At 53.8% G+C, this 229,364-nt stretch carries 218 protein-coding genes, 5 tRNA genes and 1 CRISPR repeat array (1 of these 224 cut by a window edge); of the genes, 96 read left to right on the forward strand and 127 right to left on the reverse strand.

The annotated features are described in order from the left end of the window. Position 1 precedes the first annotated feature (1 nt). A CRISPR array of direct repeats spans positions 2-1,513; the repeat unit is 33 nt; unit sequence GTTTCTATCCGCACGCCCCGGGCGGGGCGCGAC. Positions 1,514-1,702: 189 nt separating this feature from the next. The 7 genes from cas2 to CPA45_RS03215 form a co-directional block, all read right to left on the reverse strand. Further along, positions 1,703-1,993 (reverse strand): CRISPR-associated endonuclease Cas2, encoded by a 291-nt coding sequence (gene cas2 / locus CPA45_RS03185; RefSeq protein WP_096650219.1) that lies wholly within the window; start codon positions 1,991-1,993, stop codon positions 1,703-1,705. 18 nt (positions 1,994-2,011) lie between these two features. After that, the gene (gene cas1c / locus CPA45_RS03190) at positions 2,012-3,052 is read right to left on the reverse strand and encodes a type I-C CRISPR-associated endonuclease Cas1c (RefSeq protein ID WP_096650220.1); all 1,041 of its coding nucleotides are present in this window, start codon (positions 3,050-3,052) and stop codon (positions 2,012-2,014) included. Between the two features lie 5 nt (positions 3,053-3,057). After that, complete coding sequence (gene cas4, locus CPA45_RS03195) at positions 3,058-3,696, reverse strand: CRISPR-associated protein Cas4 (protein WP_096650221.1); 639 nt, start codon at positions 3,694-3,696, stop codon at positions 3,058-3,060. Between the two features lie 10 nt (positions 3,697-3,706). Next, entirely contained in the window at positions 3,707-4,576 is an 870-nt protein-coding gene (cas7c, locus tag CPA45_RS03200; protein WP_096650222.1) for a type I-C CRISPR-associated protein Cas7/Csd2, read from the reverse strand. Continuing rightward, positions 4,573-6,372, reverse strand: coding sequence for a type I-C CRISPR-associated protein Cas8c/Csd1 (cas8c, locus tag CPA45_RS03205; protein WP_096650223.1), 1,800 nt, complete (start codon positions 6,370-6,372; stop codon positions 4,573-4,575). Before cas8c ends, cas7c begins: the two co-directional genes overlap by 4 nt. Further along, positions 6,369-7,037, reverse strand: a complete 669-nt coding sequence (gene cas5c, locus CPA45_RS03210; RefSeq protein WP_096650224.1) for a type I-C CRISPR-associated protein Cas5c — start codon at positions 7,035-7,037, stop codon at positions 6,369-6,371. The genes cas8c and cas5c overlap by 4 nt, the downstream gene beginning before the upstream one ends. Positions 7,038-7,380: 343 nt before the next feature. Further along, on the reverse strand, positions 7,381-9,633 hold the full coding sequence (locus CPA45_RS03215) for a CRISPR-associated helicase/endonuclease Cas3 (protein ID WP_096650225.1): 2,253 nt from the start codon (positions 9,631-9,633) through the stop codon (positions 7,381-7,383). A gap of 202 nt (positions 9,634-9,835) precedes the next feature. Between CPA45_RS03215 and serS the strand changes: the two genes are divergently transcribed. After that, on the forward strand, positions 9,836-11,113 hold the full coding sequence (gene serS, locus CPA45_RS03220; protein WP_096650226.1) for a serine--tRNA ligase: 1,278 nt from the start codon (positions 9,836-9,838) through the stop codon (positions 11,111-11,113). Here serS and CPA45_RS03225 read toward each other — a convergent pair. After that, positions 11,058-11,888 carry an SIMPL domain-containing protein gene (locus CPA45_RS03225; protein ID WP_096650227.1) on the reverse strand — a complete coding sequence of 277 codons (831 nt, stop codon included), beginning with the start codon at positions 11,886-11,888 and terminating at the stop codon, positions 11,058-11,060. The two genes, serS and CPA45_RS03225, sit on opposite strands and share 56 nt — an antisense overlap. Before the next feature lie 216 nt (positions 11,889-12,104). Between CPA45_RS03225 and CPA45_RS03230 the strand changes: the two genes are divergently transcribed. Next, complete coding sequence (locus tag CPA45_RS03230; protein WP_096650228.1) at positions 12,105-13,211, forward strand: AI-2E family transporter; 1,107 nt, start codon at positions 12,105-12,107, stop codon at positions 13,209-13,211. A gap of 60 nt (positions 13,212-13,271) precedes the next feature. On the opposite strand, the gene trxA is transcribed toward CPA45_RS03230, so the two are convergent. Continuing rightward, positions 13,272-13,595: a thioredoxin gene (gene trxA, locus CPA45_RS03235; protein ID WP_078088140.1), complete on the reverse strand. Its 324-nt coding sequence runs from the start codon at positions 13,593-13,595 to the stop codon at positions 13,272-13,274. Between the two features lie 343 nt (positions 13,596-13,938). On the opposite strand from trxA, the gene cysB reads away from it, so the two are divergent. Then, complete coding sequence (cysB, locus tag CPA45_RS03240) at positions 13,939-14,913, forward strand: HTH-type transcriptional regulator CysB (protein ID WP_096650229.1); 975 nt, start codon at positions 13,939-13,941, stop codon at positions 14,911-14,913. A 75-nt stretch (positions 14,914-14,988) separates the two neighbouring features. Here cysB and CPA45_RS03245 read toward each other — a convergent pair whose 3' ends face one another. Both CPA45_RS03245 and pabB read right to left on the reverse strand, forming a co-directional pair. Beyond that, positions 14,989-15,609, reverse strand: coding sequence for a phosphoadenosine phosphosulfate reductase domain-containing protein (locus tag CPA45_RS03245; protein WP_096650230.1), 621 nt, complete (start codon positions 15,607-15,609; stop codon positions 14,989-14,991). A gap of 119 nt (positions 15,610-15,728) precedes the next feature. Then, entirely contained in the window at positions 15,729-17,096 is a 1,368-nt protein-coding gene (gene pabB, locus CPA45_RS03250; protein WP_096650231.1) for an aminodeoxychorismate synthase component I, read from the reverse strand. A gap of 253 nt (positions 17,097-17,349) precedes the next feature. Here pabB and CPA45_RS03255 point away from each other — a divergent pair, with 253 nt between their 5' ends. The 5 genes from CPA45_RS03255 to prpF all read left to right on the forward strand — a co-directional run bounded on the left by CPA45_RS03255 (position 17,350) and on the right by prpF (position 24,220). Next, complete coding sequence (locus CPA45_RS03255; RefSeq protein WP_096650232.1) at positions 17,350-18,093, forward strand: GntR family transcriptional regulator; 744 nt, start codon at positions 17,350-17,352, stop codon at positions 18,091-18,093. A 43-nt stretch (positions 18,094-18,136) separates the two neighbouring features. After that, on the forward strand, positions 18,137-19,024 hold the full coding sequence (gene prpB / locus CPA45_RS03260; RefSeq protein WP_096650233.1) for a methylisocitrate lyase: 888 nt from the start codon (positions 18,137-18,139) through the stop codon (positions 19,022-19,024). 63 nt (positions 19,025-19,087) lie between these two features. Continuing rightward, positions 19,088-20,215, forward strand: coding sequence for a bifunctional 2-methylcitrate synthase/citrate synthase (prpC, locus tag CPA45_RS03265; RefSeq protein WP_096650234.1), 1,128 nt, complete (start codon positions 19,088-19,090; stop codon positions 20,213-20,215). Positions 20,216-20,248: 33 nt separating this feature from the next. Then, positions 20,249-22,888: a Fe/S-dependent 2-methylisocitrate dehydratase AcnD gene (acnD, locus tag CPA45_RS03270; RefSeq protein WP_096650235.1), complete on the forward strand. Its 2,640-nt coding sequence runs from the start codon at positions 20,249-20,251 to the stop codon at positions 22,886-22,888. Positions 22,889-23,041: 153 nt separating this feature from the next. After that, positions 23,042-24,220, forward strand: a complete 1,179-nt coding sequence (prpF, locus tag CPA45_RS03275; protein WP_096650236.1) for a 2-methylaconitate cis-trans isomerase PrpF — start codon at positions 23,042-23,044, stop codon at positions 24,218-24,220. Positions 24,221-24,283: 63 nt separating this feature from the next. Here the strand turns inward: prpF and CPA45_RS03280 are convergent, their stop codons facing one another. Continuing rightward, positions 24,284-24,568 (reverse strand): ComEA family DNA-binding protein, encoded by a 285-nt coding sequence (locus tag CPA45_RS03280; RefSeq protein WP_096650237.1) that lies wholly within the window; start codon positions 24,566-24,568, stop codon positions 24,284-24,286. A gap of 243 nt (positions 24,569-24,811) precedes the next feature. On the opposite strand from CPA45_RS03280, the gene pyrF reads away from it, so the two are divergent. Continuing rightward, positions 24,812-25,513 (forward strand): orotidine-5'-phosphate decarboxylase, encoded by a 702-nt coding sequence (gene pyrF / locus CPA45_RS03285; RefSeq protein WP_096650238.1) that lies wholly within the window; start codon positions 24,812-24,814, stop codon positions 25,511-25,513. A 2-nt stretch (positions 25,514-25,515) separates the two neighbouring features. Here the strand turns inward: pyrF and lapB are convergent, their stop codons facing one another. The 3 genes from lapB to CPA45_RS03300 form a co-directional block, all read right to left on the reverse strand. After that, positions 25,516-26,715 carry a lipopolysaccharide assembly protein LapB gene (gene lapB, locus CPA45_RS03290; RefSeq protein WP_096650239.1) on the reverse strand — a complete coding sequence of 400 codons (1,200 nt, stop codon included), beginning with the start codon at positions 26,713-26,715 and terminating at the stop codon, positions 25,516-25,518. Then, positions 26,716-27,021: a LapA family protein gene (locus CPA45_RS03295; protein WP_078088128.1), complete on the reverse strand. Its 306-nt coding sequence runs from the start codon at positions 27,019-27,021 to the stop codon at positions 26,716-26,718. 110 nt (positions 27,022-27,131) lie between these two features. Continuing rightward, entirely contained in the window at positions 27,132-27,428 is a 297-nt protein-coding gene (locus tag CPA45_RS03300) for an integration host factor subunit beta (protein WP_078088127.1), read from the reverse strand. A gap of 221 nt (positions 27,429-27,649) precedes the next feature. Between CPA45_RS03300 and CPA45_RS03305 the strand changes: the two genes are divergently transcribed. After that, positions 27,650-27,943: an FAD assembly factor SdhE gene (locus CPA45_RS03305; protein ID WP_096650240.1), complete on the forward strand. Its 294-nt coding sequence runs from the start codon at positions 27,650-27,652 to the stop codon at positions 27,941-27,943. A 43-nt stretch (positions 27,944-27,986) separates the two neighbouring features. After that, positions 27,987-28,301, forward strand: coding sequence for a hypothetical protein (locus CPA45_RS03310; RefSeq protein ID WP_244287516.1), 315 nt, complete (start codon positions 27,987-27,989; stop codon positions 28,299-28,301). Here the strand turns inward: CPA45_RS03310 and nadB are convergent. The 7 genes from nadB to uvrY all read right to left on the reverse strand — a co-directional run bounded on the left by nadB (position 28,278) and on the right by uvrY (position 33,732). Then, positions 28,278-29,897: an L-aspartate oxidase gene (gene nadB, locus CPA45_RS03315; protein ID WP_096650241.1), complete on the reverse strand. Its 1,620-nt coding sequence runs from the start codon at positions 29,895-29,897 to the stop codon at positions 28,278-28,280. The two genes, CPA45_RS03310 and nadB, sit on opposite strands and share 24 nt — an antisense overlap. A 231-nt stretch (positions 29,898-30,128) precedes the next feature. Then, a tRNA-Leu gene (locus tag CPA45_RS03320) sits at positions 30,129-30,215 on the reverse strand. A 39-nt stretch (positions 30,216-30,254) separates the two neighbouring features. Then, positions 30,255-30,328 (reverse strand) — tRNA-Cys (locus CPA45_RS03325). Positions 30,329-30,415: 87 nt separating this feature from the next. Beyond that, positions 30,416-30,490 (reverse strand) — tRNA-Gly (locus tag CPA45_RS03330). A gap of 82 nt (positions 30,491-30,572) precedes the next feature. Beyond that, positions 30,573-31,121, reverse strand: coding sequence for a CDP-diacylglycerol--glycerol-3-phosphate 3-phosphatidyltransferase (gene pgsA, locus CPA45_RS03335; RefSeq protein ID WP_078088123.1), 549 nt, complete (start codon positions 31,119-31,121; stop codon positions 30,573-30,575). A 99-nt stretch (positions 31,122-31,220) separates the two neighbouring features. Then, positions 31,221-33,035 (reverse strand): excinuclease ABC subunit UvrC, encoded by a 1,815-nt coding sequence (uvrC, locus tag CPA45_RS03340; protein WP_096650242.1) that lies wholly within the window; start codon positions 33,033-33,035, stop codon positions 31,221-31,223. A 46-nt stretch (positions 33,036-33,081) separates the two neighbouring features. After that, positions 33,082-33,732, reverse strand: a complete 651-nt coding sequence (gene uvrY, locus CPA45_RS03345) for a UvrY/SirA/GacA family response regulator transcription factor (RefSeq protein ID WP_096650243.1) — start codon at positions 33,730-33,732, stop codon at positions 33,082-33,084. A 175-nt stretch (positions 33,733-33,907) separates the two neighbouring features. On the opposite strand from uvrY, the gene CPA45_RS03350 reads away from it, so the two are divergent. Continuing rightward, positions 33,908-33,983: transfer RNA gene (locus CPA45_RS03350), tRNA-Ala, on the forward strand. Positions 33,984-34,168: 185 nt separating this feature from the next. On the opposite strand, the gene argF is transcribed toward CPA45_RS03350, so the two are convergent. Continuing rightward, complete coding sequence (argF, locus tag CPA45_RS03355; protein WP_096650244.1) at positions 34,169-35,089, reverse strand: ornithine carbamoyltransferase; 921 nt, start codon at positions 35,087-35,089, stop codon at positions 34,169-34,171. Positions 35,090-35,309: 220 nt separating this feature from the next. Here argF and grxD point away from each other — a divergent pair, with 220 nt between their 5' ends. From grxD to rpoH, 5 genes are all read left to right on the forward strand, one after another. Continuing rightward, complete coding sequence (gene grxD / locus CPA45_RS03360; protein ID WP_096650245.1) at positions 35,310-35,660, forward strand: Grx4 family monothiol glutaredoxin; 351 nt, start codon at positions 35,310-35,312, stop codon at positions 35,658-35,660. A 151-nt stretch (positions 35,661-35,811) separates the two neighbouring features. After that, positions 35,812-38,253 carry a DNA polymerase III subunit gamma/tau gene (dnaX, locus tag CPA45_RS03365; protein WP_096650246.1) on the forward strand — a complete coding sequence of 814 codons (2,442 nt, stop codon included), beginning with the start codon at positions 35,812-35,814 and terminating at the stop codon, positions 38,251-38,253. After that, a complete protein-coding gene (ftsE, locus tag CPA45_RS03370; RefSeq protein ID WP_096650247.1) occupies positions 38,250-38,918 on the forward strand; it encodes a cell division ATP-binding protein FtsE in 669 nt (222 codons plus the stop codon). The genes dnaX and ftsE overlap by 4 nt, the downstream gene beginning before the upstream one ends. Then, entirely contained in the window at positions 38,915-39,955 is a 1,041-nt protein-coding gene (gene ftsX / locus CPA45_RS03375; protein WP_096650248.1) for a permease-like cell division protein FtsX, read from the forward strand. The genes ftsE and ftsX overlap by 4 nt, the downstream gene beginning before the upstream one ends. 291 nt (positions 39,956-40,246) lie before the next feature. Beyond that, the gene (gene rpoH, locus CPA45_RS03380) at positions 40,247-41,113 is read left to right on the forward strand and encodes an RNA polymerase sigma factor RpoH (RefSeq protein ID WP_096650249.1); all 867 of its coding nucleotides are present in this window, start codon (positions 40,247-40,249) and stop codon (positions 41,111-41,113) included. 108 nt (positions 41,114-41,221) lie between these two features. On the opposite strand, the gene slmA is transcribed toward rpoH, so the two are convergent. The 5 genes from slmA to coaBC all read right to left on the reverse strand — a co-directional run bounded on the left by slmA (position 41,222) and on the right by coaBC (position 46,017). After that, positions 41,222-41,830 (reverse strand): nucleoid occlusion factor SlmA, encoded by a 609-nt coding sequence (gene slmA / locus CPA45_RS03385; protein WP_096650250.1) that lies wholly within the window; start codon positions 41,828-41,830, stop codon positions 41,222-41,224. Between the two features lie 23 nt (positions 41,831-41,853). Then, entirely contained in the window at positions 41,854-42,753 is a 900-nt protein-coding gene (gene argB, locus CPA45_RS03390; protein WP_078088763.1) for an acetylglutamate kinase, read from the reverse strand. Positions 42,754-42,832: 79 nt separating this feature from the next. Next, positions 42,833-44,221 (reverse strand): phosphomannomutase/phosphoglucomutase, encoded by a 1,389-nt coding sequence (locus tag CPA45_RS03395; RefSeq protein ID WP_096650251.1) that lies wholly within the window; start codon positions 44,219-44,221, stop codon positions 42,833-42,835. Between the two features lie 51 nt (positions 44,222-44,272). Beyond that, positions 44,273-44,734, reverse strand: coding sequence for a dUTP diphosphatase (dut, locus tag CPA45_RS03400; RefSeq protein WP_078088761.1), 462 nt, complete (start codon positions 44,732-44,734; stop codon positions 44,273-44,275). Further along, positions 44,731-46,017, reverse strand: coding sequence for a bifunctional phosphopantothenoylcysteine decarboxylase/phosphopantothenate--cysteine ligase CoaBC (coaBC, locus tag CPA45_RS03405; protein ID WP_096650252.1), 1,287 nt, complete (start codon positions 46,015-46,017; stop codon positions 44,731-44,733). The genes dut and coaBC overlap by 4 nt, the downstream gene beginning before the upstream one ends. Positions 46,018-46,169: 152 nt before the next feature. On the opposite strand from coaBC, the gene radC reads away from it, so the two are divergent. From radC to ald, 7 genes are all read left to right on the forward strand, one after another. Further along, a complete protein-coding gene (gene radC / locus CPA45_RS03410) occupies positions 46,170-46,844 on the forward strand; it encodes a RadC family protein (RefSeq protein WP_096650253.1) in 675 nt (224 codons plus the stop codon). Between the two features lie 251 nt (positions 46,845-47,095). Then, on the forward strand, positions 47,096-47,332 hold the full coding sequence (gene rpmB / locus CPA45_RS03415) for a 50S ribosomal protein L28 (protein WP_078088758.1): 237 nt from the start codon (positions 47,096-47,098) through the stop codon (positions 47,330-47,332). A 38-nt stretch (positions 47,333-47,370) separates the two neighbouring features. Continuing rightward, positions 47,371-47,526 (forward strand): 50S ribosomal protein L33, encoded by a 156-nt coding sequence (gene rpmG / locus CPA45_RS03420; RefSeq protein WP_009098622.1) that lies wholly within the window; start codon positions 47,371-47,373, stop codon positions 47,524-47,526. Positions 47,527-47,742: 216 nt separating this feature from the next. Next, positions 47,743-48,570 (forward strand): bifunctional DNA-formamidopyrimidine glycosylase/DNA-(apurinic or apyrimidinic site) lyase, encoded by an 828-nt coding sequence (mutM, locus tag CPA45_RS03425; protein WP_096650254.1) that lies wholly within the window; start codon positions 47,743-47,745, stop codon positions 48,568-48,570. 80 nt (positions 48,571-48,650) lie between these two features. After that, the gene (locus CPA45_RS03430; protein WP_096650587.1) at positions 48,651-49,841 is read left to right on the forward strand and encodes a class I SAM-dependent rRNA methyltransferase; all 1,191 of its coding nucleotides are present in this window, start codon (positions 48,651-48,653) and stop codon (positions 49,839-49,841) included. Between the two features lie 59 nt (positions 49,842-49,900). Further along, a complete protein-coding gene (locus tag CPA45_RS03435; RefSeq protein WP_096650255.1) occupies positions 49,901-50,350 on the forward strand; it encodes an acyl-CoA thioesterase in 450 nt (149 codons plus the stop codon). Positions 50,351-50,514: 164 nt separating this feature from the next. Next, positions 50,515-51,633 carry an alanine dehydrogenase gene (gene ald, locus CPA45_RS03440; RefSeq protein ID WP_096650256.1) on the forward strand — a complete coding sequence of 373 codons (1,119 nt, stop codon included), beginning with the start codon at positions 50,515-50,517 and terminating at the stop codon, positions 51,631-51,633. A 31-nt stretch (positions 51,634-51,664) separates the two neighbouring features. Here ald and CPA45_RS03445 read toward each other — a convergent pair whose 3' ends face one another. Further along, a complete protein-coding gene (locus CPA45_RS03445; RefSeq protein WP_096650257.1) occupies positions 51,665-51,913 on the reverse strand; it encodes a SlyX family protein in 249 nt (82 codons plus the stop codon). 110 nt (positions 51,914-52,023) lie between these two features. Between CPA45_RS03445 and CPA45_RS23155 the strand changes: the two genes are divergently transcribed. Continuing rightward, a complete protein-coding gene (locus CPA45_RS23155; RefSeq protein ID WP_096650258.1) occupies positions 52,024-52,554 on the forward strand; it encodes a cold-shock protein in 531 nt (176 codons plus the stop codon). 99 nt (positions 52,555-52,653) lie between these two features. On the opposite strand, the gene CPA45_RS03455 is transcribed toward CPA45_RS23155, so the two are convergent. The 7 genes from CPA45_RS03455 to map form a co-directional block, all read right to left on the reverse strand. Further along, a complete protein-coding gene (locus CPA45_RS03455) occupies positions 52,654-53,043 on the reverse strand; it encodes a hypothetical protein (RefSeq protein WP_096650259.1) in 390 nt (129 codons plus the stop codon). Next, positions 53,040-54,212, reverse strand: coding sequence for a succinyl-diaminopimelate desuccinylase (dapE, locus tag CPA45_RS03460; RefSeq protein ID WP_078088751.1), 1,173 nt, complete (start codon positions 54,210-54,212; stop codon positions 53,040-53,042). Before dapE ends, CPA45_RS03455 begins: the two co-directional genes overlap by 4 nt. Then, positions 54,199-55,224, reverse strand: coding sequence for a 2,3,4,5-tetrahydropyridine-2,6-dicarboxylate N-succinyltransferase (gene dapD / locus CPA45_RS03465; RefSeq protein WP_096650260.1), 1,026 nt, complete (start codon positions 55,222-55,224; stop codon positions 54,199-54,201). Before dapD ends, dapE begins: the two co-directional genes overlap by 14 nt. Before the next feature lie 70 nt (positions 55,225-55,294). After that, the gene (locus CPA45_RS03470; RefSeq protein ID WP_078088749.1) at positions 55,295-55,642 is read right to left on the reverse strand and encodes a Spx/MgsR family RNA polymerase-binding regulatory protein; all 348 of its coding nucleotides are present in this window, start codon (positions 55,640-55,642) and stop codon (positions 55,295-55,297) included. A gap of 8 nt (positions 55,643-55,650) precedes the next feature. Beyond that, positions 55,651-56,847, reverse strand: coding sequence for a succinyldiaminopimelate transaminase (gene dapC / locus CPA45_RS03475; RefSeq protein WP_096650261.1), 1,197 nt, complete (start codon positions 56,845-56,847; stop codon positions 55,651-55,653). Between the two features lie 91 nt (positions 56,848-56,938). Then, positions 56,939-59,614, reverse strand: a complete 2,676-nt coding sequence (locus tag CPA45_RS03480) for a [protein-PII] uridylyltransferase (protein WP_096650262.1) — start codon at positions 59,612-59,614, stop codon at positions 56,939-56,941. Then, a complete protein-coding gene (map, locus tag CPA45_RS03485; RefSeq protein WP_078088746.1) occupies positions 59,614-60,405 on the reverse strand; it encodes a type I methionyl aminopeptidase in 792 nt (263 codons plus the stop codon). Before map ends, CPA45_RS03480 begins: the two co-directional genes overlap by 1 nt. Positions 60,406-60,752: 347 nt before the next feature. Here map and rpsB point away from each other — a divergent pair, with 347 nt between their 5' ends. From rpsB to tilS, 18 genes are all read left to right on the forward strand, one after another. Further along, entirely contained in the window at positions 60,753-61,502 is a 750-nt protein-coding gene (gene rpsB / locus CPA45_RS03490; RefSeq protein ID WP_078088745.1) for a 30S ribosomal protein S2, read from the forward strand. 218 nt (positions 61,503-61,720) lie between these two features. Then, positions 61,721-62,590, forward strand: a complete 870-nt coding sequence (gene tsf, locus CPA45_RS03495) for a translation elongation factor Ts (RefSeq protein WP_078088744.1) — start codon at positions 61,721-61,723, stop codon at positions 62,588-62,590. Positions 62,591-62,712: 122 nt separating this feature from the next. Next, entirely contained in the window at positions 62,713-63,486 is a 774-nt protein-coding gene (gene pyrH, locus CPA45_RS03500) for a UMP kinase (RefSeq protein ID WP_078088743.1), read from the forward strand. Positions 63,487-63,490: 4 nt separating this feature from the next. Next, positions 63,491-64,048, forward strand: coding sequence for a ribosome recycling factor (gene frr, locus CPA45_RS03505; RefSeq protein WP_078088742.1), 558 nt, complete (start codon positions 63,491-63,493; stop codon positions 64,046-64,048). Between the two features lie 139 nt (positions 64,049-64,187). Continuing rightward, entirely contained in the window at positions 64,188-64,973 is a 786-nt protein-coding gene (gene uppS, locus CPA45_RS03510) for a polyprenyl diphosphate synthase (protein ID WP_096650263.1), read from the forward strand. Further along, positions 64,966-65,781 carry a phosphatidate cytidylyltransferase gene (locus CPA45_RS03515; protein ID WP_096650264.1) on the forward strand — a complete coding sequence of 272 codons (816 nt, stop codon included), beginning with the start codon at positions 64,966-64,968 and terminating at the stop codon, positions 65,779-65,781. Before uppS ends, CPA45_RS03515 begins: the two co-directional genes overlap by 8 nt. Continuing rightward, a complete protein-coding gene (gene ispC / locus CPA45_RS03520; RefSeq protein WP_096650265.1) occupies positions 65,778-66,968 on the forward strand; it encodes a 1-deoxy-D-xylulose-5-phosphate reductoisomerase in 1,191 nt (396 codons plus the stop codon). Before CPA45_RS03515 ends, ispC begins: the two co-directional genes overlap by 4 nt. Before the next feature lie 58 nt (positions 66,969-67,026). Continuing rightward, complete coding sequence (gene rseP / locus CPA45_RS03525; RefSeq protein ID WP_096650266.1) at positions 67,027-68,385, forward strand: RIP metalloprotease RseP; 1,359 nt, start codon at positions 67,027-67,029, stop codon at positions 68,383-68,385. A gap of 100 nt (positions 68,386-68,485) precedes the next feature. Next, positions 68,486-70,837 (forward strand): outer membrane protein assembly factor BamA, encoded by a 2,352-nt coding sequence (gene bamA, locus CPA45_RS03530; protein ID WP_422821998.1) that lies wholly within the window; start codon positions 68,486-68,488, stop codon positions 70,835-70,837. Positions 70,838-70,854: 17 nt separating this feature from the next. Beyond that, the gene (locus CPA45_RS03535; protein WP_096650267.1) at positions 70,855-71,355 is read left to right on the forward strand and encodes an OmpH/Skp family outer membrane protein; all 501 of its coding nucleotides are present in this window, start codon (positions 70,855-70,857) and stop codon (positions 71,353-71,355) included. Between the two features lie 51 nt (positions 71,356-71,406). Next, positions 71,407-72,444: a UDP-3-O-(3-hydroxymyristoyl)glucosamine N-acyltransferase gene (gene lpxD / locus CPA45_RS03540; RefSeq protein WP_096650268.1), complete on the forward strand. Its 1,038-nt coding sequence runs from the start codon at positions 71,407-71,409 to the stop codon at positions 72,442-72,444. A gap of 136 nt (positions 72,445-72,580) precedes the next feature. After that, the gene (gene fabZ, locus CPA45_RS03545) at positions 72,581-73,024 is read left to right on the forward strand and encodes a 3-hydroxyacyl-ACP dehydratase FabZ (protein ID WP_078090340.1); all 444 of its coding nucleotides are present in this window, start codon (positions 72,581-72,583) and stop codon (positions 73,022-73,024) included. Continuing rightward, positions 73,021-73,788 (forward strand): acyl-ACP--UDP-N-acetylglucosamine O-acyltransferase, encoded by a 768-nt coding sequence (gene lpxA, locus CPA45_RS03550; protein WP_096650269.1) that lies wholly within the window; start codon positions 73,021-73,023, stop codon positions 73,786-73,788. Before fabZ ends, lpxA begins: the two co-directional genes overlap by 4 nt. Positions 73,789-73,819: 31 nt before the next feature. Further along, positions 73,820-75,037 (forward strand): lipid-A-disaccharide synthase, encoded by a 1,218-nt coding sequence (gene lpxB, locus CPA45_RS03555; protein WP_096650270.1) that lies wholly within the window; start codon positions 73,820-73,822, stop codon positions 75,035-75,037. Then, positions 75,027-75,644, forward strand: a complete 618-nt coding sequence (gene rnhB, locus CPA45_RS03560) for a ribonuclease HII (protein ID WP_096650271.1) — start codon at positions 75,027-75,029, stop codon at positions 75,642-75,644. Before lpxB ends, rnhB begins: the two co-directional genes overlap by 11 nt. A 43-nt stretch (positions 75,645-75,687) precedes the next feature. Beyond that, on the forward strand, positions 75,688-79,191 hold the full coding sequence (gene dnaE / locus CPA45_RS03565; protein ID WP_096650272.1) for a DNA polymerase III subunit alpha: 3,504 nt from the start codon (positions 75,688-75,690) through the stop codon (positions 79,189-79,191). 166 nt (positions 79,192-79,357) lie between these two features. Then, on the forward strand, positions 79,358-80,314 hold the full coding sequence (locus CPA45_RS03570; protein ID WP_096650273.1) for an acetyl-CoA carboxylase carboxyltransferase subunit alpha: 957 nt from the start codon (positions 79,358-79,360) through the stop codon (positions 80,312-80,314). Continuing rightward, positions 80,295-81,578: a tRNA lysidine(34) synthetase TilS gene (gene tilS, locus CPA45_RS03575; protein WP_096650274.1), complete on the forward strand. Its 1,284-nt coding sequence runs from the start codon at positions 80,295-80,297 to the stop codon at positions 81,576-81,578. Before CPA45_RS03570 ends, tilS begins: the two co-directional genes overlap by 20 nt. Here the strand turns inward: tilS and ppx are convergent. Continuing rightward, positions 81,562-83,100, reverse strand: a complete 1,539-nt coding sequence (gene ppx, locus CPA45_RS03580) for an exopolyphosphatase (protein WP_096650275.1) — start codon at positions 83,098-83,100, stop codon at positions 81,562-81,564. The genes tilS and ppx overlap by 17 nt on opposite strands. Before the next feature lie 483 nt (positions 83,101-83,583). Between ppx and rho the strand changes: the two genes are divergently transcribed. The 8 genes from rho (at position 83,584) to CPA45_RS03620 (ending at position 90,587) form a co-directional block, all read left to right on the forward strand. Next, the gene (gene rho, locus CPA45_RS03585) at positions 83,584-84,843 is read left to right on the forward strand and encodes a transcription termination factor Rho (protein WP_096650276.1); all 1,260 of its coding nucleotides are present in this window, start codon (positions 83,584-83,586) and stop codon (positions 84,841-84,843) included. Positions 84,844-84,898: 55 nt separating this feature from the next. Next, positions 84,899-86,392 (forward strand): 4-hydroxy-3-polyprenylbenzoate decarboxylase, encoded by a 1,494-nt coding sequence (gene ubiD, locus CPA45_RS03590; RefSeq protein ID WP_096650277.1) that lies wholly within the window; start codon positions 84,899-84,901, stop codon positions 86,390-86,392. Between the two features lie 42 nt (positions 86,393-86,434). Next, positions 86,435-87,241, forward strand: a complete 807-nt coding sequence (locus tag CPA45_RS03595) for an FAD-binding oxidoreductase (RefSeq protein ID WP_096650278.1) — start codon at positions 86,435-86,437, stop codon at positions 87,239-87,241. Between the two features lie 107 nt (positions 87,242-87,348). Then, positions 87,349-87,477 carry a hypothetical protein gene (locus tag CPA45_RS23160; protein ID WP_264177150.1) on the forward strand — a complete coding sequence of 43 codons (129 nt, stop codon included), beginning with the start codon at positions 87,349-87,351 and terminating at the stop codon, positions 87,475-87,477. Positions 87,478-87,562: 85 nt separating this feature from the next. After that, positions 87,563-87,721, forward strand: a complete 159-nt coding sequence (locus CPA45_RS22790) for a hypothetical protein (protein ID WP_165771500.1) — start codon at positions 87,563-87,565, stop codon at positions 87,719-87,721. 377 nt (positions 87,722-88,098) lie between these two features. Continuing rightward, the gene (locus tag CPA45_RS03610; protein ID WP_096650280.1) at positions 88,099-89,184 is read left to right on the forward strand and encodes a 3-deoxy-7-phosphoheptulonate synthase; all 1,086 of its coding nucleotides are present in this window, start codon (positions 88,099-88,101) and stop codon (positions 89,182-89,184) included. A gap of 99 nt (positions 89,185-89,283) precedes the next feature. Next, positions 89,284-89,796 carry a DUF3087 family protein gene (locus tag CPA45_RS03615; protein WP_096650281.1) on the forward strand — a complete coding sequence of 171 codons (513 nt, stop codon included), beginning with the start codon at positions 89,284-89,286 and terminating at the stop codon, positions 89,794-89,796. A gap of 50 nt (positions 89,797-89,846) precedes the next feature. Next, complete coding sequence (locus CPA45_RS03620) at positions 89,847-90,587, forward strand: MliC family protein (protein ID WP_096650282.1); 741 nt, start codon at positions 89,847-89,849, stop codon at positions 90,585-90,587. 28 nt (positions 90,588-90,615) lie between these two features. Here the strand turns inward: CPA45_RS03620 and CPA45_RS03625 are convergent, their stop codons facing one another. Continuing rightward, complete coding sequence (locus tag CPA45_RS03625) at positions 90,616-91,698, reverse strand: metal-dependent hydrolase (RefSeq protein ID WP_096650283.1); 1,083 nt, start codon at positions 91,696-91,698, stop codon at positions 90,616-90,618. 77 nt (positions 91,699-91,775) lie between these two features. Here CPA45_RS03625 and CPA45_RS03630 point away from each other — a divergent pair, with 77 nt between their 5' ends. From CPA45_RS03630 to CPA45_RS03640, 3 genes are read left to right on the forward strand one after another with little or no spacing between them, the layout of a single operon-like run. Beyond that, entirely contained in the window at positions 91,776-92,270 is a 495-nt protein-coding gene (locus CPA45_RS03630; protein WP_096650284.1) for a DUF411 domain-containing protein, read from the forward strand. A gap of 18 nt (positions 92,271-92,288) precedes the next feature. Then, positions 92,289-92,729, forward strand: coding sequence for a lactoylglutathione lyase (gloA, locus tag CPA45_RS03635; RefSeq protein WP_096650285.1), 441 nt, complete (start codon positions 92,289-92,291; stop codon positions 92,727-92,729). A 25-nt stretch (positions 92,730-92,754) separates the two neighbouring features. Then, entirely contained in the window at positions 92,755-93,207 is a 453-nt protein-coding gene (locus CPA45_RS03640) for an META domain-containing protein (protein WP_244287517.1), read from the forward strand. Between the two features lie 31 nt (positions 93,208-93,238). Here CPA45_RS03640 and CPA45_RS03645 read toward each other — a convergent pair whose 3' ends face one another. After that, a complete protein-coding gene (locus CPA45_RS03645; protein WP_096650287.1) occupies positions 93,239-94,366 on the reverse strand; it encodes an FAD-dependent oxidoreductase in 1,128 nt (375 codons plus the stop codon). A 27-nt stretch (positions 94,367-94,393) separates the two neighbouring features. After that, a complete protein-coding gene (locus CPA45_RS03650; protein ID WP_096650288.1) occupies positions 94,394-95,779 on the reverse strand; it encodes a GGDEF domain-containing protein in 1,386 nt (461 codons plus the stop codon). 102 nt (positions 95,780-95,881) lie between these two features. Between CPA45_RS03650 and CPA45_RS03655 the strand changes: the two genes are divergently transcribed. Then, positions 95,882-96,352, forward strand: a complete 471-nt coding sequence (locus CPA45_RS03655) for a transcriptional regulator (RefSeq protein ID WP_279628793.1) — start codon at positions 95,882-95,884, stop codon at positions 96,350-96,352. Positions 96,353-96,383: 31 nt separating this feature from the next. Here the strand turns inward: CPA45_RS03655 and CPA45_RS03660 are convergent, their stop codons facing one another. From CPA45_RS03660 to CPA45_RS03685, 6 genes are read right to left on the reverse strand one after another with little or no spacing between them, the layout of a single operon-like run. Continuing rightward, the gene (locus CPA45_RS03660; protein WP_096650289.1) at positions 96,384-98,522 is read right to left on the reverse strand and encodes an FAD-dependent oxidoreductase; all 2,139 of its coding nucleotides are present in this window, start codon (positions 98,520-98,522) and stop codon (positions 96,384-96,386) included. Positions 98,523-98,555: 33 nt separating this feature from the next. Next, a complete protein-coding gene (locus tag CPA45_RS03665) occupies positions 98,556-99,176 on the reverse strand; it encodes a TIGR04282 family arsenosugar biosynthesis glycosyltransferase (RefSeq protein WP_096650290.1) in 621 nt (206 codons plus the stop codon). Further along, positions 99,166-99,840, reverse strand: a complete 675-nt coding sequence (locus tag CPA45_RS03670; RefSeq protein WP_279628794.1) for a TIGR04283 family arsenosugar biosynthesis glycosyltransferase — start codon at positions 99,838-99,840, stop codon at positions 99,166-99,168. Before CPA45_RS03670 ends, CPA45_RS03665 begins: the two co-directional genes overlap by 11 nt. A gap of 31 nt (positions 99,841-99,871) precedes the next feature. Next, positions 99,872-100,507 (reverse strand): ATP-binding cassette domain-containing protein, encoded by a 636-nt coding sequence (locus CPA45_RS03675; RefSeq protein WP_096650292.1) that lies wholly within the window; start codon positions 100,505-100,507, stop codon positions 99,872-99,874. After that, entirely contained in the window at positions 100,504-102,186 is a 1,683-nt protein-coding gene (locus CPA45_RS03680; protein WP_096650293.1) for an ABC transporter permease, read from the reverse strand. Before CPA45_RS03680 ends, CPA45_RS03675 begins: the two co-directional genes overlap by 4 nt. A gap of 3 nt (positions 102,187-102,189) precedes the next feature. After that, positions 102,190-103,407, reverse strand: a complete 1,218-nt coding sequence (locus CPA45_RS03685; RefSeq protein WP_096650294.1) for an ABC transporter substrate-binding protein — start codon at positions 103,405-103,407, stop codon at positions 102,190-102,192. 257 nt (positions 103,408-103,664) lie between these two features. On the opposite strand from CPA45_RS03685, the gene CPA45_RS03690 reads away from it, so the two are divergent. Beyond that, positions 103,665-104,849 carry a transporter substrate-binding domain-containing protein gene (locus CPA45_RS03690; protein WP_208858454.1) on the forward strand — a complete coding sequence of 395 codons (1,185 nt, stop codon included), beginning with the start codon at positions 103,665-103,667 and terminating at the stop codon, positions 104,847-104,849. A gap of 119 nt (positions 104,850-104,968) precedes the next feature. Here CPA45_RS03690 and CPA45_RS03695 read toward each other — a convergent pair whose 3' ends face one another. From CPA45_RS03695 to CPA45_RS03705, 3 genes are all read right to left on the reverse strand, one after another. Next, entirely contained in the window at positions 104,969-106,003 is a 1,035-nt protein-coding gene (locus CPA45_RS03695; RefSeq protein ID WP_096650296.1) for a phosphotransferase family protein, read from the reverse strand. Positions 106,004-106,083: 80 nt separating this feature from the next. After that, positions 106,084-106,338: a hypothetical protein gene (locus CPA45_RS03700; protein ID WP_096650297.1), complete on the reverse strand. Its 255-nt coding sequence runs from the start codon at positions 106,336-106,338 to the stop codon at positions 106,084-106,086. 72 nt (positions 106,339-106,410) lie between these two features. Continuing rightward, complete coding sequence (locus tag CPA45_RS03705; RefSeq protein WP_096650298.1) at positions 106,411-107,166, reverse strand: SDR family oxidoreductase; 756 nt, start codon at positions 107,164-107,166, stop codon at positions 106,411-106,413. A gap of 158 nt (positions 107,167-107,324) precedes the next feature. Between CPA45_RS03705 and CPA45_RS03710 the strand changes: the two genes are divergently transcribed. Then, the gene (locus tag CPA45_RS03710) at positions 107,325-108,242 is read left to right on the forward strand and encodes a LysR family transcriptional regulator (protein ID WP_096650299.1); all 918 of its coding nucleotides are present in this window, start codon (positions 107,325-107,327) and stop codon (positions 108,240-108,242) included. A gap of 6 nt (positions 108,243-108,248) precedes the next feature. After that, complete coding sequence (locus tag CPA45_RS03715; RefSeq protein ID WP_096650300.1) at positions 108,249-109,439, forward strand: low temperature requirement protein A; 1,191 nt, start codon at positions 108,249-108,251, stop codon at positions 109,437-109,439. A gap of 50 nt (positions 109,440-109,489) precedes the next feature. Here CPA45_RS03715 and CPA45_RS03720 read toward each other — a convergent pair whose 3' ends face one another. The 5 genes from CPA45_RS03720 to CPA45_RS03740 all read right to left on the reverse strand — a co-directional run bounded on the left by CPA45_RS03720 (position 109,490) and on the right by CPA45_RS03740 (position 116,799). Then, the gene (locus tag CPA45_RS03720; RefSeq protein ID WP_244287518.1) at positions 109,490-110,329 is read right to left on the reverse strand and encodes an alpha/beta hydrolase; all 840 of its coding nucleotides are present in this window, start codon (positions 110,327-110,329) and stop codon (positions 109,490-109,492) included. 103 nt (positions 110,330-110,432) lie between these two features. Beyond that, entirely contained in the window at positions 110,433-113,279 is a 2,847-nt protein-coding gene (locus CPA45_RS03725; RefSeq protein WP_096650302.1) for a valine--tRNA ligase, read from the reverse strand. Between the two features lie 203 nt (positions 113,280-113,482). Then, positions 113,483-113,914 carry a DNA polymerase III subunit chi gene (locus CPA45_RS03730; RefSeq protein WP_096650303.1) on the reverse strand — a complete coding sequence of 144 codons (432 nt, stop codon included), beginning with the start codon at positions 113,912-113,914 and terminating at the stop codon, positions 113,483-113,485. Between the two features lie 89 nt (positions 113,915-114,003). Continuing rightward, on the reverse strand, positions 114,004-115,125 hold the full coding sequence (locus CPA45_RS03735; RefSeq protein ID WP_096650304.1) for a branched-chain amino acid aminotransferase: 1,122 nt from the start codon (positions 115,123-115,125) through the stop codon (positions 114,004-114,006). Positions 115,126-115,278: 153 nt separating this feature from the next. Next, a complete protein-coding gene (locus tag CPA45_RS03740; protein WP_096650305.1) occupies positions 115,279-116,799 on the reverse strand; it encodes a leucyl aminopeptidase in 1,521 nt (506 codons plus the stop codon). A 123-nt stretch (positions 116,800-116,922) separates the two neighbouring features. Here CPA45_RS03740 and lptF point away from each other — a divergent pair, with 123 nt between their 5' ends. The 6 genes from lptF (at position 116,923) to CPA45_RS03770 (ending at position 122,023) form a co-directional block, all read left to right on the forward strand. Further along, positions 116,923-118,002 (forward strand): LPS export ABC transporter permease LptF, encoded by a 1,080-nt coding sequence (gene lptF / locus CPA45_RS03745; RefSeq protein ID WP_096650306.1) that lies wholly within the window; start codon positions 116,923-116,925, stop codon positions 118,000-118,002. Positions 118,003-118,016: 14 nt separating this feature from the next. Then, entirely contained in the window at positions 118,017-119,081 is a 1,065-nt protein-coding gene (gene lptG, locus CPA45_RS03750) for an LPS export ABC transporter permease LptG (RefSeq protein ID WP_096650590.1), read from the forward strand. A gap of 24 nt (positions 119,082-119,105) precedes the next feature. Next, positions 119,106-119,579 (forward strand): RDD family protein, encoded by a 474-nt coding sequence (locus tag CPA45_RS03755; protein ID WP_096650307.1) that lies wholly within the window; start codon positions 119,106-119,108, stop codon positions 119,577-119,579. Positions 119,580-119,798: 219 nt separating this feature from the next. Next, complete coding sequence (locus tag CPA45_RS03760; protein WP_096650308.1) at positions 119,799-120,005, forward strand: (2Fe-2S)-binding protein; 207 nt, start codon at positions 119,799-119,801, stop codon at positions 120,003-120,005. A gap of 182 nt (positions 120,006-120,187) precedes the next feature. Next, positions 120,188-120,670 (forward strand): bacterioferritin, encoded by a 483-nt coding sequence (gene bfr, locus CPA45_RS03765; RefSeq protein WP_078088692.1) that lies wholly within the window; start codon positions 120,188-120,190, stop codon positions 120,668-120,670. A 330-nt stretch (positions 120,671-121,000) separates the two neighbouring features. Next, on the forward strand, positions 121,001-122,023 hold the full coding sequence (locus CPA45_RS03770) for a porin (protein WP_096650309.1): 1,023 nt from the start codon (positions 121,001-121,003) through the stop codon (positions 122,021-122,023). 146 nt (positions 122,024-122,169) lie between these two features. Here the strand turns inward: CPA45_RS03770 and CPA45_RS03775 are convergent, their stop codons facing one another. The 13 genes from CPA45_RS03775 to CPA45_RS03835 form a co-directional block, all read right to left on the reverse strand. Continuing rightward, positions 122,170-123,933, reverse strand: a complete 1,764-nt coding sequence (locus CPA45_RS03775) for an ABC transporter permease subunit (RefSeq protein ID WP_096650310.1) — start codon at positions 123,931-123,933, stop codon at positions 122,170-122,172. Positions 123,934-123,946: 13 nt separating this feature from the next. Further along, entirely contained in the window at positions 123,947-125,461 is a 1,515-nt protein-coding gene (locus tag CPA45_RS03780) for an ABC transporter substrate-binding protein (RefSeq protein WP_096650311.1), read from the reverse strand. A 134-nt stretch (positions 125,462-125,595) separates the two neighbouring features. Then, positions 125,596-126,453: an ABC transporter ATP-binding protein gene (locus tag CPA45_RS03785; RefSeq protein ID WP_096650312.1), complete on the reverse strand. Its 858-nt coding sequence runs from the start codon at positions 126,451-126,453 to the stop codon at positions 125,596-125,598. Further along, a complete protein-coding gene (locus CPA45_RS03790) occupies positions 126,454-127,284 on the reverse strand; it encodes an ATP-binding cassette domain-containing protein (protein WP_096650313.1) in 831 nt (276 codons plus the stop codon). It lies immediately after the preceding gene. 200 nt (positions 127,285-127,484) lie between these two features. After that, entirely contained in the window at positions 127,485-128,972 is a 1,488-nt protein-coding gene (locus CPA45_RS03795; RefSeq protein ID WP_096650314.1) for a carbon starvation CstA family protein, read from the reverse strand. 245 nt (positions 128,973-129,217) lie between these two features. Further along, a complete protein-coding gene (sodC, locus tag CPA45_RS03800) occupies positions 129,218-129,751 on the reverse strand; it encodes a superoxide dismutase family protein (RefSeq protein ID WP_096650315.1) in 534 nt (177 codons plus the stop codon). A gap of 129 nt (positions 129,752-129,880) precedes the next feature. Then, on the reverse strand, positions 129,881-131,032 hold the full coding sequence (locus tag CPA45_RS03805; protein ID WP_096650316.1) for a M20 family metallopeptidase: 1,152 nt from the start codon (positions 131,030-131,032) through the stop codon (positions 129,881-129,883). After that, entirely contained in the window at positions 131,017-132,438 is a 1,422-nt protein-coding gene (locus CPA45_RS03810) for a M20 family metallopeptidase (protein WP_096650317.1), read from the reverse strand. Before CPA45_RS03810 ends, CPA45_RS03805 begins: the two co-directional genes overlap by 16 nt. A gap of 38 nt (positions 132,439-132,476) precedes the next feature. Continuing rightward, positions 132,477-133,478 carry an ABC transporter ATP-binding protein gene (locus CPA45_RS03815; protein WP_096650318.1) on the reverse strand — a complete coding sequence of 334 codons (1,002 nt, stop codon included), beginning with the start codon at positions 133,476-133,478 and terminating at the stop codon, positions 132,477-132,479. Beyond that, complete coding sequence (locus tag CPA45_RS03820) at positions 133,475-134,524, reverse strand: ABC transporter ATP-binding protein (protein WP_096650319.1); 1,050 nt, start codon at positions 134,522-134,524, stop codon at positions 133,475-133,477. The genes CPA45_RS03815 and CPA45_RS03820 overlap by 4 nt, the downstream gene beginning before the upstream one ends. After that, entirely contained in the window at positions 134,517-135,425 is a 909-nt protein-coding gene (locus CPA45_RS03825) for an ABC transporter permease (protein WP_096650320.1), read from the reverse strand. Before CPA45_RS03825 ends, CPA45_RS03820 begins: the two co-directional genes overlap by 8 nt. Before the next feature lie 11 nt (positions 135,426-135,436). Continuing rightward, positions 135,437-136,354: an ABC transporter permease gene (locus tag CPA45_RS03830; protein WP_096650321.1), complete on the reverse strand. Its 918-nt coding sequence runs from the start codon at positions 136,352-136,354 to the stop codon at positions 135,437-135,439. Positions 136,355-136,438: 84 nt separating this feature from the next. After that, a complete protein-coding gene (locus CPA45_RS03835) occupies positions 136,439-138,034 on the reverse strand; it encodes an ABC transporter substrate-binding protein (protein ID WP_244287519.1) in 1,596 nt (531 codons plus the stop codon). A gap of 206 nt (positions 138,035-138,240) precedes the next feature. Between CPA45_RS03835 and CPA45_RS03840 the strand changes: the two genes are divergently transcribed. From CPA45_RS03840 to CPA45_RS03860, 5 genes are all read left to right on the forward strand, one after another. Beyond that, entirely contained in the window at positions 138,241-139,188 is a 948-nt protein-coding gene (locus CPA45_RS03840) for a LysR family transcriptional regulator (protein WP_096650322.1), read from the forward strand. Positions 139,189-139,389: 201 nt separating this feature from the next. Further along, on the forward strand, positions 139,390-140,163 hold the full coding sequence (locus CPA45_RS03845; protein WP_096650323.1) for a pseudouridine synthase: 774 nt from the start codon (positions 139,390-139,392) through the stop codon (positions 140,161-140,163). A 14-nt stretch (positions 140,164-140,177) separates the two neighbouring features. Beyond that, a complete protein-coding gene (tcdA, locus tag CPA45_RS03850) occupies positions 140,178-141,038 on the forward strand; it encodes a tRNA cyclic N6-threonylcarbamoyladenosine(37) synthase TcdA (RefSeq protein WP_096650324.1) in 861 nt (286 codons plus the stop codon). Continuing rightward, positions 141,035-141,253 carry a DUF1653 domain-containing protein gene (locus CPA45_RS03855; RefSeq protein ID WP_096650325.1) on the forward strand — a complete coding sequence of 73 codons (219 nt, stop codon included), beginning with the start codon at positions 141,035-141,037 and terminating at the stop codon, positions 141,251-141,253. Before tcdA ends, CPA45_RS03855 begins: the two co-directional genes overlap by 4 nt. 27 nt (positions 141,254-141,280) lie before the next feature. Next, a complete protein-coding gene (locus CPA45_RS03860; protein WP_096650326.1) occupies positions 141,281-143,332 on the forward strand; it encodes a RecQ family ATP-dependent DNA helicase in 2,052 nt (683 codons plus the stop codon). 28 nt (positions 143,333-143,360) lie between these two features. Here CPA45_RS03860 and zigA read toward each other — a convergent pair whose 3' ends face one another. The 5 genes from zigA to CPA45_RS03885 form a co-directional block, all read right to left on the reverse strand. Further along, positions 143,361-144,587 (reverse strand): zinc metallochaperone GTPase ZigA, encoded by a 1,227-nt coding sequence (gene zigA, locus CPA45_RS03865; protein ID WP_096650327.1) that lies wholly within the window; start codon positions 144,585-144,587, stop codon positions 143,361-143,363. Positions 144,588-144,741: 154 nt separating this feature from the next. Then, positions 144,742-146,229: an amidase gene (locus tag CPA45_RS03870; protein WP_096650328.1), complete on the reverse strand. Its 1,488-nt coding sequence runs from the start codon at positions 146,227-146,229 to the stop codon at positions 144,742-144,744. 448 nt (positions 146,230-146,677) lie between these two features. Next, entirely contained in the window at positions 146,678-146,953 is a 276-nt protein-coding gene (locus CPA45_RS03875) for a TIGR03643 family protein (protein WP_096650329.1), read from the reverse strand. Positions 146,954-147,107: 154 nt separating this feature from the next. Then, positions 147,108-147,722 (reverse strand): class I SAM-dependent methyltransferase, encoded by a 615-nt coding sequence (locus tag CPA45_RS03880; protein WP_096650330.1) that lies wholly within the window; start codon positions 147,720-147,722, stop codon positions 147,108-147,110. A gap of 21 nt (positions 147,723-147,743) precedes the next feature. Then, positions 147,744-148,688, reverse strand: coding sequence for a helix-turn-helix domain-containing protein (locus CPA45_RS03885; protein WP_096650331.1), 945 nt, complete (start codon positions 148,686-148,688; stop codon positions 147,744-147,746). Positions 148,689-149,021: 333 nt separating this feature from the next. Between CPA45_RS03885 and CPA45_RS03890 the strand changes: the two genes are divergently transcribed. From CPA45_RS03890 to CPA45_RS03910, 5 genes are all read left to right on the forward strand, one after another. After that, a complete protein-coding gene (locus CPA45_RS03890) occupies positions 149,022-150,437 on the forward strand; it encodes an ethanolamine ammonia-lyase subunit EutB (protein WP_096650332.1) in 1,416 nt (471 codons plus the stop codon). Continuing rightward, positions 150,427-151,275 (forward strand): ethanolamine ammonia-lyase subunit EutC, encoded by an 849-nt coding sequence (gene eutC / locus CPA45_RS03895; RefSeq protein ID WP_244287520.1) that lies wholly within the window; start codon positions 150,427-150,429, stop codon positions 151,273-151,275. Before CPA45_RS03890 ends, eutC begins: the two co-directional genes overlap by 11 nt. 188 nt (positions 151,276-151,463) lie before the next feature. Next, positions 151,464-152,903 (forward strand): ethanolamine permease, encoded by a 1,440-nt coding sequence (gene eat, locus CPA45_RS03900; RefSeq protein ID WP_096650334.1) that lies wholly within the window; start codon positions 151,464-151,466, stop codon positions 152,901-152,903. A gap of 182 nt (positions 152,904-153,085) precedes the next feature. Further along, positions 153,086-154,852, forward strand: coding sequence for a bifunctional isocitrate dehydrogenase kinase/phosphatase (aceK, locus tag CPA45_RS03905; RefSeq protein WP_096650335.1), 1,767 nt, complete (start codon positions 153,086-153,088; stop codon positions 154,850-154,852). A 34-nt stretch (positions 154,853-154,886) separates the two neighbouring features. Further along, positions 154,887-155,600 carry an SIR2 family NAD-dependent protein deacylase gene (locus CPA45_RS03910; protein ID WP_096650336.1) on the forward strand — a complete coding sequence of 238 codons (714 nt, stop codon included), beginning with the start codon at positions 154,887-154,889 and terminating at the stop codon, positions 155,598-155,600. Between the two features lie 5 nt (positions 155,601-155,605). Here CPA45_RS03910 and bioA read toward each other — a convergent pair whose 3' ends face one another. From bioA to bioB, 6 genes are read right to left on the reverse strand one after another with little or no spacing between them, the layout of a single operon-like run. Then, positions 155,606-156,877 (reverse strand): adenosylmethionine--8-amino-7-oxononanoate transaminase, encoded by a 1,272-nt coding sequence (bioA, locus tag CPA45_RS03915; protein ID WP_096650337.1) that lies wholly within the window; start codon positions 156,875-156,877, stop codon positions 155,606-155,608. After that, positions 156,874-157,599, reverse strand: a complete 726-nt coding sequence (gene bioD / locus CPA45_RS03920; protein ID WP_096650338.1) for a dethiobiotin synthase — start codon at positions 157,597-157,599, stop codon at positions 156,874-156,876. Before bioD ends, bioA begins: the two co-directional genes overlap by 4 nt. Then, positions 157,596-158,387 (reverse strand): methyltransferase domain-containing protein, encoded by a 792-nt coding sequence (locus tag CPA45_RS03925; RefSeq protein WP_096650339.1) that lies wholly within the window; start codon positions 158,385-158,387, stop codon positions 157,596-157,598. The genes bioD and CPA45_RS03925 overlap by 4 nt, the downstream gene beginning before the upstream one ends. Next, the gene (locus CPA45_RS03930; protein WP_096650340.1) at positions 158,384-159,166 is read right to left on the reverse strand and encodes an alpha/beta fold hydrolase; all 783 of its coding nucleotides are present in this window, start codon (positions 159,164-159,166) and stop codon (positions 158,384-158,386) included. The genes CPA45_RS03925 and CPA45_RS03930 overlap by 4 nt, the downstream gene beginning before the upstream one ends. Further along, the gene (bioF, locus tag CPA45_RS03935) at positions 159,154-160,308 is read right to left on the reverse strand and encodes an 8-amino-7-oxononanoate synthase (RefSeq protein ID WP_096650341.1); all 1,155 of its coding nucleotides are present in this window, start codon (positions 160,306-160,308) and stop codon (positions 159,154-159,156) included. The genes CPA45_RS03930 and bioF overlap by 13 nt, the downstream gene beginning before the upstream one ends. Continuing rightward, complete coding sequence (gene bioB, locus CPA45_RS03940; RefSeq protein WP_096650342.1) at positions 160,295-161,377, reverse strand: biotin synthase BioB; 1,083 nt, start codon at positions 161,375-161,377, stop codon at positions 160,295-160,297. Before bioB ends, bioF begins: the two co-directional genes overlap by 14 nt. A gap of 193 nt (positions 161,378-161,570) precedes the next feature. Here bioB and CPA45_RS03945 point away from each other — a divergent pair, with 193 nt between their 5' ends. Beyond that, a complete protein-coding gene (locus tag CPA45_RS03945) occupies positions 161,571-162,380 on the forward strand; it encodes a tRNA-uridine aminocarboxypropyltransferase (RefSeq protein ID WP_096650592.1) in 810 nt (269 codons plus the stop codon). On the opposite strand, the gene CPA45_RS03950 is transcribed toward CPA45_RS03945, so the two are convergent. Genes CPA45_RS03950 through trkA form a run of 4 tightly spaced genes read right to left on the reverse strand, consistent with a single transcriptional unit; the run spans position 162,377 to position 167,440 of the window. After that, positions 162,377-163,282, reverse strand: a complete 906-nt coding sequence (locus tag CPA45_RS03950; RefSeq protein WP_096650343.1) for a DMT family transporter — start codon at positions 163,280-163,282, stop codon at positions 162,377-162,379. The genes CPA45_RS03945 and CPA45_RS03950 overlap by 4 nt on opposite strands. Beyond that, complete coding sequence (locus CPA45_RS03955; RefSeq protein WP_096650344.1) at positions 163,279-164,532, reverse strand: TraB/GumN family protein; 1,254 nt, start codon at positions 164,530-164,532, stop codon at positions 163,279-163,281. Before CPA45_RS03955 ends, CPA45_RS03950 begins: the two co-directional genes overlap by 4 nt. Before the next feature lie 53 nt (positions 164,533-164,585). Further along, positions 164,586-166,034 carry a TrkH family potassium uptake protein gene (locus tag CPA45_RS03960; RefSeq protein ID WP_096650345.1) on the reverse strand — a complete coding sequence of 483 codons (1,449 nt, stop codon included), beginning with the start codon at positions 166,032-166,034 and terminating at the stop codon, positions 164,586-164,588. A gap of 32 nt (positions 166,035-166,066) precedes the next feature. Continuing rightward, complete coding sequence (trkA, locus tag CPA45_RS03965; RefSeq protein WP_078088653.1) at positions 166,067-167,440, reverse strand: Trk system potassium transporter TrkA; 1,374 nt, start codon at positions 167,438-167,440, stop codon at positions 166,067-166,069. Here trkA and CPA45_RS22795 point away from each other — a divergent pair. After that, positions 167,427-167,582: a hypothetical protein gene (locus tag CPA45_RS22795; RefSeq protein ID WP_165771501.1), complete on the forward strand. Its 156-nt coding sequence runs from the start codon at positions 167,427-167,429 to the stop codon at positions 167,580-167,582. The two genes, trkA and CPA45_RS22795, sit on opposite strands and share 14 nt — an antisense overlap. Here the strand turns inward: CPA45_RS22795 and CPA45_RS03970 are convergent. The 4 genes from CPA45_RS03970 to def all read right to left on the reverse strand — a co-directional run bounded on the left by CPA45_RS03970 (position 167,569) and on the right by def (position 170,782). Then, positions 167,569-167,775 (reverse strand): dodecin, encoded by a 207-nt coding sequence (locus CPA45_RS03970; RefSeq protein WP_096650346.1) that lies wholly within the window; start codon positions 167,773-167,775, stop codon positions 167,569-167,571. The two genes, CPA45_RS22795 and CPA45_RS03970, sit on opposite strands and share 14 nt — an antisense overlap. Positions 167,776-167,812: 37 nt before the next feature. Beyond that, on the reverse strand, positions 167,813-169,147 hold the full coding sequence (rsmB, locus tag CPA45_RS03975; RefSeq protein ID WP_096650347.1) for a 16S rRNA (cytosine(967)-C(5))-methyltransferase RsmB: 1,335 nt from the start codon (positions 169,145-169,147) through the stop codon (positions 167,813-167,815). Then, positions 169,144-170,130 (reverse strand): methionyl-tRNA formyltransferase, encoded by a 987-nt coding sequence (gene fmt, locus CPA45_RS03980; RefSeq protein WP_096650348.1) that lies wholly within the window; start codon positions 170,128-170,130, stop codon positions 169,144-169,146. The genes rsmB and fmt overlap by 4 nt, the downstream gene beginning before the upstream one ends. A 139-nt stretch (positions 170,131-170,269) precedes the next feature. Then, positions 170,270-170,782: a peptide deformylase gene (def, locus tag CPA45_RS03985; RefSeq protein ID WP_096650349.1), complete on the reverse strand. Its 513-nt coding sequence runs from the start codon at positions 170,780-170,782 to the stop codon at positions 170,270-170,272. A 205-nt stretch (positions 170,783-170,987) separates the two neighbouring features. On the opposite strand from def, the gene CPA45_RS03990 reads away from it, so the two are divergent. The 5 genes from CPA45_RS03990 (at position 170,988) to aroE (ending at position 175,661) form a co-directional block, all read left to right on the forward strand. Next, positions 170,988-172,037: a LysM peptidoglycan-binding domain-containing protein gene (locus CPA45_RS03990; RefSeq protein ID WP_096650350.1), complete on the forward strand. Its 1,050-nt coding sequence runs from the start codon at positions 170,988-170,990 to the stop codon at positions 172,035-172,037. Positions 172,038-172,074: 37 nt separating this feature from the next. Further along, positions 172,075-173,196 carry a DNA-processing protein DprA gene (gene dprA, locus CPA45_RS03995; protein ID WP_096650351.1) on the forward strand — a complete coding sequence of 374 codons (1,122 nt, stop codon included), beginning with the start codon at positions 172,075-172,077 and terminating at the stop codon, positions 173,194-173,196. Between the two features lie 67 nt (positions 173,197-173,263). Then, positions 173,264-173,818 (forward strand): L-threonylcarbamoyladenylate synthase type 1 TsaC, encoded by a 555-nt coding sequence (gene tsaC / locus CPA45_RS04000; protein WP_096650352.1) that lies wholly within the window; start codon positions 173,264-173,266, stop codon positions 173,816-173,818. A gap of 73 nt (positions 173,819-173,891) precedes the next feature. Then, on the forward strand, positions 173,892-174,827 hold the full coding sequence (hemF, locus tag CPA45_RS04005) for an oxygen-dependent coproporphyrinogen oxidase (protein ID WP_096650353.1): 936 nt from the start codon (positions 173,892-173,894) through the stop codon (positions 174,825-174,827). Between the two features lie 9 nt (positions 174,828-174,836). Then, complete coding sequence (gene aroE / locus CPA45_RS04010) at positions 174,837-175,661, forward strand: shikimate dehydrogenase (protein WP_096650354.1); 825 nt, start codon at positions 174,837-174,839, stop codon at positions 175,659-175,661. Positions 175,662-175,762: 101 nt separating this feature from the next. Here the strand turns inward: aroE and CPA45_RS04015 are convergent, their stop codons facing one another. Then, complete coding sequence (locus CPA45_RS04015) at positions 175,763-176,020, reverse strand: hypothetical protein (RefSeq protein WP_096650355.1); 258 nt, start codon at positions 176,018-176,020, stop codon at positions 175,763-175,765. A 22-nt stretch (positions 176,021-176,042) separates the two neighbouring features. Further along, positions 176,043-176,846 (reverse strand): M48 family metallopeptidase, encoded by an 804-nt coding sequence (locus CPA45_RS04020; RefSeq protein WP_078088642.1) that lies wholly within the window; start codon positions 176,844-176,846, stop codon positions 176,043-176,045. Positions 176,847-176,945: 99 nt separating this feature from the next. On the opposite strand from CPA45_RS04020, the gene CPA45_RS04025 reads away from it, so the two are divergent. Next, a complete protein-coding gene (locus CPA45_RS04025; RefSeq protein WP_096650356.1) occupies positions 176,946-177,830 on the forward strand; it encodes an ATP-binding protein in 885 nt (294 codons plus the stop codon). 12 nt (positions 177,831-177,842) lie between these two features. Here CPA45_RS04025 and CPA45_RS04030 read toward each other — a convergent pair whose 3' ends face one another. The 15 genes from CPA45_RS04030 to CPA45_RS04100 all read right to left on the reverse strand — a co-directional run bounded on the left by CPA45_RS04030 (position 177,843) and on the right by CPA45_RS04100 (position 192,414). Next, the gene (locus tag CPA45_RS04030; RefSeq protein WP_096650357.1) at positions 177,843-178,457 is read right to left on the reverse strand and encodes a hypothetical protein; all 615 of its coding nucleotides are present in this window, start codon (positions 178,455-178,457) and stop codon (positions 177,843-177,845) included. Between the two features lie 501 nt (positions 178,458-178,958). Beyond that, a complete protein-coding gene (der, locus tag CPA45_RS04035; protein ID WP_078088639.1) occupies positions 178,959-180,362 on the reverse strand; it encodes a ribosome biogenesis GTPase Der in 1,404 nt (467 codons plus the stop codon). Continuing rightward, positions 180,359-181,540: an outer membrane protein assembly factor BamB gene (gene bamB / locus CPA45_RS04040; RefSeq protein ID WP_096650593.1), complete on the reverse strand. Its 1,182-nt coding sequence runs from the start codon at positions 181,538-181,540 to the stop codon at positions 180,359-180,361. The genes der and bamB overlap by 4 nt, the downstream gene beginning before the upstream one ends. Beyond that, the gene (locus CPA45_RS04045) at positions 181,540-182,199 is read right to left on the reverse strand and encodes a YfgM family protein (protein WP_096650358.1); all 660 of its coding nucleotides are present in this window, start codon (positions 182,197-182,199) and stop codon (positions 181,540-181,542) included. The genes bamB and CPA45_RS04045 overlap by 1 nt, the downstream gene beginning before the upstream one ends. An 87-nt stretch (positions 182,200-182,286) precedes the next feature. Continuing rightward, a complete protein-coding gene (gene hisS / locus CPA45_RS04050; RefSeq protein ID WP_096650359.1) occupies positions 182,287-183,582 on the reverse strand; it encodes a histidine--tRNA ligase in 1,296 nt (431 codons plus the stop codon). A gap of 85 nt (positions 183,583-183,667) precedes the next feature. Then, the gene (gene ispG, locus CPA45_RS04055) at positions 183,668-184,783 is read right to left on the reverse strand and encodes a flavodoxin-dependent (E)-4-hydroxy-3-methylbut-2-enyl-diphosphate synthase (protein WP_096650360.1); all 1,116 of its coding nucleotides are present in this window, start codon (positions 184,781-184,783) and stop codon (positions 183,668-183,670) included. 8 nt (positions 184,784-184,791) lie between these two features. Beyond that, positions 184,792-185,724 (reverse strand): RodZ domain-containing protein, encoded by a 933-nt coding sequence (locus CPA45_RS04060; protein ID WP_096650361.1) that lies wholly within the window; start codon positions 185,722-185,724, stop codon positions 184,792-184,794. Positions 185,725-185,764: 40 nt separating this feature from the next. After that, the gene (gene pilW, locus CPA45_RS04065; protein WP_244287521.1) at positions 185,765-186,496 is read right to left on the reverse strand and encodes a type IV pilus biogenesis/stability protein PilW; all 732 of its coding nucleotides are present in this window, start codon (positions 186,494-186,496) and stop codon (positions 185,765-185,767) included. A 143-nt stretch (positions 186,497-186,639) separates the two neighbouring features. Beyond that, positions 186,640-187,824 (reverse strand): dual-specificity RNA methyltransferase RlmN, encoded by a 1,185-nt coding sequence (rlmN, locus tag CPA45_RS04070; RefSeq protein WP_096650362.1) that lies wholly within the window; start codon positions 187,822-187,824, stop codon positions 186,640-186,642. Positions 187,825-187,908: 84 nt separating this feature from the next. Next, on the reverse strand, positions 187,909-188,334 hold the full coding sequence (gene ndk, locus CPA45_RS04075) for a nucleoside-diphosphate kinase (RefSeq protein ID WP_078088632.1): 426 nt from the start codon (positions 188,332-188,334) through the stop codon (positions 187,909-187,911). A 164-nt stretch (positions 188,335-188,498) separates the two neighbouring features. Beyond that, positions 188,499-188,825, reverse strand: coding sequence for a HesB/IscA family protein (locus CPA45_RS04080; protein ID WP_096650363.1), 327 nt, complete (start codon positions 188,823-188,825; stop codon positions 188,499-188,501). A gap of 54 nt (positions 188,826-188,879) precedes the next feature. Further along, on the reverse strand, positions 188,880-190,052 hold the full coding sequence (locus CPA45_RS04085; RefSeq protein WP_096650364.1) for an aminotransferase class V-fold PLP-dependent enzyme: 1,173 nt from the start codon (positions 190,050-190,052) through the stop codon (positions 188,880-188,882). Positions 190,053-190,077: 25 nt separating this feature from the next. Continuing rightward, positions 190,078-190,545, reverse strand: a complete 468-nt coding sequence (gene iscR / locus CPA45_RS04090) for a Fe-S cluster assembly transcriptional regulator IscR (protein WP_096650365.1) — start codon at positions 190,543-190,545, stop codon at positions 190,078-190,080. A 77-nt stretch (positions 190,546-190,622) separates the two neighbouring features. After that, positions 190,623-191,504: a serine O-acetyltransferase gene (gene cysE / locus CPA45_RS04095; protein WP_096650366.1), complete on the reverse strand. Its 882-nt coding sequence runs from the start codon at positions 191,502-191,504 to the stop codon at positions 190,623-190,625. A gap of 166 nt (positions 191,505-191,670) precedes the next feature. After that, entirely contained in the window at positions 191,671-192,414 is a 744-nt protein-coding gene (locus CPA45_RS04100) for an RNA methyltransferase (protein WP_096650367.1), read from the reverse strand. A gap of 145 nt (positions 192,415-192,559) precedes the next feature. Here CPA45_RS04100 and CPA45_RS04105 point away from each other — a divergent pair, with 145 nt between their 5' ends. Then, positions 192,560-193,354 carry an inositol monophosphatase family protein gene (locus tag CPA45_RS04105; protein WP_096650368.1) on the forward strand — a complete coding sequence of 265 codons (795 nt, stop codon included), beginning with the start codon at positions 192,560-192,562 and terminating at the stop codon, positions 193,352-193,354. A 191-nt stretch (positions 193,355-193,545) separates the two neighbouring features. On the opposite strand, the gene secF is transcribed toward CPA45_RS04105, so the two are convergent. The 5 genes from secF to queA form a co-directional block, all read right to left on the reverse strand. Further along, a complete protein-coding gene (gene secF / locus CPA45_RS04110) occupies positions 193,546-194,472 on the reverse strand; it encodes a protein translocase subunit SecF (RefSeq protein WP_096650369.1) in 927 nt (308 codons plus the stop codon). Positions 194,473-194,522: 50 nt separating this feature from the next. After that, a complete protein-coding gene (gene secD, locus CPA45_RS04115) occupies positions 194,523-196,376 on the reverse strand; it encodes a protein translocase subunit SecD (RefSeq protein WP_096650370.1) in 1,854 nt (617 codons plus the stop codon). Between the two features lie 135 nt (positions 196,377-196,511). Continuing rightward, the gene (yajC, locus tag CPA45_RS04120; RefSeq protein WP_078088623.1) at positions 196,512-196,838 is read right to left on the reverse strand and encodes a preprotein translocase subunit YajC; all 327 of its coding nucleotides are present in this window, start codon (positions 196,836-196,838) and stop codon (positions 196,512-196,514) included. Between the two features lie 70 nt (positions 196,839-196,908). Continuing rightward, on the reverse strand, positions 196,909-198,027 hold the full coding sequence (tgt, locus tag CPA45_RS04125; protein ID WP_078088622.1) for a tRNA guanosine(34) transglycosylase Tgt: 1,119 nt from the start codon (positions 198,025-198,027) through the stop codon (positions 196,909-196,911). 65 nt (positions 198,028-198,092) lie between these two features. After that, positions 198,093-199,124 carry a tRNA preQ1(34) S-adenosylmethionine ribosyltransferase-isomerase QueA gene (gene queA / locus CPA45_RS04130; RefSeq protein WP_096650371.1) on the reverse strand — a complete coding sequence of 344 codons (1,032 nt, stop codon included), beginning with the start codon at positions 199,122-199,124 and terminating at the stop codon, positions 198,093-198,095. Positions 199,125-199,238: 114 nt separating this feature from the next. On the opposite strand from queA, the gene CPA45_RS04135 reads away from it, so the two are divergent. Continuing rightward, positions 199,239-199,325, forward strand: a tRNA-Leu gene (locus CPA45_RS04135). A 73-nt stretch (positions 199,326-199,398) separates the two neighbouring features. Here the strand turns inward: CPA45_RS04135 and CPA45_RS04140 are convergent. The 11 genes from CPA45_RS04140 to CPA45_RS04195 all read right to left on the reverse strand — a co-directional run bounded on the left by CPA45_RS04140 (position 199,399) and on the right by CPA45_RS04195 (position 208,272). Next, the gene (locus CPA45_RS04140; protein WP_096650372.1) at positions 199,399-200,388 is read right to left on the reverse strand and encodes a phage integrase; all 990 of its coding nucleotides are present in this window, start codon (positions 200,386-200,388) and stop codon (positions 199,399-199,401) included. Next, positions 200,388-201,680, reverse strand: coding sequence for a hypothetical protein (locus CPA45_RS04145; protein WP_096650373.1), 1,293 nt, complete (start codon positions 201,678-201,680; stop codon positions 200,388-200,390). The genes CPA45_RS04140 and CPA45_RS04145 overlap by 1 nt, the downstream gene beginning before the upstream one ends. Before the next feature lie 68 nt (positions 201,681-201,748). After that, on the reverse strand, positions 201,749-203,200 hold the full coding sequence (locus CPA45_RS04150; RefSeq protein WP_096650374.1) for a secretin N-terminal domain-containing protein: 1,452 nt from the start codon (positions 203,198-203,200) through the stop codon (positions 201,749-201,751). Continuing rightward, on the reverse strand, positions 203,181-204,233 hold the full coding sequence (locus CPA45_RS04155) for a zonular occludens toxin domain-containing protein (protein ID WP_096650375.1): 1,053 nt from the start codon (positions 204,231-204,233) through the stop codon (positions 203,181-203,183). Before CPA45_RS04155 ends, CPA45_RS04150 begins: the two co-directional genes overlap by 20 nt. Continuing rightward, positions 204,233-204,583: a DUF5455 family protein gene (locus CPA45_RS04160; RefSeq protein WP_078088616.1), complete on the reverse strand. Its 351-nt coding sequence runs from the start codon at positions 204,581-204,583 to the stop codon at positions 204,233-204,235. Before CPA45_RS04160 ends, CPA45_RS04155 begins: the two co-directional genes overlap by 1 nt. Then, on the reverse strand, positions 204,584-206,137 hold the full coding sequence (locus tag CPA45_RS22605; RefSeq protein WP_106408409.1) for a hypothetical protein: 1,554 nt from the start codon (positions 206,135-206,137) through the stop codon (positions 204,584-204,586). Between the two features lie 59 nt (positions 206,138-206,196). Further along, the gene (locus tag CPA45_RS04180; RefSeq protein WP_165771503.1) at positions 206,197-206,445 is read right to left on the reverse strand and encodes a major coat protein; all 249 of its coding nucleotides are present in this window, start codon (positions 206,443-206,445) and stop codon (positions 206,197-206,199) included. Positions 206,446-206,554: 109 nt separating this feature from the next. Beyond that, on the reverse strand, positions 206,555-206,653 hold the full coding sequence (locus CPA45_RS23245) for a tail virion protein G7P-2 (protein ID WP_226341399.1): 99 nt from the start codon (positions 206,651-206,653) through the stop codon (positions 206,555-206,557). A gap of 11 nt (positions 206,654-206,664) precedes the next feature. Then, positions 206,665-206,991 carry a hypothetical protein gene (locus CPA45_RS04185; protein ID WP_096650379.1) on the reverse strand — a complete coding sequence of 109 codons (327 nt, stop codon included), beginning with the start codon at positions 206,989-206,991 and terminating at the stop codon, positions 206,665-206,667. A gap of 385 nt (positions 206,992-207,376) precedes the next feature. After that, positions 207,377-208,063 carry a hypothetical protein gene (locus tag CPA45_RS04190; RefSeq protein ID WP_096650380.1) on the reverse strand — a complete coding sequence of 229 codons (687 nt, stop codon included), beginning with the start codon at positions 208,061-208,063 and terminating at the stop codon, positions 207,377-207,379. Beyond that, positions 208,063-208,272 carry a helix-turn-helix domain-containing protein gene (locus CPA45_RS04195; RefSeq protein WP_244287522.1) on the reverse strand — a complete coding sequence of 70 codons (210 nt, stop codon included), beginning with the start codon at positions 208,270-208,272 and terminating at the stop codon, positions 208,063-208,065. Before CPA45_RS04195 ends, CPA45_RS04190 begins: the two co-directional genes overlap by 1 nt. Positions 208,273-208,401: 129 nt before the next feature. On the opposite strand from CPA45_RS04195, the gene CPA45_RS04200 reads away from it, so the two are divergent. Both CPA45_RS04200 and CPA45_RS04205 read left to right on the forward strand, forming a co-directional pair. Beyond that, positions 208,402-208,686 carry a transcriptional regulator gene (locus CPA45_RS04200; protein ID WP_096650382.1) on the forward strand — a complete coding sequence of 95 codons (285 nt, stop codon included), beginning with the start codon at positions 208,402-208,404 and terminating at the stop codon, positions 208,684-208,686. Between the two features lie 61 nt (positions 208,687-208,747). Further along, positions 208,748-209,758: a hypothetical protein gene (locus CPA45_RS04205; protein ID WP_096650383.1), complete on the forward strand. Its 1,011-nt coding sequence runs from the start codon at positions 208,748-208,750 to the stop codon at positions 209,756-209,758. Here CPA45_RS04205 and CPA45_RS23250 read toward each other — a convergent pair. Continuing rightward, positions 209,755-210,243 carry a DUF4124 domain-containing protein gene (locus CPA45_RS23250; protein WP_096650384.1) on the reverse strand — a complete coding sequence of 163 codons (489 nt, stop codon included), beginning with the start codon at positions 210,241-210,243 and terminating at the stop codon, positions 209,755-209,757. The genes CPA45_RS04205 and CPA45_RS23250 overlap by 4 nt on opposite strands. 474 nt (positions 210,244-210,717) lie before the next feature. After that, on the reverse strand, positions 210,718-211,701 hold the full coding sequence (locus tag CPA45_RS04215; RefSeq protein ID WP_096650385.1) for an MBL fold metallo-hydrolase: 984 nt from the start codon (positions 211,699-211,701) through the stop codon (positions 210,718-210,720). 106 nt (positions 211,702-211,807) lie between these two features. On the opposite strand from CPA45_RS04215, the gene CPA45_RS04220 reads away from it, so the two are divergent. From CPA45_RS04220 to CPA45_RS04250, 7 genes are all read left to right on the forward strand, one after another. Beyond that, positions 211,808-212,749, forward strand: a complete 942-nt coding sequence (locus CPA45_RS04220) for a LysR family transcriptional regulator (RefSeq protein WP_165771504.1) — start codon at positions 211,808-211,810, stop codon at positions 212,747-212,749. 182 nt (positions 212,750-212,931) lie between these two features. Next, positions 212,932-213,699, forward strand: coding sequence for a helix-turn-helix transcriptional regulator (locus tag CPA45_RS04225; protein WP_096650387.1), 768 nt, complete (start codon positions 212,932-212,934; stop codon positions 213,697-213,699). 151 nt (positions 213,700-213,850) lie between these two features. Further along, positions 213,851-214,207 carry a RidA family protein gene (locus CPA45_RS04230; RefSeq protein ID WP_078088606.1) on the forward strand — a complete coding sequence of 119 codons (357 nt, stop codon included), beginning with the start codon at positions 213,851-213,853 and terminating at the stop codon, positions 214,205-214,207. A 1-nt stretch (position 214,208) separates the two neighbouring features. Further along, positions 214,209-215,144 (forward strand): bifunctional Delta(1)-pyrroline-2-carboxylate/Delta(1)-piperideine-2-carboxylate reductase, encoded by a 936-nt coding sequence (lhpI, locus tag CPA45_RS04235; protein WP_096650388.1) that lies wholly within the window; start codon positions 214,209-214,211, stop codon positions 215,142-215,144. Between the two features lie 72 nt (positions 215,145-215,216). Then, positions 215,217-216,248: a histone deacetylase family protein gene (locus tag CPA45_RS04240; RefSeq protein WP_096650389.1), complete on the forward strand. Its 1,032-nt coding sequence runs from the start codon at positions 215,217-215,219 to the stop codon at positions 216,246-216,248. Continuing rightward, positions 216,245-217,351, forward strand: coding sequence for a class II histone deacetylase (locus CPA45_RS04245; RefSeq protein ID WP_096650390.1), 1,107 nt, complete (start codon positions 216,245-216,247; stop codon positions 217,349-217,351). Before CPA45_RS04240 ends, CPA45_RS04245 begins: the two co-directional genes overlap by 4 nt. Next, the gene (locus CPA45_RS04250; RefSeq protein WP_096650391.1) at positions 217,348-218,301 is read left to right on the forward strand and encodes a branched-chain amino acid transaminase; all 954 of its coding nucleotides are present in this window, start codon (positions 217,348-217,350) and stop codon (positions 218,299-218,301) included. Before CPA45_RS04245 ends, CPA45_RS04250 begins: the two co-directional genes overlap by 4 nt. Positions 218,302-218,455: 154 nt before the next feature. Here CPA45_RS04250 and CPA45_RS04255 read toward each other — a convergent pair whose 3' ends face one another. From CPA45_RS04255 to CPA45_RS04280, 6 genes are all read right to left on the reverse strand, one after another. Beyond that, a complete protein-coding gene (locus CPA45_RS04255; protein ID WP_096650392.1) occupies positions 218,456-219,565 on the reverse strand; it encodes a pyridoxal phosphate-dependent aminotransferase in 1,110 nt (369 codons plus the stop codon). Between the two features lie 46 nt (positions 219,566-219,611). Continuing rightward, entirely contained in the window at positions 219,612-220,994 is a 1,383-nt protein-coding gene (locus CPA45_RS04260; protein WP_096650393.1) for an FAD-binding oxidoreductase, read from the reverse strand. Between the two features lie 62 nt (positions 220,995-221,056). After that, entirely contained in the window at positions 221,057-222,742 is a 1,686-nt protein-coding gene (locus tag CPA45_RS04265; RefSeq protein ID WP_244287523.1) for an ABC transporter ATP-binding protein, read from the reverse strand. A 9-nt stretch (positions 222,743-222,751) separates the two neighbouring features. After that, the gene (locus CPA45_RS04270) at positions 222,752-223,585 is read right to left on the reverse strand and encodes an ABC transporter permease (protein ID WP_096650394.1); all 834 of its coding nucleotides are present in this window, start codon (positions 223,583-223,585) and stop codon (positions 222,752-222,754) included. Further along, positions 223,582-224,562: an ABC transporter permease gene (locus tag CPA45_RS04275; protein ID WP_096650395.1), complete on the reverse strand. Its 981-nt coding sequence runs from the start codon at positions 224,560-224,562 to the stop codon at positions 223,582-223,584. The genes CPA45_RS04270 and CPA45_RS04275 overlap by 4 nt, the downstream gene beginning before the upstream one ends. A gap of 63 nt (positions 224,563-224,625) precedes the next feature. Beyond that, positions 224,626-226,182: an ABC transporter substrate-binding protein gene (locus CPA45_RS04280; protein ID WP_096650396.1), complete on the reverse strand. Its 1,557-nt coding sequence runs from the start codon at positions 226,180-226,182 to the stop codon at positions 224,626-224,628. 302 nt (positions 226,183-226,484) lie between these two features. Here CPA45_RS04280 and CPA45_RS04290 point away from each other — a divergent pair, with 302 nt between their 5' ends. From CPA45_RS04290 to CPA45_RS04300, 3 genes are all read left to right on the forward strand, one after another. Further along, positions 226,485-227,195, forward strand: a complete 711-nt coding sequence (locus CPA45_RS04290) for a GntR family transcriptional regulator (protein WP_096650398.1) — start codon at positions 226,485-226,487, stop codon at positions 227,193-227,195. Further along, entirely contained in the window at positions 227,173-228,195 is a 1,023-nt protein-coding gene (locus CPA45_RS04295; RefSeq protein ID WP_096650399.1) for a histone deacetylase family protein, read from the forward strand. Before CPA45_RS04290 ends, CPA45_RS04295 begins: the two co-directional genes overlap by 23 nt. A gap of 125 nt (positions 228,196-228,320) precedes the next feature. Further along, positions 228,321-229,364 carry the 5' end (the start) of an ATP-binding protein gene (locus tag CPA45_RS04300; protein WP_096650400.1) on the forward strand. Its footprint extends 2,619 nt past the window's final position, so the window shows 1,044 of its 3,663 coding nt (coding positions 1-1,044); its start codon is at positions 228,321-228,323; the stop codon falls past the right edge of the window.

Below are 229,364 nucleotides of genomic sequence, written 5' to 3' on the forward strand. Positions count from 1 at the left end.
CGTTTCTATCCGCACGCCCCGGGCGGGGCGCGACTGTATCCGTCCACCACGTCAGACCATTCGCTTTGTTTCTATCCGCACGCCCCGGGCGGGGCGCGACGTGAGTCGCTGGACGATCTAGCCGAGCATATACGGTTTCTATCCGCACGCCCCGGGCGGGGCGCGACTTGATAGCATCATGGCCTTGTCTCCCAATCGCCTGTTTCTATCCGCACGCCCCGGGCGGGGCGCGACTCGTCAGCAGCACGAAGCGCGGCAATCCTTAACTGTTTCTATCCGCACGCCCCGGGCGGGGCGCGACCCAGGTCACGCCGATTTTAGCGCCTACATCAAGTTGTTTCTATCCGCACGCCCCGGGCGGGGCGCGACGCGGCAAGCGTGCCGACCTGCGCGGTGCCAACCTGGTTTCTATCCGCACGCCCCGGGCGGGGCGCGACCCAGGGCGCCAGCGCGGCGCCCACTTTGACTGAGAGTTTCTATCCGCACGCCCCGGGCGGGGCGCGACCGTCCGGTATTGTTAGCGGCAATCCTGACTCTTGTTTCTATCCGCACGCCCCGGGCGGGGCGCGACTGTATCCGTCCACCACGTCAGACCATTCGCTTTGTTTCTATCCGCACGCCCCGGGCGGGGCGCGACGCACAAACCAATGCAATGTTAGACGACATGCTCTGGTTTCTATCCGCACGCCCCGGGCGGGGCGCGACGTGGCGCGCCGATGGACTGACTGCCACTAAAGAGTTTCTATCCGCACGCCCCGGGCGGGGCGCGACGTATCAACCCAATTGTACAGGTAGTTGTAAGCTGCGTTTCTATCCGCACGCCCCGGGCGGGGCGCGACCTATTGATACGTAGGCGGCGCTTGGCGGCTTTGGTTTCTATCCGCACGCCCCGGGCGGGGCGCGACGCAGATGGCTACAAGCCGACCTATACGCTTCCCTGTTTCTATCCGCACGCCCCGGGCGGGGCGCGACGGGTTTAACCCTGCGCTACAGTGATTCGACGGCGGTGTTTCTATCCGCACGCCCCGGGCGGGGCGCGACCGGTAGCAGTCGCCCCCATGACTCTTGGTTCTTGTTTCTATCCGCACGCCCCGGGCGGGGCGCGACTCATGATCAACCACACCTGCCGCCACGGCGGACAGTTTCTATCCGCACGCCCCGGGCGGGGCGCGACGAGCCAGATAGGGCCGTTCAGGGACGCGAATATAAATGTTTCTATCCGCACGCCCCGGGCGGGGCGCGACCTGGAACCGCTAGGGCCGTTGCTGAGGCATCTCCGTTTCTATCCGCACGCCCCGGGCGGGGCGCGACGACCTAGCTCAAGCACATACGTTTGGTCAACACTGTTTCTATCCGCACGCCCCGGGCGGGGCGCGACCAATGACGGGAGTGAAAAACAATGAAACACAAACGGTTTCTATCCGCACGCCCCGGGCGGGGCGCGACGGGTGCCCAATCTCAGTAACTCCGATCATGTCAAGTTTCTATCCGCACGCCCCGGGCGGGGCGCGACTGTTCTGTTTATAACATCATGAAAAATAAAAGCAAAAAGACAAGCTACTGCGAAACACTGAGTTTCAGACGATTTTGTAGTGGTACAAAGAAGTGGGCGAAAGAATTTATTATTAAAATCAATTTATTAAAGAGCTGCGAACCTGGCGGGATTTGGCAAGACACTTGTGGTTCGCAAACTGGAGAAAGACTAAAACACAAGGGGGCCATTCATATCTAAGGCTGGCTTGGCGCCAATATGCTCGATGCGGTTTTTCCAGTTTCGGCCTAGGAAGTAAAAACGTAAGCTGTCCACCTCGTCATCAATCAAGTCGATTAGGCGTTGACGAAAGCGTACCCATTGATCGGGATCGACTTCAATTTCAAACACTGAAAATTGTACTCGCTGTCCTACATCTCGACATGCTTTTGCAACTCGCCTCAACCTACCGTCACCGCCCTCTGAAGAGGTGCTGACATCGTAACTGACCAGTACCATCATAATATTGCCCTCAGTGCGCTATTTCCAAAGGAAAGGTGGGTAAACATCTAGGTCGCCCCGTAGGTGGCGTGCCATCAGCTGAGCTTGCAGTATGGGCAGCATGCCTATAGGTGCTTTTTCATCAATAAACGTATGCAATAACTCTTCACGCTTTCGCTCTTGGTAAGCAGTTAGAACCAGCTTGCGGGCATCATCAGTCATAACGACGCCATTGCTTTCCGTAATGTTAAAGTCCTTTTCGCGTAGCTGGCGTCGATTGATAAGCGAAAGGGCTAGACGGTCACCTAACAAAGGGCGGAACTCTTCAGCAAGGTCTAATGCAAGGCTTGGGCGACCTGGGCGATCACGGTGCAAAAAACCAACGGCTGGGTCTAAGCCTACGCTTTCTAGCGCTGAACGGCAGTCATGAGTCAGCAGTGTATAAAGAAACGACAACAAGGCATTAATACGATCACGAGGAGGGCGGCGATTACGTCCTTTAAATTCAAAGGCATCGCCTTCTTGGCGCACTAAGAAATTGAAGACGCTGAAATATACTTGAGCGGCTTCGCCTTCCAAGCCTCGTAGCTCATTGGTTGTGGCAGGTTGCAGTAAATTACGTGCGACTCGGCTTAACCGGTCACGAGCCGCTTCCAGGCGCTGGCGATCTTGAAGTGGCATCTTGCTGCCATAGTCGCGAATGCCTCGGGCGAGAACAGCGCGCTGGTTATGGACTTTACCAATCAAAAGGCTGCTGACTAGGCTCGAACAGGAAGTGTCGTTATCACTGACACGGTATTGAGTTCGCCTAAGCAGTACATTGCCAGAGACGGGGCCTTCAATACGCGCCAAGAATTTCCCGTTTGGTGACAGGTGGGTGATGGTAACGCCTTGTTCGGCGCAGAATCCCATTAAAGGCGGGGATACAAGCACACGGCCAAAGCATACAAGGGACTCCAGCATATGAATGGGAAGCCTGGCGCGCTCTTTCCCTTCTACCTGCATGACAATATTGGCGCCTTCTTTTTTAAGCCAAGCACCTTCGGTGGTGATGTACAGTGAATTTAATTGTCGTCGCATAGGTGTTACTCATTCAAAGCATCAAGTTGGCGCGCGAGCCAGCGGCTTGCAGAGCGCTGTTTGCCAAACACTTGAGGTTGGCAAATATCGATAAGCGAACAGTGATCGCATTTCTTGGTATCGTAAATGGCAGGTGGTGTTTGCTGCCCATCAAAAATAGCGCGGGTTTGCTGAATAATTTGATGAGTTAAAGTGCGTAGAGTGTCGTCAAAGTCGACTTCTTTGCGCCGCCGTGTTTTTCCGTAAAAGAGCGCACCAGAGTCGATGTGAATATTTAGCATTTCTTCTAGGCAGAGCGCTTGAGCGCATAGCTGCACCTCATCTGCACGGTGCGCTTTGGGCCTCCCACGTTTGTACTCAATAGGGCGTACAGTCAAAGGTGATTGACGTTCATCAAACTCTACAACATCGGCAATACCGCTCAAGCCCAGCTGTTCACTTGCCAAAGGCAAGGCCATAGAAGTGTGTACGCCACGGCGACGCTGATGCCCCTGCTGGTCAGCGCGCTCGTGTAACAAACGACCTTCGGCAGTGTAGCGGTTTTCTGCCCATTGCTGCTCCACGTGGATCAGCGCGCATTGGCGCGGGCAGAACAGCGTATGCTGCAGGGCCGAAAGCGGAATAGGGCGTGCCTCTTCTTCCATGGCGTTTCACCTATAAGTGTTCTTCTAGCGTCACACCAGACGGCAATGACTTGCTAGCAATATGAACCTGATAGTCGCTGTAGTGACGTGCCGGTGTATTTTCTGTCCCTTCAACACGCTTCACTTGAACACTATCGAAGAGCACATGGGCGGGCGCGTTACCCATTGGGTGATCATGTTTGAAAACAACAAGTTTTCGGGTGGACATCTCACCACGCGCGGCAGAGCGGTCGTGTTCAAACATATTGATTAGAGAGCGCCATAAAAGAGCTAAATCGTCTTCTGAAAAACCGGTACGTTCAGCTAGCTTTGCAGAGACGTAGCCGTGTACGCGGTATAGGCCATAAGGAATGATGTGCTTGCGCCCCATAGTGCGCTCTTTTTCAAGATCCTTTTCGTTGGTAACCGCCATACGGGTAATGGAGACTTCCATAGGTATGACGGGATCGATAGAGCTGGCAAAGGCCACCTGGACAGGGCCGCGTACTTGGCCGGAGTTTACCTCGGTTGTCATGACTGCGCCGAAGGTGCGCACGTCGAAAAAGTTATTGCACATCCATTCGGTTACTTGGCGCGCTTTTTCCGCTTCCTTGGGAAGCTTTTTAGATTCAGGTTTAATATCCAGCGCTTCATAAGCTTTTTTATGCTGATTGTTGAGCACTGACTTTTCTTGCATATAAATGGCATAGCCAGCGTCGTGTTCTTTTTCGAGCGCGACGTAGTTACGAATTTTACGTTTTAGGCATACATCCGTGATAAGACCTTGGTTAGTTTCTGGATCTAACCGTGGCAGGTTTCCTGCATCAGGGTCGCCGTTGGGGTTGCCGTTGGTGACATCAAATAAAAGGACAAATTCGTAGCGGTTAGCAATGGTGCTCATTCTGAGTCTCCCTGTTCAGATTGTTCATCGCTATTCACGTTATCTTTTTTAGCGAATCGCGTTTGTGATTGATGGTAGTAACCAATGGCAAATCGCCCTTGTTCTTCGATACGTAGGCTGCGGGGGAAGGTATCGCCCAGCCCGCCAATAATTTGGCTGATTTCACTTTCAATAGTGTGTGCAATACCGCCTTTGTCTTTTTTACGCATGGATGAAAGGTGGTTCTGCACATTGCGCAGCAGCATAGGGAAAACGCTGGCGGGCGTCGCTGAGGCGGCACCGTAGTAGCGATCCTTAATGGTGGCATTTAACTCTCTACCAAGTGCGCCACGTTGGGCGTTTTCTAATTCGGCAAATAAGCGGCCCAATAAGTAACCTGGATGTGTGGAGCTTTTATCAAGACTCACGGAAACCTCCTGTTTGTTCGAGTTTAAGTGCGTGGTTAAGCGAGCCTCTCGGGCTAACACCGCCTTGCAAAGCGCGACGCGTAAGCCGTTGATATTGCCATCACTGCGAAAACGCATAACAACACTGGTAAGGAGCGGTCGGGGATAGCGCTGCCCCGTGATGATGGCGCGCATTATGTCGCCAGCAAGCTGGGGCAGTACGTCTTCTGCTTTTGGTCGTGCGCCATGAATAGGCGCTGTTTGCAGAGTTAACCACCAAACGCTGGGGGCAATGCCTTTCCATGGTGCAGGCTGGATATCTAGATCTCGGTAATGCTGTGCGTAATGCTTAGTTAAGTGTTCCAGGCTATCAACCAGCCAAAAGCGAACAGATAGACGAGCGGCATTGGGAGCAAGGCCTAGTACGTAAAATTGCGTTTCGGGTTCTAGCTCTGGAGCGACGTCCTTTAGCGGGCGGCCATCAGCTACCTGGGCAAGTAGGGAGCCTAGTTTGCTGGCTTCCTGTTCATCGTTGGGTGGTTGGTTGAGTACCGCAAAAAAACTTTCCGCTGCCTGTGCAGCCTGTGATGTTTGAGCATTTGCCCAAAACACAAGTGTGGTATCGCCTATTTGCAGACGTTGTTGGTTGTCTGCATCGCCACGCAGTAAATAGTTAAGCGCCGTTGTGTAGCCAAAAATCGCTGATGTGGAAATAGCCGCGTTTTGATTTTTACGAAAGCCGTAAGACTCGTAGGCCTCGCTGTTAAATGAGACTAGCGAGGCACCCGACGATTGTGCGTCTCTAACGCCTTTAATGGCAGGGTGATCAGTACCCAGTATGGCGTCTTCCCCGGTGATTAAGCATTGCCCGAAAATACCGGTATTTTCTTCGAGTGCAGCACCCCAGATTCGGCGAGCACCATCATTTTCGTGTAAGTATTGTCGTTGTCCGTCTAGCCGAAAAATAATATTACTATCTAATACCTCCTCGCTGTAACCAGCCATCGAGGATAGCTTTTCAGGGCGCCATTGATCTAAGAACTTCAAAAAAGCCAGGAGTGATTTGTCATCACTGTTACCGAAAAGGTCAAATTGGCGGGCTTTGAAGGCGGCATGTTCATCGCTTAAGCGTTTGCCTTCCCCGGCTGTTACCCCTAATGCGTACGCAGTTTTATCCCAAAGTGGGTAGGCGTGAATGCCTGATGTACGCCGTTTATCAACGGGCACCTGATAAGGGCGGGCGCGGGGCTTTTTGCCTGAGGTGTCACGTAAATCATCGATCTGCTGCGGCAAACCATTTTGATCGAATGCCAGGGCGAAACTGATTTTTTCTGTACTAAAGCCTGGCTGCGGTACTTTGTTTTCCTTGGATAGCCGCTGGTAGTAGTCATTGAGGGCGGTCAGTATCATGCGAGTGTCTCCTGGAAGGGAGGCACTTCAATCACGCCATCTTGCATCTTGGCGCGGAAAAATCGCGATGTTTTGCCGTTTGCAAAATCAATATCGTGCAGCATATAGCCAAGGTCTTTCTCACCGTTTAATTCTGGATCAAAGAGTGGGAGAGGCTGTTCTGGCTCAATTAGCTCAAAATTCGCCGGGAACTCGCGGGTGCCCATACAGGGGGTGTGAAAGCATTGCCCCTGGCGGGCGCGGCGATTGAAAATATCCAGGTGTTTGCCAGGCGTGTCACTATCGTCTGCGCGCTGGGTAAATTCAAAGTGGGCTTCAATAACGTAGGCCACATTACGCAAAATGGTGGCGGCGCGCTGTTGGCGATTCTGGTCAACAAAATAGGCCACATCATCAACGCGGCCTGCTTTCATAGCTTTTGTTACTGATGCAGCTGAGAGTTTGCCGCCGACTTCATTTCGCCGCAGCGACTCAAATTGAATGGGCTTGAGCACGTGGATACGGTCTACGCACCAGCGAATGGCGGGTTTCCAGTGGACCGCTTCCAGAATGCCACGTGCCGCCGAGGGTGTAATCACATCATAGGATACACGCTCTACTTTCATCTCTGGCCGCGTAAAGCAGGCCCTGTCACCCCAGATATGCAGTCGAACTCCGTATGACATAATGATGCCTTTTTATTGAATTTAATCCGCGCCCCCTGAGGGGCGACTTGTTTATAGCATTAATTTCCAAAGGAAAATTTCAACCCGCTCCTACTATTGAAGCCAAGACCTGAACCCTAGTGCTGCACAGGTCAAGCTAAGTAGAGAGACTATCCAAGATAGTTTGAAAGGGCATTTGACCTCCAAAGTGACGTAGCCTTGCTGAATTTTGCAAAGCAGAAACCAGTTGCTATCTTCGGTTTTTCTGTCATTACCTTTGGATGAGTGCATAAGGCCCCCTCGGCTCTTGTTAGAAGCAGCTTAGGGCAGCTCTATTTTAATTTCAACTTCTTTCCATTAGAAATTAAAGGATAAGGTTTTCGGCTCGCATAAAGGTTGGATCGCTCCAGTTCAACCCTAGCGCATCGTGGTAGAGGTCTTCATTGACCAGCAGCATGAATTGGTCATTAAATTTATCCGGCTCGATAGGTGCAATGGCACCGACTTTTTCCAGGGCTCTAAAGCCGTTATGAGGCACTTGCACTGTATAGAGCTGAAGTTTACGGGCGATGCCTCCAGGGCTTGTGGCAAAGGCGAGTTCTTTAATCGCTTTGCGTGCGTCAGCGTCTCTGGGAATAATGACACTGCGTTGATTGTTGTCGATGAGGCGAAATGTCTTTTCGAGGGTTTCAAAAGGCAGCCCTTCAAGGCGCCCGTTTTCAATCAGCGAGAGCAGTTGGTGCTTGTCGAGTTGGTCAGGCCCTTGCTGCCAGTAAAGTAGCGTGAAATACGCCTCTATCGCTTCCAGCGAAAGCGGGTCGTGACCGTGTTGGCGTAGTACTTCGCGAGTGGCTTGGGCGAACTGTTTTAGCTCGGGCGGCGGCGCCCACTCCTCATTGGCAGTTGCAAAAATACGTACTTCGCTCTCTGCGGTGGTTCGTTTGCCTTCACGGTTACAGCGCCCTGCGGCCTGGGCGATGGAATCTAGCCCCGCCTCGGCGCGCAGCACCCTCGGAAAGTCTACATCCACGCCCGCTTCTATTAATGACGTAGACACCACCCGGCATGGTTTGCCTTCTTTTAGTGTTCCACGAATATGGTGTAATACCTGCCGCCGATGAACAGCGCACATGGCGGTGGTCAGGTGAAAAGCACCTGGCTGATCGGCGATAGATTCATACAAGGCTCTGGCATGGCGGCGGTTATTGACGATGCACAGTACCTGATCGACGTCTAGGAGCTCGTGGCGCAGCTGGTCGTCATCTAAGCAGCCCATATGCTTTACCGTCACCCGCTTTAACTTTCGATACAGGTTTTTTGGATCGGGGGCCAGCTCCTCGACGTCTTTGAAGCCACCTGTGAAACTGCGGGCTGCGTCATTAGTTTCAAGCAGGGCGGGTTGGGTCGCGGTACAGAGCACAATGCTGGCGTGATAATTCAGCGTGAGTTCATCCAGTGCGGCAACACTTGGCCTTAGCAAGGGCAGTGGCATTGTCTGTGCTTCATCGAGAATCACCACGCTACGGGCAATATTATGTAATTTGCGGCAGCGTGATGTTTTAGCGGCAAAGAGGCTTTCCAGGAACTGCACGGATGTTGTCACGACAATCGGTGCGTCCCAGTTCTCACTGTCGCGTCTGAGTTTATCAAGACTATCCTTGTCGCCTTTTGACGCTTTTTCAGCATCAAAGGTGCTGTGGTGTTCGAGCACTGCTTCAGCGCCATATTGGCTCAGCGCCTTCCGAAACACGGCAGCGTTCTGTTCTACGATACTGGTGAAGGGGATAACATAAATAACGCGATCCATGCCATGGGTGATGGCGTGATCCAGGGCGAAGGCGAGGGAAGCCAGGGTTTTGCCACCGCCAGTGGGTACCGTGAGGCTGAAACAGCCGGGCCTCATTCCCGCTTTGTTACGTACCTCACGCAGGATATGCCCACGTAATTGGTTAATGCCTTTTTCGGTGTCGAAGGTTTCTAAGTGTTGCTTCAGTGCTTCGCGAAGATGCGTTAGCGAAGCGCCGCCACCGCGTTGCCGTGCTAAGCCGTTTTCATGTTGGGCGTAGAAGGTTTCGGTATCGATATAGTCTGCATCGACTAAGCATGAAAATAGCATTCTGGTGAGAAACGCGAGCTGAAAGAAACCCCGTTCTGGACGTTGGGTAAACGTGCCAGGAGGACGTAGCTCTTGTGGAAGCGTAATCGCCTCTTGCCAAGCGTTATCTATTGCAGGGATATCCGCTTTAAGGCGTTCACTAAGCGGGGAGCGTTCGCCTGAGTCACGGCCATTGGCAAGCCCTGCATGATGGCCCGCAATACAGTAGGCCAGCAAGTCGCCGATTCCTCCTTTGAAGCGTTGTTTAGCGACAATAGCGCCTGCAGTGGAATGATCAACACGTTCTGGAGAACCTTCCAGTCGCCGCTGAAAAGGCGCGCTGTATTTGCCTAAATCATGCAAAAGACCCGCTGCATATCCTGCATCTGCCATACCAAAGCGTTCAGCGCGTGTTGCCGCCATTTCGGCGACACACTGTAAGTGATCATCTAGGGTTTGCCAGGCTTGCTTGTCTGTTTCTGGGAGTGAGTGAGCGTAAAAACATGACGATTTAGGCAGCATCTGCATAGCTCATTATGATTAATCGTTTAGTTACCTTAGCTTTAAAGCACGGACTCTCGCCATAACAAATTACTTACATCATATCTGCGGCTGGTACCCATCAAGGCACCCATAGCTCCTCGCCGCGCTTTTGCCTACAATAGGTCCCTTTGTCACGGACGTTGTGTGCCGTGTTTTACTGTTTTCTGGCTAAGGATAACTCATGCTCGATCCGAAACTGCTGCGCGGTGATCTTGATGCGCTAGCGCAACAACTGGCCCGGCGGGGCTTCGAACTCGATAAGGCGGCACTGCAAGCACTGGAGTCGCGCCGTCGTGAGTTGCAAACTCAGACCGAGCAGTTGCAAAACGAGCGCAATATGCGTTCCAAAACGATTGGTAAGGCGAAGGCTAACGGTGAAGATATTCAGCCGTTGCTGGATGAAGTAAGTGACTTGGGCGAACGCCTGGATGCTGCCAAGCGCGAGCTGGCTGAGGTGCAGGAAGAGTGGGATGACGTTATTAGCGGTATTCCTAACGTGCCTCATGACAGTGTGCCGGAAGGCAAAAGCGAAGACGATAACGTTGAACTGCACCGCTGGGGTACCCCCCGTGAGTTTGATTTCGAGGTGCTGGACCACGTCGATTTGGGCAAGAGATCCGGGTATCTAGACTTCGAGCTGGCGGCTAAGTTAACCGGTGCGCGTTTTGCTGTGATGCGTGGGCCAATTGCCCGCCTGCACCGGGCGCTGGCACAGTTTATGCTGGATACCCAAACCCAACAGCACGGCTACGAAGAGTGCTATGTACCCTATATGGTGAATCGTGATTCGCTGATGGGGACTGGCCAACTGCCGAAATTTGGTGAAGACCTGTTCAAGCTGGATGATGAGCGTGAGTACCATCTGATTCCAACGTCGGAAGTGCCGCTAACTAACTTTGTTCGCGATGAAATCGTAGAGCTGGCGGCGCTGCCGATGAAGCTGACTGCACATACGCCATGCTTTCGTAGTGAGGCAGGTTCCCACGGGCGCGATACCCGCGGCATGATCCGCCAGCATCAGTTCGATAAAGTTGAAATGGTGCAAATTGTTGAGCCAGAGAAGAGCTTTGAGGCTCTGGAAGAGATGCGCGGCCATGCTGAAGCAATCTTACAGGCGCTGGAATTACCGTATCGCGTGGTGACGCTGTGTACTGGTGATATGGGCTTTGGGGCGACCAAAACCTATGACTTGGAAGTGTGGCTGCCCAGCCAGGAGACGTATCGGGAGATCTCTTCGGTTTCTAACTGTGGAGATTTCCAGGCGCGTCGTATGCAAGCGCGTTTCCGTCATCCGGATGCTAAAAAGCCGCAGTTGCTACATACCTTGAACGGTTCAGGTTTAGCGGTAGGACGATGCCTGCTGGCGGTGCTTGAAAACCACCAGCAGGCAGACGGCTCGGTCGTTATTCCTGAGCCGCTTCGTCACTATTTGGGCGGTCTTGAGCGTCTTGCCCTTTAAGCGCCCATTCCACGTTAACCTCGGCATCAATACGGATGGTGCCGGGGCGGTAGTCGCTGCTGGCTGAGCCACTACCCATTGCATCGCTTTCAGCCCGCATAGCCATCATGCGCGGCTGGAAGATAGGTGACTGAGTCTCTTCAATGCGCTGAACGTGGCCAAGTTCGGTATCTAGCGTGCTTGCCATCAATTCTGCTTTATGGCGGGCTTTTTCCAGTGCTTTGGTGAGCGCTTCGTCGGTGGCTGCATCGCGGTCTTGTAGGTCAAATTGAACGCCATCCAGGGCATTCACGCCTGCGCCTATCAATGCATCCAGTACATCTCCCAGCTGGCCGAGGTCGGTCAGCTCAACGCTAAACGGGCGCTCTAAGCGTGTACGTGTCAGCGTATCGTATTCGCCGTTATCATTGCGCGGGCCAGCAACACGATCTGGATACACATTGAGTGAGCCTGCATTAATGGCCCGCTGCTCAATGCCAACCGCTTCCATGGCCTCAATCAACTGACTGGCGCGGTTTTCGAGTCGTCCGCGCGCTTCACTTAGTGCTTCGCTGTCGGTGTCTTCAAGTGAAGAAACGGCAGGGGTATTTTCCCACAAGCGCGCATTAAGCGTGGCTTTATCTGGCGCTACTTCTACCCAGGACTGGGCCTGAACATGCAGGCTAGGTGTTGCTGCTGGCGCTGCTTGAACCGTTGGGGCTACGAGCAAGGCGAGTAAGGCGCTACCCAGGATACTGTAGCGCAGCCGTTGCAGATGGTTTGATGCTTTATTCATAGCTAACTTCCTTGCCAGTAAGATATTCGCCTGAGTGTGTGAGGCGATTAAATGTGAATACGACGCTGCTTGGAATGAAGTTACGTGAGAAAGTTCACTGGCTAATAGTCGCCGCAAAACAGTTGCTTAATATTTGCATAGTTTTGAGGGTAGGCCAGTTTGTGCAATATAGCGCTAGCAGCCATTATGTAGGCATAACACGCTAAGGATGGAGTTATGTCGAAGTTGTCAGATGAGGATTATCGCAGTGTTCCTTTAAACGCTACCTTAGCGATTGCTGCGTTAGTGGTGATTATTGCAGGCATGAAGGTAGGCGCAGACCTACTGGTGCCCCTGTTGCTAGCGGTATTTATTGCGGTGGTATGTACATCCCCGGTGCAGTGGCTACACCGCTGGGGGCTGAGTTTACGCGCTGCAGTGTGTGTCACCTTGTTGGTGCTGTTAGCGTTTATACCCCTGATCGGTCTTTTGGTGGTTAATAGCTTTGGCACCTTTGTTGAAGCGTTACCAGAAATTGAGTCACGCCTTTATGAGCACTACTGGAATCTGCTCAATGCGCTCGCCACACATGGTATGGCGATTAACCCTGATCAGCTTGGGCAGCTGTTCAATATGGAGGACGTTGAGTCGTGGGTGCCCAAAGTACTAGGTGAGCTGGGAAACCTATTTGTCCAGGCCAGTATTGTGGCGTTGCTGGTTATTTTTATGTTGTTTGAGACACTTAACTTTCGAGCCAAGATTTCTTTGGCGCTTGAAAATCCGGCACCAAGCTTAAAGCGTTTTAGTGAGTTTAGTTTGACGCTGAAGCGCTATTTGGCGGTTAAAACAATGATCAGTTTGGCTACGGGAGTGCTGGTATGGCTTTCGTGCTTGATCGTCGGTGTGGATTTTCCGCTCTTGTGGGGTGTGCTGGCCTTTGCGCTAAATTTTATTCCTAATATTGGCTCGGCATTGGCTGCTATTCCACCTGTACTGCTTTTACTGGTCGCTCAGGATGGGGGTGTTGTTCAAGCGCTTCTACTGGCTTCTGCTTACTTAGCGATTAATTTTATTTTAGGTAATCTTATTGAGCCTCGTGTGATGGGGCAGGCGTTAGGGCTATCTACCTTTGTGGCGTTTCTATCTCTAGTGGTGTGGGGGTGGATCTTCGGGGTTGCGGGTATGTTGCTGTCGGTAGTGCTGACCATGACACTAAAAATTGCCTTGGACAGTCATCCACAAACACGCTGGATAGCTCACCTGTTAGGGCCGGGTAACCGGAAGGTGGGTCGGGATAGTCAGCCTGGGGATGCCTGTAAGCCCCCCTTAAAGCGCGGGGATTAGTAAAAAAGAGGAGAGCAGCAACCGCCGGCGTAGCCGGCGGCAGTAAAGCTTAAAACGTTGTTAGGCGTTTTGGTCGATAAACTGGGTTAGCTGAGATTTAGATTGAGCGCCTACCAGTGAAGCGACTTTGGTGCCTGATTTAAACAACATTACCGTAGGTACACCACGCACGCCTTGCTCAGCGGCAATTTCCGGTGCGTCGTCTACATTTACGCTAACCACTTTTATATTATCGCCACGTTCGGCGGCAACTTCATCCACCACAGGTGCCATTACTTTACAGGGACCGCACCAAGGGGCCCAGAATTTCAGCAGGACAGGCTGTTCGGCGTTGAGGACTTCTTGCTCGAAATTGGCGTTGGTGACATCAACATTATTAGCCATTTGCATCTCCCGTTTGCGTTGCTCTTACTGTTTCGTTGCCTCGAATGGAGCAACGGTCTTTACGCGACTTACTAGCGCACGTTCACCGTGCCAAGTGGGCAGATGTTAGCGGGCGCAGAGGGTGCTGGCAAATTTCCTGCTCTGATTTGACACAGAGTAGGTAAAATTAATAGATGCTGATGAGTGCTATTTTTTATACTATAAGTGAATTATAGAATGATTTTTTATTCAAATTAGTGCTTTTGAGGCGTGTGAGTAACCATCGCTTCAATTGAACAGTAAATCAGCAGCGGCGTGAGGATGCGCTTTAGTGTGCTTCCTGCATAGATAATTGGGTGAGGATATGAAGCTACAGCAACTTCGCTATATCTGGGAAGTCAATCGGCACAATTTGAATGTTTCGGCCACTGCTCAGAGCTTGTTTACTTCCCAGCCGGGTATTTCCAAGCAGATACGCTTATTAGAAGATGAGCTAGGCGTTGAGATTTTTGCTCGCAGCGGCAAGCACTTAACCCGTGTGACAACTGCGGGCCAGGCAATCATTGAGCTAGCAGGGCAAGTGCTTAAGCTAAGTGAAAATATTAAGCAGGTGGCACAGGAGCATAGTGACGAGCGTCGTGGCAGTTTAGCAATCGCGACAACTCATACCCAGGCGCGCTACGCGCTGCCGCCTATTATTAGTGAATTTACTCTCAAGTACCCTGATGTTGCCCTGCATATGCAGCAGGGAACGCCCAAGCAGATTGCCCAGATGGTTAGTGAAGGCCAAGCGGATTTTGCAATTGCGACAGAGTCACTTGAGCTGTTTACTGACTTGGTGCTATTGCCATGCTACCGCTGGAACCGCTGTGCACTGGTACCTAAAGGACACCCACTTGCCACTTTAAAAGGGCCGCTTACCTTAGATGCATTGGCTGAGCATCCACTGGTAACGTACGTATTTGGTTTTACTGGTCGCTCGCAGTTGGATGACGCCTTTAAAGCGGAAGGGCTGTCGCCTAATGTGGTGCTGACGGCGGCCGATGCCGATGTAATAAAAACCTACGTGCGCCTTGGTATGGGAGTAGGGATTGTTGCCCACATGGCGTTTGATCAAGAGCTAGACAGTGATTTGGTTGCTGTGGATGCCAGTCACCTATTTGCTAGTTCAACCACCAAGATTGGCATTCGCCGTGGTACCTTTATGCGCGGCTATATGTACGATTTCCTGGCACGCTTTGCCCCCCATTTAACCCGAGACCGGGTAGATGAAGCGCTATTGGCAGGGCCGCGTAATGAACAGATGATATTTGAAGGGGTTGAACTTCCAGAATATTAGGCCTAGTAAAACAATCGCGCCCAGGTTAACTGCCTGGGCGCGATTGCTTAGTACTGGATAATTAGTGCTGGGTAATTAGTGCTGGAGGTGTAGTCCACATTCACGCTTCTCTTCCACTTTGGTGGGATCGAAGTAGTCGAAGTTATTAGGTAAGTCATGGGCCTGTAAATACTGGTACATATCTTTTGCAGACCACTGAAGTAACGGAGCTACTTTTAACAAGCCGGAGCTGTTGCGGCTGACGACCTGCATTTTGGCCCGCTCTGGGGTGTCTTCGGCTCGCAGTGCGGTAAACCATACATCTGGCTGCATATCCCGCAGCGCGCGCTCAAAGGGCTCTATTTTCACTTCCTGAGTAAATGCTGCATGGCGGGGGTCATCAATGCCAGGCATAGGTCCTTCTAGTGCTTCTCGGTGTGCGCGGGTACGCTTGGGTAAAAAACTCACCAGATTCAGATTAAGTCGCTGAATTAATGCATCGGCAAATTGGTAAGTGGCTTCGGTGTTATAGCCACTATCCATCCAGACAATTGGAATGTCAGGTCGGGCTTGGGTCACCATATGCAGAATGACCGCTTCAAACGGGCGGAAATTAGTCGTGCAGATGGGGTGATTGCCTTGGGTCAGCGCCCACTCAATAAGCCCCTGAGGGTTATTGGCAAAATCGCGGTTGATGTCATCAAGTGCTGAGGACATGCTGCCTCCTGTTTGAGTGTAGAGAGTCATCGTCTTTAGGCTACCAAACCCAGGCCCTGCTTCCCCAATACCGTTTGGTTAGGCTTTTATATTCCTTTTTGATTTGATTTTTTTGTTACTTATTCCAAAGCACCGATTAAGTGACGAATTTTATCCAGTGTCTCCGTGTACTCTTCATCGGCCTTCGAGTCAGCGACCAGGCCCCCGCCCCCCCAAACGTGCAGTTTGCCTGCATCTGCCACCATAGTGCGTATCGCAATCGACGTATCCATGCTGCCGCGGGTATCCAGGTAGCCCAAGCTACCGCAATAAATACTGCGCTGGCAGGGCTCTAGCTCGTCGATAATCTGCATGGCGCGTATTTTGGGGGCGCCGGTAATTGAGCCACCTGGTGATGCAGCGGTAAGTAGCGATAAAGGTGAGTACTCGCTGGCAAGCTGGCCCTGCACCACGCTAACGAGATGGTGCACGTTAGGGTAGCTTTCTAATTGGCAAAGTTGCGGTACGCGAATGGTGCCAGGGGTGCATACACGTCCCAGATCGTTGCGAAGCAAATCTACAATCATTACGTTTTCGGCACGATCTTTACTGCTGCTAAGGAGCTCTTCAGCTAGCGCGCGGTCCTCCTCGGGTGTACTTCCCCGGGGGCGCGTGCCTTTAATCGGGCGGGTCTCTACTTGTCCATTTCGGCACTGAATAAAGCGCTCAGGTGAGAGCGATAGTACTGCTTGATCCTTCCAAGCCATAAAGCCAGAGAAGGGGGTAGGTGTTGCCTTTCTAAGGCGCAAGTAAGCTTGCCATTCATCCCCTAGGTAGCTCGCAGAAAAGCGCTGGGCCAAGTTGATTTGGTAGCAATCGCCCGCACGGATATAGCGCTGAACGGCATTAAAACGCTCGGTGTAGTCTGCTTGGCTAAGTTCAGCTTGAAAGGAGCTGGTTAAACGGAAGCGCTCATTATCTGCTGCTGGTGGTTGCTCTAGCCACTTGATGACTTGTTGTTGCCGTTGTGCCGTAGCGATTAGCCATGTGTTCTGGGTCTGGTGATCAAAGGTAATGCACCAGTCGTAGAGCCCCAAACGAGCCAAGGGTAACGCGGTGACGGCAGAATGCTGGCTGGGGATCGATAAGTTGTTACGGCCTAAATCGTAGCTCCAGTAGCCCATCAGCCCCCCTAAGAAGGGTAGCTCGCTATCTACCTCAATGCTGGGCAGCTGCTCTAGCATCCACTGCTGCAGGGCGGTGCTGTCGTTATGCCAGTCGGCTGATGCATCAGGCAGCGTTAGCTGATCAGAGTTGAAAAGCACATGACCATCTGAGGTGACCTCAAGCGTTGCCAGCGGGTCACTACTGAGTATGTCATAGCGCCCATTTGCTGCGGGGCGGCCGCTATCTAAAAGCACTGCACCTGGGCGCTGGCGCAAACGAGCAAAGAGCGCTAGCGGGTCTGGAGAGTAGGGCAGGGCAGTAATGGTCAACGCCGTTGTCATGAAGCAAAAAGCCTAGCCGGTGGAGGAGGCGTATTTTAGAGGGCATGAATCACACACACCAGCGAAAAGCGTTGACGCACTACTCACGGTAATAAAGTGGCAGGTCAAGTTGGTGGCATCATTGTTGACATTTAATGTGTGCTGTAATCGTGTTTTACAACGAAAGATGAATAACATCGGGTATTTTACCTAGTTGACGGCACAAATGTGGCAGGCTAAAGTTCTCCTATTCCATAATTGTCGACAATTAGCCATGACCTCACTTGCTACCCAATCTCGTCCTAGCGCTGGTTTGCCCAATGATCAGATCTCGCCAGAAGTGCGTACGCTGGCTGAGCGGGTATTTCATCAGCTGCAAGACGCTATCGTACGCGGCGAGCTGGCGCCGGGCAGCAAAATTACCGAGCCTGGGCTTTCTAAAACCTACGGTATTTCTCGTGGGCCATTACGCGAAGCAATGCGCCGTTTAGAAGCACACCGCCTGATTGAACGTGTCCCCCATGTTGGTGCGCGGGTTGTCAAACTCTCGATGAAAGAGCTGCTTGAGTTGTTTGATGTGCGTGAAGCCCTTGAGAGTATGGCGGCGCGCTTGGCGGCCGAGCATATGTCTGCCGAAGAGATCCAGGGGTTGCGAGATGTACTTGCACTCCATGAAGGGCAGGCGGACCTCAAACGTGGCGAAGCCTACTATCAACGTGAAGGTGACCTCGATTTTCACTATCGCATTGTTCAGGGCAGCCATAACAAGATGCTGATGAATCTGCTTTGCGATGATCTTTACTACTTGGTCCGTCTTTATCGTACTCAATTTAGTGCTAGCGGTTCGCGTCCACAGCGCGCCTTTGTGGAGCACCACCGTATTGTGGATGCGATTGAAGCCGGTGATGCCGAGCTTGCTGAACTGCTAATGCGCCGCCACGTCAGTGCTTCCCGCGCAAACGTTGCTGACCGCTATGCCGCTACTCTTGAACAACAATCGACGTCATCAACGGATTAACACGCTACGTCTATCCGCCAAGCCTTTTGAAGGAGCAACGCCAATGTCTACTCTTACCCCTGGTGCACGCTTTCGTGCTGTGTTAGAAGCAACCCGCCCGCTGCCTATTTTAGGCACGATTAACGCGTATACCGCGATGATGGCTGAGCGGGTGGGGCATCAAGCTATTTACCTATCCGGTGGCGGCGTAGCTAATGCTTCTTTTGGCTTGCCTGATTTAGGTATGACCAGTATGAACGACGTGGTTGAAGATGCGCATCGCATTTGTGGTGCCACTGACCTTCCGCTACTGGTGGATATTGATACGGGCTGGGGTGGTGCCTTTAATATTTCTCGTACCGTTAAAGAGATGCAGCGCGCAGGCGTTGCCGCCGTGCATCTGGAAGACCAGGTGGCTCAAAAGCGCTGTGGGCACCGTCCAAACAAAGCCATTGTGTCGCAGCAGGAAATGGTTGACCGCATCAAGGCCGCTGCGGATGCCAAGCTAGATTCCAACTTTTACCTGATTGCCCGTACCGATGCGTTCCAGAAAGAGGGCTTGGACGCTGCCATCGAGCGCGCTAATGCCTGCGTGGAAGCAGGGGCAGACGCGATCTTCGCTGAAGCTGTGCATACCTTGGATGACTATCGTGCATTCTGTTCGCGCGTAAATGCCCCGATTCTTGCCAATATCACTGAATTTGGTGCGACGCCGCTGTTCTCTCAGCAGGAATTGGGTGAGGTGGGTTGCCGTATGGTGCTCTATCCGCTCTCCGCCTTCCGAGCCATGAATGCGGCTGCTTTAAAGGTGTACCAGAGCATTCTGGATCACGGTCATCAAAAAGAGGTGGTCGACACTATGCAAACCCGTGATGAATTGTACGACTTTTTGAATTACCACGACTTCGAACAGAAGCTTGATGCGTTATTTGCCGAGCAGAAAGACGCTTAATTGCCGTTAACCCAATATCTATACAGTTAAAACATATAAAAAAGAGCAAACAGGAGACACGACATGGCTGATAAACCGCAAAACAGCGCAGGACTTCGTGGGCAAAGCGCTGGCAGCACAGCGCTGTGTACGGTAGGTAAAACGGGGTCTGGACTAACCTATCGTGGTTTTGACATTAAAGAACTGGCAGAGAAAGCTAAGTTTGAGGAGGTTGCTTACCTATTACTTAAAGGTAAGCTGCCTAACCAAGCCGAACTTGATAACTACATCACCAAGTTGAAGGGGCTGCGTGGTTTACCTGATGCACTGAAAACTGTGCTGGAGCAGATTCCCAAAGATGCGCATCCGATGGATGTGATGCGTACTGGCACCTCGATGTTGGGGAACCTGGAAACCGAAGAGAGCTTTGACCAGCAGCAGGATGTTTCTGATCGTCTGTTGGCGGTACTGCCCTCGATTATTTGCTACTGGTATCGTTTCAGCCACGACGGTGTGCGTATTGATACTGAAACCGACGATGATTCGGTTGGTGGTCACTTCCTGCATATGCTACGTGACAAGCCTGCCTCTGAGCTGCATGCACGGGTCATGAATGTCTCGCTTATTCTGTATGCTGAGCATGAATTCAATGCATCAACATTTACGGCCCGTGTGTGTGCATCAACGCTGTCCGATATGCACTCCTGTGTCACGGGTGCAATTGGCTCGCTGCGTGGTCCGTTGCACGGCGGTGCCAATGAGGCGGCCATGGCGATGATTGAGAACTGGGCATCGCCGGAAGAAGCGGAGCGCGAAATGCTTGGTATGCTGGAGCGCAAAGAGAAAGTCATGGGTTTTGGTCACGCTATCTACCGTGAGTCCGACCCACGTAATGCGATCATCAAAGAGTGGTCGCAAAAGCTTGCCGAAGACGTGGGTGACAGCGTGCTATACCCCGTTTCCGTGCGTTGTGAAGAAGTGATGTGGCGCGAGAAGAAGCTGTTCTGTAACGCTGACTTCTTCCATGCCAGTGCCTACCACTTTATGGATATTCCTACCAAACTGTTTACGCCGATCTTCGTGATGTCCCGCCTGACTGGCTGGGCGGCTCACGTTTTCGAGCAACGTGCTAACAACCGTATTATTCGCCCCAGTGCTGACTATGTTGGCCCTGAGAAGAGCGAGTGGGTACCCATCGAAGCGCGTGGCTAACCCTTAACGGGCCGTGATTAAGTGAGAGGCATTATGAACACGAATTATCGCAAGCCACTGCCAGGAGTAACGGCAGATGGTGCCCCGGTAGATTTCTTTGACGCGCGCCAAGCTGTTGAGGATATTCAGCCCGGTGCCTACGCGACGCTGCCCTATACTTCTAGGGTGCTGGCGGAGCAATTGGTGCGTCGCTGCGACCCAGCGCTGTTAACCGATGCACTCAAGCAGCTCATCGAGCGTAAGCAAGACCTGGACTTTCCTTGGTACCCGGCACGAGTGGTATGTCATGACATCCTTGGTCAAACGGCACTGGTAGATCTCGCTGGCCTGCGGGATGCGATTGCTGAGAAAGGCGGTGACCCGGCTAAAGTGAATCCGGTGGTGCCTACACAGCTGATTGTTGATCACTCTCTGGCAGTTGAACACGCCGGCTTTGAGAAGGATGCTTTCGAGAAAAACCGTCAGGTGGAAGATCGTCGTAACGATGATCGCTTCCACTTCATTAACTGGACCAAAGTGGCCTTTGAGAACGTCGATGTGATCCCTCCGGGCAATGGCATTATGCACCAGATCAATCTGGAGAAAATGTCTCCGGTGGTGCAGTGTCGCCCTGATGAGAGCGGTCAAAAAGTTGCTTATCCGGATACCTGTGTAGGTACTGATAGCCACACGCCGATGGTCGATGCACTGGGTGTTATTTCTGTCGGCGTTGGCGGTCTGGAAGCCGAAAGCGTCATGTTGGGCCGCGCTTCGATGATGCGTTTGCCGGATATCGTCGGTGTTGAGCTGGCAGGCAAGTTGCAGCCCGGCATCACCGGCACCGATATGGTATTGGCGATTACCGAGTTTCTGCGTAAAGAGCGCGTTGTGGGCGCCTACCTGGAGTTTTACGGTGAAGGTGCTGATGCACTGACGGTGGGTGACCGTGCCACTATTTCCAATATGACACCGGAGTATGGTGCCACGGCGGCGATGTTTTACATCGACAACCAAACCATCGATTACCTTAAGCTGACTGGCCGTGAAGATGAGCAGGTTGCCTTGGTGGAAGCCTATGCCAAGCACACTGGGCTGTGGGCTGATAGCCTAAAAACGGCCGAGTATGAGCGGATACTGCGCTTTGATCTTTCGAGCGTTACCCGTACTTTGGCGGGGCCCTCCAACCCTCATGCTCATTTGCCCACCTCGGAGCTGGTCCAGCGCGGTATCGCTATCGATATGGATAAAGCTCGGGCCGATGAGCAAGCAGGTCACATGCCGGATGGAGCGGTAATCATTGCCGCTATTACCAGCTGTACGAATACCTCAAACCCACGCAATATGGTGGCGGCAGGCTTAATTGCCCGTAATGCTAACCGCTTAGGGTTAACCCGTAAGCCATGGGTGAAGTCGTCGCTGGCGCCTGGCTCAAAAACCGTCAAGATGTACTTAGAAGAAGCGAACTTGATGGGGGAGCTGGAAAACCTTGGCTTCGGAGTAGTCGCCTACGCCTGTACTACCTGTAACGGTATGTCTGGGGCACTGGATCCGAAGATTCAGGAAGAAATCATCGATCGTGATCTTTACGCCACGGCGGTGCTTTCCGGTAACCGTAATTTTGACGGGCGCATTCATCCTTATGCTAAACAGGCGTTTTTGGCATCGCCACCGTTAGTGGTGGCTTACGCCATTGCGGGTACGATCCGTTTTGATATTGAGAAAGATATTCTTGGCACTGATCAAAACGGGAATCCGGTGACGCTTAAGGATATCTGGCCAGACGACAGTGAAATCGATGCGATTGTGAAAGCTTCGGTAAAGCCAGAGCAGTTCCGTCAGACTTATATCCCGATGTTTGATCTCGATAAGAGCGCACGTACCCAGGTGAGCCCGCTTTACGAATGGCGGCCGCAGAGTACCTATATTCGTCGCCCGCCCTACTGGGAAGGCAATATGGCGAAAGAGCGTGGCTTGAAAGGTATGCGTCCCTTGGCGATCTTGCCGGACAATATCACCACTGACCACTTATCGCCCTCTAATGCGATTATGCTGGATAGCGCGGCAGGTGAGTACCTGCATAAGATGGGCCTGCCCGAGGAGGATTTTAACTCCTATGCCACCCATCGTGGCGATCATTTAACTGCTCAGCGCGCTACCTTGGCGAACCCAAAGTTGTTCAATGAAATGGTCCACGATGAGCAGGGCAAGGTGCTGCAGGGGTCGCTGGCGCGCATTGAGCCGGAAGGCACTGTGACGCGAATGTGGGAAGCTATTGAAACCTATATGGCGCGTAAGCAGCCGCTGATCATCATTGCCGGTGCTGATTATGGTCAGGGCTCCTCCCGGGACTGGGCAGCAAAAGGTGTTGCTCTAGCAGGTGTTGAAGCCATCGTGGCCGAAGGCTTTGAGCGTATTCACCGTACCAACTTAATTGGTATGGGAGTGATGCCACTGCAGTTTGAAGAGGGCACCACTCGGAAAACCCTGGCGCTGGACGGTACGGAGATCTTTGACGTAGAAGGCGAGCCGCAGCCACGGGCAATACTGACGTTAATCATTCACCGTCAAAGTGGCACTACCGAGCGGGTGCCTGTGATCTGTCGTATTGATACCGCTGAAGAGGTCACTATTTACTCTGCTGGTGGCGTGTTGCAGCGTTTCGCCCAGGACTTCCTTGAGTCAACCGCGGCGTAGTCAAGCAGGCGTTTAACGTATACGCCAAAGCGATAACTGAAAGAGCCCGTCGCTAAGCGTCGGGCTCTTTTTTTGAGCATGTGTTTTTGAGCATGTGTTTGAACATGTGTTTTTTGTATATATGGTTTTTGAAAATGGTGAGGGAGCGTTGTTATGTCTCATGTTGGACAAATTAGTATTCCTGCCACCTATATGCGTGGCGGCACCAGTAAGGGGGTGTTCTTCACCCTGAGTGAGCTGCCTGAAGTGGCCCAGGCACCTGGAGAGGCGAGGGATAAGCTGCTATTAAGGGTAATTGGCAGCCCTGATCCCTATGAAAAGCAAATTGACGGCATGGGCGGGGCAACGTCAAGCACCAGTAAAACGGTGATCCTTTCCAAGAGTAAGTCACCGGATCATGATGTGGATTACCTGTTTGGCCAAGTTTCCATCGACAAACCGTTTGTAGATTGGAGTGGCAACTGTGGCAATTTATCTGCTGCGGTAGGCCCCTATGCGATTGCCAATGGGTTAGTTGACCCTGCCAGAATACCGGAAAACGGTGTGGCTGAAGTACGTATTTGGCAGGTCAACATCAGTAAGACAATTGTCTCTCAAGTACCTATTGTTAATGGCCAAGTGCAGGAAACGGGAGATTTTGAGTTAGATGGCGTGACCTTTCCAGCTGCCGAAATTCCCGTGGCTTTTATGGACCCTGCCGATGGTGAAGGTGCTATTTTTCCAACGGGTAATGTAGTAGATGACCTAGAAGTACCTGGTGTAGGCGTTCTTAAAGCCACGCTGATTAATGCCGGTATTCCCACTGTGTTTATTAACGCCCAGGACATTGGCTATACCGGCTGTGAACTACAGGAAGCGATTAACGGCGATGCTAAAGCGTTAGCTATGTTTGAGACGATCCGTGCGCACGGTGCGCTGCGCATGGGATTGATTAAACACCTTGATGAAGCGGCCAACCGTCAGCATACGCCGAAGGTGGCCTTTGTTGCCCCTGCAGCCAGCTATACGGCTTCCAGCGGCAAAGCGGTTGATGCGGAAAATATCGACCTCGTGGTACGCGCACTATCAATGGGCAAGCTCCATCATGCAATGATGGGCACAGCAGCAGTTGCCATCGGTGCAGCAGCCGCTATCCAGGGCACGCTAGTAAATTTAGCCGCAGGTGGTGAGGAGCGTGAAGCAGTTACCTTTGGGCATCCATCTGGCTCTCTGCGGGTCGGTGCAAAGGCAAGTTTGACAGGAGGGCGTTGGAAGATTGAGCAAGCAGTGATGAGCCGAAGTGCGCGGGTGTTGATGGAGGGAAGGGTAAGAGTGCCTGGCGATTCGTTTTAATTGATTGCTAGATACTCTTGCAACCGCTTGGCCATGGTTGCCAAGCGGTTGAAAGTGAATACTTTATTCGTTAAAAGCTAACTGGTCGCGCATACGGTCAATTGTGGCAGCCCCGATTCCACTAACGCGGGTCAGGTCATCGGCGTCTGCAAACGCGCCATTAGTCTCCCGCTCTTCAATAATGGCGGCAGCGCGGCTGGGGCCTATGCCCGGCAGCTCGGAGAGTAATTCTTTATCTGCAGTATTCACATTTATGGGGGCAATCGCTTGCGCTAAAACAGCACTTGATATGCTCAGGCTCAGGCTAAGCAGTAGTGCTGTCACAAATCCTTTTAACGTCATTTGCATAATCAACATTCCTTAGGTTGTCTATTGATCCGCCAATGCGAGCTTCGCTGTGGCATGGTTGGAGGCTGAGCGAGGTATTATTAATTCGCTGCCTTAGTAAAATTAAGCTTTCCCCGCTGAAAATGCTGTAAGCAATTGACGATGCTTTTTGTAAGCATTTTGCTATAGGTTGTTAGGCAATCGCTTACACAGGGTGGGGGGCTGGGCTGTTACAATGTCCCAAAACGAACATGGAGTAAGCGCGTGGCTACCGATTCCCCATTGATTATCGCCCTGGATTACCCCTCTCTGGATGCGGCTCTGTGCATGGCTGATCAGCTAGATCCTGCACGCTGTCGAGTGAAGGTGGGTAAAGAGCTATTCACTCGTAGTGGCCCGGCCGTTTTGGAAGCCTTGCATGGGCGCGGGTTCGAGGTGTTTCTTGATCTTAAGTTTCACGATATTCCCAATACCGTGGCAAGCGCTGTTCAGGCTGCTGCTGAGCAGGGTGTTTGGATGGTTAACGTGCATGCCTGTGGGGGGCGGCGGATGATGGAAGCTGCCGCCAAGCGACTCTCTGATAACAAGTTATCGACCCACCTCATCGCGGTGACGGTATTGACCAGCATGCAAGCCGATGATTTAACCGAAACAGGTGTGGAGGTGTCTCCTGCTGAACAGGTTATGCGTTTAGCATTGCTCACTCAGCAAAGTGGCTTAAATGGCGTAGTGTGTTCAGCGCAAGAGGCCGCACAAATTAAGGCGCAGTGCGGTGGTGAGTTTTTAAAGGTCACGCCGGGTATTCGGCCCAGCTTTGCTGAGGCAAATGATCAACAGCGAATTATGACACCCACAGATGCATTGCAGGCTGGTAGTACCCATTTGGTGATTGGTCGTCCAGTCACTAAAGCAGCAGACCCGATGGTGGCGTTGGCGGCGATTGAAGCTGAGTTAGCGGCATTCTAGCTCTATTCGCCTTCAATGCCGGTAATAGGCTTGATGGTGCCCCAGCGGCGGCAGCTGGGGCACTGCCACTCTAAGTTTTCGCTGGTGAAGCCGCAGTGGCGGCAACGATGGCGGGGCCTATCTTCCAGTAGCGCATCGGTATGGTGTTTCAAGAGCAGTAGGCGTGAATCTGGTGGTGTTTTGCCACTTAAGCGCTGGCTTTCCAGGTAAAGATCGACCAAATAATCGAGCCCACCCAGGCTGGGGGCTTCGCGCAGCCACTCACCAGTGCGCTCTATCGCACTTTCAACCCCATCACGACGATGAATGAGCTCCCCTAGTGCAACAATGACGCTGGTATATGGTGCTTGGCCAAGCAGTTGATAGAGGTGGGTTTCAAAGCCGGCAAGATCATTATTACGTTCATAGGCGCTTTTGAGAGCGGGTAATAAGGTGGGGATATGCGCGATGTCTTGGCGGGGTATGCGATCAAGATATTCAATAGCGCGCTGATAGTGGCCATTCTCCATTTCCAGCTTGGCGATCAGCAGAGAGGCTCGTACACAACACTCATCTAGCTGCAGTGCTTTTTTTAAGTGTTTTCGAGCAAGAGCGCGGCTGGACTGATGAATTTCTTCCAAAGCGAGTTCACAAAGCCAGTGGGCTGCTGGATGGCGCATACCAGGCTGTTGCTTTAGCAGTGGCTGTGCAATATCCAGCGCGTCCTGCCACTCCTTTTCCCGTTCAAGTAAGTCGATTAGTAACCGTTTGGCTTCTTGATGATAGGGGCTATTCGCAGCATTTTCTAACAGGCTGCGGAGCAAGCGTTGGGCGCGGTCATGGACGCCCAGTGCCATGAAGTCACGGGCTAATTCGAGCTGGATATGCTGATTGGTGGCAGTGGATAGCGCGGGTCTGGCCAGAAGGTTTTGATGGATGCTGACCGCTTTGTCGGCTTCTCCGCGCGTCCTGAACAACTTGCCAAGAGCAATGTGGGTGTCAACGGTCTCGCTGTTCACCCCCAGCGCTTGAATAAAGGTGTTAATTGCTTCATCGGGCTGCTCGTTAAGCAGGTAATTCAGCCCGACGAAATATTCACGCGATAACTCAGGGGGGCGTGAGGAAGGCACGGTTTTTTTGCGGTGTGTTGCGTGCAAAAAACCGAGGCCAAAGCCAATAGCGATAGCTGCCAATAACACGCCCAGCAGCGCGATATCATACATTTACGCCACTTCCTTAAGCTCCTGGGTGCGTAAACGGTCTAGCTCTTTGCGCTGCTGCTTGTTGTGGCGCTCACTGCGTGCCAGCTTTGCTTTCAGCCTTACATACACACCTAGCATGGCCAGCATACCTAAGATCACACCAACGGTTAGCGTAGCAAGCAGCCACACCGAAAGAGACACAGGAGGTAGTTCCGCCCAGATGAGGTTTAAGGCTACGGTTTGCTGGTTGTTAACGGCAAATAAAATGCCAATCAGCAACACGCTCAGCAAAATGATGGCCAGAATCAGCCCTTTAATCCAACGCATGAGAGTTTCCTAGTCAGTGACATTCACGGTGGTGCTATTGTGTCTGAGTCTGGGGGCGACGTCATCCCGTAGAAGGTCTGATAAGCAGGACTAGTGCCGAGAAAGTCAGACTAATAGCCCAGAGCGCGGCTCGCATCCACCTGTTCACGCAACTCTTTGCCTGGTTTAAAGTGGGGCACGTACTTCCCGTCTAGATCAACGGGATCGCCAGTTTTAGGGTTACGCCCTATGCGTGGTTCGCGATAGTGAAGCGAAAAACTACCAAACCCGCGTATCTCAACGCGCCCCCCACTGGCTAGGGCATCTGTCATATCATCCAGAATAATCCGCACCGCTGTTTCGACTTCTTTGGCGGATAGCTCCGGTTGCCGCATTGCAATTTGTTCGATTAATTCAGACTTGGTCATCGGTTGGCTCCCTGCGAACTTTAAGGCGCATTACATGCTTGCGACCTCGATAACATCGAAGTCAGCATACTGCGCATGTCGAGATAAAACAATTCAGATAAAACAAGGTACTAGATCAGTTAGTGCGAAACTGAATTACAGCATAGGCGAAGGTTGGCGCTGGCGCGACCCTGTGGCTTAGGTATACTGGCATTTCATTCATCTATGCGAAGAGGCTGACGTTGAGCGACGATACTTCACCAGCAGCTATACTGCGTAAGCGACTTTACTGGCACTCTCGTCGCGGTATGTGGGAATTAGACCTATTGTTGATCCCTTTTCTTGAAAAGCGGTTTGATGCGCTTAGTGAGGAGGACCAATTAGCTTATCAACGATTAATCGAAGAGGAAGATCAGGATCTGTTTGTCTGGCTGATGCACCGTGAATGGCCTGAAGACCCTGCGCTGCGCCGGTTGGTACAGTTGATTATTGAGCATGCCGAAACCACCGATAATTCTGCCTATCGCACGCTCTAAGTCGCAAAGCGTATTTCATGCTGCTTTGGGATTAGGACTCTGTGTGGCGGCAAGCTGGGTCGTGCCATTGTGGTTCGTAGTGGGCTTAGGGTTGTGTGTGGCCTTTGTTTTATGGCGCCAGTATTTGGCGCAGCCCGAAGGGGTTTTGCAGCTTACAAAACATGGCAGCCAGCTATCAGGACGCTGGCTGCTGGTAGAGGGAGAGCTGGGTAAGGAGTTGCCGGTGCGCTTTGATTATGTCGGCCCGTGGCTCCTGGGGCTGTATGTAGGAGCCGAGAGGCTGTGGTTATGGCCTGACAGCCTGCCTGGGGCGAGTCATCGGGCGGTACGTCGTTTATGCCATCGTCCGGGGCGTTAAATGGTGTAAAGAGAGTTCTGAAACGGTTGCTTGGGCTTGCTGTGCAGGCCAATCTGTCGAGTAGTGCAGTCCTCGCGACTCATGGCGACCTAGTGCGGCTAAGACGGTTAACTGGGCAAGTTTTAGTGACTGCTGTAAACGCATGCTCTCTGGGTGAGTATGCGTCCCTTCTGTGTATCCGTACGTGTTACCAAGAAACTCATTCAGTTTTTCCTCAATGTCACTTAGTTTCGCTTGTGCTGCGTTAAGGCTTTGGTTGCTGCGTACAATGGATACGTGGTGGCTCATGACTTCGCGCATAGCGTTACGCAGTGTGGTTAAGGTTTCTGTGTCCACATCCACAGCGTTGGCTTTTGGCTGCGCGGGGGCGATGTTGTTGCCACTTGGTGGTGCTTTGGGCTGCATCAGTAGGTGATGTGCGCAACTACGAGCATAAACCAAACACTCAAGTAATGAGTTGCTTGCCATTCGGTTGGCGCCATGCAGTCCCGTGCAAGCGGTTTCGCCAATGGCATACAAGTTGGGAACGTTGGTGGCGCCTTTGTAATCGGTGGCTACACCCCCGCAACTGTAGTGCGCAGCAGGCACTACGGGAATTGGCTGGCGGATAATGTCAATGCCACGCGTGGCGCAGTGGGCAAGGATGGTTGGAAAGTGGCCGCGAATAGCAGCTTCTCCAATATGTTGAATATCTAGCCACACATGCCCCAGTGTGCTTTGTTGAATTTGTGCATCAATGGCCCGAGCCACAACGTCGCGAGGGGCTAGTTCGGCGCGTGGGTCAATATCGGGCATGAACCGGAGGCCAGCTTCATTTAGTAGATGGCCACCTTCACCGCGGACGGCTTCGCTGATTAAAAAGGCGGGGCCGTCTGGGTCAAATAAGCAGGTAGGGTGAAACTGCTGGAACTCAAGATTCATAAGAGTGGCGCCAAGCTCAGCCGCCATGATCATGCCCTCTCCGCTGCTGGGGGAGGGGGTCGTCGTGTGACGGTATAGACCGCTAGAGCCGCCGGTAGCAAGTACTATGTGCTGGGCTAGCAGTGTTTGGTAGCGTTGCCGTATATCTATCCCTCTGGCGCCGATGCACTGGCCAGCATCATCGCTTAGTAGGTTTAGAATTGTTAGATCGCTGCGCTGCTTAATGTTGGGGTGAGCGCTAACTTTGCTAAGTAAAGTATCAACAACAGCACGCCCGGTGGCGTCATCTGCGTGAATAATACGGCGGGCATTATGACCGCCTTCACGGGTTAGGTGGTAGGGGTAGCGGGCGGCTGGGTCAGGGTCTGGAGTGAACGGAACGCCGTTATCAATGAGCCACTGAATAGCGGCTGGGCCGTTGTTGACTGTATGGCGGACAGCTTCTTCGTCACATAGCCCGTCGCCAGCAATTAATGTATCTCGCACATGGGCTTCTAGGTCGTCATCGGGGGATAGCACTGCGGCAATGCCACCCTGTGCCCAGCGGCTAGCGCCTTGATCGTCAAGGGCTGGACGTACCAGTGTGACCGATAGTCGGTCGGCAACTTCAAGCGCAAGGGTTAGGCCGGCGACGCCGCCGCCGATGATCAGTATGTCGGATGTTGGCGTGCTCATGGGAGCCCACTCCTTCTTTTCGCTATCATCTTTTTGCTATCAAACACTGTACGCGCCAAACGCTGCCACAGTCAGGCAGGCATGATAGCGTGACCACATGAGCTTAGCGATGCGTGGAGGGTAAAAAATCGATAGACGCTGGTCGGTTATTGTTAGGCAGGCAAGTAAGCAAACAAAAAAGCTGCGTAGATCAAATGATCTCGCAGCTTTTAGATTTCAACCAATAATAAATGGTGCCCGGAGCCGGACTTGAACCGGCACGGAGTTACCTCCGAGAGATTTTAAGTCTCTTGCGTCTACCAATTTCGCCATCCGGGCAGTGTGTCGTAGGTATTAAACCTGCCGCTACACTGAAAATGGAGGCTGGAGTCGGAATCGAACCGGCGTACACGGAGTTGCAGTCCGCTGCATAACCACTCTGCCATCCAGCCTAACAAGTCGTTGGAGCGGGGAAGTAGATTTGATCGGACTGGCGTTCCAGCTCACGACCCTCTCTTGCTTTACCACGCTATCCAAGTTGGAGCGGGAAAGGAGATTCGAACTCCCGACCCTCGCCTTGGCAAGGCGATGCTCTACCACTGAGCTATTCCCGCTCGACTCGAGGGCGAATTATACGCACCAGGATGAGCTTGTCAATCAATGAATTTATCAATCACCACAAATAGATACCTCTTTTCACATTGATCGGCTGAGGTGTGGCCATGCAGATTTCAGATATTGAATCATTGACCAAAGGGTCAAGATGGCCGCTGCATAAAGCACCGCTACGCCGAATAAGGCAATTTCATGCCCAGGTGGGAAGGCTAGCAAAATCAGTATGGCCACCATCTGCAGTGTGGTTTTAAGCTTTCCTATCCAGGAGACAGCTACCATGCCGCGCTTACCCATTTCTGCCATCCACTCACGTAGCGCTGAAATCACAATCTCGCGTCCAATAATGACGAGCGCAGGTAGGGTTAGCACTAGTGTGTCGAAGCGTTCAATAAGTAGTGCCAATGCCACTGCCACCATGAGCTTGTCGGCAACGGGGTCTAAAAAAGCACCAAACGGCGTTGACTGATTCCAGCGTCGTGCTAGATAGCCATCTAGCCAGTCTGTTACGGCTGCCAGTGCAAATAGACCTGCTGCAAGCGGCATGCTCCAGCTAAATGGTAGGTAAAAAAGCACTACCAGTAGCGGGATGAAGAAGATTCTTACCAGAGTCAGTATGTTGGGTATATTCATCGCGGGGCGCGATCCTTGCCGGAGAATCATTAAAGTCGGATGTATGCTGAGGAAACATTCTATCCCCCTTAGCGCACAGCATCCATGTTAAGAGCAGGTTTATCCATTAAGCGCATTGTAAATCGTTTCTGCAAGGGCCGCGTTAATGCCAGGAACGCGTGCTAGTTCGTCGCGGCTGGCCTTTTGAACGCCTTGTAAGCCGCCAAAAAAGCGTAATAGTTCACGCCTACGTTTAGGGCCAATGCCGGGGATGTTTTGTAGCGTAGAAGTACGGCGCGCTTTATCTCTTGCAGCACGGTGTCCTGCTATTGCAAATCGGTGTGATTCGTCGCGAATGTGTTGAATTAAATGCAGGGCGGGGGATGCAGGGTCAAGTGGTAATGGGTTGTCAGTGGTTTCGAGGAAAAGTGTTTCAAGCCCGGCTTTGCGAGTAGTGCCTTTGGCAACGCCAAGTAAAATCACATCGGTGATAGCTAATTCGGATAGCACGCCGCGCGCCATATTCAATTGCCCTTTACCGCCATCGACGATCAAGATGTCGGGGGCAACTGCTTCGCCGCTTTTTACCCGCTTTAAGCGGCGAGTTAGTGCCTGCTGCATGGCCGCATAGTCATCTCCTGCCGCCACCCCTTCGATACGGAAGTGCCGATAATCACTTTTACGCGGTCCTTGTTGATCGAACACCACGCAGGAAGCAACGGTTGCTTCACCCTGGCTATGGCTAATATCAAAACACTCTAGACGCTCGGGCAGCTTATCTAGCGCTAAGGCCTGTTGTAGCGCTTCAAAGCGTTGCGTTAGCTGGGTTTTATTAGCAAGTTGCGAAGCGAGCTGTTGCTCGGCATTAGTCATGGCCAGGTTTTGCCACTGGGCACGGTGACCGCGTACTTGGCAAGTAACCCGTACTCGCTTGCCTGCCTGCTGGGAAAGCGCTTCGGCTATGAGTTGGCCATCTTCCAGTGGGTGGCTGGTAATTACCTCGCTTGGTACATTGTGGGGCTGGCCAAAGTAGTATTGGCTAACTACTTCGGTTAGCAGTATTTCTGGTGGCAGATCCAGGTCGTTTTTAGGCATATGGTGACGCGCACCAAGCAGGCGCCCGTCGCGCACGCTTAGTATTGAAACGCCTAACGCTCCTGGCCGCTGAGCCAGTGCGAAGATGTCGGCGTCGCCGCTTTCATTATCGACAAACTGGCGCTGCTGCAATTGCCTAAGCTGCTGTATTTGATCGCGCAGGCGAGCTGCTTCTTCAAAATTTAATGCTTGGCTAGCGGTTTCCATTTCTGAAGTTAGTGCTTGGGTAACATGCTCACTTTTCCCTTCCAGGCACATGACTGCATGTTCTACATCGCGGCGGTAATCCTCTTTAGAGATGTAGTCTACACAGGGGGCGCTACAGCGCTGAATTTGGAACTGAAGGCAGGGGCGTGAGCGATGAGAAAACACGCTATCCTCGCAGTTGCGAATGCGAAAGATTTTTTGCATCAGGGCGAGGCTTTCCCGCACTGCACCGCTGCTAGGGTAGGGGCCTAGATAACGGCCATCGTCACGCCGCTGGCGCGCCCGTTTGTATTCGAGAGCGGGATAGGGGTGGTGGTCCGTCACAAACACAAATGGGTAAGACTTATCATCTCTTAATAGGATGTTATAGGGTGGTCTTAGCTCTTTGATTAGTGTTTGTTCAAGCAGCAGCGCTTCGGTTTCACTGCGGGTGACGGTAATTTGAACGTCGGCAATCCGCGCTACCATCGCCTGTGTTTTGGTGTTCAGATGGCCGCGAAAATAGCTGGCAAGACGCGTTTTTAGGCGTTTGGCTTTGCCGACATATAAAGTATTGTGCTGCTCATCTAGCATTCTATAAACACCGGGCGAGGTGCTTACTGAGCTTAGAAACTGCTTGGCATCAAAAGTCATGGCTGGGCATCAGTGCTTCAAGACGGCAGAAGCAGCGATGGTAGGTCTATCCCAGGCTTGCGTCAAAACCCTCGACCAACCCATGGCGCAGGGCAAGGTGGGTGAGTTCAACGTCGGTAGCAACCTGGAGCTTGTCAAATAATCGATAGCGGTAGGTGTTGACGGTTTTTGGGCTTAAATGCAGCCGGTCAGAAATATCTTGAACACGCTGGCAGTTAACAATCATCAAGGCTATTTGTAACTCCCGGTGAGATAGCTGGCTGAAGGGGTTATCTTCATCAGTAAAGTGAGCCAATGCCAAGCGCTGGGCAATCTCCTGGCTCACATAGCGTCGCCCGTGAAAAACTTGGCGAATAGCGTCGGTCATTTCTGCAGCATCAGCGCCTTTGCTTAAAAAGCCAGATGCGCCCGCATCGAGCATTCTGCGCAGCACACTATCTTCCAGGTGGGCGGTGAGGATAATGACTTTAACATCTACCAACGTGCGATGAATGCGACGTGTGGCTTCAAGCCCACCAATGCCAGGCATGCGTATATCCATGAGCACGATGTCAGGTTTCAGTAGGCGGCATTGGGTAACAGCACTTTCGCCATCGTCTACCTCTCCCACTATTTTGATATCGCTTTCTTCATTGAGCAGGTGAGCAATGCTAGTTCTCACCAGGTGGTGATCATCGGCGATTAAAACGTTGATCAAGGTGCTGGCTCCTGCGTGTAATCTTCTTGGGCTTGGGCGTTAGCCCAGTACGCTAAGCAACAGAGTGCCATAGCTTTTGGCAAAGGAGAATTAGAAATTCGTTGTTTAAGCTTTATCTTGACGATGCGCAAGTTCTAGCATAGTATTCCGCACGCTGCTTATTCAGGCAGCCTGTGGGGCCTTAGCTCAGCTGGGAGAGCGCAACACTGGCAGTGTTGAGGTCAGCGGTTCGATCCCGCTAGGCTCCACCAATATTATTAAAAAAACGCCTCGTTAATTATAACGAGGCGTTTTTTTATGATGTTTTTATCCAAGTACCGCTTTTTTACCTAAGCATCGCTTTTTTGATCAAATCGTTATTTTTAATCAAATAGCACTGCAGGAGCTTATAGGCCCTGTTGGCTCGCACAGTGCCTATAAGCTGTTAGCTGTCTAGCTAGTCGTCGATTTTGCCGAGCAATAAAAACTCGATGAGAGCTTTTTGGGCATGTAAGCGGTTGCCTGCTTCTTGCCAAACTACCGAGCGCGGATCGTCTAGTAGGGTGTGGCTGATCTCTTCTCCTCGGTGAGCGGGCAAGCAGTGCAAGAACAGTGCGTCCGGTTTGGCGCTGTCTAGCAGTGTCTCTGTCACCTGGAAACCGGCAAAGTCCGCCTCGCGCTTGGCCTGTTCTTCCTCTTGTCCCATGGATGCCCAAACGTCGGTGGTGATGAGGTCGGCGTCTTTGGCGGCTGACTGTAGGTCGTGAAGCAGAGTTACGCAGTCACCAGCGGCAGCCATAATATCTTCACGTGGTTCGTAGCCTTTCGGGCAGCAAATCCGCAAATGGAAGCCAAACTGTCGTGCGGCATTAATCCAGGAGTGGCACATGTTATTGCCATCGCCAACCCATACGGCGGTGCGCCCTTCTACGCTGCCGCGAAGCTCAGTCCACGTCATAACATCTGCTAGCAACTGACAGGGGTGGTAGTCATCGCTCAAGGCGTTAATAACCGGTACGCTGCTAGCGCTGGCGTACGCTTCTAAGCCAGCGTGTGAAAAAGTTCGGATCATCACGGCATCGACCATTTCGGATAAAACGCGGGCGGTATCTTCAATCGGTTCGCCGCGCCCAAGCTGGGTATCGCGAGGAGAGAGAAAGAGCGCGTGACCACCGAACTGTGCCATGCCGGTTTCAAACGATACGCGAGTACGTGTGGATGATTTTTCAAAAATCATCGCTAACGTGCGGTTAGGCAGCGGCGTATAAACAGGCCCGTTGGCTTTTAAGTCAGTTTTGATTTTGATGGCACGCTGAATTAAATACGCCAACTCATCAGGTGTTAAATCCAGCAAGGTAAGGAAATGGCGTGTCGCCATGATGACTTCTCTCCGCTCAAAAACACCATCCTAGCGATGCGGCAGGGGATGCGCAACGCGAGCAGCATGCGTAGAATGGCGGCCACACGATAAGGTTGAGTGGCTTGCTCAAGTATTGGCTGGTACAGCCGTAGAGGGGAGCGCTTGGCCGTGGGGTTAAAGCCTGTCTACGAATTGCGTAAACTAGCTTGGATCACATTATTTGTTTTAGGAGCATACGATGAGCACGACTGCCGAAAATATTCAGCGCCAAATTAGTGAAAACCCGATTCTTATCTACATGAAGGGTTCTCCTCAGCTTCCGCAATGTGGTTTCTCTGCGCAAACCGTTCAGGCACTAATGAGCTGCGGTGAGCGTTTTGCCTTTGTGAATGTGTTAGACAACCCGGATATTCGTGCCGAACTGCCGAAAATCGCTAACTGGCCTACGTTCCCGCAGTTGTGGGTAGAAGGCGAGCTAGTAGGCGGGTGCGATATCGTGATGGAAATGCATCAAAATGGCGAACTGGAGAAATTAGTTAAAGATGCTGCCCAGCGTGCTGGCGCTGCTGAAAGTGGCGACAACGCATAGCACGTAAGGCTGCGCACCGCTTGGCCTGTAGGCCAAGCGGTTGGCGGGCTTTAGCGCAATCGTTAAAATGGTGCTTAAGTAAGCATCGACAGCTTAGCATCAATAGTTAGTTAGCCCGAGTTAGTCAGCCCGCCAAAGGAAGTTTTGCTCAATGAGCTATCAGGTTCTGGCCCGCAAATGGCGGCCGCGCACATTCCACGAACTCGTGGGCCAGGCCCATGTTCAGCGCGCCTTGGTTAATGCCCTTGACCAGGGCCGTTTGCACCATGCCTACCTATTCACAGGTACTCGCGGTGTAGGCAAAACCACGCTTGCGCGTATCTTGGCTAAATGCCTTAACTGTACTGCTAAGGGGCGTGGTGACGAGGGTATTACGTCAAACCCTTGTGGTCAGTGTGACAGTTGCAAAGCCATCGATGAAGGTCGCTTTGTCGATTTGATTGAGGTTGATGCGGCATCGCGAACGAAAGTGGAAGATACTCGCGAGCTGCTGGATAATGTGCAGTACGCGCCTACCCAGGGGCGCTATAAGGTGTACCTAATTGACGAGGTGCACATGCTCTCCACAAGCAGCTTTAATGCGCTGCTAAAAACTCTTGAAGAGCCACCTCCCCACGTCAAATTTTTACTGGCAACCACCGACCCGCAAAAGCTACCCGCAACGGTACTGTCACGCTGTTTGCAGTTCACTCTTAAACATATGCCCCCTGAGCGGGTCGTTGAGCACTTAACCTATGTGCTCGGCGAGGAGGGGGTAGAGTACGATGAGAGCGCATTGTGGTTGCTGGGCAAAGCAGCTGAAGGCTCTATGCGTGATGCCATGAGCTTAACTGATCAGGCAATTGCGTTTGGCCAAGGTGCGGTTCGCCACGCTGACGTAGCCGCTATGCTTGGCACGCTGGACCACCGTCATGTACTGGCGTTAGTTGAGGCGCTAGCAGAGGTGGATGTGCAGCGGTTGTTGGCCGAAGTGGCGGAGCTTTCAGAACAAGGGCCTGACTTCGCGGCAGTGCTTGATGAGCTGAGTGCAATTTTACACCGTTTAGCAGTGGCACAGATGGTACCTGATGCGGTGGACAACAGCCATGGCGACCGTGAGCTGATCCAGCAGTTAGCCAGCCGCTTTACCGCAGAAGATATTCAGCTCTATTACCAAATTGGTATCCAGGGGCGTGGTGATATGGTGCATGCGCCCGACTTGCGTAGTGCTCTGGAAATGACGTTGCTACGCATGCTTGCGTTTCGCCCTCAGGGGGTGCCTAAGCCACCTCGCACGCCATTGCCGCTGCGCCCAGAACCAGCTGCTGAAGAGGTTGGCAATACAGCACAGCCAGCCCCAGTGAGCGAGCAAGTAGCGTCAAAAAAGCCTGAGCCTGCACCAGTAGTTACGCAGGCTAGCTCGCCTGCACCAGCTGCTGTGCAGGAGGCGCCAACCCCAGAGCCACCTAGTGAGCCGAATGAGCAAGCGCCGCCTTGGTCGCTTGATGAAGTGGAAAGTGCCGCTATGCTCTCGCCAGAGCCAGAGCCAGAGCCAGAGCCAGAGCCAGAGCCAGAGCCAGAGCCAGAGCCAGAGCCAGAGCCAGAGCCAGAGCCAGTAGCTGCTCCCAAGCCTGCTTTACAAGAGAAGCCGGTGGCCGAGCAAGGTGAGAAAAAAGGCTGGTTTGCGCGTATTAAATCAGGCCTGGGTAAAACCCGTGCCAACCTTACTGATGGCATCGCTGACCTGTTTTTAGGTAAAAAGCAGATCGACGATGAACTGCTTGAGGATCTCGAAACCCAGCTATTGATGGCCGATGTAGGGATTGAAGCCACTAGTGAAATTATCGAACGGCTTGAGGCTAGGGTATCGCGCAAAGAGTTAAATAATCCCGAAGCGCTGTATCGCGGTTTACAGGAAGAGCTAGCGGCAATGCTGGCCCCTGTGGCCACGCCGCTCAGCTTTGAGAAAGAGAGCGACGGCCCCTTTGTGATTTTAGTGGTGGGGGTCAACGGTGTAGGTAAAACCACCACCATTGGCAAGCTTACCCAGCGTTTCCAGCGTGAAGGAAAAAGCGTCATGCTGGCGGCAGGTGATACCTTCCGTGCGGCGGCCGTTGAACAGCTTAAAGTGTGGGGCGAGAGGAACAGCGTGCCAGTGATTGCCCAGCACACTGGGGCTGATAGTGCCTCAGTGATTTATGACGCGGTGGCCGCGGCAAAAGCGCGCGGCGTGGACGTACTGATTGCTGATACCGCCGGACGGTTGCACAACAAGAGCCACTTGATGGAAGAGCTGAAAAAAGTCCACCGTGTAATGCAAAAACTAGATAGCACGGCACCCCATGAAGTGATGCTGGTGTTGGATGCTGGCACTGGGCAAAACGCCATTTCCCAGGCCAGTACCTTTAATGAAGCTGTGCCCATTAGTGGTATTACCCTAACTAAGCTAGATGGTACTGCTAAAGGTGGCATTATTTTCGCCCTGGCCAAGCAGCTGGGAACGCCGATTCGTTTTATCGGTGTGGGCGAGGGGTTGGATGATTTGCGTCCCTTTAATGCGGATGACTTCGTCAACGCGCTGTTTGACCGGCATGGGGACGATAACCACGCATGATCGCTTTTGAACATGTGGGGAAGCGCTACGGAGGGCGTTTTGAAGCGCTAGCGCACCTGAACTTTCGCGTTGCTAGGGGGGAGATGGTGTTTCTTACTGGCCATTCCGGGGCGGGGAAAAGTTCTCTGCTGCGGCTGATTATGCGCCTTGAGAAACCTAGTCGCGGCCGTGTCGTGGTTGCTGGGCATGACATTGCTCAGCTACACCCTAGTCAGGTACCGTTTTATCGGCGACAAATTGGCGTGGTGTTTCAGGACCACCAACTCCTGTTTGACCGAAGCGTATTCAGCAATGTCTCGCTACCACTGGAGATTCAGGGGGTAGAGCCCCGGGAAGCAGCGCGACGTGTGCGTGCTGCATTAGACAAGGTGGGGCTTCTGCACCGCGAAAAGGCGCTGCCGGTGGAGCTTTCCGGCGGTGAGCAGCAGCGGGTAGGTATTGCCCGTGCGGTAGTCAATAAACCCGCGTTGTTGCTTGCTGACGAGCCGACTGGAAACCTAGACCCGCAACTCTCCGCCGATATTATGGCACTGTTTGAAGACTTCAATCGGATCGGCACCACAGTAATGATTGCCAGCCACGATTTGGCGCTGATCGCTCGGTTGCGCCACCGTATTTTGCGCCTGCGCGATGGACGTTTAATTGCCGACGAGGGGGCTGTATGAAGCGCGCTGTTACACCCCGAACGAAAGGTGCTGCCCCCAAAAGTAAACGCCAATCGGCCAAATCACCCAGTGAATCGCCAGCCGAACGTCGCGGTGCGCGTTCGCAGCAAACGCGCTTTACTAGCCGGCTGCGTGCTTGGGGGCGTCACCATCGGGCAATGGCCATCGACAGCCTTTATCGGCTCGTGCGCCACCCTGTGGGCAATTTATTGACGATGCTGGCGATTGCGATTGCGCTGGTACTGCCCGCAGCACTATGGCTAACCCTAGATAGTGCCAAGTTGCTGGATGCGGAGTTGGAAGAGAGCGCTACGCTAACCGTGTATCTGGAAACTGCAGTGGACATTGCCCAGGCAGCGCGTATTGAGGAGGCCGTTGGGGCAGAAGAGGATGTTGTGCAGACCCGTTTGATTAGCGCAGAGCAGGGTATGGCGGAGTTTCAGCAGTCGTTAGGGTTAGATGATGCCCTGGCAGGGCTTGAAGATAACCCGCTGCCTGCCAGTATTGTGATCTACCCACAAAGCGTTGACCCTTCCTCCATGGAGCAATTGGCCCAGCGGCTTGAAGCATTTACTGGTGTTGATGAAGTGCGGGTCGACTTAGCCTGGGTGGAGCGCTTGCGCCATTTGGCAAACCTTGGCCGTCGTGTTGCACTTGCTCTAGGAGCGCTATTTGGGCTGGGGGTATTGCTGGTAGTGGGCAATACGATTCGGCTCGCCGTAGAAAGCCGGCGACGGGAGATAGAAGTGGTCATGCTAATCGGAGCTACCCATGCCTTTGTGCGCCGGCCGTTTTTGTACAGTGGTGCCTGGTATGGCTTTGGCGGCGGTTTGCTAGCCTTGGGGTTATTGGGGCTTGGTAACCACTGGCTTGCGATGCCTGTTGCGGCGTTGGCGGCAAGCTATGGGGCTAGTTTTGTATTGCCGCAATTAGATATAGCAGGCTCTACAATTCTGTTATCTTGCAGTACACTACTGGGTTGGTTAGGAGCGTGGCTCGCCGTTACGCGTCATCTTTCCAGCATAAGCCCGCGCTAGACATGTTTACGCGTTAGACACATTAATAGCGATAATCGTATAGTGGTAATCGTTTTGCGGGTAAATTTGGAAATTTCTACCTCGGTTTTACAAGCGGTGCGGTGTAGTAATAGAGTGGTCATAAAGTAGTAATAAAGTAGGCGTAGTTGCGCCTTCTTTAAAGTAGGTAAGTGCACCGCTCGCCGGAACCTTTCGCTTAGGCTAAGGTCTTAGCGGTTAATAGATGACGTATGGCGCCATCGCGCCGCTACGTTGTTCAATATGTTTGGTTTTAAGGGAGACCACCTGCACATGAGCACTAGTCTTATACCGGTGGGACAGCTTTCTCCAGGCCATGACCTGGGCGGCTATATTCAAGCGGTCAACGGTATTCCTGTTCTTAATGTTGAGGAGGAGCGCGAACTGGCTTTCCGCCTCCATGATGAAGGGGATCTTGAAGCTGCACGCCGCCTGGTGCTTTCGCACTTGCGTTTTGTTGTGCATATTGCCCGTAGTTATTCAGGTTACGGCTTGCCGCAAGCGGATCTGATCCAGGAAGGCAACGTTGGCTTGATGAAAGCAGTCAAACGTTTTGACCCTAACCAGGGCGTCCGCTTGGTATCGTTTGCTGTGCATTGGATCAAAGCAGAGATCCATGAGTTTGTGCTGCGTAATTGGCGGATTGTAAAAATCGCCACTACTAAAGCACAGCGTAAGCTGTTCTTTAACCTGCGTAGTGCCAAAAAGCGTTTAGCTTGGCTGAATAATGACGAAGTCAACGCTATTGCTAAAGACCTCGATGTTAAGCCAGAAATTGTACGTGATATGGAGGGTCGTCTTTCGGCGTTTGACGCAGGCTATGATGCCTCGCCCGGCGAAGATGATGAGAGCACTTATCAAGCGCCAGCATACTTTCTGGACGACGCCTCGGCTGACCCTGCGTCACAGATAGAAGATAGTGACTTTGAAGAAGATTCTACCCGTCGCCTGCAACTGGCACTGAAGGATCTTGATGAGCGGTCCCGGGATATTTTGCAGCGTCGTTGGCTGACTGATGATAAAGCAACACTGCACGATTTGGCTGATGTGTATGGCGTGAGTGCTGAGCGCATTCGGCAGCTCGAAAAGAACGCGATGAAAAAGTTGCGCCAGAAAATGGGCGAAGCAATTGCTGCTTAAAGAAGCCTGAATAACCAGTAAAACGCCCCGAAGGTACCGCCTACGGGGCGTTTTTTTATAATTGCTGGTTGTTGAAAGGGAAGAGGTTACGCTTTAGCGCCGCGCCCGCTAGGCGGGCTGTGCGACCTTGCGTAGCAGCTGGCTAGAGAGCAGGGCCCACTGGTCTTCCCAATATTCGGTGGGTAAATGCTTGAAGTCGCTGCGCACATACTGGGAGATACGCCCCTCTACATGGGTGATTAGCAAATTAGCCGCAGCCGAAGCCGGTATAGTGGGCCGTTGGCCTTCCCGAAGCTCGGCTTCTCTAATCACTTGCTTGAGCTGGGTTTCCAAGCGTTCAAACAGCTGGTGAATCCGTTGGCGCAGGCGCGCCGTTTCTCCGGTAAGCACATCGCCGCCTAGCACCCGAGCGAGTCCTGGGTTTTTCTCGGCAAAACCAAGTAGCAGTGCCAATATAGTGCTGCAGCGACTCGCTGCGTCGGGTATATCGTCTAAGATGCGGGTGATCCGCGCAAAAATGCTCTCTTCGATGAAGTCGATCAGCCCCTCAAACATACGCGCCTTGCTGGGGAAGTGCCGATAAAGCGCAGCTTCCGAGACACCCACTTGGCGGGCAAGGGCGGCGGTAGTAATGCGTTTACCGCTGTCCTCCTCCAACATAATGGCTAACGCGTGCAGAATTTGCTCGCGGCGGTGCGGTTTGTGGTCGTCGCTCATGACGTTAAGCCCTCCGTCGCGTTTTAGCTCGCGTCCTTGATTTGAGTACCTACCCCAGCATTGGTGAAGATTTCCAGCAATACCGCATGGGGTACGCGGCCATCGATAATATGCGCACTATTTACGCCACCTTTCACAGCTTCAAGCGCACAGCGTATCTTAGGTAGCATGCCACCATAAATGGTGCCGTCGGCAATCAGACCGTCCACCTGGGCGGTAGAAAGGCCGGTGAGTACTTCGCCTTTGGTATTCATTAAGCCAGCAACATTGGTGAGCAGCATTAGCTTTTCTGCGTTGAGGGCTTCGGCAATCTTGCCGGCTACCAAGTCGGCATTGATATTATAGCTGTGGCCTTCATCGTCGACGCCAATCGGGGCGATGACTGGGATAAAGTCGCGCGCGGCGAGCATTTCGATCAGCTCGGTTGAGATTGACTCTACTTCACCCACATGGCCAATGTCGATAATCTCTGGGGCCGTCATCTCGGGGCTCTGGTGCTCAACCTTAAGCTGGCGAGCGCGAATTTGTGAACCGTCTTTACCCGTTAAGCCAATCGCTTTGCCACCGCTTTGGTTTATCAGGTTGACGATGCTTTTATTGACCAACCCGCCGAGGACCATTTCCACGACGTCCATGGTTTGGGAGTCGGTGACCCGCATGCCGTTGACAAAGCGCGATTCGATATTGAGTTTTTCCAGCAAGCTGCCAATTTGTGGGCCACCACCGTGCACCACTACTGGATTGATACCAACTTCCTTCATCAGCACAATATTGCGAGCGAAAGAATCCATTAGCGTATCTTCGGTCATGGCGTTGCCACCATATTTAACGACCACGGTTTTGCCGGAAAACTGTTGAATATAGGGGAGGGCTTCTGACAGCACCTCCACAACGACCTGCGGGTCGCGGCTTGCTGAACTCATGACGTTGTCCCTTTGCTCTTTTTTAATAGCTGCTGGTTTGTTCGCTGCTTTATCTTGCTGCACGCTCCCAGGGGCGCGCTTATTCTGCTGTGATTTCAGGAATCCTAAGTGCTGGCGCAACTGCTGCCAATGCGTGCACAAAGCGCTCTCGGATACGCGCAAGCGCAACAGCATCTTTGCCTTCAAAGCGCAGTACTAAGGCTGGGGTCGTGTTGGAAGCACGGCATAGCCCCCAACCGTCGGGATAGTCGACGCGTATGCCATCCAGGGTTGTTCTGACACCTTCGCCGAAGTCGCTGTCTCGGACAAGCTTCTCAACAATGGCAAATTTTTCCTCGTCCAACACTGCGATATTGATTTCCGGTGTGCCCAGGTCCTGGGGGAATTGATCGAATAGCTCATCGGCACTGCCAGGATAGCGCGCTAGAATTTCAAGCAGTCGGGCAGCCGCATACAAGCCGTCATCAAAACCGTACCAGCGCTCCTTGAAAAAAATGTGACCGCTCATCTCGCCCCCTAGCTGAGCGCCGGTTTCCTTCATGCGTGCTTTTATTAGCGAGTGTCCAGTACGCCACATCTCTGGTTCGCCACCTGCTTCGCTGACCATGCGCGTTAAGTTGCCTGTACACTTGATATCAAAGACTACCTTAGCGCCCGGGTTGCGCGACAGCATGTCGGCAGCAAATAGCATCAACAGGTGGTCGGGATAGATCATGCGGCCGCGGGGCGTCACCACTCCTAACCGGTCCCCGTCGCCGTCAAAGGCAAGGCCAATATCGGCGCCGGTTTGCTGCACATGGCGGATTAAATCCTGCAAATTTTCAGGCTTTCCGGGGTCTGGGTGGTGGTTGGGGAATCGGCCGTCAATTTCAGCGAAGAGCGGTGTTGTTGCTGCTCCCAAGCGCTCGATAAGCTGTGGGCCTAACTCGCCTGCTACGCCGTTACCGCAGTCCACCACGACGCTTAGAGGGCGCTCTACGCGTACATCGCTGAGAATGCGCTCAAGATAGGTTGAGCGTAGGTCATGGGTTCGTACGCTGCCTTCACCGTGAGTAAAGTCTTCGGCCTGTATGCGCTCATACAGTGCGGTGATGGCGTCACCTGAGAGTGTTTCACCTGCTAAGACGATTTTAAATCCATTGTAATCCGACGGATTATGGCTGCCAGTTAGCATTACCCCTGAGCGGCTCTCTGGTAGCACGTGAGTCGCGAAGTAGAGCACAGGTGTAGGAACCATGCCGATATCAACCACGTCTCGCCCAGAGGCTTTTAGGCCGCGAATCAGAGCAGCTTGCAGACGAGGTCCGGAGAGCCGACCGTCCCGTGCAACGATGACGGTGTTTTCACCGCGTGCAGCAGCTGCTGAGCCAATGGCGAGGCCAATGAGCTCAGAAGTGGTTTCGCTTAGTGTGTTATCCACAATGCCGCGGATGTCATAAGCGCGAAAAATCGAGGCGGGTACGGTCATGGTCGGTCCTTGATAGGCGAGCCTGGATAATAGCTGAGTCAGCGGGCTGGTTTATTGTCGCCCCGTACTGCCAAAGCCGCCACTGCCTCTGGTGGAGTCTTCGAAGCTGTTCACAATGGCAAGGTCTGCTTGGGCCACAGGCACAAGTACGTACTGCGCCAGACGCTCGAAAGGAGCCAGCGTAAAGCTTGTTTGACCTCGGTTCCACACGGAGATCATTAGCTCCCCTTGGTAGTCGGAGTCAATCAGCCCTACTAGGTTGCCCAGCACAATACCGTGCTTATGACCCAGACCTGAGCGGGGTAGAATCATGCCAGCAAGGCTCGGATCTTCAATATAGATGGCAAGGCCGGTACGTACGAGTTCGCAGTCGCCAGGGGCTAGGGTCAGCGGCTCGTCTAGCAGTGCGCGTAAATCCATACCTGCAGAGCCTGCCGTGGCGTAGGAGGGCAGGTAGTCGAGCAGGCGCTCATCGAGTACTTTGCACTGTAGGCGTGGACGGGTGCTGCTCATGATAATGCTCCGGAAGATTGAGTGGGGAGAAGTGTAAGCGCCTGACGAATAATTAGCGCTGCCAGCTGTGTTTTAGGCTGAGGTGGTGCTGCCAGTTGTTCAGTGCCAGAGGTTACACGCCAGAACAGCAGAGCTGCGTTTTCATCGCTGCCAAAGCCTAGGCCCTGCTGGGATACGTCATTGGCAACGATCATATCTAGCCCTTTACGCTGCAACTTATCTTGCGCGTAGCCCGCTAGGTCCTGAGTTTCAGCGGCAAAGCCCACCACAACTGGGCGTTGGTTAGCGGGTAGTGCTGCCACCTCGGCAATGATGTCGGGGTTTTTAACCAGTGTTAACGTTAGCGTGTCGCTATCGTCGGTTTTTTTAATTTTGTGCTCGGCGGCGCTATCGGCGCGGTAGTCGGCCACCGCTGCGCAACCAATAAACAGCGCTGCTTGGGGGGCTAAACGGAGTGCCGCCTGATGCATTTGCATTGCTGTCTCCACATCAATGCGCTCGACGCCGTGGGGAGTGGCTAGATTCACAGGGCCGCTGATCAGCGAGACCCGTGCGCCTAAAGCCGCTGCTTCAGCGGCTAGTGCGTAGCCCATTTTGCCTGAGCTGTGGTTTGACAGGTAGCGGACGGGGTCCAGCGCCTCACGAGTGGGGCCTGCGGTAATCACAATATGTGGTGCGTTGCCGGTGATGCTCTTGGGCGCTTCTATGGGAGACGCAAAGTGCTGAGCTAATGCGCTAAAAATATCTTCTGGCTCACTCATTCGCCCTGGGCCGACATCCCCACAGGCTTGATCCCCGGCTGCAGGGCCAATGAGCTGCCATCCATCGTTGGCTAACTGCGCCACGTTGCGCTGTGTAGCGGGGTGTCGCCACATGGCTTGGTTCATGGCGGGGGCTATCAGTTTGGGTGCTTCAGAAGCTAGGCACAGTGTGGTTAGCAGGTCATCCGCCATACCGTGTACTAATTTTGCAATCAGGTCTGCGGTAGCAGGGGCTATTACTACGGCATCTGCCCAGCGGGCCAGTTCAATATGCCCCATGCCAGCTTCGGCCTCGGGGTCCAGTAACGAGGTGCGTACCGGCTCGCCAGAGAGCGCCTGTAACGTTAATGGCGTGATAAACGCCTGGGCACCCTCGGTCATAACCACGCGAACTTCACAGCCGGCTTGCTTGAGCAGCCGTACAATCAGCGCGCTTTTGTAGGCCGCGATACCTGCGCTTACGCCTAGCAGTAAGCGTTTGCCAGCCAGTGACGATAAAGAAGACAGTGGAAGTGAGGCCATGTCGGGCAGTCCAGTGTGACAATCGTAAAGGGGCTTACCATACCATTTAGCCGATTATTTTGGCATGCTCGGCCAGAACGCCGAAAAGCTAGTTATAGTGAGTCATCGGTTGGAGAGGTTTTTATTAAAGGCTAATGGGCAGGGAGGCATATATGGGGATTAATCATTGGCCAGAAGGCGAACGTCCAAGGGAGAAGTTGTTAAACATGGGCGCTCAGGCTCTCTCGGATGCAGAGCTTTTGGCGATTTTTCTGCGTGTGGGGGTTCAGGGCAGCTCGGCGGTAGATCTCGCGCGGGACCTGCTGAGCAGTTTTGGTGGGTTAAGGCAGTTGCTGGAAGCCGACCAAACTCAGTTTTGCGCTGCACGGGGGCTGGGTAGTGCCAAGTTTGCGCAGCTGCAGGCGACCCTTGAGCTTTCAAGGCGTCATTTGGCGAGCCAGCTTGCTCGTGGCAACGCGTTAACTTCTCCCGCGCTAGTGCGCCACTACCTTAGTTCCCAGCTGCGTCATTTGGGGCATGAGGAGTTTGCAGTGCTTTTTTTGGATACGCAGCACCGAATTATTCGCTATGAATCCCTATTTCGCGGTACCCTAGACAGCGCATCCGTTTACCCCCGCGAAGTTGCCAAGCGTGCGCTCGAATTACACGCTGGTGCTGTCATCCTGGCGCACAATCACCCTTCGGGTGTTGCTGAGCCAAGCGATGCTGATCGACGTATCACCGAACGCCTAAAAGATGCTCTTGCACTCTTCGATGTGCGGGTGCTTGATCATTTCGTGGTGGGGGACGGTGATGTGGTTTCTTTTGCCGAACGCGGCTGGCTATAGCAGTGAAGAGAAGCAGCATGCCCTGTGGGTCATCGCTGTTTGTCTAAGTAAATTGTCTAAAAAACGCCTTTTTTGGCCTTTTTAGGCGGTTTTGCTTGCTGGTTGCTAGGTGCTCTGGTATAAAGTGCCACCTTTAAACTTGGGTTGAATAACGGATTTGGGTATAGCTAGGCGGTTAACTGCGTCGACTCCCTCCCTGCTCCGGTTTGCCCGACAGTTTTGAACAACTCGCCAAGCGGTTGGAGGCTCTCATGTCCAAAGTATGTCAGGTTACCGGCAAGCGTCCGGTAACTGGTAATAACGTTTCTCACTCCCAGCGTAAGACACGTCGTCGTTTCTTGCCGAACCTGCACACCCATCGTTTTTGGGTTGAGTCTGAAAACCGCTTCGTCAAGCTGCGCGTTTCCTCTAAAGGCATGCGCATCATCGACAAGAAAGGTATCGAGACGGTTCTGGCCGATATCCGTAAGCGCGACGGCGCTATCTAAGCCAGCTTTTGGCTAAGCACTTTTGGGAGAGTTAAACCATGCGCGATAAGATCAAGCTGGTGTCTAGTGCCGGTACAGGTCACTTCTACACCACTGATAAGAACAAACGGAACACTCCGGATAAGTTCGAATTCAAGAAATACGACCCGGTTGTCCGTAAGCACGTTATCTACAAGGAAGCTAAGATCAAGTAATCACGATTACGATGATCGGCTTTCGCCGCAGGCTAGCGCCTGTTAAAAACCCGGCCCCAAGCCGGGTTTTTGCATATCTGATAGTTAGTGTCTTTGATCATTAGCGTCTCTGATAATTAGCGCCGCGCATGCGACAGGACCACGGGTAACTGGAACGCTCGATGGGCGGTAAATGCCAGAGTCATTGTCACTGTGCTGTCATCATAGGCTTTCATCATGCCCGAATTGCCAGAAGTTGAAACAACGCGCCGCGGTATTGCCCCCTACTTAGAGGGGCAGGAGATCACTGAAGTGCTAGTGCGTCAGTCGCGTCTTCGCGTGCCTGTGCCTGATGATCTATCCGAGCGGCTGATAGGGGCGAGGGTTGGCGTGTTGAAGCGCCGAGCCAAATACCTGCAAATTCCCTTGGCTGCACCCGAAGGGGAGGCCACGCTGCTGTGGCACTTGGGGATGTCAGGCAGCTTGCGCATTGCTCGCGTTGGGGATTTACCCAAAAAGCATGATCATGTTGATGTGGTCACCGCTAGTGGTTATGTGTTGCGCTACCACGACCCACGTCGTTTTGGTTTTGTTGATTGGCAGCAGGGTGATGGCAGCCTGGATAAACGCTTAGCGCATCTTGGCCCAGAGCCATTGGACGATGCCTTTAATGGCCGCTGGCTGTATAACGCCTCGCGTAATAAACGCGTTGCGGTAAAGCCCTTTTTGATGGATAACCGCGTAGTGGTTGGTGCGGGGAATATTTACGCGGCGGAAGCGCTGTTTATGGCGGGCATTGACCCGCGCCGTGCGGCAGGGCGAATTTCCCTAGCCCGTTACCAAGCCCTCGCTACTGCGGTAAAAGAGGTGCTGGCAGCGGCAATTACCCAGGGTGGCACCACGTTGCGTGACTTTGTGAGTGGCCAAGGGGAGCCGGGCTACTTTGCCCAGCAGCTCAATGTATATGGGCGCCATGGGCAGCCCTGTCTGCGCTGTGGTGCTGAACTCCACCGAATAACGCTTGGGCAACGGGCTAGTGTGTTTTGCCCAGGCTGTCAGCATTAGCAGCCGCCCCTTGTTTTTTACTGTTTGCCTTTGCTTGCAAAGCCAATGTGCTGTGTAAGATTGCTCTTTTGGAGATTGTTGTGACCCAACGCCTGCGCCTAAATAAAGATGCCGACCGCCGCCTAAAAGCGGGCCATCTATGGATCTACTCTAACGAAGTTGATATCAAAGAGACGCCTCTGAAAAACTTTGCCGCAGGCGAGCCTGCGCTGGTCGAGGCCTCGAATGGCAAAACTCTGGGAGTAGCCTACGTCAATCCGCACTCGCTAATTTGCGCGCGCGTGATGTCTCGCGACCCGGAAATGCGCCTAGACCGCTCGCTGTTTGTGCACCGTTTTAATCAAGCGTTGGCACTCCGTCAACGCCTGTTTGATAAACCGTTTTACCGCTTAATCCACGGTGAAGGTGATCTGCTGCCCGGGTTAGTGATTGACCGCTTTGGTGATGTGGTAGTGGTACAACTAAACACGGCTGGTATGCAGGCACTGGCAGAAGATATTGTCGATGCCCTGGAAAAAGTCGTTAAACCCAGCGCTATTGTATTCCGCAATGATACCGGTGGCCGCCGTCAGGAAGGTTTGGAAGCTCACGTTGAAGTCATCAAAGGCATACTGCCTGATGAAGTGTTGCTCGAAGAGAACGGTGCTCAGTTTGCGGTGCCAGTAATTAATGGTCAGAAAACGGGCTGGTTTTTTGATCACCGAGTGAACCGCGCTTGGTTAAATGGCCACGTTGCTGGCAAGCGTGTACTCGATGTATTCAGCTACGTGGGCGGCTGGGGTGTGCAGGCGGCGGTGAGCGGTGCCTCTGAGGTGCTGTGTATCGATTCTTCTGCTCCGGCGCTTGAGCAAGTGGTGCGTAACGCTGAGTTGAATGGTGTTCAGGAGCAGGTGGCGGTGGGTGCAGGCGATGCTTTTGAAGCCCTGGCGGCGCTGAAAGCCGACGGTGAACAGTTTGACGTGGTAATTCTCGACCCGCCTGCGTTTATCAAAAAACGCAAGGATATTCCTAATGGCGAGCGTGCCTATGCCCGTTTAAACCGTGAAGCGATGCGCCTACTGGGGCGTGATGGGCTGCTGCTGTCGGCCTCGTGCTCCATGCACCTTGCTCCGGAGCGCTTGGTAGACGTGGTTCGCGGCGCGGTACGCCACCAAGACCGCCATGGCCAAGTGATTTTTCAGGGGCATCAGGGGCCTGATCACCCCGTTCATCCGGCCATCCCAGAGACCTCGTATCTGAAAGCGCTGGGTGTACGGGTGTTCCGAGATTAAGCCAAAGACGTTGCTTGGCGAATGCTAGCAAGACGAGAAAAACATCAAGGAGCAGCACTATGGAGTGGGCACTGCCAAATCCCTTTGTGATCGAGCTTCAGGTGACGCCGGAGGCCATTGACGCCTACCAGCATGTCAATAATAGCGAGTATTTACGCTGGGTTGAGCAGATCAGTTGGGCCCACTCTGAAGCCTTGGGGCTATCCCTTGAGCGTTATCAATCACTTGACCGCGCCATGGTGGTTCACCGCCATGAGCTGGACTATTTAGCCCCTGCCTTTGTTGATGACGTGCTGCAGTTGGCGACATGGATTGTTGCCTGCGATGGCCGCTTTAGCCTCACTCGTCGATTTCAACTTAAACGAGTGCGTGATGACAAAACGCTGCTTAATGCCCGAACGCGGTTTGCCTGCGTTGCTCTCTCTAGCGGTCGTCCAAAGCGATTGCCTGACGAGTATCAGCATGTCTATGGTGGTGCGCTGGTAGCAGAGCCGGTGACCGAGAGTTAGCGATGATTTTTTTGTCTAAGCTTTTTAAGCGCTAGATTTTTCTCTAAAAAAACGCCTTTAACGGCGTTTTTTTTGTTTTCTGTTTGGGGGCTGGTGGTTGTCGCCTGCTGTGCTGTAATAAAGCCTATATGGTCTATTTGAAGCCAAGGTGAGGAGATTGCCCAATGGAAATAGCCGTCCCCAAAGAAATTAAAAACCACGAATATCGGGTGGCACTCACCCCCACCGGCGCGCGCGAGCTGACTGGGCGTGGCCATACGGTTTGGATTCAGGCTGGCGCAGGCGAGGGGGCGGGGTTTAGCGACAGTGATTACGAGGCCGCTGGTGCAAAAGTAGAAGCTGATGTGGAAGCGCTGTGGCAAAACGCTGAGTTGATTCTTAAAGTAAAAGAGCCTCAGTCCGAGGAAGTGGCGCGGCTAACGCCTAACCACACCCTGTTCACTTACCTTCACTTAGCCGCTGAGGAAACGCTGACTAAAGGACTTATGGCAAGCGGTGCCACCTGTATCGCCTATGAAACCATTACTGATGTTCGGGGAGGCTTGCCTCTACTCGCTCCCATGAGCACTGTGGCAGGCCGTATGGCGGTTCAGGCTGGGGCGCACAGCTTGGAGAAGGCTCAGGGCGGATCCGGAGTATTGCTACCAGGCGTGCCGGGTGTTGCTCCGGGTAAGGTCACCGTGATTGGTGGTGGTGTGGTGGGTGAAAATGCCGCTCGTATGGCGCTCGGGCTGGGTGCTGATGTTACGATTCTGGATAAATCTATCGCCCGCTTAGAGGTATTGGATGACCGCTACCAGGGGCGTATCAGAACCGTTTACTCAACGGCAGACGCTCTCGATCAAGCGGTAAAAGAGTCCGATCTGATTATTGGTGCTGTGCTTATCCCGGGCGCGGCGGCCCCTAAACTGGTTACCCGCGCTATGTTGGTCGATATGCAACCGGGTAGCGTGCTGGTAGATGTCGCTATTGATCAAGGTGGCTGCTTTGAAACCAGCAAGCCCACCACCCATGCTGAGCCAACGTACATTGTGGATGGCATAGTTCACTACTGCGTAGCTAACATGCCCGGCGCGGTCGCGCGTACGTCCACCTTAGGGCTCACCAATGCGACGCTGCCGTTTGTACTGGCGCTGGCAGATAAAGGTTGGCAACGGGCGCTTAAGGATGACCCGCACTTTCTACCAGGGCTTAATATCCACGGTGGTCAAGTTACCTATCACGCCGTCGCCGAGGCGTTTGGTTTAGAAAGCGCCGATCCGGCAAGTGTGGTGGCGCGTTAACCAAGACGTCAATTAGTAGTAGGCGGTATTTCTAATAATGGGGCGGAACCTCGTCTTCAGGGCGACTCGTTCCTTGAAAATCGTTCGCCTGGAGTGCCTGGTGTTGCTCCCTCAGACGCTCACGCATCAGTGCGCTTAGCTGCTCTAGCTTCTCTAAACGGCGCTCTTGTTGGGCGACTGCCTGGTCAAGTGTGTCTAGCCAGTGTTCTTGATAAGCGAGTCGACTCTCTAAAGATTCAAGAAGTTGAGTTAGCTCAGCAGGCGATAATTCGTTTGTCATGATAACATTGCAACCTTGTGTAGTATGCTCGGTACTGTTAGGAATGGGCCTAGTAGGCCGAGTATTGTCCTTCGTCTGTTACCCATACAACAAGAGAGCTTTTATCATCTATGAATCCAAAAGTTGTTTTTCGCTGTTTCTTTATCAGTGTTTTACTTGCCGCCCCCACGCCGCTTGTGCTGGCGGGGATTGTTCATTTAACAAATGCACCGCTGGCTGAACAGTGGTTAGCTGCGGGTATTAATGGTGTTTATATTGCCGTAGCGCTAGGCTGTTTTGCCATGCTGTTTATTGGCACCGTAGCCGCCGCTGCTTTGGCTTCGCCGATGGCGGTTAGAGCGGATGCTGCACGTGCGCAGCCCGCCTCGCGTCAGCCTCAAGCAGCTTCCGTGGTGGATGATGAGGAAGAGGAAGATATCATCGACCCCAACGATGGCCGTGAAGAGGGGGAGGTGAAGTGGTTTAACACTAACAAGGGATATGGTTTTATTACCCGTGATAACGGCGAAGATGTATTTGTGCATTTTCGTGCGATCCGTGGTCGCGGTCCGCGTATGCTTGCAGAAGGCCAAATTGTTCGCTATCACGTGATTAAAAATGAGCGAGGCCTACAGGCCGATGATGTTAGCATCATTGAGTAAGCTTAACGGTTAGCTGGACAGTAATGGTTAATAGTAAACAACCCCGCCTAGGCGGGGTTGTTTACGTTTAGCGGTGCTCCTTACGTTTAGCAGTACTCATTAGCGGCCTGAGTCCGGCCATTCAATGGCCTTTTCTTGCCCCCCTGGCAACACCTGCCAGAAACGGTCAGGGTCATCGCCAGGGTGCCAACCACCTAACGAGCAGCGTACCTCTATTTGGAGTGCTTCGGCAGCGTGCTGGGCACACTCCTGGTCGGTATGCCACGGGGTGTGGTGGCTATCGAACCACAGGCTGGCGAAGCCATCGGCAGCACTATCTACTAATAGTACCGGCACTTCTTCCCCCTCGTGCTTGCCTCGGGTTTTCCACTTACCTTTACCGGCAGGGTTAAGTGGTGGAGCATTCAGAGCTTCTTGCAGCCAGGCATTGATATCGTCCAGTGTTACCCGGGCAAGATACACCTCAATATCCGGAAACCTCTCCATCATACGCTTACCTCGTTGGTAGTTAGCAGCGCTTGGAGAGTGGCCTCGTAGATGCGGCTTAGCTTATCTAGGTCGCTTGCAAGCACGCGCTCATTCACTTTATGAATGGTGTCGTTAAGCGGGCCAAGTTCGACTACCTGGGCGCCAAGGGTAGCGATAAAGCGTCCATCGGAAGTACCGCCGCTGGTAGAAAGTTTGGGGCGTTCGCCAGTAACGGCTGCTACGCCGCGGATGGCGGCATCCACTAGCTCTCCTTCAGCGGTCAAAAATGGTTCGCCGTTAAGCGTCCAGTCAATGTGGTACTCAAGGCCGTGCCGGTCCAAAATCGCTTCGGTGCGAGTCCGTAGCATTTCGTGGGTCACTTCTGTTGAGTAGCGGAAGTTGAACACCACTTCTACTTCACCAGGGATCACGTTGGTTGCCCCGGTGCCTGCCCGGAAATTGGAAATCTGAAAGCTGGTAGCTGGGAAGAAGTCGTTTCCCGCATCCCAGTGTTCATTGACCAGCGCATCCAGTGCGGGCATTGCCTGATGAATCGGGTTCCGTGCTAAGTGGGGGTAGGCGACGTGGCCTTGCACCCCTTTAATATGTAGAACGCCGCCTAGCGATCCTCGGCGACCATTTTTAATCACATCGCCCAAGCGGGTTGTGGAAGATGGTTCGCCGACGATGCAGTAATCCAGCCGCTCGTTACGCTCGCGTAGAAACTCCACGACAGCGCGGGTTCCGTCGATCGCGGGACCTTCTTCGTCGGAGGTGATCAGAAATGCGATGCGGCCATCGTGCTCTGGATGGGTGGTTACAAAGCGTTCTACGGCGGTAATCATGGCTGCTAAGCTGCCTTTCATATCAGCCGCACCGCGCCCGCATAGCATGCCGTTGTCATCAATGCAGGGAGCGAATGGTGGAAATTCCCAGTTGGTATGCGGACCGCTAGGAACCACGTCGGTATGTCCAGCGAATGCCAGGACTGGGCCATGGTGGCCGCGAACTGCCCAGAAATTCTTCACGTCGCCAAAAGGTAGCTGCTCGACATGAAAGCCGAGCGCTGCTAAGCGCTCGATCATGACCGCCTGGCAGCCCTCGTCGTCGGGTGTTACCGATGCCCTGCCGAGTAGCTCAAAGGCGAGCTGTAGCGTGGGCGACAGCGCCTCTGGCTCAGTTATGGGCATGCAACGCCTCGTTTAGCGCAATGGCGCTTTTATTCGTCAGGCACTCAATACGGCCATTTTGCGAGTTGCGGCGCAATAGCAGGTCATCTTGGCTCGCTAGCTCGCGGGCAGCGATGGTCTTGACCTCTTGGCCTTGGTCATCTAGCAGGGTGACCTTCGAACCGGCGGTGATGTACAGGCCCGCTTCTACGGTGCAGCGGTCGCCTAACGGAATGCCGATACCAGCATTGGCGCCAATCAAACAGCCTTCGCCGACTTTAATGATGATATTGCCACCGCCGGAAAGAGTGCCCATTGTTGAGCAGCCGCCACCGAGATCCGAACCCTTGCCTACCACTACGCCCGCCGAAATACGCCCTTCAATCATGCCGGGGCCTTCGGTGCCAGCGTTAAAGTTGACGAAGCCTTCGTGCATCACAGTCGTGCCTTCGCCAAGATAGGCGCCCAAGCGTACGCGGGCAGTATCGGCAATGCGGATGCCGGTGGGTACGACGTAGTCGGTCATTTTGGGGAATTTGTCGACGCAATCAACAGACAGCGCACGGCCAGCTAAGCGCGCCTTCAGTCGACGGGCGGGCAGTTCTTCAATATCAATTGCGCCTTCGTTGGTCCAAGCGATATTGCGTAATAGGCCGAACATGCCGGTCAGATCCAGCCCATGGGGCTTCACTAAACGGTGGGAAAGTAGGTGCAGTTTAAGGTAGACCTCGGGGGCGGTTTGTGGTGCCTGGTCGCTTTCCATGAACATGGCGACCAGTGGACGATGGCTAGCCGCGAGCGCTTCGGCAAGTTCTGCCTGCTCTGGATGGCCTGCTGCTTCCAGCGCTTTGGCTAGGCGTGTGCAGTCTTCTGGTAAGAAACTAACCGGTGCATTGCCTGTTGGTGCATCAAGCGCCTCTTTGGCAGCAGCTACTAAGCTCTCTGCCGGGTTAAGTAGCGGCGCAGGATAGTAAATTTCCAGCCAGTCGCCTTGGGTGTTTTGAGTGCCAATTCCAAGCGCAAAACTCAGCATAACGCGTCATCCTTTGAGGTTGTTTTAAAAGAGAGTATTTAAAGACAGTAAAGGTGTATAGGCCTGAGGGCTAGCCGCTTAATTGGTCGTAATCACCATCGCGATAGCCCACCTGCATCGTCTCGTGGTCGACCTCAAGTAGCGGCCGCTTAAGCAGTGTGGGGTGTTCTAATAACAAGGCGCGCGCCGAGGTGGCATCTAGGTTGTCTTTTGCTTCCTGGGGGAGATCGCGCCAGGTTTTGCTGCGCTTGTTAATCGCCTCCAGTAGTGGCACCCGCTCAAGAATATGCTCCAGAAGGCTAGCTGATAGGCCATCTTTGCGCAGATCGTGGGTGTTGAAAGGAATGCCTCTTTCTTCAAGCGCTTTGCGTGCTTTGCGACAAGTGTCACAGGTGTTGATGATATAGAGTGTCAGCATACAGCCTCCTAGCCGAGTTCGATCAGTTGACGTAGGCGCTTAGCCGCTTCCAGTGTCGGTTCAAGCTCCGCCACTAAGGCTAAGCGTAGCCGGCCTGCCCCTGGGTTATGGCCATTATGCCCTGGGCGGCCCATTAGGCTGCCGGGTAACACGCTTACGTGTTGTTCGGCGTAAAGCCGCTGGGTAAAGGCGATGTCGTCGCCGCCAGGTACAGATGGCCAGAGGTAAAAACTGGCTTCTGGAGTGGGGAAGTCCATTACTGGCGCCAGGACGTCGGTTACCGCGGTAAATTTTTCGCGGTAGGCGTCGCGGTTAGCGCGTACGTGTGTTTCATCCTGCCAAGCGGCGATTGATGCATGCTGGAGTGGTAGTGACATCGCGCAGCCGTGATAGGTGCGGTAGCGCTTAAAAGGGGCCAATAAGTCAGCATCACCAGCTACAAAGCCAGAGCGAAGGCCGGGCAGGTTTGAACGCTTGGAGAGCGAATGAAATACCACGCAGCGTCGGTAGTCGTCGCGACCTAGCTCGGCACAGGCCTGTAGCAGGCCCGGAGGAGGGGCGTCTTCATTCAGGTAAAGCTCGGAGTAGCACTCGTCGGAGGCAATGATAAAGTCGTGTTCATCGGCCAGTGCAATGAGCTGTTTGAACTCAGCAAGCGGTGTCACCGCGCCGGTGGGATTGCCCGGCGAGCAGATAAAGACGATCTGTACATCGCGCCAGATGGCTGGGCTGACCATTGAGAAATCTGGACGAAAGCCGTTCTCGGCGGTGCAGTCTAAATAGAGCGGCTCGCCGCCTGCCAGTAGGGTTGCGCCTTCATAAATCTGATAGAACGGGTTGGGTACGGCCACCTTGGCTGGGCGGTTGCGATCAAGGGCTGCCTGTACAAAGGCAAAAATCGCTTCTCGCGTGCCGTTAACGGGGAGTATCTGGCGTTCGGCGTCCAGTCCTGGCAGCTGAAAGCGCTGGCTAGCCCAAAGGGCAATCGTTTCGCGTAGCGCGGGTAGGCCGTTAGTCGCTGGGTAGCGGGCCATTTCCAGCTGATGTGCCACTAAGGCTTCCAGTGCGCCTGGGTAGGGAGCGTGCTGGGGCTCACCAATCGTTAGCGGAATGTGTTCAAGCCCCGCCGGTGGCGTAAGCGCTGCTTTAAGCGCTGCCAGTTTTTCAAACGGATAAGGATGCAGGGCATTAAGATCAGGATTCATGGCATGTCCGTTGATGGCCTATGGGCAGGTGCGACCGTAATACGGCAAACTGAGCCGCCGATTATAGGCAAGCCCAGGTGGCACCTCAAACTTAAACGCCCAAGACTTCGATAAGCCGTTCGCGTAGCTTCTGCTGACGCTCTGGGTCGGTAAGTGGTTCGCCGGCCTTATCTGTGATGAAAAAAACGTCCTCTACCCGCTCGCCCAGGGTGGCGATTTTGGCCGCTGACAGTGCAATATCCTGCTCCATAAAGATCCGCCCCACCCTGGCTAGCAGGCCGGGCCGGTCAGGAGCGGTTAGCTCTAGAAGTGTGCGCTCGTTAGCGGGGTCTTGCTCAATCAACACTTCGGTGGGAACTTTAAAGTGTTTTAACTGGCGCGGCGTGTGGCGAGTAACGATTTCGGGGTAGTCATCCGGGTCATCCAGTTCTTCCACTAAGTGCTGGCGCATCTCCTCTATACGACTGATGTCACGAATGGGCTGACCGTAACTATCCAGCACAATAAAAGTATTGAGTGTCCAGTTGTTGTGAGAGGTGGCGATGCGAGCATCGTGAATCGAGAGCCCTAGCTGCTCCATGGCCGCGGCGGTAGCGGCGAACAAGTCATCTACCGAGCGAGTGTGGATGAATACCTTGGTGCCGCCTTCAGCCATGTCTTCAGTAGGTGCGCTGATCAATACTAGCGGCAGTGGTGAGGGTTGGTGGGCGAGAATGCCTTGAGTTTGCCAAACGATTTCGCTGGGGGCGTACTGGAGAAAGTAGTCCTCGCCAAGGGATTCCCACAACTGGTCAATTTGGTGGCTATCCACCCCGATGGTTTGCAGCAATGAGCGAGCTTCGGTGCGGGTTTCGCGCACCCAGTCATCCCGGTCGGGCGGGTTGTTTAAGCCGCGCCGCAGTGCTCGCTTGGTTTCCGCGTACAACTGACGTAGCAAGGATGCTCGCCAGCCGTTCCAGAGCGTGGGGTTGGTGGCGTTAATGTCGGCCACAGTAAGCACATAGAGGTAGTCTAAGCGCGTTTCATCGCGTACCACGAGGGCAAAGTCGCGGATTACATCAGGATCGCTGATATCGCGTTTTTGGGCCGTCATGGACATCAAAAGATGATGCTCTACCAGCCAGCTCACTAAATTGGTGTCGCGCTGGGAAACATGGTGGCGTTTGCAGAACTGGGCGACATCTTTGGCACCTATTTCTGAATGGTCGCCGCCGCGGCCTTTACCAATATCGTGAAATAGGCCAGCAATCCATAATAGGTCCAGCTTAGGCAACTGATGAATCAGTGTGGCTGCCACGGGGAAGTCATCTTTGGCATCTGGCTTGCGAAAGCCATGCAGAAACTTCAGTAGACGCAGGGTATGGGCATCTACCGTGTAAATATGAAACAGGTCGTGCTGCATGAGTCCTACTGCGCGACCAAATTCCGGTAGGTACTTACCTAGAATCCCGTAGCGGTTCATTCGCCTGAGTTGGCGAGGAACGTTGCCAGGAGCCCGTAGAATGGACATAAATAGCCGCTGGTGGCGTGGGTCTTCTCGGTAGAGGTCGTCAATCTGATGGCGGTGGTCGCGTATCAAGCGAATCGTGTCCGCACGCACGCCCTCTATTTCTGGGTGCTTAGCCATCAGTAGAAACAGCTCTAGCATCGCCGCCGGCCGTTCACGGAACAGATTGCGCGAACGCACCTGGATGTAGCCGCCTTTGGTTTCAAAGCGCTCGTTCAGCTTAACGGTTTCCAGCGCTTCTTTGCCGCGTAGAATGACTTCGTCAAAGTGTTGCAGCAGCATGTCGTTAAGTCCTGCAAGGGCAGTGACATGCCGGTAGTAGCGTTTCATAAACTGCTCAACCGCTAGGCGCTCGGGAGTGTCTTTGAAGCCAAACATCTCCGCGATGGTGCGCTGGTGATCAAACAGCAGGCGGTCTTCAGCGCGGCCGGTGAGCATGTGCAAAGCGTAGCGAACCTGCCATAAAAAGGCTTGGCCCTGGCTTAAAATTCGCAGTTCTGCGTCGTTCATAAAGCCATTGGCGACAATATCGGTGTACTGCTCGGTGCCAAAGTGGCGCTTAGCCACCCAGCCAATCATCTGAATATCACGCAGCCCACCCGGCGAGCTTTTAAGGTTTGGCTCTAAGTGGTACTCAGAATTGTTATAGCGGTAATGGCGGGCGATCTGCTCTTGCCACTTGGCCTCGAAAAAATGGTTGGCAGGCCAGAGGTGTTCGGCATTAAGCCGCTCACGCATCTGCTCGCGCAGTTGTTCGGGGCCGGCAATCAGACGTGATTCGAGCAGGTTAGTGATCACCGTAACATCTGCCTCGGCTTCCCGCTCGCAGTCGTTGAGTGAGCGCACACTGTGACCTATTTCCAGCCCAATATCCCAGAGGAAAGTGATAAAGGCAGTAAGTGGTTCACGGAAAGGTGTGTCGTCGTCGTTCTCTAGTAGTAATAACAGGTCGATGTCGGAGTGGGGGTGCAGTTCACCGCGGCCATAGCCTCCCACCGCTACCAGTGCAATGCCTTTATCTGGCCATTCGTGCTGTGCCCAGGCGATGGCGAGTAGCTGGTCAAGATACCAAGCTCGGCCACGCACTAAGTCACGAATGTCGGCCCCGGCGCGAAACTGCTCGTCAAGTCGTGCTTGAAGCTCGCGAAGAGCTGCCTTGAATGGCGCTATTGGGGAGCGTGCTCCCGCAAGTTCGGTGCGAAAAGCATCAAGGTCATACAGCGCTGTGTCCGGCTCAAACCGGTAGTGGTGGAGTAACATTAGCGGCTAATAAAACTAAGGTCTTCGTCGCTGCGTGCGGTTAGCACCTCAACGCCGGTGTCGGTAACCAGTAGCGTGTGCTCCCACTGAGCCGACAGGCTACGGTCCTTGGTCACAGCTGTCCAGCCATCACGTAGCACCTTGGTTTTATAACCGCCCACGTTAATCATTGGCTCAATGGTGAAGCACATGCCCGCTTCCAGGGAAATGTCGGCGTCCGGTGCATAGCCGTCATAGTGTAAAAACTGAGGATCTTCGTGGAAATCAGCACCGATGCCATGGCCACAAAAGTCGCGTACAACGGAGTAACCATGAGCTTCTGCATGTTGCTGAATCACGCGGGCGAGTTCAGATAAGCGCACACCGGGTTTGACCAATGCGATACTTTTATACAAACACTCTTGGGTGATACGGCACAGGCGTTCGCCCTGGATGGTCTCGCCAATGACAAACATTACACTGGAATCGCCGTGATAGCCGTCAGGGGTTTTTACGGTAATATCCAGGTTCATGATGTCGCCGTTCTTGAGCTTTTTGGCATCATCAGGAATGCCGTGGCACACCACATGGTTAATCGACGTGCAGGTGGCTTTGGGGAAGCCGTGATAGTTAAGCGGTGCCGGTGCTGAACCTAACTCTTTGACGATAAAGTCATGGCAAAGGCGGTCAATTTCGCCGGTGCTAATGCCCGCTTTGATGAGCGGAGTGATCATTTCAATAACGCTAGCGGCTTGGCGTCCGGCTTCGCGCATTTTCTCGATTTCAGAAGGCGTCTTGATGGGAACGTTCATGAATTCTCGATATGGATTCTAAGTAAGTGGTGAACAGCAGTAACGAGCGGCAAATTTAGACCGTTGCGTAGGTGATGAGTAGGTGATGACTTCATCTTGGCAAGGATCTATGGTATAAAGCCGCGCGCTTTCCTGCAATCGCCAGCCCTCGCAACATTGCTAGCAGGCTGGACAATGGAAAGCCAATTAGACTGCAGCAAGGATACCCCTGTGCTGCTCAACAGCAAGCCTTGAAAACACACATGCACCGGCACATGGTCCCGGGTGCCGCTGGTAACGTCTAACGATACCACTGGTCGGATCCATGGGGTGCGTGGAGGCCTAACCCGAGTTTCAGGAGTTTTATCATGTCTCACGTTAATATGCGTGACCTGCTGAAAGCAGGCGCTCACTTCGGTCACCAAACCAAGTACTGGAACCCGAAGATGGGTAAGTTCATCTTCGGCGCGCGCAACAAGATTCACATCATCAACCTCGAGCACACTCTGCCGGCGCTTAATGAAGCGATCGACGTGATTGAGAAGATGGCGGCATCCAACAACAAAATTTTGTTTGTTGGCACCAAGCGCAGCGCCAGTAAGATCATCAAAGAAGAAGCAAATCGCGTTAATCAGCCGTTCGTTAACCATCGCTGGTTAGGCGGTATGCTGACTAACTTCAAGACTATTCGTCAGTCTATCAAGCGTCTGCGTGACCTAGAAGTTATGCGCGAAGACGGTACTTTCGACAAACTGACCAAGAAAGAAGTTTTGATGGCAACGCGTGAGCAAGAGAAGCTCGAGCGTTCTATCGGCGGTATCAAGAACATGGGTGGCCTGCCGGACGCTCTGTTCGTTATCGACGTTGATCACGAGCGTATCGCGATCAACGAAGCCAACAAACTGGGTATCCCAGTTATTGGTGTAGTAGATACCAACTCAAACCCGGATGGCGTTGACTACGTAATCCCGGGTAACGATGACTCCATCCGCGCTATTCAGATTTACGTTAAGGCAATTGCCGACGCCTGTAACCGCGCTAAAGAAGGTCGTCCGGACGAGTTTGTTGAAGTTGCTGAAGAAGCCGCTTCCGTCGACACTGACGCTGCTGCAGAGTAACGCTGGCAGGCGGTGCGGCGGACAGATGAGCCGCATCGTGTTAAGAGGGGGCCTTATGCCCCCTTTTTCCCGCTTTGGGTTCGCCCAGGTGGGACGAATGCGCCGGACACTAAACGCCGGCAAGCGCGCTGCATAGTGATACAAAGCGGTCATCTATTGAGCTTATACTTTGTAGCGCGTTTAACTTTCAGCTAGAACCATTACCGAGGTGAATTCTCATGGCAGCTATTAGCGCCTCCCAGGTTAAGGAACTGCGCGAACGTACCGGTCTTGGCATGATGGAGTGTAAAAAAGCACTCACCGAAGCCGACGGTGACATCGAAGTCGCGATTGAGAACCTGCGTAAAAGCTCTGGTCTTAAAGCCGCGAAGAAAGCGGGTCGTACCGCTGCAGAGGGTGCGGTTGTTACGCGCGTAGCAGAAGATGGTAGCTACGGCGTTATGGTCGAAATCAACTCTGAAACTGACTTCGTTGCCCGTGACGACAACTTCATTGCTTTCACTGGCAAGATCGCTGATGCGTTCTTTGCAGCGAAAAATGAAGATGTCGCCGCTGTTATGGCTGGCGATCTTGAGTCTGCTCGTGAGCAGCTGGTTCAGAAGATTGGTGAGAACATCGGCGTGCGTCGTGCCGTTGTAGTAAACGCTGTTGAAGGTGGTCTGGTGGGCGAATATGTCCACGGTGGCCGCATTGGCGTTCTGACCATTCTGAAAGGTGGCAACAGCGAAGCTGCTAAAGACGTTGCTATGCACGTTGCAGCGATCAATCCTGCTGTAGCCCTTCCAGAAGATATGCCGCAGGAAGAGCTGGATAAAGAGAAGGCGATCATCCTGGCCCAGCCGGACATGGCAGGCAAGCCAGAGCAAATCGCTGAGAAAATGGTTGAAGGCCGCCTGAAGAAGTACCTGGCTGAAAACAGCCTGACCGAGCAGCCGTTCGTTAAAGACCCGAACCAGTCTGTGGCTGAGTTTGTGAAAGCTGCTGGTGGTGAGGTGGTTGGCTTTATCCGCTTTGAAGTGGGCGAAGGCATCGAGAAAGAAGAAGTCGACTTTGCTAAAGAAGTCATGGAACAAGCTGGCCGTCGCTAAGGTCAGAGGTTCTAGTAAAAAGATGGCGTGCGCGCGAGCGCACGCCTTCGTGTATCCAGCCCTTGCTAAATAAAAGGGCCGCCTCGCCCGCCTGTGTTCAGGTCTGCTTCAGGAGATATGCCATGTCACGCGATGTTCAAGAGTCTAGCCCCGCTGCTATCCCCAGTAAAATCGAAAAGTCTAAGTCAAAATATAAGCGTATTTTGCTGAAGCTTTCTGGTGAAGCGCTAATGGGGGAGCACGATTTTGGTATTGATCCTAAAGTGTTGGATCGCATGGCGCTTGAAATCGGCCAGTTGGTCGGTATCGGTGTTCAGGTGGGTATTGTAATTGGTGGTGGTAACCTCTTCCGTGGCGCCGCATTAAATGAAGCCGGTATGGACCGGGTGACGGGTGACCACATGGGAATGCTGGCAACAGTCATGAATGCCCTGGCAATGCGCGATGCTCTGGAGCGTTCTAATATTCGTTCCCGGGTAATGTCAGCGATTCCCATGAGCGGTGTGGTGGAGCACTATGACCGCCGCACTGCCATCCGCTATTTAACATCTGGCGATGTTGTGCTGTTTTCTGCGGGCACCGGTAATCCTTTCTTCACGACCGACTCCGCTGCTTGTCTGCGTGGCATTGAAGTGGACGTGGATGTTGTGATCAAGGCCACCAAGGTCGATGGCGTGTACAATAAGGATCCTGTGAAACATCCTGACGCCGTGAAGTACGACCAGCTCTCTTATGATGACGCCCTAGAGCAAAAATTGGGTGTGATGGATTTGACCGCTATCTGCCTGGTACGTGACCATAATATGCCAGTGCGGGTATTCGATATGAACAAGCCTGGCGCCCTGCTGAATTTGGTAGTAGGGGGCAAGGAAGGCACGCTGATAGACAGAGGGTAATATCGTGATCAACGACATTAAGAAAGATGCTGAATCTCGCATGAAGAAAAGCGTTGAAGCGCTGAATGGCAACTTCAACAAGATCCGTACTGGGCGTGCTCACCCCAGTATTCTGGATGCTGTCACTGTCGACTATTACGGTAGCCAAGTGCCGCTAAGCCAAGTGGCTTCGGTTAACGTGGAAGATGCGCGGACGCTGGCGGTAGCTCCTTGGGAGCAGGGCATGGTGGCTAAGGTTGAAAAGGCCATCATGACGTCAGATCTTGGTCTTAACCCTTCAAGTGCCGGGAACGTGATCCGCGTACCGATGCCGATGTTGACTGAGGAAACTCGGAAAGGCTACATCAAGCAGGCACGTAGCGAAGCCGAAAACGCCCGAGTTGCTGTACGAAATGTACGTCGCGATGCCAACGGTGATTTCAAATCCTTACTTAAGGATAAAGAGATTACTGAGGATGATCAGCGTCAAGGGGAAGACGAAATCCAGAAGCTGACCGATAAGTTTATCGCTGAGATCGATAAGGCGCTTGCCGCAAAAGAACAAGATCTCATGCAGGTATAGTTATTGTAAGTATAGTTATTGATTGTAAGTATAGTTATTGTAGTTATAGCTATCTGCTTTCACTTAGCCGCGGGCAGCAAGCGCTGCCCGCTGGGCCATTGTTTGGCTTTATTATGACTGATCTTTGGTGCGAGAAACCATGACGTCACCGCAGCTTCCTGAAGAGCAGACGGGCGGTGCGGCGCCTTCTCACTCCGAGGAGTCGTTGCCGCTGCATGTTGCTATCATAATGGATGGCAATAACCGCTGGGCGCGTGCCCGAGGGCTTTCCGGCGTGCGCGGGCATCGTGCTGGCGTTGAGGCCGTGAGAACGGTGATACAGCGCGCTGCCGAGCGTGGCGTAAAAACATTAAGCTTATTTGCGTTTTCAAGTGAAAACTGGAAGCGCCCTGCGGCGGAAGTGAATGCGCTTATGGAGCTTTTTTTGATGGCTCTTAAGCGAGAAGTTAAAAAGCTCAACGAGCGTAATGTTCGCCTTTCTATTATTGGTGAGCAGCGTGGCTTCTCCAATGCTATCCAGAAGCATATTCAGCGCGCTGAAGCGCTGACCGCTGCTAACACGGGGATGCACTTGGTGATTGCTGCCAACTATGGTGGCCAGTGGGATATTACCCGCGCAGCAAAGCAGTTGGCTGAGCAGGTTGCCGCCGGGGAGTTGGTTGCAGCAGATATCGATGAAGCGCGCTTTGATGTGGCGATGAACACCCACCAAGTACCGCCGGTGGATTTATGTATTCGCACCAGTGGAGAGCAGCGTCTCTCCAACTTTATGCTGTGGCAGTTAGCCTACGCAGAGCTTCATTTTTCCCCCCTGCTGTGGCCTGATTTTGATGCAGTGGCGTTCGATAAAGCGCTGGATGACTTTTGCCAGCGCCGCCGCCGCTTTGGCATGACTGACGAACAAATAGAGGCGCAAGGTGCTTAAACAGCGGATTATCACCGCAGCCTGGTTAGCTCCCCTGACGCTGATCGGCCTGTTCGGATTACATGGTGGCGCCTTTGCGCTGTTTGCAGCACTTATTGTGCTGTTAGGTGCGTGGGAGTGGACGAATTTGGCTGGAGTTACCCAACAGCGCTCGCGCTTACAATGGGTGGCTGTGTTGGCGCTGCTAATGCTCGTTATGTGGCTGAGCGGCGCGGCATTTGCCGTTTGGCCGTTATGGCTTGCGGCGGCTGGGTGGTTGCTAAACCTGTATTGGGTTATCCGTTACCCAGAGGCTGGTCAGCAATGGCAGTCAACCTCTCGGCGCTTGCTGATGGGATTATGGGTGCTGCTGCCATGCTGGGTTGGTTTCAATGTTCTCCGCGATAGTGGTGCGGTATGGCTGCTATTTGTTCTGTTACTGGTTTGGGGCGCTGATATTGGTGCCTATTTTGCTGGTCGTCGCTGGGGAAAGCGCAAGTTAGCTCCCCGTGTTAGTCCAGGAAAATCCTGGGAAGGTGTCATTGGTGGCTTAGTGGTAACCGTGCTGCTGGCAGTGGTATTTGCTTTTTGGCAGCCGTTGGGCGTCGCAGGCGGTGCTACGCTGATTGCTATTACTGCCCTGGTGACGTTTGTTTCGGTACTGGGTGATTTGTTGGAAAGCATGCTTAAGCGCTACCGTAATATTAAGGACTCTAGCCAGTTGTTACCGGGTCATGGTGGTGTGCTGGATCGCATTGATAGCCTAACGGCGGCGATTCCCATCTTTGCTTTGCTTTACTTACAGTTATTGCAGGTACCATTGCTATGAGTCAGCGGCCGACTCTTCAGTACGTAACGGTACTAGGTTCAACTGGCTCAATAGGCAACAGCACTCTGGATGTGATTGAGCGTCATCCTGACCGTTACCGGGTTTATGCGCTGACTGCCCACACGTCGAAAGAAACCTTGCTAGCACAGTGTAGAAAGCACCAGCCTCATGTGGCGGTCTTAAATGACCCAGTAGATGCTCAGTGGCTGCATGACGCGTTAACTAAGGCGGGAGTTGCTACTGAGGTGCAAGCTGGCCCGGAGGCGCTCTGTCGAGTGGCGCGAGACGCCCAAGTTGACACGGTAATGGCTGCGATTGTGGGGGCGGCAGGGCTGCTACCTGCACTGGCAGCGGCAGAAGCGGGTAAGCGTCTACTGCTTGCCAATAAAGAGGCGTTAGTAATGAGCGGTGCGCTATTTATGGATGCCATTGCTCGCTCAGGTGCAACACTCTTGCCGATTGACTCTGAACATAATGCTATCTATCAGTGTCTACCTGCTCAGCATCGTGGTGGTCTTGCGCGCCACGGCGTGCGCCAATTGCTGTTGACTGCCTCTGGGGGGCCTTTTCGTACCTGGAGTGCGGAGGATATTGCCAGGGTAACGCCAGAGCAGGCCTGCGCCCACCCTAACTGGTCAATGGGGCGTAAGATCTCGGTGGACAGCGCCACGTTAATGAATAAAGGGCTAGAGCTAATCGAGGCGTGCTGGCTGTTCGACGCCACTCCAGAGCAAATTCAAGTAGTCGTTCATCCGCAAAGCGTCATCCACTCCATGGCTGCTTACGATGATGGTTCGGTGATTGCGCAGTTGGGTAACCCTGATATGCGCACGCCTATTGCTTATGGATTAGCGTGGCCTGAGCGTATTGATGCGGGCGTTGAGACACTTGATATTTTCCAGGTGGCACGGCTTGATTTTGAAGCGCCGGATGAGACCCGCTTTCCCTGCCTGCGCTTAGCCCGCGAAGCAATGAAAATGGGGGGGGCAGCCCCTGCGATTTTGAACGCCGCGAATGAAGTCGCGGTCGATGCATTTTTGGAAGGACAGCTTGGCTTCAGCTCGATAGCCGATGTGGTAGCTGAAGTGATGGCCCTAACGTTTGAAGCGCGCGCCGATACGCTGGAGCAAATATTAGCAGCGGATAAGTGGGCGCGGGAGCAGGCGTTGCTGAGAATACAGCGATGAAATATGCAGGACGCGTAGGCATCAGCCGTTCGCTGAGCAGCGTATAAAGGAGCGAAGTGTGGGCCTGATACAAAATATCTTAGCGGTAATCGTGGTGCTTGGGTTACTGGTGACCTTCCACGAATTTGGCCACTTCTGGGTGGCCAGACGCTGTGGAGTTAAGGTACTGCGCTTTTCAGTAGGTTTTGGTAAACCGCTGTGGTCGACGGTGGACCGACATGGAACCGAGTACGCGGTAGCCGCTATACCGTTAGGCGGCTACGTGAAAATGCTTGATGAGCGTGAAGCGCCAGTGCCAGAGGAGCAGCTAAGCCAAGCATTTAATCGCAAAAACGTATGGCAGCGAATTGCCATCGTTGCTGCTGGCCCCTTGGCAAATTTTTTACTGGCGATTGTCGCTTACTGGGCGTTGTTTGTGGTGGGTGTTACAACGGTAACACCTATAGTGGGTGAAGTGACGCCTGATTCCCCCGCTGCCCAGGCAGGGCTTTCCCATGGGGATGAAATCACCTCAATCCACGGCGATGCAATGCGTTCATGGGAAGAGATCAATCTTAAGTTGGTTTCCATTATTGGCTTTAACGGTGAGTTGGCCGTTGAGGCGGTGCCTGAAGGTTCGAGTACCCCGCGGTTGTACCAATTGCCAGTAAGTAATTACCTGGTCCGCCAAGACCCACCCCAGCCGCTGCAAAGCTTGGGAATTACCCCTTGGAGACCTGATGTTCCGGCTGTGCTAGGCCAAGTAGTAGATGGTCAAGCAGCCGCTCAGTCAGGGCTTCAGCCGGGTGACCGCATCCTTTCCCTTAACGGTGAGCCGGTTGAGGACTGGATGCAGTTTGTTGCAATGATCCGTGACAATGCAGGCCGAACTTTAGAGGTGGGCTATCAGCGCGGTGACGAGCAAGGTACGCTGTCGCTGACGCCGGGTAGTAATACATTAGAGAGTGGTGCTGAAGTCGGGTACATTGGAGCCGGTGTGCAACAGGTGTCATGGCCTGAAGAGCTGCAGCGTGAAATTCGCTATGGGCCGGTGGAGGCGATTGGGCAAGCAGTGTCGCGTACCGGCGAGATGACGTTGCTCACGGTAGATGCGATTCGCAAAATGCTAGTGGGGTTAATTTCGCCCTCTAATTTATCTGGGCCGATTACGATTGCGCAAATTTCCGGTGACTCCGCCCGTGCTGGTATGGAAGCATTCGTTGGTTTTCTAGCGTATCTTTCCATCAGCCTGGCGGTACTGAATTTATTGCCAATCCCAGTGCTCGATGGTGGGCACCTGCTTTATTATTTTATAGAGGTCGTACGTGGACGGCCGGTCTCAGAGCAAACTCAAGCGGTAGGGCTGCGCATTGGGCTTGCCATGGTAGGTACCCTGATGTTGATGGCTCTCTATTTCGATCTGATGCGCCTGTGGTAATGACGCGTGTAGCGCGCAGGATGCCTTGTCATCTGCCTGCACAAATGTATATGGTGCCTGTCTGGAACGATAGGCAGACCAACGCGAGCGAACTGACTGCATGAAAATTAAGACCCTTGGAATGGCGGCACTCTTGCTGGCAGGCGCCAGCGGCGCCCAAGCACAATCCTTTGATGTTTCGGACATTCGTGTGGAAGGACTACAGCGGGTATCCGCCGCCTCGGTCTTTAATGCGTTTCCCGTAAGTGCGAATGACCGTGTTAACGAGCAACAGCTAACCGCTGCTGCACGTGACCTATTCGCGACGGGCCTGTTCGAAGACGTCTCCCTAGCACGGGAAGGTGATGTTCTGATCGTTCAGGTAGTCGAGCGACCAACGATTGCACGCCTGAATATTAGTGGTAACCAGCAGATCTCCGAAGATGATTTGCGCAACGGCCTACGCCAATCGGGCTTGTCCGAAGGCCAGGTACTGCAACTCTCTACCCTAGAGGAGATCCAGCGGGAGCTGGAGGGCGTTTATCAGTCTCAGGGTCGTTATAGTGCAGGTATCGACGTAGAAGTTGAGACAGTTGATGAAGGTCGAGTTCAGGTCAACATCAATATCAATGAAGGCGAAGTAGCGAAAATTCGTCAGATCAATATCGTGGGTAATGAAGCGTTTGACGATGACACGCTACGTTCTGTTTTTGAACTCAATGATCGCCCTGGGCGAGTGTTTGGCTGGTTCTCTAAGGATGAGTACTCCCGCGAAGCGCTATCCGGTGATATTGAGCGGTTGCGCTCTTTCTATCTGGACCGTGGCTATGTGAATTTCGATGTCACCTCTACCCAGGTATCTATTGGCCCAGAAAAGTCGGAAATATTCATTACCCTGAACGTCGATGAGGGTAGTCAGTACCGGGTTGGTGATATTCGCTTTGTAGGTGATCTGCAAATTAGTGAAAGTGACGCACGGCAACTGCTGGAGATCAGCAGTGGCGATACCTTCTCCCGCGGGCAGGTGAATGCTTCTACCGAAGCTCTGCGCCAGCGCTTAGGGGCTGAGGGGTTTGCGTTTGCGGAAGTGCAGGGTGTTCCGGAAATGGCCGGTGATGGTGAGACCGTTGATCTGGTAATTGCGGTTAACCCTGGTCAACGCACTTACGTACGACGCATAGAGTTCTTCGGTAATACCACGACCCAGGACGAAGTACTGCGCCGTGAAATGATTCAGCTGGAAGGGGCGCCTGCATCGACTGAGTCAATTACGCAATCCCGTCAGCGGCTTGAGCGCCTTGGCTTCTTTAGCCAAGTTGAAGTCGATACCCAGCCCGTGCCAGGCCAGCCAGATATGCTGGACGTGACCTATAACGTAGAAGAACAGCCATCTGGTTCTATCTCTGCTAGCGTTGGTTTCTCGCAAAGCGCCGGGGTGATTTATGGTGTTGGGCTTGCTCAAAATAACTTCCTAGGTACAGGTAACCGCGTCAATATCGGCGCGCAGCGCAGTGATACATTCACCAGCGTTAACTTTGCCTTTACTGACCCGTACTGGACGCTAGATGGCATCTCTCGTGGCTATAACGTGTTCTACCGTGAAACCGACTATGCCGACTCTGATATCTCAACGTTCTCAACCGATGCTTATGGTGCGGGTATCAACTTCGGCTACCCGATAAGCGAGCTTTCGCGGCTTAACTTCGGTGCCAGTGTTGAGGATCTAACGGTAAAAACTTATTTTGACACCGCCTCAGAAATTCGTCGTTACGTAGAAGATCAAGGCGAAAACGCCCAGAGCCTTAAATTAACGGGAAGCTGGACGCGTAATAATCTGAACCGCGGAATCATGCCCACGGCAGGTAATTACCAACGGCTCTCTTTGGAAACAGGTGTGCCGGGAAGTGATGCGGAGTACTACAAACTCCAGGCGCGTGCCCAGCAGTTATTCCCGATTAATGATGACCAAACGTGGGCGCTCAAGTTTAGCGGCCATTTAGGCTATGCCGATACACTCGGTAGCAACGATCCTTACCCCTTCTATGAGAACTTCTATGCGGGTGGTTTAGGCTCTGTACGTGGCTTTACCTCAAACACGTTGGGACAGCGTACAACACCTGCCCGGGAAGGTGGTCGTGACCGCACTCTCGGCGGTAACGTTCTGATCCAAGGTAGTGCTGAAGTCCTTTTCCCGCTGCCATTTGTTGAAAACCAGCGCTCGGTACAAACATCGCTATTTGTGGACGCAGGTAATACCTTCTTAAGCTCCTGCTACGACGTACTGGAGGAAGATGCCGGGCGCCAACAGTGTAGCTCAGGCGTTGACCTTGGCGACCTGCGCTACAGTGTGGGTATTGGCCTATCCTGGTTGACACCGGTTGGTCCGCTGACCTTTAGTATTGCCGAGCCGCTAAACAGTGAAAGCGGAGATGACACTCAGTTCTTCCAGTTCTCGCTGGGTCAAACGTTCTAATATAAGGAGTTATAACGATGCGTAAATTGGCAGCAGCTGTGTGCCTGATGGGTGCGGTAGTATTACCCGCCCATGCGGCTGAAGTGGCAGTACTCGATTGGCGCGCTGCGCTGATGAATACCCAGTCCGCTCAGTCTTCCCTTAGCCAGCTGGAAAGCCAAATTGGTGGCCAGCAGCGCGAAGCCCAATCACTAGGTAACGAATTACAGCAGTTGCAAGAGCGCCTGCAGCGGGAAGGCGAGACAATGTCGCAGTCCCAGCGAGATTCGCTGATTGCTGAGCTACAAGAGAAGGGTGGCCGTTTCGAACAACTGCGTCGCGAAGTGATGCAAGCTCAGCAACGTTCCGAGCAGCAGTTTTTAGAAGGCGCTGAGCCTAAACTTGAACGCGCCGTTGAGCAGGTTCTGCAACGCCACAATATTGATGTGCTAGTAGAGCCACAGGGTGTATTGCATTCATCGACAGATCTGCCCAACGTGACTAACGAAGTCACCCAGATTTTCGATTCGCTGAACTAATTTAATGACTGCTGGTGCGCGCATGCGCGCACCAATGTTTCTTGGGCTACCATGACGCACGCTTCTCACGACCTCACCCTAGCGGATATCGCACGTCACTTGGATGTAGCATTCGAGGGCGACGCCAACCAGCCGATTCGTGGTCTGGCAACGCTCAAAGAAGCTGCTCCGGACCAAGTGGCGTTCCTCGCCAATCGTGCCTATTTGAAAGATTTAGCCACTACTAAGGCCGCCGCTGTTTTACTGCACCCTGAGCATGGCAAAAACTGCCCTGTGCCACGCTTGGAGATGACAAACCCTTATCTAGGTTATGCCAAACTATCTCAACTGTTTGATCCGTTACCAGTGCGGGATGTGTTAGGCGTTCACCCAACCGCGGTCGTTGCGGAGGGTGTTACCTTAGGCGTGGATGTATCTATCCAGGCCCATGCGGTGATTGAAACAGGCGTTGTGCTTGGCGACCGTGTGGTAGTGGGGGCTGGCAGTATAGTGGGTGCCGATAGTGTGATTGGTGAGAGTACTCGACTGCACGCCAACGTTACTGTTTGCCACGGTGTTGTCATTGGTAAGCGCGGCATACTGCAGAGTGGCTGCGTGATAGGAGGCGACGGTTTTGGTTTTGCCCACGACGGCGCCAAGTGGCATAAAATTGCCCAGCTAGGCGGTGTGGTGATGGGTGATGACGTAGAAGTAGGCAGTTGCTCAAGTATTGATCGTGGTGCGTTGGGCGATACAGTGATTGGCAACGATGTAAAAATTGATAGCCAAGTGCAAATCGCGCATAACGTCACCATCGGCGATCACAGCGCACTGGCAGGCTGCGTGGGTATCGCAGGTTCTACCAAGGTAGGCAAGCACTGTATGTTGGGCGGCGGCGTAGGGCTTTCAGGCCACCTGACTATTTGCGATGGCGTACAGGTAACCGGGATGAGCCTTGTTACTAACTCGATCCATGAACCGGGTGTTTACTCTTCAGGGACAGGGGCCATGAGCAATACGCAGTGGCGAAAAAATGCAGTACGCTTCAAGCAGCTGGATGACATTGCTAAGCGGCTTGCAAGGATGGAAAAAAATCAGCGTGCAGAATGACGTATCGTTGAATTTCTGAGACAGTGGCTTGAGGCTTGATCGCTGCAGGTTATAATCCACTGCCTTTTAACCAGCAGGAGTGCTGGTATGTGCCTGATGATATCTCAGGCCTTTTGTCATTTTAGAGGTCGTTACGATGGTTATGGATATTAACGAAATTCGCGAATATTTGCCGCACCGCTACCCGTTCCTTTTGGTGGATCGAGTGACGCAGCTAACCGTTGGCGAATCCATCGTTGCGTTCAAAAACGTTAGTATTAATGAGCCGTTTTTTAATGGGCACTTTCCCCATCATCCCATAATGCCGGGTGTGTTAGTGGTGGAAGCACTTGCTCAAGTATGCGGTATCTTAGGTTTTAAAACGGTCAATAAACTGCCTGCTGACGGCTACGTGTACTATCTTGTCGGCAGCGATAACGTGCGCTTTAAGCGCCCCGTTATGCCAGGTGATCAGTTAGTTCTGGAAGCCAATGTCATTCGTGGCAAGCGCGGTATCTGGAAGTTTGCCTGCCGTGCTACGGTGGACGGAGAGCTAGCCTGCGAGGCGGAAATCATTTGTGCCGAGAGGAAGGTTGCTTGATACATCCTACTGCCCTGGTTGACCCTGCAGCGCAGCTTGCTGACGATGTAGAGGTTGGCCCTTTTAGCGTTATTGGACCAGATGTTACGATTGGCGCCGGCTCGGTGATCGGCCCCCACGTCGTGGTTAAAGGCCCTACGTGGCTTGGCGAGCGTACGCGTATTTTTCAGTTCGCTTCTGTGGGTGAAGACTGCCAGGATAAAAAGTACGCAGGTGAACCGACTCGCTTAGTGATGGGCGATGATAACGTGATCCGCGAAGGCGTTACTCTCCACCGAGGGACCATACAAGATCGCGGTGAGACCACGATAGGCTCGCGCAATCTGTTTATGGCCTACGTCCATGTAGGCCACGACTGTGTGATTGGTAATGACTGTATTTTAGCGAATCAGGTAACGCTGGCGGGCCATGTCACGCTGGGCGATTTCGCCATTTTGGGTGGTTTGTCAGCGGTACATCAATTCTGCCACTTTGGCGAGCATGCGATGGCGGGTGGCGGCTCGATTATCACCAAAGATACTCCTGCTTATGTGATGATTAATGGCAACCCTGCCGAGGCTCGGGGCCTAAACTTGGTTGGCCTGAAGCGCCGAGGATTTAGCCGCGACGCGATCAATGCGCTAAGTGCCGCTTATAAGTTGGTGTACCGTCAGGGGTTGACCGTAGAGCAGGCGATTGAAGATATGCGTAATCGCTTTGATTTCGCAGAAATTACGGTCTTTGCTGACTCTATTGAGCGCTCAACGCGCGGTATTATTCGCTAACAACTCACACCCAACCGGTTTTCCCGTCACTATGACACTGCAACGCGTATACCTTGTGGCAGGCGAGCTCTCCGGCGATATTTTAGGTGCTGGACTTATGTTAGAGCTTCGCGCCCGCCACCCAGAGGTGGAGTTCCGTGGGATGGGTGGACCACGCATGGAAGCCCAAGGGCTGACTAGTCGCTTTCCCCTTGAAACCCTATCGGTGATGGGCTTGGTTGAGGTTGTAAAGCATCTGCCTGAGCTGATTCGCGTGCGCCGTACGCTCCGTGAAGAGGCAATCGCTTGGCAGCCCGATATCATGATTGGTATTGATGCTCCCGACTTCAATATTGGCCTGGAAAAACAGCTGCGTGATGCAGGGCTTAAAACTGCCCACTATGTTAGCCCCTCGGTGTGGGCATGGCGGCAGGGGCGGGTCAAAAAGGTCGCCAAAGCTGTTAATGGCATGCTAACGCTACTGCCCTTTGAAGCAGACTTTTACCATTCCCATCTCGTTCCAGTGGCCTTTGTGGGTCACCCGTTGGCTGATGAACTACCCCTTGAGAACGATCGTGAAGGCGCGCGCCAAGCACTGGGCCTGCCTTCGCAGGCACCTGTTGTGGCGCTATTGCCTGGCTCGCGGGGCAACGAAATACGCTTTTTGGGCGATACGTTTTTACGCGCTGCCGAACTGCTCTGCCATCGCTATCCTTTGTTGCATGTGGTGATTCCGGCGGCCACTCACCAGCGCTATCAAGAGATCAACCAACTACTGGCTGATTACCCTGCATTAAGCGAACGCGTAACGCTGCTGGAAGGCCAAGCCCGTGAGGCCATGGTAGCCAGTGATGCGGTACTGCTTGCTTCGGGTACTGCCGCTCTTGAAGCGATGCTCTGCCATCGCGCCATGCTGGTGGCCTACAAAATGGCTCCTGCTACCCACTGGCTAGCCAAGCGGTTAGTGAAAACCCAGTGGATTTCCCTACCCAACCTGATCGCTCAAGAGAGTTTGGTGCCTGAGCTAATTCAGCACTCCGCAACGCCACAAGCAATTGCTGATCAGCTTGATCAACTGTTGGGCGATGATGAGACGCGGCATGCGCTAGAAGCACGCTTTGCTACCATGCACCAAACTCTACAACGCAATGCCAGCCAGCGCGCCGCCCAGGCAATTACTGCCCTGGTAGTTGGTGACTCGCTGGATAGTAATAGCAAGCTGGATGGTCAAGAGAGCGCCTCCAGTGAAGGGAGTGGGCATGGCCGTTAAATCCACTGATTATCCAGCGCTAGTGATTGACTATCAGGGTAATCGCTTGGCTGGCGTTGACGAAGTAGGCCGTGGACCGCTTATTGGAAGTGTCGTTGCTGCGGCTGTGATTCTTGACCCTTCGCGGCCTATTGAGGGCCTTACAGACTCCAAAAAGCTCACTGCCCGTAAACGAGAAGCACTAGATGTGCAGATACGTGAGCGAGCGTTGGCGTTTGCTGTGGCCGAGGCGAGTGCTGCTGAGGTCGATCAGCTCAATATTTATCATGCTACTCATCTGGCCATGTGCCGCGCCATTGATGCATTGGCTCCAGAGGCGCACTACCTACTGGTAGATGGCAACCGGATGCCAGGGCATCCACTGCCTGGGCAGGCTGTGGTGAAAGGGGATGCACGCCACCCGGCCATTGCCGCAGCGTCTATTTTGGCTAAAGTTGCTCGAGACGCACAGATGGTGGCACTGGATATGCGCTATCCTGAGTATGGTTTCGCCCGCCATAAGGGCTATCCAACGAAAGAGCACTTGGCCGCACTGGTCGCCCATGGCCCGCTTGCCGAGCATCGCCGCAGTTTTGCGCCTGTACAGCGTCAGTTAGCGCTGCTGTAAGCTTTACTATTTTTATTTGCCTAGCAATTTTGCTGAGAGTCCCATGACGGTTCCGTTCGTTCATCTACGTTTGCACAGTGAATACTCCCTGGTCGATGGCTTGGTTAAAATCAAGTCGCTGGTCAGTACCACCGCAGAGCGTGGGATGCCAGCGCTTGCGCTAACCGACGAGGCAAATCTGTTTGGTCTGGTAAAGTTTTACAAAGCCGCCCAGGGTGCGGGACTTAAACCCATTATTGGCAGCGACTTGTGGCTGCATAATCCGCACGATGACGCTCACCCGTACCGCATTACGCTGTTAGCGATGAACGACGTTGGCTACCGTAACCTTACCGAACTGATCTCAAAAGGCTGGACCCATGGTCAGCGCCAAGGTCGCGCTATACTCGAGAAGCAGTGGGTGCTGGAACAGAGTGATGGCTTGATTGCGCTTTCCGGTGCGCGAGACGGCGAGATTGGCCGTCACTTACTGTCTGACCATGAGCGTGAAGCACGTGTGCTGCTTGAGGAGTGGCAGGCAGCGTTTCCTGAACGTTTTTATTTAGAGTTAGTTCGCACGGGACGCCCACTGGAAGAGGACTGCGTGCATGCCAGCGTTAAACTGGCCATTGAAACAGGCACTCCGGTGGTGGCAACCAATGATGTGCGCTTTTTGGAGCGTGACGACTTTTGGGCCCACGAAACCCGCGTGGCGATTGGTGAAGGTAAGGCGTTGGACGACCCCCGCCGTGAACGTCGCTACACTGAAGAGCAGTACCTTAAAAGCCCTGAAGAGATGGCTGCACTCTTCGCTGATATTCCCGAAGCGCTTGAAAACAGTGTGATGATTGCGCAGCGGTGTAGTGTCGACGTGCGTTTAGGTGAAATCTTCCTGCCTGAATTCGAAATTCCCGAAGGCATGACCCAGGATGAATTTTTCCGTAAGGTTTCCCACGATGGCTTAACAGATCGACTCGACTTTCTATTCCCCGCTGAACGTTATCCCCGCGACAGCGACGAATATAAGGCGATTGATCAGCGTTACCGCGAGCGGCTGGATTTCGAGCTCAACGTTATTATCCAGATGGGGTTCCCTGGCTACTTCCTGATCGTAATGGACTTTATCCAGTGGGCTAAAGATAACAACGTGCCTGTAGGGCCGGGGCGGGGTTCGGGTGCCGGTTCATTGGTGGCTTATGCACAAAAAATCACCGATTTGGACCCGATTGGCTACGACCTGCTGTTCGAACGCTTTCTTAACCCTGAGCGTGTCTCCATGCCCGACTTCGACGTCGACTTCTGCATGGAGAAACGCGATAAAGTGATCGAGTATGTGGCCGACCGTTATGGCCGCAACGCGGTATCCCAGATTGTCACTTTTGGCACCATGGCCGCCAAGGCGGTAGTGCGTGACGTAGCTCGTGCCCAAGGCCGACCCTATTCGTTGGGCGATAAGCTCTCCAAGCTGATTCCTTTTGAAGTGGGCATGACCCTTGCTAAAGCGATTGAGCAAGAGCCTGCTCTGAAAGAGTTTATCGGTAACGACGAAGAGGCTGAAGAGATCTGGGAGATGGCCCTCAAGCTTGAGGGCACTACTCGAGGCACCGGTAAGCATGCTGGGGGCGTGGTGATTGCGCCCACCAAACTGACCGATTTTTCACCGCTATTGTGTGATGAAGATGGCTCAGGCCTAGTGGTTCAGTTTGATAAAAACGACATTGAGGAAGCCGGGCTGGTGAAGTTCGACTTCCTTGGCCTGCGTACGCTAACGATTATCGACTGGGCACTAAAAATGGTCGATAAGGTGCGTAGTGCCAATGGCCAGGGGGCGCTCAACATCGACGCCATTCCTCTGGACGATAGTAAAACCTTCGAGATGCTCAAGCGGGCGGAAACCACCGCTGTGTTCCAGCTTGAATCCCGCGGTATGAAAGAGCTGATTAAGCGCCTGCTGCCCGACTCGCTAGACGATATGATCGCCCTGGTGGCCCTGTTTCGACCTGGGCCGCTGCAGTCGGGCATGGTAGATGACTTTATCAACCGTAAGCATGGCCGTGCGGAAGTCTCTTACCCACACCCGGATTATCAGCACGAGTTATTGAAGCCGGTACTAAGCCCCACCTACGGCATCATTCTGTACCAAGAGCAGGTAATGCAGATCGCCCAGGTAATGGCTGGCTACACCCTGGGGCAAGCGGACATGCTACGCCGTGCCATGGGTAAGAAAAAGCCTGAAGAGATGGCCAAACAGCGCTCGGGCTTTATGGAAGGTTGTGCCGCCAATGGCATCGAGAAGGATTTGGCGGGTAATATCTTCGATCTGGTGGAGAAGTTCGCTGGTTACGGCTTTAACAAATCGCACTCCGCTGCCTACGCTCTTGTGTCGTATCAAACCGCTTGGCTGAAGGCCCACTATCCAGGGCCGTTTATGGCCGCGGTAATGTCCACGGAAATGGACAACTTAGATAAAGTGGTGCCGCTAATTGAGGAGTGCCGCAACCTTAAGCTCACCGTGACACCACCGGATGTCAACGTCGGTGGCTACAAGTTTACCGTGGATACCGAAGGCCGCGTGGTGTACGGCTTAGGCGCGATTCGTGGTGTTGGCGAGGGTCCGATTGGCGCCATTGTGGAAGCCCGTAGTGCGGACGGCCCATTCAAGGATCTGTTTGATTTTTGTCGCCGCCTCGACCCCAAGCGGATGAATAAGCGCACTCTGGAAGCACTGATTCGCTCGGGCGCACTGGATACATTAGGGCCGAACAGGGCGGTGCTAGCTGCTGCCATGGAAGACGCCCTGAAAGCCGCTGCCCAGAACCATGCCAATCAGAATCTGGGTATGCTGGATATGTTCGGCGATGCTTTTGCTGCAGAAGAGGAAGAGAGCGACGCTTATGCCGAGTATCGCCATGCGCGTGAATGGACCGATCGTGAGCGGCTTTCTGGGGAAAAAGACACTCTGGGGCTCTACCTAACCGGTCACCCCATTGATGAGTATGAGCGAGAACTAAAGCGTTTTGTTTCGACACGTATTAGCGATTTAAAACCCTCCCGTGAGCCGCAACGGGTGGCAGGGCTAGTGGTGGCCATGCGTACTATGAAGTCCAAGCGTGGTGATACCATGGCGTTTATCACTCTGGATGATCGCACGGGGCGGATTGAAGCCTCGTTGTTTGGCGACGTGTTTGAGCAACTGCGTGGCCAGATCGAGTCTGACCAGGTGATCATTGTTGAGGGGGAGGTTTCAAACGACGACTTCTCTGGTGGCTTGCGCCTGCGTGGCAAAGACGTAACTCCTATGGTCACTGCGCGAATACGTTACGGGCAGGCGGTTGAGCTGGCGCTGGATGCTGGGCAGATTAATGGCCGTTTGGTGGAGAGTCTGCGTGATAGCCTTACTCCCTACCGAGATGAAGCGGGCCTGCCCGTACGTTTGCAATACCGCCATCCTGACGCGGTGGCTTGGCTGGAGCTAGCAGATGAGTGGAAGGTAGCCCCCAGCGATGACTTACTGCTGGCACTTCGCGATGTCCAAGGGCAGGCAGGTGTGCAGCTACGTTACCGTTAAAGTATTGCTAAGAATAGATAGGCTGTCATGTTATCTGGGTGGCAGCTAACCAGTAATTGAACAGGCATTGCCTTGCGTGGCAGGGTTAGGGTGCGATAATACACCCCATTAGATGCTCGTTTCGACAAGGCTTCTTTTTTTTATAGGCAGCTTACAGGCAGAGCCGATGAATCCTAACTATCTCGATTTTGAACAGCCCATTGCCGAACTTCAGGCAAAAATTGAGGAGCTGCGTTTGGTCAGCTCCGACAGCCAGGTAAATCTCTCCGATGAAATTTCACGGCTGGAGGAGAAAAGTCGCAAGTTAACGGAATCGATCTTCAAGGATTTAACCCCCTGGCAGGTTTCCCAGATCTCCCGCCATCCCCAGCGTCCCTACACGCTGGATTATCTTGAGTATATTTTTACCGATTTTGATGAGTTGCACGGCGACCGTAATTTTGCTGATGACGCTGCGTTAGTGGGTGGAATTGCCCGCTTGAACGATCAACCAGTGATGGTTGTTGGTCATCAAAAAGGCCGCGATGTAAAAGAGAAAGTGCGTCGCAACTTCGGCATGCCGCGTCCAGAAGGCTACCGTAAAGCCTGCCGCCTGATGGAGATGGCTGAGCGCTTTAAGATGCCCATTCTGACGTTTATCGATACGCCTGGTGCTTACCCCGGTATTGATGCGGAAGAGCGTGGCCAGTCTGAGGCCATTGCCTACAACCTAGCCGTTATGTCGCGCTTAAAAACGCCGATTATTTCTACCGTTGTTGGCGAAGGTGGCTCGGGTGGCGCGTTAGCTATTGGCGTGTGTGACGAGCTGCATATGCTGCAATACTCCACCTACTCGGTGATCTCCCCTGAAGGCTGCGCCTCTATCCTGTGGAAGAGCGCCGAAAAGGCATCTGATGCCGCTCAGGCGATGGGGATCACCGCCGAACGACTGAAAGAGCTGGGCTTTGTAGACGAACTGATCAAAGAGCCCCTGGGTGGAGCACATCGCCACCCGTTGACCACCTCTGAGCGTGTTAAGGAAGCACTGACGGGCAGCCTTGATCGCCTACAAAGCCTAGATAGTGATGCGTTACTTGAGCGTCGCTACAAGCGCCTAATGAGCTATGGCGCCCCAGCTGCCTAAGCCACTGCTACGCTTGCTAAACAACGCCCTGGCGGAAACCCCGCCGGGGCGGACTATTTGGGTAGCGCTTTCTGGCGGGTTGGACTCCTCGTTACTGCTGACGCTGTCTGCCCAGGTTTGTCAAAGCGCGGGGCGCACGCTGCACGCCATTCACATCAATCATGGCTTGCAGTCGGCGGCTAACGCCTTCGCAGCGCACTGCCAGACACTCTGTGATGCGCTAGGCGTACCGTTAGTGACTGCTAACGTCGTTGTGGATACCCATGGCGAGGGGCTAGAGGGAGCTGCACGACGTGCGCGCTATCAGGCGTTTATACAGCACATTCCTGCTGGCGATACGCTCTGGTTGGCCCAGCACCAGGATGACCAAGCGGAGACACTGCTTCTGGCCGCGCTGCGCGGCAGTGGTATTCGTGGCTTGGCAGGCATGCCCTACCGGCGTGAATGGCAAGGTATTACGCTGTTGCGTCCTTGGCTGAGTGTCAGTAGGCGGACCCTTACTGACGCTGCCCATGTGTTGGCGCTAAGCTGGTGCGAAGACCCCACCAATCGTGATGTGGCCTTTGATCGCAATCGCCTGCGCCATCTAGTGATGCCACAGCTTCAAGTGCGCTGGCCAGAGGCGGTATGCTCGCTGGCAAAAAGTGCTCAGCATGCGGGGGAGGCTGACCAGTTATTAGCCGAGTACGCGACGAATGAGCTGTCTAGCCTCGCTACTGGTACATACCGTCTCGACGCTGCCGCTCTAAGCCAGCGTAGCGTGCCCCGCCAGCGCCTGTTGGTACGCACTTTCTGCCAACAGTTAGGCTTCCCCACTCCACCCAAAAAGCGCCTAGAAAGCCTGCTGGCACAGCTAGCAGCGGCCAATGATGCACAGGTTAAGGTGGAGTGGCAGGGGATTGAGGCCAGGGTATGGCGGCAGTGCCTCTACTTGATGCCTGCTCTGCAGCCACTGCCAGCCTGGGAAACCGTTTGGGATGGTCAACCAGGACTGCCCACTCCTCTAGGGGAGCTTAACGTTTCAATGCCAATGGCCCGCTCGGTGACACTGCGCTGGCGCCAGGGGGGGGAAGTCATCAACTTACCAGGGCGCGGCCGCCGGGATGTAAAGCGGCTGCTGCAAGAGAGCGAGCTGCCGCCGTGGGAGCGTTTGCGGTTGGTGGTGGTTATTGAGGGCGATGCGTGCATTGGCGTTATCCAACTGCCTGACCGGGTACTATGGCAGGCGAAGGACGTTGTTTTTGTGACTACTCCAGCACGGTAAGCGTAAATCCAGCGGCTGCCATATACGCTTGCTCCTGCTCTATATCGGTACTTAGCAGCGTGGGTTCATCGCTGGCAGGCAGCGTAATGGTGAGCGCCGCCCCGTCTATGCTAATGTCTGGCAGCGGTGGGGCGCTTTCTGGCCGTGAATGGTTAATTAACACAGCCAAACGCAATAAGCGGGCAAGCTTAGCGCTGCTCGCTTGCTGTGCGGCAGGGAGTGCCTGCCACTCTTTTAGCGGGAATTTACGCCGGTGGGCACGGACTAAAAACGCCAGTAAGCGCTGCTCTGGACGTGAAAAGCCAGCAAGATCTGAATGCTCCAGCAAGTAAGCACCATGACGATGGAACTGGCTATGGGAAATGGCCAGGCCAATTTCATGCACGTGGCTTGCCCACTTCAAATAGTGGCCCTGCTGCTTTGTTAGCCCCCAGGGCTGCTTAACTTTGGCAAAGAGTCGCGCTGCTGTATCTGCGACATTCTCTGCTTGCCGTGTGTCCACATCATAAACCCGTTTGAGCATTTCCAGCGTTTTTGAGCGAGTGTCCTCAGCGCTATTGCGCCCGGCCATGTCATATAGCACACCTTCTCGTAGAGCGCCGTCGGCAAAACGAATCTGGGTGAGGTTGAAGGCTTCAAAGACTGCGCAAAGTATGGCAATACCTGCCGGAAACACTTTTGCTCGGTCGGGCTTTAGGCCATCGAGCTCAACTTTATCCAGTTGCTTACATTTGAGCAGTCGCTCGCGTAGCTTTTTTAGCCCGCTACGGGTAATAACGCCCTCCTGGGGTGCATCCCCATAGGCATACAGTACGCTGGCAGCCGCTTTAATGGTGCCGCTAGAGCCCACTGGGTCGTCCCAGCCTAAGCGTTGGTAGGGACGCTGGATGTTGGCTAATTCCGAAAGGGCGGCCAGCTCAGCACGGCGCATGCGTTTCTCGCTTAGCTCTCCATCAGGGAAAAAACGGCCGCTAAAGGTGACGCAGCCCATTCTCAGGCTTTCTAACGCTTTGGGCTCAAAGGCCTCGCCAATAATAAACTCGGTGGATCCTCCGCCGATATCGACAATTAAGCGGCGGCCATTTTCCGCCAAGGCGTGAGCAGCCCCCAAATAAATCAGGCGGGCCTCTTCACGGCCAGCAATAATTTCGATTGGGTAGCCAAGCTGTGCCTCGGCACGCTCGATAAAGGTTTGGCTATTATCGGCATCACGTAGCGCGTTGGTGCCCACAACGCGCAGATTGGCCGCTTCGATATCCTTTAAGAAGGGTGCGAATCGGCCTAAACAGTCTAGTGCTCGTTGCATAGCAGCTTCGTTTAGGGTGCCTTGCTCATGCAGCCCTGCGGCTAACTGCACTTTTTCCCCCATGCGGGCAACTACTTGGAGTCGTTCATTCTGGTAGTTGGCCACCAGTAGATGAAAGCTATTAGAGCCCAGGTCTATTGCGGCTAAGCGCTGTGGTTCACCTTGGTCAATGTCATCATTTAAAGTGGTGGTTGGGAGCGAAATGTCCTGTGGCATGAGCTATCCTTCTTAGTGGCTAAGCCAAGGTTGCGGCGCCCTCTGACTATTGTCAATTGCCAAAGGCTTGCGTTTATCGCGGCCCTTGACTACCATCGAACTACTGGCTTGATCCGAGCTAGCTTGTTTGTCTATCAAATAAGCGCGTTTACTCGGGTACACCGAGCAGAATGTATCTAGTAGTATGTATTTATCAGTACGTATCTAGATGGCATCAGCCAGATTTCCAAGTCGTCAGATAACCCACTGAAACAGCATTTTTCTGTGCCAATCAGATTAACTAGTTTATTAGCACCCTCATGCTAAGCAGTCATTGATGCCGCCACTTCTTTTTGGTATCTGAGTTACGGTTGCCCAGCTTTCAATATCTGAGCGTGTGCCTAGACGGGGTTCTGAACGCATCACTCGGCGGTATATCCTCGCCTCCTGTCTTATTCCCGGCGCTTAGCGCCCAGCTTTCATGAGCAACTTTCTAACACACCGATGAATCTCACTGAACTCAAGCAAAAACCCGTTCCCGAGCTGCTCGAAATCGCCCGCGAAATGGGTATCGACAACTTAGCCCGTTCGCGCAAGCAGGACATCATTTTCGCCATCCTCAAAAAGCACGCAAAAAGTGGTGAGGATATTTATGGTGATGGTGTGCTGGAAATTCTTCAGGATGGCTTCGGCTTCCTGCGCAGCGCCGACAGTTCCTATCTCGCCGGACCGGATGATATCTACGTATCGCCGTCACAGATTCGTCGCTTCAATCTGCGCAAAGGCGACTCCATTTCCGGCAAAATCCGCCCGCCTAAAGAAGGTGAGCGCTACTTTGCCCTGCTCAAAGTTAGCCAGATCAACTTTGACCGTCCCGAAAATGCCAAGCATAAGATTCTCTTTGAGAACTTAACGCCGCTATTCCCGGACGACCGGATGCGCATGGAGATCGGTAACGGCTCCACGGAAGACCTTACCGCTCGGATCATTGATTTGACCGCGCCGATTGGCAAAGGCCAACGTGGTCTGCTGGTATCTCCGCCCAAAGCGGGTAAGACGCTGATGCTGCAGAATATCGCGACATCCATTACGCGTAATAACCCCGAGTGCCATCTGATCGTACTGCTGATCGACGAGCGCCCAGAGGAAGTCACTGAGATGTCGCGCACCGTGCGCGGTGAAGTGGTCGCCTCTACCTTCGATGAACCACCTGCCCGCCACGTGCAGGTTGCAGAAATGGTGATCGAAAAAGCCAAGCGTCTGGTTGAGCACAAAAAAGATGTGGTGATTCTGCTTGATTCTATTACCCGCTTGGCCCGTGCCTACAACACCGTTGTGCCTAGCTCAGGCAAAGTACTGACAGGTGGTGTGGACGCCCACGCGCTTGAAAAGCCGAAACGCTTCTTTGGTGCTGCACGTAATATCGAAGAGGGCGGTAGCCTGACGATTATCGCCACCGCGCTGGTAGATACCGGTTCGAAAATGGACGAGGTCATCTTCGAAGAGTTTAAGGGCACCGGTAACATGGAGGCGCACCTTGATCGCAAGTTGGCTGAAAAGCGTGTGTTCCCTGCCATCAATATTCGTCGCAGTGGCACTCGTCGTGAAGACTTGTTGGCATCTGAAGACGAAATGCAGCGCATGTGGATTTTGCGCAAGCTACTTAACCCGATGGAAGATACCGCCGCGACAGAGTTCTTGATTGATCGTCTGAAAGACACCAAGACGAACCTGGAATTCTTTGAAGCAATGAAGCGCCGCTAAGCGCTGAAATTGTTGTCAAGCACTAGCAGCGCCTTAGCCAGCCGGGGAGTGTGCTTTGAAGTATAATGACTTGCGCGATTTTATTGCGGCGCTTGAAGCTCAGGGTGAGCTTAAGCGAATCCAAGCAGAGGTTGATCCTTACCTGGAAATTACCGAGATTTGCGACCGTACCCTGCGTGCGGGTGGCCCTGCGCTGCTGTTTGAGAATGTGAAGGGCCACGATATGCCGCTGTTGGGTAATCTGTTTGGTACACCCAAGCGGGTTGCCCTGGGCATGGGGCAAGATTCGGTAGAGGCGCTGCGTGAAGTAGGTAAGCTACTGGCCTTTCTTAAAGAGCCAGACCCGCCCAAAGGGCTTAAAGATGCCTGGGATAAGCTGCCGATTTTTAAACAAGTGCTCAGCATGGGGCCTAAGAATGTCAAGCGGGCTCCTGTGCAGGAAGTGGTGTATGACGGTGATGAAGTCGATCTAGGCCGCTTGCCTATTCAGCACTGTTGGCCTGGCGATGCAGCACCCTTGGTCACTTGGCCTTTAGTTATTACCAAAGGCCCGCATAAAAAGCGTCAGAATCTGGGTATCTATCGCCAGCAAAAAATCGGTAAAAACCGCCTGATTATGCGGTGGCTCTCCCACCGTGGCGGCGCACTGGATTTCCTTGAGTTTCAAAAGGAGCATCCCGGCGAGCCTTTCCCGGTGGCTGTGGCCCTGGGTGCTGATCCAGCGACGATCCTAGGCGCGGTAACTCCAGTGCCGGATAGCCTCTCTGAATACGCCTTTGCTGGGCTGCTGCGTGGTTCTCGTACCGAGCTTGTGAAGTGTGGTCACGCTGACCTTGACGTACCGGCCTCTGCTGAAATTATGCTGGAAGGGTTTATCTACCCCGACGACATGGCAGCGGAAGGCCCATTTGGTGATCACACTGGGTACTACAACGAGGTTGATCATTTTCCGGTGTTCACCGTTACGCGAATGACCATGCGGCGGGATGCTATTTATCACTCCACCTATACGGGTCGTCCCCCGGATGAACCCGCCATTTTAGGCGTTGCGCTTAACGAAGTATTTGTGCCAATTCTGGCTAAGCAGTTTCCCGAAATCGTCGACTTCTACCTGCCCCCGGAAGGTTGCTCCTACCGGATGGCTGTGGTCACCATGAAGAAGCAGTACCCAGGGCATGCCAAGCGCGTGATGATGGGAGTGTGGAGCTTCTTACGCCAGTTCATGTACACCAAATTCGTAATTGTGCTGGACGACGATGTGGATGCACGTAACTGGGAAGATGTTATGTGGGCGATTACCACGCGTATGGACCCGGCAAGGGATACGGTGATGGTGGAAAATACGCCGATCGACTATCTCGACTTTGCTTCACCGGTATCCGGGCTGGGCTCCAAAATGGGGTTGGATGCCACCAATAAGTGGCCAGGTGAGACTGATCGAGAGTGGGGGACACCTATCGTAATGGATGATGCGGTGAAAACCCGTGTCGACGAGCGTTGGGACGAACTGGGCATCGATATCCCGTTACCCACACCTCGCCACAGCTGATAAAGCGGTGCGGGTTGAATGATTTTTCACAAAGAGGCTTTCATGAGCGCAAGGACGTTAACGTGCAAAACGCTAACCTGCGTAGTCACCGCTGTTGAAGATTTGAACCCTGACGTATTTGGGGTGACGCTCGAAGGGCGCGTTGAAGCCATGCAACATGCGCCTGGCCAGTATTTAGAACTCAAGTTGGACGATAACACTTGGGTGCCGTTTTCAATTGCCAGCTTTGATCGTGGTGATGGCATTATTGAACTGCATATTCAGCACTGGCCCGAGCGCGAGAATTCGGTACGCTTGCGAGACCTTCTACAAGTAGCTAATCAGCTAACGGTGCGCCTACCCAGTGGTGAGTGTGTGCTGGATACGGCAAGCGAGCGTCCACTGCTGCTCATCGCCGCAGGCACTGGTTTTGCTCAGATGAAAGCGATTGTAGAAGCGGCACTTAGCAAACAGCCTAGCCGACCTATTTCTTTGTGGTGGGCTAACCGCGAACACCGCGATCTTTATGCTGAAGATCTCGCCTGCGAGTGGGCAATACAGTACCCAAACGTTGCATTTCAAGCAGTCACAGAGTTTCCTCTTACCGAGCCGTTAGCGGCTGGCGAGCGAATTTCTCACCATCAAGGACGAATCGACTTGGTGCTGGAGAGTGATCTTGAGACAGGGCTTGAGAGAGGGCTTGAAACAGTGCTTGAAACAGGGCTGGCAATATCACCAAGTGATTGCGATATCTACCTCTCTGGTTCACCGGGCATGGTGTACGCCTGTGTTGATGTTTTAGAGAGAAAAGGCCTGAGCAGCAAGCGCATGTTCTCGGATGTATTTGCCTACGCGCCACGCCCTCACTAAAATGGTGGGCCCTTTGTGGCGCGCAGCTTTGTGACATACTGGATTGTGACATACGGCTTTGTGACATACGGCGCTGACCGTAACCATGACGACAACGAGGAGGCTTTATGGCCCATCATGATGACAACTTTAAAGATGAATCTGGTTTGCTTTCCATTGTGCTCGGCGTTGTGGTGTTGGTAAGTATGAGCGCGCTGCCTGCAACAATTGGTTGGATACAAGCATTTGGCGGATGATGGTTGCCATTTTGCTCGTATACAGGCAGGATTAAGCGTATAGATTTTATCGCCCTCGGCGAGCTTACTGAATTGGAACGATTTCATGCATAACGCACTCACTACACAGCAGACCCAAGCCAAACCGGAAACGGCGTTTGGCGCGTGGGAGATTGCAAGTGTTAGTGGTGCTAGCAGAACAGATGCTGCTGCATTTGTTTATGCTGCGTATTGGTTTAGCCACGGTGTGTCCCTGGCCGACTAATAACGTCGCGTCAGCAGGCACACCGCCCCGGTTGCCTGCCGCATGCAAAGAAGCCTCGGTTGGTAACCCAACCGAGGCTTCTTTCGTTTCACGTTGGTTAATGTTTTAGATCTACTCGCGGTTTAGAACTACTCACATTTTAGAACTATCAATATTTCAACCGTCCATAGGATATTCATCAAGGAGCTGCACCATGTCGTACCGCGCACACTCAATCGCTAACTCCATTGCCCCCCGCTATATCGGTTATGGCTATGGATGGCGATTTAGCGGCGCGCGGTCGGTGCAAGCTGCCACCTCCGACCGTGCCTGTTTGGGTGGCCTTCTAGTCACGCGAAGTCATACGCGATGTCACACGCTTTCGGAGAGATAATCTAATGAATGCCCATGTCAGCCCAGCTTGCACTGCCGTTTCAAATGTATCGTCGCTTACATCGACCTATGAGAAAACTGTTGCTCAGCCATTACCACTCCCTGCAGAGCTGCGTCGTAGGATTGCGATTAGCGCGCCGCTAGGTGAGCAAATTGCACAACAGCGTCATGCGGTTCAGCGTATCCTAAATGGTCAGGATAGCCGCCTATTGGTGGTGGTCGGACCGTGCTCCATTCATGATCCAGATGCTGCGCTTGAGTATGCCGACAGGCTAGCCGCGCTCAGTGATGAAGTCAGCGAGCAGATACTCCCAGTCATGCGTGTTTACGTTGAAAAGCCGCGTACCACGGTAGGTTGGAAAGGACTGGCCTACGATCCTGATTTAGACGGCAGTGGTGATATGTCGAGAGGCATTGCACTCTCCCGAGAGCTAATGCACGCGGTGGCAGAACGCGGCTTGCCAGTGGCTACTGAGCTTTTACAGCCAATGTTGGCGCCGTACCTTGATGACTTGCTGAGCTGGGTGGCGATTGGTGCTCGTACCACTGAGTCGCAGTTGCATCGTGAATTGGCCAGTGATTTAAGCGCTGCTGTGGGCTTCAAAAATGCCACGAATGGTGATGTGCAGGTTGCTATAGATGCCATGCAAACGGCAGCTCACGCTCATCAGCGCTTTGCAATCGACAATGAAGGGCGTCCTGTTATGCAGCAAACGGCTGGTAACCCCCACACACATGTGGTGCTACGGGGCGGCCACGGAGAGCCAAACTACCAAGCCCATCATGTGCGCTCTGCGGTGAAAGCCTTGCGGGATGCGGGGCAAAATCCACGCTTAATGGTGGACTGTAGCCATGCGAATGCACGTAAGGATCATCGTCGCCAAAGTGAGGTTATGCTGGATGTGTTGGCACAGCGCCAAAAGGGTGATGCCAATTTGGTCGGCTTAATGCTTGAAAGTCATCTGTTTGAAGGTAAGCAGGCGCTATCACCAAGCAATATGCGCTATGGCGTGTCGGTGACCGACGCTTGTGTTAGCTGGGAAGCTACTGAGCGGTTGCTGAAAAGCGCGGCAGAACGGCTAGCCCGTTAAGGGGATTGTTAACTTCCTGCATACTGGATTTCAAGTGCTACTTGTTTGCTTTGGTCAGCCCCGTATCATAAGAGCCTTCTATTAATAACGAGGTTGGCCATGGCTTTCACCCTTGAGCAGCACGATCCAGACACCTACCGGCGCAAAGCGCGCATGATCAGTATCGCGATGGCAGGGCAACTGGTGGTTTTCGGTCTGCTGTTTTCAATGCTATTAGCCGCCACCTTTGGCGGTAGCTTTTGGATGAATGCCCTTGGCGTATTGCTAGGTTTACTGGCCACCAGCGCGATGTTTGCCGCTCTGCGCGAGCGCCCCTGGATGACCGAAATGCGCTATGTCTGGCAGCTTAAACATCACCTCTCACAAATCAGCGGCTATCTACAGCCCCTTCGCCGGGGGATAGAAGAAGAAAACCGCGTAGCGTTGGATATTGTGACGTTTTACCATCAGGGCATGTCACAGCTTGCTGAGCTCAATGGCCGTACTACCGATGATGATGCGGAGCGTCTTGCTGAAAAAATGCAGATCAAAATCAAGCGTGAAGCGCTAGGTTTACCAGAGCAGGTTAATAGTTTTGATCCACAGGATTTAAGGGCATTTAAGCGTCGTTAGGCTGGTTGATAGGCTGACAGTAGCAGTGATGACAACAGGGAGCAGGGTGCATGACTAACTTACCTAATCGGTTAACCGGATTGATTGCGGTGACAGCAACGGTTGCGCTGGCAGGCTGTGCCAGCACAGGAGAAGTGCCTGCCGGTGCTTCAGCAGAGGCGTCTAAAACAACGGTGCACAGCACTGCACCGTTACTGCCTGCTGTACTGTTTCCTGGTAGTGCGGCGCATTTTGACGCCTGGGAGTGTCAACCCGCTAACCAGAACTTAGTCACAGCGGTAAACGACGATAACCTGCGTCTTTGGTCATTGCACGGGGCTTGGCGCTTACCGCAGGCGATAGTTGCAAGTGGTGCACGCTACCAAGATGGTGAGGTCAGCTTCTGGAACCGTGGCGATCAGGCTCAGGTGGAAACACCACGTGGTCAGTTGCAGTGCCAGCTGGGGCAGCGTCGAGCCGCATCAACCAGGGCAGAGCACCCTGGAGTGATGTTCCTCGGACGTGGCAATGAGCCGGGCTGGTCGATTGAACTTGCCCATGATGCGCCGGTGATGACCTGGACGACAGCTTACGGTACTGAAACGCAAACCATGCCCTACATGGTGAGTGTCATGGATAATGAGGCCGGCAGGGTGGTGCTTGAAAATGCCAACGCTGAACAGTTTTTCCGGGTACGCATAGAGTCGGGGGCGTGTTTCGATGATATGAAAGGCCAGCCTTATCCTGCCCGCGTCACCCTGACTATCGGCGGCGAGCAGTACAAAGGCTGTGGTCAGGGCATCGCGCCGTAATTACTTGGTGTTTGGAACATCTGGCGTGTTAGCAGCGATAAAGGAAAGGCTCTGCACGCCAGCGTGGCTCGATAAAGTCACTGGCACATAGCGCGGAGATATCCCCCGTTGCTCTGGCAGCGAGCCTGGATAGTGTTTCTAGGCGTAGGTCTCTAGTAGTTTCTATTTGCTCGCTTATTTCAACAGGGTGCCAAGCGTCGCCTTCCCAGGTTGCTAAGGTAAAACTAAAAGGATGGAAACCTGGGAAACCGAGTCGAATATCTGTGGCAATTAACGTCTCCTGACCATCAATCAACCGCGTGTCATAGCGCAAAAAAGGGCCGGTGAACCACTCCAGCTGCTGGCCAAGTGGGCCTGCCAGTGCACTTTCTTCCAGTGCTATGTTGCGTTTTAATGGCTCAAGTGTAGGAGTACGCTGGCCATCGAATAGGCTGATCAAGCTCTCGTAATAGAAGTCTTCTTCACCAATAACCGTGGCTCGCCACAGCACAATGTTAAATGGTGTTGGTTGAATAAGTACGGGGGCTTCATGAAGCCCTGCTTCAGCAAGTGCAGGGGCTAAGCGCTGCTCAATGTTCCATTTTGCCCCTGCCGCTAGCAATAAATAAGCGCTTGATATTGCTAAGCCCACAGTACAGGCGCTGCGTACCTTCTTTGAGGCAAGGCCTATTATCAAGGCAATCAGCAGTGGCAAGGTGTAAAAAGGGTCGATAATAAACACAACAGGCCACGCCACGGGCGGTAAATCCAGCGGCCAAAATAGCTGAGTGCCGTAAGTTGTAAGTGAATCAAGCAGGGGATGAGTGGTCAGACAGAGAACGAAAAACCACCACCAGTGGCGAAAGTAGATAGGACGTTCTTGTGTTGCAGGCCAAAAACGCGCGGTAAGAAGCGCCATTAAAGTACCCAGCCCCGTCAACACAAACAGCGAATGGCTAAAGCCGCGGTGCTCAGTCACATTGGCTACTGCATCGCCATAGTCAAGGGCTACGTCTAGATCAGGCAGGGTGCCTAGCAGTGCCCCAATTAACACGGCTTTTCTGCCAAGGCGTCGACCTAATACAGCACCGCCTACGGCGGCCCCCAAAGCAGCTTGTGTAACTGAATCCACGAATATCTCCTTGGGGTAGTCCCCGTATTTCGAGCAGCTGATATATTATTATACAGATCCGTGAAGAGGGGTCTTAAATGTTAAGCAGTCGTCTAATTAAAAGTGTGGCGGGTAACCTTCGCGCTATCTGCTCGCTAAGTGCCTTGTCGCTAAGTACCTTGTCGTTAAGTACCTTGTCGTTAAGTGCGTTAGCAGCGCCCACAGTTGATGTGTATAGCGACCCTAACTGCGGCTGCTGTGGCGCATGGGTTAGCCATCTAGAAGACGCGGGGTTTGACGTCAATCATCATCGTGACGGTGATCTTCGCGCCATTAAAATAGCCAATGGTGTTCCCCCCGAGCTAGCGTCTTGCCACACGGCCATCGTGGATGGCTATGTGATCGAAGGCCATGTGCCCGCTGCAGATATCAAACGCTTGCTGGAAGAGCGGCCGGACACTGTCGGTTTAGCGGTACCGGGCATGCCCCATGGCTCACCGGGCATGGAAACAGGCCGTGTTGATGACTATGCCGTTCTCAGTTGGAGCCGCAGCGAAAGAACGCCAGCTATCTTTAGCGAATATACCCAGTAATGATGAAGGGAGAATAACATGCAGTTTTTGCACACCATGGTACGGGTAAGCGACCTGGATGCGTCGCTGCGTTTTTATTGTGATCTGTTAGGTCTGAAAGAAGTACGCCGCAAAGAAAACGAGAAAGGGCGTTTCACGCTTGTATTTCTCGCTGCACCTGCTGATGAGGCACGCTCGGAGCGGCTAACGGCACCGGAGCTTGAGTTGACCTATAACTGGGACCCGGAAGAGTATACAGGAGGGCGTAATTTCGGCCATTTAGCTTACCGTGTGGACGATATTTACGCGCTCTGTAAAAAACTCCAAGATAATGGTGTCACCATTAACCGCCCACCACGGGATGGCTATATGGCGTTCGTAAAGTCGCCCGATGGAATTTCTGTCGAGCTACTGCAAAAAGGCGACGCGCAGCCTCCCCAGGAGCCATGGGCATCAATGGAAAATAGTGGAAGCTGGTAATTACGTTCATAAGGAGAACGATAAAGTGACGATCAATGTTGGAGCTGCGCTAGTAGGTGTTGCTGCCGCACTACTAATCAGTGCGTGTAGCAGCGCGCCGGAGAAAGAGAGTGCAGGAAAAGCGGAAAGTACCACGCTCTCAGGGCCCTTGGTTGAGCAACGCTGGAATTTATTGCTGGTAGGCACCGATGAGCGGGTATCACTACCCGCTACGCCATTTTTTCAGATTGGACGTGACGGGCAGGTAAGCGGTTCGGATGGTTGTAACCGCTTTACTGGCAGCGTCAAACTGGGGGAAAACCAACGTATTGAATTTAGTCAGCTTGCCTCGACACGCATGGCCTGCCCAAATATGGAAGACGCCAAGCGGGTAACGGATATGCTCGACACTGCTTACCGCTATCTGATTGACCACGACCGGTTAGTGTTCTTTGGCCCGGATAGCCGGGTATTGGGCGGCTGGCGCGAAGCCAACTAGCCGCTTCTGAAAACGATCTGATCCTGCAGCGTTAAAAAGGCGGGTTGAAGCGGGCGATAAAGCGCGCATCAATCCGCTTTTTCCATTGCCATACCCAGCGCCCAGAGAAGCCAATGGCACCCTTGCTGGCAATGGCATGCCCGTCGCCAGTGCCGATGAGCGCTAGGACGTGCTTAGGTGGTTGCCACGCGGTCAATGGTTCACCGTGACAGGCTGAGCGTAAATTCTCGGCAAGCAGTGGCCCCTGGCGCACGGCATATACCCCAGCTTTAGGTAGTGGAGGCTGAAACTGCGCGCAATCTCCAGCGGCAAACAGCGTCGTGGTACCTGACACGGCCAATGTTTTATCGACATGGATAAAGCGTTGCTCGTCGAGCGGTAGTGCGGTCTCTGACAACCACAGGTGTCCCACCGCGCCCGTTGCCCATAGCACGATATCCGCATCAATGAGCTCACCTTCAGAGGTGAGTACGCCACCATTCGCCAGCGCTATCCCATGAATGCTGTGGTGTACCGCAATGCCCGCTCGGCGCATCGCCCGCCTTATTAGCCAGCGAGGAAGCCGACCCGCGTCGGGTAGCAGCGTATCAGAGGCATTTACCAGCGCGCCCTGCCAGGTAATATCTGGGCGCTGTTGGCGTAGTTTTGCCAATACGCTCATCAAGGTTTCACAGCCTGCAGCGCCGCCGCCAACGCTAACCACGCGCTGGTGAGATCCATGGGGAAGCTGTTCGACTTCATTGAGGAGCAACTGCCAGCGGTGATGCAGTGAGCTTAGCGGGCGCATGGTCAGCAGGTAGGGGAGGTTTTCGCCACTATTTGCAGGCGTCGCCAGGGTAGAACCCACGTTGAGCGAAGCAACGTTGAAGCTGACGATATCTCCATTAGCCAACGTAACCCGGCGAGCCTTGGTATCCAAAGCGACAGCAGGCGATTGCACTAAGGTTGCGCCGGCCCGCTGGCATAGCGCTGCCACGTCGATTTGTGTCTCACGTAAGCTGTACTCCCCTGATAGCCATGCAGGTATGCTACCGGAGTACGCAGCCAGCGCATTGTCACTCACTACGGTGATGACAATATTGGGGTCAGGGCGCTGAGCGAATGCTTCCAGCACAAAGGCGTGGGCGTGACCGGCGCCGATTAGTAAGAGATGCGGCATACAAGTGACCTAAGGCATGGTCCCTTATTAACACATGACAACTTGATTTTTACCTGCAGTTTTTGCCAAGTACATGCCCTTGTCGATCCGTTCAAGCAGCTGGTGTGGCTGATCATCTGGTTGGGTAAGGGTAAAACCGATACTAATCGTCACTCGATCAGTAATTGGGAACGCAAACTCTTCTACACAGCGACAAAGCCGGTTGGCTAATTGTGAGCTCGCGCCTTGATCTACCCCTTTGCTAATAACAATGAACTCCTCTCCTCCCCAGCGGCCTAAATGGTCATCACTACGTAGTGTTTTCTTCACCAGGTGGGTAATATCACGCAAAATATTGTCACCTGTTGCATGGCCGTAGGTATCATTAATTCTTTTAAAATCATCAATATCAAACATCAGCAGCGTAAAAGGAGTGGCTGATTGCGTGAGTTCTTCAATAATAAGTTCTGTGTAGTAGCGGTTCCAGCATTGGGTCAGAGTGTCAGTATGGGCTAAATCCCTAAGCAATTGGTTGGTCATGGTTAACTGATGATTTAGGTAGGAGATTTCCAGGGCAGTAATGGCCACCGCCAGATCATCTGCCAACTCAAGAGCCATTGAAGCTTCCAGTGGCATCCAATAGCTCAGCGAGTTTTGTAGTGTCGAATGCGCGATTAGGTCGGGGAGTAGCGGCTGGCGGCGAAAAAGCAGTAACCAGCCTAAAGAGGCACTCGCAACGCTTAGCTGAGCCGCCAAGCACCCTTGGCAACTGCCATTCAACTCAACGAGTTCTTCATGGGGGTTTTGCCAGCAAAACGTCTGTAATTGCTTAGATAACTGATGCTTAGAGGGGTGTTTTCCAAAGCAATGTAGCTCTCCTTGATAGGCAAGCACAATGCCATCTGCTTGGAAGATATCGCACCAACTTGCGCCGTGATGCTGCAAAATATCATCAATAGAGGTGAGGCGTTTAATATCTCTAGAGAGCTGCATGCGGCGAGACTTTAGACCAAATTGACGTGCCGCCATACTCTCAGCTTTTAATAAGTGCAAGCGCTGTGAAGCCATAGTGACGAGTAGCTTAATCCGCTGATTTGGCTCGGCACATGCAGTAGGTGGGTGTCCTATATACCCCCATACTCCTTGCTCTCCCTTTAATTCATAAATTTGTAACTCTGCAGCGGCGAGATCATCGTAGCAACGAACAGTCAGAAAGGAAGAGGGCAAGCCTAGTGTACTCTCCTCCGGGTGGCAGTATGCCAAGCGAAGCTCGTCCGTGCTTAAGCGACGATAGAGCGCAACGGTTTTCCCTTGTGTGTACACATGTAGCATTTTTGCCAAGCGTTCAAAAAGATCCATAGGGCTTGCTGAACTGCATAAGAGTGCAAGTTCATGACACAGATTATCGATTGATGTAGATAGTGTGCCACTCATCCTTTATGACTCCTCAAGCGCCACGCTGTAGCGCTTAGCATAGCTGCTCGCTCTGGCTGTTAGAGCGAAAGCTCAAAATTGAATTAATGATTCAATCAAAAGGTGAACCGTTATTCAACTGTTATTGAACAATCGCTTCACATTGGCGGCATGAATGAAAAAATAATGTTTGCCGAGCGCTTAAAAGCCGCCATGCAAGCGGCTGGTTACGATGAACGGCCATCAGTGCTGGAGCGAGAGTTCAATCTGCGCTACTGGGGGAAGCCAATTACCTTTCAGGCTGTACGTCGCTGGCTGCGTGGCGACTCGATCCCAAGCCAGGACAAACTGCAGGTGCTGGCACGGTGGCTATCTGTTGATCCCCATTATTTACGCTATGGGGAAGCCGCCGCGTATAATATCAACGAGTCTTCTGCTTCCTGGGATGTTTCCTCCAGCAGCGAGGAGCGACAAATGTTGTCGCTATATCGCAGCCTGCCAGCGGCGCAACAAAAAGTTGTACGCGAAGTGATGGAGACGTTTGCCAAAGCATATTCGGTGCCAGACAGCCCAAATAAGCGACTGCTCGACTAACGATGGAGAGCTATTCGCAGCCTCTTCAGGTTTAGTCGCCACGCCGCCAATTGAAGTAGCGCTTCAATAATGCCAGCACTCGCTCTGGCTTGTGGGCGTTTTTCCACACGCCTGCGGTGGCCTTGGCGGCCTCACCCAGGGTCGGGTAAGGGTGTATCGTACCCAGCAGCTTATTTAGCCCCAGTCCATGCTTCATGGCGATAGTAAATTCACCCAACCACTCCCCAGCGTTTTCTGCCACGATGGTTGCGCCTAGGATTTTGTCTTTTCCGGGCACCGTGAGTACCTTGATAAACCCTTCAGTAGCACCTTCGGCGATGGCACGGTCGCTTTCGCTCATGGAGTAATGGGTGACCTCAAACGCCACACCTTTGGCGGTCGCCTCTTTTTCGTTTAGCCCGACCCGAGCTACTTCCGGCTGAACATAGATGACGGCGGGCATGAAGCGGTAATCCACCACAAAACTTTTTAGTTCGCCAAACAGCGCATTGACTGCGGCATGCCACGCTTGATGAGCAGCGGCGTGGGTGAGCTGAAAAGGCCCTGCCAAATCACCACAGGCCCAAATATTGGGTAATCGGGTTTGCAAACGTTCGTTAAGCGCCAAGGTGCCACCTTGGGTGGTCGTAATGCCTAGCGCTTCGAGCCCTAAGCCTTCCACGTTGGCTTGCCGTCCAGCACTCACCAACAGGTAGTCGAATTCAAAAAGAGTGCGTTCGCCATTATGCTCGACCACCAATTGGTGCTGCTGGTCGTGCTGGCAGACTTCCAGCGCCTTGGCGCTCGTTATTACGGTAACGCCTTCTTGGGTGAGCGTGCGCTCAAGGTATTCGCCCACTTCCGTATCTTCACGACCGAGCAGTTGTGGTGCTCCCTCTATTAGTGTCACTTGGCTGCCTAAGCGGGCAAAACTTTGGCTAAGCTCACAGCCAATAGCGCCCCCTCCCAGTACCACTAAGCGCTTAGGCAATTTGGTGAGCGACCATAAGTTTTCCGAGGTGAGGATAGGGGCGTGCTCAATACCGGGCAGTGGTGGCACCCAAGGGCGTGCGCCGGTGGCCAGCACGATATGCCGCGCAGTCAGAACTTTCTCGCCTACCTTAATTTCCCAGGGTGACGTTAGGGTGGCGTGGTCTTGGTATACGTCCACGCCCAGTTTGGTGTAGCGCTCAACGCTATCGTGGGGTTCTATGTCACTAATGGCTTGATGGACATGGCCCATCACTTTGCTGAAATCAATCTCTGGTTCGCTGGCGCTGACCCCAAAGCGTTTAGCCGTGCGGATTTCATGGGCAGCACGGGCGGCGCGAATCAGTGCTTTAGAGGGCACGCAGCCTGTATTCAAACAGTCACCACCCATTTTGTGCTTTTCCACCAGGGCGACTTTGGCTTTTACAGCACTGGCGATATAGCTGGTGACGAGCCCCGCTGAGCCGCCACCAATCACCACGATGTCGTAATCAAAATGAGAAGGGCGGGTAAAGCCACGGTAAGCGTTGCGCTTTTGTACCGCCAGAGCAATGCGCCGTGCTATCCAGGGGAATACCGCCAGCAGCGCAAACGAGGCAATCAGTGTCGGTGAAATAATACCGCTCAGATTTTCTAGCTCACCTAGTTGCCCGCCTGCGTTCACATAAACCGCTGTACCGGGCAGCATGCCTAGTTGGCTAACCCAGTAGAAGGTGGTGGTTTTAAGTCGCGTTAGCCCCATCACTAGGTTAATCATAAAGAAGGGGAAGATTGGCACCAGACGCAGGGTGAAGAGATAAAGTGCTCCGTCTTTCTCCACGCCCCGGTTCACCGTTTCAAACTGGCGAGGAAAGCGCTTTTCAATTGGCTGGCGGAACAGAAAGCGCGAGAGCAGGAAAGCCAGTGTTGCGCCGATGGTGCTGGCAAAAGAGATAATCAACAGCCCCCAACCCAAGCCAAACAAGGCGCCGCCCAACAGCGTCAGCAGTGCAGCACCGGGCAGCGACAGTGTCGCCATAATCACATACACCGCAAAGAAGATACCCGCTACCTGCCAAGGGGATTGCTGAAAGGCTGACTGGAAATCACTGCGATAAGCTTGCAGCGTTTCCAAGTTGAAAAACGTGTGGGCGCCGCTTAGGTAGAAGCCAAGCACGGCCAGTAGCAGCAGGGTGATAATCAGCAGTCGTTGTCGGTTCAATGAGGGCTTCCTAAGGGTGTTGTGGGATCAGGGTCATTGCTGAGCATGCAGAGAGTGCTGCCAGCGCAGCCAATCTTCGGGGCGATCAATGTCCCACATGGTGTCGGGGAAAGCAGTCTCGAGGGCTTGTGCGGCAAGTCGCTGGCGAGTGACGTTGAGTACTTGATCGGTGCCCCAGGGGATATTCTCAAACAAGCTGGGGTAGTCGTCGTGAGTGCCAATCAAGCCGTAGCCGCCATCTTCAGCAGGTAAAATAACCACCGGAACACTTTTTAGCGCGGTACTGCACAGCTTTAACATGGCAACAGTAATACTGGGGCAATCCGTGCCCATCACCATGGCCGGGCCTTGGGCGCTCTTCAGCGCATGGCGAACCCGCATCCCCACATCACCCTGCTGTTGGGCGGCAAGCGTTATCCCGTAATGGGTCTGTAATTCCCTAAACAGCGGGTGCTGGTGATCTAGTGAGGTCCATAGCGTAACGTGTTCAGCGCCAAGTGCGTCGCAGGCAGTGGCGACACAGTGGCGTACCATACAGGCGTGGGCTTGCGCCGCACCTTCTGGCCCCAGGCAAGGAATTAAGCGTGTTTTTGCCTGCCCTGGCAGTGGTGCTTTGGCCAAAAGGTGCAAGGTGACCGGTGGTTCAGCGGGCATTGTGGTACTCCTTGGCCAGTTGGCTGGCGCTAACGCCGCGCCAGTAGCGGTAACGTAGCCGCCACATCAGGAAGATGGTTTTCCAGGCGCCAAGCTTATCCCAGCGCCTACCTGAGCTTATCACTTTGGCGCTTAGATAGGCGGGGGGAGCCAGGTTTTTCAGCCGCTTGCTTAGCTCAATATCTTCCATCAGTGGCTGGTCAGGAAAACCGCCAACGATCAAAAACGTCTCTCTGCGCATAAATATGCCCTGGTCGCCGGTGGCGATTCCGGTGCACCGTGAGCGCAGATTCATTAGGATACTGACCATGGGCAATAACCGGCTTTGACCCGCTAAGCGAATATCAAACCGTCCCCAGTCGTGAGTATTTAGTGCGTCTTCGATGCTTGCTACAGCACGCTCTTCATCACCTGGGCAGAAGTGGGTATCAGCATGTAAAAATAGCAGTGCAGGTGCAAGGGCATGGTGTGCACCATGGTTCATCTGTTTTGCTCGGCCTGGCTTACAGGCAAACACTCTATCCGCTAGCGGGGTCGCCAGCACTACGCTGTTATCCGTACTGCCGCCATCCACCACAATCACTTCAACACTGTCAGCACGCAATGGCTGTAGCGGGGCCAGTGCTGCTTCAATACCTGGGGCCTCGTTGAGCATCGGAATCACGATGCTCAACCTGGGAGGGGGGGCGCTGTCGTTAACCAAGGGCAATGATTGGACCTCCAGCTGCGGCAGCATCAGCCTCGTCGTGGGTGACCAGTAGCGTCGGCAGCCCCGCTTCTCGTAGCTGGCCGAACACCAGGGTACGCATTTCCTGGCGCAGCGCCGTGTCTAGTTTGGAGAAAGGTTCGTCCAGCAGCACCGCTTGAGGCTGGGAAAGCAGGAGACGCATCAGCGCCACTCTGGCTTGCTGGCCGCCGGAAAGGGTGGCCGGGTCGCGGGCTTCAAAGCCCGCTAGCCCCACCTGTTCCAGCGCTTTTGTTATTCGCTCGGTTTTGTTCTGGGTGCGACGGGGCAGGCCAAAGCGGCAATTACCTGCCACGCTCAAATGGGGAAACAGCATCGGGTCCTGGAATAGCAGGCCAATGCCCCGCTGTTCGGCGGGCAGTGTATCCAGGCGTTTATCGCCTAAATAGAGCTCACCTTGGGCCTGAAAGGCCGGTGATAAAAAACCGGCTAGATAAGCCAGTAACGTGGACTTTCCCGAGCCGGAAGGGCCCATCACCGTGAGTACTTCCCCAGGTGCTATATGCTGATTTATGGCGAGCAGCGTTTGGCCTTCCAGGGTGATCTTCATTTGCTTGATGTGCAAAATTTGGGGGATGGGGGTCATGCAGCTCCTCGCATCTGGCGGCGTTTTGCCCACACTAAGCGGGGAATCAATAGCGCCAGACTAAAACCAATAAAGGGCAGTAGTGCTTGTAGAAGTGCCAATACCGCGATGAGTCGCCGGTTGCCGCCTGATGCCATGGCAACGGCTTCGGTGGTAATGGTAGGGACGCGCCCACCGCCGAGCAGTAGTGTTGGTAAATACTGCCCGATGCTGACTGCTAAACTCACCGCGCAGGCGGTTAGCAGCGGGGCTAGCAGTAGCGGTAGGCGTATTTGCCAGAAGGCTCGCCAGGGTGGAGCACCCAGTGACAGTGCCACTTGAACCCAACGCGGGTCTAGCCGCCGATAGGCTTCTGAAAGGGATAAATAGAGATACGGCACTACAAATAGCAGGTGGGCGGCTACTACCAGGGCGTGCTGGGGGCGAATGCCAACGCTTTCAGCGGCTACAACCAGGCCAAACAGAAAGGCGACTTGTGGCACGATCAGCGGCAAATACAGTAGCCACTGTACCCGCCGGGCGGGTAGGTGGTGGCGTGCTGCGTGCTCCAGTGTTGCTACGACCAGGAACGCAGCAATCAGTGTTGCGCTTAGCCCGATACTCAACGTATTGATCAGTGGTGTGGTGACACTGGGCAGAATGCGCTGCCAATGATCCAGCGTAAAGGTGCCCGGCAAAGCATCAGGAAAACGCCAAAAACCTGCCACTGAAAACAGCGCCAGCCCAGCAAGGGCACTCATTGCCAGGAGTGTGACGGTCGACAACAATGCTCGGCCGCCAAACGCAATTGCTGCTGAGCCTGATAGGCGAGACCCATTGACTAACCATCGTTGGCTAAGGCGTTGGACAGCCTGTTCTCCCAGCCACCAGGTGAGTAGTGCCGCCAGGGTAACGCCCAACTGCAGTACCGCCCCGGCAGAGGCCATAAAACGGCGGCTTAAGTCGGGGTCGTTAAACCAAGTGATAATCGAAACACTTAGTGTTGGTGGTAGGGTCGGGCCAAGAATCAGCGCCATATCCACTACGGAGGTTGCATAGGCAATCACCGCGTAAACTGGCAGCCGAATCAATGGGTAGAGGGCTGGGAAAACGCACTTTAACCAAGCAATACTTGGGGCGTAGCCTAGTGAGCGGGCCAGGGTCACTCGGCGCTCGGGGTGGAGTTGCGCCAATGCCGCCAAGCTCATCAGCAGTAAAAAGGGTACTTCTTTAAGTACCAGACCTGCCATTAGCGCGAGCCCCAGCGGGTCGTTGACGATCAGTAGGTCGGGGGGGCGCTCCCACCCCGTTACTCCAGGCGAGAGCCAGCGTGCCAGCAGCCCTGAAGGGGCAATCAAAAAGGCTAAGCCAAAGGCCACGGCCGCATGGGGAATAGCCAGCAACGGCGAGACTAAGCGCCGAATAGTACGGTCAAGCCAGGTGCCTTGGTTGGCGGCCAGAAATAGCACCACGATAAACAGGGCGACTAGGGTGGTGATGAGACCGCTGAAGTAGCTCAGGAGTATTGAGCGGTGCAGACCGGCGCGTGCCCACAATGCTTGCCACGCCTCCAGGTGGAAGGTGTCGCCCCCCAGGACTGGCAAATAACCAAAGGCAGGCAGCAGCACCATTAGTAGTCCTGCCGCCAAAGGAACGGTGAGTAACGCTATCATCACCCAAGGTGCTAAACGCAGTAGCATTGCTTAGTTCACATAGCGTGTTTGCCATGCTTCAGCAATGGCATCGACCCAGCTTGGGTGCGGCTGCCCCAGGAGTTCACCAAGCTCACTCGGTGGCAGTGTCGCGATACCCAGATCAATATCATCAAACAGTGCGCGCTCCTCGGGCGACAGCATGTCCATGGCTAAGATCGTGCCGCTTCCCCACACTTTCGGATCCTGCTTTTCAGCCTGTGCTTCTGGTGACATTAGGTAGTTGGCCACCACCATGGCGCCTGCTTTGTGTTGGGCGTTATAGGGAATGGCCATAAAGCTCATATTGCCAATCATACCGCTATCATGGACGTAGCTTCTGACGGTGTCAGGCAGCTCATGGTTAGCGATAGCCCCGGAGGCTTCGGTGGCGCTAAACGACAGTGCAATGCTGATTTCACTGTCGCCCATCAGGCTGCGCAGGTCAGCGCTGTTGGAAGGAAAGGCACGCCCCGAGCGCCACAGGTGAGGATGTAGCTCATCGAGAAACTCCCACAGTGCTGCCGTGGCGGTATCAAAATCCTCTGCCTGCATGGGTTCGTAGAAGAGCTTGGTGCTGTCGCTTAGTTCCAGCATCGCCTGGGTAATAAACGCATTGCCCAAAAAGTTGGGTACCTGCGGGTAAGTGAATTCACCGGGATTGAGCGTGGCCCACTCAAGTAGCTCTGCCATGTTGTTCGGATGGTTTTCAACCAGTGCCGTGTCGTAATAAAAAACTACCTGGGAGCTGCTCCAGGGGGATTCCAGGCCATCCACTGGAATTGTCCAGTCGTAGCGCACGGCGGGCGTGTTGTCAGGATCGGTTAACGGATAGTGGGGCATAGCATCCGCCCAGGGACCGAACAGCAGCCCATTAGCTTTCATGGCGGCAAAGTTTTCGCCGTTAATCCAGATCATATCCACGCTACCGCGCTCGTCGTTGCCCGCTTGCTTTTCAGCCAGTACGCGAGACACCGCTTCAGATGTATCACCGAGTTTAACGTGAACCAGTTCTACGCCGTAGCGGGCATCGACCTGCTGTGCCACCCAACTGATATAGGTGTTAATGCGCTCTTCACCGGCCCAGGCGTTCCAGTAAACAGTTTGGCCTTTGGCTTCCGCCATTATGCTTTGCCAGTCACTGGTGTGGGGGGTAGCCGCTGCCGGAAGGGCAAGGGCCAGCACTGCCATAGCAACCGTAGCACGTAGGGAGTTGCGGTTATTCGGCATCGCACACCTCATATTGAGTAAGTTCGAAACGTTATCCACGGTAGCCTTCTTGTAAGTGTTAGGTTTTATTCATCAGATTCCACGCTAGTATTGGCAATATTATCACCTGAGCTGGTATCCGATTTTATTGAACCACTATAAATGCCTTTGAGGGCCATTTGTTGCCGGTATTCCCACTCTTAATTGGTGATGCCATTGTCTGTGTAAGGGGAAATCCAGGCACATAAGGTGCAGGGGCTGCTCAACAGGAAGAGTATATGACTAGACAAAAGAATGGTTGGAGGATGAAAAGGCACTTGGTAGCTGTCGGCCTAATACTGGCCGGGAGGGCGCGAGGGAAAAGAGGGTGTAGATTTCAGCTGGTCTTTTATGCAGTCTTGGCGCTTATTGCACTAGGTGCAACGCAGGTGGTAGCGCAGGATGTCTCGGAAGCAGAACTCACCACCGGTATAACGGTTGGTGTCTATGTTAGCCCACCTTTTGTTGAAGACCGTGGCGAAGGGCAATATTCCGGGATAGCTATCGAGTTATGGGAAATCGTTGCAGAGCGGTTGGGGCTTGATTTTCACTACGCTAAATACCCTACCTTTCGTGATCTTGTGCGGGCTACTGCCGAAAACGAGGTCGATGCGGCGGTGACCAACCTGACCATTACCCGTGACCGCGCTGAAACTATCGCTTTCACGCAGCCTTGGTATGATGCTGGGCTGCGGATCATGGTGCCAGATCAGGGGGGCGGTGGCTTTTGGGGCGTCGTGGGCGGACTCCAAGATGCTGGCCATCTGAAGGCCTATGCCTGGCTTCTGTCAATTATTGCCTTTGCCACCATCGCTCTGACATTGTTCGACCGCCGCTTTGATCCCGATTTCCCTAGACTTTGGCGCGAGGGTGTTGCGGAGAGCTTCTACCACGTCATGCTCGCTGTTACGTCGAAGCGTATCGCACGCAAGAATCTATTCGGCTGGGTCGGGCGTTTCTGGCAAGCCATCTGGTTGGCCGTTGGTGTTGTGATTATCGCTTATATAACGTCGTCCGTGACCAGCGTGATGACCACCGTATCTCTGACGCGGGGTATTACGGCACTATCTGATCTGCCAGGGAAAACCATAGGTGTTTTCACCGGCAGTGCAGCAGAGAAGTATCTGCAAGAACTTGGTATCTCCACGCGCTCTTTTCCCAACATTGATGTTTCAGTCAATGCGTTACAAGAGGGGCGGGTCGACGCAATCGTCGGGGATGCGCCGATTCTCGAACATTATGCCCATACCCACTTTGAAGAGAGGTTGGAGGTGGTCGGGAACCTGTTTCACCCAGACAAATACGGCTTTGCCTTTCCACACGAAAGTAGCCTTACATTGCCTATCACCTTGCAGATACTGGACCTGCAAGAGGATGGCACCTTGGAGAGCTTGAAACTGAGATATTTTGGCAGCGGGAGATGACGTACATTCACGTGGGGCAGCGGATTATCTCAAGTGAACCACCTCAAGTGAACCACCTCAAGCGAAGCACCCCAAACAAGTTGATGATCCAGAAAACTGAATTGAGTCAGTTCGAAGCGTTATAGGGAGGCTTGCAAACACTGGAGCTCGCTGTGAACGTGATCAATGATTGGCAGTGAGAGGTAGTGCTCAACACGGTCGCGCACGTGGGCAATCACCGCAGCATCGGTGAGTTCTGCCGACCAGTCCTGACCGCGATATTCGGTATCCCTGCTGTGCAGGTACTGGGCACGCCACTTAGCGCACCAGGTAAGCGACCACAGCCAGGTAGCGCGGCGGCAGGCCACCAGGGTTTCCGCACTCGGTGTTTCACCCATAGATGCCTGCCAGCGGCGGTAAAAGGTGATCACCTCATCCATGGTAAGCACCGCTTGGCTATTAACATCCCAGGTGGTCGAGGTGTAAAGCGAGGTGTGGGCTAAATCAATGCCTGGTAGGCCGTAGCGGCACTTTTCCAGATCCACCAAAATCGCACGACCATCCTGAGTGACCAGAAAATTGCCGGGATGAGTATCAAAGCTGATCAGACAGCGCTTGGCATCTGACAGTGTAGAGGGCAGTGCATCCAGCTCGTCGCGAATACGTACGATAATCTCTGTATTCAAGTCGGCTTTTTCCAACCACTCTGCCTGGCGGCTGACTTCATCGCGCATGGCCTGCCATGGGTCGGCAGGTGCTAGTAGTGGTTCGGTATGCTCTGGTAGCGCTAAGCGGTGCAAGCTGGCCAGGGTCTCAGCGATGCGCGGTAAATCCTGCGGCAGTTGCGCCAGTCGGCCTTTAACAGCATCCACCAGCAGCCCGCCACGGGGCAGGGTCACGCTGACTGACAGAACACCATGCAGATGTGGTACATGTCTCCCTTGGCTGGCCCGCTTATAGCAGGCGGCTTCATAAGCCAGATTATCCGCAGGTGCCAGGTTCATCTGACTCTGCTTGGGTAGCCGCGCAACCCAATCATTGCCATCGCGATGAATCCACACATGGTCGTGGGCCAGCCCGGTATCTGCCATTGATGAGAGCGATTGGTAAGCAATCCCCGCCTGTTGCAGGGTGCTTTTCAGTGCCTGCAAGCGCGCCTCTACAGGTGTGGGCATTGAGCTGTCCGTGTCGTTATATGTTGAGTGATGTAAATTATAATTATGTGTCACGGCCCCTAGGAAATGTTTAATGGTGCTCAGAGATACTTTTTCTTAACCAGGTAGGCAATGATGACGGGGACTAAGAAAACGATCAAAAAGAACGGCAACTCATACATAAAGGAGTATCCCGCGTGAACTACGCCGACCCATAAATTGATACAAGAAGCGAATAACCAGAGGACAGCAAAGACAATGAAATAGTGGGGGCGAAAAGCAGGTGCGAGCCTGCCAGCAAATGCCAGAATAGCAAAGAGTACCAAACCAGCGCAGATAATCATCAGCGTGTGCATATGAACCTCCAGTGCAAGAGAGCGCTTTAATTATGCAGAATCGACTGGCACTGAGCCAGCCGATTTGCTTGATTAGCGCGTTGTATAGCCGCCGTTGGCAAAAATCGTTTGTCCGGTAATCCACCAACCGTCTGTTGCTAGGAAGCGGATAATGGGGGAAATGTCTTCGATCTTGGTAAGGTCCCCATTGAGTGATTGGGATTTATGGAACCCCACCCTTTCTGGAGTTTCCTGCCCGTAGAAGAAAGGGGTGTCCATGGGGCCTGGACCGACGGCGGTTACCGAAATGCCGCGTCCCGCAAACTCTTTGGCCGCCGCACGAGTGAAATGCTCCACAGGGGATTTGCCTCCAGCATAGGTGGAGTAGCCGTCAGTAAAGGCAGCGAGTAAGGAGGTGACAACGGTGATGACCTTGCCGTGGTCGTTTAGATGCTTGCCTGATTCCTTAATGAAGAAATAAGCTGCCTTGGCATTGATATCGAACATGGTGTCATATTCGTCTTCGCTCGTCTCCACTATGGGCTTGCGCAGCACCATACCTGCTGTGTTGATGGCTACGTCGATGCCTCCGAATGTATTTTTGGCTTCTAGAAAAAGTGCCTCCACATTGGCTGGCTTGGTTAAATCAGCTTGGGTCATGTAGGCGTCGCTACCCAAGTTTTTCACCGCATTAACCGTGTCTTCGGCCTCGGCACGAGTGGCATCGCTGTTGTAATGCACCACGACTTTGGCACCTTCTTGCGCAACTTCACGGCTTAGGAGGCCGCCGAGGTTTTTCGCACCACCAGCGATAAGTACTACTTTGTCTTTAAAATCGTATGCCGCCATGTTTATCACCTTTTTGGTATTTTGGGATCAAATGCGGTTGCTTTTACGCCGAGCATTGATATCGGCTTGCAGACTCATTCTCGTCAGGCTTGGCATTGGTATAAACCGGCGTAAACTGACAGCATTTGTCGAGAATTACGAACAATAAGGTGAGGGGAATGGATCGGCTCGAAAGGCTGCATATTTTTACCCGCGTGGTTGATTGCATGAGCTTCACACGTGCTGCGGAGAGTCTTAGTATTCCTCGCTCTACGGTATCGACAGCGGTGAAAGATTTAGAGAGTGCGTTGGGGGCTCGGTTAATTAATCGTACGACACGGGCACTTGATGTCACCCAAGAGGGCCAGCTGCTGTATAAGCAGTCACTGTTACTGTTGGAGGATTACGAGCGGCTGGCAGGTGCCTTTTCTACTGAAGTGGGGGCCCCCAGTGGCAAGCTGCGTATCAATGTCCCTGGGCGACTAGGCCGGCGGGTGTTAGTACCAGCACTTCCAGATTTCCTCGACCAGTACCCGGATATCGATATTCAGATGGGGGTGACTGACCGAGCGGTGGATTTGGTAGGCGAGGGTGTGGACTGCGTGATCCGAGTGGGGGCGCTGGCAGATAGCAATCTTATTGCCCGGCCGCTTGGCAGTTTGCCGCTATGCAATTGTGCGAGCCCTGCTTATCTAGCCCGCTTTGGTATTCCTAAGACGACCGAGGATCTATCCACGCATCGCATTGTTGCGTTCGTTTCGTCCATGACGGGCAGCGTTGAGAGCTGGGAGTATGAGCAAGAAGGTCGGGTGGAGAGTGTATTGCTTCCTGCCCGGGTCACCGTGAACACGGCAGAAGCACTCATTGCTGGTGCACTGGCTGGCCTGGGGCTAATTCAGGTCCCTCGTTACGATGTGCTCCATCACCTGGAGTCAGGAAGGCTGGTGAGTATCCTGCCGATGGCAGTACCCGAGCCCATGCCTATCACTTTGTTGTATCCACATCGTGAGCACATGACGCGGCGTCTCGAAGCATTTATAGACTGGGTAGTGCCGGTATTACAGAGCCAAGTGCTGAGGTCGTCAAATCAGGAGTAATGATCAATGACGTTAAGAAATTTTCCTGTCTGGCGTAAACCACGCCACCACCTGGATGCTGAGGATGCCAACGATCATGTGCATTGGGTAGAGCTGTTTTTTGATTTGGTGCACGTCGTCACCATCTTTATGCTGGGCAACTTCCTGTCTAACCATCTTGATATTTCTGGGTTTTTGGTTTTTTCAGGTATGTTTTTGGCGGTATTCTTTGCCTGGGCTGACAGTTCTGTCTACAACTCTTTATATATCTCGACAGATATTCCCCACCGAACAATTATGGCGTTTCAGATAGTGACCATGATGGTCATCGCGGCAGCTATTCCGGAAGTGCTAGAGGGAGGGTGGGTCTATTTCGCGCTTGGCTATGCTTTCAATCGGGCGTTGACGGCTTATTTGTACTGGCGAGCGAGGCGTGTGGGAGCAGAAACAACGTCACTGGCTGCTGAACAGGGGCGTAATTTCTTTATACTTGCCGGACTCTTTGCCTTGTCCGCTGTGTTACCTCGACCACTTGCCTACTGGGTCTTTGGCGCCGGAATTGTACTGATACAGTTACAGTATATGTTGCCACGTATAGGTACGCTGCGCTTTGAGCGCTTCAGCCCTCGGCTACACCATATCTCAGAGCGGTTTGGCCTGTTGATGCTGATTTTGCTAGGCGAAGGCTTCTTTAAACTGGTCGTCACGCTCAGCCAAAAGAGTATCAGCTTGGTAGGGCCAGATACGCTGGTTAATTTTATTATGGGTGGCCTTTCCCTGTTTGCGTTGGCTTGGATCTATTTCGATTGTGTGGGAAATGCTCAGCCCAAAAGCCAAAAAACAGCATTTATAGTAACGTATTGGCTTACCCATATTGCCATCATGTGGAGCGCAGTACTGGTTGGAGTCGCACTGGCAGGCGAGGTTTATGTTGGGTTTATGGAACCCTACCCATTGGGCTATGGCATGATTGGTAACATTGGCTTGGTGGTCTTTTTGGGCTCTCTTTGGATCTTGCAGCATGTGGTAGAAGGGCGTGATACAACTCGGCGCTATCATTCTGCTGGCGTAAGAGTTTTTGGAATCGTGGTGACCTTGCTGTTATTCGCGATCTTCCCCTATGTACCGTCTGTCGTGGGCAACTTGGTTTGGGGGATAGCGTTGTTTTCCCAGGTTGCAGTGCCCTTTTATCGTGCAGTACAGGATGAAATAAGATAGGTGAGTATAGAAAGCAGCAGCTTAAAGCGCAGATTGGCTAAGTTGAGCAATTAAGTATGCTCACCGTTGTTGTAAGCGCGCAAAAAGGCATCGATTCCCTCGGAATAGGCCGGCTCACTATCCCTGAAGCCGGTGTTGTGACCGCCATAAATCTCCAGTAGCTGCTTTGGTTCCTGGGCTGCCCGGTACACCGCTTCACCTTCGGTGAAGGGAATGATTTTATCGTCACGGCTGTGGATCACCAGTAGCGGTACCGAGATACGTGCAACGTATGTCTCTACTGGGTAGTTGATACGTGCCAGCCAGCGCGCTGGCAGGAAGGGGTAGAGCTGCTGAGCGAGATCTGGCACCGAGCGAAACGGTGACTCAAGGATTACCGCTGCGGGCGTTGTTTGTTGCCCTTCGAGGCTCGCGGCAAGTTCTGCGGCTACTGCCGCGCCCAGCGAGCGGCCAAATAAGATGATCTCGTCGGTCTCACTTTCGGCCTCATCGCGCAGCCAGTGCCAGGCGGCGCGAGCATCCAGTGCAGTGCCTGCTTCGGAAGGACGACCCTCGCTATGGCCATAGCCGCGATAATCGACGATGAATACCGACAGCCCCAAGCGGTGGAACTGAGCGATGCTCTCCAACCGGTGGGAAATATTGCCCGCATTGCCGTGGAAGAACAGCAGGTTGGCGCGGGGCTCTGGGGCGGGTATCCACCAGGCATTAAGGGCCACACCGTCTTCGGTGGTTAGCGTCACTTCTTCCCATGCCAACCCCCGCTCGGCTGGGGTGGCAATATGTTCGCGGCCGGCGTTAGGTAGGTACAGCAGGCGCTCCTGGAAGGCCCACATCAGCGCTACCACCAGGGCATAGATAAACGCTAGAACCAGCAGTATTTTCGCCATCGTTCTCGCCATCGTTCTCGCCATAGGGTCGACTCGGCGTTAGTGTAAGCAAAATGCAGACGGCACCCTCAGGTGCCGTCTTTAGTCTAGCTAATCGTTCACTCTATAGCGCTGCGATCTTCGCTTGTTGCTCTTCCAGCAGCTTTTTGGCAGCTTGGAATTCAGCGAGTTTGCCACGCTCTTTCTCCACCACGGCTACTGGAGCTTTGGCGATAAAGCCGTCATTGCCGAGTTTCTTCTCGATGCCGCCGATTAATTTTTCCTGCTTTTCAATTTCTTTAGCTAGGCGTTTTTGTTCAGCATCTTTGTCGATCAGGTCTGCCATCGGCACCAGCACTTCCATATCGCCCACTAGCTGTGTGGCTGAGAGCGGTGCATCGTCTGGGTTGGCTAGCCAAGTAGCGCTTTCCAGTTTAGCCAGCTTGGCTAGGAAGTGGCGGTTGTTTTCCAGGCGCTCGGCGTCTTCCGGTTTGCCTTTGGTCAGCAGTACGTCCAGCGGTTTGCCGGGGGCAATGTTCATCTCGGCGCGGATGTTACGCACTGCGATAATCACACCTTTCAGCCATTCGATATCTCGGGTGGCCTGCTCGTCGATTTTGCTTTCGTCCGCTTCCGGCCAGGCTTGGAGCATGATGGATGCGCCATCACCTACGTAGGTACCTGCCAATGGCGCAACGCGCTGCCAAATTTCTTCCGAGATGTAGGGCATCATCGGGTGGGCTAGGCGCAGAATGGTTTCCAATACGCGAACCAGGGTACGGCGGGTACCACGTTTAGCTTCTGCGCTGGCTTTTTCGTCCCATAAAACAGGCTTGGAAAGCTCCAGATACCAGTCGCAGTACTCGTTCCAGACAAACTCATACAGCGCTTGGGATGCGTGGTCGAAGCGGTACTCATCCATCGCTTTGGTGACTTGGGCTTCGGTTTTCTGCAGCTGGGAGACAATCCAGCGGTCCGCTAGGGAGAGCTCAACTTCGCTACCGTCCATACCGCAATCTTCGCCTTCGGCGTTCATTAGCACGTAGCGGGAGGCATTCCACAGCTTGTTGCAGAAGTTGCGGTAACCATCCAAACGGTTCATATCAAACTTGATATCGCGTCCGGTGGTGGCCTGGGAGAGGAAGGTGAAGCGCAGGGCATCGGTGCCGTGGGCTTCAATACCGTCTTTAAATTCCTCCTTGGTTGCTTTGGCAATTGCTTTGGCCTGCTTTGGCTGCATCATATTGCCGGTGCGTTTTTCTAGCAGTTCATCCAGGCTAATGCCATCGATCAGGTCGATGGGGTCCAGTACGTTGCCCTTGGATTTGGACATCTTCTGGCCTTGGCCGTCGCGTACCAAGCCGTGTACGTAGACGGTTTTGAACGGTACTTCGCCGGTGAACTTGAGTGTCATCATGATCATCCGGGCAACCCAGAAGAAGATGATGTCAAAACCGGTGACCAGTACGCTTGAGGGATGGAAGGTCTCTAGTTCTGGCGTTTTTTCTGGCCAGCCGAGGGTGCCAAAGGTCCACAGCCCCGAGCTGAACCAAGTGTCGAGCACGTCTTCGTCTTGGGTAAGCGTAATACCATCGCCTAGCCCGTGCTTCTCGCGGGCTTCCGCTTCAGTGCGGGCAACGTACACATTACCTTCGGCGTCGTACCAGGCGGGAATGCGGTGGCCCCACCACAGCTGGCGAGAAATACACCAGTCCTGCAGGTCGCGCATCCAGGCGAAGTACATGTTTTCGTAGTTTTTCGGCACGAACTGGATATCGCCATTTTCTACGGCGGCAATAGCGGGCTTGGCCAGTTCTTCCACGGCCACAAACCACTGGTCAGTGAGCAGTGGCTCGATTACATCGCCGGAACGATCGCCATAGGGAAGGGTGTTGTTAACCGCTTCTACCTGCTCCAGCAGGCCCAGGGCATCCATGTCGGCAACAATCTGCTTACGCGCTTCAAAGCGATCCAGTCCCGCGTACTTGGCGGGTAGGGTGGCGTCTTCATCAGGGTGTGGCTGACCTTTAAGGTCGAAGATTTCGGCGCGCTCAAGGATGGTGGCATCCTTGGTGAAGACGTTGATCAACAGATGGTTCTGACGCTTGCCAACTTCATAGTCGTTGAAGTCGTGGGCCGGGGTGATCTTCACGCAGCCGGAGCCTTTTTCCATATCGGCGTGCTCGTCGGCAACGATAGGAATACGGCGGCCCACAAGTGGCAATTCAATAAACTTGCCAACCAGAGAGGCGTAACGGGCATCGTCGGGGTTAACCGCGACACCGGTGTCGCCTAGCAGGGTTTCGGGGCGTGTCGTCGCCACGACCAGATAGTCTTTACCATCGGCGGTTTTGACACCGTCCGCCAGGGGGTAGCGAAAGTGCCAGAAGCTGCCTTGCTGCTCCTTGTTTTCTACCTCCAGATCGGAAATGGCGGTGTGCAGGGTAGGGTCCCAGTTCACCAGCCGCTTACCACGATAGATCAGTTTTTCTTCGTGCAGGCGAACAAACACTTCTTGAACGGCTTTGTAGAAGCCGTCGTCCATGGTGAAGCGTTCGCGAGACCAATCAACACTGGCGCCCATGCGGCGTAGTTGGCGGGTAATATGGCCACCCGACTCCTCTTTCCACTCCCACACCTTGTCGATAAACGCATCGCGACCTAGGTCGTGGCGGGTTTTGCCCTCTTCAGCGGCAAGCTTGCGCTCCACCAGCATTTGGGTGGCGATACCTGCATGGTCGGTGCCTACCTGCCACAGGGTGTTGTTACCCTGCATCCGTTTCCAGCGCGTCAGGGTATCCATAATGGTGTCCTGGAACGCGTGGCCCATGTGTAGGCTGCCGGTCACGTTGGGCGGCGGAATCATGATCGAAAACGGCTTACCACGGCCTGTTGGGGCGAAGCGGTTATCGGCTTCCCAGCGTTCGTACCAGCGGGTTTCGATCTGTTCGGGTTGGTAGGTCTTTTCCATGGAGTTACTCACAGCAGAGACGCCCCGCGTGGCGAGGTGCCAAATTCATTGGTCGAGGATGCAAAATGGTGACAAGTATAGCGCGACTCGGGGTGAGGCGTCAGGGGTGGGTTGTGTTGCGCATGGCGATTAATCCAAGCACGGAGGCGGGCAGTAGCCACCAGACCACTCAAGGGCCTTGGGTGATGCAAGCTGCAGGATTATTACCCTAACTTATGTGGTACTACCTCATGCCCCAGCTCTTTATAACGCTGCCAGCAAGCGCGTTTGGCGACCAATACCTGCTGGTGCTGATTAATAATTTCGGCAATGCGGACGTAGCGCTCCACGCCATCGGGAATATCGGGGTGTAAGTTCAGTAGTGCAGTCTCTTCCGTGGGTACTGGCAGTTGCTGCCACCCCAGCGTAATGGGCACGCTGGCAGCTTCGCCGCTACCTTCTAGTGCGTGGGGAAGGTAAGCGTCAGGGCGGAAATTCCACAGTGCTTCGTCGGCCTGCTCGGCCAGGGCTTTGTCTTCGCAGTGCAGGTGTAGCCGATACCCTTTGCGGTGGATGGTTTCGGCTAGCTTACAGGCGAACTGCAAGCGTGCTTCTAAGGTGGTGTCTGGAAGGATATAAAAATCGATACGTGCCATCAAAGACTCCAGCGGTTCGCGCTTTTTTTCAAAACCCCTCCCTATCACCGCTGTTAGCGGTGATAGGGAGCCGGGTTATACCTGCTGATTTATACCAACCGGGTGAGCCAGCCGTGCTTGTCTTCGCTGTGACCGTACTGTATGTCGAGCAGTTTTTTACGCAGGCGCATGGCAATGTCGTTGTTGCCATCGCCCTGTAAGCGAATACGCTCGTTTTCGGTGACCAGTTCGCCAATCGGGGTAATGACCGCTGCTGTGCCGCAGGCGAACACTTCGGTAATCTCGCCAGACGCTGCGCCTTCGCGCCATTCATCAATGCTGATGGCGCGCTCTTCCGGTGTTAAACCAGCCTCTTTTGCCAGGGTAAGCACGGAGTTGCGGGTAACGCCTTCCAGAATGGTATCGGTTAGTCGAGGAGTTACCAAACGCCCATCTTTATAGACGAAGAACAGGTTCATGCCGCCCAGCTCTTCGAGCCACTTATTTTCGGCAGCATCCAAGAACGCGACCTGGCCGCAACCATTGGCCGTGGCTTCTTGTTGCGCTGCCAACGATGCCGCGTAGTTACCGCCACACTTGGCAAAGCCGGTACCGCCAGGAGCTGCGCGCTTGTAGTGGGAAGAGAGCCAAATAGAAACTGGCTTGAGGCCGCCTTTGAAGTAGGCCGCTGCTGGGGAGGCAATCACGTAGTAATCCACTTCGTGAGCCGCACGTACGCCTAAAAAAGCTTCCGAAGCAATCATAAACGGGCGCAGATAGAGGCTGCACTCGTCGGTATCGCTGGAAGGTGTGGGTACCCAGGCATGGTCTTGGGCCAGCAGTGCTTTCAATGAACCGATGAAATCTTCATCGGAAAGCTCCGGCAACGCTAATCGGCGGGCACTGCGGCGAAAACGCTCGGCGTTTTTCTCTGGGCGGAACGTCCAGATGGAGCCATCAGCATGGCGGTAAGCTTTAACCCCTTCGAAAATTTCCTGGCCGTAGTGCAACACCGAGGCCGCTGGATCGAGGGTTAATGGACCATAAGGGCGTACTTGGTGGCCGTGCCAGTCAGCGTCGACTGTCCAGCGGACGTGAGCCATATGGTCAGTGAAATACTTACCAAAACCTGGGTTTTGCAGAATGTTGTCACGAATCTCATCGGCCATCGGTTGATTGGACGGCAGTATTTCAAAATGAGATTCAAACTGGGTATCTGAAGCTGTGGGCACGGCGTATTCTCTCCGCTATAGCCTAGCCCCGAAGGGCAAGTGTTAGTGTTGTGTAAGGTGTAACATGCGCCCTGAAAACAGCGCGCATGTTAATGCCCTTAGATGTAACGTTAACGTCAACGAAAGGCAACCGTTGATCGCTTGATTGTGGTGTTAGCCGTCACTATTTTCTACTTGTGCATCAGCCTCACGATCAAGTAAATACTGGGTTAACAGCCCTACTGGACGGCCGGTGGCGCCTTTCTGCTTGCCCGACTGCCAAGCGGTTCCCGCGATATCCAGGTGCGCCCAGGGGAAGTGGTCGGCAAAACGCGATAGGAAACATGCGGCGGTGATGGTGCCTGCCGGGCGGCCGCCAATGTTGGCCAGATCGGCGAAGTTGGAGTCCAGCTGTTCCTGATACTCATCCCACAGTGGCAAGTGCCAAGCGCGATCCCAGGCGGCTTCGCCCGCATCGAGTAGGTCCAGCGCCAGGTCATCATCGTTGGAGAGTAGCCCGGTAGCGTGGTGACCAAGCCCAATAATAACGGCGCCGGTCAGGGTAGCAATATCAACCACGCTTGCTGGGGTAAAACGCTCGGCATAGGTGAGTGCATCGCACAGCACCAAGCGACCTTCGGCGTCGGTGTTGAGCACCTCCACCGTCAAACCTTTGAGGGTTTTGATAATGTCGCCGGGTTTAGTGGCCTCGCCATCAGGCATATTTTCAGCAGCGGCGACAATAAATACCACGTTGAGCCTGGGCTTAATTGCTAGCACCGATTTCACGGTACCGAAGACGCTAGCTGCGCCGCCCATATCGAATTTCATTTCGTCCATGCCTTCGCCGGGCTTTAGCGAAATGCCGCCAGTGTCAAAGGTAATGCCTTTACCGATTAGGACATGGGGGGCTTCTTCTGGGTTTTCTGCGCCCTGGTACTTCATCACGATGAGTCGTGATGGCTCTTTGCTGCCACGCCCAACAGAGAGCAACGAGCCTGCTCCCAGTGCTTCCAGCGCGTCCTCATCTAGAATGTCTACTTCAAGCACACCGCTTGAGTCGCGCCCCAGTTGCTCGGCCTGCTCAGCGAGGTAACGGGGTGTACAGACATTGCCAGGCAGGTTGCCCAGGGTGCGGGTATAATTGATTCCCTGACCGATGGCCGTGCCCAGTGCTGCACCCTGCTTCGCCAAGGGGGCCTCGTCGGCGTCGCTGATAATCAGGTTAAGCTTGGCAAGGCTTGGGGCCTTGGTGGGTGCCGACTTAAACTGGTCAAAGCGATAAATCGCCCGCTCCGCTGACTCGAAAGTCTTGCGGGCTTTCCAGGTCGTGTCACGCCCTTCGAGGGGAACATCAGTAAAGGCGACGCTGGCTTCATCCACTGGCAGTTTCGCTAATGCCGTCATCGCTGCATCTAGGGCTTTGATAAAGGCTGCTTCCTGACATTTGTCACGCTCGCCTAGGCCTACCATTAGCAAACGTTCAGCACCAAGACCTGGTGCAAAAGGGACGAGCTGAACGTTGCCAAGCGCTGCATCGAAGTCGCCGCGCTCTAATAATTGGCTAATCAACCGCTCGCTAGCATCGTCTAATTTGGCGACTGCGGGCAATAAGTCGCTACCTTTAAATACGGGGAGAACGAGGCAAGCCGTTTCGGCTGTGGCTGGGTTTGTGGTCTGAACGGAAAATTCCATGACGTCTCCAACAAGACAAGCATCGAGTGATTCGGGATAATGCCCCGTTATTTGATATCCAATTAGTGTACCCAAGCCATGGGCGCATTGCATGGCAACCTGCACCTTTAGCCGGAGAGTGCGTTGATTTTATTTCGGTACTTAACTCGCGAAGTGTTACTTACGATGTCTGCCGTGGCCGGTATTTTACTGCTGGTCATCATGGGTAGTCGCTTTATCCGCTACTTTGCCGATGCAGCAGAGGGCGATATTCCCGTTACTATTCTGGGCAGCTTGATGGTTCTTCACTTGCCGGGGTTTATGGAGCTGATCCTGCCATTGTCGTTTTTCCTGGGCATTCTACTGGCCTATGGCCAGCTCTATATGAACAGTGAAATTACGGTCATGGTGGCCTGCGGCATGAGCCCCACACGGCTTTTGAGGGTAACGCTATTGCCTGCCTCAGTAGTCGCTATTTTAGTCGGCGTCTGCAGCCTGTGGTTAACCCCTGCCGGTGCCTTGCAGACCGAGGCCACGCTAGAAGAGCAGCGCAGCCGCTTGGATGTTTCAATATTAGCACCGGGGCGCTTTCAGGACTTTGGGGGTGGTCGTACGGCCTATATTAGGGATTTCAGCAGCGATGGTAGGCAAATGCAGGAGGTGTTGATTCATGAGCAGGCGCAGCCCAATGCGGAAAGCACCCATAACTATGTAACTCGGGCTGGTTCTGGGCACCAAGAGACACGTATTGAAACAGGCAGCCGCTTCTTAGTGCTGGAGAATGGCGAACGCTATGGTGTGACGCCGGGTCGACAGGAGGCTGAACGTTTAACCTTTGAGCGTTACACGCTGCGTTTGGGGCTAAGCCGTGACCGTCAGGAACTGGACTCACTGGAGTATGCGACCACCCAGGCGCTGTGGAATGATCCCGAGCCGCGCGCCCAGGCACAGTTTCAGTGGCGAACGAGCCTTCCTCTTATGGTGTTTATTTTAGCGCTGCTGGCTCAGCCGCTTTCCCGTGTTAATCCTCGCCAAGGCCGCTTTGCGAAGCTATTGCCCGCAATATTTCTTTATGTCGCGTATTTGAGCCTGCTACTCGCGGCAGTGGATGCGATTGGTAACGGCTCATTACCAATTCTTATTGGTGTGTGGCCAGTGCATGCCCTGTTCCTGGGGCTTGGATGTTTACTGCTGTGGCGCTCGCAACGCAAGGGGATGCGCTAATGCTGAATGTACTGATGAGCGTTGATCGGCTGGATCGATATATTGCTCGTAATGTTTTAGCCGCCATTGTTGTGGTGCAAGTTGTACTACTTGGCTTGGATATCACTATTGCCTACATCGGTGACCTGAGCGACACCCAAGGTGAATACACTGCTTTAGGGGTGTTGTTCTATTTGATAATGCGTTTGCCCTGGCGCTTTTATCAATACGCGCCGGTAGCCGTGCTAATTGGCGCGCTGATTGGTCTGGGGAGTATGGCGTCCAGTAACGAACTCACGGTAATGCGGGCGGCGGGGCGCTCCTTGGCACGTATTGTCTGGGGGGTGATGAAGCCGGTACTACTGGTTGTGGTCGTAGTGTTACTGATCGCTGAGTTTGTGACCCCACGTACTGAACAGTTTGCTGAAGCGTGGCGTTTAGAGCAGCGTCAAGGTGAGGGGACCATGCTGACTAGCCGCAGCGGCTGGCAGTTTGAAGGTGATAGTGTATACCGCTTTGGCGCTATTCGTGCGGATAACGTGGTGTTGGACTTAACCCGCTATCGTTTCGACGAGCGCCGTCTTGTTGAAGCTATGCATGCTAACCGAGCCCACTGGGAAGAGGGGGAGTGGCAACTAGAAAGTGTCACAACCACGCATATTTTTGAAGACCGTACAGAAGCGACTTACCAAGAACAGGTAGTATGGGAAACAGCATTGACCCCAACGCAGTTGGAGCGTCTGCTGCGTGATATTCAAAGCCAAGCGCCCAGTGAGCTTTGGGCCTACGCTAACTTTTTGAAAAGCCAAGGGCTTCAGGCTGATCAGCCGCTTCTCTACTTTTGGCAAAAAGTACTGCTGCCACTCACCATGGGGTCTTTGGTCTTGATTGCGGCTTCCTTTGTATTTGGTCCGCTGCGTACAGTCGCCGCAGGGACCCGGGTATTCTATGGGGTAGTGACAGGTCTGCTCTTCAAGTACGTACAGGACTTACTGGCGCCTGCATCGACGATTTTTGGTTTTTCACCGGTATGGGCCGTATTGGTTCCCACGCTTGCCTGCGCAGTAGTGGGCGTTTATTTCCTGCGCCGTAACGGCTAACCCATTAGTAACGAAGAGAGTTGTATGGTTCAACGACGTTTAACACAGCTTGATAGCACTTGGCCTGCCGCACTGCCTCGCCGCCTGGGGGCAATGATTTATGATGGTTTTTTAGTCGCTGCTATCTGGATCGGGATCACGGTAGCTCACGTAGCTTTTTTTCGTTTTGTACTCGGCCAAAATGCCGAGGAGATCGGCGTGGGCGCTTTAGAGGTCTGGAGTTTAAGAGTACTACTGGTGCTATCTGCTATCGCCTTTTTTACCTTTTCTTGGACACGTGGCGGTATGACGTTGGGAATGCAGACGTGGCGTTTACGGGTACAAACGGTAGATGGCTACACGATTACACCGCTGCAAAGTGTGGTTCGCTGCTTGACCGCTTGGTTATCGCTTGCCGCTTTGGGCCTAGGGTATTGGTGGGTGCTGTTTGATGGTGAGCGGCGTAGCTGGCCTGATATTGCCTCAAATACTCGCACGGTGGTGTTGCCTAAACGATAGATTACAGTTGCTAGGATCTGTTGGCGTTTCATGCGGTAACTCATGGAACTAAGCGGCTTATAATGAAATGTCAATAGATCCTAATATAATGTTAACGCACTGTCTGGACTGAATAATTTAAAGACAAAGAATAATTGTTGCTAAAAAGCATAAATTTCTACTTGATAAGATGTATGCGAATCATTTACATTCACCTCATGACTTTTATGAGGTGTCGCCATGTACGTATGTGTGTGCAAGGGAGTTACCGACCATCAAATTCGCCAGCAAGTGAGTGATGGCGCGCGTAGCTGGCGAGAAGTGCGTGAAGCTACCGGTTGTGCAACGCAGTGTGGTAAATGCGCGTGCTATGCAAAAGCCGTTACCCGCGATGCTGTGTCAGAAGCTCGCCAAGAATCTGATATGGGACTCGCTTATGCTGTGTGACGCGAATCACTATTGTTAGATTTATCGTTAGCAAATATATGATTTTCTTGAGTTTTTTATTATCCAATCTATACTCCCAATAACATTGGGAGTATGCCTTTCTATGGCCTATACTCCTTCATTAACGTAACTGCTTGATCGTACTTGTTAACTATCAGCATTACAGTGAAAAAGGTGACGTCATGAAAGGTGATCCAACGGTCATTCAGCATCTCAATAAAGCACTTGGCAACGAACTGGTCGCTATCAACCAGTATTTCTTGCATGCCAAAATGTATAAAGATTGGGGCCTGAAAGCACTTGCCAAGTGGGAGTACGATGAATCTATCGAAGAGATGCAGCACGCTGATAAAATCATTGAGCGCATTCTTTTCCTGGAAGGTATTCCCAACCTACAAGACCTTGGCAAGCTTCATATTGGCGAAAACGTCAAAGAGATGCTTGAGAGTGATCTAAAAATTGAGCACGATGGCCGCAACGACTACATCGAAGCAATTACCTACTGCGAAAGCGTTAAAGATTACGTTACTCGAGATCTGCTGCGTGATTTGCTTGCCGATGAAGAGAGCCATATCGACCATATCGAAACCGAGCTAAAATTGATTGACCAGGTGGGCATTCAAAACTACCTGCAGCGCCAAATGCAGATGGCCGGCGATGAGTAATTTCTTAAGCTGAGTCCTTAGCAAGCTTTTTTAGCTTAGCTAACCTATGCAACGCAAAACGGGCAGCCTATAGGCTGCCCGTTTTGCGTTTCGCTATCCGGGTGGCTTTCACTGCGGGCTATATAAATTGTTGGCTGCTACCGGCTGGAGGAGTATTTAGGCGAAGTGACATGGCGTACGGAGTAATTGCCTTGGTGCCCCTGTGCCGCGGGGGCGGCTAGGAAGTGTTAGTACATTTGCAGAAATGTTATAATGTAGCGATTTCGAATTGGCTATCAAGTAGAATACTCACAAGTTCTATCAATAACTTAATGCAAAAGGATATAGGGAATGAGATCAGTTCACTCGGCTGTTTTGGCTATTGGCATGCTTTGGGGAGCGTCCGCACAGGCCACGCCGATCTATGATCAAGCTGGAACAAAACTCGATATCTATGGGCGTATTTCCATGGGTATATCTGGTGGTGGTGCCGAGTTTGATAGTGAGGGTAACCGAGTTAATAATAGCGCTGAGTTCCAAGACGTTTACTCGCGACTTGGTTTTCGTCTGGAGCAAATGATCACTGAGGATGTGTCAGCATTTGGCCGGCTTGAGTGGCGCTTTAAGGGGGATGAGCGGCAACTCGATCAAGGTTTCAGAGAGCTTCGTCAAAGCTACATAGGGTTAGCGAGTCAGCGCTACGGTACCGTGCAGGCAGGTAATTTCGACAGTCTCTACTATCAGTTTGTATCCGCACCGTTTGACGTTTATCTGGATAGAGGACTGCTCTTCAATTCGAGCAATATTCAGTCTCGGGGCGACTCTATTGGTTATTACACCCCAACGGTCAATGGGTTTACCTCGTTTGTGCAGTTGAAGCATTACAGCGAAAGAGGCCGTTTACTCGACGAGCAGCGAGAGAAAGGCAGCGTGGTGGCTGCGCAAGGCGGTGTTCAATACCAGCAAGGCCCTTTAACCATTGGCTTTGGAGCGGTGGATGACAAGGTGCGCGGAAATGGAAATGGTGAAATGCTCTACGGACTTATGGGGTCCTATGCATTCACCGACCAATTCGTCGCTCGCCTTGGTTTTGAGACTCAAGATAGCAGTGATACTTATGGAGGCGGCTTTGAAACGACTGGGGTGGGCGGTACTTACGCCACCGGCCCCTGGGCGTTTACTGCCGACTATTACCATGTAAACCGGGATAATGAAGCCAACAGCAATGCTTGGGCGGCTGGCGCCTACTATAAAGTGTCCAGCGCCTTTGACCTGTTTGTTGAGCTGGCCGATGGTGATGTTCCAAGACCGGAAAACGCCGAAGGGTTATCAGAGGATCTGTATTGGTTGACTGGCGCGCGTTACCACTTTTAATACTTGATCCGTAAGGCCTAGCGTTAGTTAGCTGGTAATAGCTAAGTTAATTGGTAATAGCTAGTTAATTGGTAATGATCAGTTAATGGGTAATAGAACGAGGGGCGATATCATCGCCCCTCGTTTTTTGGCTTCATACTGCCCTTTTAACGAGCTGGCTTGCTGGCACCCACGATACTGGAAAGCGATACCGCCAATACCGATAGCAATATTAACGCTAGGGCGGGGATCAGCACTGCCCAGGGGGCGCGTTCAATGTAGGGCATGCCCTCGGCGAGTATCAGCCCCCACTCTGGGGAGGGTGGGCGCGGACCAAGGCCAAGAAAACCTAGCGCTGCCAAGGCAAGCGCTACTCCAGGTAAGCGCAGCATTGCATGACGAAACACCGGGCCAAGTACGGCAGGTAGAATATAGCGGCTCATCAAACGAAAGTGCCCAACCCCTAGAATCGGCGTGATACGTACATGGGGCTGGGCTTTAACCTCCGCTACCAGCGCTGCAGTATGGGCAGCAAGAGGTGCCCAGGCCACAGCAGTGACCGCAATAATAGCGCCGCTGGCGCTTGGCCCCATCAGGCCCGCGACAATCAGTCCGGCAATGGTGGGGGGCGTTGCCTTGGTGATCTCAATGGGGCCAGTGGCCAGCCTGGGAGCCAGACCAATCAGCAGACCCAGCACCAGTGAAAAGAAGACCACCACCGTGGCCATTCCCATGGTGGACAGTGCTCCGTGGGCCACCCGCGCCAAAATATCGCGCCCTGTGCCGTCGGCACCCAGCGGTAGCGCTAAACTCGGCGGCTCCAAGCGCATAAACGCAGAGTTAAACGGGTCGCGAGTAATCCCTGCCACTACCAGCACCACCAGTAACACAATAGAGATGGACGGCACGATCCACGCCCAACGTTGAGTATTCAGTTCCGCATGGGCCACCGGCAATGCCCCAAGCCTGAAGGCGCGGCCAAGCAACAGCGCGCGACCAATATTGGCCAGGCTGCCAAGTACAATGGCGATGATCAGCAGAATAAGAATGCCGGTTTGCAGGGCAGGCATATCCTGGGCTGATGCGGCACCAAGGGTTGCCCGGCCAAGGCCGGGGATCGAGAACACCTGCTCCACGGCAATTGCGCCACCAGTCAGGGCCACCATGACCATACCCACTTGGGGCATTAAGCTTGGCAGGGTGCGGCGTAGGGCTGCCAGGGTGATTCGGGGGCGGGAAAAACCAGCCACGTTCCAGGTAGCCACCCAGCGCTCGGTAAAGGTGGCCGAAAGCCCATCGCTAAACAAACGCCCTAATAAGCCGCCAGCCGGAAGACCCAGCGCAAAGGCGGGTAGCACCACGTAGCTGAGACCGCGCCAACCGTAGGGTGGTAACCAGTTTAGCCAGGCAGCAAATATCACCAGCAGTATTGAGGCCAGCAAAAACTCGGGAAGTGCTATCAGCGCTGCGCCAATCGCACCGGACGAGCGGCTAACTTGCCCATTCAAGCCCCGACGCACCACCGGCACGCAAATCAGCGTAGCGGTAATCACTGCCACCAGCATGCCGAAGCCCATTAGAGTGAGCGAGACCTGGGCGCTTTTTAACATGCCCGGCAGCACGGGGGCGCCGGAAATCCAGGAGTTACCCGCATCGCCTTGCAGCAGCCCCATCAGCCAGCTTTGCAGCTTCTCAAAAGGGCCAAGATCCAGGCCAAGCTGGGCGCGAATGGCAGCCAGCACCTCGGGCGTGGCTTCCTGCTCGGCGGAGCGCGCGCGCAAAATGCTCAGCGCAGGGTCCCGGCCGGATAACCATGGCAGCAGTCCGACCAGTACGATCACGCTGGCTAACGTTACCAGGCGAGAGAGCAGCGGAATAAAAGGCTCTATGCGCAAGCTGCGCCAAAGGCGCAGCGGTGTTGCGGTTATCATGCGCAGAATACCTTTAAGACTCACTATCGGCGTTGATAGCGGTTTTTTCAGTAATCAACACGCGCTCGCGCGGGTCACGCTCGGCGTCGGAAACCCGCGCTGATTCGCCTTGAATGACCCGCTCATGGAGCATCGGGATAGCTGCATCGGTGCGTAAAATGGCCGCTTCAGCATCGATAATTGCCTGGCGGCGAGCGTCACCGGTGGGCTGTGCGGCGGCGTTGGCCAGCGCCTCATCAACGGCAGGGTCGCATAGCTGGGCGATATTGAAGGAGCCTGCGCAGGCGAAGTCGCTAAACATATAGGCAACGGGGTCGCCGGAATCAAGGACGGTGGCGCGGGAGAGAATAAAGGCGTCAAACTGGCCCGCTAAGGCGTCCGCTTCAATATGGGCGTACTCTCGCACTTCCTGATTAACAGTGAAGCCTGCACGGGTGAGCTGTTGCTCAAGCAGTACGGCGACTTCGGGAAGCTCCGCGCGGTCAGTAAAGGTCGCTAGGGTAATCTCCGCGCCGTTTGGCTCGGTGGGTTCGGTGCGCGGCTCAATCGGCGTGCGGTAATCGCTTGCCCAGGCCAGCGCTGGTCCAAGCAGCCCCTCGGCGATATCGGCGCGGCCTTCGTAAACGGTATTGACGATAGTGGCGCGGTCAACCGCTTCACGTACAGCAGCGCGCAGGCCGGGGTCGGTCATGGGGCCTGATTCGGTATTCAGGTAAAGCGTATTGGTGCGTGGCATGGGCACTTCGTGGACTAGCTCGGGGTCGAGCAGTGCCACTTGGGAGACCGGAATCGCTTCCACTACATCGGCTGCGCCAGTTCTCAAGGCTGCCGCTCGGGCGGTACCATCGGGCACATAGTCGGCATCAATACCGGCCACCGCGGCAGGCTCGCCCCAGTAGTCGTCATAGCGGTCAAGCTTGGCGCTGGTGGTGCCGTTGATCTCTTTCAGCACAAAGGGGCCGGTACCTGCTTCGATAGGGTTAATGCGGCCATCTTCACCGTAGGCGCTAGCGGCTAGAATCGCTAATTGCGGGCTTGAAAGGCGGTTGGGGATCAGTGGGTCGGCGCTTTCCGTGTGTACAAGCACCGCGTTATCACCATCGACTTCGATGGTCATGTTCACGCCGTCTAAAATCCTAGGTTTCGGAGCTGCCTGAGTAGCCGCTGTGAGGGCGTTCACCACGTTTTGGGCAGTTAGCTCGCTGCCATCATGAAACGTCACACCGTCGCGAATCACAAAGCGCCAGGTGTTGGCGTCCAGTTGTTCCCATTCGGTGGCTAAAAAGGGCTGAGGGTCGCTATTGGCATCCAGGCGAATCAGCGTTTCCGCCATGCTCCAGCGCGACAGTTTAAAAGCATCGTCGGAAAGCGGTGTTAGCCCTGAGCGCGGTGGCTGAAGCATTGCCACGCTGATACGCTCACCTGATTCGGTGGAGGTAGTGTCGCGCTGCTGATCAAAACAACCGGCAAGTAGTAGCGGCGTGGCAAGGGCGACGGGTAGCGAAAGGCGAAGCGGGCGGCGAAGCATCGTAACGACTCCTAAGTATAAAAGTTAACGAGTAAAAGGGATAAGCAACGGCGTAACCGTGGGGTTAACCAGTGTTCAAATGCTGTATTGAGCGAATAGGTTGAGAAAGCCACGGTGGGTAAATCACGAATCTTTTATAAAAGCGCTCCAACTTCCGCTGCATTGCAGCTGGGAAGAGCACATGTGGGCAATTGTGTGACCGCGTTGATTAACGCCAGCGTTATTGGGTGTTGGGGGTTGCGCCATAGCGAGGCCGTTGGTTGGTCTTCCACAATGTTGCCGTCATCCATCACTAAGGTACGTTGGCAGAGTTTGGTGACTACCGATAAATCGTGCGAGACCATCAGTAATCCGGTACCGCTTTCATCGCAAAGTTGCTTGAGTACGCTGATGACCTGAGCACGAACCGGTAGATCAAGGCCGCTGAGCGGTTCATCGGCCAACAAAAAGCGCGGGCGGGTAGCAATTGCGCGGGCAATAGCCACCCGCTGGGCCTGGCCACCTGAAAGTTCATGGGGATGACGGTCCAAAAACTGAGCATCCAATCCAACCTGCTCCAGTGCTTCCCGTGCACGCTCTTCAGGATTACAGTCGACGCGTAGCCGGATAAGTGGCTCTGCCACCAAGGCGCGAACGCTCATCCGTGGGTCAAGGGATGAGACAGGGTCTTGGGGAATATACTGAACCGCCTGGCGGTACCATCTGAGTTTGGCCGTGGAAGCAGGGCGTACGTCTCTTTGCTGGCAGGTAATTGTCCCTGAGTCCGGCGCTTCAATCGCCAATAGCGAGCGCAGTAGCGTGGTTTTACCCGAGCCGGATAAGCCGACTAGTCCTACTCGCTCGCCGGGATAAAGCGTCAGGTCGATATTGTTCATGACCTGCTTACGCTCACCCGCTCGCCAAAATACCTCGCGGGGTAGGGAGACGCTCTTGTTCAACCCGCGCGCCGAAAGAAACGCTTCTCTAGCGTCGGACAGTATTGGGCTTTGCATCTAGGCGCTCTTTCGATAGTCGATGGATGCAAAGGAGTCAGCAGCGTTTAGCTTAGAGGGCTGCACGCTATGTGCGGCGGCGACCAGCTCCTGGGTAAAGGGATGCTGAGGAGAGGTAATCAGCGTATCTAAATCACCGCTTTCGATCATTACGCCGCGCTCAATAATCACCGCCCGCTGGCATAGCTGAGAGGCTGCGTGAAGGTCGTGGGTAATAAACAGCATAGCGGTGCCCGAGGTGCCAGTATGTTCGCGTAACGCGCCCAGTACCTGGGCTTGAGTGACCACATCTAGAGCGGTAGTTGGTTCATCTGCGACCATCAACGATGTCTTGCACGCCATGGCCAGGGCAATACAGACCCGTTGGCGCTGGCCGCCGGAAAGCTCAGCGGGAGTGCGCTTTATTAACCGCTGTGGGTCAGGCAAGCCCATGGCTGCTAACAGCGACACAGCTGCATGCGTTGCGGCTTTGCGCGACAGACCATGGTGGCGTGAAAAAGGCTCGCGCAACTGCGCGCCAATAGAGACGAGTGGGTTAAGGGCTGAGAGCGAGTCTTGAAATACCATTGAGACGCGGGTATCAGCACGTCGCCGTGCAGCGGGTATCGCTATGGCCTCTTGGCCCTGGATACGAATGCTGCCTGATACCTGGGCATTCGGTGGCAAAAGCCCGAGTACCGCCTTGGCTGTGAACGATTTGCCCGAACCTGATGCGCCTAACAGGCAGGCACGCTCACCGGGCATGACATCGAAGGAGAGCCCATCAACGACCTGCTGACGGCCAATTTGAATGCATAAGTCACGCACGGATAACACGGGTTCACTGCACATTGACAACATCTCTTGCTGAGTCAATTCAATCGCACACAATCGTTATGATATAACGTTTATGTGCAAGGCAGCAATGTCGATGTCAGCACAAGACGGGAAATGCAGGCGGTTAAACAGGTGATTAACAGGTATAAAAAAAGCGCCGAACAGTTCGGCGCTTAAATAGCAACCAGGCAGCGTATGCTGCCTGGCGGGGAGAGTTATTTACTGACGGTAGCGAGGCCTTCGTTCCCCGTGCTAGCCGTATGATTTGTGTTGAAGTGCTCTGCGGGCTCGTCAACCGCAAAGGTTGTGCGGCTCAAGCGGCGTACACGCTTCATAAACAGTGCGATACATACTAGCGTTCCCAGCGCAGCCACCACATAGCTTAAGTGCATCGGCAGACCAAAACCGATCGGTGCGTAAGCTAAGTAGGTAAAGGTTGCCATGGTCATAAAAGTGGCTGGGATAGAGGTAATCCAGTGCGGCTTACGCGACAGCACTAAGTACATGGTACCTACCCACAGTGCGATGACCGCGGTAGTTTGGTTGGCCCAGGAGAAGTAGCGCCACAGCAGCGTGAAGTCCATATGGGTAAGTGCGTAGGACACCACAAATAGCGGCAGTGCGACCATGATGCGCTTAATGATCGGCTTTTGATCGATCTTAATATAGTCGGCGATAATCATCCGCGCACTGCGGAAAGCCGTGTCGCCAGAGGTGATTGGCAGCACAATAACGCCTAGCACTGCCAGCGTTCCGCCAATCGCACCCAGCATGGTGATGGAAACTTCGCTTACCACCGCTGCGGGGCCACCAGTAGCCAGTACGGCAGAAAGTGATTGGTCGCCATAGAACAGACTCATGGCGGCAGCTGCCCAGATCATGGCGATGATGCCTTCGGTAATCATCATGCCGTAGAAAATTTTGCGGCCATTGGTTTCATTTTTAGTGGTGCGCGAAATGATCGGTGTCTGGGTGGCGTGGAAGCCGGAAAGCGCGCCGCAGGAGATGGTTAAAAATAGCAGCGGAAATAGGGGGGCGTTATCCGGGTGCATGTTCTCAAATGAGAGTTCAGGAATTGGCGCGCCTGTTACTATCATGCCAATACCGATGCCCGCGGCACTAAACAGCAGCAGCGCACCGAAGTAGGGATAGATACGGCCAATGACCTTATCGATCGGCAGCAGCGTGGCGATCAGATAGTAAATAAAGATAGCGACAATAATCAGCGTCAATGACAGAGACGTCATGTTGGATAACAACGCCGCTGGTGACGTGACAAACACGGTGCCGACTAACAGCAGCAGCAGAATCGCAAAACCGTTGACCACATGCTTCATCGCTTTGCCCAGAAACTTGCCCGCCAACTGGGGTAAATGGGCACCATGGTTGCGAATTGAGATCATTCCGGTTAGGTAGTCATGCACGGCACCGGCGAAAATACAGCCAATCACAATCCATACAAAGGCTACTGGACCATATAGCGCGCCAAGAATGGGGCCGAAAATCGGACCCACACCCGCAATATTGAGTAGCTGAATAAGTGAATTGCGTGTGGTGTTCATCGGCACATAGTCGATGTTGTCACGCATGCTGAAGGCGGGGGTCTGACGTTTGCGGTCAGCCACAAACACACGTTCAACGAACTTCCCGTAGGTAAAGTAACCCACGATCAGCAGCAGGATCGATACAATAAAGGTAATCATCTAAGGTACCCAGAGCTGTGAGGAGTAATTGCCGGTAATGGCGAGGAGCATACAAGCGTGCTTGTGGCACACAAGTAGGTACTTTTTCAGCCGGGATGAATGTACCGACAAGTGTTATAAAATCACAGTTAGACTTTAGTGGGTTGCTAATAAAAAATGGGCAGCCAAGAGGCCGCCCACTTTATAGTTTGGAACTTCATCTGTTTTGCAATTTCACTCTTCGCTTAAAACTTCCTAATTTATACTTAAGATTCAACAACACCACAGGCCATACGACCACCGCCGCCGCCTAGGTGTGGCTCATCTGAATATGTATCGCCGCCTTCATGAATCATCAAGCTACGACCTGGCATATCTTCCATGCCCAGGCGTGGTGCCAAAACCGGCAGGTTAGCTTCGCCATCATCATTTACGGTAAGCACTGGTAGGTCGCCCAGGTGGCCGTCACCGTAGGGTCCTTGGTGGGTGCCGGTTTCTTCTGGATCATAGTGACCGCCTGCGGCCTGGGCAGCGGTCATTTCGCCATCTTCGTTCTCGGCGGGATCACAGCTCGCATTCTCATGGACATGAAATCCGTAAACACCGGGCTCAAGATCCGTTAGTGAGGGGGTTAGCAACAAGCCATGCTCGGTGCTTTCTAATGAAACGGTGCCTATTGATTCCTCGATCCCTTCAGCGCTGACTTTATGCATCTCTACATCAAGGGTTTCATTGGCCTGTGCTGCGGCACTGACAAGTAGCGAGGCGGCAATAACGGTAAGTGACGTTGAATAGCGCATTGTGATGCTCTCCCGAATCCATGGAAGTAGTGTAAAAGTACTGCTTATTTAAAGTAGCCGCCGAACCGTCACTTTGCCACCGCCAGCCTAAGAGCAGACCTAGTGTTTGATAAAGGCAATCTTGTTCATTCAATCTTTTAAGCTTAACAAGGTAGCAGCAAGTGCTTGAGTGCGTGGCACCAGTGTATCGAGTAAGCAGTACTCCTCATCAGTATGCATTTTTGCGCCTACTGGGCCGAGTCCACATAAGGTGGGGATGCCTAAGCTGGCCGTCCAACCCGCGTCAGAGCAGCCACCGGTGAATTCGCCATCAACATCAAAACCGATGGCCTTAGCCTGGGCCTGATAAAGCTCAAATAGCGCACTGCTCATACGCTCTTCGAGAGGGTAGAACTCCGATGTTTGCTTGATGGTTGCCACAGTGCCGGGAAGGTCGGGTTCGGCGATTATCGCCTCAATGGTTTGATAAAGCTGGTCACGCTGCGCGGTGGTCACAAAGCGAACATCCAGCTGTGCAGACGCGGAAGGCGCGACGGTATTGCGTGATACGCCGCCGGTGATGGTGCCCACATTGGTGGTGATGCCTGTATTGTAATCGGTCAAAGCATGCAGCTTGATGATTTTTCTGGCGAGAGCTTCGATCGCGCTGGCGCCATCGGCATGGCTAACGCCGGCGTGGGCGGCTTTGCCAGTGACCTCAATTAAAAAGCCGGCGCCTCCTTTACGCCCTGTCACCACATTGCCGCTGACCCGCCCAGGTTCGACATTCAAAACGGCCTGGGCGCCCTGGGCGGCGGCTTCAATAAAGGCTCGTCCATCTGGTGAGCCTATCTCTTCATCAGCGGTAAACAGTGCACGAACAGGCAGTGGGCAGTTGGGAAATCGGCTTAATGCGCGTAGCACAAAGCAGTTCATTACCAAGCCGCTTTTCATATCAGCAACGCCAGGGCCAAAGCCGGTGTTGTCTTTTTGGGTATAGCCTCGGCTAGCCACTGTTCCGGTCGGGAAAACCGTATCCCGGTGGCCCATTATTAGCGCATGGCTTTGGTTAGCTCCCCCCAGTTGTGCCTCTAAAATATCGCCTGAGTTGGGGCGCAGGTGGCGGATAACGGTGATGCCATCCTGCTCGAGCCACTGGGTAATAAGATCAGCAACCGCATCCGTACCCGCTTTGTCGTAGCTGTTGGAATCGATATTGACCAGGGCCTCCAAGCAGTCAACCATCTCCTGCTGTTGCCCCTCTAGCCAATGACAGACTTGTTGTATTAGTGGGCCTTGCATGAGGCTCGCTCCTTGTTAATTTCTGTTCCCTGAGTAGTAAGATCCCAAAATAGTCCTGCCATTAATATAAGTGCTTCCGAAGCAATACTCCCCAGTAGGTGTTCGTCAGGGGCATGCTGCGAGCAGGAGGGGTAAGAGTGGGGAACCCATAGTGTCGGTAAGCCCAGCGTTTCGGCAAATACATCATTGGGTAACGAGCCTCCCAGGTTAGGCAATAATGTGGGCGTTTTATTGGTCGAAAGCTGTATTGAAGCTAATGCCCAGGTCACCCAGGGGTCTTCAGGATCAAGCCGGGTTGCGGCCATTTGCGACATGCGCGCCGTGCTTACCTCGATATCGCTATAGCCGTGTTGATCCAGGTGATGGCGCAAGTGGGCAAGAAAGTTATCCTGGTCGCTACCGACCACGTAGCGTAACTGGCAATGGGCGTAAGCGTGGGGTGGAATCGCATTGGCTGGAGCGTCAGGGTTGCCTGCTTTCATGGCGAGCACCTCGAGCGTATTCCAGCCAAACAGCCGCTCAGCGGGGGATAACCCAGGCTCCCCCCAGTCGGTTTCGATGGCGGGGGCGTTGTCTCCGATGCCGACCTTGAGGGAGGCAAGAGCATGCCGTACGGCATCAGGAATAGGCGCAGGGCGTAGCCCCTGTATCTGAATCACACCGTTGGCATCTACCAGTGTGCTTAGGGCATTGGCCAAGCGTACCGCTGGATTTTTTAGTACCCCACCCCAGTTGCCAGAGTGGTGGGCGCCTTCCCGGGCCTGAAGTTTAAGGTCGAAATTGAATGACCCCCGTGAACCTAAAAACAGGGTGGGTGAGTCGGCGTTTAAGCGGGGGCCATCCGAAGCAATAAATACATCGGCTGCTAAACGCTCGCGGTAGCGGTGGCAGATCTCTTTTAAGCCAGGGGAGCCGGTTTCTTCACCCATTTCCAATACCAGCTTAACGTTATAACCCAGGCGCCCACCGCTAGCTTTTAACACACAGCCCAGCGCGGCTAAATTGATGGTGTGTTGGCCTTTGTTGTCAGCGGTGCCGCGTCCATACCAGCGATCCCCCTGCTGGGTAATCTGCCAAGGCGACAGCCCTTCGGCCCACTGGTCGTCATAACCGCGTATTACATCACCATGGCCGTAGGTTAATACGCTGAAGGTGGCCTCTGGCTCAACTCTTTCCGCGATAAGAAAGGGTCCAAAACCTGCCACTGGATTATCGATAATTTCCCATGTAAAACCGAGCTGTTCAATGTCAGGGATGATGTGTTGAGTCAGATAACTGCGCAGTTCCTTTAGCCGATCGGGTTCCTGGCTTTCGCTGCGGTTGGCGATGCGTGGTGCAAGCTGAGCATAAAACTCACCGCTGTCAAAATAGGCTTTGGCATTGTCCAGGGCGTGTTGGCGCGACATAAATATTCCTTTTGACGTTAGGTGTTGGTTAACCTTATTTAGGAAAAGTGGCAGGCGACACGCACCTGATTGCTCTTAGGAGTCGCTTGATCAAGAGCACTCAGAGCGGGGGCTTGCTGTGAACATTCTGGTTGAGCCATCGGGCAGCGGGGATGGAAGGCACAGCCAGAGGGTGGTCGACTCGGGTCTGGTTGGCCCGCTCCCAGCCCAATATCGGGTACACCTAAATCAGGCTCTGGGGTTAGCGCAGAAGCGAGCAACGCTTGGGTGTAAGGGTGACGAGGCGCTGTGAAGATTTGCTCACGGGTACCTTCTTCCACAATCTGGCCTAGATACATCACCGCAAGCCGGTCTGCTAGGTGCTCAACCACAGCGAGATCGTGGCTAATAAACAGATAGGTGAGACCGAACTCATCTTTCAGGTCGAGCAGTAGATTGAGTATCTGGGCCTGAACCGACACATCCAATGCAGAGGTGGGTTCGTCACAAATCACCAGGTCAGGGCGCATAATCAGCGCCCGCGCAATCGCTACCCGCTGGCGCTGACCACCGGACATTTGCCCAGGGTATTGCTGGGCAGCCCGTTTAGGCAGCCCGACCATCTCGAGCATCTCGTCAACCTTGACGGCCTGCTCCTTGGGTGTGCCAATGGCGTGGATACGCAGCGGTAAACCGACGATCTGGGCAATTCGCTGGCGAGGGTTAAGCGAGGAGTAAGGGTCCTGGAAAATCGGCTGAATATGACGGGCCAGTGCTTTTTGGTTCGCATTCGCAATGGCTTTACCATTAATCAGTACATCGCCTGAGCTAGGGGATGTCAGCCCCAGCAACATTTTAGCTAAGGTACTTTTACCACAGCCCGACTCACCCACCAGCCCCATCACTTGGCCTTGGGGAACACGCAGCGATACATCCTTTACCGCCTGTAAGGTGCGGCTTTTATGCAGCATGCCGCCACCCAGCGTGAAGGTTTTTGATAGCGAGCACAGCTCAAGAGCAAGAGGATCGCTACTATTGGTCACAGTAGAAGGGGAGCTCATGACACTACCTCCGGCGTGTTTATCTGTGCAGAACTCGCTAGCGGATGAGCAAAATGGCAGCGTGCAGAGTGCCCGCTGGCGATAGGGTGTAAGGGGGGAGTGGTTTGGCAGATTTCATCTGCTTGATCGCAGCGATTACAGAAGGCACAGCCATGGAGCTTACCTACCAAACTGGGCACCACGCCTGGAATGGCCTGTAAGCGGCTGCCCGGTGGTGTTTTTCCTGGTGACGGTATGCATCTCAACAACCCTTGAGTGTAGGGATGGCTGGGGGTCTTAAAGAGCGCTTGCGCGGATGCGGTTTCAATGACTTCGCCGGCATACATCACGGCGACTCGGTCGGCGATGCGCGCAACAACGCCTAGGTCATGGGTGATAAAGATAACCGCGGTACCAAACTCCTGTTGGAGATCACGCAACAAGTGCAGGATTTGCGCCTGAATTGTAACGTCTAGAGCTGTGGTAGGCTCATCGGCAATGATCAAATCGGGTTCGCACATTAGCGCCATGGCGATCATCACCCGTTGGCGCAGCCCACCTGAGAGCTGGTGGGGGTACTGGCGCATGCGTTCGGCGGCAGCGCTGATGCCCACCCGCTCCAATAAATAAACTGCGCGGTCATGGGCGGCTTTGCGCGATACCCGTTGGTGTCGGCGCAAGGCCTCGCAGAGCTGATTGCCCAAGGTATAGGCAGGATTAAGCGCGGTCATGGGTTCTTGAAAAATCATTGCCATGCGAGCACCACGCAGGTTGCTACGCTCGTGCTCTGTCATCGTGAGTAGATCAATGCCGTCAAAGTTAAGGCAGTCGGCGTTGATTTGCGCTTTGCGCGGTAGTAAGCCCATTAATGCCAATGAAGTCATGGATTTGCCACACCCTGACTCACCCACTAGGCAGAGCATTTCACCGCGCTCAACGTGAAAGTCGATGCCCCTCACGGCATGAAGCGTGCCTTTGGCTACCGGTAAATCAACACGTAGCTGTTTTACGCTGAGTAGCGGTGAGGCTGGCGCTGTTGAACGCTCAGTTGAGGATAAATTACTCATTACGGCCTCCCCGGACAGTAATGTCGCGTAGGCCGTCGCCCAGTAAGTTAATTGCCAGCACCAGCATAAATAGCGCGCTGCCGGGAATCGTAATCACCCACGGCTGAAAGAACATATAGGCTTTGCCTTCGGCGATCATGAGCCCCCAGGAGGGTAGTGGTGGCTGCACGCCCATGCCCAAAAATGACAGCGTCGCTTCGAGCAAAATAGCGTTGGCTACCTCAAGCGTGGCGACCACGATCAACGCACCTGCAATGTTGGGGAGTACTTCGCGCAGAAGAATGTAGTGCAGTGGGCAGCCCAATGCGCGAGCGGCTTGGACATACTCGGCGTCACGTAATTGCTGGGTGGCGGAGCGGGCAACGACGGCGAAGCGGTCCCAGAGGAGTAGTCCTAACAGTAGCGTGACGGTGAGCATCGAGCCGCCAATCAGTGAGGCCATGGCAAGCGCCACCAGCACCACCGGCATGGCTAGGCGCGTGGTGAGTAGATAGCTCACTACCGCATCAACACGCCCGCCAAAGTAGCCCGCCAGGACCCCCAAAGTAGTGCCAATTAGCCCGGAAATTAGTGCAACTACTAAGCCGATAAAGAGCGAAATTCGGGTGCCATAAATCAGTCGACTTAAGTAGTCGCGGCCTAGGCGGTCAGTGCCTAGTGGGTGTGTCCAGCTTCCGGTTTCGTGCCAAAAGGGTGGCACCATACGGTTCGCGGTATTCTGTAGATAGGGATCATGGGGAGCTAACCAAGGTGCCAGAAGCGCCACAATTCCTAGGGATGTAATGATCAATAATCCAATCGCAAAACTGCGGTTATTTAGCATGTTGCGAAATAGGCGCGACTGCCAAGTAGCAACCAGGTGTGGCTCTGCGGCTATTTGTGGGGAAAGGATAGGTGCCATGGTGTTCTCCGTTAACGCGCGCGCAGGCGTGGGTCGAGGATTGCGTTGAGAATGTCGGCCAGCAGCGTCAGCACGATATAGAACAGCGCAATGATCAAAACGATGGCCTGGACTACCGGGTAGTCATTGCGGGAAATGGCGTTCCAGGCCAGTTGCCCCAGCCCGCGTAGCGAAAAAACGGTCTCGATAACCACTGAACCGCCGAGCATAAATCCCAGCTCTACGGCAGCCAGCGCTACTACTGGAATTACCGCATTGCGTAGGGCGTGTTTGAAGATAACCGTACCGGTACGCAGTCCTTTGGCTCGTGCGGTGCGAATGTAATCCGCCTCTAGCACTTCCAGCATGCCGCTGCGGGTAAGTCGCATCATGGCGGGGGTGGCGTAGTAGCCCAGTGCAATGGCCGGTAGCACAAAGCCTTGCCAGCTATCGCTGCCTGCCGCAGGAAACCACTGCAGCTTGACGGCAAACACGATGATCAGCGTTAAGCCAAACCAGAAGTTCGGCATTGCCTGACCGGTAACCGCAATGGCCATGGCCATCCGGTCTATCCAGCTACCCCGCTTGAGGGCAGCCACTACGCCGAGTGGTATAGACACACCCAGGGCAATCGCCAGCGACATTACCCCGAGGGTCATGGTCACTGGGAGGCGCTCAACCACCAGATCCGTGACATCACTCTGGTAGTAGTAAGAGCGCCCAAAATCGAGTTGTACTGCGCCCCATAGCCAAGTAGCAAACTGATGAACCACCGGTCGGTCCAGGCCATAATCTTTTCTGATTTGTTCAACCTGTTCAGCGGTGGCCTCAGGGCCGCCAATGGAAAGTGCCAAGTCACCCGATAGTTGCAGCAAACTAAAGCAGAGCACCGAAATGGTCAGCGCGACGCTAAGGGCTATTAGCGTGCGCTTGAAAACAAATGCCCACATAAAGCATCACTCCCACACTGTGGAAGGCTAGCCGTGGCGAGTGCCACGGCTGCCGTTAAGTAGACCAGAACGTCACCAGCAACGTTATTTCCAGCTCGCCTCGTAGAAGCGGGGCAGCTCATCAGGGTAAGCGGTGAAGTCCAGGTCAGCGGTGTGAGCGTAATAGGTGGAGTAGGAGAACAGCGGTGCCCAATAAGCTTGTTCTGAGATGCGGGCGAGCACTTGCTGGTAGTAATCGAGACGCACATCAGGATCTACCGAGGTATCGGCGATTTGCAGCCACTCCTGTACTTGGCTGTCCTGCCAGAGATCATCGATGCCACCCGAGAAGTAGACGCTGACGAAGGCCGAGACATCGTTAATAGAGAAAGAGCCCCAGGCTTTGAATGACATATCGGTTTGACCGTTACGCTGAAGTTCCAACAGTGCGGGGGAGGTCATAAAGCGTAGGTTGGCATTGATGCCTACAGCACGCAGATCGCCAATCATGGCTTCGGCGTAGTCACGTTCCCGGTAAGCGTGAAGGCTGATATCAAAGCCATCGGCGTAACCCGCCTCGGCGAGTAGTTCACGGGCTTTTTCTGGGTCGTACTCATACTCAATGACGTTCTGGGTTTCACAGCCAAACTGAGTGGGAAAGCAAGGGGCGTAGAGCGGCTGGCTACCGCCACGTACCAAGTCATTAGCGAGGCCTTCCCGGTTCATTGCGTGGTTAATGGCTTGGCGCACGCGGATATCATTCAATGGTGAGTCTTCTCGGGTTGCTGCATCCAGACCGATATAACCCACACGCATGGTTTCACCACCGAGCACGCTAAGCTGGGGCATGCTACTCAGCGATTCAGCCTGGTCGGCAGGCACCCGCCATATCCAATCAACTTGCCCGGACATTAACTGCGCCATTCGTGAGTCTTCATCGGCAATCGCCTTGAACTCAATATTGCCAATCTCAGGTTGACCAATCGGACTGTCGGTAAAGTACTCCTCAAAGCGCGTTAAGCTCACACCGTCCCCTGGGCGAACGTTAGTAATCCGATAAGGGCCGGTGCCCACTGGCTGACGGCTAAAGCCTTCGATGCCGACTTCCTGGAAATACTCACTGGGGTAAATCGGCATTGGGCCGGAAAGGTACTCAAGGGCGGCGGGGAAAGGGTCTTTGAGATGGATCCGAACCTGAAAGTCATCCAGTTTCTCAGCGCTTTCGATCCAGTTGACATTTTGACGTGTGACTACCCGAGATTCGGGGGATACCGCGTAGTTGAAGGTAAACACCACATCGTCAGCGTTAAAAGCCTCGCCATTATGAAAGGTCACACCCTCGCGCAGCGCAAGATCCAGGGTCTGATCATCAACCCATTCCCACTCGGTCGCCAAGCGGGGCTCATACTCATTGGTTTCAGGATTGCGGTAGATCAGCGTGTCCCAGGCCAAATGAGCGAGGATAACCCCTTCGCGCAGGTTATTGTGGTAGGGGCTAACATTCTCAGGCTCGCTGTCAGAGGCGTACACCAGCGTGTCGTTGGCTTTGTCTGCCAATACCGAGGTAGAGCAGCTTAGTAACGTAGCAGATGCTGCCCAACATAAGGTTCGTTGTGAGCAGAGTGTCCGACGAGAAAGAGCCCATTGAGAAGCCGTTATTTGCGAAATAATGCGCTGTGCAAGAGTGCGGTGTAGATGCATGTCATACCTCATTATTTTTTAGTAAGAAAGGTTATGAGCGTTTGACGTACTGTCAGTACTGTTGTTATGAGATGAAGCTGTTATGAGTTGTTATTTTTCCACCACTTCAAGCTAGGCTATTGATCAGGGATGCCACAAGTGCAATGTTTAGAATTTATCATTGCCGTTTTGGCAATGCTTGTTCACCATTACGCAATGGAGGTGTCATGAACCCACGGGTGCTACAAGAAACCGCGTTACGCTACTTTCTCGAAGTGGTGCGCTGTGGCTCTATCAGCGAAGCCTCGGGAAAGCTTAACGTGGCGCCCTCGGCGATTAGCCGGCAGATCGCCCGGCTGGAGAGTGAGCTGGGTACTTTATTGTTTGAGCGGCGGGCAAGGGGGATGGTACCCAGTGCGGCAGGAGAGTTGTTGGCGGTACATGCCCGCCATATGCAGCTCGAAGCCGACCGTATTGGTAGCGAAATATTGGCCCTGCACGGGCTCCAGCGGGGCAAAGTGCGTCTGGCCAGTTCAGAAGGTTTTGCGGTGGATTTTTTACCCGCGGCTATCGCTGCCTTTCGCAAGCGTTATAGCGGCATTCACTTTCATTTGATGGTAGGGGCACCTTCTGAAGCTACCCGCTATGTTAGAGAGGGTGAGGCTGACATAGGCATTACCTTCAGCCTCAAACCTGAAGCGGATATAAATGTTGCTCTTAGGCAGCCCGCACCGATTATGGCTCTGGTTTCACCGCACCATGAATTAGCAGCGAAGAAGCATATATCCTTAGCTCAGCTTCAGCGCTATCCGCTAGCATTGCCATCACCTGAAACAACGTTGCGTCAGCTATTTGATATCTGCTGTAGCCGCCAGAATTTAGCGTTTGAATCCATCTTTAGCAGCGATTACACCGAAGCGTTGATTAACTTCGCCATACTGGGGGGAGGGGTGGCGCTTGCCGGTGAGGTTTCCGTTCGTTACCGGATTCATCAACAGCGTGTGGTGGCTATTCCTATTCGTGACCAGGGGATGGACTCGCGCTTTGTCGAAGTCCAAACCTTGGCCAAACGTACCTTGCCGAGTGCGACACAGGCATTTCTAGAGTTTTTAAAAACACAGATTCCACCAGGCAATCTACCGCTGCTACCCGAGGTGGCTAATCCGCTTACTTAACCGACTGATCAGATTGTTTCGCTATAATAAATACAATAAACGTAGGGTCATTACTAACGCCAATTGCCCGCGTGAAGCGTATTTGAAAAGTCCTCGAAAGCCCTGGAAAAGTTTTGAAGAGAAATTGGGTGGATGACATCTCGCGGCCGAGCCGCGACAATGGCGCCCTGTTTTTGTTATTAGCCACTACCGGGGAAAGTTATGACGCCACTTAACATCCTCTATCAGGATGAGCATCTGGTTGCGGTGCATAAGCCGTCAGGACTTTTGGTGCATCGCTCGGCGTTGGCCCGTGGCGAAACGGAGTTTCTGCTTCAACGGCTGCGTGATCAGCTCGGTAAGCGAGTCTATCCCGTTCACCGGCTAGACCGACCTACGTCAGGGGTGATGGTATTTGCGCTCTCCTCGTCAGTGGCGGGCCTGCTCAGCGATGCCTTTAGCGAGCGGCAGGTAGAAAAGCGCTATTTGGCGGTGGTGCGAGGTAAAGCCCCAGAAAGTGAGCGTTTGGACTACCCTCTGCGGGAAGAAGATGGCACACGTCCCAAGGCTGAGATGCCCGCCATGCCAGCGATGACCGATGTCCGCCGCCTGGATAGCGTTGAGCTACCGGTGCAGGTCGATCGCTATCAAGTCGCGCGTTATTCGCTAGTGGAAGCGCGGCCGCTGACCGGTCGGCGCCATCAGATTCGCCGCCATCTGTCACGGCGTGGCTACCCGATCATTGGCGATGCCAAGCACGGGAAAAGTGTCCACAATCGCTTTTTTGCCGAACAACTGAACGCACCACGCTTACTGCTGGCGGCCACCTACTTGGCCTTCGACCATCCACTGCTCGACAAGCGTGTACAATTAAGCTGCGCCCTGGATGACACCATGACCGCGCTATTTAATCACCTTGGTTGGGCAGGGCATTTGCCCCTGGATAGTATTCGAACGCCGCCCCACGCCATGCCTTCAGCCCTGCAAGCGCTATGAGTGAGTCTATTTCTATGTCCTCTGCTGTGCCATCGAACGAGCCAATTTCCATCTCTGGGGATTACGACTTTCGCTTTGGCGGAATTCGTCGCCTCTACGGACAACGTGCTGCTGAAGCATTTCGTCATGCCCATGTGGTGGTGGTAGGAGTCGGTGGGGTGGGTAGCTGGACGGTGGAAGCGCTGGCGCGCTCAGGTATTGGCAAGCTAACGCTGATTGATCTGGATGACGTGTGCGTTTCTAACGTTAACCGCCAGCTCCATGCGCTTGATGGCACTATTGGTCAACCCAAGGTGGAAGTGCTTGCTGAGCGCTGCCGTTTGATTGCCCCTGAGATGGAGGTTATCGCCGACAGCGCTTTTGTTACACCTACTAACTTGGGCGAGCGTATCCCCGATGACACGGATCACGTAGTGGATGCCATCGACAGTGTTATCGCCAAAGCCGCGCTGATTGCCTGGTGCAAACGACGCAAAATTCCCATCACCGTAACGGGGGCGGCAGGTGGGCAAACGGATCCGACGCGCATTCAAGTCGCCGACCTCACTCGCACTGAGCACGACCCGCTGCTCTCCAAGGTGCGTTCGCGGCTGCGCCGGGATTACGGTTTCTCGCGCAACCCCAAGCGGCGCTTCTCGGTAGAGTGCGTTTACTCTGACGAGCAGTTGGTTTACCCCAGCGGTGATGGCGAGGTGTGCTTGCAAAAGCCGGGCAGCGGTGACGCCACGCGACTGGACTGCGCTTCTGGATTTGGCGCCGCCACTTTTCTGACCGGCACTTTTGGCTTCGTAGCTGCCTCAAAAGTGCTTGAACGTCTTGCCAAAAAAGCCAATCAGCCAGCCGCTGTAAACGTCACTAAAAAGGAAAGTGAATGACCACGCCAGTTCCTGGTATTTACCGCCACTACAAAGGCAATCTGTACGAAGTACTCGGCACCGCCCAGCACAGTGAAAGCGAAGAGCATGTCGTGGTCTATCGCGCCCTTTATGGCGATTATGGCCTCTGGGTACGCCCGCTTGAGATGTTTACGGAATCGGTGACCAAAGATGGCCGTAGCCAGCCACGCTTTGCGCTGGATAAAGCGTTTTAGGATTTTTATATCCGCCCAGGAGTATTTATGACACCGCGCTCGCCCCAGCAAACGCTGAAGGACGTATTTGGTTTTGACGACTTTCGTGGCGGCCAGCAGGCGGTGGTGTCCAGGGTGTTGGACGGGCACTCAACAGCGGCGATTTTTGCCACCGGCGCGGGGAAGTCACTGTGCTATCAGCTCCCGGCGCTACATTTACCGTATTTAACCTTGGTGGTATCACCGCTGTTGGCGCTGATGCAGGACCAACTGGGGTTTCTGGTGCGGCACGGTGTGGCCGCGGCCAGCATTGATTCCACTCAAGACCGCGACACTACCCAGGATGTGATGGAGCGTGCCAAAAGCGGCGAACTGAAAATCCTTATGATTTCGGTAGAGCGGCTTAAGAACGAGCGTTTTCGCCATTTTTTACGTCAGGTTCAGATATCGCTGCTGGTGGTTGATGAAGCCCACTGTCTTTCCGAATGGGGACATAACTTTCGCCCTGATTACTTAAAACTGCCGGACTACCAGCGGGACTTCGCCATTCCCCAGGTGCTGCTGCTTACCGCTACTGCGACGCCCACGGTGATTGCTGATATGGGCGAGAAGTTTGCTATCGCGCCAGAGAATGTCATCACCACTGGCTTTTATCGTTCCAATCTCGAATTGCTGGTGGCTCCCGCCATGGAGGATCGCCAGCAGCAGCTGATCAACTGGCTGAAACCACAGATGCAACCGGGACGCGAAGCGCCGACGATTATTTACGTCACCTTGCAACACACCGCTGAACAGGTGGCCAGCGCACTTGCAGCCCAGGGCATCGCCGCCCAGGCATACCACGCTGGGTTGGATTCAAGCCGCCGAGATGAGATCCAGCATCAGTTTATGAGCGGCGCATCGCCCTGCATCGTAGCTACTATTGCCTTTGGCATGGGCATCGATAAAGGCAATATCCGTAACGTGGTGCACTATGACCTGCCCAAATCCATCGAGAACTACAGCCAGGAGATTGGCCGGGCAGGGCGCGATGGTCAGCCTTCCACCTGCCTGACCATGGCCGGTCGCGATGGCCTGCGGGTGCTGGAAAACTTCGTTTACGGCGACACCCCCGAGTACGCGGGCATTGTCCGCTTGCTGGAAGAGATCTCCACAGCAGGCCAAGCACCTGATCGCCAGTGGGAGGTGCTGCTTAATACACTCTCCCGCGACACTAATATTCGCCTGCTGCCGCTTAAAACACTTTTGGTTCGTCTTGAAATGCACGGTGTGATTGCACCACGCTTTGCGTTTCTAGCCGAGTATCGGCTGCGCTACCACCTTGAGCCTAGTGAGTTGGTAAATCGTTTTGTAGGCGAGCGTGCGGCATTTGTACGCCTGCTGGTCGACAATATTCCAATGGCTCGTACCTGGGGGACGGTAGATTTCGAGCGTCTGCACAGTGCGGGGCAGGCCCAGCAGATTGACGCTTCCCGTGCCCGCGTAATTACCGCTCTTGAGTACTTTCAGGATAAGGGATGGCTGACCCTGGAAGGCAAGCGGATGACCGATGTCTACGAGATCTGTCAGCCGAGCTTTTCCATTGAAACGCTGGCGAACCAGCTGTATGAAGACTGCCTCAATCGTGAACGTATTGAAATTGAGCGGCTGCAATCGATGCTAGCGCTGTTTGAATCGGAGAGTTGCCTAACACGGCGGTTGGCCATGCACTTTGGTGATAGTACCTTTGGTGATAGTACCTTTGGCGATAGCGCTTTTGATGCGCCAAGCGATGCATCACTTCAGACTGAGCAAAGCCGCTGTGGCCACTGCTCGGTGTGTTACGGCCACCCGGTAAAACTCCCAGGTGCACCGCCACAGCCTGAATTAACGGCTGCTGATTTTCAGCGCTACGCAACGCCGCTAATTGAGCATCATACTGAAAAGGTCGGCCAGCCGCCCAATGCACAGCGGCTGGCGCACTTCCTGTGTGGGTTAACCATGCCGATCTTCACCCCACTCAAAGCACGTAGCCTTAACGGCTTTGCAGTCTTTGAGCAGCGCACCTACCCGGAGGTGCACCAGTGGGCGGAGAGCTACTTAGCTCACGCTGACAGTTGATGGTGTGTGGGTCGATATTGGCTACACCCTACTCCCAAGCAGGGAAGGGATCAGGCAGTTGCTTCCACGCTTCCATGCCTTTCAGTAGTTCATCTTCGCTTAATAGGCAGGCATCCAATGCCTCGCGCATTTTGGCTTGATCCAGATTCTGACCGATGAACACCAGCTCTTGGCGCATATCGCCAAACGGTTCTTCCCATTTCTCCTGGATGAATTGACGATACTCTGGGTCGCTGGGCCAGCGCTCTTCGGGAATCGCCTTCCAGAACATACCGGCTACACCGTGGTGGGCGATACCTCCGGCCTGACTCCACTGACCAGCCCACTGCGGGCGAGTGGCCAGCCAGAAAAAACCTTTTGAGCGTAGCAGCCCCTTGCCAAACCAGTCGGCGTGCAGCAGGTCATGGAATTTAGCTGGGTGAAATGGCCTACGGGCATGGTAGGCAAAACTACCGATGCCATACTCTTCGGTTTCCGGTACGTGCTCTCCGCGCATCTCTTTGAGCCAGCCGGGCGCTTGCTGGGCACGCTCAAAGTTGAACTTGCCGGTATCCAACACTTTGTCCAGCGGCACGCCGCCTTGGGTAATCGGAACGAGTTCGGCATCGGGGTTCAGCGAGTGCAAAATCGCCTTCAGAGCCTCAAGCTCTTGTTTGCTGATCAGGTCGGTCTTACTGATTAACAGTACATCGCAAAATTCGATCTGATCGACCAACAGGTCGGCGACATTGCGTTCGTCTTCCTCACCTAAACTCTCGCCTGCCTCTGCAAGGCTTTGCGCTTCGCGATATTGGGCAAGAAAGTTGGCTCCATCAACGACAGTGACCAACGTATCTAGCCGTGCTACATGGGAAAGGCTCTGGCCACTTTCATCTTCAAAGGTAAAGGTTTCCGCCACGGGCAGCGGCTCGGAAATCCCGGTTGACTCTATGACTAGGTAATCGAACTTGCCTTCTCGTGCCAGTTGACTGACTTCTTCTAATAAGTCTTCACGCAGGGTGCAGCAGATGCAGCCATTGCTCATCTCTACCAAGCGCTCTTCGGAGCGGTTCAGAGCAATATCGCCATCTAACGTCGACTCACCAGGGCCTCCGCGCACTAGTGCACCGTCGATATTCACCTCGCTCATATCGTTAACGATCACGGCTACGCGGCGCCCTTCACGGTTGGCAAGAATATGATTGAGTACGGTGGTTTTACCGGCACCAAGAAAACCCGAGAGCACGGTCACGGGGAGTGGAGTAAATGCGGTCATTGCTAGACAACCTCTAAATGGGTTTGTGTTATGTGATAATATAACAATAAAGAGGTTGCTATAGAAAGGTCTGTTTTGGAAGTGTATGTAACATGGGCAAAGAAACGCTGGTTTAAAAAGAGCTGGATTACCAGAGGTAGCAATCTTTAGACCTTTAAAAGCCCATAAACCCTTCAGCACTGCTGATGGGCCTGGCCTGGGTGAGATAGTCAAGGTCGATGCGTGGCCGCTCCAGGGAAGTATCGCCGGTAAATAGAATCTCCAATTCTCGGGCGAAGGCGAGCGTCTGCAGGTCGCTGCCACGCCGACCGATAATCTGCAGGCCAAATGGCAAGCCGTTACGGTCGCGCCCGGTGGGTAAGGTTACTGAAGGATGACCCGCCAGAGTTGAGGCGTAGGCCATGGAGAGCCAGTGATAGTAGCTCTGCGTGGGTTGCCCATCAACCTCGGTAGGGTAGAGTTCATGCCAGTCGCGGGGGCTAATGGTAGCGGTCGGCGCGAGGACAAAGTCGTACTGCTCGAAAAACTGCTGCCAGTGGCGGTAAAGCGTCGTCTGGTTAGTCATCGCACGAACCACGTCGAGGGCGGAATAGCCTTCGCCTTCCTGGACGTTGTCGCGCACGTTCGGCCCTACTTTATCTGGGTATTGTTGCAGCAGCTCTCGGTGATGACCGGAGAAACCCAGCGCACGAAGAATCGCGAACGTATCGTCGGCCTGTAAGCACTCGGGGTGGGTGTCATCCAGTTGCCCGAATACATGGCCAAAGCGCTGAAGCTTGTCACTAAAACTATCGGCGACCAGCTTCTCCGTCATGGTGAAACCGAAGTCCGACGTGAAGGCTACACGGGCGCTGCAGAGATCATAGTGGGGTAGATGGCGAAATGGCTCGGGGTGGTAGGCTGCTTGTCCATCGATAACGGGCACCCAGGGGTCGCGGCGGTCGGGGCGGATCATTGTTGAGAGCATGAGCGCGGCATCGTCTACGGTGCGGGCCATGGGGCCACTCAACGACATTGGTAGCCAGCCCATCGGACGGTTATGCCCAGGAACAACACCAGGAGACGGACGAAAGCCGACTACGCCACAAAACGCCGCTGGGGTACGCAAGCTGCCACCGGTATCTGAACCGGTGGCTAACGGTGCCATACCACAAGCAAGAGCAACAGCAGAACCGCCGGAAGAGCCGGCAGCAGAGCGGGTAAGGTCGAAGGGATTGGCAGTGACACCATAAACCGCATTACGGGTATTGCCTCCGGCGCTCCACTCGGGGTTATTGGTTTTACCCATCACCACGGCGCCTTCCTGGCGTAGCTGGGCCACCATTGCATCGTCACCTTGGGCAGTATTGTCGGCGTAAATTTGGCTGCCGAAGGTGGTGGGTAACCCGGCAACATCGACCATATCTTTCACACATAACGGCAGCCCATGCAGAGCCCCCAACCTTTCACCACCATCAATGGCATGTTGAGCCTTGCGAGCGGCCAGGCGCATGGCGTCAAAGTTCTGCGCTACCAGCGCATTGACAGCAGGGTTGACTGCCTCTGTGCGGGCGATGCAGCTTTCAGTCAGCTCGATTGCAGAGAGTTGTTTGGAGGCCATCAGGCGGCGTGCTTCAACAGCACTTAGGTCACAAGGATTCATTGATTTATCCCTATCAAAATATCGAGTTAGCTAGCGGGTGCAAAGGCGGTGAAAGCCCAGGAACGCCCCGGTGCTGCGTCAATCAATTGACGCGTGTAAGCCGCTTAAGGGCTGACTAATGCTGGCTGTATCGGCCCATACTCAACCGTGCCAAGTTAGCCCATCACTCAGTGTAAAAAAGTCCTATGTCATTCGCCAATACCGTGAAAAGCATCACGGCATCCATTTTGAATTAATGGTGGCCTCTTCCACCGGGGTGACACAGAGGGTATGCGAAGGATTGCTAATTGAACCTGCACTAGTAAACAACTATCTCACTACCTTGGTGTATGTTGCGGCCTGCAAAGGAGGTAATGTTAATTGGCGACGTGTCAGTGCGTCATCTAAGTGAGGGTGCTGAGTTAGTCCCTATTCGAGATCGAGAAATGTGTAGTCGCTGGGTTTGAGATCAGCGCTTATATTGCGTCGGGCAGTAGCCGCGTATGACATCTGTTGATCGCAGGGAGGTATGTTTGGTCGCTCGGCCAGTAACGCGCTTGCGCCAAAGGCGGAATGACGCAGGCTTTAACTGATTTCTCATCACTTCAATCACGTCTGGCTCAGCAAGGCCAAACAGTGTCTCGATGGCTTCAAATGGCGTGCGGTCTTCCCAGGCCATTTCAATAATTCGGGATTGCTCGTCGTCAGGTAGATGGCGAAAACGTTCCACGATAGCTTTAGGCATGAGACACCCTAAATATTGAGTAATAGAGGGAAATTATTGTACCACTGTTATGCAAAGTGTGTGGCAGTGTACTAGAAGTGGCAGTAGGCTGCACGCGATGCGAGAAGTAGGCCATTTGTCTGAAACAATGCGTGATCCATACTGAGCATTTGATCTACTTTATGGCTAACAGCGCACGGAAAAGCCCATTCATCAATACGGGTTCATCTCGGCGGATGTTAAAACCAGCCTGTTGGATAAGAGGCGTTGCTTGGCGGGTAATATCTGTGGCGATAAGCGATGTAATGGCGTTCAACGCTCGACGACCTAGTCCAGCAGTATGAGTATCGGGTTGAAATTTATCCATGACACAGAGCTGGCCACTGTTCCTCAACACTCGGTGTGCTTCGGCTAGCCCCTGTTCTGGGTTTGGCATTACCGCCAAAATAAGGTGCATGATTACCACATCGAAGTGCTCATCTGGATACTCTAGCGCGGCTGCATCCATCACGCGACACTCAACATCCCGCCGTGCCTTCTCTGCCCGTTCACGGGCGCGCTTTACCATGGCTGGTGTTAAGTCCGTAAGGTGTGCTTCGAGCTCGTGGGGCAAGTAAGGCAGGTCTAAACCGGTCCCAGCACCCACCAGCAAAACGCGCATACCGGGCTCCCAGTCAACTTGGCCAAGTGCGATTCTGCGCGGTTTACAAAATGCTTTGGTTGCTACCAGGTCGTATACCGGTGCATAGATGCTATAACGCAGGCGATTCCAGGTTGTTGTATTTATCATAAATTCCCTTTGATAGCGCGGTTAACAAGCTGTACTTAATGTCTGTGACGGGCACTCGCCAAACTGCTGCTTGTAGTCATGGGCAAACTGCCCCAAGTGCCAAAATCCCCAGTAGGTGGCAATGTCGGTTACCGTTTGTGGCGGCCTTGCAGCGCGTAGGGCACGCCTTACCCGGTTTAGCCGCGTTAAGCGTAGGAACTGCAGCGGACTAATACCTAAAATGGTGGTAAAGCTGTACTGCAGTGTTCGCCTGCTTACATGGGTAAGCTCGCAAAGTGCATCTATGGTCATAGGCCCTTCAAGGTGTTCATCTACATAGCTCTTTACCCGGTCAACTACGGCTTTACGGTGGGCATAACTGGGCGGCAGCTCATGGCTGGGATGATTCGCCTGCAGTAGCTCAAGAAGCCCTGTTAACAGAATGTCTTGATGGATATTTTCTGCTATCACACCTTGTTGATGGGTGAGCAGCCGTTCAAGTAAAAACGAGATAGCTCGCAGCGTGGCCGGGTCTGCATGGCGTCGTGGTGAGCAGTGCCATTTCTCATCGATCACAATACCTTGGCGCTTCGCAGCTGCTTGGAGCAGTGGTAGCCGAATTACCAAACCATAAATATTGAAAGCTTCTGGCGTTACTAGTTCAAAATCGCGCCCGCCGGGTCGGCACATTATCTCGTGCACTTCTAATGCCTGACCGTTGATCCGAGAGTCATTTGGTTGTGGTGGAATTCCCAGCCATAGCGAGTCTTCCCACACTCGGCACTCTTGGCGCAGCGCCTGGCCGGTATGCTCTTTAAATACCTGAATGGCCGGTAGCGCAATTTCATCCAGCCGGCCGTAAAAGCGGCCTGGGCTTAGTTGGTCATACTGCTGCTGCCAGCGGGTCAGGTTCTGAGCATGCTCGTCGGCATCAAATGCTTCTTGTGTGCACTTTTTTGGTGCGATGTCTTGGCTCGTCAAGGTCATCTGAAGCTCCAGTGGGCGTGATGAAGGCGCTATCACGTCGCATGCTTATTGTTAATTCATTGTATTTATTCTGTTTTTCATAATTGTGGCAGGTTTGCCGAAACTCGATACTCCCCGTCTATTGATAGCGCTATTGTGAGAACAAGCAAGTTTTGTTCCTCAACGCGCATGCTGCGCACTTGTTTTGAGGCTGTGCAGCTGTATTTGACATGTTGAACATAAAGCAGCTGTCTTTGACATAGTTCGTTTGGACATAGCTAGTTTTGACATAGTTAGTTTCGAAATAGCTAGTTTTGAAATAGTCGGCTTTGAAATATAAAAAAGGAAGGTCATATGGCGCAGACCTATCACACCACTGTGGGAAGCCGCCGCTATCGCTTTAACGGTTTGGCTGAGTTGATGGCTAAGGCGACACCTCCTCGCTCCGGGGACCGGTTGGCAGGCGTGATCGCTGAATCTGCGGAAGAGCGGGTAGTGGCACAAATGGTGCTAGCGGAGCTGCCACTCACCACATTTTTAAATGATGTGCTGATTCCCTACGAGCAAGATGAGATTACGCGATTAATTATCGATGACCATGATACGAACGCTTTTGCGCCGTTGCGTCATCTAACGGTTGGTGACTTTCGTAATTGGCTGTTATCTGACCACGCGACCAGCGACGTGTTAGCTGCTGTACGCGCTGGCATTACCCCTGAAATGGCGGCAGCTGTCAGCAAATTGATGCGTAATCAGGATTTGATGCTGGTAGCCAAAAAGTGCCAGGTGACGACGGCATTTCGCAATACGATTGGTTTGCCGGGGCGACTATCGACGCGTCTGCAGCCTAATCATCCCACTGATGACGTCACTGGCATTGCCGCCAGTATCCTGGATGGCCTGCTGTATGGAAGCGGGGATGCAGTGATTGGCATCAACCCTGCTACTGATAATGTCGCCCAAAGCGTCAAACTGATGAGGCTGATGGATGATGTCATTCAGAAGTACGAGATTCCCACCCAGTCCTGTGTACTCACCCATGTTACCAACACACTGGAAGCGATTGAGCAGGGCGCGCCGGTAGATCTCGTCTTTCAATCCATCGGTGGTACCGAAGCCACCAACCGTAGTTTTGGTTTTGATTTAAGCACCTTGGCGGAAGCCGAAGCAGCAGCTCAGACACTGAATAGGGGGACGGTCGGGCGCAATGTGATGTATTTCGAAACCGGCCAGGGTAGTTCACTTTCTGCTGATGCCCACCATGGTCTGGATCAACAAACCTGCGAAGCTCGAGCCTACGCCGTGGCGCGTAAGTTCAATCCGTTGCTGGTGAATACGGTAGTGGGATTTATTGGCCCTGAGTATTTGTACGATGGCAAAGAGATTACTCGAGCGGGCTTGGAAGATCACTTTTGTGGAAAATTGCTAGGTGTGCCGATGGGCTGTGACGTGTGTTATACCAACCACGCTAGTGCCGATCAGAATGATATGGACAATCTGCTGACGCTGTTAGGCGTGGCGGGTTGTAGCTTTGTGATGGGCATCCCCGGCTCGGATGACATCATGCTCAACTACCAAACGACCTCTTTCCACGATGCGCTTTACGCAAGGCGTGTGCTTGGCCTAAAAGCAGCCCCGGAATTCGAGGAGTGGCTGGCGAAAATGCAGATCTTTCAAGATGTTTCTGCATACCGATTAAATGACCAACTACCCGCTGCCTTCGCGAATAGCCTGCGCCACCTGCCGAAGGAGCCTTCCCGTGACGCCTGATAATAGAGCGAAGGCTCTCTCTCCAACTATCGTCATCGAAAACCCTTGGGAGCGATTAAGGGCGTTTACCGACGCCCGTATTGGGCTTGGCCGCGCGGGTGTCAGCTTGCCTACTAAACAGCTATTAGCCTTTCAGCTTGCCCACGCCCAGGCTCAAGATGCGGTTCACTGCCCCCTTGAGTGCGATGCACTGGCCAGCGAGCTAATCGAGACACTTAGCCTGAGTGTGCCGCCTATTCGACTGCACAGCCAAGCGGAAGATCGCGCCATGTATCTGCAACGGCCGGACTATGGACGCCGCTTAAGTGATGGCTCACGGCAGCAGTTGCAGCAGGCCACAGAAAGCGGCCAGCGCTTTGACTTGGCCGTAGTCATTGTTGATGGGTTATCGGCGCTGGCGGTGCAGCAGAACAGCGCACCGTTCCTCACGGCACTGCATCGCGCTTTTGCCCACGACCAGAATGAGTGGCAACTGGCACCGCTGACGGTAGTAGAGCAGGGGCGTGTAGCTATTGGCGATGAGGTGGGTGCGCTACTGAACGCCGATGCAGTGTTGGTGATGATTGGCGAGCGACCAGGGTTAAGCTCCCCAGATAGCCTTGGGCTGTATATGACCTGGGCACCCGAAGTGGGCCTAAAAGATGACCGCCGTAACTGTATTTCTAACGTTCGCCCAGCGGGGCTGAAACCAGAAGAGGCTGCTCGGCGGTTATTGCTGCTGCTGGCAGAGGCTCGCCAACGAAAACTGTCTGGCGTCCAACTGAAAGACCGCAGCGAGGACAGCGTACTAGAAGGCGCAGCAGGTGGCTCAACGCAGAATTTCCTGGTGGCTGATTAACAGACATTCAGTTGCTACGCGCAACACACAAATAATAAGACACAAACAACAATACAGGTAACAAGTCACAACAACACATGAGTCGCAAAACATAAATAGCAACGCTCCTAACAACAATACGGAACCAACGCCCCAACTCAGCACGCCGCTGACAACGATTGCGTTCCACACTGAAAAGGGCAAGACAAATGACACAACCTCCTGTAGATCAAGCGTATCTGGCCAAACGCCAGCTACGTAAAGGTACCGCTGGCTGGCTATTATTGGCAGGGCTTGGGGTTTCTTACGTAATTTCCGGTGACTTTGCTGGTTGGAATTTCGGTATTGCCGAAGCGGGCTGGGGCGGCTTTGCAATTGCCGCTTGCTTAATGGCGCTCATGTACTTGGCGTTGGTGCTGTCACTCGCGGAAATGTCAGCAGCGATACCCGCCGCCGGTGGTGGCTATAGTTTTGCTCGCCAAGCGATGGGTCCCACGGGCGGCTATTTAACGGGACTGGCAGTACTGATTGAGTACGCCCTTGCGCCTGCTGCCATTGTGATTTTCATTGGCTCGGCAGTGGAAGCGTTACTGGGCATTAACGGACCGATGGTGTATCTGCTGTTCTATGCGGTATTTATCGGTATTCACCTGGCGGGGGTCGGTGAAGCACTAAAAGTGATGATGGTGATTAGCGGCTTGGCTGTATTTGCGATTCTCGCGACAGCGGTGGCGCTGATAGGCAATTTTGATTCTGCGAATTTATTTGATATTGCGCCTACGGACGCAGCGGGAGCCAGTACCTTTATGCCCTACGGCTGGTATGGCATTTGGGCAGCACTGCCATTTGGCATGTGGCTGTTTTTGGCGGTAGAGGGTGTGCCACTGGCGGCGGAAGAGGCTAAAGATCCGGCGCGGGATATGCCCAGAGGTATTATTGCTGCGATGCTGTTTCTACTCTTCACCGCGCTTTTGGTAGTTGTGCTGCTGGCAGGGGCAGCAGGCGCTGAGATGATTGGCCAAAGTGGTGTGCCGTTAGTAGATGCACTTAATGCGACGGGCAACCCCACGCTTGCCACATTGGTAAACATATTGGGTTTGGCTGGACTGGTAGCCTCGTTTTTCTCGATTATTTACGGCTATAGCCGCCTGGTGTTTGCACTCTCCCGCGCAGGCTACTTGCCAAAGCAACTGTCCCTGACCAGCGGGCGTAAAGTCCCCTATCTGGCGCTAATTGTACCGGGTGTTTTCGGCTTTTTAGCGTCGTTAAGCGGTGAAGGTGACTTGATGTTAGCAATGGCGGTGGTGGGTGCCACGATCTCTTATGCGCTGATGGCACTAAGCCATATTCTGCTGCGCTTAAAGCAGCCAGACCTGCCACGCCCCTATAAAACCCCAGGTGGCATTGTGACCTCCTCCATTGCTCTGGTGCTGGCAATTATTGCTCTCACAGGGGTTTATGCTTTTGACCCTCGCGCGTTTAACTACACCATTGTGCTATTTATTGCTGGTGCGGCGTACTATTTCCTCTACAGCAAAAACAAGCTAGTGGCGAAAACTGCTGAAGAAGAGTTTGCACTGGTGACTACTTTGCCCGAAGAGCTAGACGGTAGCGTGCCTGCTGATGGAGTACCTGTCGTTAAGCTGTAATGACAACACGGATGTAGCTAGGTGAGAAAAGCCTCTGCGCGAATAAGCGCAGAGGCTTTTTTGTCCCGAGCGCTTAAAACAGGATGCCCGCTTGCTAAAAAAGCACGGGTTACCCACCAAGGTCTTCTCGCATGTAGTTTCCCGTTACGCGAAGCTGGAAAAAATAATCAGGAGGCCTGCCCGTGAAACTTTCCCCTGCGTATCGATTAGCAGCCACTATCCTGCATGGATTTGACGAGTACCGTGCACGTTTTAAACAGATCACCATTGATGCTAGCCGCCGCTTTCGAGATGCTGCCTGGCGTGAAGCGCAGCAGGCTTCGGCGGCACGGATAAATCTTTATGAAGAGAAAGTGAACGGTACGCTGGAACGCTTGCAGCGAACCTTTGCCCATGACGTACTAGCGTACTGTGAAACCTGGCGGGAAGGCCGGGAGCACTACGCTCAGATGATCAGCCAGCGGCTTGATTATGAACTGGCAGAGACATTTTTTAACTCTCTGTTCTGTTCGGTGTTTCATCACCGGCACATTCGTAACGACTGGATGTTTGTATATAGCTCCCGGGAGGATGCTGCTCATCACTCCGGTATTGAGCTGTGTCGGAGGCGTGCGGTAAACGGCGATTGGTCAGCGGCACTGGCATGGGCGCTTGAAGAGGCACCGTTTGACAACCCTTTTGCCGATCTCCCACGCGATATTGCGCTAGGGGCAGAGCTGCTGGAAACCCAACTTCCTGATGACATTTGGCGGGCAGAGGATGCCCAGCTAGAGCTATTGAAAAGTGTCTTCTATCGCAACAAAGGTGCTTATTTGGTTGGCCGTATTCTGGGGGGCGGTGAGCAGGTGCCGCTGGTGTTACCGATACTGCACGGCGAAGGCTTTGGTGAGCAACAGGGGGGTGACCCTTGCCTACACTTGGATACAGTGCTGACCGAAACCGATGAAGTCTCAATTATTTTCTCGTTCACACGTGCCTATTTTCAGGTGGATGTGCCGGTGCCAGGGGAGTTTGTTTACTACTTAAAGCAGTTGATGCCCCATAAACCTGAAGGGGAATTATATGCGGCGATCGGCTTTTTTAAGCATGGCAAAACCGAATTTTTCCGAGCGTTAAACCTGCAGGTGGCCAAACGTGAGGATCAGTTTGTGATTGCACCAGGTGTGCGCGGCATGGTGATGGCGGTATTTGTACTACCCAGCTTTCGCACTGTATTCAAGATCATTAAGGATAAGTTCGATCCAGCCAAAGAGGTCACCCACGCTGTGGTGCGCGAGAAGTACCGGTTGGTAAAACGTCACGACCGGGTTGGCCGTATGGCGGATACTCAGGAGTTTTCAAACTTTATCGTACGCCAGGATCACTTTGCACCAGATTGCTTGGAGCACCTGCTAGAGGTAGCACCCTCAACGGTATCGCTTAAAGATGACAAAGTGATTATTAAGCACTGCTATACCGAACGGATGATGACCCCGCTAAATATTTACCTGGAGCAGTGCAGTCCGAATGAGCAAGTAATGGTGCTCAAAGATTATGGCAACGCCATTAAGCAGATGGCGGCGGCCAATATCTTTCCTGGCGACATGCTGCTAAAAAACTTCGGCGTTACCCGCCATGGTCGGGTGATTTTTTATGATTATGATGAGGTGAGCTATCTCACCGAGTGCCGTTTTCGGCACATCCCCAAGTCCTATGGTAATGATTTTCAAGCGGGGGGTGGTGAGAGTTTATCTATTGGCCCCAATGATATTTTTCCAGAGGAGTTCGGGCCATTCATGTTTGCCAACCCTGAGCTACGCGCTCTATTTATGGAGCAGCATCCTGAGTTATTCGACCCTAACTACTGGCTAGAGCTGCAGCAGGCAATTGTCGATGGGCGAGTAATTGATGTTTACCCCTATCGCAATAAGCAGCGTTTCGCGGGAACGATAGGGCAGCTGGTATATTAAAGCGCAATCAGTAGCGACTTAACCGAGGGCAACTATGACAGCACCACCACACTTAGTGGTTTTTACTGGTTCAGGAATTAGCGCCGAAAGTGGTATTAAAACGTTCCGTGCCAGTGATGGCTTATGGGAAGACTACCCGGTCGAGGATGTGGCGACTCCCCAGGCGTGGCAGCGCAATCCGCAGTTGGTGTTGGATTTCTATAATCAGCGCCGCGAGCAGATTCGTAAAGCCAAACCCAATGCGGCCCATAAGGCGCTAGCGGCACTGGAAAAAGATGGCTTTAAGGTGAGTGTTGTTACCCAGAATATTGATGATTTGCACGAACGAGCGGGATCGCGCCATGTGTTGCACTTGCATGGTGAGATTTTGCTGGCGCGCTCATCTGTGGATACGCGGTTGCGTTATCCATTACCCAAGGGCGGCATTGCGCTGGGTGATATTTGTGATAAAGGCAGCCAGCTGCGCCCCGATGTGGTGTGGTTTGGTGAGGCGGTGCCGCTGTTTGAAGACGCCTGCGAACTTGTCAGTCAGGCGGACTTTTTGCTGGTGGTGGGCACCTCCCTGGCGGTGATGCCAGCCGCGTCGCTACTGAATTATATCGACTACGATACGCCTTGCGCGCTGGTTGACCCCGATGCTGATGCATTAACACCACCGGGTGTGCTGGCGATTAACACCACCGCAGGCGAGGGCATTCCTGCGTTGGTGAATCGCTGGAAGCAGCAGGGCAATCTGCTGCTTTCCTGAACTGTTTACTGCTCGAGAAACCATGCCTTCATTACGTTGGTAACCTTCGTCATTTCCGCTTCCGAGGTGATGTAGGCGGGCATGGTATACAGCCAGCGGCCAATGGGACGCAGCCATACGCCACGCTGGCGGGCGAAGTCGCCTACGCCTTTAAGCGCCTCCGGGGAGTGGGCCTCAATGACCGCAGTGGCACCGAGGACACGTACATCGGCTACCTTGCTGTGGGAGCGTAGTTGTTCGTCGTCGATTAGCTCACGACTGAGTAAGTGATTTAACTGGGCAATCTTGCCGAGATAATTCTCTTCCTCAAAGACTCGCAGGCTTTCCAGCGCAACACGGCAGGCCAGCGGATTGCCCATAAAGGTAGGGCCATGCATAAAGGCGTGGTGGGGCGTATCGCCAATAAAGGCGCTATGCACGCGGTCGGTGGCAAGTGTTGCCGCATGGCCTAGGTAACCACCGGTTAGCCCCTTGGATAGCACCATAATGTCTGGGGTAACGTCTGCGTGGTTGGCGGCAAACAGCTTTCCGGTACGGCCAAAGCCAGTGGCCACTTCATCAAAAATCAGTAATACGCCAAACTCATCGCACAGCTTGCGTGCGCCACGCAAGTAGTCTGGCGAGGTCATGTTGAGTCCGCCCGCAGCCTGTAACAGTGGCTCCATCAACAGGGCGGCAATCTCGTGGTGATGTTGTGCTAATACTTCGCGTAGCGCTGCTAAGTCGCAGGCTACCTGCTCAGGCGTAGCGTTGAACGGTGCGGTAGGCGCGGGGGCAAAGTGATGCTGTGGCAGTAGGCTGGCGAACAAGCTATGCATGCCCTCTTCAGGGTCGCAGACTGCCATACAGCCAGTGGTATCGCCATGGTAGGCCTTCATGAGCGAAAGCATCTTGTGCTTTTCGGGATGGCCGATAAGCACCTGATACTGCAGCGCCATTTTCATCGCGACTTCCATACCCACTGAACCGCTATCGGAGTAGAACACATGGTTCAGCCCGGAGGGGGTGATACGCACCAGCTCGCGGGCTAGCTGATCTGCGGGCTCGTGGGTAAGACCGCCGAGCATCACATGACAAAGCTCGCTTGCCTGTTCGCGAATTGCTGCCACTAAACGCGGGTGGCTGTAGCCGTGAATCATGCACCACCAGGAGCAGGTAGCATCCAATAAGCGCTCGCCGCTTTCCAGGGTAAAGTGGCTACCGCTGCCGCCAACTACTTTGGGAGTGGTAGATTGGGTTTTAAGGTGAGCGTACGGGTGCCAAACGGGTGAACTCATAATGCAACTTCCTGATGCGGCGAGGGGGCGTTGAGCAGCGGTGCCAACGATAGATATGGCTGGGCGTGTGCCGCTTCAGCGATAGCCAAATGGGGAATAATACCGAGGCATGGTGCGGCCAGGGTATTTTTGAGCAGCGCAATATTAGCCTCAAAACGCATGTGGTCAGCGGCAAATTCAGGGTCCACCACACTGCCAACCCAACCTACGAGCGTTAAGCCATCGGAGGAGATCACCTCTGCGGTGAGCCGAGCATGGTTAAGGCAGCCCAGTTTAAGCCCTACCACCAGAATAACCGGTAGCTGCAAGGCGCGTGGAATGTCGGAGAAATCTTCATCCGCGTTCAGTGGTACCCGCCATCCGCCGGCACCTTCAATGAGTGTTAGGTCCCGTGACGTATTGCTGAGGGTATCGCGCAGTATGGCGGCAATGCTGTCTATGCTTAGATCAACGCCTGCTTCCTGGGCGGCCAGATGTGGTGCGATAGCCGGAGCAAACGCCCAAGGGTTAACAGTGGCGTATTCGGCCAATGGGGTACTTTGTGCCTGAAGCGCTAGGGCATCACCATTGCGTAGTCCGTCGGGAGTCATACGACTACCTGACGCAATTGGTTTTAGGCCTAGTGTGCTGAGTTTACGTTCGCGAGCAGCGCACAGCAGTGCGCTGGTGGCTAGGGTTTTACCTGCATCGGTATCGGTGCCGGTCACAAAATAAGCGGTCATCGCGTTTTTTCCAGGTGCAGAGTGAAGCAGTGGTAGCTAACGGGCAGGCCCAAAGGGGTGCGTAGGGTTTCAAAGCGCGCCTGAGCAGCGGCCAGTTCCCGCCGGGTAAGCTGAGCATTGGGCCTTGCTACTTGGGCGCCCACACCTTTAATCGAGGCCATGACGGCATTTAGGTCGGGGTAGTAAAACTGCCGCTGCTCGGCTGTGTGCTGAGTCAGTGTCAAACCGCTTTGGGTTACGGCATGTTTAACTGTTTGGGCATCTGGCGTTTGCAGCAGTGCTTCTGGCCGCTGCCAAGTGGTGGCGACTTCTGCCAGTGTGCCGGGCAGCAGTGTGGTGATATACGCTTGGCCACCAGGGATAAGCACCCGCTCAAGTTCACCCATCACGGCGTTTATGTCGCGGCACCACTGAATAGCCAGGTTAGAAAATACCAGGTCAAAACTGTCGTTCTTGAATGGCTGCGCGGCAGCATCACCCTGTTGCCAGGTAATTGCATCGCCATAACATGCCTGGGCATGAGCGAGCATGCCGGGAGCAAGGTCTAGCCCCGTTACCTGGGCCTGGGGGAAGCGTTCTGCCAACCGCTGGGTCCAGTAGCCGGTGCCGCAGCCTAGATCGAGAATATTTGCAGCACGGCTGGGCAGCGCTGGCCATAGCGTTTCGCCAATCTGGCGCTGGGCGTTAGCCAGAGCATCGTAGCGCGGTGCTGCTCTGGAGAAAGCCCGAGCGACATTTGCCTGCCAGTTTGGCATGTGGGCTGTCGGTGAGACTGCAGTGCTGCTCATAGGCTCTCCTTGACGGCCTGCTGACCAATAGTAGTGGCCTGTTCGGCGATGACGGTGGCCAGTAGTGCTGGCTGGGAAAGCATGGGGCAGTGCCCGGAATGGGGGAGTTGAATGGCTTTGCTACGGGCGCTGTCGCCTATTAGCGGATCGTGTTCACCCGCTAAACGCACCACGGGGCATGAGGCATTCAACAAGCGTGGATGGTTATCTAATGTAGATAACCACTCAAGCCCTTGCTCAAGGGTGCGGAGATTTGCGCTAGGAGCATCACCTAACAGTTCGCGTAGCTGCTGATGGATATGGCGGGAGTTAGGTTCTCCCTGGGCCTGCCAGCGTAAAAAGTGCTGCCAAGTAGCGTATGGGTCGCGGTTAAAGGCACGTCGGAAGCTGGCAAGTTCAGTGCTGCTCACGCCGTCATCACTGCAAAAACGCTCTCCTGCACCGATCAGAATCAAGCCTCGCGGAGCGGGTAACTGATCGAGCAGTGCGGTCGCTAATAGCCCGCCCAACGACCAGCCAACCCATATAGCGTCACTAGGCAGTAGGTTTGACATGGTATTGGCAAGGGTGCCAAGCGAGGCTTGCCCTGGCAGTGGCGGTGATTTGCCGTAGCCTGGCCAGTCCACGCTACTGACCTCTAAACTGGCGGGCCAGTGAGGGGCGAGTAGCTGCCAGATGCGCTTATCAACCCCCCAGCCTGAGAGTAGCACCAGATGTTGTGAGTCTAATCCAGGAGAGACTCGGCCAGGAGAGTCTAAGCCAGCAGCTATGCGGGACATACCACGTCCTCACGTAGGCAGCTCTCTAGCCCTTCCAGTAAGCGGTCAATATCGCTAGGGGTGTGGCGGGCGCTGAGCGTAATACGAAGCCGCGCCGCTCCTTTGGGCACCGTGGGTGGCCGAATAGCGCCAACTTGAATACCCAGTTCAGTGAGCCTTGTCGCCCATGTCATGGTGCGCAGTTCGTTACCCAGCAAGAGTGGCTGAATGGGGGTGTGAGAGTTACCGAGTGGTAGTCCAAGCGCTTCGGCCTGCTGACGGAAGTAGTTGATATGTTGTTGGAGTCGCAGGCGGTGTTCGGGCTCATGCTGAACGATCGTTAGCGCTGCTAGGGTCGATGCTGCAATGCTTGGGGGCTGTGCGGTGGTGTACACATAGCTACGAGCAAACTGAGTAATATGCTCAATCAGTGCGGCGTCGCCAGCCACAAAGGCACCAGAAGTCCCCAGCGCTTTGCCCAGAGTACCCACCAAAATAGGCACAGTGTCGCTGTTGAATCCTTCCACACAGCCACTACCATTATTGCCCAGAACGCCCAGGCCATGGGCGTCATCAATCATTAGCCAGGCGTTGTATTGCTGGCTTAATTGGCCAAGGGCGGTAATATCGGCAACGTCACCATCCATGCTAAAAACGCCGTCGCTGACCACTAGGTTGTGAGTGGCGGTACTACGCGACAGCAGGCGCTCTAGATCACTGCTATCGCGGTGATGAAAGCGCCTTGAGCGCGCGCCGCTAAGCGTGGCGCCATCTAGTAGCGAGGCATGGTTCAGACGGTCTTGAAAGATGGCCGTATGTGAGTCGGCCAGTGCCTGTAGAACACCGAGATTGGCCATATAGCCAGTCGAAAACAACAGCGCACGTTCGCGGCCGGTCCAACGCGCTAAGGCGTCTTCCAGGGCGTCGTGAATATCTAAATGGCCGCTGACCAGATGCGATGCTCCGGCACCTGCTCCAAAGCGGCGAGCGCCCTCTGCCTGGGCTGCCTGTACCCGAGGATCGTGGGCTAGGCCGAGGTAATCGTTACCTGCAAAGTCTAGCCAACGGCGGGTGTTTACTAAGCGGCACCGCCAGCGCTGCTCGCGAATACGCTGTTCGCGAGCATTGGCTAAACGCTCTTGCCACGCTTTAGACACTGGCATCTACCGCTAGCTTGGCAGCGCGCTCGGCGTGTACCTGCTGCTGTGCTTGCTGGGCGAGTCGGGCGGCTTGGGTGTCTTCGCTCTCGCAGGTCTCGCGCTTTTCTGGATGTAGTCCCAGTTTGGCAAACAGTGCACGGTCTCGATCTGCCTGGGGATTGCCCGTGGTTAGTAGTTTGTCGCCGTAGAAAATTGAGTTAGCGCCAGCTAAAAACGCTAGAGCTTGGGTTGAGTCACTCATTTGCTCCCGGCCAGCAGAAAGTCGCACGTGGCTCTGTGGCATCATAATGCGGGCCACCGCAATAGCGCGGATAAACTCAATGGGGTCTAGGTCTTCAACATTTTCCAGCGGTGTGCCGGGTACTTTTACCAACATATTAATCGGAACGGATTCCGGGTGCGGCGACAGCTTGGCCAGTTGTTGCAACAGTGCGCTACGATCTTTGGCATCTTCACCCATGCCGAGAATACCGCCAGAACACACTTTCATGCCCGCCTCGCGGACGTTGGCAAGCGTTTCTAATCGGTCGCTGTAGGTACGGGTGGTGATGATTTCACCGTAGTAATCCGGTGAGGTATCCAAGTTATGGTTGTAGTAATCAAGCCCAGCAGTGGCCAGTCGGCTGGCTTGTTCTCCATCGACCATACCCAGCGTCATGCATGTTTCTAAACCTACCGCTTTCACCTGTCGAACCATCTCTTCGACCAGTAACAAGTCCTTATCACGCGGGCTGCGCCAGGCGGCACCCATACAGAAGCGGCTTGCACCAGCCTCCTTGGCAGCTTTGGCTTGAGCCACGACCTTTTCGATTTCCAACAATTTCTCTTTTTCGAGTTTGGTATTGTAGTGGCCGGACTGAGGGCAGTATTTACAGTCTTCCGGGCAGGCGCCGGTTTTGATCGATAATAGGGTGGAAACCTGCACTGCGTTAGCATCAAAGTGTGCCCTATGCACCTGCTGGGCCTTAAACAATAGGTCGTTGAAGGGCAGCGCAAACAGCGCGTTAATCTCTTCCAGCGTCCAGTCGTGACGTGGGGCGGCTGTGCTGGTATTGAAGGCAGTGGCGGTCACGGGTCAACCTTTTTTCTTTTGAAAGTTGACGAGACTTTATCGGCGATGCGCTTTTAGTGTCAACTTTTAAAGATATTTTGGTTTACTGGCCTGGTTGGATAGATTTAGCTGTTAGATTGATCAGTGCTAGGGATTCGTCATGGTGGGCGGCCTGCTTTATACTCTGCGCCCTTTGCTACTCGTTGGAGCGCGGATGTCTGACGCTACGTCACTGCCTACTAGTTTGCTGCTTTCTAGTTCGTTGCCTTCTAGCTCGTCGCCCTCTGAAGAAGACTCTTCCTTGGCGGAGTTCGACCCTGCGACCGGACATCCTCGCCCACCTAGGCGTGAGTTTAAAGCGCGGGGAAGCTTTGTTAAGCGCTGTGAAGGCTGCAACCTGCCTGAGCTTAACTGCCTATGCCCTTATCAGGTGAAAGCGCAAAGCGATGCCCAGGTTTGGCTCATCACTCATCCTCTTGAGCACTTTAAACCGACCAATACTGGCCGGTTGATTAGTGATGTGTTGGCGAATACCAAGGTCTTTACCTGGTATCGAGTCGCGCCTGATGAAGAGCTTGCCGCACTTCTTGAAGACCCGCGTTACGCGCCGTTTGTAATTTTCCCCGATGACCAGCCTGACTACGCCGAGCGGGTGGTGGATATCAACGCTGTGCTTGCCGTTAAGCAGCAGGCGCGTATCCCAGTGTTTGTGATTTTAGATGGCACGTGGCGCCAAGCAAGGCGGATGTTCCGCAAGAGCCCTTACTTGGATAAGTTACCTGTTTTGCCACTGCGCACCGAGCGAGAAACCCGCTACCAGCTGCGCAAGCCTGCTTCTAAGGCACACCTTTGCACAGCGGAAGTGGCCATTGAGTTGTTGCGTCAAAGCGGCGACAAAGTAGCCGCGAACGTGTTGGATGACTACTTCGACGTGTTTAACGACAGTTATGCCGCCAGCCGCTACTACCGTAAAATCGATGAGCAAACCCCCTCCATGCAGAGGCTGCTGGATAGGCAGGGTTAGCGCTGAACACCTGGTAGCCAGCGCAGTATAACTTTGCGTACCCAGTACCAGCGGTTGATGAGTAGGGCAGCAAATATCAGGCTACAACCGAGCAGTTGCAAGGGAGCCATGGTTTCGCCAAACCACCAGGCAGCCAGCAGCGCCGTCCATACCGCCTCAAGCATTAAAATGACCGCTGCATGGCTTGGGGTGGTCATGCCTTGGGCTTTGATCTGCAGGAAAAAACGCAGCGAGCTAGCCAGCAGTACGCTGGCGATAAACCAGCCCAATATTGAGATATTTAACGCCATTGGCTGATGTTCAAACAGCAGTGATAGGCAGGTAAGCACGCTACCTACGGACAATAGCTGCAGTGTGGTCAGGGGAAGGGCGGGTATGTTGCGGACCACCCGAGTATTCACATTAATCAACAGGGCAAAACACAGTGCTGCGCAAACCATGAACAGCTGGCTGGTCTCGACCCTGAAGCCAGCGTTTAAAGACAACAGGGCAAAGCCAATTAATGCTACCGGCAATGCTATCCAGGTGGAGCGCGGTGGGCGATCACCAAATAGCAGCCGTGCGACTACCGGCACTAATAGTATGCCGAGACTGTTGATAAAGGCGCTTTCACCTAGATGGGAAGAGTGCTGTAGACCCAATACCCAAAAGGCAATGGCAGCACTAAATAGAAACCCTACCCATATACCCCGCCAAATTCGGCGAGCAGGCAAGTGTCGCAACGTCGGCCAAGCAAAGCCTAACAAGATAAGCCCCGCAAGCAGAAAGCGTGTGCCTATAAACAGCAGTGGCGGCATACCCGCCAACGCTTCTTTAGAAAAAATCCACCCGCCTGCTGCCAGTATGGTCACCAATAGTAGTAGCGCATCGGCCTGCCACGGCGCTTGTCTTATTGTGCTCACGCAGCGCCGCTACCAAACAGAGCGCCGGCAATTCTAAACCCTGCGACCCAAGTGCCTACCGCTGAGCCAAGCGTAGCTAGAAGAAATACCAGTAAGGTGCGTGAGACACGGTTTTTCCACCAGCCCTTTAACTCCGTAACATCATGGCGCAGAGTAGAGAAGTCGCGGACTTTGGGTTTACGCATAAAAAGCTCTACCCCAGCGGCTACAAAGCCCGCTCCAATAGTAGGGTTAAGTGAGGTAAGTGGCGCTGCAAAAAAAGTGGCGATGACGGTCACTGGGTGGGCAAGGGCGATAATTGTCGCACCTGCAGAAAGAATACCATTGATTAAAAACCACTCGATCACCAACTGCCAGCCAAGCTCGGTATTGCGTGAGAAGCCAATTACGAAGCCTGTAAGTACCAGCAGGGTAATGAGCCAAGGGGTGGCTTTCCACAGCTTTGAGGGTGGTGGCGTTGCTTCTAAGGCTTCACGCTCAACGCTAGGGCGGTCTGGGAGTGGCGCCTCTAGATGTTCTACAGTGCCTTTTAAGTGTCCTGCTCCCAGCACCACTAGCACGTTTTTATAACGCCCTGGAGGTGCGTCTTCGGCTAGCCGTAGCGCCATGTAGCGGTCGCGCTCACGAATAAGTGGGGTATAGAGTGCTTCCGATTCGGCGGCGAACTCGCTGAAGGTCGCTTCAAGCATATCGCCTTCTTTTAGCTTCTCGATATCCTCTTTTGAAACGTCTTGGCGTGACATGACACTGCCAATCAAACCGGAGAAGAGCGAAAATCGCTGCCACCAGGGCACATTACGGTAAATCCGCTTCAGGGTAATGCCAACATCCCTATCGACCAGCAGCAGTGGAAGTGCACGGCTCTGGCAGGCTTCCACCGCCGCGCGCATTTCAGCGCCGGGCTGTATGCCTGACTGCTCGGCAATACGCTGCTGAAAGGCGCCAAGTGCAAGGCTTGCTGCCACCATACCGGCCTTGCCTTGTTTGAATACCTGGAACAGGTCCTGTTCACCCATGGCGTCAGGGTTATTCATGCTGTAGTGGCGGGCATCGCAAAGCTCGATAGCAACAGCGTCAAAGGTACCGCTATCGATAAGGGTGCGGACATCTTCAGCACTTTCCGCCGAAACGTGGGCAGTGCCTAGCAGGGTGTAGTGGGTATTACCCACGGTGACGGTTTTTAAGGGACCGCTGGTAGTTGGCAGGGTATTAGCCGCTGTTGCCAGCGGTGAACTGTTGTCTTGGGTCATGACTATTACTCAATGTATAAAATATGAAAGCACAAATAAAAAGCGGTACTTGGTTAACGGCGCCAAAAGGCGGGAGTGAATAGCACCAGCACTGTGAAAATTTCCAAACGGCCCAGAAGCATGGCCATGACCAGAATCCATTTGGCGAGACTTGGCAAGTCGCCATAGTGGCTGTTGGCTTCGCCGAGGGCTGGCCCAAGGTTGTTAAGCGCTGAGCCAACGGTGGACCATGCAGTGACTTGGTCAACGCCGGTCGCCATTACCCCCACCAGCATTAAAAAGAACAGCATTACATACACCGAAAAGAAGCCCCATACCGCTTGGGCAATGCTATCGGGAACGCTGACTTTGCCGACTTTGACCGCAATCACAGCGTTGGGGTGGATCAGGCGCATAATTTCACGCATGCCTTGTTTTAAAATCAAAATAATCCGAATGACTTTCATGCCGCCGCCGGTAGAGCCGGAGCAGCCGCCCACAAAAGCTGCCACAAACAGTAAAAAGGGCAGGGCCCCAGGCCACATGGAGAAGTCGGCGACGCTAAAGCCTGCGGTAGTCGCCACTGAGACGACCTGGAAAGCTCCATGACGTAGACCACGGAGCGTGTCATAAGTGTCTGTTAACCATAAAGAAAGTACAGTTGTCACTGTCAGCGCGAGCAGAAAAAGCATCAAAAAGCGCGCTTCAGGATCGTGAAAATAGTGCATCAGGCTTTTTTCACGCCAAGCAATAAAGTGCAGGCTGAAGCTGAACGCCGAAATCAGCATGAATGCAATGCAGATCAGTTCAATCGTGGCGCTATCAAAGTAACCGATGCTGGCGTCATAGGTGGAAAAGCCACCGATGGCGACAGTTGAAAAGCTATGGCTCAAGGCATCAAACCAATTCATGCCCGCCAACATATAGGCCACCATGCAGGCAAGGGTAAGTGTCGCGTAGATATACCACAGCGCTTTGGCAGTTTCGGTGATACGCGGCGTGAGTTTGGAGTCCTTCAGCGGCCCTGGAATCTCAGTGCGATAAAGTGCCATACCGCCAACCCCTAAGGTGGGCAAGATGGCGACGGCTAAAACGACAATCCCCATACCGCCCAGCCACTGTAGCTGTTGACGATAATAGCGCACGGACTCTGGCAGAAAATCGATACCGGTAATCACCGTAGCACCTGTGGTGGTCAGTCCCGAGAACGACTCAAACACGGCATCGGTGATGCTTAGCGATCCTCCGCCAAACAGCATGAGCGGAAGCGAACCGAACAGTGCTAGTACCGTCCAGAACATGGCCGCAATAATAAAACCATCGCGAATCCGCAGCTCTTTATGAGCACTCCTGTTTGGTAGGTAAAGGACAAGACCGGTAGCCACGGTGATGGCAATGCCGCTCATGAAGGCGTGCCAAACTCCGTCTCGAAACCATAGCGACATCAGCATCGGTGGCAGCATCGTGAGGCTAAACAGCATCAGAAGCAGACCTAAAATGCGTAAAATAACCCGCAAACTCATAGCAGTAGTTGCCTCATTGCAGTGGCGCTTGCCTAGAAGAACGTCAATCCAACTTGGAAAAGGCGCTCCACGTCGCGGATTCGCCGCTTATCGATCACAAATAGAATGACGTGATCACCGCTCTCCACCATGACGTCATCGTGGGCAATGAGAACCTCTTTGCCGCGCACAATGGCGCCAATAGTAGTGCCTTCTGGCAGGTCTATTTCGCGTATCGTACGGCCGACCACTTTGGAAGACTGTTTGTCACCGTGGGCAATTGCCTCAATGGCTTCCGCCGCTCCCCGGCGCAGCGAGTGCACGTTAACAATATCGCCCCGGCGCACGTGGGTAAGTAGACTGCCAATGGTGGCCTGCTGGGGGGAGATGGCAATGTCGATTTCGCCGCCCTGCACCAAATCTACGTAGGCAGCATTGTTGATCAGTGTGAGTACCTTTTTTGCCCCCAAACGTTTGGCCAGCAGTGACGACATAATATTGACTTCGTCGTCGTTGGTGAGGGCGCAGAAAATATCGCAATCCTCGATATTCTCCTCTTCCAGCAGCCGTTTGCTGGTAGCGCTGCCGTGGAGTACCACTGTGCGGTCAAGTCGCTCGGACAGCGTGGTGCAGCGTTCCAGGCTGTGCTCGATGATCTTCACCTGATGACTGTGCTCCAGGTGTTCGGCGAGACGCTCGCCGATATTGCCGCCGCCTGCGATCACGACCCGACGGAAATCTCGCTCGACGCGACGCAGCTCGCTCATGACCGCACGAATGTCGCGCCGTGCAGCGAGGAAGAATACTTCATCGTCAGCTTCAATTACCGTATCGCCACGGGGGATAATTGGCCGGTTGCGCCGATAAATCGCCGCCACGCGGGTTTCCACGTTGGGCATATGCTTGGCTAAAAAGGCTAAATCCTGGCCTACCAGTGGGCCTCCGTAGAAGGCTTTTACCGCTACTAACTGCACCAGTCCGCCAGCAAATTCCAGCACCTGCAGTGCACCGGGGTGCTCTATCAGGCGGCGCACATGGTCGGTAACTACTTGCTCGGGGCTGATCAATACGTCTATGGGTATGGCTTCGTGGGCAAACAGCCCTTTGCGAGTGAGGTAGGCTGTGGCACGCACCCGGGCTATCTTAGTGGGGGTGCGAAACAGCGTGTGAGCTACCTGACAGGCGATCATGTTGATCTCGTCGGTGTTGGTCACCGCGATTAGCATGTCGGCGTCTTCACAGCCTGCCTGACGCAGTACAATAGGGTAAGAGCCTGCGCCGGTGACTGTTCGAATATCAAGCTTAGTATGAAGCTCGCGCAGTTTGGCGGCGTCGGTATCAACGACGGTAATGTCATTTTCCTCGCGAGCGAGGTGCTCCGCCAGGGTGCCGCCGACCTGGCCGGCGCCAAGAATGATGATTTTCATTGCTGAGCATCGGTTCCGTTGTAAGCGCCAGCGTGTACTGCCACTGGATAATGTGAGTGAGTGCGCGCTGCGCTGCAATAAAGACGGCGGCCAGTGTAAACCAGCCGCCGTCGAAAAGCAGGTAGCGCTTACTCTAGCGTAAAGCCGACTTTTACGGTTACCTGCCAGTGGGCAACGCGACCATCTTCTATATGGCCGCGAGTATCGGTTACTTCCAGCCAGCGCATATGCTTAATAGTCTCAGAGGCTTTGGCGAGCGCATTCTGCACGGCTTCCTCAATACCTTTCTCGGAAGAACCGGTGATTTCTACATGCTTATAAGTGTGATGACTCATGGTGTCTCCATCCTTGACATGAATTCACTGCTTACCGTTAAGCAGTACGCTTCTCTAGTCTGGCATAAAAAAAGCCATCGTGACTTCCCTGGTCTGGAAACAGCTGGCGTCCATGGCCACTTTGCATACCCCAGGCAACGTCGTTTGGGGTCGTCACTTTGGCATCCGGTGTGCGAGCAATAAAAGCCTCGATCTGCTCGGCGTTCTCTGCAGGCAGTATGGAACAGGTAGCATAGAGTAGCGTGCCACCTGGCCTTAGTAGTGACCAGAGATTGTCCAGCATTTGGCGCTGGAGTTGGGCCAGTTGGCGAATATCTTCTTTACGGCGCAGTGTTTTAATGTCTGGGTGGCGGCGAATAACCCCAGTGCCCGAGCAGGGGGCGTCGAGTAAAATGGCATCAAACGGTGTGCCGCTCCACCACGCCTGTTCAGTTGCATCGGCGTGTTGTAGGTCCGCCGTTAGCCCTAGACGGTTTAGTGTATCGTCTACCCGACCTAGACGCTGGTTATCGCTATCAATGGCAGTTAGGGCAATATCAAACTGCTCTAGCAAGTGGGCTGCTTTACCACCAGGGGCACAGCAGGCATCCAGTACATGAGCTCCTGGGCGAGGGGCGAGGGCCGGGCCAAGTAGCGCCGCTGAGAGCTGGGCTGCTTCATCCTGGACACTGACATGCCCCTCTTCAAAACCAGGGAGTGCCGCGACATCGCAGGGGGTGTCGAGAGTGATGCCATCAGGTGCATGCGGGCATAAATAACCACTTAAGCCCTGTTCGGTCAGTTGCGCCAGGTAGGCCTCGCGGTCATTGTGGCGCTGATTGACTCTGAGCGTCATGGGGCCTGGCTGGTTGTTGGCTTCGGCAATGGCACGCCACTGTTCAGGCCAGGCATCGCGTAGGGCAGCTAGTAGCCATGGGGGGTGCTCAAGAGCGACGTTTTCGTCACGGTCCACTTCTGCCATAAGCGTCTCGGCTTCCCGCTGCAAGCGGCGAAGGCAACCGTTAAGCACCCGAGTAGCCCATTCTTTACCTAATAGGCGCGCCGCTCCAGCGGTTTCGCCTACTGCGGCGTGAGCGGGAATACGCATATAAAGTAACTGATAAATACCCACTAGTAGCAGCGCGTGAACGTCATTGTCACGCTTCTTGAATGGCTGCTTGAGTAGTCTCTTAGCGAGGGCTTCCAGCCGCGGCAGGCGACGGCAAGTGCCGTAGCAAAGCTCTTTTAACAGGCTGCGGTCGCGGGCGATAACGCTATGTTCATCTAAACCAGCAAGCGACCCTTTATCAGCGAGGATGGGCACCAGCGCACGTGCCGCTGCGGCGCGCACCTCTTGGCCACTGCCGCCTTTGGCTGTGCGATGTTGGCTCATGGGGTAACTCCTTGGTGAGATGCGGGATGCCCAAGGCGGGCGCCGATAGTAAGGGGTGTCTGTCGGGCGTTGAGCAAATCACGCACAGCCATGGCTTTACCTCCAGGTAGTTGGGCACGGCTAACGCAGAGTACTTCTTGGCCTTGCTCACCACAGGCAATACGTAGGTACTCGTCACCGTGCTCAAGCAGCGTGCCCGGCAACGATGGTGGTTGCTCACCAGGCTCAACGTTGGCCATAAGCAGGCGGATACGGTCGTTACCCAGTGTGCACCAAGCCACGGGCCAGGGATTGAAGGCTCGAATCTTAAGGGCAAGCTGCTCGGCAGGCTGGTGGAAATCCAGCTCAGCTTCCGCTTTGCTCAGCTTGGCGGCGTACGTCACTCCCTCTTCGGGCTGGGGTATGGCGTTTAGATTGCCGCTATCCAGCTCGTCTAGCACATTCACCAGAGCGCTTGCCCCTTGGATGGCTAATCGGTCATGCAGGTCGCCGCCGGTGGTACGTGAAGTGATCGGCGTGCGTACTTCGTACAGCATTGCACCGGTATCCAGGCCTGCATCCATCTGCATAATGGTTACGCCAGAGGCGCTATCACCAGCCTCAATGGCTCGCTGAATGGGCGCGGCTCCTCTCCAGCGCGGTAGTAGCGAAGCATGCACGTTGATACAGCCGAGCCGAGGCGTATCCAGCACGGCTTGAGGTAGCAGCAACCCGTAGGCAACCACCACCATCACATCAGCTTCCAATGCCGCTAACTCTTTTTGGGCATCAGTGCTTTTTAAGCTGGCAGGCTGATATACCGGTATTCCATGTTCAAGGGCAAGCTGCTTGACCGGGCTGGGAGTAAGTTTGCGTCCTCGGCCTGCCGGGCGGTCGGGCTGGGTGTATACCGCAATCACCTGATGTTGGCTCTCTAACACGGCGGCAAGGCTTGATGCGGCGAAATCAGGTGTGCCAGCAAAAACAACGCGCAACTGAGACATGGGTGTGATTACCTAACAGGAATGGGGGACGGGGTACGTCAAACAGCTGAATGCCGAACTACAGAGTGTCACCGCTAGTTTATTATCTATAGCGGTTACGCTCGGCAGCTCGGCCTGGGATAACGCAAACAGTGCAGACTTAAGCGTCTTGCATCAGCTTATGGCGCTTTTGCATCTTTTTCATCACTCGATCGCGTTTGAGTGGCGACAGGTAATCAACAAACAGTACACCTTCCAGGTGGTCATACTCATGCTGAATACAGTGTGCCAATAGGCCATCGGCCTCCAGCTCGTAGGGCTCGCCGTTACGATCAAGCGCATTGAGCTTTACCTTTAGGTAACGCGGTACTTCGGCATAGTACTCGGGGATTGATAGACATCCCTCTGAAAGTGGCTCTTGCTCTTCACCAATCGGCTCATAGCGTGGATTGATGAGTACCCGTGGCTGGGAGTTATCGTCACTAACATCCATCACCACAATGCGGCGATGAACATCAACCTGGGTTGCTGCAAGGCCGATGCCGCGCGCGTCGTACATGGTCTCCAACATATCGTCGACGAGCTGGCGGACCTCGTCGTCAACGGTTTCCACCGCTACCGCCTTGGTGCGTAGGCGCTCGTCGGGGAATTCGAGAATAGGAAGTTTGGCCATGGCGTTACAATCACCGTTATGCTGAGTCTTTAATGTAAAGGCCCTGCCACCTGTGTCGGCGGGCCTAAGCGCTTTGCTAGTAAGTGCTTTACTATAAGTGTTTTACTAATAGCCATCATATCATGCTGTCGGTGTTCCTGGGCATGTGCGTAACCCGCTATGACCTTTGTAAACACTCCCCCAGCAACTGTCTAGGGAGAACGAGATGGCGGCCAAAAGGCCTCTTCATTATAGCCTCTTTGGGCCCCTGTTAACGTGTATCGCCCTGCTGTTTAGCCATTCAGCTGTAGGGTGGGAACGGCTGCGTAGCGATGCGCCTGAGCGTTATGAGGTGGTGCGCGGTGATACGCTATGGGACATTTCTGCGCGTTATCTGCGATCACCATGGCAGTGGCCAGAGCTTTGGCAAGCCAACCTCCATATTCGTAACCCACATCTTATTTATCCAGGCGATATACTGGTACTAGGCAGTTGCCAAGGTATGCCCTGCTTGCTGTTAGAGCGCGGGCAGGGAGTCGTGAAACTGACTCCGCAGATGCGCACTGTGCCTGAGCGAGAAGCTATTGCACCGCTCCCCATGGAGGTTGTGCGCGTTTTTTTACGCGAACACCGAGTACTAGAGGAAGGCGAAAGGTTACAGGAACTGGCCTACGTAGTAGGTGGGGATAACAGGCGATTGATCAGTGGTGCGGGTGACACGCTCTATGTGCGCGGAGAGCTGCCAGCCAGAACACGGCTGGGGATTTATCGCCAGAGTGATCCTTATCTTGCCACCGATGGGGCGCCGCTAGGCACTGAGCTGATCAAGATTGGTGAAGCGCGCTACCTAAGTAGTGAAGGGGATATTGCACGAGTAGAAGTACTGAATGCGTATCAAGAGGTGCGTAATAATGACATCCTGCTGCCATTTGAAAGTCGTGAACAAGAAGAGGCTTTCCAACCCCGAGCTCCGTTAAATCACGTGTCTGGCAATATCATTGCGGTACCTGGCGGTATGCGCTTTATTGGGCGCTTACAGGTGGTGGCGATAGACCTTGGTACTCAAAACGGTATACAGCCAGGGCACGTATTAAGGGTCGACCAGCAGGGTGAGTTGATTACAGACCCCCGCACTAAAGAGCGTATCCAGCTGCCTGAAACAGAAGCGGGGGTGATGATGGTTTTTAAGCCTTATAACCACGTTAGCTACGCATTGGTGATGCAGGCATCGAATGTGCTTGCCGTAGGGGATACGGTTCGAGCACCGATCAAATAAAACGTCATAAATGAGCTGCGAATAGAGGAGGTAATGTATGAATGCCAGGGAGTGGCTGGTAGTGAATGCTCTACCCAGCATGGGGCCACACCGCATTGCACAGTTGGTCGCCCGTGGGCCGCAATGGCCCCAGGGCTGGCTAGCAGCACTGCCAAGTACCGCTGCCGCAGCTCTGCGATTATGGCTTGAGCATCCGGAGCGTAGCCCGCTTCAGCCAATAGTAGACGCCACTCAGGCCTGGCTGAAGAGCGGCCCTAATCGCCATCTATTACACCGCGACCATCCAGCATGGCCGACGCTGCTTAATCAACTACCCGACCCGCCGGTCGTGCTATGGGCCCAAGGTGATCTTAGTGCCTTAGAGGGTCCCAAGCTTGCTATGGTAGGGACACGCAGGCCTACTTCAGAGGGCAGTGGTAATGCTCAGGCCTTCTCCCGTGAGCTTGCTAAGCGTGGTTGGTGCATTGTGAGCGGTATGGCACTGGGCATTGATGGGGTCGCTCAGCGTGCTGCACTCGCTACTGGCGGGCGTTCAATTGCAGTATTGGGCTGTGGCGTTGATGTAATTTATCCTGCCCGGCATCGCGATTTATACGAGCAGCTAAGCACTGCGCTGGGGGGCTTACTGCTCTCTGAACATCCGCCTGGAACAGCCGCTCGGCCGGCTTTCTTTCCACGCCGCAATCGAATTGTTACCGGCCTAAGCTTGGGTACGCTGGTAGTAGAAGCCACCGAGAAAAGTGGTTCACTGGTCAGCGCTCGTTTAGCACTTGAGCAGGGGCGTGAGCTATTCGCCTTGCCAGGGTCACTGCATAATGTGCAGGCTCGGGGCTGCTTACATCTGCTGCGCACTGGTGCGACGTTAGTGCGCCATGTAGACGATATACTTGAAGAGCTACAGCACTGGGCAAGCAACTTTTTGCCTCATGAGCTTAGCCCGGTTGTCGAAGGTGTTGGTATCGCTCAACCAAGTGGCAATGAATTGCCAGTTGATAATCTGCTAGGTGCATTGAGCGCTTCGCCAACGCCGATTGATGTGCTGGTTCAGAACGCAGGTATAACGGTTAGCGAGTGCCAGCAGCGGCTATTGATGCTGGAGCTAGAGGGCTATGTTGCTCAACAGGCGGGTGGCTGGGTACGCTTGGCGCGGCCATGGTAGGATGCAGTTTCCTAGTGTTTTCACTGGCTAAGCAGTGGCAGGTCATGATTGATTACGAGGAGCGTCTATGGAAACGGCTGAATTAAATGCGGCAGTGAGTGCGCTGCGGAAGGGGGGCGTTATTGCCTGCCCAACCGAAGCCGTATGGGGGCTTAGTTGTGACCCGGATAACGACGAAGCGCTAGCACACTTAATGCGCATGAAAGAGCGTGACCCCGCCAAAGGGGTTATCTTGGTCGCGGCCAATATCCAGCAGTTTCAGCCTTGGCTAAATCAACTACCACTCTCCTTTCATGCACCTCTGGCAGCCAGTTGGCCCGGCCCGAATACTTGGTTGGTACCAGATAACGGCCGTAGCCATGGGCTGGTGCGTGGCGCCCACAAGTGTGTTGCACTTCGGGTTACCGACCATCCGCTGATGAAAGCGCTATGTGAGGCGTTTGGTGGACCGCTGGTGTCCACCTCCGCTAACCGCTCAGGAGACCCGCCGGCCATGAGTGCTGAAGAGGTCACTACAATATTTGGCAGCGAAGTGGCTGCCATTGCACCTGGTGAGTTAGGCGGCAACTCCCGGCCAAGTACTATTCGCGACTTAGTGACTGGCAAGGTACTTCGCCAGTAAGCGCATCAGTGCGTTGAACGGAACCTATCTACCCTTATCTACGCTTAGTAATGATTTATTCCTTGGAGTTAATGTGGCTCACGAGCACCTAGATGACGTTAAACGCTACCTATTAGATCTGCAGGATCGGCTATGTGCTGGTCTTGCCGCCGCCGATGGCCGCGCCAGTTTCAAAGAGGATAGCTGGGAGCGTGAAGAGGGTGGTGGTGGACGCTCCCGGGTGATCGAACATGGCGCTGTATTCGAGAAAGGCGGTGTTAATTTTTCTCATGTGTTTGGTGAAAAGCTCCCTCCCTCCGCGACGGCAGCAAGGCCTGAGCTGGCTGGGCGTAGCTTTCATGCAGTAGGGGTTTCCTGGGTGTTGCATCCTGAAAACCCCCATGTGCCAACCAGCCACGGGAACGTGCGCTTTTTTATTGCCGAGAAGGCGGGTGAGTCGCCCGTATGGTGGTTTGGCGGAGGTTTTGATTTAACACCTTACTATCCCGTATTTGACGATGCTGTGCACTGGCACCAAGTGGCTAAGTCGGCCTGTGACCCGTTTGGTGAAGAGGTCTATCCACGTTACAAAGCATGGTGCGATGAGTACTTCTATCTCAAACATCGCGATGAAACCCGTGGTGTTGGTGGGCTGTTTTTTGATGATTTAAATGAAGGTGGCTTTGACGACTGCTTTGCCTTCCAACGCGCCGTTGGTGATAGCTTTCTTGATGCTTATCTACCGATTGTTGAACGCCGCAGGAAGGACAGCTGGGGTGAGCGGGAGCGTGACTTCCAGCTTTATCGTCGTGGCCGTTATGTGGAGTTCAACCTGGTTTGGGATAGAGGGACGCTCTTTGGCCTGCAAAGCGGTGGACGTACTGAATCCATTTTAATGTCGATGCCGCCGCTGGCCCGCTGGAAGTATGCATTTACACCAGAAGCGGGTAGCCGTGAAGCACGGCTCCATGAGTACCTTGTGCCCAGGGATTGGCTTGCTGAAGCAGCCGTCCGCCAGCGTGAGGCATAAGGAGGTTTTATGACAGACCGTTACTGTGTATTTGGTAATCCTATCAATCACTCAAAATCGCCGCTGATTCATGAAGAGTTCGCGCAGCAGACGCAGCAACCTATTACCTACACTGCCGAGCTTGCGCCGGTAGACGGCTTCGCCCAGGCATGGCAGCACTTTGTGGCCATTGGCGGGCGAGGGGCTAATGTCACTGTACCCTTCAAAGGCGATGCTTTTGCTCTGTGCGACACGTTAAGCCATCGTGCTAAGCGTGCCCAGGCAGTCAATACGCTGATTGTAGGAGGTAACGGTCGCACCTATGGTGATACTACCGATGGCGTTGGGCTTGTCCGCGACCTTGGTTACCACCGAGTACCTATTAAAGATAAGCGCGTGCTGGTGGTTGGTGCAGGGGGCGCCGTGCGTGGCGTATTGGAGCCTCTGCTGGTCGAACAACCCCGTGAGTTGGTGGTGGTCAATCGAACAGCAGATAAAGCTGCCCAGTTGGTGCGGGACTTTGCTGATCTAGGTAATTTGAAAGGGGGCGGGTTTGATGCAGTAGAGGGGCAGTTTGATCTGGTGATTAATGGCACGAGTGCCAGCCTTTCTGGTGATTTGCCCCCCCTGCCTGATAAGCTGTTTACCCAGCATGCTTGGGCATATGACATGATGTACGGCGCTGAACCAACGGTGTTTCTACAATGGGCGGGCCCGCGTGGTGCCAAGCTATTAGATGGGTTGGGCATGTTGGTAGAACAGGCCGCTGAGTCGTTCTTTCTATGGCGTAACGTGCGCCCTGAAACTGCAGCGGTGCGTTCGCAGTTGAGGCAGTCGTTGAATTTTAGCGATTAAAGTTATTGCCTATCGCTTAAGGTGTGTTAGCGCACTATAACGCAAGAGAGGGCCGCTTATTGGTGGCCCTCTCTTGCGTTGCTAGCTGTATAAACGAATGCTCAACGGCGTTTGGTATAAAACCCTACCATGCACATTACCAACCCAACAACCGATAGCAACATGCCGCCATTGACCAGCAGTGGCGAGCGCTCAAGCCACGAAATAAAGGGTTGCGGGGTATCACGGCAGGTGCTTTCCAGATAATCCCAGTAGCCGCCATCAAGCTGGCAGGCGCGTACATCACCTAGTTCCCAAAAATAGACGCCCATCAATACTAAGACGGGCAGTACCAGGAGCAGTAAACCAAATCGAATCATTCAAACCTCTAGTTAAAGGCGTTCAAGGGCGCGGGCAGTTGGGCGTGCGGCCACTGTTGCGGGCTTGTTCATAGCTGGCCAATGCTTGATCCATATTGGCTTGAAGGCCCTGAATCCGCTGGCCCTGGCTCGGGTGAGTAGACATCCATGCCGGGGGAGTGCCGCCACCAGACGCTGCCTGCATGTTCTCCCATAGTGTAATGCTTTCACGGGGATCGAAGCCTGCCTGGGCCATCAGTTGAAGGCCAATAATATCTGCCTCGGTTTCATGACGACGCGAGAAGGGGAGTGCAATGCCGTACTCGGCCCCCATGCCCAGCACTCCCATTAACTGTTGCCCTCCTGGCGATTGCATACCCGAGGCGCTGGAAATTACCGATAAGCCTAGCGATGTGGCACTTTGGGTGGAGGCACGCTCATTGGCATGATTAGCGATTACGTGACCTATCTCATGGCCTACGACAGATGCGAGTTGATTCTGGTTCGTTGCTATATTTAACATGCCTGTGTTGACACCCATATAGCCGCCGGGTAACGCAAAAGCGTTAGGCTGCTCAGACTTAAATACACGGATCTGCCAATCAAGGTTACGCTGCTCAGCGGGCAGTACGTCAACAATTGCATTGGTAATGCACTGAACATAGCGGTGGCTTGCCTGATCAGCGGTAGGTACATCGCGCTGATACTGGGCGAAGGCTTGTTGACCCATTTGGTTCAACTGATCGTTGGAGAGCAGCAACAGCTGTGAACGGCCGGTCGGGGAGGTTGAGCATGCCGCTATAGAGGCACACAGCGCAGTAACAGCCAATGGACGTAGCCAGCGCATAGACGGTTTCCTTATAGACTAGAGAGTGCCTTGCACACAAGATAACCACTGTCGGTGGTAAATCAATCTTTCCTATCATAACGCACTCAGGGGACAACGATGGATGCTGAATTGAGCCAGCGCATAACGCGCCTTCTGGATCATATCGACCATTGGTTGCCGCCAGCACCAACGCCGGTGGATTGGGACATTCATGTGGCCGCTATCTGGCAGCGTCACCCTCTGGGGGGATGGCTGGTGCCAGTGCCACCTCGAGATACCTTGACGCTGGATGACCTACTGGGCATTGAGCGGCAAAAATTGGCCCTACTTGATAATACACGCGCTTTTTTGCAAGGCTTACCCGCTAACCACGCCTTGCTGTGGGGCTCACGGGGGAGCGGAAAGTCATCAATTATACGCGCCCTGCTTAACTCGCTTGCAAAGGAGGGGCTGCGCCTGATTCAGGTGGATCGCCACGACCTTTGTAGTCTACCGCTACTGGTAGAGCAGTTGCGCCACATGCCACATCGGTTTGTGGTGTATTGCGATGACCTCTCTTTTGAGGGCAACGACGACGCTTATAAAGCGCTTAAGAGCGTCGTAGATGGGGCTTTAACTGGGCCGCCTGAGAATGTCCTGCTGTATGCCACCTCCAACCGTCGCCATTTATTGCCGGAGTCCATGCAAGACAATAGCAGTACACGTCTGGTCGGTGAGGAGCTACACCATGGTGATGCGGTAGAAGAGAAGATTTCTCTCTCTGATCGGTTTGGACTCTGGCTAGGGTTTCATCCTTTCAATCAAGCGACGTACCTGGAGGTGTGTGAGCATTGGGTTCGTCATATTGGAGGACAGCAGGATTGGAATGAGGCAACAAAGGCTGAAGCCGTTCGGTTCGCTACTTTGAGAGGGGGGCGGAGTGGTCGAGCTGCTTGGCAATTTGCGGCCCATTGGGTTGGCCGCAAGCGGCTGCACGAGAAGGTGCAGCCGTCAAAAAAGTAGCCTTTATGGTATTTAGCGCTGAGGAATGAGCTGTCCATCGGCCCCGACATTCAAGCGAATGGTGGGCGTGAAGAGGCCTGATGGCAGTGTCATTCCTAAACCGCGCAGATCTCCAGGGGTGATTGCCAGCTCACTACCAGCAGGTAGTTCGCCCTGTGATGCTAATTGGTTAGCGAGTTCTAGCATTGGCGTCATGCGTTGGGGGTCGGTGGTCAAAATATCGAACGCAACGGGTAGACGTAGTTTGGCATCGTCGCCTGGTGTCAGGGTCACGTCTTGCTGATATTGGCCCTGTACGGGATCTACCCCAGGCATGTCTAGTGTCCATCGAAAGCCGGACATCTCAACGGCAGGCATGCCTGCTGGTAGCCCCAGGCCCATCGCCAGTGTGGCCTGAACGGGCAAGCTGCCCGCGCCAAGGCTAGAGGCGATTAAGCTTGTTAAGTCGCTTGTATCAAGCCCTGCTTTAAGGCTATAGGGGCCAATGCGAACCTCTTCAATACCTAGCGAAGTAACCGCTAGACGAAAAGCAAATAGACCCGTTTGGGGGAGCGCAAGGCAGCCGGTTAGTAAGCTTGCCATGGCTAACATAGCAAATCCGCGCCAGCGGCTAACGGTAGTAAGCATAAGATTCCCTCCTAGGAAGGGCTGAAAATTCAGGATGAGGCAATGCTGAAAGGCGCGGCCATTTGAGGGCTAGCTAGCGGGTTTGTCAATAGCACAACTGACGAAATCAGCTAAAGCTACTTTTGCTGAGGGCTACTATTTTCTGACAAGAATTAGATAACAAGAGGCAGAGATATAGAATAAGAAAATAAGACATGCTTCATGGCCTGAATGGTGAAGTGGCACCATAGCCGCTGCCTATTGTGAAGAGGTGCTGCTGAGTCAATCAGTGCTATTTCTTGGAAGTTAAACTGGGTAACCAAAGAGTTCGAGTATTTCGGCCCACAAATGTCGGCCTTACTAGACTGGTCACAGGATAGCCGGAAAACATTGCAGGAGTGCATCGCAAGAGTGAATAGAATAGGCCGCATTAAAAAACGCCTGAGGGAATCGACATCCAACAGGCGTTTTATATCAATGGTGATGCTAGATACTCATCACTTAGACGTGTCGTGAAGACACCTACCGGCGGCTCTTACGTGCCTCTTTGGTACGGTCTAGCTCGCGCTTTTTCGCCTTTTCTTTGTCGCTGGCCCCCGCCATGTTATCAAACGGGTTGCTACCCGAGCGGAACTCAAAGCGTATTGGTGTGCCGCGCACTTTTAATACTTTACGGAACGTATTGGTCAGATAGCGGCGGTAGGCCTCTGGCAACGCTTCCGTTTGATTGCCGTGCACAACGATAATCGGGGGATTACTGCCGCCCTGGTGGGCCATGCGCAGCTTAATTCGACGGCCGTGAACCATTGGCGGCGGATTTTGGCTCACCGCGTCTTGCAGTAGCGTAGTTAAGCGATTGGTCGACCAGTGAGCGTTAGCGGCATCAAAGGCACGATCAATCGAGGGGTAAAGATCGCCTACTGCTGTACCGTGCAGGGCAGAGATAAAGTGCAGCTCGGCGTAATCCGCAAAACCTAGGCGGCGTTTCACCTCAGTGCGCATTTTCTCTTTGACTTCACTCTCCAGGCCATCCCACTTATTGACCGCCAATACCAGGGCTCGTCCAGTGGTTAATACATAGTCAAGCAGGTGCATATCTTGCTCAACCAAACCACTAGAACCATCCAATACCATGATCACTACATGCGACTCTTTGATCGCATCCAGGGTTTTGATAATGGAAAACTTCTCGGCAATTTCACGCACGTTCTTGCGCCGCCGAATGCCCGCTGTATCAATCAATACATAGGGCTTGCCACGGCGCTCGAAAGGGATCTCGATAGCATCGCGGGTGGTGCCTGCTTCATCAAATACCACCACGCGCTCTTCGCCGAGCAGACGGTTGACCAAGGTGGATTTGCCTACGTTTGGACGGCCAATCACACCAATACGAATACCCTTGCTGCCGGTGTCGGCAGGAATGCTGGCATCGCGCTCGGGGAAGGGGGCAAGCACAGCGTCGATTAGGGTCGAAACATTGCGCCCGTGGGCGGCCGCAATAGGCCAAGGGTCGCCCAGGCCCAACGACCAAAAGTCACCCATTGCAGAGTGCTCTTCCAACCCGTCGGTCTTATTCACCACCAACCAGGTTTTTTTCTGGTTAACCCGCAGGTGGTTAGCAATTGCCTGGTCAGCAGCGATGAGGCCAGCACGTGCGTCTACCATGAACAGCACGATATCGGCTTCATCAATGGCGGCGAGTGACTGCTCGGCCATGGCAGCATCAATGCCCTCTTCGTCACCACTGATGCCGCCGGTGTCGATCACCGTATAGACTTTATCGCCCAGCATGCCATTGCCATATTTGCGATCACGGGTGAGGCCAGGAAAGTCGGCCACGAGCGCATCACGCGAACGCGTCAGGCGGTTAAACAGCGTCGATTTGCCCACATTGGGGCGACCGACTAAAGCAATGACGGGTGTCATGGAGTTACTTCCAGGGTTTCCAGGCGACCATTGTTGGCCTGGACATGAATGATCTTGCCTTCGGTCACTGGGCGCACACTGATACCAGATTTGTGCACGCGAGTACGACCTACAATGTCGCCTCCACGGGCATCAATCAGGTGCAAATAGCCTTCAAAGTCACCAAATACCAAGCGTCCATCAGCAAAGGATGGGGCGGTTAGCCAGCGGTCTTCCAGTTTGTTATTGCGCCAAACTTCTCGGCCACTGTTGGCATCTAGGGCAACAACGTGGCTGTTGTGGGTAACAACAAATAAAAGCTCACCGACTAAAATAGGAGTATGGCGGCTAGACAGGTTGCTTTCCCACAATACGCTGCCACGGGTAGCTTCAAGGGCGACAACTCGGCCATTATAGCTGGTGACAAATAAGCGCCCATCGGGGCTTAGTACCGGTTGGCCCGCTAAGTCGACCAGACGTTCAACCTCGCTGCGCCCACGTGGGTTGGCAATCTGCATATCCCAGAGGGGCTGCCCATTACGGTTATCCAGAGTGGTTAAACGACCATTAGCCGTACCAACAAAGGTAACGGGGTCGATCACCATGGGGGTGCCAGTGCCACGTAAGGTAAGCGATGGCTGTGTGCTGGTATAAACCCAGCGCTCTTCACCGCTAGCGCGATCTAACGCCGTCACTTGGCCATCAATACTTTGTACCAGCAGTAACTGCTGGTTAGCTTGAGGGGCTGCCAGTACTTCACTGGAAACTCGTGAACGCCAGCTTACGCTACCATCTCGTTGGTTGATGGCGATCACTTCACCATTGCGGGTACCTAGGTAGACGTGGCCTGCCACCGCATTCAGTGCGCTTGAGACCGGCGTGTCCAGTCGAGTTTGCCACTTACGCTCGCCATTATCGGCATTTAATGCCATCACTAAGCCTGTGGCATCTGCGGCAAATACCGTATCGCCCTCACGGGCAGGGGCAATAGGGTAGCGTGCGCGGCCAAGGCCATCACCGACGTTTCTACGCCAAACGCTATTCAACGATGATGTTTCTTCAAAGCTGCGTAGCTCTTTAGGCGTATAGGCTGGTTCCCCTTTATTGGCACAGCCAGCGAGTAAAGCCACAGCAATCGCGCCTAAAGTCACGCGCAGCAAATGCTTGGAAAAAAGTGGTTTTGTAAGGCTGATCGTCATCATTGTGTCGCCTCCTTGGCGCCAAGATCGTCGAGCTTAAACTGTACGCCATAGAGAGCCTGGTTCTGAGTTTGTGCCAACTCTAGAGCGGTTTGCCAAGCTTCGCGGGCTTGTTCTGTTTCTCCCAAAGCGGCATAAGCATCACCTTGGATATTCGCTTTTTGAGCGGCGAGCGACTCTGTAATCGGTTCATCGAGTAGGCTCAATGCTGCTTCAGGGTTGCCTTCGGCGACTTCTATACGTGCTAAACGTAGCCAAGCTAGGCTCTGTACGTAACGGCGCGAGGAGCTATTGGCAACTTGCTCAAGAGCGGTTCTGGCGTCGTCTAAATTACCCTGCTGAACGGCAAGTCGGGCATCCAATAACAGCGCCAGCTCGGCATAGAGTGTCTTGCCATGCTCGTCGTTAATTTCGCTAATCAACTCACGGGCGGCGGCCAATTGGTCGTCTTCCAGGACGTTGCTAGCCGTCATATTAACCAGCTGTTGATAGCGGGCAGAGGCGGCTTCAGCCTGACCTTCCTGATAGTTTTGCCAGGCATTCCAGCCAAGTACCCCCGCTGCTGCGAGAACAGCACCTGCAATAAGAGAAGTTCCATTCTCTTTCCACCAGCGCTTTACTACCTCAAGCTGCTCTTCTTCGCTTCTCAGCTCCGCCACGGGCGGCCTCCTGTTCTGTTGCATAGCCGCTTGTGCGGCTAGCGAGTATTCACCTGCTGGATTGGCTTGGCCTATCCAGCAGTAAGGTTAATGGGCGACTAGCTCACGCAACATGGCGGCAAGGTCTGCTTGGGCTACACGCTGTTGCTCGCGCTCTTCACGCAGAAACTTAAGCGTTACGCTGTTTTCAGCCAGCTCGTCTTCACCTATCAGCACCGCAATAGGGGCAGCGCTTTTGTCAGCTTTTTTCATGCGGCTTTTGAAGCTACCACCACCGCAATGTAGCTGTAGCCTGAGTGCCGGCAGCTCACTGCGTAGCTGCTCTGCTAGTGTGAGCGCCGTCACTGTGGCGCTATCATCCATAGGTAGCAGGTATACATCGCAGCCGCCTAGTGCAGCCTCAGGCACTAAATTGAGCGTTTCCAGCAATAGAACAAGGCGCTCAATACCCATGGCAAAGCCCACCGCTGGGGTAGGTTTACCACCTAACTGCTCAACTAGGCCATCGTAACGCCCACCTGCGCAAACCGTGCCTTGGCTGCCAAGTGCGGTAGTGGTCCACTCGAAAACAGTGCGGCAGTAGTAGTCTAGGCCGCGTACCAAGCGTGGGTTGATAACATACTCAATACCTGCAGCGTCTAACATCGCCTTTAACTGCTCAAAATGCTCCCGGGACGCATCGTCTAGGTGATCCATTAGCTGCGGCGCGGCATTGAGCATATCGGCCATTGCCGGGTTCTTGGAGTCCAGAATGCGCAGCGGATTACTGGTTAGGCGGCGCTTGGAGTCTTCGTCTAACACATCGTGATGCTGTTCAAAGTAGGCCACCAACTTATCGCGGTAGGCGGTGCGCGCCTCTAGCGAACCTAGCGAGTTGAGTTCTAGCGTTACGTGGTCCAACAGGCCCAGTTCTCGCCATAGGCGGGCCGAGAGCAAGATGACTTCAGCATCGATATCCGGGCCTTCAAAGCCATAGGTTTCGACGCCTACTTGGTGAAACTGGCGGTAACGGCCCTTTTGCGGGCGCTCATGCCGAAACATCGGGCCCTGGTACCACAACCGCTGCGTTTGATTGTGTAGCAGCCCATGCTCCATGGCTGCACGCACGCAGCTAGCAGTGCCTTCCGGACGTAGTGTCAGGCTGTCGCCATTGCGATCGTCGAAGGTATACATCTCTTTTTCAACGATATCCGTCACTTCACCAATAGATCGGGCGAACAGCGCGGTTTGCTCGACAATCGGTGTGCGAATTTCTTCAAAGCCATAGCGATGCATTAATTGACGGACGTTGGCTTCAAAAAATTGCCAGCGAGGGCTGTCGCTGGGCAATAGGTCGTTCATACCTCGGATCGCTTGAATCTTTTTAGCAGCGGACTTACTCAATGAAAACTCCTTGTATGGGAGGCAGCGCGGGACCCACAAATGTATCAGCAATACGAGGCATCCCGGCTGGGCATCTGGCTCGGCGTTAAACGCTGCGAGCGATCATATCGTTTTCTTGCTGCTGCTTTTGACGCACTTTGTCACGGATCAGCTTTTCAAGATCATCCACAAGGTTGTCATTGCGCAGCTTGCTGGCAGGCTTGCCGTCGATGTATACCAGATTGGCAGGTGAGCCGCCGGTTAGGCCAATATCCGTCTCTTTTGCTTCGCCTGGACCATTCACTACACAGCCAATGACCGAGACATCTAAAGGGGTCATCACGTCTTCTAAGCGTTCTTCAAGCTGGTTCATGGTGCTGATAACATCGAAGTTTTGGCGTGAACAGCTGGGGCAAGCGATAAAGTTGATGCCTTTGGCGCGCAGCTTAAGGCTTTTGAGCATATCAAAACCAACTTTAACTTCTTCCACCGGATCGGCTGCCAGGGAAACGCGGATAGTGTCGCCAATCCCGTCCATCAGTAGCATGCCAAGGCCAATGGATGACTTAACGGTGCCTGCGCGCAGCCCACCTGCTTCGGTAATGCCCAGGTGCAGCGGCTGCTCAATACGAGTAGCGAGGTCGCGGTAAGCAGCGACGGCCATAAATACATCTGAAGCCTTTACGCTGACTTTAAAGTCGGGAAAGTCCAGCCGTTCCAGGTAGTCAATATGGCGCATGGCTGACTCTACCAGAGCGGCGGGAGTTGGCTCGCCATACTTTTTTTGCAGGTCTTTTTCTAAAGAGCCTGCGTTAACACCGATGCGGATCGGAATGCCGTGATCGCGGGCAGCGCTCACTACCGCACGGACCCGGTCTTCCCGGCCAATATTGCCGGGATTGATCCGTAGGCAGTCAACGCCAAGTTCAGCGACGCGCAAGGCAATTTTGTAATCGAAATGGATGTCAGCGACTAGGGGAACATCGACTAGCTTTTTAATTTGGCCAAAGGTTTCCGCGGCGTCCATGTCCGGTACAGAGACACGCACAATATCAGCACCAGCTTTTTCCAACTGCTGAATTTGTGCCACAGTGGCTGCAACATCCAGTGTGTTGGTATTGGTCATGCTCTGAACAGCGATAGGCGCATCGCCGCCTACCGCTACGTTGCCAACATGAATTTGGCGTGAAAGGCGGCGTTTAATGGGAGAAGGGGCGTGCATAAGGCGTGTCACTCTCCTAGGGTGAAGCGGGCAACATTATTGGCACCAGCACGTTGAGGAAGGTTAACTACCTCGCCTTGGTAGCGCAGCTCTACGCCGGTGGCATTGCCGATCGTTAAACGAAAAGGTGGCTCACCCTCAACGCTCGCGGTAGTGCCAGGGGCTTGTAGGCCGACAAATACTCGCTGGTTGTTGGCATCAAAAATTTCTGTCCAGGACTGTTCGTTAAATGTCAGCTCTAGTGTATTCGGTGACGTAGCAGGCGCTGCCTCAGCCACCTGTTCATCATCGCTGGCATCAGCCGCTGGCGTGCTATCTGATGCAACCAATACAGCGGATTGAGCAGCTTCTTCCGAGACCTCTGCTGTTGCTGAGCTTGTGGCTGCATCGCTTGTATCTGTGCTGGTTTCAGCAGGCAACTGAGGAGTAGCAACCACGGCTGACGTGGGCTCCCGGTCACTTGAGGCACTAAGCGCTTCCTCTTCTTCTATCGTAGGTGAGGCGCCCATGCTGGGTGGTTCACTGCCGCCGCGGCTTTGCCACCACATCACAGTAACGGCAATTAAACCAACGATAACCAGTAGTGTAACGAGCTTAAATAGCAAGGCGCCTACTTTCGATGGTGGCTTGGCAACTGAAACAGGTGTGACTTTGCGGTCGGTGTCGGCACTACCGTGGCGTACCTGATAGGCATCGAGTACTAGGCGGTCGTCCATATCCAAGTACTTAGCATAAGAGCGAAGGTAGCCGCGGCGGTAGGCGGTAACCGGGATTTCATCATAATTGTCTTGTTCCAACCCCGCTATCACTGCTGGGCGCAGGTTGAGGGCGCGGGCGGCATCAACCAGAGGTACGCCAAGTGCTTCACGTTGGCGAAACAAAAGCTCACCAGGAGTGGCCGTATTTGAGGTGGCGCTATCAAGTAATTGTGTTTCGCTCATGGCTGAGCATCCTTCAATAAATAGGTGATCAAGGCATCCATTAATTGGTATTCAGCAACTGCTGGTAATCCGCCGCTGCGGCGTGGTCGCCGCGTGCGTGGGCGAGATCAATCGCCATTTCCAGTGCTGCTGGGTCTGGCCCGGTCAATTGCAAATAGCTCTGCAGTGGCTCCCAGGCTAGCCCGTAATTGCCCTGCGAAACTTCTAACTCAGCTAACATTAAATAGCCACGTGCATTACGTGGGTCGATACTTTGCGCGCGTTGAAAGCCTTCGCGGGCACTATCAAATTTTTCCAGCGCTACGTAACACTGCCCTAAATTGGTAAATAACTGGGCTCGGTTGGCATACTGGGCATCTTGCGATGCGATTTCTAGCTGTTCGCAGGCTGCTGCAAACTGTGCTTGTTGGTAGAGAAACGCGGCATAATTATTGCGCGCCCGGGTAAAAGAGGGTGCTGCGTTAACGGCTTGCTGAAAGTAGTGGTGAGCAAGCTTATTCTCTCCTTGCTGCTGGTAGACCAGCGCTAGGGCCTGAAGTGCCTCAGCGTGACGTGGATTAATTTCCAAGGCGCGGTCGAGGGCGTTTAGTGCGCGGGGCAGATTCTCGCGCTCTAAGTAGGCAACGCCTAATTGAGTATAGGCATCAGCTGCATCCTCATTCGCTTGGGTAGTTACTCTGCTTGGTGTTGCACAGCCGGCTAGCAACATGCTGCCCACAAGCACACACAGCATGGGTACCCTGGATGGGAAGCGTCTGCAAATACCGGTCATGTATGCCCTCTTGATGTAGCCTCTAAACTCTAATACTAATAGACGGTTTGTTCTAAAATTTATGTTTCTGAATTTTGCCCGTTGCCGCCCACAAAACGAGACCATCAAAGCGCTGTGTTCAATGGAAGTCAAGGTGGATAAGACTAGTCTGCATCAAGCTGTACGGACTGAATATAGCGCGCGCTCCGTTTGGTGCGATCTTTTACACGTCCGACAAGCTGTCCGCAGGCAGCATCGATATCGTCACCGCGGGTTGTACGCACTGTGGCGTTGTAGCCTAAATCGTATAGCCATTGCTGGAAACGCATGACTTGGTTGCGTGACGGCTTCTCGTATCCTGAGTTTGGGAACGGATTGAACGGTATTAAATTAATTTTACAAGGTAGCTCTTTGAGCAGTGCTGCCAGTTGCTCGGCGTGCTCCTGCTGGTCGTTCACATCATGGATCAGCGTGTACTCGATAGTGACCTGACGGTTATCAGGGCATTTTGATAAGTAGCGGTGGCAGGCATCCAAGAGCGCGCGAATATTGTACTTACGGTTAATGGGCACCAACTCATTACGCAGTTCGTCAGTTGACGCATGTAGCGAAATGGCGAGGCTAACGTCCATCTCATCGCCTAGCTTGTCAATCATCGGAACAACGCCGGAGGTAGAGAGCGTGACCCGGCGCTTCGAAAGCCCGTAGCCGTTATCGTCCAGCATTAATTTCATTGCAGGAACAACGTTATCGAAGTTGAGTAGAGGTTCCCCCATGCCCATCATGACGACGTTGGTAACCGGCCGGTTGGCGGTGTCTCGGCGTGGCCCAACGCTGCGTTGAGCGACCCATACCTGGCCGATGATTTCCGCAGCGGTTAAGTTGCGCTGAAATCCCTGCTTTCCGGTAGAGCAGAAGCTACAGTCCAGCGAGCAGCCGACCTGGGAAGAGACGCATAACGTACGGCGCTTACCGTTTTCAGCTGGAATGAGCACCGTTTCAACATAGCTGCCATCTTCTACCTCTAGCACCCACTTACGTGTACCGTCGCTTGAGGTTCCCTCGTAGACAACCGCAGGGCCTCGTATCTCCGCCACCTTCGCCAGCTTTTCCCGCAGCGGCTTTGATAGATTAGTCATCGCTGCAAAGTCATCGCTGCCTTCCTGGTGGATCCACTTCATCACCTGGGTGGCACGAAACTTCTTTTCGCCAATGGAAACAAAAAAAGCTTCCATCTGCTCGCGGGATAAGCCGAGCAGATTTTGACGCGCTGCCGCTGTCTGTTGGGCAGAGGCACTGTCAATGGATGAATGGGGAGCGGGTGTATGTTGGGCTACGGTGGTGGTCATGGCGATCAGCGTTCAGAAAGAGGCGGGGGCTTGGCCCCCGCGAAAATGGCCGGCAACGGATGTTGAAACGGCGGCGCGAGCTGCTTAGCGCGGGCAGATTTCGTCGTTACCGAAGAAGTAGCTAATTTCACGCTCAGCGCTTTCCGGAGAGTCAGAGCCATGGACAGCATTAGCGTCGATTGTTTCAGCAAAGTCAGCGCGGATAGTACCCGGGGCGGCTTCTTTAGGGTTCGTTGCACCCATCAGTTCGCGATTTTTAGCGATAGCGCCTTCGCCTTCCAGTACTTGAACAACGACCGGACCAGAGGTCATGAAACCGACCAAGTCTTTGAAGAAGGGACGCTCTTTGTGCTCAGCGTAGAAACCGCCCGCTTTCTCTTCAGAGAGGTGCGCCATTTTAGCGGCAACGACTTTCAAGCCAGCTTTTTCAAAACGAGCAATGATGTCACCAATAGCATTTTTAGCAACGGCGTCAGGCTTGATGATCGAAAGAGTGCGTTCAGTTGCCATGTGGCGTTCTCCTTAATTGAGATAAGCAAAATTGCCGCCCCGGAAAGCCGAGGCGGCGCAGGAAAGTGATTTTCGGCACATGTTCCAAAGTGGCCTGGGTGCCGAGTGGCCGCGATTATAGCGTTTCCCGTTGGGGATGAATACCGGTGATATTACTGAAGAGCCTAAACAGTAAAGCTTTCACCGCAGCCGCACTGATCTTTTACATTAGGGTTGTTGAAGCGGAAAAAACGGTTTAGCCCTTCGCTTACGTAGTCCACCTCGCTACCGTCTAACATTTCTAGGGCATCGGGGGCGACATAAACACTGGCACCGTGGGCTTCGAAGCGAATATCATCGCTGTGTTCCTCATCAGCGAAATCCAGTACATAGCTATAGCCTGAGCAGCCACTTGGCTTAACTGATACCCGTAGGCCGAGTCCTTGGCCGCGTTCGGCCAGTGCGCGGTGTATCTGTTCAGCTGCAGCAGGCGTAATGTTGAGTGTTGCCATGGAGCATTCTCCTTATAGAAGTCGTTGAGAGTGCGTCAGGAGAGCATCAACTGCTTAACGTGTGGCACGTAAGCCGCTCACCGCGTGGCGCAGCAGAGTTAGGGCGTGATCAATATCGCTACCTTGGGTAAAACGCCCGAAGCTAAAGCGTAGCGATGAAAGCGCTAGGCTGCGTGGCGTACCAATGCCCAGCAGTACATAAGAAGGGTCGACGCTGGCTGAATTGCAGGCAGATCCTGTCGATACAGCGACATCGCGTAGCGCCATCAATAACGCCTCGCCATCAACCCCTTCAAACGCTAAATTCAAAATGTTGGGTACCACGTGCTCAGTTGGGGAGTTGGCGATAATGCCGTCAACGCCCTTAAGCCCGCTTAAAAATTGTTCGCGTAGCTTGGCAATGTGCGTTTGGTCGTCCTGATGCTGTTGTTGCATTAACGCGAAGGCTTCCCCCATCCCGGCAATTTGATGGGTGGGGAGGGTGCCGGAGCGCATGCCGCGCTCGTGACCGCCGCCATGAATCAATGCTTCAACCCGAATAGCTGGGTGGCGTTTCACGTATAACGCGCCAATACCTTTGGGGCCATAGGTTTTGTGGCCAGAAAGCGACACCAAATCAATCTGCTGTGCCACTACGTCAAGGGGGATTCGGCCTACGGCTTGAGCTGCATCGGTATGAAACGCAGCACCGAATTCGTGAGCAACCTCCGCAAGCGCTGCGATATCGTTAATACTGCCCAATTCGTTATTTACCGCCATCAGCGATACAAGAGCAGTGTCATCGCGCATGGCTTGGCGGAGCTGCTCTGGAGTTGTTCGGCCGTCCCGCCCTGGCGTTAGCCATGTTACTTCAAAACCTTCGCTTTCTAAGGCTTTGGCGGTATCGACAATTGCCTTGTGCTCAATCGTTGAGGTCACCAGATGCATGCCACGTTCGCGGTTGGCGCGCATAAAGCCGATTAACGCTAAGTTGTTGGCCTCGGTTGCTCCGCTGGTCCAGACAATTTCGCGTGGGTCGGCACCGATAGTATCAGCCACTTGGCGGCGTGCCTGCTCGACTACTTGTTCAGCCTGCCAACCGAGCATGTGGCTACGTGAGGCAGGGTTAGCAAATAATTGGTCAACCGTCAGGTAACGCTGCATTACGTCAGCCGCACGGGCATCTACTGGCGTCGTGGCAGCATAATCTAAGTAAATTGGCAGCGAAGGTGAGGTTGTTGTGGTCATGGGTACCCGTGTGCGGTGTAAGCCTTCAAGGGGATGAGGCAAGAATGCCTGCCTCAGCGCGATGTTTTTGCCGTAAGGCGATACGTATAACATCGGGGCGCTGCATCAATTGGGCAAGGGTGATGTCGTCAAGAAAATTGCGAATTTGCCCGGAAAGTTCGCACCACAAGAAGTGGGTTAAGCAGGTGTCGCCCTGCTGACAGTCAGATAACCCCTGGCAGCGTGTTGCATCAACAGTTTCGTTTACCGCGTCAATCACTTGTGAAACGCTGATATCTTCGGCAGGTGTGGCTAGCAGGTAACCACCACCAGGGCCGCGTACGCTGGTGACAAGCCCTGCGCGTCGCAAGCGAGCGAATAGTTGCTCAAGGTAAGAGAGTGAAATCTCTTGGCGTTGTGAAATATCGCCTAAGCTGGTGGGGCCATGCTGGACGTTGAGGGCCAGGTCGAGCATGGCAGTAACAGCGTAACGGCCTTTTGTAGTCAAGCGCATGGCAGGAACCTCGACGCTGAGCCATCAGCGTGCTCATGGCAAATGTGTTGCCATTATGGAAATCCTGAGTGCTTTGGTCAACTATTACGCGTGGTCGACGTATCGGTAGTTGAGTTGGCTGCGGCATCTTGGGATTGAGGAGCATGTTGCTGTTTGCCCAGTCCTGGGCAGCCGGTATCATTTTCATCGAGAATATCAGCAAAATCCTCATCCCGAAGGGCGGGCAGTTGGCCGTCTCGATAGCTTGCATCCAATTTACGAAGCGTGGAGCACATACGCTCTATGCGCTCGTCAACGGCGTGCATGTGGTCAAGCATCGCTTGCATAGAGCGCGCCATTGGGTCGGGCATGTCCTGGCTAACACCGTAGGCGTCAAACCCAAACTTCTGGCAAATGGCTTCTCGGCGGGCGGGATCCACATCGAGTGCTTCCTCTACATCTGGATCGATGCGCTTAACGATTTTACCTGGAATGCCGACCACTGTTGCACCTGGCGGCACCTCTTTAGTGACAACGGCATTTGAGCCAATTTTGGCGCCAGCGCCCACCGTAAAGGGGCCGAGAATTTTGGCGCCAGCGCCCACAATTACACCATCTTCCAGTGTTGGGTGGCGTTTGCCTTTATTCCAGCTGGTGCCACCTAGAGTAACCCCTTGGTACAGCGTCACGTTATCGCCCACCAGTGCTGTTTCACCGATCACCACGCCCATGCCGTGGTCGATGAAGAAACGCCGGCCAATAGTTGCACCAGGATGGATTTCAATACCCGTTAGCCAGCGGGAAAATGTTGAGAGCGTGCGTGCTAGCCATTTGAGGTTTTTCTTCCATAGCCAGTGGCCGCAGCGATGCAGCAGTAAAGCATGCAGGCCGGGGTAGTTGGTTAACACTTCCAAAAAATTACGTGCCGCAGGATCGCGGTCGAATACGCTATTAATGTCTTCACGCAGGCGTTGAAACATGGGTGATCCTTGGGCGTTTAAGGGCGGCGGCATCGCATGGTCGAGTTAGCAACAGTAGTTAGCAACAGTAGGAAGCGTAATAAAATAACGTTAGCAGTGAGGCGATGTTGGGGCACTCAGCCGCGACTTCAAGTTTAGGTTATTTTGGTTGCTTAGGTGTTCATCGCTAAGGCTGTTTGGGCCCCGCTGATTTTTCTGTTGCTGAAAGAATGCCACGCAAAATATTCATTTCCATTTTTTCTGGGCGAGCACGCAGGTATAAGCGGCGAAGCCTTGCCATTAGCTGGCGTGGCTGTGCTGGGTCGTGAAACTCAATGGCGATGAGAGCACGCTCTAAATGCTCGAAGTAGCGCTCTAACTCCGAGTGAGTAGCTAGCTCGTCCTCCCCCTCAGTTGTCGGCTCTAGTTGCTGTTGGCTTAACCATGCCATACGGCATTCGTACGCTAACACTTGCACTGCCGCGGCCAAGTTGAGCGAGCTGAAATCGGCATTGGTAGGAATGTGTACATGGGCATGGCAGCGCTGTAGCTCTGCGTTGGTTAAGCCGCTGTCTTCGCGGCCAAATACCAGCGCGACACGCGCACTTTCATGTTGGCATTCACTAGGCAGGCGCTCGGCCAGATCTCTAGGTGAAATCATCGGCCAGGGCAGCGTCCGTGAGCGCGCACTGGCGCCTACCGCTAAAGTGCAGTCAACAACAGCATCCTCTAGCGTTGGATAAACCACTGCTTGATGAAGCAGGTGATCAGCGCCAGAGGCGCGGGAGATGCTGTCTTGGGTGATCACATCGCAGCGAGGGGCTACTAGGGCTAAATCGGCCAAGCCCATATTGTGCATCGCGCGGGCGACGCCGCCAATGTTGCCGGGATGGCTAGTGCCGATAAGTACAATACGGATGCGCTCAAGCATAATAGGCTCGGTAATCAAATGCGGAAACCGCGCAGTTTAGCATGAGTCGATGGCATGCCCGAGGGGGCTCTGCTAGAATTGCGCGCCAAAGGCAGTCCTTGAGCTGTCTCACGTTCTTTAACATCACTGTGACAAGGCCCCGATCATGAATCCGATGGTCCAATTTACGTTGCGCGCAGCGCGCAGCGCTGTTGAACACTTTTTACGCGTTCGTGAGCGTATTGAAAATGCTCATGAAGAATTTAATCTCGATCGTCTGCTTGAAGATACGGCACGCAAGGCTGAGGCGACTATTGTTCAACAGTTGGAGCGTGGCTACCCCCATCATGGCTATACCGGCCGCTACACGCCGTATAAAGCTGGTGAGGGCGAAGGCGCGGATACCGTTTGGAAGATTGAACCAATGCATGGCTACTCAAATTTAGCAGTAGCAGGCAAGGGCTTTGCTCTCTCAGTGGTGTGTCTTGTGAAAGGTCGTCCCGAACATGCGGTGCTTCTCTCTCCGTTTGGTGATGATGAATATATTGCCAGCCGTGGCCGTGGTGCGCAGCATAACGACAAGCGTATGCGTGTTAGCAAGCCAACGGCGATTACGGGTACACGGATGGCGATGAGCCTGCCGGAAGCGTGGCTGCGACCAAGCAATTTGCCCGCTTACCTTACCATTGCTCAGCAGCTTGCTCCTCAGGTCGAAACCTTGCTGGCTACCGGTAGTGGTCTGCTTGATATGTGTGAGTTGGCATGTGGCCGCGTAGATAGTGTTTTTGTATTGGGCCTTGAAGAGCAGGACATGCAGGTGGGTACACTGCTTCTTAAAGAAGCGGGGGCGCTAATGGGTACACCCGATGGTAAGCCTACGGTAAATGCCGAAGGGCAGCTGATGGCCGCAGGCCCGCGCCTTTATAAAGCACTGATTAAGCAACTGGCGCCGCACTTCTAAGCAAACAGTGTGTGGTGAGTCTGCGTTTGTTGCCTAGGCGCTGGGGCTGTATCAGGTGCTGAATTTGTTCAGGCGTTGGGTCTGCCCAGGTTCTAGGTCTACCTCGACGCTTTAACTACTTAGCCAGGCATTAAAAAAGCCCTGCTGGTTTTTTCCAGCAGGGCTTTTTGTTGCGTATCAGAAGCGCTGAGTTAAGGCAGCTCTTCTTCCTCTTCGTCGACCTCTTTTTTGGTGGGGATCAAATCTTCCCGCGAGAGCTTAAGCGGAATTAATAGCGCCCCGGAAATGTAAATTGAAGAGAAGGTGCCCACTACAACGCCGATTAACAACGCAATCGCGAAGTTCTCAATCATGTCGCCCCCCAGCAATAACAGGGCGAGCAGCACTAACATAGTGGTACCCGACGTTGCGAGGGTACGCGAGAGTGTGGCGTTGATTGCTTCGTTAAAGATCTGCGGCATATCATCAATTCGCGACGTACGGATTGTTTCACGGATCCGGTCATATACCACAATCGTATCATTCAGCGAGTAACCAATTACCGCCAGAATGGCTGCAAGTACCGTGAGGTTGAAGTCGAGCTGAAACAGCGCAAACACACCCACCACGATAATAACGTCATGTAACAGAGCGAAAAGCGCACCGATTGCAAATTTGTACTGGAAGCGAAAGGCCACGTAGAGCATTACGATACCAAGGGCAACCATCATGCCTAGCCCGCTCTGGTCGCGCAGCTGTTCGCCAACCTGTGCGCCGACAAACTCTGCACGTACTAGCGTAACGCTGTCACCTTCGGCGCGCAGCAGGTTGACTACCTCGTTGCCCACTTCGGGGTCGAAGGCCTGCTGTAAACGTATTAGCACTTCGGTGGAAGCGCCAAAGGTTTGCACCGAAACATCCTGGAAGCCGCTGCTTTCCAGTAACTGGCGAATAGCGTCAAGGGACGGTGCCACGCTATAGCGCACCTCAACTAGCGTACCGCCAGTAAAGTCGAGCCCTAGATTGAGCTGCTGAAACAGAATGGCGCCAATCGACACTATAAGCATCGCGGCTGAGACAACGAACGCAAGGTTGCGTCGTCCCATAAAGTCTATCCGCAGGTGTGATAGGGGTTTCATTACCACCTCTTAAATTCTGAGCAAAGCACGTGTGTCAGATCCCGGTTTTTTCAGATCCACAGCTTTTTGACGGGTTTGCTGCCATAGGTCAGGTTAACCATGGCTCGGGTCACCAGTAGGGCGGTGAACATCGACGTCAAAATGCCGATGGAGAGCGTAACGGCAAAGCCTTTGACCGGGCCGGTGCCAATAGAGAACAGAATCACGGCTACCAGCAGCGTGGTGATATTGGCATCCACGATGGAGGTGAAAGCACGCTCGTAGCCCGCATGTATGGCTTGCTGTATTGACAGGCCATTGCGCAACTCTTCGCGTATGCGCTCGAATATCAACACGTTGGCATCCACCGCCATGCCTAGCGTTAGCACAATGCCTGCAATACCTGGCAGTGTAAGTGTTGCCCCTAACATCGACATAACGGCAATCAGTAGGGTCAGGTTGAGCGCCAGGGCGATGTTGGCAAATATGCCGAACACTTTGTAGCGCACGAGCATAAATATCACTACGAGTAGCAGGCCGATCTGAACCGAGAGTAAGCCGCGTTCGATGTTTTCAGCACCTAGGCTTGGGCCAATGGTGCGTTCTTGTACAAAGTAAATAGGCGCTGCCAAGGAGCCAGAGCGTAGCAGTAGCGCAAGCTCAGCGGCTTCTGTGGGTGAGTCTAGCCCGGTAATACGGAAGCTGTTGCCCAGCGCGCTCTGAATGGTGGCAAGGCTAATTAGGCCACGCTCAACGTAAGGCTCACGAATAACAGTTTCAGCGCCGGTTTCCGGGTCGATTTCAACACGGTCTTCACTTTTATGCTCAATAAACAGTACCGCCATATTGCGACCAATATTGGTGCGCGTAGCACGGTTCATCAAGGTACCACCGGTGCCATCCAAGTTAATGTTAACCTGGGGGCGACCGTTTTCATCGAAGCTATGGCTGGCACTTGAAACGCTGTCGCCAGTAATGATGACATCACGCATCAATTCCGCCGTGCGAGAAGGATCATTACGGAATGTGTGCTGTTCGGTCTCCATGTCAGGCGTGTCGTTACGGGCTTCCAGGCGGAATTCCAGGTTGGCCGTAGCGCCGACGATACGTTTGGCCGCGACGGTGTCTTGGATGCCGGGCAGCTCAACGACAATCTGGCTGGGGCCTTGGCGTTGTACCATCGGCTCGGCAACGCCTAACTCATCTACCCGGTTGCGCAGCGTGGTTAAGTTTTGGTTAACCGCATAGTCCTGTATTTCATTGACCGTTTGGTCGCTAAGCGACATCACTAGTCGTGAGGTACGGCCATCGCCTTCGCTGCTGTAGTCAAAGTCGGGGAAGTCACGGCTGATTAGGCGGCGCGCTGTATCACGGTCTTCGGCGCTGGCAAAGTCAATGGATAGCGAGCGCTCGGCCACTTCAGTATTGCGGTAGCGAATACGTTCGCCGCGCAGTAGTTCACGCATGGCGCTAGCGTTGACTTCTAACCGCTGGGTAAGAGCGGCGTCCATATCCACTTCAAGCAAGAAGTGGACGCCACCACGCAAATCTAAGCCCAGTGTCATGGGCGATGCGGAAAAGGCTTGTAGCCAGCTCGGCGTTGCTTCTGCGAGATTGAGCGCAACACTGGCCTGGTTGCCCAGTACATCTGTGGCAATGTCCCGCGCATTTAACTGATCATCGTTGTTTTGCAGACGAATTAGCCACTGGCCATTTTCCTGCTCAATAGCTTTGATCTCGATGCCGTTTTCGTTAAGCGCTTCTTCGACACGTGTTAATTGACGCTCATCCAGCGCATCGCCCTGGGCGTTGCTGACTTGGATAGCGGGATCTGCGGGAAATAAGTTGGGAAGCGAGTAGATAAGGCCAACCACCAGGATGACCAGTATCAGCAGATACTTCCACAGGGGGTAACGGTTGAGCATGCAAGCCCTGCCTTCAATTACATACGGAAGTGCTGCACACGGCTGGGCCGTGTGCAGCAACGTTCACCATCGTAGCTACCATGTCACCCCTGCCGGGGTGGCTGGCACTGATTCGGCAGGGGCGGAGGTGGGGCGTTAGATGGACTTAATAGTGCCCTTTGGCAGAACGGCAGCAACGGCATTCTTCTGCACGTTTACTTCGTTGCCTTCTGAAACTTCCAGGGTTAGAAACTCATCGCTAACTTTAGTAATGCGGCCAACCAGACCGCCGCCGATAACGACTTCATCGCCTTTGGCTAAGCTAGTCACCAGCTGTTTGTGCTGCTTGGCACGTTTTGCCTGGGGGCGCCACAGTAGGAAGTAGAAAATCAGCACGAAGCCGACCAGCATGACGATTTGCGCAATGCCACCGCCAGCAGCGGCTTCTTGGGCATGGGCTGGTGAGATGAAGAAATCCAGCATTACAGAGAACTCCTGAGTTAGAAAACTAATGGGTTAACAGGTTAAGCCGCCCGCCAGTAGCGAGCGACGATTAATTCGCTAGGGGTGGCACTGGCAGGCCACGCTGGGCGTAGAAGCCTTCCACAAAGGTCGTCAATGTACCCGCTTCGATTGCTGCGCGCAAATCAGCCATTACCCGCTGGTAGTAGCGTAAGTTATGGATGGTATTGAGCATAGAGCCAAGCATCTCATTACAGCGGTCAAGATGGTGTAAGTAACCGCGTGAGAAATTCTTACAGGTATAGCAGTCGCACTCCTCATCCAGCGGGCGTGTATCAAAGCGGTGTTTGGCGTTACGTATCTTGACGGTACCTTCTGAGGTAAAGAGGTGCCCGTTGCGCGCATTGCGGGTCGGCATAACACAATCAAACATATCGACGCCGCGGCGTACGCCTTCCACCAGGTCTTCCGGCTTGCCAACACCCATTAGATAGCGAGGCGTTTCATCGGGCATCCAGGTGGGTAGATAATCAAGTACCTTAATCATCTCTTCTTTGGGTTCACCGACGGAGAGACCACCAATTGCTAGACCATCGAAGCCGATCTCCAACAGCCCTTTTAGCGAGCGTTCACGAAGCTCTGGATGCATTCCGCCCTGAATAATGCCAAACAGTGCAGAAGGCGAATCTCCATGAGCATCGCGGGAGCGCTTAGCCCAGCGTAGCGACAGCTCCATGGATTTTTCGGCTTCTTCAAAAGTCGCCGGATAGGGAGTGCACTCGTCAAAAATCATTACCACATCAGAGCCGAGCGAGCGCTGAACAGCCATGGACTCTTCCGGTCCCATAAACACTTTGCTGCCATCTACTGGCGAGCGGAAGTGCACGCCCTGCTCAGTGATTTTGCGCATCTCGCCCAGGGAGAATACTTGAAAGCCGCCGGAATCGGTCAGAATGGGCTTGTCCCACTGGGCGAAGTCATGCAGATCGCCATGGGCTTCGATAACATCGGTGCCAGGACGCAGCCAAAGGTGAAATGTATTGCCAAGGATGATTTCCGCGCCAATCTCTTTAATCGAATCGGGGGTCATACCTTTTACTGTGCCGTAGGTACCCACTGGCATAAATGCCGGTGTTTCCACTGTGCCTCGGGGGAAATGCAAGCGGCCCCGGCGAGCACGACCATCCTCAGCTAGGCGCTCAAAGCGCATAAAACATTCGTTTCGCATCTAAAACAACTCTTGATAATCGGTTAAGGCGCTAAGCGTGTATTAAGTTAGCGGGTCAACAGCATGGCGTCGCCGTAGCTAAAGAAGGCGTAACGTTCTTCTACTGCTGCGCGGTAGGCCTGCATCATATGGTCATAGCCAGCAAACGCTGACACTAGCATCAGCAGCGTAGATTCCGGCAAGTGGAAATTGGTGATCAGCGCATCAACGCAGTGCCACTCATACCCAGGATAGATAAAAATATCGGTATCACCGCTGTAAGGTGCAATCTGGCCGTCAGTACTTTTCATACAGGCGCTCTCTAGGCAGCGAACGCTAGTCGTGCCTACAGCAATAACCCGCTTGCCTGCTGCTTGGGTGTCGCGAACCTTTTTGCAGGCAGTGGCCGTAATTTCAACCCACTCGCTGTGCATATGGTGTTCTAGGATGTTATCTACCCGCACCGGTTGAAACGTACCCGCGCCCACGTGCAGGGTCACAAATGCACTATTAATACCTTTTGCGGCCAGTGCGTCTAGCAGTGGCTGATCAAAATGCAGGCCTGCAGTAGGCGCCGCCACCGCGCCGTCGCGCCGGGCATATACCGTTTGGTAACGGTCACGGTCACTCAGCTCATCTTCACGGGTGATGTAAGGCGGCAGGGGCATGTGACCGTGTTTTTCAAGCAGCGCAATCATTGGCGTGTCGCCTAAAAAGCGCAGCTCAAACAGTGCATCGCGGCGGCCTTCAACAACAGCATGAATATCGCCTTCAAAGATTAGCTCGGTGCCTGGCTTAGGTGACTTGCTGGAGCGAATATGGGCAAGCCCACGATGACTATCCAGTGGGCGCTCCAGCAGCATTTCCACTTTTCCGCCACTGGCTTTATGGCCATGCAGGCGGGCGGGTATTACTCGAGTATCGTTAAACACCAGCAGGTCGCCGGGTTCGAGTAGCTCGAGTAAATCTGCAAAGCGGCGATGTTCAAGCGCGCCGTTTTGGCCATCCACACACAGCAAACGGCAGTCGCTACGCTGCTCGGAAGGGTAGCGGGCAATTAGCTCATCAGGTAGCTCGAAATGGAAATCCGCACGCTGCATGGACATAGCTCTTTTTCAGTGATCGAACAGGCGGCATAGAATAGCGCTTTAGTTGGATAAAGTCAGTCAATGTGATTGACCTGCAAGGTTATCTCCGTATAATACGCCTCCATTGCCGGTGTGGCGGAATTGGTAGACGCAGCGGATTCAAAATCCGCCGCCTTTACGGGTGTGCCAGTTCGAGTCTGGCCACCGGCACCAAACAAATCAAGGGCTTAGCGTACATCGCTAGGCCCTTTTTGGTTTCTGGTATTCGAGAAGTGTCAACAAAGTGTCAGCAGAGCTTAGGCGCGTACTTGATGGCGTCGGCTAAGTGATCAGCTGATAGGTGTGCGTAACGCATTGTCATTGCTATGGTTTGATGGCCTAAAATCTTTTGAAGTGTGAGCACATCACCACCGTTCATCATGAAGTGGCTGGCGAAGGTGTGACGGAGAACGTGCGTTCTCTGGCCTATGGGAAGCTGTATCCCTGCCTCGATCACCGCAGCGGAAAACGCTTTGTAAGCGTCAGTGCGGAAAACCCTTCCGATCCTAGGCCCGTGCTGGGTGATCGCTTTATAAAGCTCTTCGCTTAGCGGTATGGTGCGATTGCGACCGTTTTTCGTGCCCGTGAACGTGACACGACCATTCCTTAACATTTCCGCTCTTAGGTATTGGGCTTCGCTCCAACGAGCACCCGTGGCTAGGCAGAGGCGTGTGATTAACTCAACGTCTGGGTTGTTGGCTTTTTCGAGTACGTTGAAAAGTTGCCGTAATTCTTCATCGGTTAGGTAGGCAAGCTCTTTTTCATCCAGGCGCAACGGCTGCATTTTTGCGAAGGGGTTGGCTCTGTTCCATTCCCCCAGCCGTATGAGTTGATTAAACACAGCGCGTAAGTGGGCGTGATCATGGTTTGCTGTGTTGGGTGTGATGCCCGCTTCAAGGCGTTTTTGGCGCAGCTCTGAGGCGTCAATCGGGGTGATCGTGGCTGCTGTCGGGTTACCCATGATATCGGCCAAGTTATTGAGCTGTGAGTATCGACGCTTACCGTCTTTAAGCGACTGACCGTGGTAATCAAACCAGACTTTAATCAGGTCTTTTAAGGTACGACGATCCCTTTTAGGCGTGGTGTAACTTTCACCGGTGGCAGCCTTAGCCAGTATTTTGCCTGCAAAGCGCTTAGCTTCCGCCTGGGTGGGGAGTATTTTACGGACACGTTTTCCGTATCTACCTTCCGGCATGATGTCTACTTTCCAGCCGGTTTTGACTTTCTTAATGCTCATTACGCTGCTTTCCCTACCAATCTTCGTTCTATCAATTTCTGCTCTACGATCTGCCTGAATTGCCCGGAGTCTACCCCTCGACGGCGGTAGTATTCTGCAAGGTCTTCCCACATGCCGGAGCGTTGGAGGTAGCGAACGGCTTCATGTGTACGGAAGCCTTGTCGGGCGTAAATGCTGATGAGGTTGCCGAAGGCCAGGGTGACGTTTTTCTCATTACCTAAGCCAGGTGTTTTACGAGCGCGCTTGTACATGAAGCCAGGTTCATGGCAGTAGAAACGGGCATCTTCCTGCATGACTTGCCACGCGGGATCTATAAGATTGCGACGGGTATCCAGGCGATAGGATTGCATTGCGGTTCGCCAGAGGCCGGAGAGGTGAGGTACTACGTCAATGAAGCGGTTGAAGCCATGGGAGGCATCTAACACCTCGCCGGTATCGACATTGCAGGGTATGCCTTGAGCATATTCACGAAGTACAGACTGATGAAAACGTAATTCGATACGCCACACGGTTGCTTCTGGGTTGTAGGTGGCGTTTAGGTTGTCATCGACGGCGTTTTGCCAGATACCTTCCCAGAAGTGCATTTTGTCGCGATGCTTGGCTTCTAGTGTTTTGTTGTAGATGCAGCATTGTAGCGCCCCAGCAGTACCGAACATGTAGGTTTCACCGCGGCCATAGGTGGTGGCAATGGTGCTGTGCGAGAACTCCAGTTCGTCTATGCCATCAATGCGCATGATCTTTTTAGAGCGAGTCACAAAGCGTTGCATAAAGTCGCTAGGTGGCTCCCAGCCTTGTACGTCTAACGCTAGGTGGATGGCACAGCCAATAGGTTCAACATGGGCGAGCATGTGAGCCGCGATGTTGTACATGAAGTCTTGGCACTCTTGGGGGCTGCGCTCCTGGATGAAGTGTGGGGAGAGCTCAATTTTCAGGTGAGTGCCAATGTTCTCTACTTTGACGTGCCTCGCTTGGAAGAAGACGATAACGCCCAGTTCATTGTTCTGGAGTCGATAGCGGAAGCCGGAACCGGCTGCGCCGGCACCTACTGCCCAATCCACATCAAAGAGACGCATAGTGGCGCCTTTGCCTTCGTTGTAAACGTTAATGATTTCATCAAATTGGCGAAGGCACGGTTTGCCTTGGTAAAGCTGGCGAACAGTATCTACTCCAGCATTTAGAAGATGAATCTTGTGCATTTCACGCTGCCCAGCTGAGCTAATCAGCAGCTTGCCAAACTGATCTTCTTCCCCTCGCTGTAACGATGCTAACGAATAACGATTCCAACGTTCCATGGCCAATTTCCTATAAATTTCTAAATGTCACAATGTGCTGTAGTGAGCCAATTTCTCAATTGGGCTTATTACTCTGCGAGACGTGTTACAGGGATGGTCTCTACCTGCTGCCGCCAGCCCGTCACCCCGTGCTGCGCAGGTAGTAACGGGCTGGCGGCAGCCATTGCTTGATGCATTTGGTGGGCGTCATAACGGGGTAATACCGTTGCCTGGAGCAGAACATGGAGGTTGGTGCGCTGGGTGGAGGTGGATTCGTTTTGGAACAAGCGACCAGCAACCGGAAGACTAGAGAGGCCAGGAACGCCGGAGACCTGGGAACGGTCGTCCTGTGATGAGAGGCCGCCTAATAGCAGGGTTTGGCCGGAGCGGATTTGTACGGTGGTGTTGATTTGCCGCTGGTTGGTGATGATGTCGGAGGCTAACAGGGAATCTGTGAGCGAGTCGGCGGAGGTGGTGATATCCATAATGACCAAACCGGATGCAGTGACCACCGGCAGCACGTTTAAACGTATGCCTACATCACGGCGTTCGATGGTTTGAAAGGGGCTGTTAACGTTGGCTGATTCACCGGTAACGCGACCCGTCACAAACGGGACATTCTGACCGATGGAAATGGTGCCACGCTTACCGGAGAGGGTGAGTATTTGTGGTGTGGATAACACGTTGGAACGGGAGTCACGCTGTAAGGCATTAATCGCCAAGGCGAGTACGTTGCCGTCGAAGATCCCAAAGGTGCCACCGGATGAGGCGAGCGAGGTGCCTAAGTTACCGGTGTTGAAGCCGCCTGCAATGCGGGAACCGGTCGCACGACCGAGGGCGACGCCGAGATCAAACGTATCACCATCTGAGGTTTCAAAGATGACCGCCTGGATGAGTAGCTGGGGATGGGCAACATCCACTTGGGGGATGAGCTGTTGGAGCTGCTCAAGCTGCTTTTCTGGCCCCTTGGCCAGAATGGCATTGGAGGCGTGAAGTACCTGAACACGAGGTGGAGTAACACCGTCTTGCGCGTTCTGGGTCAAAAAGCTAGTGACCAGTGGAGCAATGTCGTCGGCGCGCACGTTGTCAAACGAGAACAGGTGCGTTGCCTGGGGGACGTATGGTGGCGTGAGCGTCAGTACCTTCGTGGGATCGTGTAGCCCTGCCGACTGAGAAAAAACACCTGGTGTTGGTGGTAGGGAAAAAACGCCTGGTGTTTTTGTATCGGCGGCGCGTGGCCGTTGTTGGTTGGCAAGGGCCACGGTGGGTGGGTTGCCGGGCAGGATGGTGTAGCCATGAGAACTCAACACGCCCTGGAAGAACTCATCCAGCTGGTGATCGGGCACGTTCGGCGCGTAAACGGTGAGCGTGCCAGTGACCGCAGGGTGAATGGCCAATGGAGTAACGGATTGCTCCACATACCAGCGCACGAAGTCCCGAATGTCAGTGTCTTGCATATGAATCGGGGTGGCATGGGCGCCGCTCAGGGTAGCGGTGGCGAGAGCGAGAACGGCAGCGGTTTTAGCAGCGAATTTCTTCATGAGTAACTCCATTTTCTACGCGAACAAGGCAGGCGCTCATGGGGACGATGGCAAACCCTTGGCTGCTGAGATCGTCGGTAGTGAGTGTCTTGCGGTCGCTATCAATGAGGCGATAAAGAGTGTGGTCACCAAGCTGGCTAAAGCTGGCGATGCGGGTAGTGCTGAAGTCGGGAAGTTCGAGGGGGGCTGTGGAGGGCGTGCGAGCATTAACACGGTCGGCGACGAGTACCGATACCGTGAGGAAAACACCCAGCCCAAACGAGGCCAGGGAGAGAAAAGGGCGATTGAAGCGCTTCCAGTAAATACGGGTCATCTTCATGTAGAACCTCGCGTCATGGGGTACGCGGTGCATGCCGTGGGTGTACCAGGGCGGCAGCACGGAATAAGTGCCATGGGGGTAATGGTCAGAGAAGGCTTGCTTGGTGTCGTACGCGGGGTAGAGGTGGCGGCCGGTGTAGGTCCAGCGTTCCACGGTGAGGCTCTGGGGGGAGTCGCCATATTTGACGATGCCAAGATGCACTTTTGGCATAGGCATCTTGGCGCCAACAATCAGGGAGTAAATGGTGCCGATAAAAGGGATGGCGACCCTATCCAGGCGACGGCAGTAAACAACATGTTCCGCCAGAGCAACGCGGGCTTGCTTATCCATGATGGATAAGTCTTGAATCAGAAAGATAATATCCCAGCCCAATTTACGGGCATGTAAAAACCAATTGATAACGTCCTGACGGCTTTTGTCGGCCCAGGATCGGGCGTTAAACCAAGTACCGCATTCATCTAGCACCAATAAGCCGTTCTTGTTCTCGTCGTACTCATCGGTACCGGTGCCGATTGCCTCCAGGTCAGCCAGGACGGGTTTATCAGGAAGGCGGTAGCAGCGGGTTGCTTTGGCTTTCTCACCAATCAGTTTATCCAGATTTACATCCAGATTGGTGGCGACCTTACAGCCCTGGTTGAGCTTATCCTTGATCTTACCCACGGCCACCAAGGTTTTACCGGCCCCCAGTTTGCCGGTAACGACATAGACAGCCATTAGAGAACGGGCCTCCCTTGCTCCCAGTCGATCAACTGACGTTTCTGCTGGAAGACCCAGACCGCGACCTTGCTGCTGTAAATAGCAGCCATGCAGGCTTCAAAGTTATCCGGTTTGATAGCACCAATCCCCTGGGCGAGATCACCAGGGAGAGAGGCGCTAATACCGTTAACAATGCTAACGAAGGTCACAGCAAGCCCGACCAGGAGCGAGATATACAGCGTCGTCCAGATCAGAATGCCCGCGAGGCGGTTAGTAAAACGGGAAGCAATACGGGTAATAAACCACTCAATGATGCGAGTGAAAAAGCCAATCAACGCACCCATGCCGAGCATTGCAGGTAAGGCCATTTATGCAGTCCTCTGACCAGAGCGGAAGAAGGTGTCCACGATGCTCACGACCGTCCAGAAGTAAACAATCCAAGAGAGCCAAAGCTTGACGGTGTTGGATGCCTGACAAGAAATTTGCATAGGGCCTAACTGCAACGGGGTGCAGCTACGGGAAGGCAGAGAGGGCAGTCGAGAGGTCACTTGTTCAGCAATGCCGGAGCTTGAGCCGTCGCCGATCTCATCCATCAGCGTGTTAACGTCGTCGTTGTAGAGCGCTTGCTGCTCGGCCAACCCGTCAAGGGTTTCATCCATGTCCGTGGTGTTAAAGAGGTCGTTACCGTCGCCAACCTCCTCGGTGAAGCGGCTAACCAGGTTGTTCACCATGCCATCGGCAATGTTTTGGATGCAGCCAAGAATGCCCTTGTCATTTGTCGCGGCGGTGTGGCCATCATCGGTGTGGCGATCATCGGGATAGCAAGTACCCAGGCCAAGCGCACTGGTAAGCGATGAGCCTAACTCACTAAAGATGCCTTGTAGTTCGCCGGTCTGTTCGCCGATGGCATTGCCAATGGCCTCGATAACGCCATCAGTTTGGCCTGAAATAGCGCCGGTGACGTCGTTAGAAACAGCATCAAGCCCCCGCTGATTGGATGTACCAGAAGAGCGGATGGCTTCGATAATGCCGGAATCATCAAAGTCGAAATCTGGCACGGTAGAGCCGCCACCGGAAGAACCACCGCCGCCAGAAGAACCACCACCACCGGAAGAACCGCCGCCGCCAGAAGAACCACCGCCACCGGAAGAACCACCGTCATCAGCGTCGCCACCGCCTGGGTTAGTCGGATCGGGAGGTGTGCTATCGGTATTAGGGTTGGTAATCGTATTGCCGTTGTGATCGACGTAGCTGAACCATTCCGGTGCAGAATTCCAGTCCACAAGATACGACGTGTCACCGATCGTAAGGCAGCCAGATGCAGAGCAACCACCTGGTAGTGCAGTTAAATACTCAGGAACATCAAATGTTTGTTCTTTAGGCTCAAAATTAGAGTCTTGAATACTGACATTAGGATCAAATTCAAACTTACCGTACTTACCCGTTGATTCAGCCTTCCATTCAGAGGCAGAACAACTTTCAGTGTTTGTGACAGAATCAGTAAAACAAGCAGTAACACCCGTCGCACGAACAGTACAAGCACCACCAGTAGCAGAATAACCACCAAGGCTATTACTGGAGACAGTGCGAACGCCAGAGCCACCATGCGCTGCCTGACACTGCCTATCCGTCATAATGTCATAAATATCTAACGGGCTTCCAATCAGGTGCTGAATATGAGCAGCAGAGTAAGCATTTAAATTGATAGAGCAGCGGTGACCTCTAACTGGTTTGAAAGGAGGGTTAACGAAACGAATTGTTATAACTAAGCGGTTTGAGGATGTATTGACATATGATTCAACACTTTTAATTATTAAGTGTGGTCGTTCACGGACAAAAGCGCAGATGGCAAACGCATCATCCATACCGAACACCATTAAAAAAGGCACAGCAAGCGTGGTTAAAATGGCTTTTTTAATCATGTTCCCCTCGCGATATAAAAAGGGGCGTTTCCGCCCCTTGTATCCCTTGCTTAGTGATATTAAGAAGCGCGGTTAGCAAATTTCTTAAATAGCTTGATGCCGATTAAAGAAGCGGTGATCGCCGCCACCACAGGCCATGCTTGACCGGCCATATCTGCTCCGGTGGACTGGATTTCGCTAAAGGCAGCGGATGCATCAGCCTGGGCGTTACCGATCATGCCAACGGACACAGCAGCGCCTGCGGCTACTTTGGCAGATGTGGACCCAACGGCATTTTTTGCGTTTTGAAAGAGTGCTTTCATGGTCATGTGACTGACTCCATAAATTTCTTCGTGATAACCAAAATGTGACCGAATGCCCAACCAATGGCATACGAGGTAAAGAGGGAGCCAACCACAAACGTAATGCTGGGATCGTTCATCGTTGGCCCCCATTTATTGCGCCAAGTCCGAAGCAGAGAACGAGGCCGACGCAATAAACCAGGAGCCATAGACCGGAGAGTTCAGACGTGTCCATGGCTCAGAATCCTATTTTTTGTCGCTGCTGGTGGCCGCTGCTGGCTGGGCGCTACCAGTGGCGTTGGGTTTGCGGACGGCGAGAACGTGCAAGGTGGCTTTGCCACCAGAAGAGCGAAATTCAATATCTAGCTCCATGTTGCAAGGCATGTGCACCGCATGGGCGTGGAGCTGGTCGAGAATTTCATAAGGTGCAGACATGGTGCTGACCTGATAACCAATTTGGTTTTCGTTATCCGTGGCAGAGGGCTGCATGATGGTGATTTTTGCGCCCTTAACGCCGTTATCCATGCTGTAGCGAGAGGCACCAATAACGTGGGCGTGAATAGTGTTGATCATGGTCGTGTTTCCTTTTCGTTAGCGTTGGGTTCTGGCGGCCTGGGTTAGGCAGTAGTCCGCGAGAATGGCTAGCTCAGTGGTTTCAGGTGTAATGCCATCGACGACTAAGAGGCGGTATTCAGCCTCGGCGTAGTACGTCGCGGCGCGTGCATAATCCCTGCCGTGGAGGCACCGCAGGCCCCGCTCCCTCAAAGCTCGGGAATCGAGGCAGGGGGAGTCCCCTGCCCGCCCTCCGTGGCCCTTCTGTCGCGTCGCACGGCAGCCAACACCGTCCAGCCTGTCAACCCCTGCTCTAACCCCCGACCAGGGGTTGACAGGCTGGCCGTTGCTGGCTAAGGGCACCGTGCGACCGAAGGGCGACGGATGACGGGCAGGGGACACAGGATCAAGCCTCGTTGCCGTGGGGAGCGGGGGAGGCGTCACCAGCAGGAACATTCAGCGGGGCTTTTTCGCCGCGTTCCAGCTGGGTAAGACCGTACTGAATCAGGTGTTCCCCCAGGGCGGAGGGGGTCAGGCCGTTGGTGCCTGCCTGGATCAAGTAGCGGCTGTGAATCTCTTGGTCGAGAAAGACCCGAATGGGCTGTTTTTTACTCATGTGCATAACTCCGAAAGGGCTAAAGGCCGTTGTGGATAACGGGCGACGCGTTAGCCGTGGGGGTGTGGATAAAGGCGCGGGTACCACAATGACCGAACGACGAGGGGAGGCATCGGCAGGTGCGGGGTCGCGAGGATCGGCCAGGGGTAGGCCGTAGTGCTTGGCGAGGTAGGCCTGGGCGTGCTGGTAGTGCTTGAAAACGATGCTGTAACGGCGACCTTCGTCAATGTTGGCCATACGGGTGATGGTGGCGTCATCAAGGTCTAGTGCCAGCATGTGAGCCGCAGGGACGTTGATGAAGCTGAAACCACCCTCTTCAAAATCTTTGGAAATGTGATGGTGAAGCAACACCATGCCAGGAGCGCGCTGGTCGTCCATCAAGAGTTCTTGAACGTGGATAGCGAAGGTATCGGTGTCCATGAGCGTATTGGGGGCTTCTAGGGTCACAACGGGAGCTTGGGGGGCAATAGAAGTCATCACTGCCAGTCCTCCGATTGAAGGCACTCAGCAGTAAAGAGTGCGACGTTAACGAGGCGACGACGACCCACTTTGATAAGCGGGAGATTCCCCTGGTTAAGCTGGCCCCGCACGGTGTCGGGGGAAAGGCCAGTTAGCTCGGAGAAACGCTCTATCGTCATAACGGGCACCTGGGGTGCGGGGACGTGGGGCGTGTTGCTCGTTTCCATGCTGTACCTGCTCGCTGTGGCATGTTGTGGTAGGCTGCAATCAGCACCAAAAAAACAAGAGATTGGTGTGAATAGCGATGTACTTAAAATAGAGTACACTCATATCTAAGGTTACTCAGAGTTGAGTATATGTCAAGCGAACTTGCCTATAAAATTCGTCAAATTCGTGAGGTGGAAACTTCAGGAAGAGGAGAGTTTTCGCAACTTATTGGAATTGCTAAGAAAACATTAGAAGGTATTGAACAGACAGGAAGGGTGCCAAAAGGTGACCTTTTAGAAGCTGTATGCAAGAAGTGGCCTAAATACACACTTTGGTTAATGACAGGGCAGGTAGATGAAGTGTGCGGACAAGTAAGCCCTGATATAGAGAGGGCGCGCCGCGAGTTGAAGCAAACAGGGACGGGTACCAACTAGCGCAAAGGGTTGTGGATAGTTGGTATTCAGGGGGAAGGCATTGTGGATAAAAAGGTAAATTATGAGTGATTTTAGTACTGAGCGTTATTTAACAATAGCTGTTAATAAGTTAAATGAATATGCCTCAAATGAAGATGACCAAGCCCGTATAAAATTTATATCTTATTTTTTTGATAAAATTAAAGTAAATTGTCATGAGATAAATATCAATGATAGCCTTGAATGTTGGATTGATATAGTCGAGTTTTTTTTTGGGAATGTTGGCGCATTACGGAAAGATGACTTTATAGTAAATTGCACAAGTTTTATATATGTAGTGAATAAAGAGTTAATGATTATTGGAAAAGGAGTCGAAAAAAACAAAGGATTTGATTATGAGTATAGAAATTTTATTGAAGAAATAAATAATGACAAAGATGTTTTTGAAAGAGTTGTTGAGTTAAATAAAAAATATAATGACTTGTATAAATATAAGCTGCTGGAGGAAAGAGCTAAATCTGTATATTTAAAAGAGTTAGATAAAAGATTTGATGAGTCCTTAGGGAAGATGGAAGATAGAGTGGTTAATGTAGAAGAGAGTGCTAATAGTAGCAGTGAAAAGCTTGAGTTGATAAAAAATGATTTAGGTTTTACATCTCTTTTTTCAGGTTTCCATAATTACTCCGAAAAGATTGAGAAAAATCTTTATTGGACTGGTAAGGAAGTTTTATTATATAAAATTGTTTTGTTGGCTTTGCCGCTGTTAGCGGGAATATACGCTATTAGTGGAGGAGAAGAATATAGAGTATATGGAAGTTTTTTTGTACTCGCTCTGGGTGTAGGTTTATTGTTAAGAATGGCAGCCCGTAAAAACGATCAATTTGAACAGACTTTAAGTCAAATAAATTTAAAAACTTCTATCGCTGTTTTTCATGAGGAACAGATGAGAAAGATTAAAGATAGTGAAAGGCAGCATGCTAATGAGAAATTCATAGAATTTATTTATTCTGACATTAAAACTAGCGAATGGCACTATCCAGATTTGACAAGCGGTCTAGCTGAGCTTATCAAAGCTGTTAAAAGTAAGAATTAGTTTCCTGAATAACTAGAAACCTCACCATTACAGATCCTCACCGAATGCCGACCGCGCTGAAAGCGGTTGGTGCCATTCCAGTAAAGGTTACGGCAGACGTTACCATCATAAGTATGGGTGGAAATGCTGGAGGGGGTTCCCAGTATGCTAATAGCCTGCCGTTCAGTCATGCCAGGTATAACCACCCCGCGATTACGTGCCTTTACTTCAGCGTTACGCCGATCAATAGTGGATTGGTAGCGGCTAGGTGTATTTGCCCTCTGTTGTGGGCGCTGAGGAGTAGTAGGTTGTGTAATTGGAGGCTGTGAGTGTATCTGAGGAAAGGGAACGATGTTCAGGTTGTTGGTATTTACCCGTTCAGAAGGAACGCCTTCACATGGGGAATCTTGAAAGGTGGTTGTGCCATTTAAGACACACCGGAAAATCTCAGCGTGGGCAGAGAGGGGCAGAAATGTCAGAAGAACAATAAAGATGTTTTTTTTCATTATCCATGCTTTCTAAGCAAATATTAGCCAATAAAGATTAACAAGAAAACTTCGGATTTAAAGCGTTAGGGGAGCAATTTTTTGAAGATGCGCGATTCTGCATAGTCGTCGGTGATGTGACAGCAAAGTGTCCATCGAGGTATGCCAATGCAGATTAAAACAGGCTGTTGAGAAGGCGGCGAAGCCAGAAAATACGCCTAGTATGTCGTAACATGCTGAAAAGAAAAGGCTTCAAAATCCGCCGCCTTTACGGGTGTGCCAGTTCGAGTCTGGCCACCGGCACCAAATTGCAAAAGGGCTTAACGTTTATCGTTAAGCCCTTTTTTGTGCCTGTCTTCTCCAGGCGGTTAGTGCTGCATGCCCGTAGATAGCTGCGTTTAGATATGGCACCGCTTCCCAGTGCTGTGCAACCCTTGGTCGAGCATGTGGGCATTACTGCGTGTGATATTTGCAGGTCGAGGTTGGGGAGGGTGGTCAGACATCGGCGCGATAATTTATGGCTACCCAGTCAAACATGGTGCTGTCTTCGACCACGTACCCGATACCAGGGAATGCGATATGGCAACCCGCCACCATGTACTTCTCTGCTACAGCTTCGGCAAAGGCTGCTTCGCGAGTGATAACCGCCTGGTCCGGGTCAACGTCAAAGGCAATCGCCACGCCAGGATCGTCAAACTGCACGACATCGCCATGGGTGATATCGCCCCAATAGACAAATTTTTCACCGTTGCTTTCAAACCATAATGCACTATGGCCGGGAGTGTGGCCTGGGCGGTGGGTTGAGTTAATCATCCCAGGAATGGCTGGCGCATTTGTGTCGTAGGTGCTGAGCATATCGCTATCGAGATAAGGCTTTGTTGACGAGACAGCCTGATCAAAGAATTGCTTGGCGTCGTCAGGGGCCTGTTCACGATTTTCAGCACTAAACCAATATTCTGCATCCAGTTTCGGCACATGCACCATTGCGTTGGCAAACACCTTTTGGCCGTTTAGGACAAGCCCACCGACATGGTCGGGATGAATGTGGGTAATCACCACATCATCAATCTGGTCGGGATGGTAGCCTGATGCGATGATGTTGCTTGTCAGTTTGCCCAAGTCTGGCCCCATCAGGTCACTGGTGCCAGCATCCAGAAGAATAAGCCGGTCGCCGAAATTCAGTAGATAGGCATTGACCGACAAATGGGTTGGCGTGCCTTGAAATGCATTGGCAAGTGCCGTGCGGGCTTGTTCGGGCGTGATATTCAGGTAAAGGTCGGCAATCGGAAACAGACCAGTACCATCCGAAAGCGCGGTGACTTCGACATTCCCCACCATCAGGCGGTAATAGCCAGGCGCCTGCGTGCCCACCAGCGGTGCTTTGGCTACTGCATGCAATGGAATGAACACAGTGCTGGCCGCCGCTCCGATGGCAACGGCAGCAAGCGAGCCTTTAAGCATATCTCTGCGTGAAATCATCAAAACACTCCCCCTCAATTTAAATAGCCGATATTTAACCGGCGGCTTGTAACGCGGTGAAGAAAAGGTATATTTCCATTGGTTAGCAATCAAATCGATGCCAGTCATGGATAATATTGATCATTTCAATTTACGTTCGTTTGACCTCAACCTCATGATCGCGTTTGACGCAATGATGCAAGAGTTGAGTGTAACCAAATCTGCTGAGAAGCTCCGCATTGGCCAGTCGGCAATGAGCCATCATTTATCGACGCTGCGGATGTTATTGCAGGATGACCTGTTCGTCCGTGTCGGGCAAAAAATGCAGCCGACAGCCAAGGCAAGAGCGCTGGCAGGGCCGGTGCGGGCTGCTTTGACCCAGGCGCAAAGTGCGCTGCAGGCAACGGATAGTTTTGAGCCACAAACAGCAGACCGGGTTTTTCGGGTGGGTATTACCGGCGAAATGGAGATGGTTCTGCTGCCTGCATTGATGGATCGACTGCAGTCAACTGCACCGGGAGTCAGGCTACTAAGCCGTGCGGTGTCGGTCGAAACAGTGGAGCTAATGATGGATTCGGGCGAGATTGATTTGGCTATTGGCTGTAAACAGTCACGCCATCTTGGAGAAATGCTGTTCGAATCCAATGTGGTCTGCTGCTTTAATGCCGATCTCTGTCGATTAGCCCCGCCATTGTCACGTAACGACTATCTTGGCGCTCGACATGCGGTTCTATCTCAGACGGGAAATATGGCGGGCTGTGTTGGTGATGCCTTGGCTGGATTGGGAATAGAGCTTGATGTCATCTTGGCAGCCGCTGATTTTATGCCATTGCTTGCCGCAGCACGCAATGCACCGCTTGTGGCGACCGTGCCGAGAAGGATTGCCGAGCAGTATGCACCGCTATTCGGGCTGGCATTTTGTGACATGCCGATTCCTCTCAGTTTCCCGCCAGTAACCATGAATTGGGCGGTATGGGCAGACAAGGATGTTGGGTTAGTTTGGTTGCGAGATCAAATCAGGTTGGTGGTTGATTCTCTCGGAGTTGACTGTCCTCATAGCACGCCATGATCCATTAAAGTTTACTGCGTACAGCCCCATTAGAAAGCGAGGCTAGCTTTGCCCGAATGCATCTTGCTAATGGCTCTTTACGGATAGAGAGCGGGGGAGCTGTCTGTGGTGGTGCTCTCTAGCTTTTCTATTTGCAGCCGTTTTATAGTGGAATCATCAACGTACAACCAAATGGTACGTCCATGGTTCAGTTTGAGCTGCATAATCGCAATTTAGCCTCTGAGCAGGTCTCCCACTCCCACGATTTTCACCAGTTAATTCTGGCGACATGCGGCGTCACGGAGCTTGCCATGGAGGGTCAAAGTGAGCGCGTTACGGCGCGCCGAGGCTGCTTGATCCCTTCGTCGCGGCATCATGAGTATGTGGGCGATGGCTGCAACCGCACGCTGGTGCTGGATATTCCCATTGCCCATCTAGCCTCACTTGAAAAAGGCAGCGAGATTGAGCGCCTTTTTGATAAGCCGCGTTTTTTTACCGTACCTCCTGCGCTCAATCAACTGACCCATGCCCTGGCTCATCAATTAGAGCAGTGCCCTGCACTGCAAAATGAAATTGCCGTGCTACTACTGCGGGCGCTGTATATGTACCTTCAAGGCGAGCCAAAACAGGTAGCCGACCAGATTGGGGTTCGCTGTGTTAGCGACCGGCTTGATTTGGAACGCTTGGATGCTTGGCTTGACCAGCACTTAGCGGATGAAATTCGGGTTGAGCAGCTCGCTGCGTTATGTGCCTTAAGCCCTGGCCACTTTCATGCCTGTTTTCGTGAGCTAACCGGTGTAACGCCGCTTACCTATGTGCAGCGTAGGCGCTTAGAGCATGCACGCACGTTGGTGCGTCATAGCGCACTCAGCCTTGGGCATATCGCCATGCTGGTCGGTTTTCGCGATCAGGGCAGTTTTTCCCGCGCCTATCGACGTCACTTTGAGCTTGCCCCTTCTTCAGATCGCTAGTCCTTCGCCTGACCGTTAATGATAAAATTTTCTTGCCTGCATGACTTGCGGGCAAATCTACCTCAGCTTCGGGCAAGTAATTTTCCTGTAAGCGCTTTACTCTTTGAAGAATCCTTTTATACCAGCAGATACCCTCTTAAGGAGCAACACCATGAGCGTTACTTACCAAGACAGCAATGCGCGTATGAGCCAAGTCGCGATCCACAACGGTACTGTTTACCTCGCTGGCCAAGTGCCTGCGGATGCCACTGCGGATATGCGCGGCCAAACCGAGCAAGTGCTAACCCGCATTGATCAATTGCTAGCCCAAGCAGGTACCTCAAAAGAGCACCTGATTTCGGCGCAAGTCTGGGTTACTAGCATGGCGGAGTTCGACCAAATGAACGCGGCCTGGGACGCTTGGGTTGTGCCGGGACGCCCGCCCGTGCGTGCAGCACTTGAAGCCAAGCTCGCCAAGCCTGAGTGGAAAGTTGAAATCATGGTAGTAGCGGCGCTGCCGGGGGCCTGATATGCGGGTTGTTTCTGCTGAAGAAGTCGCTCACACGCTTAAGTGGGACGGCTTGATCAAGCGGCTACACACCACCTTTGTGAATGGCGTGGAGTCTCCTCCACGCCATCACCACGCCATGCATCGGCCAGATGGCGAAGCCACGATGCTACTCATGCCCGCCTGGGAAGCGGCGGGCTATATCGGCGTTAAAATGGTCAATGTGTTTCCGCAAAATGCCGACTACGGTATTCCGGCGATTTCCGGACTTTACTTGCTCAGTGAGGGTAAGTACGGCCAGCCACTAGCCTGTATTGATGGCAGTGAGTTAACCCGGCGCCGTACGGCGGCTGCCTCTGCCCTAGCTGCACAGGCATTGGCAAATGAAAACGCGGAGACGCTGCTGGTGGTGGGAACGGGCAAGCTAGCACCCATGGTGATTGAAGCCCACGCCAGCGTACGGCCTATCAAGCGGGTGCTTATCTGGGGGCGTAACCCTGGAAAAGCGACAGCGATTGCAGACGAATACGCTGATCGCTTTGAAACCTCTGTGGTTGAAGAACTAGCAGAGGCCGTCGCTGAGGCGGACATTATTAGCTGTGTGACACTTTCCACAGAACCTTTGATTAAAGGGGAGTGGCTAACGTCAGGCACACACCTTGATCTGATTGGTGCCTTCCGCCCCCAAATGCGCGAAACCGATGCCGAGTGTCTTCACCGAGCTGACGTGTTTGTTGATACCTATGCAGGTGCTAAAGGTGAAGCGGGCGATATTCTTCAAGCGATCGATGAAGGGGTATTCCGCTTTGAAGACATTAAGGCAGAGCTTGCTGAAGTACTGTCTGGTGAAAAAACTGGCCGTGCCAGTGAAGACACCATTACGCTGTTTAAATCGGTAGGCGCTTCGCTGGAAGATTTAGCGGCTGCTATTGAGGTATGGGAAGCCCTGCCAGCCTAGCGCATTTCATTACAGCGCTTTTCATCGGGGCTCTTTTCTAATTAACGGGTTGCCAAGGATTGCGAACTAATCATGAAATGCTTTTACCACCCCGATCAAGCCTACCATGCGCCAGCGACCTTTCTGTTGCGGGGGCAGCCGTCTCCTTCGCCGGAGGGGCCGGTACGCGCAGAGCTGCTTAGCAAAGGGCTAGCGGGCGTCGGTTTGACCTTAACAACGCCTGCGAAGGCGGATTCTCCCGTGCTACGCAAGCGGCTGGAGCAGATTCATACACCGCGTTACCTGACTTTTCTGGACACTATTTATGCCCGTTGGCAGCAACTGCCCAACGCGGCAGAATTTGTTGCCCCCAATATTCACCCCTGTGGTGGCGGCCACCACTACCCGCGCCACCCCATTGGCCAAGCGGGCTGGCATTTGCACGATATGGCCTGCCCACTAAGCGCGACCAGTTTTCAAGGCGCGCTGGCTTCGGCTGCCAGCGCAGAAGCGGCGGCCGAAGAAGTACTCAATGGTGCCCCCACAGCCTACGCGCTGTGCCGGCCGCCGGGCCACCATGCCGGGCCTGAGCGCGCCGGCGGTTTTTGCCTGCTGAACAATTCAGCGCTAGCCGCCACCGTACTGCGCGAGCGCTTTGCCAAGGTGGCGATCATTGATGTGGACCTGCACCACGGCAATGGCACCCAGGATATTTTTTATAATCGCAGCGATGTCTGGACAGGTTCACTCCACGTCGACCCTAGCGACTTCTACCCGTTTTTTTGGGGAGGTGCTGACGAAGAGGGCTGCGAAGAGGGCGTAGGCGCTAATATTAATCTGCCGCTACCGCTAGGCAGCGACGGCGATGTCTACCTCGATGCCCTGGCGATTCTAATTGACCACCTGCAGCGCTATGAGCCGGATGCCGTGGTGGTAGCATTAGGTTTAGACGCCCACAAAGATGACCCGCTAGCGGGGCTTAAGGTTGAAACTGAGGCGTTTGTTGAAGTAGGTAAACTTTTGGCAGCACTTTCGCTTCCCATGGTGATTGTTCAGGAGGGTGGCTACCCCACCGAGCATCTAAGTGCCAATCTGACTGCCTTTATGCAGGGTTTTACGGCATGAGCAGTACTGGCTTCTATTGGCACGAACGCTGCTTCTGGCATGACCAGGGCGCGATAGGGGTGTTTTCTGCGCCCGGTGAGTTTTTGCAGCCCCAGGCCGCCTCGGAAAGCCCGGAGAGCAAACGGCGGCTGAAAAATATCCTGGAAGTCAGCGGGCTGATTGACGAGCTTCAGGTGGTGAAACCACCCGCCGCCGCGCTGGATGACCTGCTACGTTTTCATACCCCGCGCTATCTGGAACAACTGCAGGCGGGGGATAAAGCCCGGGGCGGCAATGGCGGCGACTGCGCACCTTACATGCCCGGTAGTTGGGCGGCGGCCACGCAGTCCGCAGGGCTGGCCATTGCCGCCGTTGAGGCCGTGGCGCTGGGAAAGGTGAGCAACGCCTACGCCCTATGCCGCCCGCCGGGGCACCATGCAGAAGCCGATCAAGGCCGTGGCTTCTGCCTGCTGGGCAATATCCCCGTGGCGGTAATGCGCGCCCGGGCCTTGGGGCAGGTGAACCGTGTGGCGATACTCGATTGGGATGTTCATCACGGCAACAGTCAGCAGGCGGCGTTTTATGGCGAGCCTGATGTGTTGACCGTCTCACTCCACCAAGCGGCTAACTATCCGCTGGAAACCGGCAGTTTTGACGAGCAGGGCGAAGGCGCCGGCCTGGGCGCCAATCTCAACCTGCCGTTGCCGCCGGGCTGTGGCCTAGGCGCCTATGCCTACGCCATGGAAAAACTGGTGCTGCCCACGTTGGAAGCCTTTAACCCCGAGCTCATCGTGGTGGCCTGCGGTTACGATGCCTGCGCTAAAGATCCCTTAGGCAAAATGTTGCTCAATAGCCAAGCGTTCGCCACCATGACCGCTCAGCTTAAAGCGCTGGCCGAGCGCTGCTGTGAAGGCAAGCTAGTGTTTGTACACGAAGGCGGCTATTCGGAAGGCTATGTGCCGCTCTGCGGCCACGCAGTGATCCAGACCCTGGCAGGCAGCGACATTGCCGTGCCCGACCCGCAAAACGATGAAATTGCCGCCTGGGGCTATCAGGCCCTGCAACCGCACCAGCAGACATTGATCGATGGCTGGTGCCAACAGTGGGAGCAAACAACCCGATGACACCGCTTTATGATCGCGATGGCTGGATTTGGCAGGATGGTGAGTGGCGGGAATGGCGTGAGGCTAAAGTGCATGTGTTGACTCATACGATGCACTACGGAATGGGCTGTTTTGAGGGCGTGCGCGCCTACGCTGGCCCCAGCGGCACGCATCTATTTCGCGCGGCTGAACATACCCGCCGCTTGGCAGAAAGTGCTCATTCGCTGGATATGCCGCTGCCGTTTAGTGAAGCGGAGCTGATCGATGCACAGCGCCAGTGCCTAGCGAAAAACAACCTGGGCAATGCCTATCTCAAGCCCACGGTATTTTTCGGCGCGGAAGGCATGGGACTGCGTGCTCAAGGATTAACCACCCACGTCATGGTGGCCGCCTGGGATTTGGGGCCCTACATCTCGCCCCATGCCACCACCCACGGCTTGCGCGCGCTGACCTCTTCCTGGGCGCGCCACCACGTCAATATCAGCCTCTGCCGGGCGAAGACTAACGGCCATTACGTCAATTCGATACTGGCACTGAACACGGCGATCAAAGCCGGGTTTGATGAAACCATTATGCTCGACCCTGAAGGCTATGTGGCCGAGGCCTCGGCAGCCAACGTCTTTTTGCTCCGGGATGGCGTGCTGCACACCCCGGAAGTGACCTCCTGCCTGCAAGGCATCACCCGGGATAGCGTGATTCAGCTGGCGCAAAAAGTGTTGGGCATCGAGGTGCGCGAGCGGCGGATAACCCGCGACGAGTTATACACCGCCGATGAGGCGTTTTTAACTGGCACCGCCGCCGAGATACTCCCGCTTCGCGAGCTGGATGGTCGCCGCATTGGTGGACGTGCTGGCGCACCACCCGTCAACGAACCCATCAGCCAAGACAGCGTCACTGCTCAACTACAGGCTCTATATCGTCAGGCGGTGCGGGGTGAGCTGGATGATTTCAGGCATTGGTTAACGCCTTAGGGCTATTGTGGCGGGCAATCAGCATGCCCCGATGCGAGGGCAGGTTTCCGCGAGGGCGCTGTGAACCCGTCCATGGGCGCTACTTTTGTCATCCATGACAAAAGACCCTCGCTCCAACCTGCCCTCGCACCTAGTGACCAATTTACCAAGTTAATCAGGCGTACTCTTTAATAGCCTGTTCAAGGGAGTCCAATCTTCCGGGTTCCAACGCGGCTTGCACGGCGGTAATACGTATCACATTGGCCAGCTCTGGGTGCGCCAAACGAGCGACCAAAACGCCTTCGGCAAGCAGTTGCTGGTGTACCTCAGCGGCGAGTTCGGCGCTGGGCAGGCGAATGCCGATAAAATTGGTGGCGCTGGGCAGTACGTCGGCACCCAATGCGCGGAAGCGCTCAGCCAACTGCTCCCGGCGGGCTTTTACATCGGCAACGTGTTGGTGAACCTCGTCAGGGTGGTCGAGCACCACTTCCGCAGCAGCCAGGGTTAGCGACGATACCGCGTAGTGAATGCGCACCTTCATCATCATCGCCAACACTTCAGGGTCAGCGATGGCGTAGCCAATGCGCAGCCCCGCCAGGCCGTGAGCCTTGGAGAGTGTGCGTAGGCGAATCACCCCTGGGATTGCTTTACCAGCGAACTCGCTGTTGGCGTCATCGCGGAAGTCCCCATAGGCTTCGTCCAGCAGCAGCCAGCAGGTGTCCGGCAGCGCCTCACGTAGCTTGAGAATGGCGCTGTCGCTATGCAAATGACCGCTGGGGTTATCCGGGTTGGCCAAGTACACCAGCCGGGCGTTTTCCTGATGGGCAGTCGCCGCCAGGGCTTCCAGGTCAGGAGCTAAGATGCCCGGCGCTTCATAGTAGCTGGGCTCAATCAGGTGGCATCCCTGGCCTTTGGCGAAATAGCCAAAGGTGGGGTAGGTTCCCGCCGTGCAGACCACCGTTTCACCGGGCATACAGGTAGTGCGCAGGGCCAGGGCGATTAAGCTATCAGCACCAGCATCGACCAACAGCGTTTCTAGCGGAATATTCTGCTGAGCACTCAAGCGTTGGCGCACCCCCAGTGCCTCGGCATCGCCATAGCAGTAAACGTGTTCGGTCAGGGCATCGCCAAAGTGCTCACGCAGGGCGCGGTGGGGCATATCCAGGCCTTCGTTAGAGCCCAGCCGGTGGGGTATCTCCTTTCCAATGCGGCGCTCTAATACTTTGATACCCGGGAAGGGGTTATGCGGGCCTTCGCCAGTTAAGTGCTGGGGATAACGGGGCATAGAAAGTCCTAAAACAGTAAAAGTGTTAATAAGTAACTTAAAGCGTTTATTGAAGCACTTTACCGCGATTCAATAAATTCAGCGGGTCTAGCGCCTGCTTAAGGGTATACATCAGCTCGATTTCGGCGCTGGAGCGACAGGTACTTAACCAAGGGCGCTTCTCCAGACCGATGCCGTGTTCGGCCGAGACCGAACCGCCCAGCGCTGCTAGCGGCTGATAGACCATCGCTTCCACTTCGCGGCGAACCTCCACTTCAGCGCTTCCCGCGCAAACCGAAATATGCAGATTGCCATCGCCCAGGTGGCCAAACACCACCAAACGCGCCTCGGGCCAGCGCTGGGTTAGCTGCGCTTCCAAGGCATTGGTGTAGCGCTGCATATCGGCAATCGGCAGGCTGACATCGAAGGTGAGTACCGGCGCAAGGCCCTTGACCAGTCCCTCAATATCTTCACGAATCGCCCATAGTCCGTCGCGCTGGGTAGTCGACTGTGCAATCACCGCATCCACAATCAGCTTGCTCTCTAACGCGCTTTCTAATGCTTCGCTGAACTGGTTGGCATTGCGCTCGCTATCGCTGCCCAGGGAATCAATGATCACATAAAAGGGATGTTCAGTGGCAATCGGCGGGGTGTGGCGGCCCAAGGTTTCAGTGAGTAGCCGATAGTAGTTTTGCCACATCACCTCAAAAGCACCCAGGCCTCCGCCGAGCGCTTTGCCCATATGGCTGAGCAGCCGGGTTAATGCCTCAAACGAAGGGCAGGCCACCATCGCCGTTTGCTCGCTAGGCGTAGGGGGCTGCAGGCGCAGCACTGCACGGGTCACAATCCCCAGGGTGCCTTCGCTACCGATAAACAGCTGCTTTAAATCGAAACCGGCGTTGTTTTTCAACATGCGGTTCATGGAGCTGACCACGCGGCCATCGGCCATTACCGCCTCCAGGCCGAGTACCTGCTGGCGCATCATGCCGTAGCGAATCACCCGCACGCCGCCAGCGTTGGTGGCGATATTGCCGCCAATGGTGCAACTGCCCCGAGCGCCCAGATCCAGCGGGAACTGTAGGCCAACTTCTCTAGCGGCCTCCTGAACCCGTTGCAGCGGAGCGCCTGCTTGTACGGTGAGGGTACCGCCCACTTGGTCAATCGCTTCGATCACGCTCATGCGTTCAAGGGAAATCACCAGCTCATCCGGGCTAGCTTCTGCACCGTGCACCAACCCGGTTAAGCCGCCGTGGGTAACCACTGGCTGCTGCACGGCGTGGCAAGCCCGCATCACGGCGGCGACTTGTTCGGTATCCGCTGGGCGCACAATTGCTCCCGCCTGGCAGGGGGCACCAGTCATCCAATCCACTCGGCGGCTGCGCACATCGTCGCCGGTCAATACATGGGCCGGGCCGACAATAGCGCGCAGCGCCTCCAGGGTTATCTGCATGATTGTTCCTTAACGCATTTTGTCCATATTAAACCAGCTATTGAAAAGCCTGTTCTGCAAACTTATGCAGTCGCCGCCACGGGGGCTTCGCGGCCAGGGATCGCATTGAGCAGCGCTTGGGTATACGCCTCACGTGGGGCGAGGAAAATCTGCTCGGCGCTGCCTTGCTCAACAATGCGGCCATGCTGCATCACTACGATGCGGTCACAAATCTGCGCGGCGACGCGTAAGTCGTGAGTAATAAACAGCAACGAAAGCGACAGCCTCTGTTTTAACTCTTCCAGCAGCTCCAGCACTTGGGCTTGAATCGATACATCCAGCGCTGATACGGCTTCGTCCGCCACGATCAGTTCGGGGTTAAGCGCTAGTGCTCTAGCAATGCCGATGCGCTGGCGCTGGCCACCGGAAAACTCGTGGGGGAAGCGCTCCACGGCGCTGGCGCCCAAGCCCACTATGTCTAATAGCTCCCCCGCCTGCTTAAGCGCCGCGGCTTTGGGCGTGCCGTTGGCAATCGGTCCCTGGGCAATCGCCATACCCACTTTGGTACGTGGGTTGAGCGAAGCGTAAGGGTCTTGAAAGATCATCTGCACCCGGTGGCGTTCCCGACGCAGTGCATCGCCTCTGAGTTGGGAAAGGTTCACCCCATCCAGTAGCAGCTCGCCGCTGTCGGGGTGCTCCAAGCGCACTACGCAGCGGCCTAGGGTAGATTTTCCCGAGCCTGACTCGCCCACAATGCCCACCGTTTCACCCCGCGCCAAGGTGAGCGATACATCCTCAAGGGCACGCACTTCTCGGGCAGGCTTAAACAACCCGCCCCGTGAGCGAAATACTTTATTTAACCCTTTGATTTCCAACAATGGTGCTACCTGACTGGTCTCCCGGTGGGGCGGCACCGCATTGCTGGGAATTGCTGCAATCAACGCTTGGGTATAGGCGTCTTGAGGGTTCTCAAGCACTGACTTGGCATCACCCAGCTCGACGATCTTGCCGTAGCGCATGACGCAGACACGATTGGCAATTTCGGCCACCACGCCAAAGTCATGGGTGATAAACATCACCGACATGCCGCGCCGCTGCTGAAGGTCGCGAATTAGCTCAAGAATCTGCGCTTGAGTAGTCACATCCAGTGCCGTGGTGGGTTCATCGGCAATCAGCAGAATGGGCTCCAGCGCCAGCGCCATGGCGATTATCACCCGCTGGCGCTGGCCGCCGGAAAGTTCAAACGGGTAGGCGCGAATGGCCTTCTCCGGCTGAGGAATGCCCACTTCAATTAGCAGCTCCAGCGCGCGGGCCTGGCGCTCTTTAGGAGTGAGTTGGCCGTGGGCCTCAAACACTTCGGCAATTTGCGCACCTACCCGCATTAGTGGGTTCAGGGCGGTCATCGGCTCCTGGAAGATCATGCCGATTTTTAGCCCACGCAGGGCGCGGTGCTGCTTTTCCGTTAGGGCGAGCAGGTTCTGCCCCGCGAACAGTATCTCGCCCTGGGTGGCGTGCACGCCCTTAGGCAGTAGCCCCATCACCGCGTTAGCGGCCATCGATTTACCGGAGCCAGACTCGCCGACCACGCACATGATCTCCCCGCGCTTCACCTCGTAGCTAACGTCCTCCACCGCCAGGGCGCGATCCGCTCCTTTGGGCAGCGCAATGTTGAGGTCACGAATGCTGAGGACAGTTTCAGCGCTTTGTTTCTCTGTTGCAGACCCCGTAGTTGCAGACCCAGTAGTTACAGACCCAGTAGTTACAGACATAAAAGGCTCCTAGCGCTCGCGGGATAGTTTGGGGTTCAAAGCGTCATCTAACCCTTCGCCCACCAGGTTTAACGCCAGTACCGTCAGCAGAATCGCCACGCCAGGGAAGAAGCTTAGCCACCATGCTTGGCGAATCACCGTGCGCGCTGCGCCGATCATATAGCCCCAGGACATCACGTTAGGATCACCCAAACCGAGAAACGACAGCGCCGACTCCAGCAAAATAGCGGTGGCCACCATGAGCGATGCCAGCACGATAATCGGCGACAGCGTATTGGGCAGGATCTGACGCAGAATGATCGTGGTGTTGGATTGGCCGACCAAGCGTGCGGCTTCCACATACTCCCGGTTGCGCAGCGACATAAACTCGGCGCGTACCAAGCGGGCTACGGGGGGCCAGCTGACAATCGCAATGGCCAGCACGATTGAGGTGACGCTGGGTTGCATAATTGCCACCAGCACAATCGCCAGCGCAAAATTGGGGATGGTTTGGAAGAACTCGGTAAAGCGCATCAATATGTCGTCAATGATGCCGCCGTAGTAACCGGCGATGGCGCCAAGCGGCACGCCAATCAGCAGTGCCACGCTGGTGGATACCAGCCCAATCAATAGCGATACCCAAGCACCATGCATAATGCCTGCTGCTACATTGCGGCCCATGGTGTCGGTACCCAGAGGAAAGCCATCTTGGGATAGCGGCGGCAAAAAGGGCCGCTGAACCATGCGCCAGGGCGATTCAGGAAACAGCAGCGGAGCAAGAATCGCCATGGCGATAATCAACAGCAAAATAATCAGCCCCACCAGGGCGCCACGGTTTTGCGCAAAGCGTGCGAAAAAGCTCATGAGGCCCCCTTCTTGATACGTGGATCAGCCAGGCTGTACACCAAATCGGTGATGATATTGAAGACGATGACCAAGGCCGCCGAGAAGAAGAAAATTCCCAGCAGTAGGTTATAGTCGCGCTGCTGCAGCGCTTCAAACATCAGCCGCCCAATACCGGGCCAGGCAAACACGGTTTCGGTCAGGATCGCGCCGCCGACCATTTGTCCCGCCTGCAGGCCCGCTAACGTGATGATCGGCAGCAGGGCGTTACGCAGCACATGACGGCGTTGGATAATGCTCGGTTTCAAACCTTTGGCACGGGCGGTCTTGACGTAATCCTGCTGGGCGGCGTCTAGCATGGAGGTGCGCGTCATGCGGGTGTAAATCGCCATAAAGAACAGCGCTAAGGTCGTCGCGGGTAGCACCAGATGTTTGGCAACATCGAGGGCTAGGGCAAAGCCCGTATGGCCAGCGCCCACGGTATAAAGGCCGTAGGCGGGCAGCCAACCCAGGTAAACCGAAAACACCACCACCGACATCAGCGCGACCCAGAACAGTGGTGTGGCGTAGAACAACAGCGCCAGGGCCATAATGATCGAACCTGAGGGCTTTTTGACTCTTGCAGCGGCCATGGAGCCAGCCACGATGCCGAGTACCAGTGAAAGCACAAAGGCGGTGCCGGTGAGCAGCAGGGTGGCGGGTAGCCGCGCCATAATAAGGTCAAACACCGGGACGCCTAGCCGGTAGGAGTAGCCAAAATCGAGCATGGCAATGCCCGATACATAGCGCCACAGCTGCACATAAAGCGGTTGGTCTAAGCCGAATCGCTCGCGTAGCTGGTTAAGAAACTCCTGATCAGTGGCTCCAGCCTCGCCAGCTAGAATCGCCGCCGGATCACCGGGAGCCATTTGGATCAGAAAGAAATTAAAAATAACGATTAAAAACAGTACGACGACGGCCTTAAGCAGCCGCATAATAATTAGGCGAGCGTAAACCATAGACACCTTCCTGACGCAGCGGTAACACCCAGGCAGCCTGCGCCGCCTGAGCGTGGCTTTGGATTAGCGGTCTAACCAAGCATCTTTGAAGCCATCGTTGACACCCACACCGGAGGTCACGAGGTCTTGTACGTCACAGCGGTAGAGGGTTGGAAAGCCCAGCTCCATTAGCCAACCAACAGGGACATCTTCGTGCAGGATCTCTTGTACTTCGTGGTAAAGCGCTTCTCGCTCTTCATCGGGGAAAGCCGTGGCTGCGGCGTTAAACAGCTCATCGACACGCTCATTTTCATAGCCTTGTGCGTTATTCCAGGGGGAGCCTTTGGCAATATTGTCGGAAAGGTAGGTACGTGAAATACCCAGAGCCGGGTCGCCATATTGGAAGAGATAGGTAAAGGCGAGGTCGTAATCCCAATCACCCAGGCGCTGGTTCCAACCACCCACATCGGTGGCTTGGGTTCTGACGTTAATACCCACTTCACGTAGGTTCTGCTGCACGGCTTCTGCCCAGCGCGTCCAGGTTTCGCCGTAGGGCAGCGGTAGAATGGTGATCTCTTCGCCGTCGTAGTCCATCTCCTCTAGCAGCTCACGGGCACGGTCTGGGTTGTGGTCGTAGGGTTCTAAACCGTCATGCTGGAAGCGCGCATTGGAGCCAAAGGCTGAGAGAGGCACATTGCCTAAGCCATTCCACAGTACGTCTTTAGCGAATTCACGATCCATGGCATACATCACCGCCTGGCGGAAGCGTTTGTCGGCGGTGGGGCCTTCACGATTATTCATCCATAGCATAGCGAAAGGGCTGAAGTACTCGTGCCCCTCTTCTGTCATACAGACGTTATCCATGGCGGATAAGCGTGGAATATCGAAGTTCTCAACGGTGCCGCTTGGCAGTACGTCAATAGTGCGATTCTCAAAGGCCACCGCACGGGAGCCGCCATCGGGAATGATGTGCCAGTTCACACCATCCAGGTAGGGAAGCCCCTCTTCGTAGTAGTCATCATTTTTAACCAGCTCGATAACAGTACCGCGATCCCAGTTGGCAAACTTGAAAGGACCCGTGCCAATAGGGTGGTCGTTGTGCTCATTATTACGGAAGTCAGTGCCCTCATAGAGGTGCGCTGGCACCATTGTGAAGGTGCCTGCTTCAAAGGAAATCAAGAAAGGACCGAAGGGCTCGGTCAGGGTAAATACAACGGTATGATCATCGGTTGCTTCGATGCTTTCCACATGCAGTAAGACGGCCCGCGCGCTGGGGTTCAACTCGCGGTGGAAAACATCGGCGGAGAACACTACATCATCGGCGGTGAAGGGTTCGCCGTCGTGCCAGGTAACGTTTTCGCGCAGATGAAAGGTGTAGGTGCGGCCGTCGTCACTAACTTCCCAAGACTCGGCCAGCTGCGGTACAGGCTCCAGGTCCGTGGTATAGCGAAGCAAGCCTTCGTAGATATTGCCCGACACGGTACGGGTAGGGGCGTTTTGAATCATACCCAACACTAAACCGGGAGGTTCCGGCTGAATAATTGTATTCACCGTGCCACCTTGTTTTGGGTTGTCTGCCAGGGTGACGGACGAAAAGGTGAGTGCGGCTGCGGAAATTGCCAAAACCAAAGGTGTTTTCATCGTTTACAGCTCCTCGTTTATTAGGCCAAAGCATGTCACGCAATGGGCTTACGTTATCGTTAGGCGAGCGAGGCGTGAGACTGAGTAGCCTGATTGTGCTTGTTATTGAGCCTGTTGCTGAAACTGTCGTTAATAAAACTGTCGTTAAAACCCTCGTTAAAACGCTTGTTGTCATCATTATTGAAGGTCTTTTTGAACATAGCAGTGGTTTGTGAAACTGTCGACAGTCGTCAATCGGCCGTCGACAGTAGGCCTTTTTGCGTCATACTAAAAGCACGTAACACGCTATAAGAGTAAACAATATGGCCCCTTACACAGCAGCTGCCGGCGCTTTCATTCAACAGCAAAACCTTGTTGAACAGGTGGCCGACTATTTGACGCAAGCAATTATTCAGCAACACTTTTTACCTGGAGAGCGGCTTTCGGAAGTACAGCTCTCCCGTGATTTAGGCGTTAGTCGTGCGCCGGTACGTGAGGCCGCTCGTTTGTTGGAAAGTCGTGGTTTGCTGATCTCAAAACCGCGCCGGGGATTCTTCGTTCGTGCGTTGAATGCCGTTGAACTCGAAGACGTGTTTGATTTACGGCTCTGCCTGGAACGTCATGCTATTCAGCGCCTGGCCGAGTGCTATACGCCAGAGGCCCAACGTGCTTTGAAGCAACAGGTAGATGTGCTTTGTGAAGCCGCCGCCGGTAACGATGGCACTCGCCGCATTGAGGAGGATCTTCAATTTCACCGCTTGATGTTGCACCACGCAGGCAATGGGCGACTACTGCGCGCCTTTGATGACCTGACCCATGAGCTGCGCCTATGCATTACCTTAATTACCAAAACCCACGAAGCCCCCGAGACCATCGCGACTAGCCATTTCAAACTTCTCGACGCGTTGGATAGTGGCAGCACTGCTGCTTGCCGCGAGGCGATTGACTACCATATAGGCGTTGCCCGCCATTTCGTGGTGAAGGGCGTGGGCGAAACCGGAGATAGTGTCGATGAAGACGTTCTTCCACGCTGACCAACTGCTTCATCAGCCGCAGACCTACTTTTCCCGTGGCAAGATGCGCATTCCCCAAGAAGTGCCTGAACGGGCTACGCAGCTGCTGGCCGCCGCCAAGCAGTTAGGGTTTGATATTCAGGCGCCCGCGGACCATGGCGTGGCGCCGTTAAGGGCGGTGCATTCGCTAGCCTATCTGCGCTTTCTGGAAAGTGCCTATCGGCGCTGGCATGCCCTTGGGGAAGATTGGGGTAGCGAAGTTATCTCCAACATCTTTGTGCGTTCGCCCAACGCCCTGCGGGGGATATTGGCGGAAGCAGGCCGCTACTTGGCCGACGGTAGCGCCCCGATTGGCCAGCATACTTGGCAGGCAGCCTATTGGGCGGCGCAGAGTGCGGTCGCCGGGGCTGAGGCTTTGCTGGCGGGCGAACGGTTCGCCTATGCATTATCGCGCCCACCGGGCCACCATGCGGGCATCGATTCCGCCGGAGGCTTTTGCTTTCTCAATAATGCCGCCATTGCTGCGCAGCGCCTCACCTCACGCTACCCCCGCATCGTCGTGTTAGATCCCGATATGCATCACGGCCAGGGCATTCAGGAAATTTTCTATCAGCGCGACGATGTTATGTATATTTCGATCCACGGCGATACCACGAACTTCTACCCGGCGGTTACCGGCTTTGAGGATGAGCGCGGGCACGGCGCGGGGCTGGGCTATAACCTCAACCTGCCAATGCCCCACGGCTCAGAGGAATCAGTGTTCTTTGACCGCCTGGAGCAGGCCTGCCAAGCCATTCGCCTGTTCGAGCCTGACGCCATCGTGCTGGCGCTGGGGTTTGATATCTACGAGTGCGACCCCCAAGCCAAGGTCGCCGTTTCTACCGCAGGTTTTGCTGAGCTTGGCCGCAAGGTGGCGGGCCTGAGCGTACCCACATTGGTAGTGCAAGAAGGTGGTTACTACCTTGAAGGGTTGGAGGCCAATGCGGTAAGTTTTTTTAATGGGCTACTAACCAACGGGTAATGAGTAAGACAAGCCATCAAGGTGTCTGGCAAAATGGCCACTTTCAGCGATCAGCAAACCGATCCGGCTCGTTATTGAAATAGCCATTTAGATAGCCATTGAAATAGTCATCGAAAGGACACGGCATGGCGCATCTGCTACGCATCGTTATGATTCACGGCCACTTAACGGGAGTGGTCGAGTTAAGTGTGGATGGTCACACCAATATTTGTGGCACCAACGCCTCGGGAAAAACCACGCTCCAACGCTTGGTGCCAGTGTTTTACGGCGAACTGCCTAATAAAGTAGTTCCAAAAACCCGCATGAAGTTTGATGCGTTCTATTTGCCGACACGCAATAGTTACCTGATATACGAATATCGCCGCGAGGCGGGCAACATCTGTCAAGCTGTGCTAACGCGCAAAGCAGAAGGTGGTGTGGAGTATCGGTTTGTTGGTGCACCTTACCGGCCAGAAGATTATCTGATCGAGACCGAACAAGGTCCTTTGGCATTGGAGTATGCGCAGTGGTCTAGCGGGCTGCGCCGTAGTGGGGTGCCCGTTTCATCCAAATTGGGTGCCACTTCAGAGTTTCGCTCGGTGATCCAAAACGATTTTACCCAGCTCCATGGTAATAGCCGCGACGGCCTAAAACTGCGCCAGATCGCAGCGCAATTTAGCTTAGTAAACCCTGAGCGGCGTATTCGTCATATCGAAAAGCTTGTCTCCGCTGTGCATGCCAAAGAGGGCAAGATGGACACCCTCAAAACCATGCTTGCGGCGATTTTTGAAGAAGATGGCGTCGAGCTACCTGTCACGCGGATTCGCAGTGCCAAAGCGCGGGAGTGGATTGCCCAGATGCGTCAGTCGATGCGCTTGGAGCCACTACAAGCATCTCTAACTAAGCTTGGCGGCATCGACCGCGAGCTGGCTCAGCTTGAGACCACTCTCTGGCAGCTCAAGCCGCAGCTAAGCGCCGACCACCAGAAGGTTGAGCAGCGCATCGCGGATCTGGATGGTGAACTAAACCGCCACCAGCGTGAGTTCCAGCAGCGTGAAAGTGATTATACCCAACAGCGGGACGAGCTGAACGACCGCCATAGTGAATTGACTAGCGACCTACAGCATACCCAGCGCCGTTTGAACGACCTGCAAACGCAGTTTGAGCACTACGCCGATGCTGACATGCCC

The organism is Vreelandella nigrificans (genome assembly GCF_002374315.1).
Classification (GTDB): domain Bacteria; phylum Pseudomonadota; class Gammaproteobacteria; order Pseudomonadales; family Halomonadaceae; genus Vreelandella; species Vreelandella nigrificans.

Bases quoted from the DNA above. Each gene is read 5' to 3' on its own strand.
- cas2 (WP_096650219.1), bottom strand. From the start codon at position 1,993: ATGATGGTACTGGTCAGTTACGATGTCAGCACCTCTTCAGAGGGCGGT.
- cas1c (WP_096650220.1), bottom strand. From the start codon at position 3,052: ATGCGACGACAATTAAATTCACTGTACATCACCACCGAAGGTGCTTGG.
- cas4 (WP_096650221.1), bottom strand. From the start codon at position 3,696: ATGGAAGAAGAGGCACGCCCTATTCCGCTTTCGGCCCTGCAGCATACG.
- cas7c (WP_096650222.1), bottom strand. From the start codon at position 4,576: ATGAGCACCATTGCTAACCGCTACGAATTTGTCCTTTTATTTGATGTC.
- cas8c (WP_096650223.1), bottom strand. From the start codon at position 6,372: ATGATACTGACCGCCCTCAATGACTACTACCAGCGGCTATCCAAGGAA.
- cas5c (WP_096650224.1), bottom strand. From the start codon at position 7,037: ATGTCATACGGAGTTCGACTGCATATCTGGGGTGACAGGGCCTGCTTT.
- CPA45_RS03215 (WP_096650225.1), bottom strand. From the start codon at position 9,633: ATGCTGCCTAAATCGTCATGTTTTTACGCTCACTCACTCCCAGAAACA.
- serS (WP_096650226.1), top strand. From the start codon at position 9,836: ATGCTCGATCCGAAACTGCTGCGCGGTGATCTTGATGCGCTAGCGCAA.
- CPA45_RS03225 (WP_096650227.1), bottom strand. From the start codon at position 11,888: ATGAATAAAGCATCAAACCATCTGCAACGGCTGCGCTACAGTATCCTG.
- CPA45_RS03230 (WP_096650228.1), top strand. From the start codon at position 12,105: ATGTCGAAGTTGTCAGATGAGGATTATCGCAGTGTTCCTTTAAACGCT.
- trxA (WP_078088140.1), bottom strand. From the start codon at position 13,595: ATGGCTAATAATGTTGATGTCACCAACGCCAATTTCGAGCAAGAAGTC.
- cysB (WP_096650229.1), top strand. From the start codon at position 13,939: ATGAAGCTACAGCAACTTCGCTATATCTGGGAAGTCAATCGGCACAAT.
- CPA45_RS03245 (WP_096650230.1), bottom strand. From the start codon at position 15,609: ATGTCCTCAGCACTTGATGACATCAACCGCGATTTTGCCAATAACCCT.
- pabB (WP_096650231.1), bottom strand. From the start codon at position 17,096: ATGACAACGGCGTTGACCATTACTGCCCTGCCCTACTCTCCAGACCCG.
- CPA45_RS03255 (WP_096650232.1), top strand. From the start codon at position 17,350: ATGACCTCACTTGCTACCCAATCTCGTCCTAGCGCTGGTTTGCCCAAT.
- prpB (WP_096650233.1), top strand. From the start codon at position 18,137: ATGTCTACTCTTACCCCTGGTGCACGCTTTCGTGCTGTGTTAGAAGCA.
- prpC (WP_096650234.1), top strand. From the start codon at position 19,088: ATGGCTGATAAACCGCAAAACAGCGCAGGACTTCGTGGGCAAAGCGCT.
- acnD (WP_096650235.1), top strand. From the start codon at position 20,249: ATGAACACGAATTATCGCAAGCCACTGCCAGGAGTAACGGCAGATGGT.
- prpF (WP_096650236.1), top strand. From the start codon at position 23,042: ATGTCTCATGTTGGACAAATTAGTATTCCTGCCACCTATATGCGTGGC.
- CPA45_RS03280 (WP_096650237.1), bottom strand. From the start codon at position 24,568: ATGCAAATGACGTTAAAAGGATTTGTGACAGCACTACTGCTTAGCCTG.
- lapB (WP_096650239.1), bottom strand. From the start codon at position 26,715: ATGTATGATATCGCGCTGCTGGGCGTGTTATTGGCAGCTATCGCTATT.
- CPA45_RS03295 (WP_078088128.1), bottom strand. From the start codon at position 27,021: ATGCGTTGGATTAAAGGGCTGATTCTGGCCATCATTTTGCTGAGCGTG.
- CPA45_RS03300 (WP_078088127.1), bottom strand. From the start codon at position 27,428: ATGACCAAGTCTGAATTAATCGAACAAATTGCAATGCGGCAACCGGAG.
- nadB (WP_096650241.1), bottom strand. From the start codon at position 29,897: ATGAGCACGCCAACATCCGACATACTGATCATCGGCGGCGGCGTCGCC.
- pgsA (WP_078088123.1), bottom strand. From the start codon at position 31,121: ATGAATATACCCAACATACTGACTCTGGTAAGAATCTTCTTCATCCCG.
- uvrC (WP_096650242.1), bottom strand. From the start codon at position 33,035: ATGACTTTTGATGCCAAGCAGTTTCTAAGCTCAGTAAGCACCTCGCCC.
- argF (WP_096650244.1), bottom strand. From the start codon at position 35,089: ATGGCGACACGCCATTTCCTTACCTTGCTGGATTTAACACCTGATGAG.
- grxD (WP_096650245.1), top strand. From the start codon at position 35,310: ATGAGCACGACTGCCGAAAATATTCAGCGCCAAATTAGTGAAAACCCG.
- dnaX (WP_096650246.1), top strand. From the start codon at position 35,812: ATGAGCTATCAGGTTCTGGCCCGCAAATGGCGGCCGCGCACATTCCAC.
- ftsE (WP_096650247.1), top strand. From the start codon at position 38,250: ATGATCGCTTTTGAACATGTGGGGAAGCGCTACGGAGGGCGTTTTGAA.
- ftsX (WP_096650248.1), top strand. From the start codon at position 38,915: ATGAAGCGCGCTGTTACACCCCGAACGAAAGGTGCTGCCCCCAAAAGT.
- rpoH (WP_096650249.1), top strand. From the start codon at position 40,247: ATGAGCACTAGTCTTATACCGGTGGGACAGCTTTCTCCAGGCCATGAC.
- slmA (WP_096650250.1), bottom strand. From the start codon at position 41,830: ATGAGCGACGACCACAAACCGCACCGCCGCGAGCAAATTCTGCACGCG.
- argB (WP_078088763.1), bottom strand. From the start codon at position 42,753: ATGAGTTCAGCAAGCCGCGACCCGCAGGTCGTTGTGGAGGTGCTGTCA.
- CPA45_RS03395 (WP_096650251.1), bottom strand. From the start codon at position 44,221: ATGACCGTACCCGCCTCGATTTTTCGCGCTTATGACATCCGCGGCATT.
- dut (WP_078088761.1), bottom strand. From the start codon at position 44,734: ATGAGCAGCACCCGTCCACGCCTACAGTGCAAAGTACTCGATGAGCGC.
- coaBC (WP_096650252.1), bottom strand. From the start codon at position 46,017: ATGGCCTCACTTCCACTGTCTTCTTTATCGTCACTGGCTGGCAAACGC.
- radC (WP_096650253.1), top strand. From the start codon at position 46,170: ATGGGGATTAATCATTGGCCAGAAGGCGAACGTCCAAGGGAGAAGTTG.
- rpmB (WP_078088758.1), top strand. From the start codon at position 47,096: ATGTCCAAAGTATGTCAGGTTACCGGCAAGCGTCCGGTAACTGGTAAT.
- rpmG (WP_009098622.1), top strand. From the start codon at position 47,371: ATGCGCGATAAGATCAAGCTGGTGTCTAGTGCCGGTACAGGTCACTTC.
- mutM (WP_096650254.1), top strand. From the start codon at position 47,743: ATGCCCGAATTGCCAGAAGTTGAAACAACGCGCCGCGGTATTGCCCCC.
- CPA45_RS03435 (WP_096650255.1), top strand. From the start codon at position 49,901: ATGGAGTGGGCACTGCCAAATCCCTTTGTGATCGAGCTTCAGGTGACG.
- ald (WP_096650256.1), top strand. From the start codon at position 50,515: ATGGAAATAGCCGTCCCCAAAGAAATTAAAAACCACGAATATCGGGTG.
- CPA45_RS03445 (WP_096650257.1), bottom strand. From the start codon at position 51,913: ATGACAAACGAATTATCGCCTGCTGAGCTAACTCAACTTCTTGAATCT.
- CPA45_RS23155 (WP_096650258.1), top strand. From the start codon at position 52,024: ATGAATCCAAAAGTTGTTTTTCGCTGTTTCTTTATCAGTGTTTTACTT.
- CPA45_RS03455 (WP_096650259.1), bottom strand. From the start codon at position 53,043: ATGATGGAGAGGTTTCCGGATATTGAGGTGTATCTTGCCCGGGTAACA.
- dapE (WP_078088751.1), bottom strand. From the start codon at position 54,212: ATGCCCATAACTGAGCCAGAGGCGCTGTCGCCCACGCTACAGCTCGCC.
- dapD (WP_096650260.1), bottom strand. From the start codon at position 55,224: ATGCTGAGTTTTGCGCTTGGAATTGGCACTCAAAACACCCAAGGCGAC.
- CPA45_RS03470 (WP_078088749.1), bottom strand. From the start codon at position 55,642: ATGCTGACACTCTATATCATCAACACCTGTGACACTTGTCGCAAAGCA.
- dapC (WP_096650261.1), bottom strand. From the start codon at position 56,847: ATGAATCCTGATCTTAATGCCCTGCATCCTTATCCGTTTGAAAAACTG.
- CPA45_RS03480 (WP_096650262.1), bottom strand. From the start codon at position 59,614: ATGTTACTCCACCACTACCGGTTTGAGCCGGACACAGCGCTGTATGAC.
- map (WP_078088746.1), bottom strand. From the start codon at position 60,405: ATGAACGTTCCCATCAAGACGCCTTCTGAAATCGAGAAAATGCGCGAA.
- rpsB (WP_078088745.1), top strand. From the start codon at position 60,753: ATGTCTCACGTTAATATGCGTGACCTGCTGAAAGCAGGCGCTCACTTC.
- tsf (WP_078088744.1), top strand. From the start codon at position 61,721: ATGGCAGCTATTAGCGCCTCCCAGGTTAAGGAACTGCGCGAACGTACC.
- pyrH (WP_078088743.1), top strand. From the start codon at position 62,713: ATGTCACGCGATGTTCAAGAGTCTAGCCCCGCTGCTATCCCCAGTAAA.
- uppS (WP_096650263.1), top strand. From the start codon at position 64,188: ATGACGTCACCGCAGCTTCCTGAAGAGCAGACGGGCGGTGCGGCGCCT.
- ispC (WP_096650265.1), top strand. From the start codon at position 65,778: ATGAGTCAGCGGCCGACTCTTCAGTACGTAACGGTACTAGGTTCAACT.
- bamA (WP_422821998.1), top strand. From the start codon at position 68,486: ATGAAAATTAAGACCCTTGGAATGGCGGCACTCTTGCTGGCAGGCGCC.
- CPA45_RS03535 (WP_096650267.1), top strand. From the start codon at position 70,855: ATGCGTAAATTGGCAGCAGCTGTGTGCCTGATGGGTGCGGTAGTATTA.
- lpxD (WP_096650268.1), top strand. From the start codon at position 71,407: ATGACGCACGCTTCTCACGACCTCACCCTAGCGGATATCGCACGTCAC.
- fabZ (WP_078090340.1), top strand. From the start codon at position 72,581: ATGGTTATGGATATTAACGAAATTCGCGAATATTTGCCGCACCGCTAC.
- lpxB (WP_096650270.1), top strand. From the start codon at position 73,820: ATGACACTGCAACGCGTATACCTTGTGGCAGGCGAGCTCTCCGGCGAT.
- rnhB (WP_096650271.1), top strand. From the start codon at position 75,027: ATGGCCGTTAAATCCACTGATTATCCAGCGCTAGTGATTGACTATCAG.
- dnaE (WP_096650272.1), top strand. From the start codon at position 75,688: ATGACGGTTCCGTTCGTTCATCTACGTTTGCACAGTGAATACTCCCTG.
- CPA45_RS03570 (WP_096650273.1), top strand. From the start codon at position 79,358: ATGAATCCTAACTATCTCGATTTTGAACAGCCCATTGCCGAACTTCAG.
- tilS (WP_096650274.1), top strand. From the start codon at position 80,295: ATGGCGCCCCAGCTGCCTAAGCCACTGCTACGCTTGCTAAACAACGCC.
- ppx (WP_096650275.1), bottom strand. From the start codon at position 83,100: ATGCCACAGGACATTTCGCTCCCAACCACCACTTTAAATGATGACATT.
- rho (WP_096650276.1), top strand. From the start codon at position 83,584: ATGAATCTCACTGAACTCAAGCAAAAACCCGTTCCCGAGCTGCTCGAA.
- CPA45_RS03595 (WP_096650278.1), top strand. From the start codon at position 86,435: ATGAGCGCAAGGACGTTAACGTGCAAAACGCTAACCTGCGTAGTCACC.
- CPA45_RS23160 (WP_264177150.1), top strand. From the start codon at position 87,349: ATGGCCCATCATGATGACAACTTTAAAGATGAATCTGGTTTGCTTTCC.
- CPA45_RS22790 (WP_165771500.1), top strand. From the start codon at position 87,563: ATGCATAACGCACTCACTACACAGCAGACCCAAGCCAAACCGGAAACG.
- CPA45_RS03610 (WP_096650280.1), top strand. From the start codon at position 88,099: ATGAATGCCCATGTCAGCCCAGCTTGCACTGCCGTTTCAAATGTATCG.
- CPA45_RS03615 (WP_096650281.1), top strand. From the start codon at position 89,284: ATGGCTTTCACCCTTGAGCAGCACGATCCAGACACCTACCGGCGCAAA.
- CPA45_RS03620 (WP_096650282.1), top strand. From the start codon at position 89,847: ATGACTAACTTACCTAATCGGTTAACCGGATTGATTGCGGTGACAGCA.
- CPA45_RS03630 (WP_096650284.1), top strand. From the start codon at position 91,776: ATGTTAAGCAGTCGTCTAATTAAAAGTGTGGCGGGTAACCTTCGCGCT.
- gloA (WP_096650285.1), top strand. From the start codon at position 92,289: ATGCAGTTTTTGCACACCATGGTACGGGTAAGCGACCTGGATGCGTCG.
- CPA45_RS03645 (WP_096650287.1), bottom strand. From the start codon at position 94,366: ATGCCGCATCTCTTACTAATCGGCGCCGGTCACGCCCACGCCTTTGTG.
- CPA45_RS03650 (WP_096650288.1), bottom strand. From the start codon at position 95,779: ATGAGTGGCACACTATCTACATCAATCGATAATCTGTGTCATGAACTT.
- CPA45_RS03665 (WP_096650290.1), bottom strand. From the start codon at position 99,176: ATGCCCGCTGAACCACCGGTCACCTTGCACCTTTTGGCCAAAGCACCA.
- CPA45_RS03675 (WP_096650292.1), bottom strand. From the start codon at position 100,507: ATGACCCCCATCCCCCAAATTTTGCACATCAAGCAAATGAAGATCACC.
- CPA45_RS03680 (WP_096650293.1), bottom strand. From the start codon at position 102,186: ATGCTACTGCGTTTAGCACCTTGGGTGATGATAGCGTTACTCACCGTT.
- CPA45_RS03685 (WP_096650294.1), bottom strand. From the start codon at position 103,407: ATGCCGAATAACCGCAACTCCCTACGTGCTACGGTTGCTATGGCAGTG.
- CPA45_RS03690 (WP_208858454.1), top strand. From the start codon at position 103,665: ATGACTAGACAAAAGAATGGTTGGAGGATGAAAAGGCACTTGGTAGCT.
- CPA45_RS03695 (WP_096650296.1), bottom strand. From the start codon at position 106,003: ATGCCCACACCTGTAGAGGCGCGCTTGCAGGCACTGAAAAGCACCCTG.
- CPA45_RS03700 (WP_096650297.1), bottom strand. From the start codon at position 106,338: ATGCACACGCTGATGATTATCTGCGCTGGTTTGGTACTCTTTGCTATT.
- CPA45_RS03705 (WP_096650298.1), bottom strand. From the start codon at position 107,166: ATGGCGGCATACGATTTTAAAGACAAAGTAGTACTTATCGCTGGTGGT.
- CPA45_RS03710 (WP_096650299.1), top strand. From the start codon at position 107,325: ATGGATCGGCTCGAAAGGCTGCATATTTTTACCCGCGTGGTTGATTGC.
- CPA45_RS03715 (WP_096650300.1), top strand. From the start codon at position 108,249: ATGACGTTAAGAAATTTTCCTGTCTGGCGTAAACCACGCCACCACCTG.
- CPA45_RS03720 (WP_244287518.1), bottom strand. From the start codon at position 110,329: ATGGCGAAAATACTGCTGGTTCTAGCGTTTATCTATGCCCTGGTGGTA.
- CPA45_RS03725 (WP_096650302.1), bottom strand. From the start codon at position 113,279: ATGGAAAAGACCTACCAACCCGAACAGATCGAAACCCGCTGGTACGAA.
- CPA45_RS03730 (WP_096650303.1), bottom strand. From the start codon at position 113,914: ATGGCACGTATCGATTTTTATATCCTTCCAGACACCACCTTAGAAGCA.
- CPA45_RS03740 (WP_096650305.1), bottom strand. From the start codon at position 116,799: ATGGAATTTTCCGTTCAGACCACAAACCCAGCCACAGCCGAAACGGCT.
- lptG (WP_096650590.1), top strand. From the start codon at position 118,017: ATGAGCGTTGATCGGCTGGATCGATATATTGCTCGTAATGTTTTAGCC.
- CPA45_RS03755 (WP_096650307.1), top strand. From the start codon at position 119,106: ATGGTTCAACGACGTTTAACACAGCTTGATAGCACTTGGCCTGCCGCA.
- CPA45_RS03760 (WP_096650308.1), top strand. From the start codon at position 119,799: ATGTACGTATGTGTGTGCAAGGGAGTTACCGACCATCAAATTCGCCAG.
- bfr (WP_078088692.1), top strand. From the start codon at position 120,188: ATGAAAGGTGATCCAACGGTCATTCAGCATCTCAATAAAGCACTTGGC.
- CPA45_RS03770 (WP_096650309.1), top strand. From the start codon at position 121,001: ATGAGATCAGTTCACTCGGCTGTTTTGGCTATTGGCATGCTTTGGGGA.
- CPA45_RS03775 (WP_096650310.1), bottom strand. From the start codon at position 123,933: ATGATAACCGCAACACCGCTGCGCCTTTGGCGCAGCTTGCGCATAGAG.
- CPA45_RS03780 (WP_096650311.1), bottom strand. From the start codon at position 125,461: ATGCTTCGCCGCCCGCTTCGCCTTTCGCTACCCGTCGCCCTTGCCACG.
- CPA45_RS03785 (WP_096650312.1), bottom strand. From the start codon at position 126,453: ATGCAAAGCCCAATACTGTCCGACGCTAGAGAAGCGTTTCTTTCGGCG.
- CPA45_RS03790 (WP_096650313.1), bottom strand. From the start codon at position 127,284: ATGTGCAGTGAACCCGTGTTATCCGTGCGTGACTTATGCATTCAAATT.
- CPA45_RS03795 (WP_096650314.1), bottom strand. From the start codon at position 128,972: ATGATTACCTTTATTGTATCGATCCTGCTGCTGATCGTGGGTTACTTT.
- sodC (WP_096650315.1), bottom strand. From the start codon at position 129,751: ATGCGCTATTCAACGTCACTTACCGTTATTGCCGCCTCGCTACTTGTC.
- CPA45_RS03805 (WP_096650316.1), bottom strand. From the start codon at position 131,032: ATGCAAGGCCCACTAATACAACAAGTCTGTCATTGGCTAGAGGGGCAA.
- CPA45_RS03810 (WP_096650317.1), bottom strand. From the start codon at position 132,438: ATGTCGCGCCAACACGCCCTGGACAATGCCAAAGCCTATTTTGACAGC.
- CPA45_RS03815 (WP_096650318.1), bottom strand. From the start codon at position 133,478: ATGAGCTCCCCTTCTACTGTGACCAATAGTAGCGATCCTCTTGCTCTT.
- CPA45_RS03820 (WP_096650319.1), bottom strand. From the start codon at position 134,524: ATGAGTAATTTATCCTCAACTGAGCGTTCAACAGCGCCAGCCTCACCG.
- CPA45_RS03825 (WP_096650320.1), bottom strand. From the start codon at position 135,425: ATGGCACCTATCCTTTCCCCACAAATAGCCGCAGAGCCACACCTGGTT.
- CPA45_RS03830 (WP_096650321.1), bottom strand. From the start codon at position 136,354: ATGTGGGCATTTGTTTTCAAGCGCACGCTAATAGCCCTTAGCGTCGCG.
- CPA45_RS03835 (WP_244287519.1), bottom strand. From the start codon at position 138,034: ATGCATCTACACCGCACTCTTGCACAGCGCATTATTTCGCAAATAACG.
- CPA45_RS03840 (WP_096650322.1), top strand. From the start codon at position 138,241: ATGAACCCACGGGTGCTACAAGAAACCGCGTTACGCTACTTTCTCGAA.
- CPA45_RS03845 (WP_096650323.1), top strand. From the start codon at position 139,390: ATGACGCCACTTAACATCCTCTATCAGGATGAGCATCTGGTTGCGGTG.
- tcdA (WP_096650324.1), top strand. From the start codon at position 140,178: ATGTCCTCTGCTGTGCCATCGAACGAGCCAATTTCCATCTCTGGGGAT.
- CPA45_RS03855 (WP_096650325.1), top strand. From the start codon at position 141,035: ATGACCACGCCAGTTCCTGGTATTTACCGCCACTACAAAGGCAATCTG.
- CPA45_RS03860 (WP_096650326.1), top strand. From the start codon at position 141,281: ATGACACCGCGCTCGCCCCAGCAAACGCTGAAGGACGTATTTGGTTTT.
- zigA (WP_096650327.1), bottom strand. From the start codon at position 144,587: ATGACCGCATTTACTCCACTCCCCGTGACCGTGCTCTCGGGTTTTCTT.
- CPA45_RS03870 (WP_096650328.1), bottom strand. From the start codon at position 146,229: ATGAATCCTTGTGACCTAAGTGCTGTTGAAGCACGCCGCCTGATGGCC.
- CPA45_RS03875 (WP_096650329.1), bottom strand. From the start codon at position 146,953: ATGCCTAAAGCTATCGTGGAACGTTTTCGCCATCTACCTGACGACGAG.
- CPA45_RS03880 (WP_096650330.1), bottom strand. From the start codon at position 147,722: ATGATAAATACAACAACCTGGAATCGCCTGCGTTATAGCATCTATGCA.
- CPA45_RS03885 (WP_096650331.1), bottom strand. From the start codon at position 148,688: ATGACCTTGACGAGCCAAGACATCGCACCAAAAAAGTGCACACAAGAA.
- CPA45_RS03890 (WP_096650332.1), top strand. From the start codon at position 149,022: ATGGCGCAGACCTATCACACCACTGTGGGAAGCCGCCGCTATCGCTTT.
- eat (WP_096650334.1), top strand. From the start codon at position 151,464: ATGACACAACCTCCTGTAGATCAAGCGTATCTGGCCAAACGCCAGCTA.
- CPA45_RS03910 (WP_096650336.1), top strand. From the start codon at position 154,887: ATGACAGCACCACCACACTTAGTGGTTTTTACTGGTTCAGGAATTAGC.
- bioA (WP_096650337.1), bottom strand. From the start codon at position 156,877: ATGAGTTCACCCGTTTGGCACCCGTACGCTCACCTTAAAACCCAATCT.
- bioD (WP_096650338.1), bottom strand. From the start codon at position 157,599: ATGACCGCTTATTTTGTGACCGGCACCGATACCGATGCAGGTAAAACC.
- CPA45_RS03925 (WP_096650339.1), bottom strand. From the start codon at position 158,387: ATGAGCAGCACTGCAGTCTCACCGACAGCCCACATGCCAAACTGGCAG.
- CPA45_RS03930 (WP_096650340.1), bottom strand. From the start codon at position 159,166: ATGTCCCGCATAGCTGCTGGCTTAGACTCTCCTGGCCGAGTCTCTCCT.
- bioF (WP_096650341.1), bottom strand. From the start codon at position 160,308: ATGCCAGTGTCTAAAGCGTGGCAAGAGCGTTTAGCCAATGCTCGCGAA.
- CPA45_RS03945 (WP_096650592.1), top strand. From the start codon at position 161,571: ATGTCTGACGCTACGTCACTGCCTACTAGTTTGCTGCTTTCTAGTTCG.
- CPA45_RS03955 (WP_096650344.1), bottom strand. From the start codon at position 164,532: ATGACCCAAGACAACAGTTCACCGCTGGCAACAGCGGCTAATACCCTG.
- CPA45_RS03960 (WP_096650345.1), bottom strand. From the start codon at position 166,034: ATGAGTTTGCGGGTTATTTTACGCATTTTAGGTCTGCTTCTGATGCTG.
- CPA45_RS22795 (WP_165771501.1), top strand. From the start codon at position 167,427: ATGATGATTTTCATTGCTGAGCATCGGTTCCGTTGTAAGCGCCAGCGT.
- trkA (WP_078088653.1), bottom strand. From the start codon at position 167,440: ATGAAAATCATCATTCTTGGCGCCGGCCAGGTCGGCGGCACCCTGGCG.
- CPA45_RS03970 (WP_096650346.1), bottom strand. From the start codon at position 167,775: ATGAGTCATCACACTTATAAGCATGTAGAAATCACCGGTTCTTCCGAG.
- rsmB (WP_096650347.1), bottom strand. From the start codon at position 169,147: ATGAGCCAACATCGCACAGCCAAAGGCGGCAGTGGCCAAGAGGTGCGC.
- fmt (WP_096650348.1), bottom strand. From the start codon at position 170,130: ATGTCTCAGTTGCGCGTTGTTTTTGCTGGCACACCTGATTTCGCCGCA.
- def (WP_096650349.1), bottom strand. From the start codon at position 170,782: ATGGCCAAACTTCCTATTCTCGAATTCCCCGACGAGCGCCTACGCACC.
- CPA45_RS03990 (WP_096650350.1), top strand. From the start codon at position 170,988: ATGGCGGCCAAAAGGCCTCTTCATTATAGCCTCTTTGGGCCCCTGTTA.
- dprA (WP_096650351.1), top strand. From the start codon at position 172,075: ATGAATGCCAGGGAGTGGCTGGTAGTGAATGCTCTACCCAGCATGGGG.
- tsaC (WP_096650352.1), top strand. From the start codon at position 173,264: ATGGAAACGGCTGAATTAAATGCGGCAGTGAGTGCGCTGCGGAAGGGG.
- aroE (WP_096650354.1), top strand. From the start codon at position 174,837: ATGACAGACCGTTACTGTGTATTTGGTAATCCTATCAATCACTCAAAA.
- CPA45_RS04015 (WP_096650355.1), bottom strand. From the start codon at position 176,020: ATGATTCGATTTGGTTTACTGCTCCTGGTACTGCCCGTCTTAGTATTG.
- CPA45_RS04020 (WP_078088642.1), bottom strand. From the start codon at position 176,846: ATGCGCTGGCTACGTCCATTGGCTGTTACTGCGCTGTGTGCCTCTATA.
- CPA45_RS04025 (WP_096650356.1), top strand. From the start codon at position 176,946: ATGGATGCTGAATTGAGCCAGCGCATAACGCGCCTTCTGGATCATATC.
- CPA45_RS04030 (WP_096650357.1), bottom strand. From the start codon at position 178,457: ATGCTTACTACCGTTAGCCGCTGGCGCGGATTTGCTATGTTAGCCATG.
- der (WP_078088639.1), bottom strand. From the start codon at position 180,362: ATGACACCCGTCATTGCTTTAGTCGGTCGCCCCAATGTGGGCAAATCG.
- bamB (WP_096650593.1), bottom strand. From the start codon at position 181,540: ATGACGATCAGCCTTACAAAACCACTTTTTTCCAAGCATTTGCTGCGC.
- ispG (WP_096650360.1), bottom strand. From the start codon at position 184,783: ATGCACGCCCCTTCTCCCATTAAACGCCGCCTTTCACGCCAAATTCAT.
- CPA45_RS04060 (WP_096650361.1), bottom strand. From the start codon at position 185,724: ATGAGCGAAACACAATTACTTGATAGCGCCACCTCAAATACGGCCACT.
- pilW (WP_244287521.1), bottom strand. From the start codon at position 186,496: ATGACCGGTATTTGCAGACGCTTCCCATCCAGGGTACCCATGCTGTGT.
- rlmN (WP_096650362.1), bottom strand. From the start codon at position 187,824: ATGACCACCACCGTAGCCCAACATACACCCGCTCCCCATTCATCCATT.
- ndk (WP_078088632.1), bottom strand. From the start codon at position 188,334: ATGGCAACTGAACGCACTCTTTCGATCATCAAGCCTGACGCCGTTGCT.
- CPA45_RS04080 (WP_096650363.1), bottom strand. From the start codon at position 188,825: ATGGCAACACTCAACATTACGCCTGCTGCAGCTGAACAGATACACCGC.
- CPA45_RS04085 (WP_096650364.1), bottom strand. From the start codon at position 190,052: ATGACCACAACAACCTCACCTTCGCTGCCAATTTACTTAGATTATGCT.
- iscR (WP_096650365.1), bottom strand. From the start codon at position 190,545: ATGCGCTTGACTACAAAAGGCCGTTACGCTGTTACTGCCATGCTCGAC.
- cysE (WP_096650366.1), bottom strand. From the start codon at position 191,504: ATGTTTCAACGCCTGCGTGAAGACATTAATAGCGTATTCGACCGCGAT.
- CPA45_RS04100 (WP_096650367.1), bottom strand. From the start codon at position 192,414: ATGCTTGAGCGCATCCGTATTGTACTTATCGGCACTAGCCATCCCGGC.
- CPA45_RS04105 (WP_096650368.1), top strand. From the start codon at position 192,560: ATGAATCCGATGGTCCAATTTACGTTGCGCGCAGCGCGCAGCGCTGTT.
- secF (WP_096650369.1), bottom strand. From the start codon at position 194,472: ATGAAACCCCTATCACACCTGCGGATAGACTTTATGGGACGACGCAAC.
- secD (WP_096650370.1), bottom strand. From the start codon at position 196,376: ATGCTCAACCGTTACCCCCTGTGGAAGTATCTGCTGATACTGGTCATC.
- yajC (WP_078088623.1), bottom strand. From the start codon at position 196,838: ATGCTGGATTTCTTCATCTCACCAGCCCATGCCCAAGAAGCCGCTGCT.
- tgt (WP_078088622.1), bottom strand. From the start codon at position 198,027: ATGCGCTTTGAGCGCCTAGCTGAGGATGGTCGTGCTCGCCGGGGCCGC.
- queA (WP_096650371.1), bottom strand. From the start codon at position 199,124: ATGCAGCGTGCGGATTTCCATTTCGAGCTACCTGATGAGCTAATTGCC.
- CPA45_RS04140 (WP_096650372.1), bottom strand. From the start codon at position 200,388: ATGAGCATTAAGAAAGTCAAAACCGGCTGGAAAGTAGACATCATGCCG.
- CPA45_RS04145 (WP_096650373.1), bottom strand. From the start codon at position 201,680: ATGGAACGTTGGAATCGTTATTCGTTAGCATCGTTACAGCGAGGGGAA.
- CPA45_RS04150 (WP_096650374.1), bottom strand. From the start codon at position 203,200: ATGAAGAAATTCGCTGCTAAAACCGCTGCCGTTCTCGCTCTCGCCACC.
- CPA45_RS04155 (WP_096650375.1), bottom strand. From the start codon at position 204,233: ATGGCTGTCTATGTCGTTACCGGCAAACTGGGGGCCGGTAAAACCTTG.
- CPA45_RS04160 (WP_078088616.1), bottom strand. From the start codon at position 204,583: ATGGCCTTACCTGCAATGCTCGGCATGGGTGCGTTGATTGGCTTTTTC.
- CPA45_RS22605 (WP_106408409.1), bottom strand. From the start codon at position 206,137: ATGATTAAAAAAGCCATTTTAACCACGCTTGCTGTGCCTTTTTTAATG.
- CPA45_RS04180 (WP_165771503.1), bottom strand. From the start codon at position 206,445: ATGACCATGAAAGCACTCTTTCAAAACGCAAAAAATGCCGTTGGGTCC.
- CPA45_RS23245 (WP_226341399.1), bottom strand. From the start codon at position 206,653: ATGGACACGTCTGAACTCTCCGGTCTATGGCTCCTGGTTTATTGCGTC.
- CPA45_RS04185 (WP_096650379.1), bottom strand. From the start codon at position 206,991: ATGATCAACACTATTCACGCCCACGTTATTGGTGCCTCTCGCTACAGC.
- CPA45_RS04190 (WP_096650380.1), bottom strand. From the start codon at position 208,063: ATGACTTCTATTGCCCCCCAAGCTCCCGTTGTGACCCTAGAAGCCCCC.
- CPA45_RS04195 (WP_244287522.1), bottom strand. From the start codon at position 208,272: ATGGAAACGAGCAACACGCCCCACGTCCCCGCACCCCAGGTGCCCGTT.
- CPA45_RS04200 (WP_096650382.1), top strand. From the start codon at position 208,402: ATGTCAAGCGAACTTGCCTATAAAATTCGTCAAATTCGTGAGGTGGAA.
- CPA45_RS04205 (WP_096650383.1), top strand. From the start codon at position 208,748: ATGAGTGATTTTAGTACTGAGCGTTATTTAACAATAGCTGTTAATAAG.
- CPA45_RS23250 (WP_096650384.1), bottom strand. From the start codon at position 210,243: ATGAAAAAAAACATCTTTATTGTTCTTCTGACATTTCTGCCCCTCTCT.
- CPA45_RS04215 (WP_096650385.1), bottom strand. From the start codon at position 211,701: ATGATTTCACGCAGAGATATGCTTAAAGGCTCGCTTGCTGCCGTTGCC.
- CPA45_RS04220 (WP_165771504.1), top strand. From the start codon at position 211,808: ATGGATAATATTGATCATTTCAATTTACGTTCGTTTGACCTCAACCTC.
- CPA45_RS04225 (WP_096650387.1), top strand. From the start codon at position 212,932: ATGGTTCAGTTTGAGCTGCATAATCGCAATTTAGCCTCTGAGCAGGTC.
- CPA45_RS04230 (WP_078088606.1), top strand. From the start codon at position 213,851: ATGAGCGTTACTTACCAAGACAGCAATGCGCGTATGAGCCAAGTCGCG.
- lhpI (WP_096650388.1), top strand. From the start codon at position 214,209: ATGCGGGTTGTTTCTGCTGAAGAAGTCGCTCACACGCTTAAGTGGGAC.
- CPA45_RS04240 (WP_096650389.1), top strand. From the start codon at position 215,217: ATGAAATGCTTTTACCACCCCGATCAAGCCTACCATGCGCCAGCGACC.
- CPA45_RS04245 (WP_096650390.1), top strand. From the start codon at position 216,245: ATGAGCAGTACTGGCTTCTATTGGCACGAACGCTGCTTCTGGCATGAC.
- CPA45_RS04250 (WP_096650391.1), top strand. From the start codon at position 217,348: ATGACACCGCTTTATGATCGCGATGGCTGGATTTGGCAGGATGGTGAG.
- CPA45_RS04255 (WP_096650392.1), bottom strand. From the start codon at position 219,565: ATGCCCCGTTATCCCCAGCACTTAACTGGCGAAGGCCCGCATAACCCC.
- CPA45_RS04260 (WP_096650393.1), bottom strand. From the start codon at position 220,994: ATGCAGATAACCCTGGAGGCGCTGCGCGCTATTGTCGGCCCGGCCCAT.
- CPA45_RS04265 (WP_244287523.1), bottom strand. From the start codon at position 222,742: ATGTCTGTAACTACTGGGTCTGTAACTACTGGGTCTGCAACTACGGGG.
- CPA45_RS04270 (WP_096650394.1), bottom strand. From the start codon at position 223,585: ATGAGCTTTTTCGCACGCTTTGCGCAAAACCGTGGCGCCCTGGTGGGG.
- CPA45_RS04275 (WP_096650395.1), bottom strand. From the start codon at position 224,562: ATGGTTTACGCTCGCCTAATTATTATGCGGCTGCTTAAGGCCGTCGTC.
- CPA45_RS04280 (WP_096650396.1), bottom strand. From the start codon at position 226,182: ATGAAAACACCTTTGGTTTTGGCAATTTCCGCAGCCGCACTCACCTTT.
- CPA45_RS04290 (WP_096650398.1), top strand. From the start codon at position 226,485: ATGGCCCCTTACACAGCAGCTGCCGGCGCTTTCATTCAACAGCAAAAC.
- CPA45_RS04295 (WP_096650399.1), top strand. From the start codon at position 227,173: ATGAAGACGTTCTTCCACGCTGACCAACTGCTTCATCAGCCGCAGACC.